The sequence below is a fragment of the Brucella pituitosa genome (assembly GCF_003049685.1).
Lineage (GTDB): Bacteria > Pseudomonadota > Alphaproteobacteria > Rhizobiales > Rhizobiaceae > Brucella > Brucella pituitosa.
This window is the reverse complement of sequence record NZ_PYSY02000003.1, coordinates 230687-461372: the sequence shown is the minus strand read 5'-3', so window position 1 is coordinate 461372 and position 230686 is coordinate 230687. Positions and strand designations below refer to the sequence as shown.

Sequence of the window (230686 nt, the reverse complement as noted above, 5' to 3'; positions counted from 1 at the left end):
TAAGCCAGAATGGCTATCGGCAGAACGAATGTCAGCGCCAGAAAGAAAGCATAGAGAGGATACCAGAGCTGCGAGAACAGAAACTGGATCTTCAGGCGCAGCGGCAACCGACCGATCAGCTTCGGCGTATATTGCAACAGGATCATCACGAGGCTGCGCGACCACTGGAATTCCTGCGTCACAAGATCGGCGAAGGTGCGTGGACCGTCGCCATGGGCGATGGCATCCAGTGCATGAACACCCCGCCAGCCATGCGCATTCATAAACAGGGTCGTGGAATGATCCTCGGCCAGTTCTGGTCCAAGACCGCCGATTTCCTTCAGCGCTGCCGTGCGTACCGCATAATGAGAGCCGATGCAGACCGGAGCAAAGCCTCCGTTGTAACCGGCCTGCAGCGAGCCATGCATACTGGCTTCCACATAGAGACGCCCGCGGGCCGACCAGCTTTCATGCGCATTGCGATCACAAATGCTCGGTGCGGAAACATAACCCACAGCGGGATCAGCGAAGGGCCGCAGCATATTGAAGAGATAACCCGGCTCAGGCACATGGTCGGCATCGAGCTGCGAGACGAAATCATAGCGCTCATAGCCATAGTGATCGTAGAAGAAGGCGAGATTGCCTTCCTTGCACCGGGTACGGCGCGGCCAGGTCTGCCGATGATAGTCGGCACGGCCCTTGCGCGTGGAAACGAACACGCCATGCTCACGGCACCAGGCAAGTGTCGATGGTGAAGGATCCTCATCGGCAAGCCATGTATCGTGCGGCACATCCTGCGCCAGCATAGCGCGCAATGTTTCAGCCACCACCTCGAAAGGCTCCGACGGAGCTTTGGTGACGACCATCGCGACGCGGCTTCCGGCGGGGATGCGAAGCGGGCCGGTCGGGCGCGCTGCGTGGAAGAAAATAGTGATGAAATAAAGCGGCAGGATTGTGATCCAGGCCAGTAGTGCCGTCACCAGAATGGAGCCGAGCAGATGATTGTGCTTCGCGCTGATGAACCACCATTGCCAGAAATAGGTGATGGCGAGCGCCCACAGGATGATGCCCACCACATATTCCACCCGCTTGCGGCCAGTGAAGATGGGCGCCAGCAATGGTTCCCTTCCGCCGTTGTCGCCGTCAATGGCCGGATGAAATTCGCGCCGTGTCATGTCCGCATCTCCAGACCAAAGAAGGGCGCAGCCGTGCGGATGATCGTGTCGAGATCGGAATGGAGCGTGCGGAACCCAAGCTTCGCTGCCGCTTCAGCCGGGTCGGCATAAAGCACCGGCGGATCGCCAGCCCGGCGCGCGCGCATTTCGACAGGCACCTTGCGTCCGGTAAGCCGGTCTATCGCATCCACGATTTCCTTGATGGATGTTCCGCGCCCGGTTCCCAGATTAAGGACCAGATTGCTGCCGCCATTCAGCAGATGCTCGACCGCGAGCACATGCGCCCGCGCCAGATCGACCACGTGAATATAGTCGCGAATGCAGGTGCCATCCGGCGTTTCATAATCGTCGCCGTAAACTTCCAGACAATCCGCCGTGCCCGCCGCAGCCAGCATGGCGCGCGGTATCAAATGAGTTTCGGGATCGTGCTTTTCGCCCAGTTCGCCATCCAGATCAGCACCGCAGGCATTGAAGTAGCGCAGTGCCGCATAGGGCATGCCATAGGCTGCCGAATAATCGGCCAGCATGTGTTCTGCGATCAGCTTTGTGCGTCCGTAAGGGTTGATCGGATTCTGCATTTCGCCTTCGCGGATCGGCAGCTCATCCGGAATGCCGTAAGTGGCGCAGCTCGACGAGAAAATAACCGGGCGCCCACCCGTCAGGCGGCTGGCCTCCAGAACGGACTGGATGCCGCCGACATTGTTGCGATAATATTTTGCAGGGTCCGTGACGGATTCACCCACATAGGCCGAGGCCGCAAAGTGGATGATAGCTGCCGGATCAAAGGTGCTGATAGCAGCGATAAGCTGTTCTTGCGAAAGCGTGTCGCCCTCGACAAACTCGCCCCAGCGCACAGAAGACCGGTGACCCGTCGACAGGTTGTCATAGACGACCGGCGAGAATCCGCTCTTGTGCAGAAGCTTGGCGGTATGGCTGCCAATGAAGCCAGCGCCACCGGTGACGAGTATATTTTGCCGGGTCATCTCGCCACCTCGAAGAGCTCGCCCGATGGCCTGACCAGCTGGCGTTCAAAATAGGCGATCGTCTGCTTCAGTCCTTCGACCAGTGCAATCTGTGGTTCCCAGCCAAGTTCACGCTTGGCGAGCATGATGTCGGGGCGCCGCTGGCGCGGGTCATCAGTGGGCAGCGGGCGATAGACGATGCGCGAGGACGAATTTGTCAGCGCAATAATCTGCTCGGCCAGCTCGCGCACGGTGAACTCGCCCGGATTGCCGAGATTGACGGGCTTCTGAACCTGGCTGCTCATCAACCGGCTGAAGCCTTCGATCAGGTCATCGACATAGCAGAAGGAACGGGTCTGCGAGCCGTCGCCATAGATGGTGATATCTTCACGCTTGAGGGCCTGAACGATGAAGTTCGACACGACACGACCATCGTCGGGCCGCATGCGCGGGCCATAGGTGTTGAAGATGCGCACGATACGGATGTCGACGCCATACTGCTTGTGAAAATCGTAGAACAGTGTTTCGGCCGAGCGTTTGCCTTCATCATAGCAGGACCGGGGTCCGAAAGAGTTCACATTGCCCCAATAGGCTTCCGGCTGCGGATGCGTTTGCGGGTCGCCATACACTTCCGAGGTTGAAGCCTGAAAAATCCGTGCCTGATAATGCGCTGCAAGTTCGAGCAGATTGAGCGAGCCGATGACGCTCGTCTTCATCGTGTGCACCGGATCGGCCTGATAGTGCGGCGGCGAAGCGGGGCATGCGAGATTGTAAATCTCATCCACCGGCAGATCGATCGGGTTGACAATATCGTGGCGCACGAAGCTGAACGTGTCGTAGCGCAGGAGATTGCGCAGGTTCTCAAGCCGCCCTGTCGAAAAATTATCGACGCAGATGACAAAGTTTCCTTCGTTCAGAAGACGCTCGCAAAGATGAGAACCGAGAAATCCTGCACCGCCTGCCACAAGAATGCGTCGTGTTGACATGCGCTCTGCAGATATACCCGATGATCTGAAATTTATATTCACGAGATCCTCCAACACTACTCGTTACGGGCGTCCTTTGTTGAAAAAGAACAGCATTTCCCTCTGCGGATTCGAATTGAACCGCACTAAATTGTGTTTGTTGAATGCTTTACCTGATGATTGAACGTAACTGCGTTGAAGGCCAGAGTCGTTATCTTAGAATCCTAAAACTTATCCGCGCGTCCATTTTTTAGGCTTTGATAACCTCACGCTCGGCATGTTCGGATCAACCGAAACGGCGTGTCCTATTGGCCTAAGTCGGTGGATTCAGGCGCAAGCCGCTTTTGTTGTCCAATCCAGAACACGGCTCCTCCCACTCAACTGTGTTAATCGTCATCACCAGCGCCGGAGCATCTGCCAAAAAAATTTACGAGGGAGGGTTTCCGTAGAATTTGCGCAGCCATTTTCAGTTTCTGTGCGGGTGTATCGAAATACCCCCGATCAGAATGCCAAGAAAATTCTACCTTTAAACCCTAACAATTACAGGGCGGATTACCCACCCGCCAGTGGGCTGGTTCGCCCATCATAGAAATGTGAACAGCTTCACATCTAAAGTCGTCAGCATATGACGCGCCATAAATCTTATGCTTAGTGGCAAGTAGTCTTCAAGAAGGCGGAATCAAACTGTCACACGGCCAGGTATCGCTGCGATCATTATGTTCAGGTTCTAAGGATAAACGTCTCGATACTTGGGTGTGGAGAGGCTTTCCGTAGCAGAGCTTTTATTGCGACACTTTCGGCTTTCCAAACTTTCCAACTGAAAAATCCAGGAAGGTTCTTAACTTCGGTGTCATTCGCCTGTCGGCAGCATAAAGTGCGTGAAGCTGACGCGCAGGCGGTTCATAATCCTGCAGGATGCGACGCAAACGACCCGACACTAACTCGTCAGAAACCAGTTCGATCGGTTGAAGTAACACGCCCATACCAGACACCGCAGCGGCGCGAAGTGCTTCCCCGCTATCGGTAGCAAATCGCCCTTTGATTGGAATCTCCATTGGCCCGTTGGGGCCATTGAAATTCCAGTTTGCGCGAAGCGACGTATGCGAAAATACGAGGCATTCGTGCTCCTTTAAGTCTTCGGGTGTTGATATTGGACTTGCCGATTTGAGATATTCAGGAGCCGCACACAACACGAGACGAAGTGGGGCAAGCCGACGTGCCGCAAGTGAGCTATCGGGTAACTCGCCGGTCCTGAAAACCACATCAAAGCCATCTTCTATAAGGTCCACCGGACGATTGCTAAGGCTAAGATCCACGGACACTTCGGGGTGATCTGCCAGATATTCCGGTAACTCAGGCGCCAGTGCCCGGCTGCCAAATGTAACAGGTGCACTGATGCGAAGCCGCCCGCGAGCTGTTGATCTGGTCTCGGCGATCATCATTTCTGCTGCTTCGAACTCAGCAAGGATCGTCTTCGCGTGTTCATAAAATATGCGGCCGCTATCGCTTAAGCTCTGTTTTCGTGTGGTGCGGTTCAGCAGCTTTATTCCTAAAGTCTGTTCTAAGTGCCTTATGTGCTTTCCAGCCAACTGAGAAGAGATATCGAGTTCGTTGGCGGCTGCAGAAATCGAGCCGAACTCAACGGTTTTCACGAGAATAGCCAACGATTGCAATCGATCCATTAGAAACACCGCATTGTTAGTCTTAAAATAACAAGCCAATTTATATCATATTATTTCAAATGTATATGTGGCGCCATCTCAAATGAATATCACTTTAAAAGTTCAGACGAAGGAACACGAAACATGTCCTCCTTTACAAGGAAAGTAGTAATGGCCGCAGCGCTTAGCAGCAGTGTAGTTTCAGCTAACGCATCCCAGATCAAACAGACAGAAGCTGAGAAGCCGACGATTGTGCTCGTTCATGGAGCGTTTGCAGATGGATCCACATGGCGAAAAATAATTCCCCTGCTGCAACAGGAAGGCTTGAATGTGGTTGCAGTTCAGAACCCATTGACATCGCTTGCCGATGATGTAGCGACCACCCGTCGTGCATTGGATGCACAGACTGGTCCAGTCGTTCTCGTCGGCCATTCCTGGGGCGGAGCTGTTATAACCGAAGCAGGGGAACACGAACGGGTCAAAGCTCTGGTATATGTGGCAGCCTTTGCACCATCACAGGGACAGTCAGTTGTCGACATGTCCAAGAACTATCCGACCCCGTCTGGTTTTGCCCATATCAATGCCGACAAGGAGGGATATTTGACATTGACTGCCGAAGGCGTAGCCAATCATCTGGCGCAAGATCTTCCGGCGGAAGAAACCAAGGTGATGACTGCACTTCAAGGTCCGGTGCGCGGAACAAACTTCGAAGATAAAGTTAAGTTTGCCGCTTGGACAACAAGACCCTCTACATACATCATCAGTAAAGATGACCGGATGTTGCAGCCGGAATTGCAAAAAGAGATGGCGAAGAAAATCTCCGCAAAGGTGGTGAGCTTGAAGGCTGGACATGCCCCTCATTTGTCTCATCCAAATGAAGTTGCGAAAGTCATTCTTGAGGCTGTCAGCAATCTGGAGAATTGATTACACAAAGCAATGCAGGTGCGGAACACGAACAGCCGCGCCTGCAAATTTTGCTACCTCCTGCAGCCCATCGCCAAAATATATGTCACCTATAGTGATACTTTACTCGTTTCACTCTTTGAAACTGATTTCAGAAAATCCCACACTACACGCATTCTGGTTATGCGTCTAAGTTCTAAAGGCATCAGCATCCAGTAAGTTCGCTGGAAGCTAACCGTTTCACTTAGAATGGGTTGAAGGCCATAATCCGCTGCGAGATAGCCAGGTAACAATCCTATTCCTCCCCCGCAACTGACTGCTGCGAGCTGCGAAAAAATGCTGGTGCTGCGCAAACTCACATTCGCTCCAGGAACCAAATCTGTGATCGACGGCAAGTCCTTCGCAGGACCAGTTTCCCCGAGATATCCAATAAACCGGTGTTTCTTTAGGTCCGATAAATTGTATATCGGTTCATTCTGTTGGAGATATTCGGGAGCAGCATAGAGCTTCAAATTATAATCGCATAATTTCGTGATAGTATATGGACCACGTTCGGGACGGTCCAGAGTAATTACGATATCAGCCTCATTTCGCGAAAGGTGAATGGGGCGAGGCTGAACAATCAGATCAATCGATAACCCTGGGTGACCTGACAGGAAATCGGGAATCTGTGACGAGATAGAACCAACCGCATATCCCTCAACGCAGCCGACTCTTACAACGCCGGTTACATTTTCATCAGTTTTCTCAGAGCTGGTGTCGATACACGAAAACTGGTCCTCGATCGATTGAGCAATTGAAAGCAGGGCTTCTCCTTGCAAAGTCAAAGAGTAACCATTTTTGCTACGCGTAAAAAGTGGAGCTCCCGTCGCAATTTCAAGTCTCTGCACACGTCTGGAGACCGTCGTGTGTTTTACTTCCAGCCGCCGTGCAGCCTCAGTAAGCGTCTTTACACGTGCCAATTCAAGAAAATACCGCAGGTCATCCCATTCCACGCGAGAACCTCATCTTAAACGGCCAAGCATATATCATTTTTCTGCCCGGCCGTTAGCTGACTACATTGCGCATTAACAACGCAAAAACTGATCATGAGTTTTCAACGGCCCATTGTCCATTGGTTATTTGGCAACGCTAATGACTACTCTTTGACTGTATTCAGCCAAGCCCAATGCACCATAGTCTGCTCCCAATCCTGATTCTTTCGCACCTCCGAACGGCACGTGTGGCGCGATATGGAGATGCTGATTGATCCAAACTGTTCCAGCTTGAAGCTGTTGCGCAACTTCGCGCGCCTTCACGAGATCGCTGGACCAGACAGACCCACCCAAACCATAGGTCGTCGAGTTCGCACTTTCGATCGCATCAGCCAAATTCTCGTAACGAATTACAGGTAGAATAGGTGCGAATTGTTCTTCATCGACAAGTATACTTCCGTCTTTGATATCGCGAACAATGGTGGGTTCGATGAAATAACCGTCGCCTACCCCACACTTACCGCCCGCAACAATGGTGCCGTCTGTTTCCGCTATCTTCAAGAAATTCTGAGCCTTTTCGAACTGCGCTTTGTTTTGAACAGGTCCAATTTTTATCCCTTGTTCAAAACCGCTGCCTATGGTGGCATCCTTTGCGAGTTTCGCCAGTTCATCACACAATTCATCATAGATTGAAGAATGTGCGTAGACCCTTTTTAAGGCAATGCAAACCTGGCCGGCATTGGTGAATGCAGCGTCAAAAATCTTTGATGCTGTTGGCTGGATGTCTACATCATCCAGTACAATGCCAGCATCGTTGCCACCCAGCTCAAGCGTTAGACGCTTTATTGTCTCCGACACGGTTTTATATACCTTCTTGCCGGTCTCTGTAGAGCCTGTGAAAGAAACCTTCGCGACGTCTGGATGGCTGGTCAGAAGAGAACCAAGGTCATTTTCATCCACAATAACGTTGACAACACCGGCCGGGAACACCTTCTGCGCTAACTCCCCGATGAGCAAAGCGGTGATTGGTGTGGTTGGGGCTGGCTTCAATACAAAAGTGTTTCCCATCAGAGTAGAAAAGGTCAGCTTGTTTAAATTTAGCAGGAAAGGAAAATTCCATGGTGTTATGCCTGCAACGACGCCAAGCGGTTTATGATGCAGCTCAATGTGCATCTGTTCGTCATTCTGGATAACTTCGACGGGTAAGTCGATTGTTGCCAGTTCCCTCATGAACTGAGCAGTGTTACCAACTTCCCATTCGGCTTCCGCTAACGGCTTTCCCTGTTCCTTTGTCAACGTTCGAACGAGCTTTTCCCTCTCGACATCGATCAGGTCAGCGAGCTCAACAATCTTTGCGCGGCGCTTTTCCAGAGGTGTAGTAGACCAGCCGCGAAAAGCGCGCTTTGCTGCGGCTACAGCCGCTTCCAGTTGCTCAACCGATGCGCGCGGCACATGCGCAAAAACTTTCCCGTCTGCCGGATCTATCACTTCAAGGAAGCTATCACCGTCAATCAGTTTGCCATCGATCAATAGTTTGTAGCTCGTGTCCATTATTCGGCTCCTCCCGATTATCAAAACTCTCAGTCCCCTATGGCCTCCGCCATTGGCCCGCGTTCTGAGATGCTATTCACATTCACCGGCAAGCAGGATGCGCAATACTTCAACGCAATTGAATAGACCAAAAAAGCACAATCGCTGAACATGGGAGGGGGTTTCCGTTCATAGGCTGCAATGGTAGCGTCCCGATATGCAGCATCGCTCTGTGCTGCCAGAGGCAATTCTCATTTTCAGATTCATGATGAGAAGAAAGGTTGATGAGAAGGACCTAAACATTACAGGTCAATTTCAGGAAAGAGCGACCGCCAGATCCACAAAACGATGCAAAACCAACGTGTTGTAGCGGATGGTTAAACCCTATGTCGGGTAAAAAAAATGAGCTTAGACGACCCCAACTTGGGAGGAGGAGGATTAATGAAGATTGCATTTCTTGGACTGGGAAATATGGGATGGGCCATGGCGCAAAATCTACTCCGCGCCGACTTTGACGTCATAGGATTTGATGTGAACGATACAACCGCCAACTTGTTTGAACAGCATGGCGGGCGCATTGCCTCTTCCGCATCCGCTGCTGTCACTCAAGCGGATATTGTTTTCACCATGTTACCGAATGATCAGACATTATCGGATCTTTTCTTCAACAATAACTCTGTACTGGAGCGTGTAAAGCCGGGAATGTTGTTTGTCGATTGCTCAACCGTTTCGGTGCAATTGACGAGAGAAATAGCAAAAGCAGTGAGTTCTGCAGGTGGTGATTATTTGGATGCCCCTGTTTCCGGCGGACAATTAGGCGCCAAAGAGGGAACACTGACATTCATGATCGGGGGAGAGAAGCCAGCATTCGATCGGGTTCGGCCCATGTTGGAAGCCATGGGCAAAACTTATGTCCATATGGGAGACCACGGCACCGGTCAGGCAGCAAAGCAATGTAACAACATGCTTGCTGCGATCATTATGGCTGGAACGGCGGAGGCTATCGCGCTTGGCGTCAATAATGGCCTCGACCCACTTGTGTTGAGTCAGGTTATGCAAACAAGCACTGGTGGGAGCAATATCCTGAGTAAATGGAATCCTTGGCCCGGTGTCGACAACAAAGTGCCGTCAAGCAATGTTTATCAGGCCGGCTTTCAGATGAATCTGATGCTGAAAGATTTGGATCTGGCTATGGCGAGCATCCAATCCTTAAAGTTCGGCGCTCCGATGGGTTCACTTGTCCGAAACCTGTTCACCATGTGCATAAAAAGCGACCCAACTGCTGGCATGAAGGACTTTTCCTACATTCAAAGCCTCTATGATCGCAGCGTTTGCGAGCCATTAGAAAACTGAAACTCCTCTAAAGGATACGCGCTATGAATGTCGAAACATTTCTGCAAGCAGATCGCCTCCGCCATGATGCATTCATTGCTGGAGACACGGATGTCCTAAATCGCTTAATGGCCGATGAATGCCTCTATATACATACAACCGGGAACATTGATCGCAAGGATGAATTAATAAACAAGATCGCCAGTCGAGCATTAATCTATCACGCGATCGAAAATTCAGTAGACCACGCCATTCTGTATGAAAACAATACAGCAATTATTGCAGGGCGATTGAGAATGAGCCTGGAAAGAACGGGCATCCCCGCCGCGGTCCATATAAGATATTGCTGTGCCTGGAAACACGACACTACCGGCCCACAAATGATTTCCTGGCAATCTACTCCTCTGGCAGCGTCGTGATTGGTTGCTCTCAGCGCTTTGCGAAAGTGTCTTGCAAAGTTTGTACTAAATAATCACGAACCAGTTTCACGCGCGGCAGCACGTGCGAATGTTCGTGGGTGAGCAGCCAAAGATCCGACGCGAAGCGAGACAACTCAACGGGCGCTGGCAAAAGTCCTGATGGGATTGCGACGAAGTCAGGCAGGATAGCCCACCCTGCCCCACTCCGCGTTGCAGAGAGTTGTGCACTGAAAGACGTGAGCTGAAGTGAGGGCTGGACTCCGGGACATACGCTTTCAAGCCATGTGGCCATGGTTAGATAGCGCAAATCCATCGGCCAGCCGACAATTCTATGTCGATATAGGTCTTCGGGATGGTTGGGAGCACCGTGACGTTCGACATAAGCTGGCGAGGCGTAAAGCCCGAAGCGGATTTCGGCAACTTTCCTTATTCGGTAGCTGCCGTGATCAGGGCGAACCAGCCTGAGAATTATGTCCGCTTCCTCCGAGGTCAGTTGTACGGGCACAACGGAACTACGCAGCTCGACCCGGATTCCCGGATACATTTCCATGAACTGTGTCATCGTCGCCAACAATACGTCTTGTCCGAGTAACTCGGGCGCGTCGATACGCACCGATCCGGCCAGATCATCATCGCTTTCGCTTGCTGTGCGTTCAAAAAAACGCATTTGCGCTGCAGCACGTTCAGCGCTCGGCAGAAGGCTCAGGCCTGCTTCGGTCAGTTCATAACCATCCCGACGAGATTGGAACAGCTTTACCTGCAATGCTCGTTCAAGTGTCTCGATACGCCTGGAGACCGTTGAGGCACTAACCTTCAGATAGCTTGCAGCAGCCGTCAGCGACTTGCCGTGGGCAACTGCCAGGAAAAATTTCAGGTCGTTCCAGTCCATCAGCTTTCCATTTTTGCAAGATCATTGTGCGGAAACAGAAGTCGACAATACCGGCAGAATGGCGAAAACTTCACCAAACAACAAGGATATTTTGTCATGCCTCAATTCGTTGATACCGTCCGATTTTCTGAATATGGAGGGCCAGAGGTGCTATCTTTTCAGAAAATGGAATTGCCATCGCCCGGCTCAGGAGAGCTTCAAATTAAGCATCTCGCTATCGGGGTCAACTACATAGACATCTATCATCGCAAAGGTGTATTTGCGGTAAAACTGCCGCTTCCGAGTGGCCTCGGCGTTGAGGGGGTAGGAGAAATAGTCGGGTGCGGGCCGGACGTAGCCGGTTTTGCGATCGGCGACCGGGTAGCCTATGTCGGCGGTGCGCCGGGCGGATACTCGGCATTCCGCAATGTTGCCGCTGCCAGGTGCTTGCGCGTGCCAGATGGTTTGGACAGTGAAACCGTCGCCGCGACGGTGTTCAAAGGTTTGACTGCCGAATATCTGACCCATCGCTGTGTGCCCCTCAAACAAGGCGATACAGTCCTCTTTCATGCCGCTGCAGGTGGCGTCGGATCGCTGGCAACTCAATGGCTGAAATCCCTTGGTGTCAGCGTGATCGGGACTGTCAGCACCGATGCGAAAGCTGAAATTGCGCGCGCACAGGGTTGCGATGACGTCATCATTTACAGCCGCGTGGACTTCCGGCAGAAGGTGAGCGACATCACAAGTGGTAAGGGCGTCCGCGTAGTATTCGACTCAGTGGGTAGTGATACTTTTGCGAAATCGCTCGATTGCCTTCAGCCGCGTGGCACTCTGGTTAGTTTTGGAGAAAGTTCGGGACCGGTAGACCCTTTACAGGTCGGGACGCTTGGAGCCAAAGGATCACTCTTTGTCACGCGCCCTTCCATAGCCCACTATACGTCAGATCGGGCGGAATACGAACTCGCCGCACAACGACTGTTCTCGGCTCTCGAAACCGGCGTGCTCAAAGTCGCCAAACCGACGAGTTATCCGCTCACGGACGTGCAGCAAGCACACGCTGACATGGAGGCTCGAAAGACAAGCGGGTCAGTCATACTGCAGCCTTGAAAAATATATCCGCAGGCTTCTGCGGATATATTTTATTTCTACCCACGGCTCTCTGATGCGCTAATAATAGTGTCGAGTTAAAATTCAGCCTTTTTTCTCAAAAAGGATACTAAAAAACGTTTACAGAATGATAATCGATCGCATCGGCGCGCGCTGCGCAACAATTTGACGATGCGCAGATACAATTCTGAAGGAATGGTTATTGGGAGGAGTTACACAACTGACCAATGTTACGCTATTGGAAGGCGCACAACCTGAAGCTCCGCTCTCGGTACATTCGATGAGTGATTGCGCTTTATGGTCAAACTGAAAGTTATGCTAAATAGCGATCAAAATCCATATGCGTTATTCGCAACTTTCTCACATTGCAAAGCAGGCAAAAGAATAAACCCTGCCTATTTTGTTTAGGCCTCCGAATCTTCGCGTAGTATCCGTTCTATCTCTGCTATCCGCGCATTGCGACGGATGAGTCTTTTACTTGTACCCCTAAAAAATCTTCTTCTTGAGGTTGCCTGACGGCTGGCTTGAAGCTGTTCAATATAAACTTCGTCAGTGAATTCGTTCTTGAAGCGATCAAAGACCCAGCAAAAGGACACAGGCAGCCGCGATATTGTAAGGGTATCCAGCATCTTTTTTTCCAAGATATTCTGCAACGTCACCTGATCCCAGACATCCGGCTCCTTATCACAGGCTTCTTTCCATTCACGAAGCAAACTCAAAACCTCAGGTGTGTCAGCAAGGTAGATAGTTGCAGATATGAGTTTTCCGTCGCTGGAGTAAAAAACGCCTATGTCCGACTTCATATCGGAGAGTGGTGGCCAGGGATCGCGATGAAAAACTGCATCGACATCCACATACAACAAAGGTCCCCGCAGTCTTTCACGTGCTTCCAGTAAAAAAGTAGGCTTCAAAGCAGCGTTTCTAACCCACGATCCAGCACTTTCAACAGCAGTTGTTTCAACCACGAGGCCCAAACGGCGGGCCGTTTTCTCCATCCTTTTCGCTTCATCTTCATAGAATGAGCCACGCGTGTAAAACCCAACCACGATTCCCGAGGGCCCAGAAGACTTCTGTATCTCTTCAAATTTTGGAAACGGGCGAACAAACCGCTTAAATTCGGGCGTAACCGCGAACAACTTGCGACGAATAAAGCCTATCAACGACATGATGGATCCAAAAATTTAGGCTGCTACCGGAAGACTTTCAGTATCGGCCCGTATTAAAACGGTTTTCAATTTGGGTCTATAGTGTCGGCCGCTTTGTGCAATGCTTAATGCTACCCTTCAGAAGAATCGTTCGTCAGGCAACCTGCTATGTCATCCGAGATTCTTGCTCAGCGCTCTGCAACTTGGTCAACCACGGAATGGACAGTACCTTCCACTATTCTGGCGATCTTTCATTTGAAGGAAATGACGCGTGGAATAGGTCTATATGGTAATGTCTGCTTCCGTCTTCGGCCGTCGCCAATTTCTTTCGCTTGAGATTGACTTCCCTTTCACCAGGCGCGGAAACACCGAACGGCTTCACAGTGAAGCGCCACATTATAAGCAATGCGGCCGCCAGGAACATGCAGAACTTCTTGGGATGACCGCCGGTTAATCCCATCAAACAGAAAATTGCTCAATGCACCCGCACCGAATAGAGAAAAACCAATATTGGGGCCGATTGACAGTGACGTAATAAGGGGCTTTGATACGGGGCAAAAGGTTAACAGGCGCAAACGTGATAGTGCCGCTGACCTTCGGGTTTACTTTGCAGATATCCAGAACAGGACGGTGCGCAGGATGTCTCGAAAACTATTCTCAAACGCTAGCCGTGATTACGGTATATCTTTTCAGATGTGGCTTTCTTATTCCGCGATCAAAAGCGATTGAGAGGGCAAGCCCGGTCAGATGGCCAGATCGGTGAGTGTACATTGCATAACAGGAATGATGCTTGAGGTAAGTAAAGACTTCAGAAAAATCTCGTCTTTTCTGAAGCATGGGCTAAGTCACGGACATCGTTTTACTCTGTGGCAGATCAAAAGGCCCTGGTATCATTGAATTCATCATAGTTCAGACGTTGCGATGTCAGAACCCGATTGAAGTCACACACGAAGAACGGTGTTCAGCACAAGTTCGAGGACTTTCATAATCCCCTAATGAAAAATTGGGAACGACGCGAGAAACAGGTTGTTGAGGTGCGCTAGTCCAAAGTTTTGAAATCAATATGCCTGTTCAAAGTTGTGTTTATTGAGGAGGGAACATGTTTCGACTAGGTGGAAAGTATCAGCATTTCATTCACGGAAACGGCTGTGGTTGTTCCAATCCGATATTGCAGCAGGTTTCCCAGCGTCTGGATCGGTTATCGCGAAGACATTTCCTTGCGGGTGCAGCAGCGACAGCGGCAGCAACGATGTTGGCGGACAAATCTCTTGCACAATCACCATCCACAAAAACTCTTCTGACACGCGTACGGGTTTTTGACGGAAAAACTGACAAGCTAACAAACGGCGCGCAGGTTCTGATCGAAAATAACCTTATTACCGCGATCGACATTACGAACAGTTCACCACCTGATGGTGCGACAGTTATCGACTGTGGCGATCGCGTGCTCATGCCTGGTTTGATAGATGCTCACTGGCATAGCATTTATGCTGCAGTACCGCTACCGGTTCTTCTGGAAGGTGATCTGGGTCTGATTTTCGCAACATCGACAGCAGAGGCGGAACGCACGTTGCTACGCGGTTTTACGACCGTTCGTGATCTCGGTGGACCGACTTTTTCGTTTAAACGAGCAATAGACACGGGAATAATATCCGGCCCACGCATCTATCCGGCAGGTGCAATGATCACGACGACAGGCGGTCACGGCGACCTTCGGCTGCCAACAGAAATTCCGCGCGATGGCGCCAGACTCAGCACCGGCGAATTGATGGGAGCCGCGGCGATCGTCGATGATAAGGGCGACCTGAAGCTGCGAGTACGTGAACAATTATTGCAGGGCGCATCACAAATCAAGATTGTTGGTGGCGGTGGCGTTTCGTCGCCACGCAGTCCGCTTGATATGTCCACATTCAGCGAAGACGAAATCCGTGCGGCTGTCGACGTCGCCAAAGACTGGAACACCTATGTCACGGTTCATGCCTATGCACCGGGTACTGTTCAGCGAGCCATCAGGGCGGGAGCTGCCTGTATCGAGCATGGGCATCTGATGGATGAGGAAACGGCGCGCATGTTTGCGGAAAAGGAAGTCTGGCTGAGTGCCCAACCTTTCTTGACAATGGATGATGCTGCACCTCAATCGGGACCGGCTCTGGAACGCATCCAGCAGCTTTTTTCTGGTACACCGCAGATCTACGCCTTTGCCCGTAAATATGGCATCAAGACGGCCTGGGGATCAGATCTCCTGTTCTCACCCGCATTGACCTCGCGCCAGAATTTCATGCTGACACATCTGAGCCAGTGGTACTCGAATGCGGAAACCTTGCGTGCTGCGACGTCGGTCAACGCCGAACTGTTGGCGCTTTCCAACCTGCGTAATCCTTATCCTGGGAAATTGGGGCTCATTGAGCCTGGTGCCTTTGCCGACCTTCTGGTTCTCAACGAAAATCCGCTCGACGACATTCATGTCCTTGAAAGACCGGAACAGACGCTGGCAATCGTCATGAAAGATGGCAAAATTCACAAGAATAGCCTGGGAACGTGACTTGACTTTTACCCATAGGGGACAGTGGGGGACTTTATGCCAAAAGGTAGTAACGCAGCCCTAATTCTGATAGCTGGCTGCAGCTTGATTGCATTGCTTTCTTATGGTAGCGCCGTGATCGCTCCAGTTATCTTTGCCTTATTCATTATAATTCTCGTTTGGCCGCTTCAACGCATCCTTTCATCAGTATTGCCACGTTATCTGGCATTGGTGATTACATTTCTTTTGGTGGTCCTTCTGCTGCTCGGATTTGGATGGCTGATCGCGTGGACTGTCGGACAGATTGGACGCCGTATATTGATTGATGCAGCACGATACCAGCTCCTTTATGAACAACTTCGGATATGGCTTGATGCACATGGCATCGCAGTCTCAGTTCTATGGTCAGACAATTTTAGTGTGAGCTGGGCCTTGCGTAATCTTCAATCAATAGGTAGCCGCCTGAATAATACGTTTAGCTTTTGGCTTGTGGCACTGGTTTATGTCCTGTTGGGGCTGACCGAAACTGACGAGTTTAACTCTCGGATTAAACGACTGAAAAATCAGACATCCGCAGACACATTCGTTCGGGGCTGTCGTGTGGCCGCAGCAAAAATTCGACACTATATGCTGCTGAGAGCTGCGATGAGCTTGGTCACCGGACTATTCGTTTGGGTGTTCACCCGTTTCATCGGACTACCGTTTTCCACTACGTGGGGATTTGTGGCATTTATTCTGAATTTTATTCCGTTTGTTGGGCCGCTTGCAGCGACGCTTTTTATTACCGCCTTTGCATTCACCCAACTTGCTGTTTGGCAATCGGTACTTGCAATTTTCGTGGGCTTGAACGTTATACAATCTGTCATCGGTAGTATTCTGGAACCACGTCTCGCTGGAAGCACCCTTTCATTATCGCCGGTGGCCGTACTTTTTTCGGTCTTTGCATGGGGCGCTCTTTGGGGGGTATTCGGAGCCTTCATCGGTGTTCCCATAACTATTGTTTTGCTTACTTTCAGTGCACAACATCCAGCGACCAGCTGGTTCGCTGAAATATTTGGCTTCCCCCCAGAACAAGAGCTGGAACGAGAGGAACGCCCTTCCCTGCAATAAGACCAAACAAACTGTAAAGACTACGCCGCATACAATCATTTTCCCGGGAAGTCACAAGAGCCTTGGTATAAGCGCACTGACAAGCCTTATGAGGTTCCAGCGAAAACTAAATCATAGGAACCGCTCCATCTATCGATCTTTACGCGTTTCCCATGCAAAACCGCTTCGTATGCTTGTTGGGAATGCATCAAAACCGGCTAAGGCCATTGCCGTCCAGGTCTTGATAATGCGGATTTTGTCCTAACCGATTTGACACTGCTGGCCGCGGCAAATGCCTCGTCTTGTACACCAACTTGTCCAAGTTGTAAGAGCAAGGATAAAGGCCGCACTATATATTCGCAGTTAACGGCGGTAATTTGATCTGTTCATCACGGTCTGGAGAAAATACTCGAGCTATCCTCTTTGGGCACTGTGCGTATCGTTGAGCGGCTTCCAGATTCTATAACGAATTTCAAAGCCATCTTTCGCGTAAATAACAATCGGAAGCCTACTGTTATAACGAAGCATGAAATTGTTACCTCTGACCGGTACAAAGGCTTTGTGGCTGCTATTCTGCGGACACGCTATACGCGTGCTTATCATGTGATCGCTTGCCGCGAGGGTGTAATAGTCGAAACCCCATCCATCGATGGTGCTTGTGTTTAAATTACCCGTAAACCAGCTAATGTTACAGTCCACCATCGCAATGCGACCGGCGATGATTTCAACTTTGGCATGCTGTTCCTCGTCGAGCGGGGGAAGATGAATAACATACCGTTCAGAACCAGCTGGCGCTGCGGGGAAAGCAGTAAGGTTTTTCTCAGATTCAGTCTTGCTCTGCGCAGACGCATTATAGGCGAGGCTGCAGCAAACAGTGAATATTGAGATCTGTAGAAAATGTCCGATTTTCATGAACACGATCCGCCCTTTGCAGGTTTAACAAGCTTGCTCATAACAGTCTGAATCGTTTGTACGGGCGCATTTCGTCAATACGCATATTACTGATTATTCCCTTCACCTTGTCCAGGAATGCACCTTTCAAAATAGTGACAGGAACCTTCCAATACCGGCTTAACCGCTGGTGACAATAAACACAGGCATGTCATCGTATCAATCGACATTCAGCGATGTCGTTTGGATCGTTACACCCGTTCCTCGAACAAAACTTGATCCGTTGCACATCCTAGTGGTTCTCCTCAACTTTGAGGGGGTTGCAGTTGCTACAGATTGCCTACGTCAATCTTACCCTCCTTCTCTCGCTGCTTCCCCAGACGTTCCGTCATCCGTTGAATTACGAAATAAAGACCAGGCGTTAATAGCAAGCCGATCGTTGTCGCTGCGACCATGCCTCCGAATATTGTCACACCAACTGCCTGACGAGCGCCAGCGCCAGCACCTGAGGACAAAATCAGGGGAAGAATTCCAAGAATGAATGAAACCGCTGTCATCATCACAGCCCGAAAACGCTGTTCTGCACCTGTTCGGGCCGCCTCCATTGCAGTCAGTCCGGATTCACGTTTCTCCTTGGCGAATTCCACAATCAGAATGGCGTTCTTGGCTGCAAGGCCGATCAGCAACACCATGGCAATCTGAACATAAAGACTGTTTTGAAGGCCAAACAATTTCAGAGCTACAACAGCACCCAATAGTGCTGCGCCCAGCGAAAGAATAACCACTGCGGGCAACGCCCAACTCTCGTATTGGGCGACAAGGAAAAGATAGGCAAACAGGAAAGCCAGCGCAAAGACAATTGCTTCCTGACCGCTGCTTCTGCTTTCCTGAAACGATAAGCCCGACCACTCATAGCCATAACCTACAGGAAGGACTTCGGATGCCAGGGTCTCAATTGCTGCCATGGCCTGACCGCTACTTGCACCCGGAGCCGGAACCGCATTGACCTGCGCCGACACCGAGAGATTATAGCGTGTTATAACGAAAGGTGCCAAGACCGTCGTTAGCGACACAACGCTTCGCAGCGGGACCATGGTTCCGTTTCGATTCCTGATGTGAAGTTTAAGGATATCTTCGCTGTGCGCCCGGAAGTCGGAGTCCGCCTGGAGATTGACCTGAAACACCCGTCCGTTCAGGGTAAAGTCATTGACGTATCGGGAGCCGAAATTTGCACCTATCGCGGCATAAATATCCGACACGCTCAAACCGAGCGCTTCAGCCCGCGAGCGATCAACATCGACATAAATTTGCGGCACATTTGCATTAAACGTTGTAGCCGCACCGCCAATCTGTTTGCTCCGGTTAAAGTAACCAAGCAGCGCTCCAGCAACCTGAGCTATTTCCTCTGGCGGCTGCCCCTGCAAGGCTTGCAGTCGAAAATCAAGACCGCCCACTGCGCCAATACCTGCGATTGCAGGTGGAGCGAACACAGATATGTTTGCACCTGGAATCTGCGCAAACTGAGCTCGCAAAGCGTTGATAATATTATTGAGCTGCAACGCTTCAGTTTCTCGGTCTTCCCAGGGCAAAAGGGCAGCTACGGCCATGGCGCCATTCGGTGTACTCGTCGACTGCAGAATACTGAAGCCAGCAACCGTTATAACATCCTGCACACCTTTGGTTTCACTCAAGACTTTGCGAACATTCTCAACAACGAGGTTGGTCCGATCAAGCGAAGCTGCACTTGGCAGCTGGATGTCCACAAATAGCGCACCTTGATCCTCGTCAGGCAAGAAGGTCGCAGGCAGATTGACAAAAACGAGATAGGCTCCGACAAAGCAAGCGATAATACCGGCGAGTGGTACAAACCAGTATTTCACCAGAAAACCGACGATTTTGCCGTAACCGGAGCGGGTTTGTTCCATAAACCGGGTAAACCATGCCAGTGGGCCACGCTTGAAACCGCTATCACCACGCCTGAGCAAGAGCGCGGCCAGAGCCGGGCTAAGGGTCAATCCGACGAAGGACGAAATAACAAGTGCGGATGAAATCGTGACTGCGAATTGTCGATAGAGTTGCCCGCCAATCCCTTCCAGAAATGCCGTCGGTGTTACGACAGCCAGCAGCACAAGCGTCGTCGAAATAATCGGCCCGGTGATTTGGCCCATTGCCTTGCGTGTTGCATCAACAACAGAAATATCCGGCGTATCGTCCAGCACATGCTTGACATTTTCGACAACAAGGATGGCATCATCGACAACAAGACCAATAGCAAGAACAAGTGCCAGCAAGGATATCATGTTGAGCGAATAACCAACGGCCAAAAGCACCGCAACAGCGCCAAGCATTGAGACAGGTATGGCAAGGGCCGAAATAAGTGTTGCTCGCCAATCTTGTAGAAAAATGAATGTGACCGCGAGCACAATTGCAAATGCTTCAAAAAGCGTTCGGGTCGTCAACTGAAGACTAGCTTCCACAAATCGGGTCGCATCGTAAACGACATGATATTGCAATCCAGCGGGAAATCTGGAAGACAGTCGCTCGAGTTCAGCCTGCACTGCTGTTGCTGTTTCGATAGCATTAGCGCCCGGCGATTGGTTTATTTGCAACATCGCGGATTCATGGCCCGCGAAACTTGCTCTGGATGCATAATTGCGCGCGCCCAGTTCAATTCGGGCAATGTCTCGTAGATATACCTTTGCGCCGTCCGCACCGGTGCGAACAATAATGGCTCCGAATTCATCAATGTTCCCAAGACGGCCTTCTGCAATAAGCGTAAACTGAAGTTCGGACCCCACTCGCATCGGAGGTGCTCCGGCCTGTCCAAGAGTTGCCTGAATATTCTGGCGCTGGATCGCGGATGAAACTTCATCAACTGTTATTCCCAGCGCATCCATTCTTTGCGGATTGAGCCAGACACGCATCGAATATTCAGACGCTCCGACAACACTCGCCTCACCAACGCCCCCAACACGGGAGATCGCATCGACAATCGCCGTCGTAGTAAAATTGGTGATTTCAAGTGCGCTAAGGCTGTCGTCCGGTGAATAAAAAGCTATACCCAACACGAAATCAGGTGAGCGTGAGCGGACGGAAACACCTTGCTGAGCAACCGCAGCCGGCAATCGCGAGATTGCCAGTTGTGCGCGGTTCTGCACATTGATTTGAGCAAGCTCGGGATCCGTGCCGACCTCGAATGTTACCGACAATGTATACTGTCCGGCATTGGAACTTGTCGATGACATGTAGATCATGTCATCGACGCCATTGATCGCTGTTTCCAGCGGCCCGCCCACGACATCCGCAATCACTTCTGCGCTGGCTCCGGGATAAAAAGCTGATACTGTGACCGTCGGAGGAGCGATTTGTGGGTATTGCTGGATAGGCAACGAGAATATGGCAATCGCACCGGCGATAGAAATAAAAACCGAGATAACGATGGCTAGTCGTGTCCGTTTTATGAAGACTTCGGATATCATTGTCCGGCCCCCACTTCACCAGCGATGCGATCATGCGGCTCAACGCTCTGGCCGTCCGTAATCCTCTGAAGGCCTTCTACAACAATTGTTTCTCCTGCTTTTAAACCGTCAGCGACTGCCCAGTTATTATCTATCCGGGCACCCGTTACTATTGGGCGCCGGGAAACTGTATTATCCGCATTAAGCACGAAGACATACCTCCCCTGCCGATCCTGCAACACAGCCGACATGGGAATTATCGGCAAATCAATGGCTGAATCATCAAGCAGAGTGACAGCAACTATCTGTCCGGGAACCAGCAAATGATCCCCATTACTAAATATAGCGCGCACAGCGACTGTTCCCGTCTGAGCGTTCACCTCGTTATCGATGAATTGGATGCGCCCTGGTTGTTCATACTGGGTCCCGTTAGAGAGCGTCAGTGTAAGTCTAAAGCTTTCAGGATCAACTGTACCTCCCCCGGCCTCCTTTTGCCGAAGGTCCGTGAGAGCGCGGTCAGTAATAGAAAACACAACTCGGACAGGATCCAGTTGCACGATCCGAGCAAGTGGACCAGCACTTGGACCCACTAAATTACCAACCGTGAACAAGGATCGCCCTATTGTTCCGTTTATGGGCGATCTGACCTGAGTGTAGGAAAGGTTCAGTCTGGCAGTATTGCGCACAGCTTCTGCGTTTTGAACATCGGCAGTGGCTATATCAAAAGTGGCCTGTGCATCATCAAGGGATGCTTGAGACGCCGTGTTGCGATTGGCGAGAGTTCGCGTGCGAGACAAAGACTGGCGAGCAGCATTCTGTGCAGCTTGGGCGCGCGCAACTTGCGCCTCAGCCTGTGCGACGGCGGCTGCCATCTGGTCGGGTTCTATTTCGAAGAGACGGTCGCCAATTTTGACAGCCGCACCCTGTTCAAAGGTTTTTTCCTTAAGAAAGCCCGTGATGCGCGCCTGAATGTCAACGGATTCAATGGCCTCAATCTGCCCATTAAACCGCAATGGTGCAGCCGACGACGCTTTCTCAACTGTCTGGGTGATGACTGGCGGCGCAGGTGACGCAGAGGAACCTTGCTGCGCGATTGCGATCTGGGGGACCAGAAGCAGACATACAGCTAGTATAACGGTTGATATCGAAGGACCAAAAAACCTCATTATCACTTGCGCATCCTTTCGCGAGCCCATCATTGTGGCCGTTAATTCACGCATTCCGGGTACTTAAAGCACTTCCAAGATAAGCAATTCCTGCGATTAAGAGAGCTATTCCCGCAATTGAACCTGATGGCAGATCCCTTGTCAGAGGCCATTTGAGAACGAGAGCCGCACTGGCAGTCAATGCTATCAATCCCGAGAGCGTGAACCACCACCAGCCACCCTCAGGTCTGATTTTCATAGACATCGCAATCTGGAGGAAGCCATGTACAAATACGACAATGGCGATAAGGAGCGTAATAGCGAGAGCACCTTTAAGCGGATTTAGATAAATCATTACTCCACCAACCAGCTCCACCGCGCCCGACAATTCCTGCCAGACAAATCCGGCCCAACTTTTTACCCAAAGCGACTGGATAATCTTGACGACACCTATTGCCATGAGGACGAAGCCGAAAATTGTACTTGCTGCAAACTCGGAAAAGACCGGTAAGAGCAAGCAAAGGAACCCGCCCGCTAAAAGCAATATGCCAAGCCCAAGAAAACCTTTCCATTTCCGCCGTTCAATGAACTTGCGATTGATTTTCAGCAGATGATGAGTGTCCATCCCTCGACCCCTCGCGCCCCAGCGGGGCTATATCACTACTTTAACTTTCAAAATATTGTTTATATAGGCATAAGAACACGGTATCGTTTATTAGTACAGGATTCAATATCAAGAAGTTTAACACGGAACATTCAGCTGGCGTTCTCGAGTTTCACCCAACTTGACGATATAATACTCAAACGCAAACTAAGTTGCGTTACAAGCGCCTCAACAAGTCGGTCATCCTCCTTGCCGGCAAACAACGTCGCGTCAATTTCAATTTCATTGCTACCCTCAATAAGCTGACTTTTAATAGCATGAAATCTCAGTTTCTTCAGATCGAGCGACTGGATCAATAGCGCTCGTACAGCAATTTCACTTTCGGCCGGGCACCGAAACTTCACAAGATAGAACTGCTCAGTTTCGGGCACAATGAAAGAATAGCGATCCACGAGCGTAGCAATTCTAGGTAAAGAAATGTTCAGACATACTATGAAGAAAGCTGTTTCAACAGCCAGAAACCAAAGGCCGTAACCCGTGAGTACCCCCACAGCTCCTGTACTCCATACAGTAGCCGCTGTACTTAAGCCTTTAATGCTGGCCCCGTCTTTGATGATAAGGCCAGCCCCCAGAAATCCGATACCTGTTACAACCTGCGATCCCATTCTAAGATCGGCTTGAAATCCGAAAGCCTCCGGAAGGGAACAATACGCTGCGGCTCCCAATGCAACGAGCCCATGTGTCACAAGCCCAGAATGGCGCTGTTTTAATTGTCTCTCCAGGCCAATGGCAGACCCAAGCAGCAGCGCTACGCCAAGATTGAACATAATGGACTGCATCGCTATCAGCTCTGACATTCGATGGGATCTCCAGAGTTACCTTACTAAAGTCAAATAATCAGAGTTGTTCCGTTTTCTCGCGTGCGCCAAAAACCATAGAATTAAGATAGCGGTCTCGGGAGTCTTTTTGATTTGCGAATTTATGATTCTATATTTGAGAAAATTCCCTATATTTCAAAAGAGAACTTGTTAACTTTAGACACCTCTATACCACCTAAAACGCGATAAAAAAACCTATAAATAAAAAGGAAAACTGCAATTTGATACTTGAATTATCTCAGTGAAAGTTGTTTCATCAAGAAAATTTCGATCGCATACTCTCCTTTATCGACTGAGGGGTCAGATAACATGGGTTTGCTTGGAATATTAATGGGCCTCGCGCTTCTGATGTGGTTTGCGTACCGCGGATGGAGTGTACTTTTGCTCTCTCCAGTCGCTGCGTTACTTGCAGCGCTAATTTCCGGTGAACCACTTTTGGCTAACTGGACCTCGACCTTCATGACAGGCACTGCGAGTTTCGTGGCACGATGGTTTCCGCTCTTCCTGCTTGGTGGAATTTTCGGCAAGCTGATGGATGATAGTGGCTCCATCACCGCGATTGCACAGTATATGACTGAACGGCTCGGTGTGAAACGAACGATGCTATCTGTTGTCCTGGCATCAGCTGTTGTGACCTATGGTGGCGTCAGCGTATTCGTTGCCTTTTTCGTGCTGGTGCCTATGGCTCGCGAAATGTTCAAAGCAGCCAATATACCTGCGCGCCTTATGCCAGCTGCAATCGGACTGGGGGCCTTCACTTTTACCATGTCCGCGATGCCGGGAACACCGTCCACCAACAACGCAATACCGATGCCCTATTTCGGAACGACAACCTTCGCGGCACCCGGACTGGGGATAATCGCCTCTCTCATCACATTAGCTTTTGGCATGTGGTGGTTGCAACGCGCCGAAGCCAAGGCCAGAGCTGCCGGTGAAAATTACGTGGATGATGTCGGCGATATTGAAATTACAGAGAAAGCCAGGGAACAGTCGACCCTTTCAGGTGATTTCGATCCAGCTGAACTTGACAAGGGGGCTCGCACGGACCAACAGCCTCCGTTCTTTTTGGCCCTTCTTCCCTTGCTCGTTGTCATCTTTGTTAATTTTTTGATGGCGCTGATTATTCTTCCACGCATTGATTTTTCGTTTCTGGAGCAGCAACCGTGGGGCATCGATGTCTCATCGTCAATTGGATTATGGGCGGTTCTCATTGCTCTTGCTGCCGCTATAATCACATTGATCGCAGTTAATTTCAGTCGGCTTCGGGCTATCAGGGAGAGCCTCGACGCCGGCGCTAATTCTTCCGTACTACCAATCCTTACGATTGCAAGTCTTGTCGGGTTTGGAGCAGTTGTCGCGGCTATGCCTGCTTTTTCTTTAGTCCGGGATGCGGTTCTCGAAGTGCCCGGCGGGCCACTCGTTTCTCTGGTCGTTGCAATGAATGCACTTGCGGCACTCACTGGAACAGCTTCTGGTGGCATGGCCATCGCCCTCAATGCTCTGGGCGAGCAGTATATGCAACTTGCAGTCGAATACGGCATCAATCCCGAGCTTATGCACCGTCTGACGGTGATCAGTGCCGGGACGCTTGATGCCCTTCCTCATAACGGAACGGTACTTCTACTACTGCAAATTAGCAGACAAACACATTCTTCAAGTTATCTGGATATGGTCATGACTGTAATTGTCGGTGTGATCATATCTCTTGTTGCGGTCTTTGTGCTTGGATCGATGTTTGGTTCCTTCTGAGCATATTCAGATATAAAGGAAGCGAAAATGAAAAGATCTTTGGTTCTCGCTACTCTCGTCCTCGCTGTGACGGTGAGCCCGGCCTTCGCCCATCTCAATCCGGCCGAACACGGCTCTTTTGCTGCGGGCTTCTCACATCCTCTGTTTGGAGTCGATCACATCCTGGCGATGGTGGCAGTGGGTCTGTGGGCATCCATGTTGGGGGGAAGAGCGCTTATTCTTGTTCCCATGAGTTTTGTGGGAGTAATGCTATTGGGTTTCCTGGCAGCACTTGGCGGCATATCGTTGCCATTTGTGGAACCTGTCATTCTTGCATCTGTCATTGTACTGGGTCTTTTTGTAGCTACCGCGTTTCATGCCTCCACACTGACAGCAGCGCTTTTAGTGGGTTTCTTCGCCTTTTTCCACGGCTATGCCCATGGAGGTGAGATTGGTGGAGCAGCGTTCCTATCTTATGGTGCTGGGTTTGGGCTTGCTACAATACTATTGCACGCAGCCGGTATCGGAATCGGTATTGGAGCCGGCAGAGTACTAGCCGGTGGTCCTGGTCAGGTTGTGATGCGGATGGCAGGTGGCATAACTGCCCTTGCTGGACTCTATCTGATGGCAACTTGATGTGAAACCTGCTTGCCGAAACAACACACCCAGATTAAGCATCTGTAGAACATCAGGTTGATATGGATTTGCATAGATACGCCATGGGACATGGCATGATCCACCTCATGCGTCTTGTAAGTCCCAATCAACCGGTAGGAGCGTTCTCCTACTCGCGCGGACTAGAATGGGCTGTTCATGCTGGCATAGTTAAAGATAGAGAGAGCTGCGCGTGTTGGGTCTTTGGCCTGCTTGAACACAGTTTTGCAGCTCTCGATGGCCCCCTTTTCTTACGTATGATGCGCGCGCTGGAACAATACGATGAAACGGAATTCTTTCGATTAAATAATTGGTTGGCAGCAAGTCGAGAGAGCCGGGAAATCGAGCTGGAAGATCGCCGGATGGGCGAGTCTCTGTTAGCTATTCTCATTGAGCTCAATGTAGAGCGGGCTACAAATCTCTCTCCACAATGTCGTTTGACTTATCCCGCGGCTTTCGCGATCGCTGCAAATAACTGGAGTATAGCAACTCTCGATGCTCTGTGCGGCCTGATGTGGAGTGTGGTCGAGGGGCAAGTCACTGCCGCAATACGGTTGGTGCCCCTTGGCCATACAGCAGGTCAGAAAATCCTGATCGAAGCCTCCCTTTCAATCGAGCGCGCTATCGAAACAGCGTGTGGGCTTAGCGAAGAGGAGATTGGCAATACGGCACCATCATTGGCGATGGCCAGTGCATGGCATGAGACGCTCTATAGTCGACTATTCCGCTCCTAAACGGCGTTTCTCACGATATCGCTCGAGATTGTCTTCAGGGGTGGTCGCCTCCGCTGGCGCGACTGGTATCAGTACCTTAAAGGCCTGCTGACCAATCAGCATGATCCATGTTACGATGACAAATGTAGAGGTCAGGACCGGCATTCCAATCGGCTTCAGGAAAATGGCAATGGAAGCCCATAGCCACGTTGCGATGACAGAACCGAAGATCGCATAAAGGAAACTGCTCCAGTTGAAAACAAGGAAAAAGCCACCAAGCGCTATTGCCGTGAGAGCCGCATTATAACCAAAAAGCCCATCCCGTATGGCTCCTTCCGGGCCACCAAAAGCGGCGGCCACCAAGGCTCCAACCACAGCGCCCAGCAGCCCCATAAATGCGCTTATTCGGGAATTAACTGCTATGCCTACGAGAATGACGTAACCAGTAATCCAATTATCCTGGAAGAAAATCTGTCCGATAGAAGTTCCAATACCCATATACCAGGTTGGAAGCATATAAGGGACCGCATAAGAAAACTGCTCTGGCGAAACCGGCTTTGCCATAGGACCAGCCTCTATTGCATCAAATTTAAGAATTGCGAATAAAAATAGCCAGCCAACAAGCACGAAGGGCATTGTCAGAGGCGCGACCTTATGCTGACCGAGCAGCGTGGCCATGCTGGCAAAAGCCATCGTCGAAAAGGCGGCACCAAACACAAGATATACCGTCATAGCGGGTGACGGCAGCGCTCCACTGCGAAAATCCGCACTCGTGAAAGCGATCAGAGCGAGGGCAACTAAAGCGCCGTTAAATCCGAACAATCCATCCCGGATCAAACCTTTATCGGCCTTGAGAATAATTGCGGTCAGCGTACTGGCGACAACACCCAAAACACAGATTACCGCATAGATCCATGAGTTGATCAAAATAGCGAAGAGAATAACAAGGCCCGATAACGGATTGTTTTGAAACACGACCTGTCCGATTCCGCGCAGTACCGTGTCAAAGAAAGCCCAAAAAGGGCGATCCCGGAACGCATTGAGTTGCATAACCTTTTACCCTTCTTATTGTGAACCATCGTATTCGTGTATCAGGAGCCGTGTTGAGTTTAATTTCGCTTGCGACCTGCATCGTTTTTCTCAAAAGGCGAACAGGCTCCAATAAAATTGGACTTTTCCAGGAGTTGTCCGGGAAATTCAAAGCAGAAAATCTGCCATCCCCCATAGGATAAAGTGCGAATAGTTCAACATCGCTCCACTGAAGTAAACTGATGTCCGAACGCCCGTAAGGCCAGCAACATCAGGCACTTAACGTGTCGACTGTACTTACTCCAGATATTATACTCGCCTTATGTCTTGCTTCTGCCCGTAGTTTTTCGAGAGTAATTCGGTGCCATTGTGTATGCGTTTTAGAACAGGAAGTAACGTTGAGCCATCGGTAGAATGTCAGCCGGTTCGCAAGTGATCAACTCGCCATCCACCCGAACTTGATAGTTCTGAGGATCCACTTCCAGCTTGGGCGTAAGACCATTGTGGATCATGTCCTTCTTTCGTATGGTCCGGATACCCTTGACCGCAGCCAGTTGCTTGTTGAGTTTAAGTTTTTCACCAATACCATCGTTCAGCGCAGCCTGTGAAACGAATGTGACGCCTGTTGAACCAATTGCCCGGCCTAACACACCATACATTGGTCGATAGTGAACTGGTTGTGGAGTCGAAATTGATGCATTGGGATCGCCCATGGGCGCCATAGCAATCATGCCGCCTATCATCACGAGACTTGGCTTCACGCCGAAAAAATCCGGTTTCCATAGTACCAGATCGGCACGTTTTCCCTTTTCGATCGAACCGATTTCGTGCGCAAATCCGTGTGTAATAGCTGGATTGATCGTGTACTTGGCGATATAGCGCTTGGCTCGAAAATTATCGTTCCGACTGCTATCCAAGCCCAACGGCCCGCGCTGGACCTTCATTTTATGCGCGGTTTGCCAGCAGCGTAACGTTGTTTCGCCTATACGGCCCATTGCCTGAGAATCTGATGACATCATTGAGAACACCCCGAGATCATGAAGTATGTCCTCGGCCGCAATGGTTTCTCTTCTGATACGGGATTCTGCGAAAGCCACATCTTCCGGAATTTTAGAGCTTAGGTGATGGCAGACCATCAGCATATCCAGATGCTCATCCACGGTGTTGACCGTATAGGGACGGGTAGGGTTTGTGGAAGAGGGAAGTATATTTTCTTCACCCGCTGCTGTGATAATATCAGGTGCGTGCCCTCCACCAGCACCCTCTGTATGGAAGCTGTGAATAGTCCGGCCCTTCATCGCTGCAAAGGTGTCTTTTACAAAACCGCTTTCGTTAAGTGTATCGCTATGGAGAGCAACCTGAATGTCTTCTTCGTCAGCAACATTTAGACAATTATCTATCGCAGCCGGTGTTGTTCCCCAGTCCTCATGTAACTTCAGTCCAATCGCACCCGCACGAATCTGCTCATGAAGTGGCTCGGGCTTACTTGCATTCCCTTTACCCAACAACCCAACATTAATTGGCAAAGCTTCGACCGCTTCAAGCATCCGATGTATAGCCCATGGGCCAGCGGTAACCGTCGTAGCAAGGGTACCAACTGTAGGGCCTATTCCACCCCCGACCAGAGTTGTGGTGCCGCTCGCCAAAGCCTCTTCCGCCTGTTGTGGCGCAATGAAATGAATGTGAGTGTCAATGCCGCCTGCAGTGAGGATTTTCCCTTCTCCCGCGATAACATCGGTGCCCGGGCCTACAACAATATCTACGCCAGGCTGAATATCAGGGTTACCAGCTTTGCCAATACCCGAGATGCGTCCATTCTTAATGCCAACATCCGCTTTGATGATCCCCCAATAGTCAAGTATGATAACATTGGTAATGATCAGATCCGCAGTTTCAGCGGCTGGTCTTTGCCCCTGCCCCATACCGTCACGGATAACCTTACCTCCCCCAAAGGTCACTTCCTCGCCATAGATACAGCGATCCTCTTCAATCTCGATGATAAGTTCTGTATCCGCGAGACGCAGTCGGTCACCTGTTGTGGGGCCATAAAGCTCAGCATAGGCCTGTCTTGAGATCGTCCCCATCCGCTTCTCCTAGAGTTTGCCGTTGATCTTAGCATTAAACCCGTAGACTTCCCGTGCGCCGTCCAGAGCAACCAGTTCGACTTGCCGGTCTTGCCCCGGCTCAAAACGAACTGCCGTTCCCGCAGGTATATTAAGTCGAAACCCTCGGGACTGTTCCCGATCAAATACAAGCGCGTCATTGGTTTCGTAGAAATGGTAATGTGACCCAACCTGAATGGGCCTGTCGCCAGCGTTCTCAACCGTTAGATTTCGTGTTTCGCGACCACTATTGAGTTCAATCGATCCGTTCTCGATAAAATATTCGCCGGGTATCATCTTCACCCCCTAAGGAATTGGATTGTGCACGGTCACGAGCTTGGTGCCGTCTGGAAATGTCGCTTCCACCTGAATATCGTGTATCATCTCCGGCACGCCGTCCATCACATCGTCGCGTGTCAGCAATGTCGCGCCAAAGGACATAAGTTCAGCAACTGTTTTTCCGTCTCTTGCCCCCTCCAGTATCTCAGCAGAGATATAGGCCACAACTTCTGGATAGTTTAGTTTCAGCCCGCGGGCTTTCCGCCTTTCCGCGACAAGCGCTGCCGTAAAAATCAGGAGTTTGTCCTTTTCGCGTGGCAATAGTTCCATTCGCTCACCCTCTCGAAATCATTATGTTGCCCATATGCGCGGAGCAGCGGCCGACTTTCCCAGCCCGGCCTCCCGCAATATTTCCCAAACCCGTCTGAAGAATGCTTTCGCCTCTGACATGCGCCGCCCCAGATATCGACAGACAACAACGCGTTCTAGCTGAGAGATAGAGAATAGCCCTGCCGCCTTTTCACCAAGCGCTTCACGCACCCGATCAACAGCGCTTTCCTCTAACGGACCTGTATAGACCATCGTTCCCAATATTGGTTGCTCAGCAAGTCCGAATGAGGCATTGATAATGGCATCGCCTCCTGACAGACGAAACTGCTCAAACCATATCAGATGTTCATTTTTCAGTATTTTTGTGCATTGGTGAAATTGACCCGCTTTAAAAGTTTCGCCACAAGCCGGCCGACCAAAACTGATAAACTCCCACCCCAGATAAGTCGCATTTTCTGCCAGACTGATCGTGGTATTTATCGAGGCATTTGCACCATCAAAAATTATGGTTTCTTGTGGCAAGTACTCGCATATACCACCGGATTCGACATCAATTTCTGTCTTTAGAATACTACGGCCTTGGTTGCTTTTGTAAAACTTTGTTGCACCGGGTGTAGTAAGAACCGTGCGCGCATCAGGACCGAGAAAACACCGCACATTCAGTTGATCGCCACCCGCCACACCCCCAGGAGGGTGAAGAAGATAAACATGTGCTGCACCGTCTGTTTCGGGATAAAATGGGCGCTGCACAGCCAAAGGACCGACGTGCTGTCGTCGCATCAACCGTGTCGCATTGTGATTTTGCTCAAACCAAAGTTCAAGCTTGGCATGCCAACCTTCGACCATTAACAAATGCCACTTCAACGCTCGAGAAGAACTTCAATGCGCTAACGACGTCGAAAATAAATAGGCAATACAATATTTTTATCAGATTAACTCGACAAGATGATCTCGACAAGGTTAAATCTGTACTTGTGCCAATATATAATCACGAATAAATTCGGCTGTCATTATTTTTTGGAAATGATGGATATGCTGGTGCAAATTGCGACCGCGATCAGACATAATTCAAATGGGGGTCTCGAAAATGAGGTACTTGTGCAGGTCGTGAACACAAAGAGTCTTCAGACCATAGCTACGATTAATTTCGCTTTTACAAACCGGTGAATTGAGTTGTGCACCTGAGCCCCGGCGGACCAAGTTATTGCTTCAAACGCCAAATTCAACAACTTGCACATCATTTACCCGCACGTTACTCAAACGAGCGGCGCCGTTTAAAAGCCCTACATTTCAAGCGTTTTATAATTGGCAGTATATCTCGGGAACAAACCGTTCGTGCGCAGTTAATTGAGGAATCTGAAAATGGCATCACAGAATGGTCCACTACGGGTTGGAATAGGGGGGCCGGTTGGATCGGGTAAAACGACACTAACCGAAAGGCTCTGCAAAGCATTGCGCGATCGTTATTCGATCGCTGTCATAACCAATGACATATACACCAAGGAAGATGCGCTTATTCTTGTTCGCAAACAGGCTTTGTCTGAAGAGAGGATAATGGGCGTCGAGACTGGCGGCTGCCCTCACACAGCTATCAGGGAAGACGCGTCAATTAATCTTCAGGCAATTGCCGAGATGAACCGGAGAATCCCCGATCTCGATATCGTGTTCATTGAATCCGGCGGGGATAACCTCGCAGCAACGTTTTCTCCCGATCTGGCTGACCTGACCCTTTATGTCATTTCAGTCTGTCAGGGTGAAGAAATTCCTCGTAAGGGTGGTCCAGGCATCACCCGGTCAGATTTTCTTGTGATAAACAAAAGCGATCTCGCACCATATGTGAATGTTGATTTAGAGGTGATGCAAAAAGACACCGAGCGGATGCGAACAGGCCGGCCCTTCGCATTTACAGATCTCATTCGGGGCAAGGAACTCGATACAGTGATAGACTTCATTGTAGAGAATGGGGGGATCGCCAACTGAGTATACCTCAAAAGTCTGGTCTGCCATACCTAACGTGAGCTTAAACGATCAACCACCCGAGCCGGCAGGTGAAGAGCCAGAGAGGCCTGCTCAAACACCCCATGTCCGGCGGTTACGAATGTATCATCCAGGCCTGCATACTCGTCTGTAATGAGGCGGTGCAGGAGATGACCGGACCCGAGAATCTTAATCAGCGTACTGGAGCTTGCAAAAATAGTATGGCCGCCTCCGTCGACCTGGGAGGTGTCCAGGACCTGTATATTTTTGTTCTGCAATAATGCAATGTCAGCGCCACTACCGACACGGGCATCCCCCCCGGTCAACCGCCTAGATATATCAAGCGCCCGATCCCTGCGTGATACGATAATAGTGAACGGTTTTGGAAGTTGGGTAATGTCGGACAGCTGACTGCGAAATAAATCCGGATCGAGATCGGGTGCAGCAAGCAGTACCCCTGTGATGCGTTTGAGTACATCATTCCGTTTACTGATGGATAGAGTACGAAGGGCCTCCATGACAACAACTGCTCCCATAGAGTGCCCGACAATAATTATACCGGTGGTTTTTGTCCGCGATGCCAGATCAAGCGTTTCTGCCAATCCATTTCGAGCAATAAATGCACTATCTCTATCGTAAAGATACCGCGTGAAATTGCCTGCAGAAGCCCAGGAAAAGTGAATTGGCAACGATCCTATGTCATAATCGTGCACAATCTGTGCATTGCGGAAAAGCCCCTCGGCAAAGTTATTGTTGTATCCGTGAACAAAGATAAATAGTTCGCGTTGTGAGGGAGGTCGCCGAGATAGTCGGCTATTGATTTCGCTGATCATCGCTTGCCTGTTTGCAAGCTTAGAGTAGTTGGCAGCTGAGAAGTGTCGTCGTGGATCAGGTTTCGATGATGAAATTGCTACCCTTCCAGATTGATGTGTCAGCGGGATCGCAACATCAACGGTAGAAAAATTCACATCGTCCGATCGATCCCGTGAATATACGAGGTTTGAATCGTCAGAGCGGCTCCGTACCGTTGCAACCATAAGCGTAACAACGGGGTTCGATTGGGTATGGATCGTCGGTGTTGCGCCCAATCCCAGCACGGCCCTGGGACCAGCACAACCGATCAGCATCTGTAAAGCAAGAATGATCGCAAGTGTTAGCTTCATTCACTTCCTTGATATACACACCTGACGAGAAAGGACATGAGCTCGTCAAAACGCATTTACACGTTTTCAGAACGGCTCATCAATCGCTCCAATTAAAGGCTTTTCCTTAGGCGACTCAAAAAGCAAGATCATTTCTTTAAGCTTGCTCTGACTGGATTTTTAAAACCGAAGTTTCCACGGTCGCCAATCGTGCGCCGCACTGTATCGTTAGCGACGCCACCTTACCAAGCGCATATTCGTTATTCTTCCATCCCGAGCACGGACAGTGATATCATAAGTGCGCCCGACGCGGTTGCCTCGGTAAAGAAAATGGCTTCCTCTGCAATCTAAAGCTCGAACATTGTGGAAGCCACGCGCTCGCAGCAATCGCGTCCCCTGGTTACAATGAATTCTGTGACCATTGTTTATGCGCGCCCCTACTGCAGCCAACTGATGCTGGCTAAATGCCGGGGCAGGAACAGTCACTATTCCAGAAATAAATAACGCTGCAAACGTAAAAATAGTAGCAACGGAGCGTAGCATCATCAACTCCTATTACAACAGAACCTTTGAACAGCCATTTGGATCAAACAGCGTCTACCCATCGCCGAAGCCAATAGTTTCATGACCAAACCGAAATTACCAACTTATCTGTATTAGCGGCATGCTGCTTCATACACGCGACCGTGCCTATCACGATACCGACAATACTGAACGCCGTTACGTGTTTGCGCCACTCCGATCAATGTACCTGCTGCTGCGCCAATCGCTGCGCCAGTTAAGGCACCACGTGTATTGCCGCCGATAGCAGCACCAGCAAGTCCACCGATTGCTGCTCCGCCCACACCGTAACCGGCGGTCCTTTGTTCAGCTGTTGTGCAACCTGATGAGGCCATAGCAATAACCGAAACTGTCAGGGCACTATAGATAAGCGCTTTCATGGAATGTTCCTTCCCAACTTTTAGAGCGATTCTTGATCTGACTGAGACAGATCGGCGCTCTAATCACTCATTTGCATCCAAACTGTAGAGATCACCACTAGCATCGTGTTCACGATATAGCGTATTTATAACTTATTCTTTTATTTCACGAACATACTACAAGTCAGATTGATTTTGGAAATTCGCACCATAATAATTGCATAATAAAAAAATTAGCAACAACAAATTGTTATTACTCGTGGGAATCGACTTGAAGCATTCGTCTTAGAATGGCTTCCCGAAAGAGGACCAGTTCATTTTTTTGAAATAAAAGCAATTGGTTCACCAAACTGACAGTCGGGAATTTAACGATAAGGCTACACTACAATCGGAATGCGAGCAGGAAGATCATTTCGCCATTCAACAGCCGCCATTGAACCATACACGGGGGAACGTACGAATTTGCTTCGGCTTAATCGAGAGAACAGCGATAAGGGCCTCCGAAATTTCCATCAGCGCGTCAAAACAAACGGTTAGAGCCCAGCCTGATTCAATCTACAATGGGCGCGAGATCACGGTGACGCAGCCCTTCTTCGAGCTTCGATGAACATCCTTCACGGATTACTGCAGAATGCCTCTTCCCCTTTACATAAATTTGGACTTGTCTGCTGGACGTTCGGCATATATCTTAACGTAATGCCTGATCATTCATCCGGACCTTCTTCACTGCCTATACTCCCAATGGATCCGCTAAGCGAAGTCTTGCGCGACTTTCGCTTGAACGGTGTTAATTATGGCCGCTGCGAGCTTCGACATCCATGGAGCATCGCCTTTCCAAAGCAACCATTGCTTCGTTTTCACTTCGTCAGCCGGGGCCCATGCTGGATTCATACCGAAATGCAGGGCTGGCAAGAACTGCATGATGGTGATCTGGTGCTGCTGCCGCAGGGCATTGCCCATAAACTGGCCAGTGCGCCGGACATTTTGGGCGACTCGCTCGTAGACTGCCAAATAACCAAAGCGGAGAGCAAAGTCTGCGAAGTGGTGCGGGAAGGTACGGGCGCGACCAGCACCCTTTTCTGCGGCTCCATGAGCTTAGGCGCCTGCGCACTTAACCCATTGATCAGTTTGATGCCACCCATCATCAGGGGCTGCGACGTAGCAGGCAACGACCCTGTCATTGGCCCCTTGCTGGCAGCTATGACAGCAGAGACCGCACAACCACAGATGGGCAGTGCAACTATACTATCACGCATGGCAGACTTGCTGACAGCCCGGCTTATCCGTTGCTGGGTCAATTGCAACGGAGCTTCAACCACAGGCTGGTTGGCCGCCATCCGCGACCCTCATATCGGGCGTGTACTCGCTGCCATGCACAGAGATCCCGGTCATAACTGGACTTTGGAAAGCCTTGCCAGTCTGGCGGGCCAATCGCGCTCGGTTTTCGCAGAGCGTTTCAGCATGATATTGGGCGAAGGCGCTGCACGCTATCTCGCCCGTCTTCGTATGCAGCTTGCCCGGGAATTGTTAGGGCAAAACGGCATGTCGGTTGCCGAGGTTGCTACCCGTTTGGGCTATGAATCCGAGGCGTCCTTCTCTCGCGCGTTTAAACGCATCACAAATGTCTCTCCGGGCGTTGTACGTCGCACAGTTTCCGGACGAATAGATATGCAATTCGGATTTTAAGATACATATCATCCTGGATTGTTCGTTTATGAAGTTCTCCACACTTTGGAGATATTTCAATGACGGACACCACTCTACAACTTGATGATGCGGTAACAGAGCTTGATGCTGTGGCACCGGCAGCATGGAGCGCTTCAACCTGGTTCGCGGTTCTTTCAATGGCGGCTACCAGTTTTGCATTGGTATCAGCCGAATTCCTGCCTGCAGGCCTGTTGACGCCCATGGCGCGCGATCTGGGTATCAGCGAAGGGACCGCCGGACAGGTCGTAACCGCCACCGCTTCCGTTGGCGCGGTGACGGCGATGTTGAGCAATGTTCTCATAGGACGGTTGAACCGGAAGATCGTGCTGGTTGGTCTCAGCGCGCTTGCCATCGCTTCCAATATTCTTGCAGCGGTTGCAACCGATTTCTGGTTATTGTTGTTGGGCCGGGCCGGGCTGGGCATAGCTCTTAGTGCCTTCTGGGCGCTTTCAGTTGCCGTTGTAGCGAGGCTGGTTGGCACCAACGCGACTGGCCGGGGCATGGCCATTGTCACCCTTGGCGTCTCGCTCGCCACCATCGCCGCACCCTCGATGGGTGCGTTGATCAGCGACTGGCTGGGATGGCGTAGTGCAATGGCCATGACAGCGGGGTTGGCCGCACTTGCGATGTTGCTTCAATGGATTAGCCTGCCGACCCTGCCCGCAAGTACAAGCAACAGTCTCATCGACGTCCTTCGGTTGACACGGCGACGTGGTATTCAACTTGGGATGCTTGCTATTCTTTTGCTAATGACAGGGCATTTTGCCGGCTCCGTCTATGTGCGCCCTTTCCTCGAACAGGTAACGCTTCTTACGACCGGCCCGATCGCTCTGGCTTTGCTTGGCTTTGGTATCGCCGCTGTGATTGGCAATATGGCCGGGGGCCGCATGGCCGATACCAATATCCGTACGGCCCTCGTAACAACAGCTGCGTTGATGGCACTTGCCGCACTCGCTTTGGTACTCTGGGGCGCACATATTGGAGTTGCCTTCGGCTTTGCCACATTATGGGGGTTTGCCTTCGGCATGGCGCCGGTGGTGCTACCGACCAACCTGTCCCGTGCAGCACCTGACGCGCTGGAAGCAGCGGGCAGTCTGATGGTCACCTCTTTCCAGATTGCCATAACTATCGGCGCAGTTGTTGGCGGCTATGTCGTTGATACCTTTGGGGCAACCGCGCCCTTAACTCTTACGGCTGTTCTTGCAGCAGCAGCAGCTTTGCTGGCAATACTACAGCCCCGCAGCTAAATGAAATTCCTGCGGCGGACGCAGCCCCCAAATGGTTGAAGATGCGGTGAAAATCCGCCGCATCTTCAAGACATAACGCCTACCGGATCACTTCAGTATTCAAAGCCCGCATGATGTTTTCGAAATGGCGTTAGCCAACACATACAAAATTCAGGTCATTTTGCGGTGAACTGAGGGGCAGCCCACGATCAATGTTCTGATAAATTCTGATTCCGTTTGACCAGCAAGCCCTCCAAAAAAGTCCGAAATGCTCTAACAGCCCGCTTTGAAGTGGTTTCAGGTTCGCTTGAGTTAGCAATCCATTGCGCAGCACTGCTGCTTGCAGCATTAATAAGCCGTGCGGCTGCCTCCGTATCAATCTCGACAATGATTCCATCTTCACGCAATGCATTAAGGCTTTCGGCCACTGTTCTGATGCAGCCGCTGGCATTTGGCCATCCTGAAGGATCCCCAAATACCGCCGGGCCGTCACGAAACATGATCTGCTGGATCTCAGGTTCAAGTGCCATTTCAATATAAGCTGCATTTTCATCAACGAAACCTTGCCACGGATCGGTAGCGTTTTTAGAAATCGCACACAATCTTGTCGCCATCTCCAAATCAATTTCGTTGATAACGGCCTGCAGAAGGCCTTTCTTGTCGCCGAAGTGATGATAAAGGGCCCCCCGCGTTAGTCCGGCGGATGCTGTAAAATCATCCATCGATGCCTCTGCATATCCCACGGAACCAAAGGCCTTGCGGCCTGCAGCCACCAGTTTCGCCTTTGTTTCGACAACCATTTCGCTCCGCGGCTTACGCATAGTCTCTCCTTTATTCAGATACGCCGCGTATATTAGTTGACATACGCAGCGTATCAACTATGTAATTAACATACGTATCGTATGCAAGTTTCATATATCATCACTCAAAGGCTGCCCTGATGTCCAATCCGTACAGAGAAATTTTCAGCGCTCCGGGCGCTGTACGCTTTTCAACCGCGGCTTTCTTCGCGCGCCTGCCTTTTGCAATGGCCCCGGTGGGTATCGTCGCCATGCTCGCCCAAACCCATGGGGAATATTGGCTTGCAGGAGCAGTATCTGCCACATTTGCACTAACCAATGCATTTGTGGCACCACAGATATCACGGCTTGTCGACCGGTTCGGTCAAAGTCGTATCGTCATGCCCACGACCGTTATGTCGGTAATCGCATTTTCTTTTCTGATTATCGCCACAAATCAGAGTTGGCCGAACTGGACGTTATTTGTCTCGGCGCTCTTTGCCGGCTCCATGCCCAGTATCCCTGCGATGGTTCGGGCAAGATGGACAGAGATTTTCCGCAACCGCCCTGAGTTAAATACCGCATTTGCATTCGAATCTGCCGCGGATGAACTTGTGTATATTTCGGGAGCGTCTCTTTCTGTTGCATTGGCGGTGTCGCTGTTCCCGGAAGCCGGGATGCTTATCAGCACAGCCTTTCTGGCGGTGGGCACAACCGCCTTCCTTCTGCAACGATCAAGTGAACCTCCGGTTCGCGTGATCGATCACACGATCCCGCAACGCTCGGCAATCTGGTCGCGTCCAGTTCAGATTATTACGCTTGCCCTCATATTCGTTGGTTCTACATTTGCAACGGCAGAAGTTAGTGCCGTGGCAATCACCAGAGAACTAGGTCAACCCAAAGCAGCCAGCATCGTTATTGGTGTCTATGCCATCGGATCATTCATCGTCGGTATAACGCTCGGGGCACTCGCGCTTCGCATGCCTCTGCATCGCCAGTTGATGATTGCTGTAGGTGTCCTGGCTCTGACCGCCCTACCGCTGCCCTTTGCCGGAACATCGACCATGGTTCTTGCAACGGCCGTATTCGTCAGCGGCATCGCCATATCTCCGACATTCATAACGGCCTTTGGATTGATCGAACGTCGTGTTCCTGAAACTATGCTAACCGAAGGAATAACCTGGGTTATGACCGGCATTGGCATAGGAATGGCGTTTGGTGCTTTCGTTTCCGGGTTAGTAATCGACCGTTTTGGCGCAGCCAATGGGTTTTGGGTGTCAGTGCTGGCGAGCTTCATGGCAGCTATTATCATCGCGCTTGGCCAGGCCAGCCTCTCGGGCGCGAGCAGGAGCGCGAGCTATAACCCTTCTTGCGTGATTGAGCCCGGCGAATAAGGATCGCGCAGACGCCTTGTTTGGCTACAAGAATGAATAGGCGCTATTATTTATCTAAAGTCAGGCGCAGTGATGCGCTTGGCTCTCCCATCCAAAGCACCAGCGCGCGCCCTAACTTGCTAATCCTGAGCGGTCGTCATATCGCCCCATAACAAGTTGTGGACCAACCAATTACACTTCCTCCCGGACCTCCAGAATACGGTCGATGATACCCCATTCCAGTGCCTCTTCTGCCGTTAAAAACCGGTCACGGTCCATTCCTTGCTCAAATTCTTCATAGGAACGGCCACAATGCTCCGCGTAAAGCCGTGTCATGCGTTGTTTGATCTTCAGGGTTTCCTCGGCGTGGATCAGAATGTCGGAAGCCTGCCCCTGGAAGCCGCCGGAAGGCTGATGAATCAGGATACTGGCATTCGGCAATGCAGCTCTTCCATTTGGTTCACCCGCCATCAGCAAGAACGATCCCATCGAACGGGCGGTCCCCATGCAAAGCGTATGAACTGGCGCACGGATAAAACGCATGGTGTCGTAAACTGCCAAACCGCTTGTGACGACACCGCCCGGCGAATTAATATAGAGATTAATGGGTTTCCTCGGGTTCTCTGCCTCAAGGAAAAGTAGCTGTGCGCAAACCAGCGCAGAAACAGTGTCGTTGATCTCGCCGTTGAGGAAGATGATCCGCTCGCGCAGAAGGCGGGAGTAAATGTCGAATGACCTCTCGCCTCTGCTTGATTGTTCTACGACCATAGGGACGAGCTGCATCGCTTCGCGCATCGGCGAACTCCAATTTTTCTGGAATTAAAGTGAGGGTATGCCGCGTCAGGCGACGAGCATAAGGGACAAACGATTGTTGTTCGCGGCCTGCATCTCCGTCCGATCTAACCATGCGTCAGTCAGCTCATGAACAATCCGCAGACGGGTGCCACCGGTTGTATTCGGGACGATTGTGAACGTTACTGTGCTTTCAAGGAAAGGTGGGGCCTCATCGCGCATTCTATACCGAACCGCTTTACCCGGCGTGACGATCGCCGGTTCGCTATCGGTCAACGAGTCTTTCGGTAACCAGCTTTCCCGAAATTCCGGGATGCTGATCGCGCGCCAGACCTCGTGGGGCAATGCATCTAAATCGAATTCCAAGTCGATACCGGGGTTCTGCTGCTCGGCTTTATCATTTTTCATTGATCCATATCTTTGAGCAACACCTTGAGAGCTTCAATGCGCTGAGGCCAGAAGGCGTGATACTTCATCAACCATCGTGCAATAAGAGCCAACCCCTCAGGATCGACGTCGTAGTTTACATAACGACCCTGCCGTTCTTCCCTTACAAGCTTTGCGCCCCGCAGAACCGCGAGGTGTTGCGACATGGCCGGCTGGCTGATCTCTATACCCTCGCGCAAAGCGCTGGCGTTCAGGCTACCTCCAGCCAGCTTCTCAAAAATTGCGCGTCGGGTAGGATCCGCCAGTGCTCGGAATATATCATTTTCAATCATGTCAATACATAAGCAGATACTTATGCGATTCGCAAGCTGGTTTTGATGATTATTTCCAGCATTCCTGACAAGGCGAACCTTAGAGCCTGAATCATAATGAAAAGAACGATATCAGGTTCTTGCGATATGCCGCGTGAGGAAGCGGATATTTGCGATTTAAATCCACGCTTCGGACGAAGCGATGGTTTTCTCGAAGTCTTTGGCCAGTCTGCGACACCTTCCCAGCCATGCAAATGCGCGCTCGACAACCCACCTGCTTGGGAGCAGTTCAAAACCTTCAGCGTGATCAGACAGCTTGACGATTTCCAGTATAAACTTCCCGACCTTTTCTAACCTGTCTTTGAGCTTTGGTCCTGCGCGCCATTTTCGTATTCAGGCCCGTTTCGTCGATGAAAACGAGCCTTTCAGGATCAAGCTCAAGCTGGCTTTCAAACCACGCCTCACGCCTGCTCATAAGGCTTGGCTATTCCTGCTCCAATGCATGTGCGGTCTTTTTTGTAAGTAAAGCCACGCGCCCGTAGCCAAGTATTCAATATACTCCGCACAATCTGGAGGCCGCGCTCTTTAGCCAGACGGGCAACCATTTCGTTAAGCGTGATGTCTTTGCGCTCTTCAATCATACACAGATGAAATCTTCATGGGCACCAAGTCTTGAACCACGCCGCCTCCACGTCCGCCGTGCTTCCAATTCGCCATCGCATGGTCCTCGTCAAATATGATGACGCCATCAAAAGCATTTCCATTCCTGGTCAGGGCTTCATCGTTTCCCGTCTCTTGACCGAGCCAGTCGACAATCTGCCGAACGCGCGACTGCTTGCCCTCACGCTCATCAGTGCGCAGGGTTGCAAAGGTGCAAAACAGGATTCCCTCGTCGAGCTTAATAGGTTTGCCCTGCCGAAACCGCGACAGTGGCGTAACCAGGAGCTTTTCCTGTCCAAGTGCACTCCAGTCGCGTTGTGCATCCTCCAGCAGGGATTCTGATTTTGAAACCCACACATGTCGGCGACGGCCCTTGAGCCAATTATCGAGAATGATCCCTGCGGCCTGTCTGCCTTTGCCAGCGCCAGTTCCGTCACCCAGAAACCATCCTCGACGATAACGCACAGCGCCTTGCGTATCGGCGGAAACAGCTTTGAGATTGTCTAATGTGCTATCCACAGTCCAATGACCAGAAAGATAACCGGAATGGGCATCGCCAGCATAGATCACGCTTTCAAGCTGGGCATCCGATAAAATCCCCTCTGTCACGACACGTTTTGGCAGATGTGGGCGATAACTAGGCTTTGGTGGTGCAACGGACGCCATCGCGACAGACTCGACCAGCTTGTCCGGGTGAGGTTTCGCATCCGGGATGTGTATTGCCTGTAGCTGATAAGGCTCATAAATGCCGTCGGCGACATCAACATGCGCTACCAGTGCGGTATCGCGCAATTCATAGGACAATTGTACGGTTTCGTCATTCGAGCGGACGATCGGAGCGGACTGTGGCCGGGATATGCGAGCAGATGGCGATGATCGTTGTCCAGAAGTGGTAACCGTAGCAGGTCGGAAAGCCTCTGCCGCCTTGCGCACGGCCCTCTTCGCTGCACAAGCACTCAGGTTTCCATTCGAAAGGGCGCCGATGGAGTTCGGCGCGGTTGAAAGCGAACGGGGCGGAATATCCGATATCCACGAAAACAGGGTTTCCAGATCAAGTGCAGTTCCATGTGTTGCAACAAGTTTTGCCGGATCATCGGCCGCGATCTTGTCAATCACCGTCAACCGCGTCTCCATCGTCGTGCCATGTCGGGCATAGACCGAGCCGTCAATTGCAGCACTGAACAAGACCGTTCCCTGCTGTTGCAAGCGAATGAAAGCATCACGCCATTTTTGATTGTCTGGAGAAAGGCTGGAACCGGTAATTGCGACCAGGCGGCCGCCGGGACCAAGACGTGCAAAAGCCGATGCAAGGTGACGCCAAGCGGCACTGGCCAATCGGCCATCGACATGAATGCCTGCTGAAAACGGCGGGTTCATCAGCACGACCGTCGGGCGGACCGAGCGATCAAGATAATCATCAATATGGGCGGCGTCATGCTGCGTAACCGAAGAACCCGAAAACAACTTTTCCAGCAATGCGTGGCGAACCGGCGCATATTCATTGACGCTGAGATGCGCACTGGCCAGTTCCGCGAAAATCGCCATCAGACCCGTTCCCGCTGATGGCTCCAGAACGGTATCATCTATCATGATGCCCGCCGCCCGTGCGGTCACATAGGCAAGCGGAACAGGTGTCGAAAACTGTTGTAGTTTCTGGCTTTCTTCAGACCGTCGCGTATGGGTCGTGATCAGGCCTGCGATCCTCGTTAGCATAGCCAGCACCGTCTGTGGTGCTTTCTTATCCGAGCAGATCATCCCACCAAACTTGCGTAGAAACAGGACCTGCGCGACTTCCGTGGTTTCATAGGCATCCTTCCAAGTCCAGAAGCCTTCCGCATCCGATCCGCCAAAACTATTTGTCAGGACGTCTCGCAGTTCCGTTGATCCGATTTTCTGACCATGTTCAAGAAAAGGCAAAAGTGCATGGCCAGCATGGAGAATTTTATCAGCCCGGCCGGACTGATCAGTAGTTACAGTCCGGTGCGCCACCGCGTTCACAGCGGATGAAGAGATCGCGTTCATGGGAAATCCTATCGAGAGCCAATAAGGACCGGCCAAGCCGGGTGCTCTCAAGACCCGGCAAGCCACCCCTTCCCGGCCCTTCTCTCCCTCCAAAGCGACCCTACATAGAACATGGTGAACGTTCGGACTTGAGTTTCAGATATCCCTAAACCAGTACGCCTGATAAGTGCCGCATCTGTTAGAAAAATGCGCATGAAGCGATTGATGTTCGACTTCATGACCGCTTTGCGCTTTATTTCTGACGATCCCAAAAGCCGCAGGTGGTCCTAAAAGCCGCAATTTGGTTTATTTGAGCTGATCGTCCTGCCTTGGTTATAAATGGACTTGCATATTTCGGGCTGACCGCGCTTGTAAGCAGTCCTGAATAGCTGCCAATCCCCGTATGAGCCCGTCGAAGGATTTGCTCAGCCCTTTCGACTCACTATCCTGAAACGCGGTGACGAACCGGGCGACGTCGGAGCCTATCGATTAGGCGTCGGAATTACCTGCGAATGACTTGTCGCGAAGGCGCGCATCCTGCACGAATTTGCGTTTTCGACCGGAGTCGAGGCCGATAGTTCTTCGTAACTTCTACGTAATTTTCGGCAGCCATACGTCGCAGTCTCGGTGCTTATCAACGGTCGACGGACGGCCGTGGTGGCAATGGATCGAAAGGACAGGCATGAAAAAGATCATTTCAGGCGTACTCGTTTGCTTGACGCTGACAGCGTGCAGCCAGACGGAAAAGGGCGCCGGCATTGGTGCTGCGGGCGGCGCTATCATTGGTGGGCTGGCAAGCGGCACCTGGGAAGGCGCTGCAGTGGGAGCCGCCGCAGGTGGCGCGGGCGGGGCCGTGGTAGGAAACATCAGAGAACGTAACAACAGAAACAGCCGCGACCGCTGGGAACAACGGGACCGCCGGAACTACGACTGCAGATACAGGGATAATTACGGCCGCTGCCGATAAAGATTGCGGCCTGGGTGGCGCACCTCAAAGGCGGGATGGATACCGGACGGGCTTCAGTTTCTCCAGTCTCCACGTCCACTGCGGTTTCATGATGTCCAGCAACCTGAGGATCAGGACGTCACGACCGTCGAGTTTACCTGAACCAGAGACGTCGTTTTGCTGTAAAGACTATCGGGAATGATAGTTCGAGACTTGACCGATTAGGCGACTATGAAACTTCTACTTATCGAAGACGATCCAGAAATGACGGATGCGTTGAGAACGGCCCTCTCGCAGCATGGCATCGTTCTTGACGCCGTTGGTGATCTGGCGACGGCGCGGGAAGCAATCGCTATGGCGGATTACGATATCGTCCTGATCGATCGGCAACTGCCGGATGGTGATGGCAGTACTTTTCTCGCCGATTTGCGTCGCGCGGGTTCAAATACGCGATCAATCATCATCTCCGCTCTGAGGTCGACCGACGAGCGAATTTCTGGCCTCAATGACGGTGCTGATGACTATTTGCCCAAACCGTTCGAAATTCCAGAGCTGATTGCCAGAATGAGCGCAGTGCTGAGGCGCGCGCCGACAACCAGCCTATCCGTCTTGTCAGCAGGAAATGTTACCTATGATCGCGTTTCATGCGATGTGTATGTCAACGGTTTCCGGGTTTCACTCACTCGCCGGGAGTTGCTCATCATGGAAACGCTTCTAAGAAACCGCGGTCGCACCGTGTTGCGCTCGTCCCTAGAAGGTCAGGTCTATTCCTTTGATGATGAGATTCAGTCGAACTCACTGGAGTCCAATATGTCTCGACTGCGCCGAAAGCTTAGCGAAGCGGAGGCCGACATCGTCATCAAGAACATTCGCGGCATAGGCTACTATCTTCATGAGCAGAAATAAGATGTCCAGCACATCTCTTCGCTGGAGATTCACTCTTGGTTTTATTGTGCTGCAGCTCTGCGCAGTCATCGTCTCACTCGGCTTGGTTTTCTATCTCCTTTCCGGCATCAAACCCGATGTGGCGATTACATCCATCTGGCTGTCCCAAGAAATTGCCGATTCAATCGATCTTGGTCCGGATGGTCGGGCCCGTCTTGAGCCGACAGACAAACTGAAAGAGATGATAAAGGACGCGCCTGACTTGTGGTTTGTGGCAGACTTGGGCGATGGCGGCGTCCTCTCACACGGAGCAACTCCACAGGTCATTACCAGCAATATATCGTTTCTGAAGACATTTAGAAATGTCGAGCTTCATGGCAATCTGGATGATCCACTTAGCGTTGCCCGAATGGAACGTTTCGACACCCAAGCTGGTGAGGCGACGATTTTTGCTGGCGGTGTTTCGATGTCCCAATATGGTGTGACCGTGCTGTTGGGGAACCTTGCCATCGGCGTGCCGGCACTGATCCTCATCGCCATTTCCCTTATTGGCGTTCCGTTTGTGACACGCTGGGCGCTGCGGTCCTTCCGCGATCTGACCGAGCGTCTCGACAGGATTGATCTCGACACACGAGGTGCCCTGGTGCAAGAGCATGGCTTACCCAATGAGGTGCTTCGCCTGGTTCGCGACATTAACAGAGCGTTGCGTCGTCTAGACAGCGGCTTCGAGACGACGGAACGTTTCTTTGTTAACGCCGCGCATGAACTTCGAACGCCGATCGCTATTTTGCAAGTGAGAATTGATACCCTTTCACCAAGTGCGGACAAGACGCACCTGCAGATGGCCAACAAGCGACTTACAGCGATCGCCAACCAGCTTCTCGAGACAGAGAAGTACCGGCAGAAGCCTCAGCAGAATGCACCTGTCAATCTCAACAGCGTTGTGTCTAAGGTGATCGCCGACCTTGCTCCCCTGGCCATCGCCGAAGGCTACGAGATTTCATTCGACAGCAACACGGAAGACCTGTTCGTTCGTGGTGACGCTGAGGCTTTGGAGCGCGCATTCATCAACTTGGTGCGCAATGCGATCCAGTACGGAGGAGGAAAAGGACAGATATCCGTCGGTATCGAGGTTGACGGCAGCGTGACGATAGCCGATCAGGGCTGCGGAATTGCCGTCGATAAGCAATCTCGCATATTCGAACCGTTCTACCGGGTCAGCCCTCATGGCTCCGGAGCAGGCCTGGGGCTCAGCATGGTCGACGAGATATTGACCCGTCACCGCGGCTACATTGAGCTTTCGTCTGCTCCAGGCAAGGGCAGTACATTTGCTGTACGCTGGCGCGAGAGGAGCGTTTTCCGGCAGCCGTAGAGCCGGTCGCTTGCGCTAAACGGATTAGACGCGGCGAGGACCAACGCCACTTTTTCAAACGCCTTTTGGCAGCAACAATCCCGCCCCCGTAATGTTGGTGCAATTTTCGTGACAGAGAAAGCCCGCAATTTTTAATAGCACGGACCAAGGCTTAATGACACGATACATTACCCGCAAGCGTCTGATCCTGGCAGCGGCGACCCTTGTCGGTTTGCTGGTCGTCTGGCACCTATTTCTGCGGCCACCGGCGAAGCCTGAACTGGTGACGGCGCAAGCGAAAAAAGGCGACATTGAAGAGGTCGTGCTGGCGACCGGGGTTCTCGAACCGCTCGAGCTGGTGCGCGTCGGCGCCCAGGCCTCGGGTCGCGTTGAGCGCCTGGCCGTCGAGATCGGTGACGTCGTCGAGGCTGGCCAGTTGGTGGCCGAGATCGATTCACAGACCCGTCGCAACACCTTGCGGGACCGGGAGTCTGCCCTGGCCAACATCCGCGCCCTCCGTACCGCACGTATAGCCGGTCTGGTGAAAGCCGAAAAGGATTTCGAGCGCCAGCGTGAGCTGCTGGCAGGCGGTTCGACGCCACGCGCCCAGCATGACGCGGCTGTCGCCATGCTAGACAGTGAGCGGGCGCAGGTCCAGTCGCTGGACGCACAGATCAGCCAGGCGCAGGTCGCGTTGGAGTCTGCGGGTATAGAACTGGGCTATACCCGCATCACCGCCCCCATCGCCGGCACCGTGGTGGCGATCGTCACCGAAGAAGGTCAGACCGTGAATGCCCTGCAGACCGCGCCGACCATCGTCATGATCGCACGATTGGACACAATGACGGTGCGTGCGGATATTTCCGAGGCTGACGTCGTGCGCGTAAGGCCGGGCCTGCCGGCCTGGTTCAGCATTCTTGGCGACCCGAAGCGGCGTTTCGATGGAGAGTTGCGCCAGGTTGAACCAGCCCCCGCCTCCATCGCCAACGAAGGCAACGCCGGCGCGAGCGGGATTGGCGGAACCAACGGCGCTGTCTATTACACCGGACTGATCGACGTCGCGAACGCGGACGGGGTTCTGCGGCCCTCCATGACAGCGCAGGTATCTATTGTTCTGAGCCGCGTCAGCGACGCCGTACTGGTTCCCCTGAGTGCAGTGGAAGGCGCGCCGCAGGTCGGCGACACGGCGCGCATCCGGGTACTCGACGCGGCGAGCGAGGTGCAGATGCGGGAGGTGCAGGTCGGCATCGACAACGGCGCAAATATCCAGATCCTGAGCGGTCTGCAGGCAGGCGAGATCATCGTCATGGGAGCATCCACAGACGAACGTGCAGATGGCCAGGCTCAGCTGGCCGCGGCGCAGCGGTAAGGCAAGCTATGACAGAGCCACTGATCCGCGTACGTGGGGTATCCCGCGCTTTCCCCGCAGGCGACGAAATGGTGCGGGTATTGAAAGACGTCGATCTCGACATCGAGGCCGGCGAGATGATGGCCATCATTGGCGCCTCGGGCTCCGGCAAGTCGACCCTGATGAACATTCTAGGCTGCCTCGATCGTCCAACGACCGGCAACTACTGGATTGAAGGACGCGAGACGTCAAAGATGACCGTAGACGAACTGGCTTCGCTACGCCGTGAGCGGTTTGGTTTCATCTTCCAACGCTATCATCTGCTTGGAGACCTCAGCGCGGCCAGTAACGTCGAGGTACCAGCCATCTATGCTGGACGCAGCCGGTCCGACCGGCATAAGCGAGCCATTTCATTGTTGACCCGCCTGGGCCTAGCCGAGCGGATGGGCAATATCCCCGGCAAGCTGTCGGGCGGCCAGCAGCAGCGGGTGTCCATCGCCCGTGCGCTGATGAACGGTGGCGAGATAATTCTGGCCGACGAGCCGACCGGAGCACTGGATACGCATAGTGGTGCCGAGGTTATGAAGATTCTGCGTGAGCTTCACGCTGAAGGGCACACCATCATTCTGGTCACTCACGACAAGAAGATCGCCGACCACGCGGATCGGGTTGTCGAGATCAGCGACGGCGTTATCATTTCCGACGAGCGTAATATACCCAAGTCCGCCGCGACTGCTCGTCCCATCCGCGAATACGCTGCGGATGCTGGCTGGCGCGGCGCAATTGATCGGATGACCGAAGCCTTTCGTATGGCGGGCGCGGCAATCTGGGCGCACAAGATGCGCTCGCTTCTGACCATGCTCGGCATAATCATCGGCATCGCCTCGGTGGCGGCTATCTCGGCCCTTGGAACTGGCTCGCAGCAACAAATCCTGAACAGTATCAGTTCGCTCGGCACCAATACGATCGAAGTGCGGGCCGGGAAAGGCTTCGGCGATCTGGAAGCGGGGCGAATACGAACCCTGGTGGCCGCCGACGCAGAAGCCTTGGCGAACCAGCCCTATGTCGACAGCGTGACGCCTAGCGTCGCGACGAGCATAACTGTCAAGCGCGCTGCGGTGGCCGTCAATGCAACAGTTACCGGGGTCGGCGCCGATTTCTTTCGTGTACGGGCCCTTGAGCTGGCGCATGGCCAACTATTCGATGCCCGGGATGTTACCGGTTACAGCCAGAATGTGGTGATCGATGCAAACGCTGCGCGCGAGCTGTTTCCCGACCGGGTGAACCCAGTAGGACAGGTCATCCTTCTGGGCACAATGCCGGCGAGGGTCGTGGGCGTGACAAAACAGGAGAACTCCTTCGGACCGGCGATTGATACATTGACCGTTTATGCGCCTTACACAACCGTCATGGGCCGCATGCTGGGTCGTCCGAATGTCGACGGCATAACGGTCCGCATCAGCGACGATGTCGATCCGGGCAATATCGAGGCAGCAGTTTCGCGCCTTATCGAGCGTCGGCATGGCGCGAAAGACTTCTTCCTTACCAACTCGGCGACCATTCGCGAGACTATCGAGACCACTACCAGAACCCTGACGCTACTGATTTCGTCAGTTGCTGTGATCTCGCTGATTGTCGGCGGCATCGGCGTGATGAATATCATGCTGGTGTCCGTGACCGAGCGCACAAAGGAGATCGGGGTTCGTGTGGCCGTCGGCGCGCGCCGCAGCGACATCCTCTCCCAGTTCCTGATCGAGGCCATTCTGGTCTGCCTTGTCGGCGGCTTCATGGGAGTTATACTCGCCCTCGGGATCAGTGCTCTTTTCAATTTGCTGAGCGCCGACTTCAAAATGATCTTCTCTTCGGGCTCCATCATGGTGGCCTTCGCCTGCTCGACCCTGATCGGAATCGTCTTCGGCTTCCTCCCCGCCCGCAATGCGGCAAAGCTAGACCCGATCGAAGCCTTGGCGCGCGACTGATGACCCGCAAACGTCTGCTCGATAGCGATGCAACGACAGCAAATGTCGAAAGCTGCCTGGCAGGCCTGCCCGCGTTGCGGCTCGTTTGTGATTATTGAAGCTGGCGCGGCGTCACGAGACTGACGCCCGCAAAGCTGCATTGAGCGCCCTGCGCCCATCACCAGCAAGCCAGGACGCAAAAGTCAGCAGGTCGGGGTTGATTTCCTGCATGAGTTTCAGATCGACCTGCTCGGCAAGCGGCCCGTCTTCCAGACTCTTTGCCATATGCGCGAGATCAGCGTTTGCAGCGAGTACGTCGTCGGGAAACCGTTCATAGGTTATCGGGCGATCGGCTGCTTCACTGAGGGCCACCTCTAGTTCGCGCCCCGTCAGGCGGTCGCTTGCGATCTTAAGAATCCTGCCACCAAAGCTGGGTTTGTCGGCAAAAACGGCAGCAACAAACTTGCCGATGTCTTCCACGGCAGTAAGCTGAATAGAATGGTCCAATTGGATCAAGGACACCAACCGGCCCTCATCGAGACCGAAGCCAGGCCGCACAAGCATCTCCATGAAAATCATCGGTCGGATGATAGTGGTAGTCATGTCAAGCTGTCGAATATGGGCTTCGATACGAGGCTTGGCGTCGAAACGCGGAACGCCTGTCAGTTCATTCCCCACGCTGGCACCCGACGAATAAACAAAGTGATTGACGCCGATTTCAGCAGCGATATCCGCAACCGATATACCATAACGAACTTCATCCTCAGCGGCTAAGTTTGCTGGCAGCACGCTAAAGACGCCATAAGCGCCTTTCATCGCTGAGCGTATAGCATCGGTCTCTTCAAATGAACCCTGCACAAGTTCGACCCCCGCATTTCTTAATTGTAAAGATGTCACTTTGCTGGAATCCGGAACGATCGCGCGAACCGGCCATCCCGCCTTCAACAAGGCTTTGGCAACAGATCCTCCCTGTCTTCCGGTAGCGCCGAAAACCAGAATGGGGTGCTTGCTCTTGGTCATTTGAAACCCTCGCGTTAAACAAGGACAGTCTATATATACGAATGTAGTTTTGCCGGAAGACGGCACATTTTTCAGCGTCAGGCACAAGGATGATACCCTTGGATGAACAGATTGATGCCGGCACCGCGCGCGGATCAGAGAACGACAGGCAATTCAGGCCCATCCCGTCAAACGGGGTCTGCAGCTTGCTGAGTGACAAATGGACTGTGCCGGTTCTTTGGCGCCTTTCTCTCGCCGAGGATCATCGGCTCCGCTTTTCAGAATTGAAAAAAGAGGTAGGTAAAATCACCCAGCGCATGCTGACGCTTACGCTGCGCAATCTCGAGCGTGACGGATTCGTCATACGTCACTATTTTCCTGAAGTGCCTCCACGTGTCGAGTATGAGTTGACGGATATCGGCCACGGTGCCTTGCACGCCCTTGAGGGGTTTAACTTCTGGGTGCACGAGAATCTGGACGCCATAAAGGCGCGCCGACGGGCTTACGACCAGACAGAGTTGTAAATCCAGATCCTCGAGCTGAGTTCAGAAACTGAGATGGCGCTTCAGGTTAGCAACGCTTGGCTACGACCGCTTTCTGCATATTCATTGCTGCTTTTGGCGGCCAATTTTAAAGACCGATAGCTGCGAGCCTGTTAAGCGTGCCATTTTAGAAATTAACTTAGCACGCCCACGCCCACGCCCACGCCCTCCAAAGCGGTCGTCCATTTACAATGCTGTCAACGTCCGCGGGTGGCCATCAAGCTGCATTGAACGCAATTCCGATAGTCAAGCTTGCTTTCGAACGTCTCACAAGTGGCTGTTCGCTTTTTTCTGTCAGGATTTCCAAATCGCGTTTTGAGGCGGTCCAGATGGCAGGTCTGTCAAAACGATTAACGGGTTGGTCGTATCTGTGAAAGAGCTTCTGCTTTGACGTAAATTCCACATCGAATCCGGATTTCTTCGATGTGTGAGGTGCTATCGTTTTGACCGCAGGTCCTATTACAAACCTGCCTCATCCATCCAAAGCTCTGCGTCCGCGCCACCAGGGATACGCAGTGGGGCAAACGGGTCGGTGGCAGCCCGCCAAATTGCCTCTGCGACGTCAGGTGCATACGTCACGGGACCTGTGTCTTCCTGCACACTCTTTATGAATTGCTGCAGAAGCGGCGCATAGTCCGGGTCGTCCATGCCGCGCAGATGCGGACGGGCGTTAGCGCCGAAGCTTGTTTCGGGTGAACGGCCCGGCAAAACGATGTGAACGCGCACACCAAATGGCTTCATTTCCACCGCTAGCGACTCGGTGAAGGCGTTTACAGCCGCCTTGCTCGCGCGATAGACCCCGACGACCGGCAATGTCTTGACCGTTACCGTGGATGTGACGTTAATGACGACCCCAGCCCGGCGTTGGCGCATTTGCGGCACGACAGCCTGAACCATCGCCAATGTTCCAATCGTATTCGTCTCAAACAGCGCCTTTACAGTTTCTGGTGCTGTCAGTTCAACTGGAGCTGGCGCGCCGAAGCCAGCATTGTTGACCAGAACGTCTATGCGGCCTGCCGCTTCCACTGCCAGGGCGACACTCGTTGAATCGGTGATGTCGAGCGCAAGTACACGCAGGCGATCGGAGGACGGCAACAGATTTTCGTCTGGTGTTCGCATCGTCGCGATCACGTCCCAACCCCTTTCAAGGAACAGTTTTGCGGTTTGCAAACCAAAGCCCGACGAGCAACCAGTGATCAATATCGTTGGCATAAACATCTCCCTATAAGATCAGATGCTATGGTAGCGAACAGACAAAGGACTTAATATAAGTGATAGTCTGCATTTCTTTAGCATGAGTCCTGATATTGACCGTCGATCCTCTCGCCGAAATCGTCACTTTACTGCAGCCTGCCGCTCGCTTCTCGAAGTTGGTGGAATGCGCGGGCTCGTGGCAAATTCGTCGTGAGGCGACAGGCGAACCTTTCTATTGCGCGATCCTGGAGGGGAGTTGCCGCGTCACGTTCGGCGGCCATCGGTCATTCGTGCTTCAGGCCGGCGACTTCGTCCTTGCGCCGGCGATGCAGGACCTGGTCAACGAGAGTATCGATGCGCCGATTGATCTGTCCGCCACGTTGCCGACACAGGTCAGTGAAGGGAATTTCCGGGTGGGACGCCATAGCGGTCCCGCCGATCTGCGCATGCGGATCGGCCATTGCAGCTTCGGCGCGCCGGATTCAGCCCTGCTTGTCTCACTGTTGCCGGATGTGGTTCTCGTTCGTGATCGGCCCCGGCTTGCCACGCTGATGCAGTTGGTGGATGAGGAAACGCGTGAGTTGCACGCGGCACGTGAGCTCGTACTGGAACGACTTCTCGAAGTGTTGTTGATCGAGGCGCTGCGATGCGGAACAGAAACGACCTCCGCGCCTGGCCTGAGCCGTGGACTAGGTGACGAACGTCTGGCAGCCGCACTTCGTGCGATGCATGCTCGGCCCGAGCATGCATGGACTGTCACCGATCTTGCAAACGAAGCCTCACTATCCCGTTCGGCCTTCTTTGCGCGTTTCAATCGCATCGTCGGTCAATCTCCGATGGGATATCTGCTGGCCTGGCGCATGGCGCTCGCAAAACAGTTGTTGCGGAACCGGAAACTCGGAATCGAACAGGTCGCAGAACGCGTGGGCTACGGATCGGCAAGCACCTTCAGTGTCGCGTTTGCGCGATATGCCGGAATGTCCCCGGCTCGATATGCACGCACGGCAACCTAAGAAGTGATAATAGATGCAATCGCCTATTGGCACCGAGGGTCGTTTTGTTGGGCCAATAGGAAAAGGGGCACGAGTGGATCAATTTCTAGGGATCAGACATCTGCTTAGTGCGCAATTCCGGTCATTGGAATGATTTTAGCCCCAAAAGCGGACGGTCTGCTGACACCTCAGTAAACGTCTGAAGGAGGGAACGGATTGGCAGCTTTCTGACTGGCAACGTGTGCGACAGAAATGTCGCGGATGTTTTAGTGTCTGCAATCTTGGCGATACAGCCAGGAATTGGGCGATAAAGGGAGGTTCGCGCCAAGGGTTATTCAAAGCCGGCTTGCGCATCTGTAACCGTAATCGCGGATGATTAACGGTCCCGGTTCTTGAGATATTTCGCCGGCGATGTGCCAAGCGCTTTCTTGAACATAGTGATGAACGCAGACACCGATTCATATCCAAGGTTGCCAGAAACCTGCTGCACCGTCGCCCCGGCTGCAAGGCTTCGGAGTGCGATGATCAACTGCAACTGCTGTCGCCAACGACCGAAAGTCAGACCGGTCTCCTGTTGAACGAGACGAGCGAGCGAATTCTCGCTCAACGCTACCCGCGTCGCCCATTGCGCTATCGTGCTACGGTCGGAAGGATCGTCAACCAATGCGCGCGCGATCCGTTCAAGTCGAGGTTCATCCGTCAGTGGCAGATGCAGATCCTCTACTGGCATACGCGACAGAGCCGATAGAAGCAGCGTGGTGATGAGTTCAGCATCGGCCATCGCGACTGCGGACTGGTCAGCCATCTCGATGATTAGTTCCCTGACAAGTGGAGACAAGGAAAGTGTGCAGCATCGGTCCGGAAGGTCGGCAGCGCCTGGCTCAATGAACAAGAAGAACAAGCGAGCATTGGCGGTCGCAACATTGCTGTGCAGCATACCCCCTGGAACCCAGACGCCACAATGAGGGGGCACCATCCACATCCCGCTCGGAACGCGGCAGGTCACTCCTCCCCGCAAAGCCAGAACGAGCTGGCCCTTGCGATGGCGATGCTCAGGTGCTTCGCGTTCATTCTGCGACACATCGATCCTCACAGCACTCGCCCGTGCCGTGGACTTGTCGAGATCATGATCGTCCCGAGCCCAGGAAAGGGACATCGGATGTTGGTTGAATTTCGATATCATGTGAGAGAATAACTAAATTCCTCGATCTGATTTGTCGATAGGTTTTCGAATGGATATGACGTTCGGAGAAGACCATGGCATCTCAACAACACCATCATCATTATACCCCGTTCTCGTCAATCGAAGTCTCATTACGGCTGTCGAGGGCCGGGGCAGTTCGAAGGCATCTCCCCACTACTCTGAGGAGAACGAGCTCCTTCCTCTCCTGGTTCCGTGCTTTACTGACTTCTCCGGCGACAAATACGCCGGCCATTTCATGTGTGGACCCTGCAGAAGCTTATCTGCACGTCTGCGTTGCGGCGTCGTTTTTTTGCTATGTCTCGCCTGCGATCTACGGCCTCACCGGCACCATTGATGAGCGCGGAGTCATGCGAAGCAATTCACAGTCAGGAGATGAGGTTTGAGCGCTCGGCCGGTTGTCACCACCGGCACAGTCGTCTTTTCATTGAAGACATTCCTGGCAGCAATGCTTGCCTATTATATCGCCGTCAGTTTCGATCTTCCTCGACCGTTTTGGGCGGTGGCAACCGTCTACATCGTCGCTCATCCGCTTTCGGGCGCGATCTCCTCGAAGTCGGTCTATCGATTGCTCGGAACCCTCATCGGCGGCGGTGCAACGATCATCATGGTTCCGAACCTGGTGAACGAGCCGATACTGCTTTCAGCAGCGATCGTTGCATGGGTATCGGCATGCACTTTCATCAGCCTTCTGGACCGCACGCCTCGAAGCTATGTCCTGTTGCTGGCCGGATATACGGTGCTTCTTGCGGGACTGCCGTTGGTCACGGTTCCGGCGAACACGTTCGACACAGTCGTGTCGCGCATTGAAGAGATCGGTCTTGCAATTTTATGCGCGTCGGTCGTCAGTCATGTCGTCTTTCCAGCTCATGTGGGTACCGTTATCGTCAATCGGATCGACGGATGGATGGCCAGGGCGCAGCCGCTCCTCATTGCAACGGCGGTCGGAGAATGTGACGAAAACCAGAGCAGAATGGAACGACTAGGTCTGGCTGCGGATGCGGCAGACTTGCGGTCATTTACAACCCATCTTCAATATGATGGCTCCAGATATCGACGTGCAATATCGTTGGTGCGATCTTTGCAGCACCGCATGGTATCTCTCCTTCCACTCTTGGCAGAATTAGAGGATTTACGTCGATCACTGGTCAAGCTTAACACGCCCGGCTCGGAAGAGGCTTTGTCGTTGATCGCGGCCGTCGGTTCGGCGATCGGCTCTGCATCAAAGAATCCCACTGGAAGCTTCAAGACAGAAATTTATGCGCTAGACCGTTTTGATGCGCCCCATTCTTGGGAAAAGCACCTTCTTGCAAACGCCGCTCGGAATCTGCGGGATATTCTTCGGATCTCCGATGACTGCGGCACCCTTCGCGAAGCCATAGAAGATGAGAACACGGCGAGAGCGGCTCGCCGCTTCGCTGCTCTCGACCAGACGCCAACCCAGCATCGTGACGTCGGCATGGCTTTGTTATCAGCGCTGGCAGTCGCGATTTGCTTGTCGTCATCGACTTTTTTCTGGATCGCTAGCGGCTGGCCTGACGGAATGACATTCACACAGATATCAGGCGTCCTTTGTTGCCTGCTTGCAACCATGGACGATCCAGCCCCTGCCATGCGTAAGTTTGTCGGCGTGACAATCGGTGCGCTCGTCGCAGCGTTCGTCTACGGCTTCGCGGTCCTTCCAATGATCGACGGATTTATGCCGCTCGCCGCAGCTCTCGGGCTGTTTCTGATCCCGGCTGGGATATGCCTTGCTGTGCCTTCCCTGGCAGTCGTCGGGATGGGACTGTGTATAAACTTTCCTCTTCTTCTCATGCTCCAGTCACACCAGAGCAGCGACTTCCTCACATTCGCGAACACAGGAATCGCGACCATTCTTGCGATGATCTGGACGATTGTGGTCTGCAGGCTCTTCCGATCCGTAAGGGCTGAGACAAACGCCAGAAGGCTTTTTTTCGTTGCACAGAAGCATGTTGCGAAAATCGCAGCCGGCAGACATACCGACACCCACGTCACGCATCATCGCGTCATCGATGTTGCCGGCCTCTTTGCTTCCAGAGCTGCAAAACTTCCACCGACTTCCGATGCCGCAAATGCCGACCTTACACGGGATCTGCGGACGGGACTTCATATGATGGCGATGCAGACGCTTACTTATGAAGCGTCCAGCTCTATCCGCTGTAAAGCGGAAGCGGTCTTCGAGGTGCTGGAAGAAGTGTACGACCTGAAGTCCTGTGGCCGTCGCGGATCTTTGGAAAGTGCCCTTAGGATTTTGGACGATCTTATTCTTTCCGCTCCGGGGAAGATTACATCAACTGCGGAAGCGGAGCTTTTAGTGAGCGCGGCCGGTCTTCGCCTTTGCCTCGCCCCGGATGCTGATCCGCCGGTTTTAACAACACCACCTACAAGGAGGATCGCCGCGTGACCGGACAATTCGATCTCTACGGCGTCTTCCTGCCGTTGTTCGCAGGGGTGGCCCTTTTCGCGTACGGCGTGTTCCGCGTTCTCACATCGGTTCTCGACAATGTCGGATTTTATCGACTGGTATGGCATCGCCCGCTGTTCAATCTAGCAATCTACGTCACCCTCCTTGGTGGGTTTTCTGTCGCTATAAACTGGTTTCAAAGATGAAGAATGTCACTATCATTTCCGGACGAGCTCTTTTGACACTTTCTATGGTGGGCTGCGCCGCGATACTGAGCTGGCACCTATGGTCCTTCTACATGGACGCGCCATGGACGCGCGACGCTCACATCCGTGCTGATATCGTGCGACTTGCGCCGGATGTCTCCGGCCCCGTCACTGAGGTTTTCGTGTCGGACAACGCCCGGGTGGAGAAAGGGACGCCGCTGTTCCGCATAGAAACAGATCGTTTCATGCTTGCACTCCGCGAAGCGGAAGCTCAGACACTGAGCATGAAGGCCGTGGCGGAGCTGGCGCGGACGGATTTCGAACGATATCAACTGCTCGCCTCTAAACAAGCAGTCAGCCTAAAGCAGCGGCAGCAGGCGGAAAGCCAGATGCATCAGGCAAACGCAGCATATCAATCAGCACTTGCAGCGCGGGATCTGGCCAGACTCAACCTTGAGCGGACAACCGTGAAGGCGCCGGTTTCAGGGGCGATTACGAACTTCTCTCTGCGCAAGGGGAACTATGTTACTGCGGGAAGTGCGATCGGTGTGCTGGTTGAAAGAGAATCCATCTATGTCGCAGGATATTTTGAAGAGACAAAGCTTCCCAGAATCCACGTCAACGATCTGGTGAGGATCGATATTATGGGTGAGCCGGAACCGGTGATCGGACATGTCGCGAGCTTCGCCGCCGGTATAGAGGATCGGGAGCGAAGCGACTCTGTCGGCTCCCTCGCAAGCGTGGCTCCGACATTCTCATGGGTCCGTCTGGCTCAGAGGATTCCGGTACGGATCGAGATCGATGACATCCCGGCGGCCGTCCGGCTCATTGCGGGCCGCACTGCAACAGTTTCGATTGAACCGACGCGCGACTAATAATTTGAACTTATCTGACCCCGCCAAAGGCATCCCATGGTTGATATCGCAAGATTTCCAAAAAAGCTGCTACTGTCGATTGCCGTCTGCTTTGCAGCGAGGCAGCCGACTGAAAGAATGTCTCCGATAGGCTCGCAAAACTGCCCGTCAGCAACGCGTTTATTCTGGTCATTGGAATTTTCGCGAGGCACACCCAACGGCGGACATTCTACATGCGCCTCAATAAATGCCTGTGAAAGTGTGATCAATCCGACGGCTCTTGGAATTCGCAATAGATATGCTGCCTTTTGAGAAAACTGTTACTGATGTTTCTCAACCAATTCCGGCGCCTGCACCATGTGTGTAGGCGCCAACGCAGCTTAAGCGGCGAGATGCTGATTGAAGAAACTGGTCAGCTTGTCGAACGGGATCAGGTCGACCTTGTCGTAGAGATCGACATGGCTGGCGCCCGGGATGATCATCAGTTCCTTCGGCTCCGCAGCCGCCGCGAAGGCGGTTTCGCTGAAGTAACGTGAATGGGCCTTTTCACCGTGGATGAACAGGATCGGCCGCGGCGAGATCTCGGCGATGTAGGTCAGGATCGGCAGGTTCATGAAAGGCAGGGGCGTGGTCTGCGTCCAGGCGTTGCCAGAATTGACCGCACGCTTATGGTAGCCGCGCGGCGTGCTGTAGTAGTCGTGATAGTCGATCATAAACTGAGGCGAGTCCGACGCGACAGTGGCATTATACGCTGTCTGATAGGCCGACGTTCCGGCTTCGGCATCCGCCCAACGCTGCCGGCTCAACTGCTCCAGCGTCTGGGCGCGTTGCTTCAAAGTCACGCTGTCGTTGTAGCCCTTCGACATGACGCGGGTCATGTCATACATGGTACTGGCGACCACGGCTTTGACGCGCTTGTCGACCGCGACGGCGCTCAACGCCATGCCGCCCCAGCCGCAGATGCCGATCACGCCGATACGCTCGCGGTCGACAGCATCGTGCAGGCCGAGATAGTCCACGCCGGCCATGAAATCCTCGGTGTTGATGTCGGGGGATGCGACATTGCGCGGCTCACCGCCGCTTTCGCCGGTATAGGATGGATCGAAAGCCAGCGTGGCGAAGCCGCGCTCGGCCATGGTCTGCGCATAGAAACCTGAAGACTGCTCCTTCACCGCGCCGAACGGGCCGCTGACGACGATGGCGGGAAGACGGCTGTTCGCCCGTTCCTTTGGCAGATAGAGATCGCCCGACAAGGTGATGCCGTAGCGGTTCTTGAACGATACCTTCAGGTGGTCGACTTTTTCGCTTTTCGGGAAAACCTTGTCCCAGTCCTGTGACATCGTCTGAGCCTTTGCTTCTGGAGTGCTGAGGAACGACGCTGCGCCGAGGGCCGCGACACCCACGCCAGCAAGTTTGAGGAGATCACGGCGGCCCGTGTCGGGTGCGTCCTGTTCGGTTGCGTTTCGGGGAGTGCTTTGCTGATTCATGTCAGATTCTCCTTGCTGTTTATGGGAAGCCCTCGATCAATGAGGGCAAAATTGGCGGTGGGGTGCGCAACACTGAGGATCAGGACAGTGCCTCAGCGTGCAGCGGGAATTCGCCTCGCACCATGAGGGGCGCGATGCCGCCATCCAGACGACCGAGGCGGATCAGGCCGCGCGACCATCGATAAGGGGCGTAGAACATCACGAGGTTGCCCCAGGGCGCGTAATAGCAAAGGTCGCCGACCGCCTCGTTACTGATGCGGCTGCTGCCGTCGTCGCTCAGCTTGCGCGGCAGATAGGCGATCTTCTCGTTGTCCGCGTAGTCGCTGATCTTCAGGTCGAGCGGCAGCACCGAGAACAGGTCGCGGGCGGGCGCGGTATTCTCCAGCGTTGCCGTGAAGACCTGGTCGGCGAAGGTGAATCTGAGGCGCATGGCGGCTCCTTCCTGCGCCCCGGCCTTGCCCGTCAGCGCGGTAATCAGTGTGGGGATGGCGAGGCTTGCCGCACCGGTGGCCAGCAGCGAACGCCGGGAAATTCGAGAAGCCACCGTCATGTCAGGCCTCCTTCGGCTTCAACAGGCGCTGGCCGTTGCCGATCAGCATGACCGCGAGAACGGCCAGAACCACGCTGCCGATAAAGGTGGCCTGGATGGAGATACCATCCAGCAGGAAGCCGCCCACCACCGCGCCGAGCAGGATCGAGGTCTGGATCGCCGCAACCATCAGGCTGCCGGCAGCCTCAGGCGCGTCGTCCGCGTTCTGCGACATCCAGGTCATCCAGATGACGGAGAACATGGTGTTCATCGCGCCCCAGATCGCCATGAAGAGACCTGCGGCTGCGATCGAGAAGCCGAGCAGCAAAAGCCCGACGGTCGCACCGCCCATGATCAGCGCCGGCAATTTAAGGAGGGAGGCGACATTGCCCTTGATGAACCGGCCCGCGGCCCATGTGCCGATGAAACCCGCACAGCCCAGAAGCAGCAGGAGCACCGAAAGCATGGTCACATCCACGCCCGTCACCTGCTCCAGAAACGGGCGCAGATAGGTGAACATGGTGAAGGCCGAACCCCAGGACAGCATGCAGGCCACGAGGCCGCGCAGGAAATATGGGCGCTTCAGCAGGCCGAACATGGCGCCGAAGTTCTGCTTCCCGCCGGCAGGCAGGGACGGCAGCGCGATTACATGCCAGACGATGTTGACGGCGACGATCGGCGTCAGCGCCCAGAAGACCTCGCGCCAGCCGAACATGCCGCCGAGATAGCTGCCTACGGGGGCCGCGAAGGCTGCTGCAATCGCTTGGCCGCCATACATCAGCGCAAGCGCGCGCGGCACATCCTCAGCCTCAACCAGCCGCATGATGACCGCGGTGGCTAGCGCCCAGAAGCCGCCGATGCAGATGCCGAGCAAAGCACGGCCGATCATCAGGACTGTGAAATTCGGCGCGGTGGCGACCAGAACCAGCGACAGCAGCATGAAACCCGTCAGCGCGATCAGCACCGACTTCCGGTTCAGCTTTCCGGCGGCGGTGGTGACAAGCATGCTGGCTATGACGGCGAACAGCCCGCTGATCGAGATCGCCTGTCCGGTTTGCCCTTCGGTCGCGCGCAGCCCTTCGGCCATCGGCGTCAACAGGCTGACTGGCATAAACTCTGATGCGATCAGCATCGCCACGCAGAGTGCCATCGAAAGAACGGCGCCCCAGGCGGCAACGGGCCTGCTACTTGCATCTGCTGTGAGGGCATCCATACTATCCACTTTCTTCTGAAATTTTGCTCGCATGTAACTTATCGGCTTTGCGATAAAGCGATTACCCGCTAAAATCCGCATGAACCAATCGACGTGGTCGATTAATGTTTTCATGGATGCAGCAGGTGGGACACATGGAGCAAACCGATTTCAACCACCTGACCTGGTTTCGGATCGTGGCCGAGGAGCGGAGCTTCACAAAGGCAGCTGCACGGATCGGCGTAGCGCAATCGACGCTCAGTCATACGATCAAGCAGCTCGAAGCGCGGATGGGCATCCGCCTTCTGACCCGCACGACGCGCAATGTGGCAACTACGGCTGCGGGCGAGCGCCTGCTTCGAACGATCACGCCGCGCATGGCAGAGATTGAGGAGGAGATCGGCGCGCTGATGGAGTTTCGCGACAAGCCGTCGGGCTCGATAAAGCTAACCCTGTCCGACCATGCGCTAGAAAGTGTCGTCTGGCCGAAGCTGAAGTCAGTCCTTAAAGACTATCCCGACATCAGTGTCGAATTGCTGCTGGACAGCACCTTCCGCAATATCGTCGAAGAAGGATTCGATGCTGGCGTGCGCTTAGGCGAAAGCGTCGAGAAGGACATGATTGCGGTCCGCATCGGACCGGACTGGCGGCTGGTTGCGGTGGCATCGCCGGATTATCTCGACGCGCATGGCGTGCCAGCACACCCGAAGGATCTCGTCCGGCACATCTGCATCAACATGCGCCAAGAGACCGCAGGCGGTCTCTATGGTTGGGAGTTTGCAAAAGACGGTGAGGAGTTACGGGTTCGCGTCGACGGCCAGCTCACCTTCAATAACTCTTACGCAATGATCGACGCCGCTTTGAATGGTTATGGCATCGCCTATGTGCCGGAGAACATTGTGGAGCGGCAGATCGCTTCAGGCGAACTGGTCCAGGTTCTCGACGACTGGTCGCCGTTTTTCGATGGCTATTTCCTCTATTATCCCAGCCGCCGCCAGAACCTCCCGGCGTTCAAAGTCATTGTGGATGCGCTGCGGCACCGTGGGTAGAGAAATACAATGTTATACCTTGGTTTATAGAAATCGTTACCGGGTCGCAAAAAATGATCTTGTGGGTGGGGAAGCAGCTTTGTGCAGACCAATTGCTCACAGTACAAGCTGTACCGTCGGTCTTCCTAGACGAACGGCAGGCTTCGGTTGTAACTCGTAGCCTTGGGAACGGCGACCTTCAACGTCTAAAGCTACCGGACTGTTAAGCGCTATTGCGGTCATTGGCGCAGCATTATCACTCGTTCTAAAGCGGTCGTTCCGCTTATCTTGCATTCAACGTCTGAGAAGGGGTGGGGAGCGGACTGACAGGTTTGTGCAGGATCTTCAAGAAAGCTGACACATGGCGATGACCTGCGATGTCGCGAAAGTCATCGCGAAAATCTCATGGTCAGCCGGCTCTTTGCCGGAATTACGCGTCCCTTGTTCCAAAAGACCGTCATGCCAAAGTTGCTAACCCAAGTACCCTTTCTCAGGTCTCAAAGTGGCCGAATATTGATCGGAATGGTGACCGGCTTCAAGTTGGAATACACGGCCGGAAAGCGACGGAATCCGCACCCTGACCGCCAGCGGCACCTTGTATGATGATGCCTGTGTGACGTGGGAAGGGCAGTCGCTCTCTTACATCAGTACCGTACCTGTTGCGGCATCAGCAACGAGAGTGAACCCCCTATCCGTCCGAGACGCTCAACCGCCGGTGCATTTGGACGGCGTGGCTCGGCCAACGCCCCACGACAGGCGTCCCTGTACGACTGTCAGCGTGTGCTGGCCGTTCGAATAGGTCGTTCCGTCTGGCCCCATGGACGGCAGGTCCACTGCACTAGCGCCGTTGATGGATACCGAAGCGCCATCACCGAGCAGACGCACTGCGAGACGCGTGCCGTCCTCGCACGTGTAGTTGCTGACGGGATAGGGATTACCCGCACCAACCGATGCGCCAGAAGCGGAATTCGCAAAGCTTGCAAGTATCAGGGCGCTGATTGCTAAGACAGACAGATTTCCCAACATGATAATCCTCTAAACTTGCACTCTGTGCGCAGAGCATCCTTCATTTTTGTGTCGGCAACAGGCGCTATCGCCAAGAGAGCCGACGGCTCAGTTATGCAAGCTCTTAAAACATCGCTCGCGCAGATAGCCTACTCGGGATAGGTTTCAACGCCGCCTGGCGTCGAATTATTGAAAAGAATGATCAACAGCATGTTCCCGGGTTCCGACATCACATCGCTGCGCTGACTCAATACCTCTCCGGCTACTCCGCTTGTATACTCTGCGACCACTTCGCCGAAGCTGTTGCGTTGAATGGCCACCCTCTGTCCCGCGTCGACTTTGTCGTTGAGCTTCACCAGATGCTCGACGATTCCACCTGCGGTGGCCAGCACCGGGAACCCACTATTACCAACAAAGACGGTCACGTCTTTGCCAGTACGGCCCATCGGTCCGGTAAGAATGCCGTGATGTTTGAGAACGTTCATCGTGCCTTCCACGAATAGCGCGATCATCTCGGGGTCCAGCACACGCGCAGCACCGATCTCCGGACAAAAGGCCGGGATTCCAACGTCCAGAAACGCGTTATGCAGAACAGTAGGATAGGCCTGTTTCGGCATGTCGAGGATCTGACCGACGGGATAAAGGTCCAGCATCTCCTTGACCTCGGGTCTAGCCGTATCACCAATGTTGAATGCGGTGACCTCCAGCCCCGTTGTCCCAGTATGGAAATCGATCGCAACGTCGGCGTTCGGCCGCAACAGCCGGTTGAACAGCATCCCGGCATGGCGGCTCGGTGCTGTCAGACCGTTCTCGTTCCCCGGCCATTCGCGGTTCATATCGATCAGATCAATACCTCTGCCTTGGTTGGGCCACCGACGCTGCATGCCTTCCAAGGCCGGGCGGGATATGTCTGTCACCGCCATTACCGTGCCTGACATCTGCTCGGGATCGAGCTGGTTCATCACGGTTTGGACCGTGTGTATGGAACTCATCTCGTCGCCATGCACACCGCTTGTCAGAACGACGCGCTTGCCGGGCTTCGCCCCCTTGGCGACTATAACCGACACGTACCAGTGCTGCCCGGTAGGTGTCTCCACACCCTGAAAATACAAAAGGTGCTTCTGTCCGGCCTCCAGATCGTTCACATTGAGCGCGCTGACGACTTTCTTTCCCTGGATTTGCTCGTGAGTGTAGACTGTTCCTCCCGGCAGTTGGGCCGTGGCGCCTTGTGCTGCTGCTTGATCGGAAGAGAGAACAACCGACGCTGTAGCGCCGCCGATAGTCGCGAGCGTGGTTGCGATCAGGAACTCGCGACGATCGAGGCTTGGCGTATCTGTCATGATAGGGTTCTCTCCGATGGACATATCCAGCCGCATCAGTGTAGCGCAGTTCTGTGGCAGTCGAAAGGATGCATCCTCCCCAAAACCCCTGTTGGCTCGTTTCCGGTCTACAGTGTCGCAAAAATCCCGAAGCCGCGACACGTTCAGTCGTTCCCAACGTCAGGTTTGTGGTAGAGCGATCCAGTCAATAAAGGCAGACATGGGGTCGGCAACAGTCGGACCATAATGCGCGCCCGTGTCGGACGTTCGGGGTGCCGAAAAGTTTGCTGATAGCGGTCGTTTCGCTTTTCATACTGCTAACAACCGCGAAGGGGTGGTTTCCAGACTGGCAGCTTTCATCTGGCAAGATCAGAAAGTTGACGCTTTTCGGTATCGTCGAACCGGACGCGAACCAGCATATTGCCGCAGAGGTGGCCAAGTATTGGATGCGTGACAAAATTCGCTGACTAGCGCAATTTCTCCCGAACTGATAACGATTTGCTCGAAGCGGGAGGGGACATTGGGTAAGACTATTCAGCTCGGCATGCCGAGGAAAATTGAGCCGCTTTTCACGAGAGTGTCGGCGGTAAAAGATGGGCTTCTGGCGGCTCATAAGGCGGGAAGTGGTTCGCCAAATGAGGTGATTGGGAATGAACGCGAAGTCTTCATTCGGAACTACCTCGAGGCCGCATATCCCAAACCGTTTCGCTTTGCGGGAGGGTTCGTAACTGACTCCGAAGGTCGGAAATCGGGCCAGCTGGACATTGTCGTTGAGAAGCTCCACTCAATCAGCTTCCCTGCGCAAGCGGGGAGCAGCGAGCGGCTGTATCTGGCGGAAATGGTCTCTGCAGTGATCTCGGTGAAATCCAATCTTTTTGCCCAATGGAAGCAGGTCGTTTCAGAGATCGATAAGCTTGACCCTGTGAAATCCGACCCCACTGGCTTTTTCCAAGTGAATGTACACTCCGGAAGTGTGCCGTTTTTTGTTGTATCCTACAGCGGAGCGCAAACTCTGGAATCGCTTGGGGAAAAATTAGATGCGCTACCTAAAAACAACTGCTTGAAAGCTGTGGCCGTCCTCGACTCAAACATCTTCGCGGTTCAGACCTCACCCAACAGGTGGGTTTACAACCAGGATGAATCCAGCTTCTTTTACTTCATTGCCCAACTGCATGATGAAATTACTCGCAATTTCACCGTCGCAGAGAGCATCTGGAAGTACGCCTGCGAGATTACGGACGCTAAATAAGGTCAGAACAGCTTTACGGATTGCAGATACTGCGCCTATGGGATTTTCTCGCCAGCCGCGAGGTTGTAGGGCGCTCATATTTGTCCGCTGTCTCGTGAGAATTGGCCAGCCCGCATGACGCCCGGAACATGCTGATCGACCGCGTTTTTCCGGCCGACATCCCGGATGCGGACGTGCGCATCGCGGCCGGCGACATCGTTGAAGGCGATACCGTTGCTGACGTGCCGTGGCTCGCTGACACGAGAGGAATGCGGCGTTCCACCCAAATTGGTCGCCCAATTGTCTTTTTCGCGACGTCAGCTTTTGGGATTTCAAAGGAGTGTCCTGAACGGCGGGAATTAAGTCGAATGTTGCTGGTCAGTAACGCGCCTTATTCCAGACATTGCCGTACAATTCACATGCACTCCAAAGCGGTCATTCCGTTTTTTTGCTGCTAACGACCATTATGGGTACCCTTTGGCAAGCACGACATGAAAAGGGGCCCTTCCTCGCCGCTTGCTTGGCGTACCCAACCAGACATAAGATTGAGCCATGTTGGAAAAAAAGACTCAGTCGGCACGAATTATCCCGATTGCTGAACTTCCGGTGGGCTTTGATCTGCTCTGCGAGGAAGCCGCAGCGGACGGATTTAGGTTTATGGAGCGGCTTTGCACTGAGTGGGAAAGCGGTGTGAATCGTTTTGACGCAGCAGGCGAAGTCCTTATTGGAGCTTTCAGGGGCGAGGAACTCGCTGCTGTTGGGGGCCTGAGTATTGACCACCATATGAATGATCCAGAAATCGGGCGGTTGCGCCACCTATATGTCCGCAGATCAGATCGTAGAAACGGACTGGCCACAGCGGTTGTACGAGCGCTTGTAAAAAGCGGGAGAGGCCATTTTCACTCGGTCAGACTTTTCACCGATACCGCTGCTGGTAGCGCGTTTTATGATAAAATTGGCTTTGCCCGCAGCGATTCTTCGACAGCGACGCACGAACTCGCACTGGTCAATGATGACGCCGGATCGTCAATGCATACAACCCCATCAATACCACTTTAGTGGCTTTTCTCACGAAGGGCCTTGAGGGGCTTCTATAAAGCAGAGATGTTTTGTAGCTGAGCCGGCACTGTATCAACAGAACTCTCCCCATAGAGGAGATACGGAGGACCCGAACGCGGCTTGCTTGGCTTGGAAGCTGTTATCTGGTGTTACCAGTGACAGATTAGCGCGCGGTATGGACGAAACGAGGGTCGGAAACGGCCGTAGATGCCAATCGTGCACCGTGTCAGCAATCTCTTGGGCGGTAACTGAACCCGGACTGACCACTTGGGAGTGGAAAACGGACAAGCAGGTTTTGGGCGATCTCGCAGAGCGAGCTGACGTTGGCACCTTAGCCGTTTCCGCTCATTGCGATGAAAAGGCTGATCACGGTCTACCCTCAGCCACCGAGCAGCGCACCCTTGGCGTTGTTCAGGAATTGCCGGTAGTCCATGCCGCTTGAGCTGACGACGACCATCTGAGCTACGAGCACGCTGACAAGCATGTATAGCGGCACAAGCAACCAGGAAACGGGGCGCAGCAAGTGCTGGCGCACGGCATAAGTGATCGAATAGACGCCCACGGGCATTAGCAGCAGCGTCGCTGTCACAAGTCCCGGTGTATAGGGCATTGGACGGTCGAACATCCAGATGGCTGCGGTGTGCGTTACGAACTCCAACACCCCAAGCACCATGGGCACCATCGCCAGAAATTTCAGCCGCGGCAGCAGAAGAGGCGGTAGGAACATGATGAGAATCAGGCTCGCCAGTACCACGTCACCGAGCTGATGGCTGGCAAGGGTGAAGTGGAGCTTGTCGCTGACCATCTCCACGAAACCGCCCGGCCAACGCAACTCTTCGATCGTGTGCAGGAGGATGAAGATGAATTGCAGGAACAACATGCGCCTCAGCACGGGTAGGCGCGACCAGTTGTATGCCAAGTAAACCGACGCTGCGGCTCCTGCCAGGTAAAGCACATTCATTAATAGGGATGAGGAACTAAGTTGCATGATTGGAGACTCTTTGTTGATTTTTTTGGGTTTCAGCTCACGCCAAGCGGTTGCGGAATAACCATGCAGCAAGCGGCAGGGTGACGGCTGCGACGGCAAGCAGTGGCACAAAATTGAACGCCACATCCGCGAACGTCGCGCCCTCAAGATAGACCCTGCGCACGAGATCGACGCCGAACCGCAGCGGGTTTACATAGGTGATGATCTGGAGAACTGCTGGCATGTTGCGCACCGGTGTCAGCAGACCGGACAGCAGCATCAGCGGCATGATGAGCATGAACGTATAGAGCATAGCCTGTTGCATGGTCAGCGACACGGCCGAGATCGACAGACCGACGCCGACAGAGGCCAGCGTGAACAAGGCAAGCCCGAGATAGAGCAGCCAGACCGATCCGTTCAACGGTATCTGGAACCAGAACAGGATAATCAGGAAGATAAGGGTCGACTGGAGGATGCCGACGAACATGGCAGGCAGCGCCTTACCGATGAGAATCTGAAGCGGCGTGAGCGGCGTCACCAGCAACTGGTCGAACGTACCTTGCTCGCGTTCGCGCGCAACGGAGAGCGCTGCCAACAAGAGCGTTTGCATCATGCTGAGTGCGGCGATCAGTGCTGGCATCATGTTCCAGCGGGATTCAAGATTCGGATTGAACCACGCGCGGCGCTCGATAGTAACCGGGGCCGAGATGCCCAGCGTTCCGTTATAAGCAGTGACAATCGAGCTGATATAAGCGGATGCGAGACTGGCGGTGGAAGAGTTGCGGCCGTCGAGGATGAGCTGCAATGGAGCCTCCTGCTCAGCAGCAAGGCGTGTCTCGAAATCGGAAGGGATACTGATCATAAGCAACGCATCACCGCTGTCGATCTGTGCCGCGATTTGATCGGATGACGTGAGTGTTGCAGTCCGGACGAACACCCCCGTTCCATCAAGCCGTGCCAGCAACTCCTTTGATGCCGCCCCGCGACTCTGGTCGAGAACAGCATAAGGCGCATAATTGAGATCGTAGGTCGCGCCATAGCCGAACAGAAGTGCCTGCATAATGGCAGGCATGAACAGCAGTGCCCGGGACGCCGGATCCTTGACAAGTGCCAGTATCTCCTTGCGGATCAGCGACAACATCTGGGCGATATAGACGATCAGTCTGGCCATTATGTCAGTCCAGGTTTTTGGCGAGTGACCGGCGCGTCAGCACGATCAGCACAATTGCGTAGAGCGCTAGGATGGCGCAGCTTTTCAGAACATCCGGCCAATAGTCACCGGCCATGAACAGTGTTTTGATCAGTCCCATGAAGTGGGTCGCCGGCAGGAGCTGACTGATGACCTGGATGACCACTGGCATGTTGCGCAGATCGAAGACGAAGCCCGACAGCATCATGGCGGGCATAAAACTTGCGAGCAGCGCCATCTGGCTGGCGGCGAACTGGTTGCGGGTGACCGCCGAGATGTAGAGGCCCAATGCCAGCGACACCAGCAGGTACAGAAGCGACGAGATGACGATGACCCAGAGCGAGCCGCGCATCGGCACCTGGAAGAGGTATTTCGCGGCGAGCAGGCACATGATGAGATCAATGCCGCCAATGACGATATAGGGTGCGAGCTTCGATAATACGAGCTCCAGCGGCCTGACCGGCGTGACGAAGAGCGATTCCAGCGTGCCGCGCTCCCACTCGCGAGCGATGAGCAACGAGGTGAGAAAAGCGCCGATCAGCGTCATGACCAGCACGATCAGCCCGGGCACCAGATACCAGGTGCTCTCTCCGGCCTCGTTGAACCACATGCGCTGCACGATGGTGATGCTGGCAGTGCTGGCAGACTTATTGCCAGCGCGATCGGCCTGCTGCTGTATCGGAACGGCGAGAGCACCGCCGACATAGCCCTCGATGGCTGAAGCCGTGCTGGAATCGACGCCGTTGAGCAGAAGCTGCAACTGTCCGTCGCCAGCGGCGAGATTCCTGGAGAAATCACCCGGCACGCGCAGGATGGCGTCAGTCTCGCCAGCGCGGATCATTTTCTCGGCCTCGGCCATCGAGGTTGTCCAGGTTGGCGCCAGATAAGGAGAACCTCGCAGACCCGCCACAATGTTGCGCGCTGTCGGGGAGCTGTCTTCCAGCACAATTGTGACGCGGGCATTTTTCACGTCGAAGGAAAGGCCGTAGCCAAATAGCAGGACGAGGACCACTGGCAGAAGCAACCCAACGACCAGATTGCTACGATCACGCAGCATCTGCCGGGTTTCCTTGCGCGTCAGCGCGATGAGACGGGGAATGAAGCCGGAAGCGCTCATGCGGCAGCCTGCTTCTGGTCGCGTGCGGCGCGGCCCTGTTCGACGATGGCGATAAAGGCGCTATTCATATCCACCTTTTCATCTCCGGCCTGTTTCCTGACCTCTCTCGGTGTGCCAAGCGCCAGCATCTCGCCCGCGTCCTGGATGGCAATGCGGTCGCAATATTCGGCTTCTTCCATGAAATGGGTTGTGATGATGATCGTTACGCCACCTTTGGCAAGCGAGGTAATTGTGCGCCAGAAAATGCGGCGGGCAAGCGGGTCAATGCCGCTCGTAGGCTCGTCAAGGAAGAGAATATCCGGCTCGTGCAGGAGCCCGGTCGCCATGGCCAGCCGCTGCTTGTAGCCCGCCGGAAGGATGCCGCTCTGCGCGGCGGGGTCGAGATCGAACTGTTCCAGTGAAGCGGCGATGCGATTACGCAGCACTTTGCCCAGCAAACCATAGGCTCCACCGAAAAACTCAAGGTTCTCCCGAACGGAGAGGTTACCGTAGAGTGCAAATTTCTGGGACACATAGCCAATACGGCCACGCGCTTCGGCGCGAGCGGTACGCAGGTTGAGTCCCGCCACCTCCAGATGGCCGCTCGTAGCTGGTAAGAGCCCGCACAGCATGCGGAAGGTCGTCGTCTTGCCTGCCCCATTGGGACCGAGCAGCCCAAAGATTTCGCCCTGGGCAACATCAAAGGAAGTACTGGCCACGGCAGTGAAGTCGCCGAACTTGCATACGAGATCGCGCACGATGATGACAGGCTTGTCCCCGTCGCGCCGCCGATGATTCTCCGCGACGGTTTCGGGCGCTGACTTCGCTGCTGCCTCGCCCTCCTCATGTTCGTGCTGGCGCAGCATCATCATGAACGCGTCTTCCAACTCTTCCTCACGCGGCTCAACAGAAACGTCGTGCAAAAGCGCCTTGAGTTGCACCTCATCGGCCTCCTTCTGGCAGATGAAACTGACATTGCCGCCCTTTGGCACGGCATCGATAATAAGGCCGGGCGCGTCGATCAACCGGGCTTGAAGCTCGCGCGCCGGCATACCGCCAGGTGGAGCAGCAGTGAAGGTCAATCCCCTCGCCCGACTTTGCAGGCTGGCAGGAGGACCTTCTGCCAGCAGTTTGCCCTTGTTCATAACGAAGACCTGCGCGCAGCGCTCGGCCTCGTCCATATAGGCTGTGCTGATGATCACACTGAGCTTCTCGTCGTCGACGAGTTGCTGAACGATTTTCCACAAGTCGCGCCGCGACAAAGGATCAACGCCGACGCTCGGCTCGTCCAGAAGCAACAGATCAGGAGAGCGTACCAGCGTACAGGCAAGCCCCAGCTTCTGCTTCATGCCTCCTGACAGCTTCCCGGCAGGACGTTCAGTGAAACGCGCCATATCGGTCATCTTCAGCATACGGGTAAAGCGCTCCTTGCGTTCCTCCTGCGGAACACCGTGCAGGTCGGCATAGAGGTCAAGATTTTCCTGTACGCTCAGATCATCGTAGAGACCGAAGCGCTGCGGCATGTAGCTGATGCGGTCCTGCACCGATTGCGGATCAGCGGCGACGTCGATGCCGAGCACGGAAAGCGAACCGGCATTCGGCTTCAGCAACCCGGCAATCATGCGCATCAGTGTTGTCTTGCCTGCGCCATCGGGTCCAACGAGCGCGGTCAGTTCGCCAGCGCGCACCGTAATCGAGATGTCGTCGACGGCTAGAAACCTGTTGCCGTCAGGCCCCTCGAAAGACTTGCGCAAATCTTTGGCGACGACTGTCGCTTCGGCAACATTCATTGCGCTATTCCGGCCGACAGACGGGCAGTAACAGGCTGGCCGAGACGAAGCACATCACCAGCATCTTCGACGACAACGCGGACTTCGTAGACGAGGCTGGTCCGCAGCTCTTCCGTCTGCACCGATTTCGGCGTGAACTCAGCCACCGACGAGATGTAGCCCACCCTACCGGCGATGGGCTGGTCAGGATGGCTGTCGGTGAATATCCGCGCCACCATGCCGGGCCTGATCTTGCCGAGGTCCGGTTCGCTTACGTAGACACGAATCCATTTGGGCTCTGTCAATGCCAGCGCAAAGATGGCCGACGATGACGTGACCATGTCACCCGGCTCGCGCAGTCGGGAACGCACGACAGCATCCACAGGAGCCTTAAGCTGACCCTGATTGATTTGGTGACGTAACAGGGCGAGATTGGCTTCCGATGCCGCAAGCTGCGCCTCGGCGCTGGCGATGTCCTCCGCACGCGCTCCCACTTCCGCAAGCTGCAGCGCTGCCCGCAGTTGCTCCACCTGGGCTTGTGCGGCGGCGGCTTCGGATTGCGCCTGATCGACAGCCTGTACGCTGGACGTGCCACTGCTGCGAAGACGGGTAACACGGGAAAGGCTCTGCTCGGCCAGAGCGGCCGATGCTTCCGCTGAAGCAAGCTGGGCTTTCGCTTGTGTGATTTCTTCCGGCCGCGAACCATTGCGAAGCTTCAGTAGCGCCTGCATCTGCACATCAACCTGCGCTTTCGCTTGTCGGGCCTGAAGCTCCAGCGTGCTTGTATCAAGGAGGCCTATAACCTGCCCGGCCTTGACGCTGCCACCCTCTTCGGCGCGCAATTCGACAACCCGGCCACTGCCGTCAAAGGCAAGGGAAACCTGCCGGATGTCGACATTGCCATGCAGCACCAGTTCACCGGCGTCACCGGCAGTGCGATGGCTCCACCAGAACCAGCCAGCGGCAGCAATGGCTACCAACAGAAGGGCAATCAGGATTTTCTTCATTGGGACAGGCTCTCAGGTTGTGTGCACTTAGCGCGCGAACCAAGACAGTTACTAAATTTAAATTGAATTTAACAACACAAAGTTCTATTGTCGAGTCCTCTGTGTAGGGAGTTGGATCGTTGGTATCTGCGTGTCGGCAAATAAAAGAATGTATGTCGTATAATAGAGGCAATTTGCCGTGGCGCGTCTTGGCATCGCGTTCCAGCCGATTCTGTCGCAAACGAACGATCCTGATCCTTATGGCGGCGCTCGTCGGATGCTCTGCTCGACCTGATCCTCAAACGCTCGATCCTGTCGCGAACAATCAACAGGGGGCCAAAAGCATTATAGTCTTTGCTGCGACCGACCGATCTCCGACAGAGGCGAAGCCATCCGTCCTTGGTGACGGGCGCGGAAACATCACCTATGAACAGTTCACGATGCAGCCGGTCGGGACGACGCCTCGCGGCAAGGACGGTGTCGCGGCCCTTTCGCGGAACAGCGATCCGTCAAAAGATTTTATCACGACAGGACGGAGGCAACTCGATAAAGCGACCTTCGAACAGTCTGTCGGCCGCATGCGCAAAGCCGATGAGATGATCGCCGTATTCATCCATGGCTACAACTCCAGCTATCAAGAAGCGGTGTTCAGACTTGCCCAGCTGAGCGCCGACGCGCGGGTTGTGCCCGTCCTCTTCTCCTGGCCTTCAATGGGAGATTTCCGCGGCTATGTCGCTGATCGGGATGCGGCCACCTATGCGCGCGACGATCTCGTTCGCCTGCTGATCATGCTGAGTCGCTCGCACCCGAGCGGTCGGATCGCCGTCGTCGGTCACAGCATGGGCGGATGGCTGGTGATGGAGGCACTTCGGCAGCTTCGTTTGGAAGGTCGCAATGACGTCATCGCACGCCTTCAGGTCGGACTGGCTTCACCTGACATCGACATCGATGTCTTCCGCAAACAGACGGCTGTTGTCGGACGGTTGTCCCCGCCGCTGACCGTGCTGGTTTCGAAGGACGATCGCGCTCTTGCCGTGTCGAGCAGGCTGGCGGGAGGCAAGCCGCGCCTCGGTCTGGCCAGCGCCGATGACCCGCAAATACAGGAGATCGCCCGCCAGAGCGGTGCACAGATCATTGACATCTCGACCTTACCCTCAAGCGACGTCTTCAATCATGATCGTTTCGTCGTGTTCGCATCACGCTATGCCACAGCCGCACGGCGAGATAGATCAATTGGCGGTGTTCGACATGCTGGTGTCTTTTTGCTCGACACCACCGGGCGCATCCTGTCATCGCCGTTTGAAGGAACAGCCAGAATTATTGCCGGATCGCGATGATGGATACCGGCTACAATACAAGAAGAAAACAGAACAACTTTGATGATTGATTTGACGCCGTGAGAAAAAAACAACGCACGCAACGCGCCGATGGTGGCGTAACCTACAACCGCATCCTGGAGGTGGCCGGAGAACTGTTCGCATCGTCCGGCTTCGCCGAAACGACAAACAAGATGATTGCCGCGCGTGCGGAAGTGGATCTGGCTTCTATCAACTATCACTTCAAAAGTCGCGACGGGCTTTATCAGGCCGTGCTGATGGAAGCGCATCACCGGCTTGTGAGCGTCGACAGTCTTGAACAACTCGCTTCAACCAATCTATCGGCCCGCGAGAAGCTGAGAAAACTGATTGAAGGTCTGGTGGCGAGTGCACTCGTCGACCAAGGTTGGCACGCTACCGTTCTCAGTCGTGAGATTCTCTCTCCAACATCCCATTTACAGTCACTCCAGAAAACGGTCATTCCGGAGAAGCTGCCGTTCGTTTTATCAATCCTCAGCGAAATTACCGCAGTCCCTGCGGGAGATCCTGCCCTGCTTCGCTGTCTGGTCAGCGTCATGGCTCCCTGCGCAGTGCTTCTCGTCATCGGACCACGTGTCACCCCCTTTGCGGATGAGATCCATCGTATGCCACGTGAAGATCTTGTCGAACATCTCTACCGTTTCGCTATTGGAGGGCTTGAGGCGATCGCGCACCATTAAGTAGGCCTCTGGATGAGGCATAGAAGATGAGTACCCACGCTGCAACCGATTAGAACGGCAAGAATAGGCAAGGCTGGTATATCGAGCTAGAGGCAGTCTAAGGAACACCGTCGACCGTCTGCTTTCAGGAATACATCAGCGAACCCGAAGCGACCGCAATGGGGTCGGGAACTGCCAACGGCGGCCACACACGTTCCAAAGATGGTTGTGAGGTGGAAAGCTGAAAGGCCGCATTTGGAGAACAACCTTCACAAGCGGACAATCAATTGCACGTTGGCTTGGCAACTCTGACCCAGAACAGCCATCGCGCTTAACTCTGATTTAGCCTTGACACCGCGCCAGACGATCAATTCGCTGACAGAATTCGTTTTTTGCAGTGGCGTACGAAAAGGTGTCCCATACGAAGCGTTCGGCGAGTTCTCGCTTCAGTGTCTCGTATGCTTGCGCTTCTTTTGGATGAGAACTGAGATAATCGCGAAAGCGCAGATGTCTCCCAAATTCGGGGTTACTTTCGACCCACATATGCACATGATGGGTATGCGGATCTCCCTTTCGATAATAATGGCGGCCAGGAATGCCACCGTCTCCGCGATACTCATATCCCAAACCCCGCATCGCTTCCGCGCATACCAGTCCGTCTTCGTCTCGTTTCAAAGCAACTAATATGTCGATGATCGACTTTGCGACAATGCCGGGGATGGAGGTGCTGCCGACGTGGTGGATTGCCCTGAACCATCTTGATCTACGCTTCTCATCGCAAGCCGCTCCGCTTCGAATAAAGCGGCCCAGTTTGGGTCGTGCGACTGAAGGACTATAGGGGGTCTCATAAACGTGGCCTAACTTCAGTATGTAGCATTCGCATGACAATCTTCTCGTTTGCCCGTTTCTAGGCGCGAAGTAACCCTCATCCATGCTCACACGAACGTCTATTTTGGCGAAGCGGCAACGCCGCCGTTTCGACTGTAATGAGGTCGCAAACGGTCTTGGGGGTGGGTCACGCTCTATGGCGGCTATTTTATGCATGGCCGGCAAAATCGGACAGTCTGTTCCCGGCCCCTTGTTGCCAATTGAGAAGAAACACGTTCTGACTATTTTCAACCATTTTTGTCGGCTACCCGCCGGCCAAAGGCAAGGTGTTCAGATGCGCGTGAAGATGCTTAGTTATGCCGTAAATGGCCGATTCATGGCTGTACGCGTTCATCCGGCCTGCATCTGCGAGAGATTATTGATCTTGAAAGTGAAATTGATCTCGCTTGAGAATATAGAAAACCCGACAGAGTGGCCGGGTGATAGGATTGAGGTCAAATTGCGGATGATAGCCAATGCGATCAGCCCGCACTTTCAAGCAGTTTTCGCGCCTTGCCTTCCAGTTCGAGACGCGCGTCCTGATGGGCTTTTCCGCGTGCGAGTGCGGTAATGCCTTGCACAAAATCGAATATTGTCTCTGCAGGGCGGCCTTCTTCCTGGAACACCGTTTCGATGATTTTGCCGGTCTCGGCCTTCGAAAACCCACGCTTGCGCAGAAAATCAATGCGATCCTCGTCATTGCGCGCAACAACGCGTTCACGAGCCGCACGGATTCCCGCGATGAAAGACGTCGGCGAGGAGTTGGCAAAACGGCTCAGTGCGGGAGCCACTTCTTGAGCAAAACGCCTGGCCGCGAATTTTGAATGCCGGATAGTGATTTCTTCAAAATTCTCGCAGCCCCACAAATTTCGATTGCAGCAGACGGCTCGAAGATAAAAGCTCGCAATTCCAAGGGTTTTCGATCCGACCTCGCTGTTCCAGGCATAAAAGCCACGGAAATACAAATCAGGTTCACCGTTTGGCAGACGACCCGCTTCAATCGGATGGGTATCGTCACAGAGAAACACGAAAACATCGCGGTCGCTGGCGTAAAGCGTTGTGGTATCCTTGGTGACATCGACAAAGGGATTCTGGGTCATGGTCGACCAGTCCAGCACGCCGGGGATTTTCCAGCGGGTTTCTCCGGTACCGTTGCCTGCAATATTCATGATCGCCTCGATCAAATCCTTATCCCAGATCCGACCGTATTGCAGTCCAGTTACAGCTCGTAATTGGATGCGGCCATCATCCATCTCAAGCGTTTTGACCATTTCCGCACTATGGTTAAGAAGACCGTGCTGAAGATTGATCGCTGCCAGCGGTGCTGGTAGTTGTCGCATATAGCTTGCGGGCACCCCGACCAAATTGCAAAGTTGACCGTAGCTCCAATGTGTCGGTGCAATCGGATTCCGATTGCCTGGTACAATCAGCGACAAGCGTTCAGCATTGTCGCGAGCCGCATCAACACGGATTTCAGAACTTTCAACAGTTCGCACACGAGCATTCTCAGTGCGTGCACTGATCGCGCGATAAAGATCGGAAAGCGAGAGATAACACTCGTCATCGGGGCGTGAAAACCATTCAGACGAGACACGCCCGATCCGTTCCCCTCTGGAAATGTCGACTTTAAAACCGGGGGGACCGGCGATGGGCTGGGAATCATGCTGTTCATAATCATCTCCTGAAACAGACAAACCCGGTCGTCATGCGCGACAACCGGGCTGATGAGGTGAATGGGCTGGGTGTTACCGACGTCGATAAAACCGACGCAGGCTGAAGTTTCAGTCTATTGCCTGAAAAATCTCTGCGGCTTCCGGATGATAGGCGGCATAGGCATAGAGACGGCTATAGCCATCACAGAGCTGATCGGATTGATAGCGAAACAACAGATGGGAAAAGGCAAACAATGTTGCGATGATACCGGCAGCATCGGCCGATATTTCCCCCTGAAACCCGGTCATATCGCCAGTGATCCGAAAACGGTTCTCGGATTTAGGCGCCATGTAAAGCGGCTGACCCTCGTGCTCGTAGAAATCCCAAAAGCCGCCATTATAATCGAGTGGGCTGAGCCGCTGCATGATATTGTAGACAGTGCTTTCTGCGATAATCAGGAATGAATGTCCAAACAGGCCGGGCAGAAATTGCGCACGACGCGCATCGGAAACGACGGAAGCATCTGGGCGCACAAGCTCATAAACGGTCATTGGTCTTTCTCCAGAGAGGAAATTGGTTCAAGCCGGGCGATATCCTCTCGCAATCGCCCGATCCCCCTTCCCCGGCCCAATTTCTCCTCCACACAGACCTGGAACCTCCAATCCAGGCTGGCTACGTTGGATAAAACAAAGCCCGACTATGCACCGGACCTTGGTTGGGATGCGGATAGTTGATGGGAGATTGCTATTCGGCTGTCTCCAGCGTTCCATCACTGGACTGCGTGTCATCCATCAAAAATGCGGGCAGTTCGAGAGCCGCATCGTCAGACGCGTTATCGTCAACGACAGTGCTTGCTGCTTTGTCGTCACCGGTATCCATTGCCAGTTCATCCAATGGAAACCGCAGCACTTCCGGGAGCCAGCCACTGCCTTCAAGCAATCGGGCAGCTTCACGAGACATATCCGCTTTCTTCAGGTGGTCAATGAGTTGCGCAGACCGTTCACCTTTCGCGTCACGAACTGCCTGAAGGATATGAGCTTTTGTCACTCTGCCAAGGTAGTTGTCGGCCGTCGGAACCCAGCCTGCATCAACCATCCTAAAGCCCAGAGAATTGGCCAGCACAATGGCATGTGCGTTCTCTCGTGCCCGGCGGTTCCATGACTGAATGCTGGCATTCAGCGACAAGGAGACACAATGGGCAAACAGCGCCATGCGGCTCGCATCATCAAGGGCAACCAGATAATCCCAGAGTTCTTCGGCATTCTCAGGCAGGTCCTGCCCCCAGGCCTCCTGCCGCTGTTCGATCTCCTTGACCCAGACTGTCTCACCGATACCGGATGTCTGACCGAACGTCGTGTTTTGCATGGCGACCTCAAGACAGCTATCCGCACTAGAACGGTAAAAAGCCCTGAGAACGAAGGCATGCAAGGCGGCAATAAAGGCCACAAGGGGGTTGTTGGCCAGCGCATTGCGAAGGGCAACCGTGCGTTCTGCGGTCAGGTCTTCGATAAGTCGCTCGGAAAGCGGGCGGATCTGCTCATCTTCTTCATCCAACTCATCACCACCGGCAGGCTGAACGTTGACCGTAATACCACGATGGGTCGATGACATTGCGTTATCGTCATCACCGTCTCCGGCATTATCGGGATCATCAGTTCTGGCACCGTCATTCTCTGCGACAGGTTCATCTTCCGGGCGAACAAATCCACGTTCAATTTTCAGTTCGCCATTCACATCAATGGAGATGAAGGCCCCGCCATATGCGACTTCTGCCGGGTCGAACAGGTAAGGCCGGTCGTTGAGAGCATCAAGTTCAAGGCCAAGCTCTTCCAGGCGGGTTTCGGTTGCTTGAGAATATTCTTCTGCTTGTGCGTATTCCGCATCAAGCCGATCATATTCGGCTTTTAACTGATCAAAACGGGTAAGCTCGTCTTCCGTCATTTCGGGCTGGCGCCCATAAAACCGCCGCAGGCCGGACGTGTGGCCATATGGAAAGTCGATACCGGCATCCACCCATTTCCAGCCTTCCGCCGTCTTTAACGCTTCAGCGTCAATTTTCAGCTTTTCGAATACGAGCTGTTCCAATAATGCCGGATCCTGAAGCCAGCCACCTTCATCCTGCTGAAAGAGATCACGCATCGTGACACCGCCAGCAACCTCATAGGCGTCAACCCCGACATAAAGCGTTCTGCGGTCCGTTGCTCGAACCGCAGTTTCCGTTAGCAATCGCCGAATATAATACGGCTCCTGATTATGAGATCGCGAGACCGTGTCCCAGACCTGCTCCTGACGCGCATGATCATTGGTGATCAAAAACGCCATGATCTGGCCAAGCTTCATTTCGTCATTGGCATAAAGTTCCAGAAGCCGGGACGAAACTGACGCCAGCCGCAGTCGCTGCTTCACCGTTGCAACAGACATATGAAAACGGGCGGCGATTTCTTCTTCATCCAGTCCCTGTTCGCGTAAATCCAGAATTGCCCGAAACTCATCGAGCGGGTGAAGCTCAACGCGGTTGAAGTTTTCGGCAAGAGAGTCTTCTACCTCAAGAGTTTCACCACTGCTGACAATGCAGGGAATGCCTACCGTCTTCGAGAGCTTCTTCTGACTGACCAGTAATTCCAGAGCGCGGTAACGGCGTCCGCCTGCTGGAATGCGATAGATGCCGGTCTCCTTGCCATCAGCGTCAAGTTCCGCACGCACGTTAAGGCTAGTCAAAAGCCCGCGGTTGGCAATGTCGTCCGCCAGTTCTTCAATCGAGACGCCCGCCTCGGTCTTGCGGACGTTTTGCAGGCTGAGAACCAGTTTATTAAAGGGGATTTCCCGTCCCGTGTTGAGCGATATTTTCTGATTGGCCTGTGCCATGTCATTTCTCCGTGGCGGCCTGGCCGGAGCCTCTCTCCGACCATCACAAACCGCCACGAAATTTGTCTCCCCCCCTCTCCCTCCATACCTGTCCGCCTCACCATTTTCGGCCAGCTTAAAGGTCTTCCCTGGTCAGGTTTCGAGCTACATAGCGGTCGTTCATCGTTATGAATGACTTTCTTTGAAGCGGGCGCTAAGATGACTGGAGTTGTCGCAGATTTTGGGGATTGATGCGCCAAGAAAGACAGGAAATTGATAGCAAAACCAAAAAGTTTATACGGCCCTCAAGCACAGACGGAACGCGAAATGATGCGGAAGTTGGCGGTTATCCTCAGCACCATTGTCTTGGCGTATTCTGTCCCCGCGAAGGCTGATCGACTAGTTTGTTCTCAATCAGAACATCTGCGCTACATGAAAATGGTCGGCGAGGTTGGCGAGATGGGGATCGACCGTGACCCTGTGGGGGAAGATGTTGCGGCTTTCGAGAGGTTAACAGCCGCATATGAAACCCTCAACCCGAAGGGACCGAAGACCTCGCTTTTCGTCGCGTATGTTCCCACCGGTCAGATTTATAGTAAGGTATGTGCGCAAGAGCGTTGCACGATGGAAGAAATGGCAGCACCAGAGCAATCCTGTCTGATCGATCATATGAACCAATGTAGCTATATTGCACTTCGCTTCCGGGGCGAAGAGTTCTGCCTACTCCGTTCGCCGCAAAATTAGGTGTGTGGTCCCGGCATTTGATGGAATTTTTGTCGCCCGTTCGATCACCGGACTCCGTTCGGTATGCGGCTAATTTGTCTTTAAAATCCTCCGTTTTGCATCAGGGCGCGCTGACTTTGATTTCTCGCGGGAATTTCTGTCGCAATAACCGGGTGTAAAAGTCCGACTTACTTGATGAACTTTTGCGACACTGGCCGCCGCTTCTAACCTCTCTCTGACCGCAAGCAGACTGACGGGTTTCGGGAATTTGCGAAACGTATTCCAGTGACCGAAATTTACCGAAAGGCTGGCCAATGAAAAAGCGTAGTTTGGCAGAGGCTGCGCGCACTGAGGCCCAGGAAGAAGCCGGAATTGAAGGAAAGTTCGCCCGCTGCACGATAGGCCACTATCTTTATTGGAAGCGTCTGAAGAGAGTGTTCATTCCGATCAAGGTGAGCGTCTATCCCTCGCATGTTCAACATGAAAAGGCGCAATGGCGGGAATACAAGCAGCGTCAGCGCAAGTGGCTTTCACCTGAAGAAGCAGGTCTGTTGGTGGAAGAGCCGCAATTGATAAGTCTGATTGCATCGCTTTGCACTGATGAGAACAAATAATCTCCTTTGTCGGGAACAGCGGACTGCCATGTCGGTTAGGAGCAAATGAGAAAAGGAGAACGACATGGCTGACCAAATCGCGACCCAAGTGTCGAAACACCTTAAAAATTCATCGAAACCGTCCGAAAGAGCGTTCGAAAAGGTGAAGGCGAAAAAGGAAATAAACCACTTGAAAAACGACGATAATGAGGAGGACCGGCATTACATACAGCGGGTACCAGACAAATGAAAACGTTTCTTCCATTGATCATCGGCGTGATTTTGTTTCTGGTAGTTGGCTCTCTTCTCTATCAAGCCACCGACGACCACGCAGGCACGCAACCACCGCCACATTCTTTGCAGACCAATCCTTCCAACTAAACGCTCGCTCAGTGCGGGCGCTTTCCTCAAAGAATTGGCCTGCCGCCGGTAACAGCGATGGTCGCACCCGAAGTGTAACTTGATAGCGGGTCGGCCAGCATGACATACGCGGAAGCAAGCTCTGCTGGTTGGGCCGGTCTTTTCATTGGCGTCTGTTTGCCAAAATTCCGTACCGCGTCCTCAGGAAGGGTCGACGGTATGAGTGGGGTCCAAACCGGGCCGGGCGCGACCGCATTGGCGCGGATTCCCTTTTCCGCAAGAAGCTGGGCCAGGCCAGCGGTGAAATTTTGGATCGCTCCCTTTGTCGTCGCATAGGCCAAAAGGGTTGGATTCGGCATATCCGAATTGATGGAAGCCGTATTGATGATGGTTGCGCCGGGGTTCATATGAGGAAGCGCTGCTTTTGTCAGAAAAAACATCGCATGAATATTGACGCGAAATGTCAGCTCCCATTCTTCGTCGCTAATATCATCGAGTTCGGAGAAACTTGCCTGATGAGCCGCGTTGTTCACCAGAATATCAATGCCGCCCAGTTCGCTTACTGCACGATCAATCAGGTCTCGACAAGTTTGGGCTTGCTGGATATCGCATTTCACCAAAACGGCTTTTCGACCGTCTTTCTCGATAAGCGCTTTAGTTTCCAGTGCGTCGTCATCCTCTTCCAGATAAGCAATCAGGATATCCGCGCCTTCCCGTGCAAATGCAATCGCAACCGCACGACCAATACCGCTGTCTCCTCCGGTGATGACTGCCTTCATCCCTATCAGTTTTCTCGAGCCTTTATAGGAGGTTTCCCCGTGATCCGGTTTTGGATTCATCTTTGCCGTTATGCCAGGCATTAATTGGTGTTGTGTTTCGAACGGTGGCTTGGGATATTGGCTTTCCATTTTGGCTTATCCTTGTTTTTCGCCCGTTGCCTAACGGCGAAATGCCCGGCATGTTCCCAGCGTTCCAAAGCTTCACAATAAAAAACAACAAATTCTCGATATCGGCCTGCTATTGTTCCGTGTTACGGGGCAGGAACAGTGCTTCCGCTATCGTGAAAAGGTCCTTATGACGAGCGCTGAGCACAAATCCGGCATAACGCTGGCTGTCCAGTCTTGGATTATCCGAAAGTGCGAATATGAACGGTATGGCGCTCTGTTCCAGTTCCGCGATGAGCGGAAGCACCGCTTCCGGCTCCAGAGCGACATCCATAATAACGGCATCGACTGCTTTATTTTTCACATAATCCAGCGCCTGATTGGCAGTGCTTACGGGACCGAGCACGATAGTGCCAGCCTTCGCCAGACGGGCTCTTGCTTCCTCTGAAAGCAGAAAACCATCCTCAAAAACCAAAATACGTTTTCCTGAGAATAAACGCATAGTATCATCGTTTGATCTAATCATTACAAGCAGTTGGCCATGTCTGAAATCAAATGGCAAGATGTCTCGTGCTGATTTCATATCATGAACCACAACACGATTTCGCGGGAGCCGATGCCTGGATAACGCCATCTAGACTCCGTCCACGATGTCGTGAAGTTTATGGCGGGCGCGGTGCAGGCGGCTTTTCACCGTTCCGATCGAGCAATCGCAAAGCTTAGCTGTGCGTTCATAACTTTTACCTTCCAGCACCACTAGAGCCAGAACGCGGCGATATGTGTGAGGCAAAGTTTCAATTGCTGTTTGCACGTCGTGTGCCTCGAGCGTCAGCTCTTGTGAAGCTTTGACCGAAACTATGGCTGAAACGCACTCGCTTGCGCCCGGTGCCTCACGTTTTTGAATACGAATACGCGTGCAGAACGTGTTGCGCATAATTGTAAGAAGCCACGATTTCAGCGGGGAATAGGGAATGTATTTTTCCCGATTGGCCAGCGCTTTCATCAATGTTTCCTGAACAAGATCCTCAGCATCTTCTTTCTGACGGTAAAATGTACGGGAAAACGCGCGCAAAGCCGGTATCATCTCAACGAGATGCTCCGGCTCCAGCATGTAGTCTGGATTTGGCTTGAAAGACATCGTCTTAGCCTTTCCGAACAAAAGTCCGGTTTGAGGGTGGGGCGGCACAAGGCCGCCCCTTTGAATTACGAATTCTTATGGCTCTGTTGGCCTGCCTTTACATGCTGTTCATGGGTTCCCCCACGCGAAGAGGTCTGCTGTTGCTTGTCGCCGCCTCCGCTGCTTGCATGCTTGCCATCTTTCTTGTGGCTCTGCTGGCCGGCTTTCACGTGTTGTTCGTGTGTGCCACCTTGCGTGTGGTTCTGTGCCATTCTCTTTCCTTTCAGTGGTTTCAGACCATTGATTGTTGGGAGTGGAATTTGTCGCGCGTGACATCAACCTAACCAGAGAGAATGAATGATGTTCCGGTAAAAGGACTGTAATAAACTTCACGTTTCGGCGGCGCGTTCGAACTCCGCGACTTTGGTCAACTCCTTGAGAAACATCGAGCACTCGCGTTGAAACTCAGTTTACGGCTGAAGCCACCGGCGACAAGCTTAGATATTGCGGGTTGAAGAACGTTGGTGAAGGCGTCTTTTGCCGTGGTGGGTGTGCCGAAAATGTTTTACCGCATCGGTGATGTAGCATCGCTCGCGTTTAATACCGATTTCGTTGAGGCAGGCCCTTCGCTGAAACAGTCTCTGTTGTATTTCGATAGTGTTAGCAACGTCGACAAGTCCGCGCTTCCACGCAGACTTGTTCAAGGCTATGTTGGGGACGCGTGATTGCCGGGCTGTTATTGCTGACCTGAGGCCGAAGGCGGCGTCTGGGATTCCGTGGATACGGGCGGCTTGCTATTGTCATCCATGAAACCGCGACCGGGACGCATTTTTCCATAAAATTCAACTGCGCCCCAGACAATCATCGCCAGTATGAGGCTGCAAATGAGTATTGTGAGAATACGCCGTCCATTCAAACCCTGTCGGGCATTGCGTGGATCTACCTCTTTCATCTATCAATCCACCTAGCCCCAGCGCTGGCGTTCACGTTCAATTTCGTCTGCAGTGTAGGGATCGTCCGACGCATTGAAATGCTCCCATCCTTCTTCGATATAAGCATCGCGTCTTTGACCGATATTGACCCGTGCCCAGTCATCGAGAATAGCTTCGACCTTCTCTCGCTCTGTCTCATCGCAACGAACGGCAACCAGAGTGCTGCCCCGACGAATGGCTTCGCTATAGGCCTGCGCCTCTTCTTCCGGTACGCCGGTTTCAACAAGTGCACCCACAATACCACCGGCGACACCGCCAGCCGTAGCGCCACCGATGAGCCCGACAAGCGTGGCGGTCAGCCAACCACCGGCCACGACCGGGCCGACGCCTGGGATGGAAAGCAGGCCCAGCCCGGTCAACAATCCTGCGCCCCCACCAGCAACTGCACCGAGACCGGCACCAGTTTCTGCGCCTGTGACGGTACTCTGTTGGTCCTTTAGAGCTTCGCCTGCATATCGGCCCTCTGTGTTATTCGAGATCAAACTGATATTCTCGGCGGGGATCCTTGCTTCTTCAAGCGCGCGAACAGCGTCGACCGCTTCGTCGTGGTTGTCGAATAGAGCTGTGATGTAAGCCATTTTCATCTCCTGTTTCGGTTTCCGATCTCAGCCGGTCACTGCGTGGTGATGTTTCCTTGAAAATCGAGAAGAACCTTGACGGGCTGACCGTCGCGCGCAGCATCGGCGCGCCAAACGCCATCTTCACCGAGCTGTAGATTCATGATGTTGGTGAAACCCTCTTCGGTCAGGCGTTCCTTTGCCTGATCCTCGGTAAAACTGTTTTGCCCCGGTACCGGCGCCTTCGGATTTTTCTCTCCGGGCGTGGTGACTGCGGGAGTTTGAGGCTCTTCAGTAGGGGTGGTTTGGGCGAACGCCGCTGGTATGAGCAGCAGAAACGCTGCCCCTGCGAGATATTGAGTAGACCGTTTCATCGTTGGCTCCCTTGTTTCTGGGGGACTGTCCAAACCAACGAACCGGTACAATGTTCCGTTAGCGTGCACCGAGAACCATCTCTTTGATCCAGCGGGCCAAAAGCTGATTGTAGGCCTTTCGATGAAGGCCTTCGGTAAGTGCGTGATCCGCACCACCTAACATCTGAACGTCAACGATTGAGAATTGATGAAGGCAGTTTGATAACTCGCGACCGTCGGGTGGGGGACGATGATATCGTGCTCGCACTCGACCAGCAGTACATCGCCATGAAATTCTCGGGCCTGTCGAAGTGCGCGGTTGACATCAAAATTTACGAGTGTCGAACGATATGATTGCAGGTCACTGTGGTCGAGCCTTGCTTTAGGGACTTGCCAAAGCTGGTCACGATAAAGTGCCGGGGCTCTAAATACCAGCCAGCGGACGGGCCGAAACTCGGTCAGTGGCCAGCCGGTCATATGCAGCGATGGCATCGTCAAGATTTTCACCGCACGTTACGGTTTTGTTGCTGGACAGCAATTCCCCGTGACCGCGCAGGTCGAAGGTAAGACAAACACAACCGAGCGAGGATATCGTATTTGCTCATTCGATATCGCGTCCCTGGCTACCGGCCCAACCGTGCAAAAACAGAACGTCCGGGGATGGTGGTATCTGGAGAGATGACAGTCGCGGCCAGTTCGTACTGGTCGACGCTGACAGCGGTGAGGTTACGGATCATGATAGATTTTCTCAATTCGCGCATATTTATGCAGGGGCTGTCCGAAATCGTCCTCACCGGAATAGACGATGAAATCGTCGTCCCGGAACGTTGGCGCTTGTTCGCGGCTCTCGCGCAGGAAGGCCTGCACGGCGGTAATGCTCTCGTCCTGCATCAGTTTTTCCATCGCAAGGATTTCGGCGGGTGAAGCGCCTCCCACACGCCATGACTGTTCCAACACGCCGCAGCGGACGCCATTTTCCGTGATCGGCCCGACAAGAACATCGTAGTTTCTGCGCGACGCAACCAGTCCAAGATGTTGCCGGGCAGCTTCATCGTAGCGTCTGGCATTCTCAACGATCCTGTGCGCAACGGGCGAGTGGAGTTGACGAAGCAGTGCGTCCCAGCCGCCGCGCACCATACGCAAACGGCTACCCGCATAAACCGCACTCCCGTCATTGTCCTGAGAAGTATATTGACGGCCAAGATAGCTTCCAATGTGGTTTTCAATCTGGACCAGTCCGACGGAATATGTGGTGGAGTTTTCAACATGCTCTTCGATGACGAGCCCGTTTGCAATTTCGCGATCAGACACAGTTTCCAGAAATCCGTCGAGGGCGCGAACGGTTTCTATGACGATCTGGTCTTTGCCGCCGGACGCATAGGGATTTTTGAACCGGACCTTGTGCTTTTTCAGCAGGGTACCAGCGGCATCCAGTGCATGGCCATGTGAAAAGACCGAAAAGCCGGGCAGGACACAACCCTGCAACCAAGCTGCAAAGTTTCCTGCCCAACCTTCCGGCAAATTGTCATCGTCGTGCCAGTGTGGATGGGTAACCAGTTTCGTTGCCATAAAACCGTGATGAACGATGCCGCCGTAGAGGTTCTCAATGCTCATTTGGGGGTGCCCATCCTGGCGGACCAGAGCAAAAGTCGGCACGAAAAACGTTCCATTGTTCTCGTCAAAGCTTTGCAGGGTGGGCAGTAAGTGCCTGCCGGTCAACGAACATAGGCGTGCAGCCAACGCTTCCACGCTGGCTACTTTGTGAGGACTGTCGGAAGACTGGCAAACGACACGAATTTTTCGCGTAGGATCACCCCGGAATAGGGCACTTTCCATGTCATCACCTCGCTACCGGTCTTGAAAAGCACGAGATCAGGCGGCTTGCGCACGGAGATTGACAGAGGACTCGGCGAGTTTCGTCAGGTCCTTATCGGTCTGACCTTCTTCCTGTAGGGTCTGGTCGAGGAGTTTCGCCACATCATTGTGGCCGAGGGTTTCCGCCCAGCGTTTCAATGTGCCATAGCGCGTGATTTCGTAATGTTCGACCGCCTGTGCAGAGGATATCAAACCGGCGTCGAGGGCGGGACTATTCGCAAACTCTTCGATGATTTCCTCACCTTCAGCAATAATGCCTTCAATGGCATCACAGGTCTTGCCTTGTGCTCGCTTACCGAGAATCTCGAAGCATTGCTGCAGACGTTCCACGTGTCCTTCGGTCTGTTCCCGGTGTTTTTCGAACGCGTTCTTGAGCTTTTCATCGATGGCTGCACGGGACATTTTGGGAAGCGTTTTAAGAATCTTTCGCTCCGCATAATAAATGTCCTTGAGCGTATCGTAGAATAGATCGTCAAGATTACGTTGCTTGGTGCTGGCCATTTCCGGCTCCTCCTTATGGTTCGAACTGTTCTTGTCGTGCCACTGAAAATTGTGACAACGGTGCACCCAACCCGCCAGCAATAATTTTGTTTCGCACTGGCGCAAAAAAATCGCGACGGTCAGCTTAGTCCGGTCAGGGCTGCGACGTGGAGCGGGACGGCTGGTTGGGACTATCCGGAGAGACGCCGCCCTTGCACAATGTGATGAACAGGGTTCCCAGCCCGGGCAATGCGACGGCAAACATGACGACGGCAAGCCACTTCAGGATAATCATCGTTATTTCCTTTTCGTTCAGTCAGGACTACGATTTGTGCTCCGGCTTTCCCTTCTGTTTGGTAGAGGACATTTTTTCGAGCTCTTTCTCGCTCATGGACTTGGCCATTTCCCTGGATGCTCCACGGAGCTCGCTTTTTGATTTATCGCCGCGCTTCGCAGCCAAAGCCGCGCCAGCAGCCTGTTGCTGTGCTTTGGATTTTGCAGGCATCTTCATCTCCTGTGAGGGTTTGATCAGTCTCGACCGTTGTTTTCGCGTCTCTTTTCACGCGGACCGGGATGCTCAAGATCATTCGGGCGCGCGCCATTGGGGCTCGTCAAAATGCGTTGGACTGCTCATGCATCGGGCGTGCCTGAGGTTCCGTGTTTCACACCTTGACGGTTCGCCAGAGCCGACTCGATCTTTGTTGAGAAAGAGCAACCCGCAGTTTGAAGGGTCAGTATTGAACATTGTACTTTCTCCATTGCGAAGACCCGGTGATTAACAATGGCCCCGAACAAGCTGGCAGACACTTTGTTCCACAAGAGCAGGAAGCTTTGCGAAGCTGCGCGTAATCCTGGGTCACGGCTGCAGAGCAGTGAAAGGGGAACATGAACTGCCCTCGGCGGTTATCGAAACTTGCAACAGAGGAGTTTTGATATGGTCCAGGCAGAGAAATGGTCAGCCGACGTGACCGAACACAGCGACGCGTTAGATATCGAACCGCATGTGTTCGAGCAGGATGATCCGAAGGAAATCGCAGCTTCCCTGAACCGCTCGGCTGGTATGAGCCACAAACGCAAGGCGGAACCGTTTCGCTCGGCCATGTCCATGCTGACCTTCTACATCAACCGCGCTGGCAAAAACTTGCCGGAACCGCGCAAACAAGTGCTGGAAGCCGCCAAAGAAGAATTGCGCAAGGCTTACGGCAAACCATATCAGGCTTAACCTGCTTTGGACAAGGGAGAGACCAATGAAAATCTATATCGCTGAATGGTGGATGATCACTCTATATGCGAGTTTCGCGACACCTTCCGACCCGCCAGAAATACCCGAAAATGAACCTGAAGGCATTCCGGTTGAGCCGCCGGAGACCATTCCGCAACCAGATAAGGTGCCGTTCAGCCCCGACGAACCCGAACAGATACCGCCCCTTCCTATACCAGAACATCCATCACCCGGGCCGGTCAATCCGGGTCAGCCGACAATGCTTTGCGCGCCACCCTCCTGTTATTCTGAACCGGGATAAGGAGCGACCTTCAACAATCGTGCCAGATGTACGCAATTGGCAGCCAGTATTTTGGTAGCGGAAACGACTGTTTCGGGTACTTCTTCCAGATCGACGAAATTGGTTGATTGCATCGCCTCGCCCACCCAATAGATTACGCCGTTGGCAGGCAGGGTGAAGCCCACATCGTTCAACGCCTGATAGAGCTGGGATGACACGAAATGCGCGCCGTCCTCGTTGCCGACCACGGCCGCGACGGCCACACGCCCGTAAGACGGCATTCGGTTGGCATCATCGGTCTCTGAAAGAAATGCATCCATACGTTCCAGCACGCGCTTGCAGATGCTTGATGGTTGTCCGAGCCAGATCGGCGTGCCGAAAATAAGAATATCCGCATCGAGGATTTTGGTTCTGAGTGCCGGCCATTCGTCGTCTTCGCTTTCGCGCGATGTGACACCGGGTTCGATGTTGAATTCACTCAGCCGCACATGCTCCGTTTGCACGCCATAAGGAACAAGATGCGTATCGAGATAATGTAGCATCCTGTCGGTCGAGGATAAATTCTGGTCGGCACTTCGCTTCAAGGTGGCATTGAGCGCGATAGCTTTGAGCTGAGGAAGGGAAGACACAGTCATTGTCCACCTCCCTTTCTCCTCGTGTGCTTGGGTTCACTCAGCGCATCAGCAACGTTCTTGCGATCCGGGTCGGCAAGATTGTGCCCAGCGGCATCGCGTTTCTTTGCCGGATCGTCGTCGGGAGGCTCGTAACCACGGGGCCTGTTTTCCGGCGGACCTTCCCATTTCAGCTTCTGATCTGTAGTGCCGGCTTTCGGATCGTGTTTCATGGAAACCTCTGTTTATTGAGATGGCGGTCCAACCTTTCAAACCTCGGTTTGTTTCATTAAATGAAAAAGAACGCTGAGTGCCGGAGTGGGAAAGGGCAAGGTTGAAGCAATGAAATTCCGCGGAACAAATGGACCGTCTGATGGTTGGAACTCAGAGGCCCTAAATGATAAAAACAGTTTCACCAGATAAAAGCTCTGGCCCTCGCTCAAGAGGCGCGATCCAGCGAGGCGAGACCGGCGACAAAGTTCTCGGCTTTCATCCTGCGGCGGCTGATGCCAGTTCTCAATCTACCGGTGAACAGGAACTACGACGGGAAATAGCCCCGGTAAGAACAAATGACAGCAACGCGTCCAGCCGTGCATCTGGCCTGCGTGTGTGGGCCTCTGGAGAGAAAGCACATCCTGCAAACGGGACCGCGCAGATGCGTGAAGGTCCAGCCTACATGATCTGGTGGTTCATCATTGCCTTGGTTGTCATCGGATATTTTGCGATCTCATGGGTATGGCAATGAACAAGCGATCAGAAAGAGAACAGGAGGAGCGCCGCAAGGTTTCGCCGCGAGCGCTCAGATATCTTCCGCGCTTCGCTTTAGTCATAGTGGCAGTTCTGCTCCTTCTCTTCCTTGGGTGGAGCCTGACCGGTGGTGTATCGTTAACGCAAAAGCCAGGTATCCAGGCACCTCCTGCCAGAGGTTCTGCCGATCATCTAAAGACCAAGCCGCCGGCAGAAAATGACCGGCCACAGACCGGCATGGGCGGCGACCATCCAGCGAACCCGCCAGCAGACCAGAAATGAGGATCAATCATGAACGAGAAATCAACCACCCCATTGACGGACGATGAAGACATCAAGTTCCTGGCCGAGAACTCGGACATTTCTCCGCTGCAGGCTCGCCAGTTGATCGAACATTTTGGAAGGGATCGGCAAAAACTGCTCAAAGAAGCCAAGAAATTTAAAGCGGAAGGTTAGAACCATGGCTCAGATCACACGCGACCACGACCAAATCCGCCAGTAGACGGAAGACCGCAACAGACGGCCTGCGATGGCGGAAACTGGCAGCGGCGGCGGCATACTGCGCATCGAATTCGCTGAATAAGACCATAATCTGGAGGAGGTCAATTGGGATGATTTCTTCGCCATCGTTGATGATCGCAACCCGCCTTCCTCTGCGAAGACACGGGCGACAGCCGCTTTAACAAGTTTGTAGATGCCGAGCAGAATGCGTGACAGAAACTAGGTCATATCAATAAGCGACGTTGGACTACATCGATTGGGAGGTCAGGAGGGGGCCTTTGAGCTGGGCAGGACATTCAGGTTCGCGGCAACGGGCGCACCGAGGTGACGCTCCATATATCTCTTGTGTGCAAGTCGCGATGCCAGTTCCGAAATGTAGTTCATATCCCTCAGGCCGTTCCGGTAAAGCATAATGATTGCGGACGAGAGGTCAGTCGCAGCATATTCTCTGTCGCTTTCTTCAAGAATGATAGCGGCGTTAGAAAAGCAGCTGCGCATGAAGTTCACTTCTTCCGGCTTGTAAATGCGGCTCGCTTCGTTGAAGAGCGGCATCTCATCCTCCTTTGAGAAACATCAACGATACGCTTTCTGATTATTTAAGATAGTCCGGTTTGATCACTTCATGTTTCAGATGCGATCAGGGGTTACGGTAAACGTCCACTCCCGTCTTCCGGGTGACGTTCGAGATTCTGGCGGTTGAGGCAATCGAGAACCCGTTTTGCCTCGCCTTCGCTCAATGCGATCTGGATCCTGCCTTCGAAGGTGATCGGATTGTCCTTGAAGGCATCAATCACCGACCAGGTGCCATCGCCAGCTTTCCGAAGTTTGTATCCATTTTCTATCATGGTCTTTTCCTGTTCTTCGCAGCCACTCCGAGGCTTATTCACGTCCTGTTATGGCTCGCCTAACTCAGCAAAATATAAATAGTTTCGAGACGTTGAGGACTTGTTTCACCCAATATGGGGGCGATGCAAAATCGTTGGCAATACGAGATTGATAACCCACTTAATGCATTGACGTTACTCGAGAAGTGAGATCGAGCATTTGCTTCTTAAAGCTGGAGGAGTTTCGCTAACATATTCTGTTCAGGATTTGCTTTTTTATGCGAAACATATTGAAAGGGTTTCTCTGGATCAGAAGCGGCTGGATATGGCTCGAAACGATGGCGACTTTGATATCGTTGATAGACCGCCCGCCGACAGTTCGCTGAGGCGGGAAAGGTCTCTTAACCGCGCTCGTGGTGCACGATAATACATGATGCTAATTCGGACCCAGAATAACTGCAGTCAGTTCCTTCAAGCATGACAGCAACTTCGCATGGAGTAGATTTCCATGGTATCATAGACGCGGCACGCTTCGTTAATAAACGGCATATCGACCTCCCTAGGGTAAATTGCCAGAAATGAAGCCACACGATGTTGGTGGAAACAACAATGCGAGAAGTATTTGGGTTGCGCATACACGAAACGCCCGACACGAACCTGGATGACCTACGACAACGAGAATCTCGTTGAATTGTGCCGTTTTTTTAAATGCGGATATCAATAGCAGGGGCGCAAAATCGTATCGTTGTCGATTTACTCGGCCTGATAATTAGTCTCGTAATCCATTCTGCGGGCATTTAGTACGGAGATTGCAGCCAGACGTCTCGAGGATCATCCTCAAGCCTTGGCCGCGGTTACGGCATATCTTACTGACCGCGGATACATTGGACCGAGCCGCAGGGCGATGTCGCAGTGCCGGCAGCTGAGATCAGCCAGGCGATTTATTTTGAAGCCAATTCACGTGGGCAAGTGCGGCCTAAGTCCGCGTGGAGGGAACTCGATAATTGAGAAGAAAAATCAAACAGCCAGCTACGACCTTAATAAATTTAGCCTGTGAGATTCAAGCGATCTCTGATCTCGGGTTTGTCGCAAATCCGTACCAGATCCAGTCAAGATCGACGTCGAGTGCTTTATTCTTCATTGATTGTCAACTGTCTCCACTTCATCAGATTTCTCCAGTTACTTATAGCCTACAGGAGCAACTCCTCACGGCTCCAATTTTCGAGGAACTTTTGCCCGAAATGTTTGTTTGGAGCCAGTTCAGGCAGATAAGCAGGTGATACGATGGCGAACGAAGAAAACCATGATGGCAATCAGACAAGTAAAAGTAATCTTCTTATAGCGCTCGTCAACGATGAAGAAATAGCGGCGTGACCGGGCACCGGACGCGCAATCGTGTCCGCCACGCCTTTTAAGAGCGGATGGTATATTGCTCGCAAAAGTTCTCCTCGTTCTGCTTTAAGCTTAGAATAGCATTTTTGGAAGCGAGGCTAATATCGATGGTGGAGATCAGGGAATTTGGCCTGATACTCCGGAAGAAGAAACGACGCGAGCTCGGTTACGGACGCATTTTGAGAGTTTGAGTTTCCGAGCGTAGAGATTGCACCCGGTCAATTTGAAAGGGTTCGGATGAACTGATTGTTTTTTCCTGAAACGGGAAAGAAATACAACAGAATAACTGTCGACATTGAGACCCTATGAGAAAGTGCTTTTAGTTGCGCTAGCCCAACCAACAGGCTCTTCGGCAAGAGGGGCTAGTCGGACAATCGAAGGAAGCGAAAAATGAAACCTATAGTCTTGTCACTCATGTTGTTTTTCATGGTAACAGCCGCGCAGGCACAAGAATCTGGCGCTCCGCCGCAATCGGGCGGTCAAGAACCGGAGATGCCGGGTAATGAGACAACGATTACGCCCTCAAAGCGGGTGCTACCTGAGGCTGCCCCTGAACAAAAACAATTGCGCCAACAAAAACACGAGCGCGAAAAAAGGATAGAAAAGAATAGAAAATGTTCTCCAGGTAAGGATGCCAAGGCCTGTCGGGAGCAGGGCGTTAAGAACAAATAGCAGAGAAATTATTGGCTTACAATAATTTGTTAAAGCGAGTAGCGAGTGCGACTTGATAGTAAATACAAAGCAACATGTGGCAAGACCAGCCACAACAGGATCACTGATGCGTTCGTTCTTTAGAGACAACAGCCTAACGATCGCACTTATGGGGATGTTCTCGCTCACACTCATCGGTATGACTATTTTGGGCCATGTGAATTACAATCAGGATTTGCTTCGCCACCATCAAACACCAATAGGACTGGCGGCATACCTGATTAGTGGTGAATTTCTGTCTGCTCTATTTGAAAATTGGGAAAGTGAATTCCTCCAGATGGGGGTCTATGTTGTTTTGACCGCGCTTCTTGTCCAAAGGGGATCTGCTGAATCTCGAGACCCTAAAGAAGTCGACAAAGAACCATCGAATAAACCGCGGACCTCTTTTTTTCAGCCCATTCGCTCGGCATTGTACTATTTTCGATGTTCACCGCAAGCTTCCTCCTTCACGTGTCAGCAAGCTTCCGTGCGGCGTCTGATGAAGCGAGACGGCATGGAGATACTGCTGAAAATTTCCTGTCCTATCTTACGAATGCCGGTTTCTGGTTTGAATCCTTTCAGAACTGGCAGTCTGAGTTTCTCTCGACGGCAGTTCTGGTCGTTCTTTCGATTTATCTTCGGGAGAAAGGCTCGCCTGAATCAAAAACCCTCGATGCCTCCAATGATGAGACAGGTAGTTGAACCCCATCTTGTTGTCTTACAAATTACGTTGATCGCGACCGGGTATGAGAAAACGGTCATCAGGGATTTATCCGTGATGTGGAAATTCTGAGATCATGGGCGGCAATGAGTGTCATGTTGCGGGAACTAGTAACCAAATAGAATGTACCCTTTACATATTTCGAGGCGCTCGGCCGTTATCTCAACCGACACGGTGCACCAGTCGCCTTTTATTCCGATAAGCATTCGGTGTTTCGGGTAGCGAAGAAAGATGCCAGAGGCGGACAGGGCATGACGCAATTCGGGCGGGCGTTGTGTGAGTTAAATATCGAGATTCTATGTGCAAATTCGAGCCAGGCCAAGGGTCGTGTTGAGCGGATGAACCGAAGGTTACAGGATCGCCTGGTCAGGGAATTAAGGCTTGCTGGGAGCAGCGACATGGAGACGACAATGCCTTTTTACCACGCTTCATAGCGGATTATAACAGGCGCTTTGCGATCATCCCTGCCCGGCCTGAAAACCTGCTACGGTCGCTCAATTTTGCGCCTAGACGCTTGCAGGACATTCTATGCAAGCGTGAGCAGCACTATGTGGGTTCACAGCTGACATTTTCGTTTGAGCGCCAGTGGATCATGCTGGAAGAGACCGAGGTGAGGCGTGGCCGCATTGGACGTTATGTTGAGACCTTCGCCTATGCGGATGGCCGGTTGGATGTAAGCTGGAAGGGGCATTCCCTACCCTACCGCGTGTTCAACAAAGATCAGCGTGTGACCCATGCAGCAATCAAAAAGAACAAGCGGCTAAGTGATGTTTCGGCCTATATCAAAGTGCAGCAGGACCAACCGGTGGAAGCGAACGTGAAGACCAACAGTGACAAAAACAGTTACAAGCCAGGCGGCGGTAAACCCGGGCGCCGCACGGATTTTATAAACGATCCTGCGGTTATTGCGCGGCGACAAAAGGCGCTATCGCGGCAGGGTTCCAATGAACCGGCCGCAATACAATAGTCTCAAGCGAAAGCCAAGAAAGCGAAACCATTCGCCCCGATCTGCCCTTGCAACCCGGAACAGCCGGACAGATCGGGGCTAATCGTCGTGATCGGAAATTACGCTTTATAACCGCAAAAATGATTATAATATTTTTATTGCCTTACCCAAGTGTTCCACTGTTGTAGCAAAGATGCCGAATTGTTATTTATCCAATCCGCATCGGGTATTACTATGTTTTCCTCAAGATCATTGGCGCTGGGCATCGTTTGCCGAACTTCATCAGACATTAGCGCAATTGCATCAGTACTTGGCGGTGTGCAGGATAGCTTTTCACAAGCCTGTGCTCGCGCTTGTGCCGAATTCAGCCAGAATTCGATCAGCTTTTCCGCGTTTTTACGATTGGGAGCTCCTTTCACAAGGGCAATGCGATCACCGACTAAAAAGGAGGCTTTGTAAGACCAGCTGATCGGCAATCCTTCGTTTTTCATAGCTTTTGCCCGAGTAAGCCAAATCTGGCCCAGTGCATAATCTTCATTTCTAAAACCTTGCACACTTTGATCCCCCGTCTTCCACCAGAGCGTTACATCAGATCGTATTTCGTCGAGTTTACGAAAGGCACGATCAACGTCCAGAGGGAAAAGCTCATCTTTTTTGACACCATCTGCAAGCAAAGCTGCTGCTAACACGCGCCAGGGATCGTCGAAGTTCGGAAAAGAACGCCCACCCGGAAATTTTTCAACATCCCACATATCTGCCCAAGTTTGTGGTTGCGGCCCCTCAGTTAATCGATATGCCAGAAGCGTTGCAGTTGACTGAAGTAAAGCGCCTCCTCTTCCACAAGCGTTCTCAACGAGACCAGCTTTGCCCTTGAATTGCTCGCAAAAGCCGGACAAGTCTTCAGTGGATTCTTGATGGGCTTCAGAAGCTGCTTGTATTTCGCCGTCAAGGTAAAGATCCCAAGATACATTACCCGTTTTTACCATAGCGGAAGCTTTGGCCCGCATTTCAGCATTAGTAGCAACCACTGTCACGACTTCAATCCCAGTTTCTTTCGTGAATGGATCGAACCAAGCCTCTTTTAATGCCTTATCATAAGCCCCACCTGTGGAAGCGATTACCACACGCTCGGTGGCGGCGCATTGTCAGTTGCTATTCCAACCGCCAAGCCAATGATTACACCTCCGCACGCTGCGGACAAATATCTATCAATCATCATTGTAAGTATTCCCCTATGACAGAAAGTCTATTTTGAACGAATGCTGCGCGTCATAAAATGAGCAATGCTCATAAGAACCAGTGCGATCACAATCATGAACGTAGAGGCTGCAGCAATCACGGGCGTCAGGTTAAAATCAATGTCTTCAAACATCTTTCGTCCGATAGATTTGCCACCGGTCTCTGAAATGAAGAAAGCAACTGTCGCTTCATCAAAAGAAGCGAGAAAGGCGAATACCCCGCCAGATGCGATACCAGGCATAATATTTGGCAGAACAATTTTGAAAAATGTTTGAAAGCGATTGGCACCACAATTAAGCGCCGCAAGTTCAAGCTCTGGATCAAAGCGCTGCAACGAGGCCATAACTGTAATTAACACATAGGGAACAGCGAGGACCGTGTGAGCAATGAGAAACCCCGTGAAACTGCCAGTCAGTTGCAAAGGCGCAAACACCAGAAACAAAGCAACTCCCAACACAACATGAGGTACAATCAACGGACCTATCGAAAGCGCTTGGATGCCATTTTTCCACGGCAAATTACCTCTCACAATAGCAAGCGCTGCCATTGTCCCGATGATTGTCGCAGTGATCGTTGTCATAAGGGCAATGCGAAAGCTAAACCAGGTGGCAGACATCCAATCTGGGTCAGTAAAATAGGCGTAGTACCATCGTAACGTGAATCCGTCAGGAGGAAATTTAATGTAATCCGTCTGACTAAGAGACATTGGGACAACCAATATTGTCGGAAGGATCAGAAAAAATAGGATGGCCGCAATTAGACATCCTCCTACAACTTTCGCGAATAACACCAAAGCCCGGCTATATGCGGTCCTTATCGAGCTTTTACTGATGACATGAAGAGAGCGATTGAAGGGTTGATCAATGGACATTGCTAAACCCCTTTTGAAAGGACAATGCTTTTCGGAGTAGGGCTATGAAGACCAATGTCATGACCAGAAGGACGGTTGAGAGTGCGGCTGCAAAAGGCAAGTCGACAACCACGGTCGTTTGCTGTCCGATTAACGTTGGCATCAACATCGAGCCCGGGCCACCGACAAGAGCAGGCGTGATATAGAACCCCAAAGCCAACACGAAACAGATCGTTGCTCCGGCGAACACGCCCGGAAGGCTGAGCGGAAAAGTAATTCTCAGAAATGTTACCACCGCACCTGCCCCAAGGTTCCTTGCTGCTCGGACATAGTCTGTAGGCAAGGTCCGAAGGACCGAGAAAATCGGCAGGATGACGAAGGGAAGCAAGACATGCGTCATAGCAAGGATTACTGCGCCTTGCGTATAGAGCATCTTAACCGGCTGCTCAGTCACTCCCGTTGTTTCAAGTAAAGAGTTGACCAAACCATTACGTTGTAAAAGAACAATCCAGGCATACGAACGGATTAATATCGACGTCCACAAAGGTATAAAAACGCAAGCTGCTACCACAAATGCCCATCGTTTGTTCAGACGCGCCATGGCAAATGCAATAGGATATCCGAGCAGAACCCCTGCAACAGTTACAATCAACGCAACTGTAACCGTTGAGAATAAAACACTTGATACAATGGCTCCGCAAAGATGCGCCCGTAGGTGGCAAGGAAACCTTCCGAAAAGCTCAATCCTATCAAACTGACTATTGGATATATGAATCCTACAGCTAGACAAACGATCAACGGCAGTGTTAGGAGCCAGGAAGAGGCACCTGAATAAGTCCGCGCTGAGGGCGATGTCAGCCAAGAGCCTTCGTTAAACAACGCTTCTTCTTGCAAATTAGATTGTACACCCGTCATGCTGCGTCCCTTTCGCGAGATGCGAACGCATGGACAGACTGGTTATTGAGTCGCAGTGAAACGCGGTCGCCGCGCTTGAACGCTGTAGCCGTATTGGCAGCACTTTGAACGCGTATTTGCGCGTCAGGACAATCATTAAGCTTCACGACGTATGTGTTCGTCGATCCCATGAAAATATCAGCTTCAATCTCTCCCTGGATCGCTGACGATGCCGCATTACCGCCTTGTTCCAACGAAACATGCTCGGGCCGAAATGCCAGAGTAAGCTTCCTATCGATGTCTTGATTTGAAAGAGAAGTATTGAGGCTGGTGATGGGGAGGTCGATCACCGTATGCTCTCCGATGCGCAGGACAGCCGCGCCCAATTTTTTTCCGATCTTAACCGCAGGCAAGAAATTCATTGTACCAATGAAATCTGCGACAAAGCTGCTGACAGGATTTCGATAAAGTGCCTCTGGGGTATCTATTTGCTCCAGCTGACCATTTTGCATAACCGCTACACGATCAGACATTGTAAGTGCCTCTTCCTGATCATGCGTCACATAAATGACCGTTGCTCCCAGCCGCTCCTGAATACGTTTGATTTCAAGCTGCATGTTTTCCCGCAACTTCTTATCAAGCGCTCCCAGTGGCTCGTCCATCAAAATGACAGGCGGATTGAAAACAAGGGCGCGCGCCACCGCAACACGCTGTTGTTGACCACCAGTCAGAATCTTCCGGGACACTGATGACGTCAGATTCTACAATAGAATTCGTCAACAATAACACTCGTCAGGGACACTGGCGGGTGTTTTCAATGCAAGGTACTCAACCGGATTAGTGCAGAATCTGGCTCAGGAACAGCTTGGTGCGCTCATGTTGTGGATTGTCGAAGAACTCGGCAGGCGAATTCTGTTCGACGATCTGGCCCTGATCCATGAAGATCACACGATTGGCAACCTGACGCGCAAAGCCCATTTCGTGCGTCACACAGATCATGGTCATGCCTTCATCGGCAAGACTCACCATCGTATCCAGCACTTCCTTGACCATTTCCGGATCGAGCGCCGAGGTCGGCTCGTCGAACAGCATGACCTTCGGGTTCATGCAAAGCGCACGGGCAATCGCCACACGCTGCTGCTGGCCGCCTGAAAGCTGGCCCGGATATTTGTTGGCCTGTTCCGGAATTTTCACGCGCGCCAGATAATGCATGGCGATTTCTTCCGCCTTCTTCTTTGGCATCTTGCGTACCCAAATCGGTGCCAGGGTGCAGTTTTCCAAAATGGTCAGATGCGGGAAGAGATTGAAATGCTGGAACACCATGCCGACTTCGCGGCGTACTTCATCGATCTTCTTCAAATCGTTGGTGAGTTCAATGCCATCAACAATGATCTGGCCCTTCTGGTGTTCTTCCAGACGGTTGATGCAACGGATCATTGTCGACTTGCCCGAGCCCGATGGGCCAGCAACAACGATACGTTCGCCCGGCGTCACTTGAAGGTCAATGTCCTTGAGGACATGGAATTGTCCATACCATTTGTTCATTCTCTGCAGCTGTATAACTGGAACGAATTCAACAGCAGGCTTCGCGGCGGTCAACATGATGAAAATCCCCTACTAGATAGTCAGTTATTTCGAAAACGAATTGGAATCATCGTCCCGGGATTGCAACCCGAAGTTCAACAGAACGTACAATGGAGCCGAAAACCGCGCCTATGATCAGATAGATGGCCCCCGCGACCAGGAACGTTTCAAAGGGTGCGTAAGTTTTTGCAACAAACACTCGAGCAGCCCCTGTCATCTCCATAACCGTGACAGCACTGGCCAAAGTCGATCCCTTCATAACCAGAACGAGCTCATTGCCTAGTGCAGGTAAAATCGACCTATAAACTTGCGGAAAGATCACTTTACGAAGGGCTGTAAATTTCCTCAGACCCAAAGCGCTTGCTGCTTCCGTTTGACCGTTCGGTAGCTGGCGTATGGCTCCGGCAATCACTTCCGCGGTGTACGCCGCCGAGTTCAAACCGATAGTGATGATAGCACAGTAAAGAGCACTTCTCAGTAAGGGCCAAAGAAAGCTTTCCCGAATAAACTCAACCTGACCAAGACCATAGTAAACGATAAAGAGCTGGACGAGCAGCGGGCTTCCTCGCACCATGAATGTATATGTAGTCGCCGGGTAGCGCAGCCATTTCTTTGTTGATGTCAGCGCGAGCGCGATTGGCAAAGCAAAAATCTGACCCAACACAAAAGCGGAAACCGTAATTAACAGGGATAACCAAATGCCATGCTGAATGGCCCTAAATGCTGGAAGAAAGAGATCGAATGACATGATACTACCGTGTCTGTGGCGCAAGTCGGGAGGCATAAGCCTTGAGTAACAGCGTTGAAACCCCGGTCACGGCAATATAAAGAGCCGCTGCACTGAGATAAAACGCTAACGGTTCACGCGTAGCACCGGCGGCGACTACTGATTTGCGCATGAGTTCTTCAAGCCCGATGATGGATACCAATGCACTTTCCTTCAAAATGACAAGCCATTGGTTGCCAAGTCCAGGAAGCGCCCGCGCCATCATCTGCGGCAGGGCAACCAAGCGAAAAGCTCGCGCTCGCCTTAACCCAAGCGCTAACGCAGCCTCCCACTGCCCACTCGATACGCTGAGAAGGGCGCCGCGGAGAATTTCAGTTAGGTAGGCAGCACAAACGACCGATAGAGCCGCGATGCCTGCAGTAATGGCGTTTACCTCGATGTAACGTCCCGCGATTTTCGTCAGAAGCACTGTTCCTCCGTAAAATATAAGGAAGATAACGAGGAGTTCGGGCAGGCCTCGGATTAATCCGACGTAAAGACTGATAATTTTCCGAACAGGTGCGGGCGCGTATATCGCAAGAGGGGCGAGAATGAGGGCAACAACTAACCCGCAAATGAAACTCCCGAGTGCGACGATCAATGTTACCGCGAGTCCCTGCAAAAGCTGAGGCAGGTATGCGAAGACAACTGACATCCTATTGCACCTCTTCGAGGCTGTGGTGTGCTCCAGTGCAATGACTGGCAAGCTTTTGGAAAAAATCGCTAGAGAAATGAATCATTTTCTCCAGCTGCGCGATGATGATGTTCTCGTCTGGTGAATGAAGCATGGCTGCATGATGGGTAAGTCCGGCGCCAAATAGCGTAGCCCCCATGTTTCTGATGAAAGGATGAGCGAGCCCCGAAGCAGGAGAACTGGGCTGAACTATCGGTGCCTTGCCGAAATGCAATTCAAGCAGACGGATCCCCTCCTGAACCGCCCAATGTTTGTGATCGCACCGCACAGCCTGAACTTCAGCATCCAGTACCTTGACTTCAACATCCTCAAAGCCGTGTTTATCTAAGTGCCGTCTCACCAGTTCCACGACATGTAACGGATGCTGGTTAGGTACAAGCCTGAAATCGAGTTTTGCAACGGCTCTGGCGGGCAATACGGTTTTAGCGCCCTCCCCGGCGTAGCCTCCAGAAATGCCATTGATATTCAAACATGGCTCAAGATTGAGATTACGATAGAAATTCGATGCATTTGTACCGGCAAGAAGCCGCTTGCCGCCTGTGGCTTCTTGCAAGCTGTCGAGCGTATATGGCGGCGTTTCGACCAACTGCTCAACATCTTGCGGAACTACAGGGATTGTGTCGTAAAAGCCGTCAATTAAAACGCGTCCGTTCGCGTCACGCATTGAAGACAGAGCAGCTGAAATTCGCCAGAGAGGATTATCGAAAATTGCACCAAAGCTCGAGTGAAGATCAGCGCGTGCAGTCCGGCATTCGAGTTCAATAGCAGCAACGCCTTTGAAGCCCATCAGAACAATGGGATGACCGCTGCTGTCGACCTCTCCAAACTCCCACCAGCAAAGGTCTGCTTTCAAGTCAGGAAAACGGCGCTGAAGAAAGCTATCGAGGGAAGGGCTGCCAATCTCCTCTTCGCCGTCAACAATCCAGATGAGACGGTAAGGCAGGGATCCCGGATTATGGCGACGATATTCGCGCCAACCGGCCAACCGACTTATGAATTCGCCTTTATCATCTGCCACGCCTCTTCCGTATAGTCGCCCGTTTCGCTCTGTGAGACTATAGGGCGAACTTGTCCAGAGCTCGACAGGATCCTCCGGTTGAACGTCATAATGATTATATATTACCAGCGTGAACGGACCATCACCGGTTTCAGCAACGACGAAGGGGCCGACATCGCCTGCGCAGATTTCCGTTCTAAAGCCGGCAGCGTTTAGAAGATCTTCGACTTTGCGCGCACAGGATTGCAGTTCCTGACCCCGCGCGCTGACGGAAGGGATTTTTACAAGTTCCGCGAGATCGGTGATCGCAGACCGAAGCAACTCAGATTGTTTGCGCATAATTTATCCGTAAAATGAGGGGCAGAGCGTTGCGCCACCCCTGCCCATCTCACTTCTTCGACAGATCGTAAGTGAACCATTTTTGCGAGATCGATGCGATCGTCCCATCTTTCAGCATTGCCTGAATGGCAGCATCGACTTTTGTCTGCAGTTCGCTATTGCCTTTCTTTAGGGCTATGCCTTGACCTCTTCCAAATTCCGGGAAGTCAGCGCCAGTAAGCAACGGACCTGCATAAACCAGTTTGCCGTCACCACGCTCCTTCACGAGAGGATCCCAGGCAGAGCGCTCCATAAGACCCGCATCGATACGTCCGGCCAGCAGATCGTCTGCAATCTGATCAGGACGGTCATAAACCCTGACGTCAGCATCTGGAAAATGAGCGCGAACTACCTGTTCATGGGTCGTGCCTGTTTGGACGCCAATCGCCGATTTTTCCAACTTTCCAACCAGATCTTGCGCAGTTTTGGCCTGTTCTGCTTCACTCCCGCTTGCAACGACAATCGCATTTGGGGCATCTGCGTAAGCTGCCGAAAAATCAACGCGTTGGGCGCGCTCCTCATTGATAGATACACCGGATATAACGAGATCAAATTTGCCTACCTGCAGACCCGGGAGCAACCCGTCATATGCCTGGTTTTGCCATTCACATGTGGCGCTGATGCGTTTGCAGATTTCGTCTCCAACATCCTTATCGAAGCCGACAATCTGGCCGCTTGCATCAACGGATTCCCATGGCGGGTAGTCGGCACTCGTTCCGATGTGTAATTGTTGTGCTCCAGCACTCGTCAGTGAAGCTCCCAGAAGTAAGGTACTGATCAGTATTTTCATAGTTTCCCCTTTATTTTTCTCGACAGCAGTCAGCCGGGGACTGTATGCCCGCCTGACTGCATGATTGGAGTTGATTAGGCTGCGATTGCCTGCTGTTCCCTCAGGAAGCCTGAAATCAGCTTTAGGCCTGAACGGAGGATTTCTGAGCCATTGGTGTAACCGATGCGCAGATAGCCTTCCATGTCCATGGCGCTTCCCGGCGTCAGCATCACGCCGGTGCTTTGAAGAAGCTTTATGCAAAACTCTTCGGACGTCAGAGGCAGATCATACCTGAGTAGAGCGGTAGTGCCGGATTGCGGCTTCACCCATGTGATCAGTGGCTCACTCTCGACCCACTCCGCCACAATTGCCAGATTCGTACGAGTGATCTCATGTGAGCGGGCCAGGATCTTATCGCGGTTTTCCAGTGCTATCGACGCGAAGTGGTCATCCAACATACCCACGCTGATCGTATTATAGTCACGATGGATGGAAACAGCGTGGATCAGTTCCTTCGGAGCAACAATCCAGCCCAGACGAAGGCCTGCCAAAGAGTATGTTTTCGACATACTGCCCGTGCTGATACCTTTTTCATACAGATCAGCGATAGAAGCAGTCATCCCATCGCCCGTCTGATCGGTACCACGGTAAACTTCGTCACAAAGTATCCATGCGCCGCAATCGCGAGCAATCTCAACGATCTCCTTAAGGAAAGCTTCATCCATCAAAGATCCCGTTGGGTTGTTTGGATTGTTGATGGCTATGAGCTTGGTGCCCGGGGTGGCGAGCTTTTTCAGTTCCGTCAGCTCCGGAAGGAATCCGTTTTCCTCGCGAAGTTTCAAAATCTGAATATCCGCACCGTAGCTTTCTGGGATCGAATAATGCTGCTGATAAGTCGGCAGCACCGAAATTACCCTGTCGCCACGTTCGACCAGGGTCTCATGTACAAGTGCATTTGCACCGATGGCACCATGGGTAATGCTAACATTCTCCCGGTTTTGTTTTCCGTAAAGGCCGGCAACCAGGTCCCGAAGTCTGTCGCTTCCTTCAATCGCTCCATAGGTGAGTTTCAGCGGAAGCAATTCCGAAAGGATGGTATCTGTTTTGCTGGCCATCTCTAGCAGCTCAGCAACAGTGAGACTTTCGACGCAAGTTTCGGCAAGATTCCACTCGCACTTGTTTTCCCACGCGTTCATCCAGATTTCGACGCCAAAGTCACGGATTTTCATGTGTATGCCTTTCTAAATTCGGGAGATGTCTATTGTTCGCGTACAACAGCCAAAACAGCTACCGCGGCTGCAATGTCTTCAAGACCCAGTCCGATTGACCTGAAGAATGCGGGCCGTTCATACGACGGCTTTTGCGCCCTGCCAGTCAGGAGCTCCGGGAGGTCTCCGAGAATACGGTCCACTCCCCATTCTCCAGTGGACGTTGCGATCTTCATCTCGCCGGCGGAATGAGGCGTGGTCGCACGATAGTCGCAGTAAACATCAAATCCCGACAATGCATTCGGGTCAATTTCATGGGCGTTTGCCACATTTGTGCTGATCGAAGTCACAAGTGCGTCCCTGCGAAGATGCGCAACATCAATCACGGGCGTTCCCGATGATGTGCAAAGAAGCACAACGTCTGCGTCCTTGATCGCGTCTTCAGCACTTGCCGCAATACGGACACTGGTGCCGGAATTCAGATTTCTGGGAAGGTCTGCTTGTTGTGCGGCATGATGCGAGTAAAGGCGCACATCTTTCCAGTCGCGGATGGCCTCGACATAACGCAGATGGGCTTGTCCAACTGCGCCAGTCCCGATTATGGCCAAAGTCGCGGCGTCCTCACGGGCAAGCTTATTTACAGCGATCGCAGTAGCTGCAGCAGTGCGCTCCGTCGTCAACCTTTTCGAGTCGCAAAGAAGAAGTGGCGTTCCGGTTTCTGCCGACATGAGAACGGTCCAGGCAGTAACCAGCGAGTTACCGCCATTTACGATATAGGGCGAGAGCTTGGCTCCGAAGACTTTTTCATTAGCCAATACACCCAGATAGGTGATGAAATCACCGGCATCCGCAGGAAACAGGCTTAATGTCTGAGGTGGCTGGGTCGCAGTGCCTTCGCCCAGAGACTTGAACATGCGCTCCAGTAACGCACCGATGTCGAGCTTTCCAATGAGTTTCTGAATTGCCTGGTCGTCCAGGACAATGGGGTATTGCTGCATAACTGTGTACGCCCTATCAATTGTGTAGACGGTAGCGATTTTGCAGACCCGCTTTACGAGTTTGCAAATTGACGGTTGAACAGCATGGCCAATGCGTATAGAGACAAGTTATGAGCAATATATTGCGCAGTCAAGAGCGAAGCGACGTTTTAATGCACGTTTCAGGAAATCTGAAGAAACTACGCACTGATGCAGGTCTTAGCCAGACGGCGCTTGCCAATGCGTCCGGCATTAGTCGACGAATGATCGTTGGCGTCGAGAGCGGTGACGCAAATATCAGCCTGTCCAGTCTGGATAAGCTGGCTGCGGCCCTAGGTGTAGACTTTGTCGAGTTGGTCAGAGATCCAAACCGCACGACCCGGGAAAGTATCAATGCCGTTACGTGGCGTGGCGAAAAAAGTGAGAGCAAGGCCACCCTGCTGGGTTCCGCGCCAGCTTCTACCGAAGCACAAATGTGGTACTGGACCCTGGGTGCCGGAGACCGTTACGATGCCGAGCCTGACCCAACTGGATGGCATGAAATGCTATTCGTCATCGAAGGCACCTTGACGCTCGAGCTTTCCGGGTCGGCAAGAGAATATCCCGCTGGCACATTTGCGATCTATAGTTCAGCTCAAGATTATTCGTATATCAATAATCAGGAAAACAGGCTCAGTTTCATCCGGAACGTCCTATCGTAGACATTGCTCGTTTGACGTCACTTAAATTCATTAAGTAAGGACTTTCAGCGGAAATGCTGCATCCACAAAGTTTCCAACAGATCCTGTCACACTCTCCTGGCGCTCGCCGTGTGATCAATCGCGCAGTGACCAGAGGGCCACGCGCAAACGCGGCGCGTTTTATCGCTGAGTTAGGAAACGTCATCAAAACGCGCAGCAGAAGCGCGCTAGACGATCCAATCCTCTTATAGTCACGTCGTCTGCACCAGAAAACGAAATCCTTACAAAGTTTGACATATTGGGGCCAAACGCCACGCCAGGAACCAGCGCAAGGCGCTGAGATTCGAAAAGCCTCTCTGCAAATTCTGTCCCTGTCAGTCCTGTCGATCCGACGTCGACGAAGCAGAACATTCCGCCCGCAGGGCGGACAAACCGCAAACATGAAATCTCAGAAACCTATTCACCCCGCCCTCCGCCATAGACACCTCAGGACAGCCGTTCGTCCTTGTCAGGCTCTACGCGGGACACGGTGAAGCCTGTCGCCCGTGCTTGATCGTCCTGGCTACCGAGGCCTATGGTCGCAACTGAGGCCGACGTGCCTTGTACACCGAAGGACTGTGCAACGTTGCCGAGCGTGATGCCCATGACGCCGAGACCGATAATGGGAAGAACCGCTGTTGCAGGAACCCGCAGTTCGCGCCGAGCCAGGAACATCATGAGCGGCACAGCCACCATGAAGCGAAGCGCCGTCAAGGTTATAGGCGGGACACTGTCAAGCCCAAGCTTGGTGATCGGGATCGAAAGTCCCCACATCAGCGCCAACAGGAGCATGGCTGTAAGGTTCTTCATCGACAGGGAGCCAATCGAGGTAGCGGTTGCGGCGTGACGGTGAGGTCAAATGAGTTCTGAGACACGTCCTGGAGCCTCGCGGATTGGCATTGGCTTGCGACTGTGTCATACGTAAGAGAAGATTTAACACAGAAACAAACCATTTGTTCTCACAGAATGTGTGAGAAATGTTCACGCATATGTCTACCGACCAGCTTCCTCCGCTTCAAACACTCCGGGCCTTCGAGGCAACCGGTCGACGCCTGAGCATGACGCTGGCAGCGCAGGAGCTCCACCTGACCCACGGCGCGGTGAGCCGTCAGATCAAAGCATTGGAGGATCATCTGGGCGTGCCACTCTTTCGTCGCCTGACCCGCAGGATCGAATTGACTGATGCGGGTCAAGCCTTCTTCAGCACCGTGACGCGGCTCTTGTCGGAACTAGCGCGTGAGGCGGAGGAGTTACGGCGACGAAGCGACACATCGCGACTTATCGTGAATTGTAGCGTTTCCTTTGCCAGCAAGTGGTTGACGCAGCGCCTTCACCGCCTGATCGCATCCTCTCCGGACCTTGATATCCATCTGGAAGTGACCGATGCACCCGTCGATTTCGCGACAAGCCACGTCGATGTGGCGTTACGCTATGGGGACGAGGATTATACTTTCGCCGCATCTGAGCGGTATCATGAACGAAACGGTCTCGCCGGTGTGTTCCCCCGATTATCGCGACAAGATGGGCGGGCTTGCTCTCATGGAAGAACTGACCAGATGTCAGCTCATCCACGAAATCGGCATGAACACGACATCGGAGAGCTGGTTTGCAATGATGGGACTGCCGTACCCTGGCGGGCGCGGCCCCGGATATAGCCACGGCAGCATGTCCATCGATGCAGCCGTCCGGGGAATGGGTGTTGCGCTCGGTCGTAGTGTACTTGTCGCGGAGGACCTTGCTGCCGGTCGCTTGATATCACTTTTCCCGGAAGCAAAGCTTGAAGTCGCATGGGGCTACGACCTGATTTACAGGATCGGCAATCAGGACCATCCCAAGGTGCGTGCGTTCCGACACTGGATTTTACGGGAAGTACGTGAGTTCACGCGGGGCATGGAACGGTAAAGCATCCGCTTTTTTCCGCGTGACGCAGCATGACCGTTTTCAACTCAGCAGCCACTGATCGAATTTATGCTGACGGATAATTCGGTGACGGCGGCGTCGCGAGGGTGATCAGATTACCGTCGGGGTCACGCACCTGTGCCAGCGTTGAGTAATCACCCGGGATGTCCTCACTCAGGACGATACCTACGCCCCGCAACCTTTCCCTTTCGGCAGCAACATCGTCGACAATCAGAAAGATTGCTCCTCGCTTGGCGATTTCATCATCCGTCGAAATTCCCACTCCGGCCTGACTGAACAACTCCCACTGTACCAGTGTGCCCATTGGTCTGTTATCCGGTCCGCGCCCGAACAGTTTCGTATACCAGGTTTCGGCAGCTGCAAGGTCCGCGGTCAGCAAAAACGTGTAAATCTTGTGCTGTGACATGCGCCTTCTCCGCAAATGGAAATGTCATTTCAGCCAGCCAGCCTAACATAAAGCGCTGCCGTGACCGAACGTCCCACTTGATCGGTTCCGGTTCAGCAGCGTGCAATGCGGCCAGGCAGCTGAGGAATGGACGCAGTAAATCACGTCACAAAGGGCATGATATCGATGCCATCGCCTGGAAACACCGTGATATGCGGATGGTCTTGGAACAGCTGTGCCGCAGCCTCGGCGGTTTCAGCTTCCACCACCAGATAGCCGCAAAACGGATTTTTGGCTTCCGCTATGCCCTGCTTCGTTACACGCGTTGTTTTCCCCACCATGCCGCCGCGATCAAGAATGATCCCAGCATTGCGTTCTTCCCATGCCATCCATTGGGCTATTCCCTTGGCATCGACCGCGTCCTGTTCTGCTTTTGACAGGCGTCGAAAGGCTGCGAGGTCTTCCGGATTGATCGTATAAACAGCCAGAAATCGGGGCATTGGCGTTCCTCCCTTGGCAATGCACGTTGTCACATTAGCTTTGCTGCGCGGAAATTGACACCGCGTCGATCCTGGCCAGGCGATGGCGTACCGCGTGGCATTGCGTGGGGCTGTCTCCCGATCGAGCGACAAGCAACGATACGGCAGTCGTTCCCTGATCCGGCAAAGATCGTTCAGGCGCCAATGTAACTGACTGCCAATCGCCGCCGGTCAATTCCCCTCCCCTCGCCGGTCTTGCCGTGACGGTGCGATTATCTGTTCATAAACTGACGCCGTCAATTCGCGCACCGCGCGGCGTGGTAATCTTTTCGGAGATCATTCCACGCGCCAACATGAGAATTCAAACCGACGGGCACACGCCACCACATTCCCGGTTCAACAGGGCGTTTATGTCTGGTCTGACCGAAATTTCAAGCAGCATAGGTAACCGGGGCAAATCTGGTGGCACTGCCTGATCAGCTTTAGGCTTCTGGTGCTATTATTCAGATTAGGAGTCAGGAACGACGATCACAATTTCAGTGCTCAGATAAGGCTTCCTGCCAATTTTGGCCGCCATAAAATAAGCCAAGCACAATAACTTCTTGCGCAGTGACATTGAACGCGATCGTTACTCTGCGTTCAAACCCAACGGTTCGCAGCCCTTCGCGTATATCGTTTCGCGAAGTGCCACGTTCAGAGGCGTAGTCGAAGCCGCGTATATAGTGCTCGAGCCTATCAATATATCCAAGCGCGGTATCAGGTGATGCTCTTTCGGCTATCCAATCATAAAGAGCCACAAGATCTGTTTCCGCTTCTGGAGATAAGACGACGGATCTGCAGATCACTTGCGAACTTTCACGCGTTCAGCATGTCGATTACGAACTGAGGCAAAGGCAGAATCAACGGTTACCGCACGGGATGGATCTGATTTCATCGCATCGTAAGATGCAGAAACCGCATTATTTAACCACCGTTCAATCACTTCATCCCGCTCTCTTAATGCTCGAATACCAGCACGAACAACCTCACTGACTGAAGCGTAATCACCGTTCCTGACTTTGGATTCGATGAAGGCTGCCTGCTCACTAGGCAGGCTAATCGTGCGTTTTTCGATGTTGGCCATTCTTCTTCTCCTCAGCAATGCATCAGGTCAGGTGTGAACAATTCATACCAGAACTTGAACTCAATGCAAAGGGCTCTTAAATTGATGCTGACATCGAACTACGCATTCCCTCCTGAGACAAAACCAAAAAGCCATTCTCTTTGCCAAAAGCATCTGCCCTGCATGCATTTCCAGAGTGCCAGTCAAGAATCTGGGGCGCTCCACTTGAAGGGACATAAACCTCCAGCATCCTTGCATATTTCGGTGATTCAGGGACACTCTCTTCAGTAATGTGCGGACACTGAATTCGGGTTCTTCCACACTTTTGGTGCAGCAGTGGGATTCAAAGATGAATCGAACAGATGCATAAGGTTAGAATTACAATCAGCCTTGTGATCGATCGAAAGAGACAACGAATTCTCGCAGACGCCCCAAAATTCAATAGCGCCGCCGTCCCGCACGGCGACGCCAGTTATAGTGAGTTCTTACTTCAGTTGATCCTGAACCTTATTGATGGCGGTAATTGCGCAGGCTTCATCAAACTGGCCACCGGGAGCACCACCGACACCGATTGCGCCAATCGTTACATCTCCAACCTTGACTGGAACGCCGCCAGCCAGAACTAAGAAGCCGTCGATAGATGCCAATTCAGCAGCGGCAGGATTTTTGGTAATGTTTTCTGCCATGGCACTCGTCGGCATGCGAGAGGACGAGGAAGTGTAAGCCTTCTGGCGGGCGGCTTCAGGTGTGTGAGCTCCTGCATTGTCGGCACGCAATAAGGCACGAAGCACACCGGCGCGATCGACCACGGCTGCGGCCACATTGTAGCCATCAGCTGCGCAAGCTGCGACAGCCTCGCGGGCGATGGTGCTGGCCAATTCCATTGGCATGTTCTTTTCGTCAAGGATCTGTGCGGATGCAGCCGTAGTCATGATGGCCGCAGCAGTAGCGGCTAGAAAAATGCGTTTCATAGTCGTATCTCCTTTTGAACTATTCCTTGAAAGTCTTCACTTTCTGATCACAGTTCTAAAGGTTGACTATCCCGCACGGAATCCGCGAATGCACGAAGCTGCGTAGGTAATTCTACTGAGACGCTGCCATGGTAAGGCGAACGAACTCTGCCACAGAACTGGTTTTTAGCTTCTCGGCAATATTAGCACGATGCGCGTCGATGGTGCGCGCTGAGATATCAAGCGCTCCAGCAATGTCCTTGCTGGCAAAGCCTTCGCACACAAGGTCAAACACTTCCCGTTCCCGAATTGTCAGGCTGGCGAGAAGATTATTGGCCTCCTGAGTTTCCAGGCGTGTCTGCAGTAGTGTCTGTGCCGAATGAATCGCGTCGAGTAGCACTTCCTCGTCAATCGGTTTGCTCAGAAAGTCGCTAATGCCTGCTTTAAACGCTCGGCGGCATGCGTTTACATCGCCATGACCGGTTATCATTACGGTTGGCCAGTCGATTCCGCGTTCGGTTAATTTCTGCTGAAGCTGTAGTCCGCTTATCAGTGGCATGCGCAAATCGAGCAACAATATTCCGGGACGTCGCTCGTCAATATGTGCTAGAAAAATTGTAGGGTCGGCAAATGTTTCAACCGACATTCCATAGGTCGCAAGCAGCAAAGAAAGCGCATCACGCACGGCTTCATCATCGTCAACCAGGTAGATAGTTGTCCCGTTCAAGTGCTAAGTTCCTTATTTTGAATGGGAAGCTTGACTATGAAACAGGCTCCTCCGTCTTTATTGTTATGCGCATCAATATGACCGCCGATACGTTCAACCAATGTCGAACATAAAGCCAGACCCAACCCCATCCCAGTTTCCTTTGTGGTGAAAAATGGCTCAAACAAACGTGGACGCAAATCTTCGGCAATGCCCGCCCCATTGTCCAGAATCCCGATCACGATATGATTTCCTTCCCGCGTCGTTGTGACTGTGATCCGCCCTTCTGCAACGCTCGCTTCTTGCAGACTATCGGCAGCATTTCGGACCAGATTGTAGAGAATCTGTTCCAGTTCAACCGGATCAGCCATTACAACCGGGAGATCCGGATTGAGTGCCAAATGCATGGTGATACCGCGCTGTTCCAGATCAGTTATCAGAAGTTCCACGGTGTCATGGATGATGCTGTTAACAACGACACCGATCGGCTCGGGTGGGCGATTGCTGATATAGTCACGCATACGTTTGAGCATGTCACCGGCGCGCCTTGCCTCACGCACATTTGCAGCCATGGCCTTCTTTAAAAGGACGTTGTCGATGCCTGACTGTTCGATAAGGCGTTCGGCTGCACGGCTTTGGCTCATCAGCGCGGTCAGGGGTTGTGCCAGTTCATGCGCAATTCCGGACGCCAGTTCACCCATTGAATTGACTCTTGCAGCATGTGCAAGACGGGTTTCGCGCGCAAGGGCTATGCTGCGTTGTTCGGCCATATCCGCAGAGTTTTTCAAACGACGAACTTCACGCCTGTGTTGCAAACTATACCCCAAAAGCAAAAGAACAACGAGGCTGATGATTGATACCATAGCGAGCGAGATCACATCGACAAGGTCCGCAGGAGAGACGGGCCGCTCCATTGTGAGTTGAAGCGGTTGCGACTGGCTGTCGATCATTCGACTGAACCGTGGCGACGTTATCCAGTCCGACGGTTGCTGCACTGCTTCTTGTTCCATTATAACCGCGTCATCGAGTGATAGTCTGACGTTTGCCCAGGCAGGCAGCTCGTCCAAATCAATAAGCTGTTTGGGATTGACACGCATGATGAGCGCCAAAGCCGGGTTTGTATCCTTCAGCTTTTTGGCTAACAGGTATTCCAGTGTAGAAAATGGGCTTAGATAGCTTTTGACTTCGCCCGCCCTCTGCACAAAAATTTCCCTGCTAAGTGAGTTGTAATTTGGTGGGGCTGCATCGCCAGGAGTTGACAAAACCTGCCGCACCTCTGCCGTGGCTGAGGCGTCGCGCCACATTATCTCGATTTCCTGAATAGTTTTGATGCGGGGATAGAAGCGGATGATACTATCGCTGACTTGCGAAAACAGCTGTGCGGACATGCTTTTATTCGCGAGAGCAAGCGAGGCCAAAGTTGTCATATGAGCATCGTGCTGTGCGACTTGTTGCGAAATTGTGCGATGTAGAAGAAAGCCTGCTTCATTAAGTTCGCTGGTCGCGCGTTTCAAAGATACATTGATAGACAGTGTCAGATAAATCGCAATGCATGTAAACCAGATAGCAAGAACGCCAGCTATCCATTCTAGCCGAGGGTGATTATATCTTGTCACTAATGCACCTCTCACAAGCCTCTATGTGTCAGTATTGGACATACAGAAAACCGCCCTTCCAGGTTCGCCTGTATGCAAATATTCATAGCACCATTGTTCACGGACACATAAGCAAACCTGACCGCGCCGCAAGTGTGGGTCTTCATTGGAAAATAACGGCGGAAGCGCAAACGAAATCACATAAACCGAACGCATGTTCTGTAGAATAATGATTTGAAGAAGAAAATGATGGAGAAGGTGTGCTCGAATCCACGAATGGTTTGCCCTGGTTAACGTCTCAAATTTAATGGTAATCGCTTTATATTTTTCAACTTTATACAGAAAGCCATCGTAGATGGGATGACGTCAAACAAAGTGAACTACGATCTACTCTCACCCAACAGTCAGCATACAACGCGACAGAATTAACTGTCGCGCTATTTCTGCCCAAGGAAAGCATCCCACGAGAGATTCTATATTAGAATATGATCACTGAACAATGCGATCGGTCAGTAAATAATTCTTGTATCAGTAAAACGCAGGAATGTTCACACTATTAGCGTCAATTGTCGCATAAAGCGCATGCGCGGCAATTTAAATATTGATTACTTTACTCATGTTTACTTTTACTTGGAATTGTGACTGAATGCTAATGCAGGCTGATTTTTGAGGGAGAAGATCGTGCCAGTTACTGCTTCACAGCAAGTGAACGAAAGAGATAAACGCTTCCGTCGGGAACTTCTTATGTTCCTTGTACTTGCATTTGGCATATGGCCAATTGTGGCCGTCGGGGTGGTCGGCGGCTATGGCTTCATCGTCTGGATGTTTCAACTCATCTACGGGCCTCCCGGTCCGCCAGCGCATTGAAGGTGGGAGACAGGCATGGCTCAGGTGTTGTCCAGGCGTAGTTTAATCTTCGGGCGAAGGAAAGCCGATCTTATCTTCCCGCCTGGCGTCAAACGTTCGGACCTCGGAGCCTGCACCGGTTGCAACGCCTGTGTGGAACATTGCCCAACCGGGATCATTCAACTCATTGATGACAAACCTTCGCTGAACTTTGGTCACGGCGAATGTACTTTTTGCGGTGTTTGCGCCGAAAACTGTCCCGAACCGGTCTTCACCAACGGCGTCGCCACAGGCTTTGATCACGTCGTTTCCATTGCACCCTCGTGTCTACCGTTTCAACGTGTCGATTGTCAGGCCTGTCGTGACAGTTGCCCTGCTGCCGCGATCAGCTTTCGCCCCGTGCGGGGCGGACCGTTCATACCCGAGCTTGCATCAGAAATCTGCACAGGGTGCGGTGCTTGTATTGCCGCCTGTCCCGTCGGTGCTGTCACGGCGACACCCAGAAATAGGGAGGCAACTTATGCCTGATGCAAAACGCCACCACATTTCCAGCGCTGTCATTGTTGGTAAACCCAATCATCTCGACGTCATACTCGCTGCTCTTGTCAGTTTCGATAACGTTGAGGTTCATGGTGTCGACATGGGCAAGATTGTCATTGTCATTGAGGGGGCGTCGACTGGTGTATTGGGGGATACCTTAATGCGCATCTCACTTCTTGAGGGTGTGATTGCGGCAAACATGGTTTTCGAACATGTCGAAATGGAAAAGGAAGAGTTGTATGGGCAGCGAACTGACGCGACGTGACCTTCTGAAGGCCCAGGCTGCCAGCGTTGCTGCAATGGCGGCAGGCATTGCGCTACCCGCCGTTGCCCAACCAGTGCCCGGAGGAGTGAGCGCGCTGGAAATCAAATGGGACAAGGCCCCCTGCCGCTTTTGTGGCACCGGCTGCGGTGTCATGGTAGGCGTTAAGGAGGGCAAGGTCGTTGCAACCCATGGTGATATGCAAGCGGAGGTCAATCGCGGTCTCAATTGTATTAAGGGCTATTTTCTGTCGAAGATCATGTACGGTGCCGACCGCCTGACCTCCCCGCTCCTGCGGAAGCGAAACGGCATCTATGCAAAAGACGGAGACTTTGAACCCATTACCTGGGAGGAGGCCTTCGATGTTATGGCTGAACAATGCAAGAAAGTGCTGAAGGAGAAGGGGCCTACTGCGGTCGGCATGTTTGGTTCGGGCCAGTGGACCATCTTCGAGGGCTATGCTGCGACCAAGCTTATGCGCGCCGGCTTCCGTTCAAATAATCTCGATCCGAATGCCCGTCACTGCATGGCGTCTGCAGCTTACGCGTTTATGCGCACTTTCGGTATGGACGAGCCGATGGGCTGTTACGATGATTTCGAGCATGCCGACGCTTTCGTGCTTTGGGGTTCCAACATGGCCGAGATGCATCCAATTCTATGGACGCGCATTGCTGATCGGCGGCTCGGCAATGAGCACGTGCGGGTTGCGGTGCTCTCGACCTTTACACACCGCAGTATGGACCTTGCCGATATTCCTATGGTCTTCAAGCCAGGCACAGATCTGTATATTCTCAATTATATAGCGAACCATATTATTCAATCGGGGCGAGTGAATGAGGATTTCGTGCGCAATCACACGAAATTTGTGCGCGGGGTAACCGATATCGGGTACGGCTTGCGACCGGACAATCCGATTGAAGTTAATGCAGCCAATTCGTCCGATCCAGGTCAGACGGAGGCGATTGATTTTGAGACCTTCAAGGCGTTCGTCTCCGAATACACGCTGGAAAAGACCGCCAGCATGACCGGCGTCGATAAGGGGTTTCTCGAACAACTTGCTGAACTTTACGCCGATCCGAAAATAAAGGTCATGTCGCTCTGGACGATGGGATTCAACCAGCATGTTCGTGGCGTCTGGGCCAATCAAATGGTCTATAACATCCATCTGTTGACCGGAAAAATCTCGGAGCCCGGCAATAGTCCTTTCTCATTGACCGGTCAGCCATCCGCCTGCGGCACAGCGCGCGAGGTTGGTACGTTTGCTCACAGGCTACCGGCTGATATGACGGTAACCAATCCTGAACACCGCAAACACGCAGAAGAGATTTGGCGCGTACCTCGCGGAGTCATCCCTGAGAAGCCGGGTTACCACGCAGTCGAACAAGATCGAATGCTCAAGGACGGTAAGCTCAATTTTTATTGGGTCCAAGTTAACAATAACGTTCAGGCTGGCCCGAACACCAGCAACGAGACGTGGCAAGGATATCGGAACCCTGAAAACTTCATTGTTGTGTCCGATGCTTATCCAACGATCACAGCAATGAGTGCCGATCTCATCCTTCCCGCCGCCATGTGGGTAGAGAAGGAAGGTGCTTACGGCAACGCTGAGCGCCGCACACATGTCTGGCATCAACTGGTTCAAGCGCCAGGCGAAGCACGCTCTGACCTCTGGCAGATGGTCGAATTTTCGAAGCGCTTTACGACCGACGAAGTTTGGCCAGCAGAGATGCTTGCAGCCAATCCTGACTACAAAGGCAAAACCCTTTATCAGGTGTTGTTCGCGGAGAGCGATGTCGCAAAATTCCCTATCAGTGAAGTGAAGCCAGACCACGCCAACAATGAAGCTCAACAATTTGGTTTCTACATTCAGAAGGGCCTCTTTGAGGAATATGCGTCCTTCGGACGGGGACACGGCCATGACCTCGCACCATACGATACCTATCACGACGTACGGGGACTGCGTTGGCCGGTTGTGGATGGTAAGGAAACGTTGTGGCGTTATCGGGAGGGCTATGATCCCTACGTCAAACCTGGGGAAGGCGTGAAATTCTACGGCAACAACGACGGCAGAGCGACAATCATTGCAGTGCCCTACGAACCTCCGGCCGAATCTCCAGATGACGAATTCAACCTTTGGCTTGTCACCGGTCGAGTACTCGAACACTGGCACTCCGGTTCCATGACCATGCGGGTTCCAGAACTTTATCGTGCGTTTCCCGGAGCACGATGTTTTATGAATGCCGACGACGCACGCAAGCGTGGCATCAACCAGGGTGCGGAAGTGCGCATTGTTTCCCGTCGCGGAGAAATCCGTTCCCGCGTTGACACGCGCGGCCGAAACCGTATGCCGCCAGGGGTGATTTTCGTGCCCTGGTTCGATGCCAGCCAGCTTATTAACAAGGTGACCCTCGACGCGACGGACCCCATCTCCAAACAGACGGATTTCAAAAAATGCGCAGTCAAAATCCTGCCCGTCGCTTGACGAAACGGCCAAAATTTCTCGCATTTACTGTCGGCTTCGCTGTGTTCATTGCAACTGTGGCAATCGCTCAGGTGATGCAGCAGACGGTTCCCCAGCTCGAGGGGCCAATTCCGTCGATGACAACTGGTGCTGCGGCCCCGATTCCAAAGTGGATTGTCGATGACCTGCGCAAGATGCGCAACTATCCTGATCAGCCCCCAATCATTCCGCATTCGATTGATGGATATCAGCTTTCCGTAAACGCAAACCGCTGTCTATCGTGCCATAAGCGTGAGTTCACACAGGATTCAGGCGCACCGATGATCAGTGTCACGCATTATATGACCCGGGACGGTCAGATGATTGCTGATGTGTCACCGCGGCGTTATTTCTGTACCGCATGTCATGTGCCCCAGGCGGATGTCCGTCCACTGGTCAACAATATTTTCAAAGACATGAGTGAACTAGGCTTCAAACCAGCGGGGAGCGAATGACGTGGTGACATGGATCCGTAAGCTGCTTCTAACGGTGTGGCGATTGTTGAGTACGCCTGCGGCGACATTGAGCCTGGGTTTTCTCACACTGGGAGGATTCATTGGGGGCGTTATGTTCTGGGGTGCCTTCAACACTGCGCTTGAGGTAACCAATACAGAGGCGTTCTGCACCTCCTGTCACGAGATGCGTGACAACGTTTACCAGGAGCTTACCACCACGGTCCATTTTTCTAACCGCTCCGGTGTTCGCGCGAGCTGTCCGGATTGCCATGTTCCACATCAATGGACCGACAAAATCGCACGTAAAATGCAGGCCTCGAAGGAGGTCTGGGCGAAACTGTTCGGAAAGATCGATACGCGCCCCAAGTTCCTCGAGCACAGGCTGGAGCTTGCCAAGCACGAATGGGCACGACTAAAAGCGAACGACAGTTTGGAATGCCGTAACTGTCACTCGTCGGTAGCGATGGACCTGCAGAAACAGACCCCGCGCGCTGCCGAAATCCATACACGTTATCTGCTGTCAGGCAAGGCAACCTGCATCGACTGTCACAAAGGCATTGCACACGAACTGCCAAATATGCAGGGCATCGATCCGGGCTGGAGAATGCCCCGGGAGCTAGAGGACCAAAACACGTCGCAAATAACTACGCCTATCGATGACCTCCAGCGAGCGATGCTCGATTTTCACGCGGTTGGTGGGATGGATGATCCTCTGCCTCAATAGACATGGTGAGGGTTCTGATCAGGACAGAATATTATGTGGGGATCTCCTCTATCCACGCGATAGCTTTCATATATATGGGGTTCGGTTGCAAAGATTTGTTTGATACGGCGCACGCCCAGCGTTAGGGCGTGCTCTGCGTGGAACCCGTTTTTGCAACACGATCCCCGCCTAGCTCAGTGACAATCAAATTTTTGCAACCTAACCTTACCACTTCACCTTGAAGCCAACACTCCCCTTGAGGGCATAACTGCTGGCGAAGTGATTGAGGGAGGTGTTGATGGAGCCATCGCTGAAAACGCATATTTGTTGTTTGCCCAGGCATATGTACCACCAGCGCCAATCCCCGCCCAGACTCGGTTATTGTCGGCGTCGAAATCAATACCGGACACATTGACCGTCGTACCGCCAAGAAATGCCTGATAGACATTGGCAAGATTTTGTCGCAAGTTTTTCGGCAGGTCGGAAGCGTGCGTATATCCGAGCGCAGTTATGCTGCGAGCTCGGCAAATATCTGGAATGGCGAGCGGTTGTCATTGGCGAACTGGTTCTTACGGATCATATGGACCACTTCGATCCCCGCAAGGCTGGCCGATGCGGAATGGAGGACTTTGAAGCCCATCATCGGTTTTGTAATCCGTTTGATAAAGCGATGATCCTGCTCCAGGATATTATTGAGGTATTTGATCTGATGGACTTCCATGATGTCGCCCGTTCCGGTGAATTTCAGGATTGTGTTCATTGCCTGTAAACCAGCCAGATTGGCTCCGCTCTTGTCGATGACCACCTTCCGCGGAACGCCGTTGCTTGCGATGGCCTTTTTAAAGAACCGCCGCGCTGCAGCCAGATCCTGGCGTTCAGACAGCATGAAATCAAGCGTTTGGCCGTCGCGATCAACCGCGCGATACAAATAAGTCCATTTGCCCTTCACCTTGATATAGGTCTCGTCAACACGCCAGGAGCGGGCCGTGCGGCACTTGCGCAGCTGAGCCTGAGCGGCGATCTGAGGAGAGTAACGAATGAGCCATCGGTTCAAAGTTGCGTGGTCGACGCAGACGCCGCGTTCAGCCAGTATTTCTTGAAGGTCACGATAAGAGACGGGGTAGCGCACGTAAAAGAAGATGGCGTGCAGGATGACGCTTTTAGGAAAATGCGCCCCTTTGAAATCAACCGTCATCCGCTTCCGCCTCACTCAATTACAAACACTGACTGGGGCATAGCTTGGCAGGAGTAAAAAGTTTGCGACAGAACCATTCACGTGATGAGGCATGTGCTCCGGCAGGTAAGGCCGACCTGATACCTGCAGCTGTATGTAGGCTTGGTATCCGGCTAAATACTGTGGAGCGTGCTAAATTATCGCTCAGCCAAACGGAGCGATATTTTTGCTGGAGGTGAATGAGGCGATCGGATCCATCGACGCCTTTTTCTATCTAACAAGTTCGCGTGTAGCGCACAGGTTTGTTTGCGTAGCCGCATTTTTGCAGACAGCAACGTAATCAGATAATCTCGCCAATGGCGGGACGATTACGGCGTGGCTTCTCCAAGCGCGACAAATGGCTATTCTTAACATTTTGGCGGTTTCGAAACATCTATTAGCAGACTTGCAAACACTTAAGCAGACTATATTAATATATTAAATTGATTCTCGAGTTACCTGGTATCAATGGTTTTCGTGTTTGGGGGAGCATCGATTGCGTGATGACCACATGGGGATGTCTGTCGCCATTCCAAGGCTTGGCGCGTGCAAGAAAGCACTATTGAGTTCCATTTTCTTTAATCCTGCGACCTTGGCCGTAGCGATGACGACGTTGTCGCCCTCCTCGCAGGCGCTGGCGCAATGCGCTCCATCGGCACCGGCATCCGTTAGTATTTCTTCCGGCAGTTGCTCGGATCCAGCTCTCACCACGCGAGAAAGCGCTAATGTTGCGCCGGTGATCGACGTCTCAGGCACCGGCAGCTATAGTGGCACCTCTGTTTTACTAACAGCTACTGGCAGCGGTCACGGTGTGCGTGCGAGTGGTAAAGGTACTGCTAACTTGATCGGCACCTCCTCAGATGCTGTTTCTGAGATAACCACCAACGGCACGGGCGGTCACGGCCTCCACGCCGAGGCAGGCGGGGTGATTACAGGAAACTATACTACGGTCACCATCTATGGCACCAACGCTTATGGCATCAGCGCAGTTGGAGCCAATAGCAGCGTCACGCTGACCGATAGTTCCGTGTCCACCGTCCTGGACAACGCGCACGGAGCCTACGCAGTAGGTGGCGGAATAATCACGCTCACCCGCACCGATCTCACAATCTACGGCACGGCCGCCTCTGCCGCATTTGCAGATGTCGGGGGGGCGATCACTCTCAATTATCTAAATACGTTCAGCTTTGGCGACAATGCACCGGGCGCGGCAGCTTCCGGCGTCGGCAGTAATCTCATCCTCAATAATGGCTATATAAACGGCTACGGAAGTGGTGGCGCTGTTCTATTCGCTACTGGTGGGGGAACAGTCACCATGGGTGGCGGCGCTATCGCCTCCGGCGATTATTATGGCGGCACAATCAATAGCGACGCTCCTGGCATGCTTGCTCGCGGCGTTGACAGCAGCATTGTTGTTCGTGATGGTGCCAGTACCGCCACTTATGGCGCAAACAGCCAAGGTGTATGGGCTGATGCCGGAGGCAGCATCGATTTCGCCGGTTATGGCATTTTCACCTACCAACCCAATTCGACCGGCTCAGAGGCAAGCGGTGCATACAGTACGGTCATATTAACCAACACCATAGTCCGGACGTCCGGTCCGTCCAGCGCAGGTCTGCTCGTCACCGATGCTGGCACGATCACCGTAACTGGAACAGAAATCACAACAGGTTTCACCCTGACTGGCAGCAATCCCCCTGTCCTTCAATTCCCGGCGGCAGAGGTGGGGCTGGAGAGCCACGGCGCGGATGTAATCGGGACAGGCAGCGAACTGCATGCCCAGAACGCGACTATCACTACTATTGGCGATGGGAGCATCGGCGTTCGTGTCAGTCAGGGTGCGACGGCCGTGATCACGGGTGGCACAATAACAACAAAGGGTGGTGATAGCGCCACATTCGGTGGTGCCGATGGTGTCCGTTCGACCGACGCTGGCAGCACGATCACCTTGACCGGCACCAAAGTCACCACGCAAAAAACTAACGCCATCGGCCTGCACTCAATGGCAGGCGGCAGCATCACCGCTTCTAATGCAACCGTTGCCACAATGGGCAGTGCAGCGCACGGTCTCGCATCAGCCAATGGCGGTACGCTCACCGCATCCGGCTCCACAATCGCAGTAAATGGCTCGGGATCATCTGCTGTTTACCTTGCCGGAAGTGCGCCGAGCACCGTGTCGTTCTCGGGCGGCAGTCTCAGCGCCGCAAATGGTCCAATCATCCTTGCCGAGGGAGGCGTCGGCACTATCTCGATCAATGGCAACACAACTATTAAGCCAGCTGTGGTCAACGGACAGCTCTTGCTGGCAAAAGTGACCGAGGATGCAGCAGGTGCGTCAAGCAACCTGATACTCAATATCAACGGCATTTCGTCGCTTACGGGTGACATCGTCGTGGACCCTTCGACGCTCACATATAATCTCAGCAACAGCCGGTGGACCGGCAATCTTATGCTCGTCGGTGCTGGCAATACTGTCAGCGCCAGCCTGACTACCTCTCAATGGACGGGTGACCTGCTGGCCGACACTGGCAACACTGCAGATCTGTCATTGGCGCAGGACAGCCTGTGGACCGGATTGGCCAGAAACGCGACGGATATCACGATTGATGCTAACAGTATCTGGAACGTCACCGGCCATTCCAACGCAACCGATGCGGTTGCCAATAGCGGTCTGATCCAGTTCCTGCCACGATCAAATACCTACACCACCCTGACAGTCGGCAGCTACAGCGGTAGCGCAGGTAGCCGGATTGGCTTCAACACCTATCTTGGCGCTGACAATTCGCCGAGCAATCTGTTGGTGATCAATGGCGGCCAAGCCGGCGGCACGACATCGGTACTTGTCAACAATACCGGCGGTCCGGGAGAGCAGACTACAGCCGACGGCATCAGGCTGGTGCAGGTGACAAATGGCGGCACCACCACGAACGACGCTTTCACGCTCGGCCAGCGGGTGACTGCGGGCGCTTACGAGTACCAGCTTTTCCGCGGTGGTCGCACAGATTCGAACGACTGGTTCCTCCGGTCCCACATCATCGACACACCGACAGCCCCCGCGACGGAAGGACCGGAAATTCCGCTCTATCGCCCGGAAGTCGCGCTTTATGCGCCAATCCCTGCTATAGCGCGGCAAATGGGTCTTGCCACCCTGGGCACACTACATGAGCGTGTCGGCGAGGAGGAAAACCTGCGAGGAGTGCCGCAATCGCGGACTTACGTGAACGGCGCCTGGGGACGGATGTTCGGAGAGCACTTCAGCAACCGATGGGGCGGTTCGGTCGATGCTAGCGCGAAAGGTGATCTGACCGGCTTCCAGACGGGCCTCGACATTCTGCGGCGGACAACGGACAGTGGCCACCGTGACCATGCTGGTCTGTACTTCGCCTATTCGAACTATGATTCGAGCTCGGTGCGCGGCTTTGCACAAGGAACGCAAGACCTGGGCGTGGGCGAACTGACGCTGAAAGGCCCATCGCTCGGAGCCTATTGGACGCATTTTGCACCGAGCGGCTGGTATGTCGATGCGGTCGTACAGGGAAGCTGGTACGACGCGGATGCGGTATCGGCTTACAACGCTAGCCTCACCACAAATACAACCGGATATACGGCATCGCTCGAAGCAGGCTATCCGATCCGCTTTGGTGAGGATGATCGTTGGCTGATCGAACCGCAAGCACAGATCGTCTATCAGTACATGTCGGTGGACGGGTCACACGATCAATATTCGAGAGTGGATTGGGATGCAGGGAGAGCCTGGACCGGTCGGCTTGGCGCAAGATTGCAATATTTAACCCGAGATGAGCGCGGAACATTGTGGCAGCCCTATGCGCGGTTCAATCTCTGGCATTCCTTCTCAGGCAATGACACCGTGTTCTTTGGACCATCCTCACCCGCGATTGAGAACAGCTTCGGCGACACAGCGCTTGAGATCGGCGGCGGCCTCACGGTGCGTCTAAAGGAGAATGTGAGCCTGTACGGTCAGGCCAGCTACCGCTGGTCTCCCGATAGTGGGCGCAGTAACCAAACAGCAACGGCAGGCACCTTCGGCATCCGTTTCGATTGGTGATTGTAACTAGGATTCCAGATGCCGGTTGCAAACAGCCACTGATTTCCAGTCCCAATCGTCGCCGCTCAATTCCAATTCCCCCTCCCCCCCCGCCTGTCCCACGGTGGCGTTGTGATAATCTGTTCCCAAGCTGACGTCGGCATTTCGCGCGATGCGCACCGTGTTATTCTTTTGGCGAGCATTCAGACACAGCATCGCCGCCCGTGTGCTCTCGAATTGTACTCGGGGCAAATTGGTTGGCGTATTTCTGATTTAGAGTTCAAGTCTAGAACAAAGACCATCAAACTCAATTCCAAATCGACCAAAATGGTGCGCTTCGGGTAGCCTCTACAAAAGTGGCGAACTGGTCTCGGAGATTTCAGTCAAAGCCTTTGAGACCAAGCGTTCCTAAGCACTTGGTCATCAACAAATAGCGGCCTTCCATACCCGAGGGTTGATAGCCGCATTTTTCATATAAATATCTTGCAGGATTATGGGTGACGAAGCCCAGCTCCGCCACGGAACACCCAGCGAGCCGAGCTTCACTCTCGAAACTTTCTACTAAAGCCAAACCGACTCCCTTGCGTCTGCATTCAGTAGCGACATTCACCGACGCAATTAGCGCTTTCTCGCCTTCGCGCTCCCAAAACAGATAGCCTGCCCGTGTGCCCTGTAACTGTGCAATTGTTGTCTGGGGAAGGCTGCTAATCCATTGTTCGAGATGGCGCTCTATATTGCCCTGCCATTTTGTTAGCTGATCATTTTCAAGCTCTTCAATGTACTGTTTTTCCAAGCGATAAATAAAAGGAATGTCACTTGGCAAACCGCGACGAAGCTTCATATGAGATTCCGTTTCTGTTTTGTGCAACAAATATTCGAAGTTACGCGACATCTGGTTGATAAGAAGATGTTGAACGGGTTTCCGCTGAACAAACTCGGCCTCTACGTGCGCCACCCAGGCCGCAATCTTTATCGGCAGCGGCCGTAATTATCCCTGTATCTGCAGTCGTAGTTCCGGCGGTCCCGTTGTTCCCAGCGGTCGCGGCTGTTTCTGTTGTTACGTTCTCTGATGTTTCCTACCACGGCCCCGCCCGCGCCACCTGCGGCGGCTCCCACTGCAGCGCCTTCCCAGGTGCCGCTTGCCAGCCCACCAATGATAGCGCCGCCCGCAGCACCAATGCCGGCGCCCTTTTCCGTCTGGCTGCACGCTGTCAGCGTCAAGCAAACGAGTACGCCTGAAATGATCTTTTTCATGCCTGTCCTTTCGATCCATTGCCACTACGGCCGTCCGTCGACCGTTGATAAGCACCGAGACTGAGACGTATGGCTGTCGAAAATTACGTAGAAGTTACGAAGAACTATCGGCCTCGACTCCGGTCGAAAACGCAAATTCGTGCAGGATGCGCGCCTTCGCGACAAGTCATTCGCAGGTAATTCCGACGCCTAATCGATAGGCTCCGACGTCGCCCGGTTCGTCACCGCGTTTCAGGATACTGAGTCCACATGACTATGATCGGACTCTCGTCAAAGTTTTCATACTGGCATTGATAGCGATCAGGACTGCTTACAAGCGCGGCCAGCGTTCCGCCTCTAGATCGTCGAATAATAAATGAGGTTGAGACCGTTGTAGACTACGTGGAGGACTACTGCCGGCCAGATGGAGCCTGACAGCCGGAACGCCGCACCGAAGAAAAGACCCATCACAAAAGCATCGAAAAAGATGACGCTTGGACCATGAACCGCCGCAAACATGAGCGAACTGCCAACTAACGCGACCCCTGATCCGAATTTTTCGAGGCCACTTTGAACCACTCCGCGAAAAACGAGTTCCTCGCCAATCGGTCCCAAGACTGCGCTAGTGAACAATAGAAGCAGTATCCCTGTGAGCCCACCGTTTGCCGCAGCTTGAAAATCCGCTTGCGTATTCGCTTCGGTGATGAAATGGAAATAGACTGCTTCGACAATGAAGATCAGGCCAAAGCCGATCACGCCGAGCGCTATGCTGATCGCTATCCATTTGAGCGTCGTCGGACGAAAACCGAATGCCTTCCAGTTGCGAACACGATAGAGGTAAGCGCCGAGAAACCCAGCAAAGCCAAGCGCAAAGTTCATTGCGCCAGCAATGTTGATGCGAAAAACGGCTTTGTCGTCGGGTTGGAGTAGCAGCCAGTATCCAAGAAAGCTAATGCCGAGGACATAAACACCGACTGCGATTGCGATCTCCGGCCACCCAGGTTGCCGGTTCACTTGTGTCTGGATTGGTCGGATATCAGTCATTAGCAAGCCTCAAATCCACCAATTGCCTGACTGTTACATTGGTTGTTTCCTTGAGTTATCACTCAAAGTGGGTAGTGTCGATAATTGCGTATAGCAGGCGAACCCAGTGTCGCCTTGCGCTAAATCGGTGATGGACGGCGATATCGTCCGTGGACGGAAGTCGACGGCCAGGGGACAACTTGCAAATCGATCATGCAGGACCCGGGTGTCTAGTCAACTCGCGGGGAGGCAGCAGTTCAACTCATACTGACGACAACTTTCTCCCCGGACACGCCGGCTTTTTGCATTTCTATTGCCGTTTGAAGACTTTCAAGCCCATTTCCTGCGATGCGTGGTGGCGGCGCGGCGCGATAACGCCCAACGGCCAGCGCCGCAGGCAGAAAATCGCGGTAGATCATCGCGCCCACCGCGTCGTCTTTAAGGCTGGTGCCGAAGATATGCCGTGCCTCGACCTGCGGAGGCACGCCGTCCGACGGAGGCAACGTTGTCGCGACAACACGGCGCCCCTCGGAGCGAGCCACGACGGCAAAGGAGTCCGCCATATTGCCGGTGGTATGCAATGCTCCCGCTAGCGTCTTGCCGCGCAGCGCGTGCACGACGTCTTCAATGATGCTGGGCCGTCGATGATCGAGGACCAAGGACGCTCCGAGCCGCTTCAACAACTCGGCATGATGGGTCGAGGCGACCGCGATGCATTGGTAACCAGACGCAACCGCAAGCTGAACAGCATTGCAGCCGACACTTGAGGATGCGCCCCAGATCAGGACCACTTGATCGGTGGGTGTGGGCGCCAGCGACGGGGGTGTCAATCCGAGATGAACTTCTTGGTAAAGGCCACAAGCAGCCGTGCCCAGACCAAGCGGCAGGACCGCCGCCGCCGTGAATGCCATCGTGTCCGGTATCGGCGAAGCCATGTTTTCCGGCACCACCGTGTGCGTCTGGAACGCGCCCTGTGCCGGATCATTGACCGTCGTTCCGACCGCCTGACCGAGCACTCGGTCACCGATCTTAAACCGCGTTACGCCCGGTCCAACCACAACAACCTCACCGGCGACATCACTGCCAAGGATCGCGGGATAATCGAGCCAAGGCAGCAAGGCATTCTCCTGTAACAGCCAGTCGAGCGGATTGATGGCGACGGCGGCATTGCGGATGAGAATTTCGCCAGAACCCAAGACGGTCGGAGAGACCGGCCTGATCACGAGCGATTGTCCCGGTGCATTCTGCCAGGCGGCCATGTTCACAATTTCAGTCATGTACTGATTCCTCAAGAATATGTCTCGAAGATCGTCGCTCAGACTGTAAACTACAATCGTCTATATGTGGCACTGGCTGTTGACTCAGGAGCAACAATGAATCGTGGCGACTTTGGCGAACTGACCGCTTTCATGGCGGTTTTCGAGGCTAGCAGTTTCCGTGGCGCGGCGCGGCGATTGAACGTAACGCCATCCGCTCTCAGCCGAACACTGAACCGGCTGGAGCGACGTATCGGTGTACGCCTTTTGAACCGAACAACACGAAGCGTAAGCCCGACCGAGGCTGGCGAACTGCTTTATGCCCGTCTTGGACCGGCGTTGAGTGGCCTGGAGGAGGCTGTCGGCGACGTCGCTGCGCTTCGCGAAAGCCCCGTCGGAATGGTGCGGCTCAATCTTCCGCGCCTGGCGGCGGAATTGATCCTACTGCCCCGCATGGCGCAATTCCACGAACTCTATCCCGGCATCCGCCTCAACCTAATGATTGATGACGACCTAAGCGACGTGGTCGCCGCCGGATGCGATGCTGGTATTCGGATGGGCGGACTGTTGGCTCAAGATATGATTGCGACCCGTCTGACCGACTCGTTCCGTGTCGCTGTCGTCGGTGCTCCCAGCTATTTCGCAAGGCATCCACGGCCCGAGACCCCACGGGATCTCCGCAATCATGAATGCATTGTCTATCGATGGGCCTCTTCCGGGCGCCTGCATAGATGGCAATTCGATGACGCGAGCGGGTCCGTGGACGTCGCGGTCGAAGGGCCGCTGTTGGTGAACGATACGAGCATCATCCGCGACGCGGCAATCGCTGGAATGGGATTGGCGTATCTCCCCGAAACTAGTGTGGCAACACAGATCGCCTCAGGCACGTTGGTCAGGGTGCTGGAAGCGTGGTGCAAGCCGTTATCTGGCTTCTACCTTTATCATCCCAGCCGTCGCCAGACGCCGCCGCCGTTGCGTGCACTCATATCGTTCTTGAAGGGCGATATCGTCGGACATCCTCCAGCAGGATCATCCTAAGCGCCTATTCGAGAATGGATCAAGCGAACTCGCTGCTCTTACCCGCCCAATCGGGAAGCTGCCAGCTAATAAAAGGGCATTTGCCAACAGCATCAGCATCGTTTGCGGGAGGGGGGCGGACGAAAACTTGGACTATCAGAGAGAGGTAGTTCATGTATTCCTACAAAGACCGGATGCGAGCAGTTGCGCTCTACATCAAGCTTAAGTGCGACTTCGATCAATCCTTCGACGATTGCCAGGCTCCGACGGTCTTCTATCATACGACCGACGAATGTTTTGTCGATCTTGATGATATCAACGGGGAAATCTATGAGATGGGTGAGCGAGGCGTGACCGGTGCCGAAGTCATCGAGCGCAACATGCATTCCCTTAGCCCGAAGATTTTCGGCTGCTCGCGCGACGTGATTGTCGTATCCACCCATAAAAACCGTTTCATTAATTTCGAGAATGACATGTTCTATAGGGATATTGGCGGCTGCAAACTTTTCTACGATCCGTTCTTCGAGACCGCTTTTCTGGAAATCGGTGCCAGCAACATTAATACAGACGTGCTGGAGCGAAATACCGTTATCAAGCCATGCTCTCACATCAGTGGTCACTTGCGACAGCATCTGCACCGTCAGATTGTTGCCAATGCGTGGGTCCGAAATGGCTTCATGAAACTGGTCGGCTGATACAATTCTCCCTTCCGGGGTGCGCATGCGCACCAACGCTTCCACGCCAACGATCTGGGCAGTATCGATCCGCACGATCGGCTGATAAGCAGCGAGGAGGCGACCTTCGGATAGTGCGTCTCTAACCTCACGTATAGTTTGAATCCTATAGGTGATGACTGTGCGCATCCCTGGCACGAAGGAAATGAACCCGCCTCTGGATTCTGTCTTTGAGTTATAGGGTGATCTAGGTCGATTAACAGCAGGGCAAAAGGTTTCGGGTTCTCGCCCGTCAATTGACTGATGCGTAGATTGAAGCGGGCGCGGTTAGGCGCTCCCCGACAGAGGGTCGACGAATGCCAATTCGTGCATGCACCGTTGGATTTCATCGTGCTCTATGGCGAGGCTGCAAAGATGAGTACAGCGCTCAACCACTTCTCTTTCGACGTCTGTCGGTCCTCGTTGGGAAGAAAAATAAAAGGCGAAAGTGCCAACAACGCGACCATCCCGCGCCTTAATGGGACTGGACCAGCAGGCTTTTAAACCAAGCGGAAGTAAATACGACCTGTAATTGTCGAAATGTGGGTTACATTCAATATCTGTGATTTCAACTGCAATGCCACGATATGCCGCTGAGCCACAACAACCAACATCAGGCCCAATCAGCGTTCCGTCGATCGCCCGCGAATACTGCTCTGGAAGGCTCGGACCTGCAAGCGTCCGTAGCCTGGCATTTCGATCAGCGGCCAGAACGGAACAGATAACACCCGGGGCTATCGTTTCCACTCGCCTGCAAAGATGATCGGCTATCGACGCCAGTAGCTCTCCGTAAGCCACTTTCTCGAGGGTGTCGGTTTGTCGGGCGACCAGAGACTTTTCATGCTCGGCACTTAACATTTTAGCCTCTCCCGAACGTATTGTTGCTACTTAACCGACACCGTGTACGCATTTTTCTTAAAAAGCATTCAATGCAGTCAGGATAATTGCTTCAATTTTTCTGCAAACAAGCGAAATTCAATATTTAGGCGACGCTGAGTAGTTCCGTGCAGACCTTGTTACGGCCCATATGCTTGGCGCGATAAAGAGCGGCATCGGCTCTGCGGAAGACCACCTGGAAATCATCGTCTCCGGGCGTGCAAAAAGCGATCCCCGCGCTGGTCGTCGTTGAGAATTCCCCAGCTAAGCCCTCGAACGCAACCGCCGCAAAGGCTTTGCGGATCGCGTCGGCCAGAGCAAGAACATCGCTATTGTGTATCTGCCTCAGGATCAGAACGAACTCCTCGCCACCGATACGGGAGATGAGAGCTGCGCCTTTGATATGGCTGCGCAGAACGTCAGAGAAGGTGCCCAGTACCTGATCACCGATAATGTGACCGTGCGTATCATTGATGGATTTGAACGCATCAAGGTCGAAGATCACGACTGAATCTCCCAGCTGCAGTTCATTGTCGCCCAGCACATCGTAAAGCGCGCGCCGGTTCAGCAATCCGGTCAGACTGTCGGTGCGGGCCTCGTTGGCATGACGGCGCGCAATGCGCGACTGGGTGAAATTCAACGACAGCGCGCCAATGCCCGTAATGCCTATAATGGCAGTGATGGCATTGATATCTTCGGCCCAATTGCTTGGGATCACAGTCATGACCCATTGCTGTTCATGCAAGATAACAGCGCCGCACAGAAAGAACGAAATCGCTGTCAGGGTATAAAGAACGACCATGGCCGTGACCGGTACCGGTGCCTCCCGATAAACATGCAAATATTCTTTCACCGTCAGCAGAATCAACAGAGCCGACGTCAGGTTGAAGATTGCCGTGCCGGTGCCCGTCTGCCCGGCCAGAATGGGAAGCGTCGTTGCGCATATGACCGCAATCCCCAGAACGACCAGAAAGCTTCGGTGCATCGGACGTCCGGAAATCTGCCGTGACCCGACAATCAGGAAGATGAAACCGACACTCTCCAGACCAAAGGCTGCAATGGAGGCCGTCGCCAACGGCAGAGGTCCTGCATAATAAAGCACCACCCCCGTGCCGAGCAAAATCATGCCAAGGCAGCCCCAGAGCAGAAATTTGTCACGCGCGTTCTGATACCAGACGCTCAGAATCGTAAGGCCGACCGCCAGAGAACAGATACCAGTCGCAAAAAACAAAGTGTTCTGGTCGAGTCCCAAATCTGCCTTCCCCCCAACCGCATACCCCGCTATGAAGCCAAGCGTAATTCAGCTCTTGAAAATAAGCGATAAGCAATATGCTCGCATCATATCTCAGAACGTAAGAAATTAATCGGTCCAGTCTTCTACTCGTAAGCCACCTCTGCACCCATGCCGCAATTGCCTATTTTGCTATTTCGATGGCGGCGCTAAGCTCTTCCACTGCTTGTTCCACTGTCAGCTGACCGTTGAACTGGCGGGTGATGACATCGAACATTGCATTTTTGATCGCGGTGGGCTGTGCGTGCGACTGCGAGAAGGAACCGAGCAGTGATCCGCTCTTGTCAGCGGCCGCCAGATCCTTGATTGCCTTCTGCCCGCATTCGTCGAATGCCGTGGTCGGCACATCAGTGCGAGCAGGCGCCGATCCCTTCACTACATTAAAGGCTGACTGGAAATTGACGTCTTCCACAGCGGTCGCGAGTGCAAGCTGCGCCTTACGCTTGTCTTGACCAACTTCAAAGACAGCGAACTGATCAGCGTTGAACGCCACGGAGCCTTCCGTTCCCGGGAACCGCCCGCAAACGAAATCAGCCCCTGGCTTTTTCCCAGCTTTGGTGAATTCGCCCTTGGCCCAGTCGCCCATGAACTGCACGCCCGCCTTGTCGTCAATGACCATGGCGGAGGCGAGATTCCAGTCGCGTCCAGAGAAATTGTCGTCGACATAGGTGTGCAGCTTCGCCATCCGCTCGAATACCTGTTTCATGGTATCGCTCTTCAGGGCTTCCGGATCGAGATCGATCAGCGCCTTTTTGTAGAAATCCGGCCCGAACGACATCACGACACTGGTAAAGATAAGCGCTTCCTGCCAGGGCTGGCCGCCATGCGCAATCGGCGTAATCCCCTGCTCCTTGAACTTGTCGAGCAGCGCAATAAGTTCATCCCAGTTCTGCGGCACTTTTTCGCCAGCTTTGTCGAGCGCGGCCTTGTTGTACCAGGCCCAATTGGTGGAATGCACATTGACGGGCGCGGCGATCCAGTGACCGTCATACTTCGAGAAGTGCTGGATAGCAGGCGGGATGACCTTGTCCCAGCCTTCCTTGTCGGCGACTTCATCCAGATTGCCGAGCACGCCCTGTTGTGCCCAGTCCAAAATATCGAAGCCCTGCATCTGCACGGCGGCTGGCGGATTGCCCGCCGTCACGCGGGCGCGCAAGGTCGTCATCGCGGCTTCGCCCGCACCACCGGCAACCGGCATATCGACCCAGCCAATACCCTGGCTCTGAAGATTTTCCTTCAGGAGATTGAGCGCTGCTGCCTCGCCGCCCGAAGTCCAGTAATGCAGGACTTCAACGCTTTCCTCAGCCTGTGCCAAACTTACTCCGCTCAAAATGCTGACACCCGCCAGCAGCATTCCCATCTTCAAGCGCATCCCCGTGCCTCCTCGTTAAGAATAGTGCACCTTATCATGTAATTGGACGAACGGCGGCTGTCATGTTGATTATTCGTCAGTGTGATTGCGGTATTTGACGTCATGAACAAGCAGGTTCGACCTACAAGAAACATCACTTTCCTATCTCAATCGTAGCTCGTGTGAAGTTGAAGAAATGATGTTTGAGCGTGGCGTGGTGATTTCTTACGGCAACGCGTGCGTTTCTATATCGCAAAAGCGCATTTTTAGATCGGTTCCGCGGCAATTCAATCCGCGCAAGGAAAAATTGAATGCACGTTATTCGAGACTGGTCCCGATGACTTTGTCTGGAGTTGAGCGCTGACAATTATCTTACCACCACGAAGACCTCACGCGCATCGCTACCACATAATTAGTGCGGTTGTCGTCTGCACATGATCATCGTTTTCCGTTCGTCTCGCGCCAACCTGTTTTGCGAGCAATCAACGATTTGTTGGTTCGTCTTTTACGGCGTCTGCAAATTTCCGCATCAGGCGCACCAGCTCATTGACGTCGTGCTTGTCCCAGGATTTGAAGACTGAGCGAGCAAGCTTTTCGCGCGCGGCGTCTATCTTGGCGGTCATTGCTTTGCCTTTCGACGTGACGACGACTTCATTGACACGCTTGTCGGCAGCACTTTGCCTGCGTTCGACCAAATCGAGACTTTCCAGTTTGGTCACCTGACGGCTGACCGTGCTGTAGTCCCGACCGGTTCCGTCAGCGAGTTCCACGATACCAATAGGCCCTCGTCGTTCGACACCTACCAACAGCGGAAACAGAGCCCGGTCGAGTGCAATACCAGCTTCCCTGACCATTTGCTCATCGCGCTGAGGACGGTTCATGAGAGTAACGATGTCGATTAGCGATTCATGGAGTTCGCGAATAAGTTGGCTTTCATTATGTGTATTATGCACATTTATCATTGACGTTATTCCGATTTGATTTTATGTGCATAATACACACAAGGAGATCGAGATGACAAATGATTTTCCGGCAGATGTACTCATCTGCGGTGCGGGAGCGGCTGGCTTGACGCTAGCGATTGAACTTGCACGTCGAGGCGTTTCTTTTCGACTAATCGAAAAAATGGCGGTGCCGTTTCCGGGTTCGCGCGGGAAGGGAATCCAACCAAGAACGCAAGAAATTTTCGAAGATTTCGGGATTCTCGACAGGATCGTTGCTGCCGGCGGCATCTACCCCCCGTTGCGAGTGTATCACGATGACGGGTCTTATTCCGAAACGAACCCGATTGAATATATTAATCCGACGCCTGCGGAGCCGTACCATATTCCGCTGATGATTCCGCAGTTTCTTACCGAAACCATCTTGCGTGAACGGCTGGCTGATATGGGGCATAAAGTCGAATTTGGACTCGAACTGAGCCGATTTGAACAAAGTACAGATGGGGTCGTTGCTCGAGTTGGAGGGGCTAATGGAGAGGAAAGCCTTCAGGCGCGCTTTCTTGTTGGTGCGGATGGAGGCCGAAGTTTCGTGCGTGGCGCCTTGGGCATCAATTTTCCCGGCAAAACGTTGGGCGCGCGCGCGGTTGTGGCAGATGTGATGCTGACAGGATTAAGCCGAGATGCCTGGCATCAGTTCAATCACGGCGACATCGAGAAAATGGTACATGTTTGCCCGCTAGCCGGAACCGATCTTTTCCAAATCCAGGCACCTATTTCGTCGGAGGGAGACTTTGATCTCTCGGCTGGCAGTCTTCAGCGCTTGTTGAATGAGCGAACATGCCAACAAAATATACAGGTGCGTTCGGTCAAGTGGGCATCAGCTTATACGATGAACGCCCGACTTGCTGACCGGTATCGGATCGGTCGCGTGTTTCTTGTCGGGGATGCTGCTCACATCCATCCTCCGACAGGTGGTCAAGGACTGAACACCAGTGTCCAGGATGCCTATAACCTCGGTTGGAAACTGGCAGCGGTGCTCGACGGCGCTTCGGATCATCTGCTCGACAGTTACGAGGAGGAGCGGCGACCAGTAGCCGAAGCAGTGCTCGGCCTGTCCGGCCGATTGCTCAATGATCAGAAGCAAGGTGAGATGCGGCGCGGCCGCGAGGTCCACCAGCTTGATATCGATTATTCAGGATCTTCTCTTTCCAGTGAGAACCGCAGCCAAGGCGAAGCGCTTTGCGCGGGAGATCGCGCTCCGGATGCGCCTTGCAAAGGTGCGGCGGGTCAGCCAACACGGCTATTCCAACTCATGCAGGGTCCCCATTGGACATTGCTTATCCATGGGACAGGACCCGAAGATCTCACACCACGCGCAGGTCTCCGCATTCACCACGTCGGTACTGATGGCGATGTCATTGACCAGTGGGGGTACATAAGGGAAGCCTATGCATTGCAAGCAGGGGAATGCGTGCTGATCCGTCCAGACGGGTATGTGGGTGCAGCCTTTGAAGTCGGCCAACTCGCAAAATTGGAGGATTATCTGGAAAGAGTGGGCCTTGTTTGCTGCGAGGAAACCCCAAGATGAGTGCCGAAAAAGGGTTGGAAGGAGACCTTATCCCAAGAGATAAGCTCGAATGGCGATTAATGTTGCCACTGGCCTGTATCGTAACCCTGTATGCTGCTGGTGTAGGGGCGGTTCTACCTGTGTTGCCGTTTTATCTGCGTGAGATGGGAGCGAGCCCCCTGATCTTCGGCCTTGTTCTTTCAACCGAAGCACTAAGCCAATCTGCGGCATCTCCCATGTTGGGCCAGCTTTCCGACCGCTTCGGACGCAAACAGGTTCTCATGGCCAGTCAGGCAGTGGCGATCCTAAGCCTGTTGGTGCTTGCACTGGCGCAAAATATCTTCACTGTCCTTTTGGCTCGTTTCCTGTTCGGTTTTACCTCTGGTAATTTCTCTGCAGCAGCAGCATACGCAGCAGACAATAGTTCGGTGGCGACGCGACGACAAGCGATCGGCATCGTGAGTGCCAGCCTCGGTCTGGGAGCAATCCTCGGTGCAGGTCTTTCGAGCATGCTGGTGGAAATCTCATTACTTGTCCCGATCTATATGGCACTGGGTCTGGCACTTTCCGGGCTCGTCGTGACCTCCGTCTTTATCAAAAAGGGCAAGGTGGCGAAACAAAACGTGGCATTACGGAATCGGCAGCAAATCTCATTGCGCGCAATAACCGACTCTCCTGTCATGCGTGTGCTGCTTATTGTCATGTTGTGCCATTTCTTTGCTTACGGAATGTATGTTTCGCAACTCCCGAATTTCCTGGCAGAAAAGTTTGTCTGGAATGGTCATGCGCTTGGGCCGCGCGAGTTCAGTTACCTCATAGCCGCTGACGGGATGATCAACATCCTTGTCCAGCTTTTCCTCCTTGGATGGCTCGGTCGGTCTTTAAATGAGCGTCAGTTGATTGTTCTGATCTTCGGCCTCATCGGTACGGGCGTTATTGCAGCCGGTTTGGCAAGCACAATTGCTGTTTTGGCCGTTGCAGTCCTGTTCGTCAGCGTCAGTGATGCTCTTGCGAAGCCTACCTACCTTGCTGCATTATCTGTACAAGTCCCTCCAGAACGGCACGGGATAGTCATGGGGACGGGGCAAGCACTTGTCGCGGTGACAGATGTTATTTCGCCTGCTTTGGCGGGGTTGATTTTGGGCTGGGGCTTCTATGGCGCATGGATAGGAACCATAGTAGCTGTCGCTCTGTTCGGTGCTATGGTCGCCGCTGCCCGACTTCCTCGCCGAATGGCCGAGAGGGTCGAATCGCTCCCATGATCCACCGGCGAAGTGGGCACTCCTGAAGCATTCTTTTCGAATGCTGATCCTTCGACCAGTCACGCAGAGTGTTGTCTGGTTGCAGAACCTAGTGCACGGCGATGCGATGACCATGGAAGCTTCGGTAGCTTGCAGTCCTAACGGCATTTATTAACCCAATTTAATGGGCTGAACAAATTAATAGAATGCATTATTTGAACCATTAAAAGGGTCACTTAATGCGCCTAACGCTTCAAACCCATTTTGATGGTGAGTGGCATCACGCCGCGACACTGGAACTTAACGACGACCCGGTCGGTTTCCAGGGCGCGTCGATCGTCGATTACGATCTCGACTATTTCGTCACTGTGGCATCGGCGGAGTTCGCAGCTGGAAAGACCGTCCGCGACCATCGCGCGTTGTCCGTCCGCTATCCCGTTGATCTTGAGAATCGATACAGCCGCAGCTGGCCGCCCTTTGTCCTGGACCTTATGCCTCAAGGACATGCAAGGCGTAAGCTTGCCGAACATCTCGGTATTATTGAAGGTTCGCGTGCTTCGGATCTCCCGCTACTTCTGCGATCGGCAACAGGCGGCATAGGCAATATCCGGATCAAAGAAGCGGTCGAGGCCGAAACGAGGCCGCTGCGTGGTGTTGAGCGCCAAGGAGTTACAGAAGCGGAAATGCTTGCGCGGTCGGATCGCTTTATGGAAGTTGCCGATCGCTTTGGAATGCTCGGCTCCAGCGGCCTGCAAGGCGAATGGCCGAAAGTGTCGATGACACAGGCGACTGATGGGCTTTACTATCCTGACAGCTTCGTGACCGATGCTGAAGCCGTGCGCCACGTCATCGTCAAGCTTGTCCGGAGCAGCGAGCCTGTAGACCACCTTATTCTCGAAGGCGAAGCCCTCTATTCGAGGATCGCTCAAGAGATCGGCCTGAATGTCAGCGAATCTTTGACCTACGCCGAAGGCGTCCTGATCATTCCCCGTTTCGACAGGAAGAAGGAAGGCGGTGGAACCGTCCGGCTGGGCCAGGAAAGTCTGGTGTCAGCGATCGGCGTTGCCGATTTCGGCCACGTCGGCACGCATGAGGCCTATATCGATGTTCTACGTCAATATTCGGCCAATCCTTTCGCAGACATTGTCGAATACCTTAAGCGCGACATCGCCAACCTCGCGCTTGGCAATCTCGACAATCACGGCCGGAACTCGGCTCTCAGCAAGCACCAGGACGGCACGATCCGCCTGTCTCCACTGTTTGATTTCGCGCCAATGCGGCTCGCCAAAGAGGCGATCGTTCGCTCCACGCGATGGGCGATCATGCGTGATGGTGGTCGCGACCATCTTCCCGATTGGAAGCGGATTTGCACTGAACTGGTGCCTAAACCCGATGAGCAGAAAGCTCTCGCCGCTGCGCTTTCCACATTCGCCGAGCACCTGCGACACGCACCGGATCTGGCGAAAGATATGGGTGCGGCCCCAGCGATTCTGGAACGTGCAATGGGCCGCTGCTTGGAAATCGCGGATAGCGTTCTGGAGAGCTGCCATTAATGTCGAAGGATAGCTAAATGGCTCGATGGAAGAAACCGACGAAAGAAGAGATTCTGGAAAACCGGCGAATACTGGCGGAGCTGCTCGAACCGGGGACCTGAGACTGCCCGGTGCGGTAGCGGAAATTCGTAAGGGGATTGGCATGACGCAAGAGGAGTTTGCCAAGACGCTGTCGCTTACTCGGCGACAAGTTGCGGAGATCGAAGCCGGTACCGCGAACCCAACGCTTGATACTTTAGTTAAAATTGGCCGATTGTTCGGATTTTCTGTGGGGTTTGTTCCTAAGGCGCAATGATGGTTGAATTTTCCCGGGGATACCGTTGGCGTCCTGAACCACGCAGAAGCTTTGCCTTTCGGGGCACCACAGTTGGCGGAGTGACGATGGTATGATGTGACAGTAAGGCGGAATGGACCGCACGAGCCGAAGAACCCGTGGTGTTGTCTTGCATGTGATTAAGCGCGGAAACGTGACTCACCAAAAATGGCATCTAAACCATTCAATTTAAAAAGGTTATCTGCCTTCTAAGAAGGGCATGATAAGCGCCGACTATGACCCCTCTTCGAACGGCAATATGGGCATTTAAGTCAGTAGGTTAATGGCAAAATTCGCGGGGTCGGTCTTTGGCGCCTAATCACACCGATTGCTAAGCAAGAATTCGCGTACGTCCAATTCCGATGACCGGAATCCCAAAAGAAGACATTTATCCTTGGATTGCAAAAGCCCAATTCAGTTTGAGAGCATACCACTCAAACTGGACGCATGAAAAAGCCTTCGCTCTCCACTTTATCAGGCAAGTCCAACCACTTTCCCGCAACCGCGTCACCTCATCCGATTACCGCCAATTGCGCCAGAATCGCGTATAAAAACCTCTATGATCCGGCTCGTTCTAGGGAAGTAGCCTGAAATGGCAATTTGAAGGAATATCGCTTGCCCAGCAGTTGCAACAGAAAGCATGGGATGGAAATACGATCACATCATGCGTAATCGTAATGACGTGCCATTTGTAGATTTATAGCCACCGATGGCATTTTCTGCTCTGGCGCGTTTCCCACGCTCGATAAGATTCTGCCATTCCATCCGACCCAATTCAGTAATTGTGCGGCTATCCGGCGGGTCAAAGTTGCGCTCCTCTGTTTGCAATCTTGAATCAGCAATCAACTGTGTTAGGAACCCTGAACGCCAATAGACCCTATTTCGGCGCGCGGACAGCTGTTTCTCTCAAGATGAGTTCAACCGGCCAGAGTTCGTGAACATCAGACGCCACGCGACCATCGAGCATATCCATCAATAAGTCAGCAGAGCGTTTACCAGCGGCACGCATAGAAGAACGCGTAGCGGTGAGTGACGGCACCATATTATCGGCGCTCAAAAATGAAATAACGTCATCATGCGCAATGACTGAAATGTCTTTGCCAATGGTCAAACCAAGCGATCGTGCTGCACGATAAATACCAAGTGCCGTCATCATGGAGCCAGCAACAAACGCTGTTGGTCGGGGAGTCTGCTCAAGCAATTTTTTTGCAAGACGATAGCCTACTTCATCGGTGAAGTCGCCATGTTCAACGAGGTCAGGATCGAAAACGACACCCTTTTCCTCAAGTGCCTTGCGATAACCTGCATCGCGATGGAGCGAAAAAGTAAACCCATAACGCCCATTAATCATGGCGATATGCGTGTGACCGAGATCGAGCAAATGTGCTGTCGAACGATAAACAGCACCTTCATTATCGATATCAAGCCATGCATGCGGTATGTCCGTGTCTGACCGCCCGTGGACAAGAAACGGCATGCCAAGTTCGTGCAGCAGCTTTATGCGTTCATCATTTGGCTTCGGTGACGTGATAATAATCGCATCAACTCGCCTGCTTATCGCAAGCCTGTGGCAAAGCTGAACCTCGTCGTCCGTGCCAGTGCTTGCAGTCGGACTGACGAGAATATCCACTTCGTCAACGCTCAGGCGTTCGGCCATGCCGCGCATAAATTCCGCGAAGTGAAACTCGCTGTTGCGTCCCATCACAACACCAATCGCACCGGCACGGCCCGTTACCAGCCGCACCGCATTCACGTTCGGCCTGTAGCCAAGGCGGATAGCTTCGTCCATCACGCGCTTGCGCGTGCTTTCGGCAACCTCAGGATAACCGCTCAGCGCACGGCTGACAGTGGTAGCAGAGAGACCGACTTGTTTAGCGAATTCGCGAAGTTTCATTTGGGTTATCGATTTAGACACATATGAGGCAAGCGATTATTGCGGGGTTGCAGCTGTTAACATCTGGCATATCCAGAGTTGATCGTAACGACAATGACGAATTTTGAAAGCGTTTTCAATATTTTTCAAAAACTTATAGTGAATTATCGCAAGATCGCAGCGTTGAAAGCAACGCCTCGCGTTTCATCTTCCACATTAGTTCTTTGAATATAAATAATAAAATTATAAAAATTTAAATGTCATTCAACTGCAATAATGAGTGGGTTGACAGAAAAGCCACCGTCTGCAACCTTTTGACCATCCAAACCGTTTTCGATTTTATCAAACCGCTTGCTGAATGGATGGGAGGAGGAACCAATGAAAAAGATAACGAGCGCTCTGGCAGCTTGTGCAGTTTTTGGTCTGACAACGACGTTTGCTGAGGCCGACGAGATTTCAATTGCCGCAAATTCGACCGGCAATAACATCAAGTTTCTACAAGAACAGATTTCCAAATTTGAAAAAGACACTGGCCACAAGGTCAACATCGTTGCGATGCCGTCATCCAGTAGCGAGCAATTCAGCCAGTATCGGTTGTGGCTTGCGGCAGGCAATGCCGATATTGACGTTTATCAAACCGATATCGTGTGGGCACCACAGCTTTCGGACCAGTTTGTCGATCTGAAAGAAGCAACAAAAGACGTCACCGGCACGCATTTCCCATCGATCATCGCGTCTCAAACCGTGAACGGGAAACTGGTTGCATTACCATTTTATACAGATGCTCCAGCACTGTTTTATCGCAAAGACTTGCTGGAGAAATATGGCAAGGCCGTCCCGAAAACATGGGATGAAATGACGACGACTGCCAAAGAAATTATGGATAAAGAGCGTGCGGATGGTAAGGCCGATCTTTGGGGCTTTGTGTTCCAAGGTAATGCTTATGAAGGCCTGACATGCAACGCACTTGAATGGGTTAAATCGTCAGGCGGCGGCCAGATCGTTGAGGCCGACGGAACGATTTCAGTCAATAATGAACAGGCCGTGGCGGCTCTTGATCGCGCAAAAGGCTGGATCAATTCAATATCACCGCAGGGTGTATTGGCCTATCAGGAAGAAGAGTCGCGTGGTGTCTGGCAAACGGGCAATGCCGTATTCATGCGCAATTGGCCTTACGCTTATGCACTCGGCAACAATGACGACAGCGCGGTAAAAGGCAGATTTGACGTTGCACCCTTGCCCGCCGGTGCGGATGGTGAAGCACCCTCCTCGGCACTTGGCGGCTGGAACCTTGCTGTATCCAAATACTCAACCAAGCAAGGTGCAGCGGTTGCTCTGGTGAAATATCTCGCATCGCCCGAAGTGCAAAAGGTACAGGCCATCGAAATCTCGCGTCTTCCGACCATTGAAGCGCTTTATGATGACCAGGAGATCATCGCGGCTCAGCCATTTATGGCAAACTGGAAGCCGATATTCCAAAACGCGGTACCGCGCCCGTCGGCAGCCACCAAGGTGAAATATAACGAGGTTTCTGCCAAGTTCTGGAATGCCGTCCACAAGACTCTTTCTGGCAACGGTACTGCGGCTGAAAATCTTGAATTGCTTGAAGTCGAACTGACCGAACTTGAAGGTTCTGGCTGGTAAGGACTGTTCAAGCGGCGTTCGGATTATCGTCCCAAGCAATCCGAACGCATGTTTCCCAAGCGCGAAAGTCCTAGAGGAAAATTATGACGGAGACCTCTCTTGATGGTTCAAGAGCGGCATCGGGGAACCGACGCCACTCGGACCTCCACAAGCAGCGAATTCGCTCGGCTTGGTTGTTTCTTGCACCAACGCTTCTTGTTTTGGCGCTTGTTGCAGGATGGCCGCTGCTCCGCACCATCTATTTCAGTTTCACCAATGCATCGCTAACAAGCTTGGCAACGGCTGAATTTGTAGGCTTCAAGAACTACCTGACATGGATCACACTCAAGAGCGGTAAAACCGTTTATCGCGGGCTTCTGGTCGATCCGGCATGGTGGGGTGCAGTTTGGAACACCATCCGCTTCACCGTTTTTTCCGTCAGTCTCGAGACCTTATTCGGCCTCATCGTGGCATTGGTGTTGAACGCGCAGTTTCGCGGTCGCGGGTTGGTACGCGCAGCCATTCTCATCCCATGGGCAATACCGACTATTGTCTCGGCCAAGATGTGGGGCTGGATGCTCAATGACCAGTTCGGCATTCTCAATCACATTCTGCTTAATCTCGGCGTCATCAGCCAGAAGATCGCATGGACAGCCAATCCTGACACGGCAATGATTGCAGTTCTGATCGTTGACGTTTGGAAAACAACGCCCTTCATGGCGCTATTGATCCTTGCAGGGTTGCAAATGGTGCCATCAGACATTTACGAAGCTGCAAAAATCGATGGCATCCACCCGATCAAGGTTTTCTGGCGCGTTACACTACCGCTTATCCGTCCTGCACTCATGGTGGCTGTGATCTTCCGCATGCTCGATGCATTGCGCATATTTGACCTGATTTACGTACTGACACCCAACAATGCCCAGACGAAAACCATGTCAGTCTTCGCGCGTGAAAATCTCTTCGACTTCGACAAGTTCGCTTATGGGGCGACTGCCTCCACGATGCTTTTTCTCATCATCGCAGCGATCACTGTCCTCTACATGTTTTTTGGACGCGTAAACCTCAACGGCAAGGGAGAGTAGCATCATGCACTATGTGAAAACCCTTAGCTTTTATCTGCTGGTTGCGTTCATCATCCTAATTGCGGTGTTTCCGTTTTACTATGCAATCATCACGAGCTTCAAATCGGGAACGGCGCTGTTCCAGGTTGATTTCTGGCCAGAAAATTTCTCGGTCGCAAATTATACCGGCGTGCTGACCCATGGCAGCTTCGTTCAAAGCCTCGGAAACTCACTTCTTATAGCAACGGTTGTGGTCGCAATCTCGTTGCTGCTTGCCGTGACCGCGGCCTATGCGCTGGCGCGTGTTAACTTCCGTGGTCGCGGACTGTTGCTGCTGACCATCCTGTCGGTTTCAATGTTCCCGCAAATTGCGGTGCTCGCTGGCCTGTTCGAACTGATCCGCTTTCTCGGCATCTTCAATACCCCCCTTGCGCTGATTTTCTCCTACATGATCTTCACGCTGCCATTCACCGTCTGGGTGCTAACCACCTTCATGCGTGATCTTCCTGTCGAGATCGAAGAAGCGGCAATTGTTGACGGTGCCTCGCCATGGGTCATTATCACGCGCGTTTTCATGCCGCTGATGTGGCCCGCTCTTGTCACAACCGGGCTGCTCGCCTTCATTTCCGCATGGAACGAATTCCTTTTCGCCCTCACCTTCACCTCATCAGCAGGGCAACGCACGGTTCCGGTCGCCATCGCACTTCTGTCTGGCAGCAGCCAGTTTGAAATTCCATGGGGCAACATCATGGCCGCTTCGGTCATCGTCACCGTTCCTCTTGTCGTCCTCGTTCTCATCTTCCAGCGTCGGATCGTTTCTGGTCTCACGGCTGGCGGTGTCAAAGGCTAGGAGTTTAACCAATGGCCGAACTTCAACTGCGCAATGTGCGCAAATCTTTTGGCAATTTTGAAGTCATCAAGGGCGTGGATATGGATATCCGCCCGGGCGAATTCATGGTTTTTGTCGGGCCGTCCGGCTGTGGCAAGTCTACACTTCTTCGCCTGATCGCGGGACTTGAGGAAATTACTGACGGCGAATTGTCCATCGACGGAACGGTGGTCAACAGCCTCAGCCCATTCAAGCGCGGCATTGCGATGGTGTTTCAATCCTATGCGCTTTATCCGCATATGACTGTATATCAAAACATGGCCTTTGGTATGCAGCTTGCCGGAAAAACCAAGCAGGAATGCAAAGACCGCATTCAAAGTGCTGCCAAGATGCTCCAACTCACACCTTACCTGGAGCGCCTCCCCCGCCAGCTTTCTGGTGGCCAGCGTCAGCGCGTTGCCATCGGCCGCGCCATCGTGCGTGATCCCAAAGTCTTCCTGTTTGATGAGCCTCTATCCAATCTCGACGCGGCTCTTCGCGTAGCAACGCGACTTGAAATCGCGAAGCTCCATCAGAGCATGGAAAACACCACCATGATCTATGTGACACATGATCAGGTGGAGGCCATGACACTGGCTGATCGCATCTGTGTGTTGCGTGACGGTCGCGTGGAGCAGATCGGCACGCCGCTCGAGCTTTATGAAAAGCCGAATTCATTGTTCGTTGCCGGATTTATCGGATCACCCAAAATGAACTTCCTGACCGGCGACCATGCTGAAGGGTTCAAGGCACACACCATAGGCCTACGCCCTGAACACCTTAAAATTGTGCCAAACGATGGACACTGGACCGGGCGCGTAATTCATACAGAAATTCTGGGTTCAGACACCTATGTCTATATCGATCTCGGACTTGAGGAGCCGCTTGTGGTTCGTGAAAACGGCGTGGCAACGCGCAAGTCTGGCGAGACACTTTCCATCTCCCCCGCAGAAGAAACCATTCATCGCTTCGATGAAGCAGGCCGCGCATTTGACGCAGACCTCCCAAGTTCAATGACCAAGGCGACAACGCCAAAACAAGGAGAATAATCGTGCCTATTCGCACTATCGTCTGGGGTGAAAATGTTCACGAGAAGATCAATGAAACCGTCCGCGCAATTTATCCGGATGGTATGCACAACACGATTGCTGCAAGCCTGAATGGGGATACAGATATTGAAGCAACAACCGCAACCTTGCAGGAACCGGACCACGGCCTGAGCGAGGAACGGCTTGCGCAAACCGATGTGCTCGTCTGGTGGGGCCATAAGGATCACGGCGGCGTCCATGACGAGATCGTTGAGCGTGTTGCGAAGCGTGTGTTTGAAGGCATGGGCCTCATCGTTCTGCACTCCGGCCATTTCTCGAAAATCTTCAAACGCCTGATGGGCACCCCATGCGCATTGAAATGGCGTGAGGCTGGCGAGCGCGAGCGCGTGTGGGTCGTCAATCGTGGTCATCCGATTGCACAGGGCTTGGAAGAAAACTTCGTGCTTGAAAATGAGGAAATGTATGGCGAGCAGTTCTCGGTGCCTGAACCACTCGAAACTGTCTTCATTTCATGGTTTGCAGGTGGCGAAGTGTTTCGCTCCGGCATGACCTGGCGTCGTGGCGCTGGCAATATTTTCTATTTCCGCCCCGGCCATGAAACCTACCCAACCTATCACGACGCCAATGTGCAGACTGTTCTGCGCAACTCAGTCAAATGGGCATACAATCCGCAGCCTGCTTGGACAGGTATTCATACAGCACCGAACGTACCCGTCGATAAGGCGCCAGAATCCATCGAGGAGCGTGGCCCGAAACTGCACAAAGCCGGCGAAGCCGGTTATCGCTGAGGTGCATGATGAGGCTTCTTATTCTTGGAACTGGCGGCATGGCGAAAAGCCATGCCGAAGCCTTCAAAGTTATTGAAGGTGTAGAACTCGTTGCAGCCTGCGATGTCTCAGCGGAACGTGTCGATGCGTTCTCTGAAAATCACGGCATCCAAAACCGCTTCACCCGACTTGAGGATGCAATTGCATGGGGCCAGTTTGATGCTGTGGCAAATGTCACGCCCGATGCAATCCACCATCCAACCACCTTGGCGTTAATCGGCGCTGGCAAGCATGTTTTCTGCGAAAAGCCCCTGGCGGAAAACTATGCACTGGCAGCGGAAATGGCGGATGCCGCCGAACAGGCTGGTATCATCAATATGGTCAACCTGACCTATCGTAATGTCGCTCCACTACAAAAAGCACGAGAGATGGTTCTCGCAGGAGAAATCGGCCAGATACGCCATTTTGAAGCGTCATATCTGCAAAGCTGGCTTGTATCTAAAGCTTGGGGGGACTGGAAAACCGAAAGCAAATGGCTCTGGCGGCTTTCCACAAAACATGGCTCAAACGGCGTTCTGGGCGATGTCGGCATCCATATTCTCGACTTCGCATCTTACGCCATTGGCAGCGATGTGGAGCGCGCTTCCGCACATCTAAAAACGTTTGAGAAAGCTGATAATAACCAAATCGGCGAATATGTAATGGACGCGAATGACAGCTTCGTCATGAGTGCCGAATATGCAAACGGTGCACTGGGCGTTATCCATGCAAGCCGCTGGGCAACGGGCCATCTCAACGAGTTACGCCTGCGTATTCACGGTGACAAAGGTGCGCTTGAGGTGCTTCACACACCAACCGGCTCGAGCCTCCGCGGCTCATTTGGCGAAGATATCGAAACGGCCACATGGCGCGATATTGATGCGGGGACGGTAAAAACGAACTATCAACGCTTTGCCAAAGCTGTCGCCAATGGCGTTAGCCTTCAGCCAGATTTCCGCCACGCAGCTAATCTGCAACGCGTGCTGGATCACGCCATGAATGTGGATGGGCCTCTGCCCAAAATTATGTGAGCTTGATACTCAATAAGATGCGTGCCGGTTTTCTTAATCGGCATGCTCAATTGATGCGGCCAATGTCGCTATTCTGATCTGGCGATTGAGACGACGCTGATATGTAGCAAAGGGTGCTGATGAGTACGAGGCAGCTCCCGAGGACTTGCAGACATTGCCGGGAATAATGTCGGACACCATAAATCACCACTTCATTCCGCAAAATTGGCACATGAGTATCGCTCCACGTGCTATTCGCAACATCAATTAGTTAAATTTTCTCGTGCTTGCTTTTGCCTGTGATATTGCGCACGTTGTTGTCCAATCCACCTGGCAGATTACATAGGAGGAAAAGACATGCAGCATTACGGACTGAAATCGTTTTCCCTTGCCGCTGTTATCGCCATTGCGGGTCATCTGCCTTCGGCTCACGCGGCATCACCCGCTCCGGCGGAAGGGCAAAACGGCATGGTGGTTACAGCTCAGCATCTTGCCTCGCAGGTCGGTGTTAGCGTGCTGAAGAACGGCGGCAATGCCGTCGACGCTGCTGTTGCTGTCGGCTATGCACTGGCGGTTGTCTATCCGACAGCCGGTAATCTCGGCGGCGGTGGCTTCATGACGATCCGCTTCAAGGACGGCAAGAGCACCTTTCTTGATTTTCGCGAGCGTGCGCCGCTCGCCGCCACCAAGACCATGTATCTGGACAAGGATGGCAAGCCGGTCGAAGGCGCCAGCACTGAAACCTATCTCGCCATCGGCGTGCCGGGCACGGTGGCTGGCCTTGAGGAAGCACGCGAAAAATATGGCACCCGCAAGCGCGAGGAGCTGATCGACCCGGCACTGAAACTTGCCAAGGATGGCTTTACGCTCGAGCTGGGCGATATTCTCTCCTTTGCTGACGGCAATGAAAGACTTGCGAAAGACCCGGCGGCGGCGAAAATCTTTCTGAAAGATGGAAAACCGATTCCGTTGGGTGAAAAGCTTGTCCAGCCGGATCTGGCAAAGTCGCTTTCGGCCATTTCGGAAAACGGGCCATCGGCCTTCTATCAGGGCGATATCGCCGATCTGATTGTCAAATCGAGCAAGGAGAATGGGGGCATACTCGCCAAGGCCGATTTCGAAGAATACAAGGTCCGTGAGCTGGAACCGGTCAAGTGCAGCTATCGCGGCTATGACATCGTCTCATCGCCGCCGCCTTCTTCCGGTGGACTTATCATCTGTGAAATCCTGAACGTGCTTGAAGGTTACCCGATTTCCTATCTGGGCTATGGTTCGGCAGAAACCACGCGTTTGATGGTGGAAGCGATGCGCCATGCCTATGTGGACCGCAACACGGCATTGGGCGACCCTGATTTCGTTGACAATCCAATCGAGAAGCTCACCAGCAAGGCCTATGCTGCAGAAATTCGCAGTCGTATCGACCCTTATCGCGCTGGTGTCAGCGAAGCGCTGAAGCCCGCTGAATTCAAGGAGTCCAACGAAACCACGCATTATTCCATCGTGGATAATGACGGCAATGCTGTCGCTGTGACCTATACGCTGAACGGATCGTTCGGCACGGCCAAGGTGGCTGAGGGCACCGGAATTCTCCTCAACAACGAGATGGACGACTTCACCATCAAGCCGGGCGTGGCCAATCTCTATGGTCTCATACAAGGTGAAGCCAATGCCATCGAACCGCGCAAGTCACCGTTGTCCTCAATGAGTCCGACTATCGTATCGAAGGATGGCAAGCCGTTCATGGTGATCGGCAGCCCCGGCGGTTCGCGCATCATCACGATCACGCTTGAGGCGATCATGAATGTCATCGATCACGGCATGGACATTCAGGAGGCTATCGATGCCCCGCGCATCCATCACCAGTGGCTACCGGATCGGGTCTATATGGAAGCGAACGCGCTTTCGCCGGATACGATCCGGTTGCTGACCGGCATGGGCTATACGGTCGGAGAAGACGCTGACTGGCCGGTCTGGGGCGAGGCAGCTGGCATTCTTGTCGGCGGCAAGGATATGGCAACGATCGAAAAGGGCGGCGACAACCGATATTATGGCGCTATCGACAGCCGTGCCGTCGCTGGTGCTGCCGTAGGTTATTAGAGCACAGCAGTCATCGACCGCCTTGATTTCCAGTCAAGAATCCATGCTCTTTCAATTCTGACGTCTGGAATAACGTCCGAGGCGGCCATTCGGCTTTTTTGCTCTGAATTGAACCAGCTGCCGTCAGGATGTAACGCCGCCAGCCCCAAATGCATAAAATCTCGCCTGGGTTTTCAGGCGGGCTTGTGATTTGCGACTGGAGGGGTAATGGTCGGCTCCCGCCCTCTAGCCTGTTTTGCCTGTGACGGCCCTGGTACAGGCAAGCTCCATATCTTGCGCCCGTTCCTAGGCTTTTATTCGCGGTCAACTTGTTATAAGGTTTTGGCAGAAACTTATAACGCTGCTAACGGTAAGATTGGCTATAAGGTTTTTGGCAAGAACTTATAACGACATAGTTCAACTCGCCGCCGGTGCGACCAACTCATTCGAAAAGGCCAAGGATGAAAGAGATCGACATCAGCTATAGAACGATGTTCGCGGAGTTGGCGCAGCGGACCATGGATGCACAATTCGTAGCAGACTTCCCTTTAGAAGGATGGTTTGTGACCGTAACCGTCAAAGATCGCGATTATTGGTATTTCGATCTCCCCACCCCCGAGGGCAAAGACAAACGAAGCTACGTCGGCCCCGCGAGTGACGAAGCCATCACTAAGCGGGTAAGAGCCCACAAAGAGATCAAGGACAACATCCGAGAGCGTAGACGCATGGTTAGCACGCTGAGACGCGCCGGCCTTCCCGGTCCTGATCCCTTCGCTGGGGACGTCACGAAAGCCTTAGCCGATGCTGGGTTGTTCCGGCTGCGCGCCATCTTGATTGGGTCGGTGGCATTCAGCACCTATGCTGGAATGCTCGGTGTCCGGCTGCCCTCTGTCGCGCTGCAGACAGGCGACGCAGACTTCGCTCAGGACTTCGCAATATCGGCTAGTGTCCAAGATAGTCTCCCGCCAATCCTCGAAATCCTCCAGTCAGTCGACCCTGAATTCCGAGAGATTCCGCACCAGGCCGATAAGGCTAAGGTGGTCGCCTTCGTGAACGCCAAAGGCTATCGGGTGGAGTTCTTGACCGGAAATCGGGGATCAGAAGAATACACTGGCAAGCCGTCGCCCATGCCCGCCCTCGGCGGCGCGTCGGCGGAGAATCTGCGGTTCCTTGATTACCTGATCTACGAGCCTATCCGCACAGTGCTTCTTTTCCGCGAAGGCATAAACGTTCTCGTTCCTGCTCCCGAGAGGTATGCCGTACACAAGCTGATTGTGTCGTCGCGAAGACTCACTGACACGTTGGGGCGTTTGAAGGCTGACAAAGATCTAACGCAAGCCGCTTTGCTCTTCGAAGCTCTCGTGGAAACGCGCCACGGCAATGAGTTAGGCGATGCTTGGGAGGAAGCATGGGAGCGCGGTGATGCGTGGAAAGAGAGCATCGTCAGTGGCTTATCCAGACTACCCAAAAACGGAGTGGAAGCGTTAAGAGAGGCACTCGGTTCCGATGTTGTGGAAGGCTTACTGAAAAGGTGATTGACAGATTTCGCGAGAAACGAAAGACGACGACAGGCCAATCTATGATTGCCAGTCAGAATCCGCCTTCGTTCAGTTGTGTCGACCGGAATGAAGCCCAGGTGAGCGTGATGTTTGTAAGTCAGGATCTGGTTCGCTGCCTCTCCAACCACTGTCGATTTTCATTTCACGATGAACCGGTGTTTCGTTTCGCTCCAATCCGAATGAGAAGAAAAAATGAAAGTGATATCCAAATCTTGAGTAGTGCCACACGGATCACGATGAAATGAAAAAGTGGGTCATTCCGTGCTGCAAATTAACACCCGTCCATCGGGAAGATCGGCAGGAACATCATTTAACTCCGAGCGCCGACGATCCATACCCGCAATATCCGGGATCAGGACTTCCGCATCTTCCAATGAAGAAATCGGAAACACCGCATCTGCCTGCAACGCGACGGCTGTCCTATACCCGAAATAAGCTGCGACAAGTTCATGGGCGTGACCAGAGCGGAGTTTGCTGCCAGTCAGACTAAGGTAGTATTCGCGCAAAAGATCTGCGCATTCCTTTTGGATAGACATGACAAATCCATTTCACACCGGCGTCGTGAAGGGGTGGTCGCAAGCGCTTCATGAACACCCTGCGCCGGCTGAATGGTTGCCGTTCAGGATTTTGTCTAAGATGTGCCGCCTTTTGGGTCGCTTGCAGCCCTGGCGTTCGGCTCCATCCTCAGAAAGATAACGCAACTTTTCTGGATTGCAAGTCAATCAGAAGCTCCTGATGCTTCGGCGTACCAATGGGGTTGTAATTTCTGAAGATTAAGCTATGTTCTTTTTATGTTCCGTAATTCGATCGTAGATGCTGGAAACCGATATGGAAATTGCCGCATCGACTAGAAAAATCATCCACATCGACATGGATGCCTTCTATGCCTCGGTCGAGCAGCGCGACAATCCGGATCTCCGTGGAAAGCCGATAGCGGTGGGCGGCTCTGGCGTTCGAGGCGTGTTGACGACGGCAAGCTACGAGGCGCGCGCGTTCGGCGTACACTCAGCAATGCCATCGGTGACGGCCGCACGCAAATGTCCTGAGCTGATTTTCGTGAAGCCTCGTTTTGAAGCCTACCAAGAGGTCTCGGCTCAAATCCGCCAGATTTTTGCCGAGTACACGCCCTTGGTCGAGCCCTTGTCACTAGATGAGGCCTACCTTGACGTGACGGACAATCTGAAGGAAATGCCCATAGCGACGGAAATCGCGTTGGAGATCCGCGCAAAGATCAAAGCCGTCACCGGCTTGAACGCGTCGGCTGGAATCTCTTACAACAAATTTCTCGCAAAAATGGCGTCCGACCTGAACAAGCCGAACGGTCAGGCCGTCATCACCCCCAAAAACGGACCTATCTTTATCGAAGGCCTTGCGGTCAAGAAGTTTCATGGCGTTGGCCCGGCCACCGCCGAGAAGATGCATCGACTTGGGATCGAGACCGGGGCGGATTTGAAGACGAAGTCGTTGCAGTTTTTGACGCAGCATTTTGGCAAATCGGGTGGCTATTTCTATGGAATCGCACGCGGGATCGATGAGCGCCAGGTTCGACCAGATCGGGTGCGAAAATCCGTCGGCGCTGAAGACACATTTGTTGAGGATATAGAAGATTTGGATGCCGCCAAAATCGAGCTAAGGCCGCTTGCGGACAAGGTCTGGCGCTATTGCGAAGCGAAAGGTATCTCAGGAAAGACCGTCACGGTGAAGATCAAGTTTTCAGACTTCTCCCAGTCAACGCGCAGCAAGACGAGCATCGTTCCTATTCGGAGCAGCCTCGATGTCCTTCGTGTCGCGGCAGACTTGCTGTCAGCTGTGTATCCATTCAAAAGATCTGTGCGCTTGCTGGGTGTCACACTCTCATCATTGACAGACGAAGGGCCTGCTGCTTCTGGCGGCGAGCAGCCGCAACTGAACCTCAACTTCTAATGCCTTCTGCATCGGGTTTAACGTCCGATCAGTCTATTTCGGCTCTCGAAATGCCTCTGCCATCATCCGATCGCGGTTGCTCATCACCGCATGAGCGAAGACCAGATTCTCGTCATTGGAACGTTCAAGTAGCTCATAAAGGAGAGAGAGGTTTGTTTCCTGCTGCGCTCCCAGCGAGTGACGGATTTCACCAAGTGCGTCGTCGTCAGTTGCGCAGATGAACGAGAAATATTTCCCGAGGAAACCAGCCAAAACATCTGAAATTTGAATGCCGGGTTCACTCTTCGAGTCCGCAAACCTGAAGTGATTCAGATCCTTGTTTCCGTCAACGAAGCGCACGTCTTTGAGATAGTCGATGATGAGTTCTTCGACATCGAGAATGTGGGAAGCATTCTTGAGGATGTAGAGGCGCTCAATAAAAAAGGCGCCGAAGCTGTCGATCAGCACATTCGGCGTCTCGTCTTCGACAAAGGGGAGAGAGTCGACTTTTCGAGCCAATTGCAACACACCCTTCAACATCATGTAGTTGAAATGATCGAGCAAATCAGAGTGAGCTTCAGTCAGGTCTAATAGCTCGTCAATGAATTCCCGGCGCCGCCTCTGCCCCACGTTTGGGTATTCATAGCGCCGAAATAGATCGATCAACCCATTGATGTCGTGCCGGAGGATAGTGAATAGATCGTTCTTCAGATGCCGCTCGTAAGGGATAAGATGACCGGCCTCATCATTTGACAAAATCGAGTCGACAATATCGACGACGCTCCAATAAAGCGGATCGACGACCGAGAAATGCACGCAGAGGTCTTGTTCAAGAAGCCAACGCAGGAAGGTTTCCAGCTTCCGGCTCGTGAGCATTTTGAGAAAGTCGCCAGTCGCGACGTTCTTGAGCTTGATCTCCGGCGAGGTGTCCTGGACCTGCAGAATATCCCGTAGGTGTTTCAGATCAAAGATCCGCTGTGGCCCAGCATAGGCTATACCTCCGATAACGAAGCATGTTGGTTCGCGAATATTGAGCCCGTCTTCGCGAACATGCACCCTCCGATGGTTGTTTGTCTCGTCGTAATAAATCGTATAGTCCCGATCGACGTTATGGAGCCCATGAAGAGCGATTGGCGCTTTTCGCCGTTCATTCACATCGACAATCATTCTCGCCCTATCCCTGCCGCAACGACAATATGTGGTTCACTTCGTTATTCCGCCGCCGCTTGTGGGCTTCTCATCCTTGAGCGACTGTTTCGGATGGGCCTCGTCGGCGATCGCCATAAGCTGATCAAGGGTCAACGCATCTTCGGTATCTTCCTTGAGGGCGATCGCTGCTGCGATCGCTCGTAATTCCCTAGTTCCGGACTGGTCGTCCAATTCGCCGGGCAGCTGAACAAATGCCGCTTCTTTTCCCGTCATCTGAATGCAATTCTTTCCCGCCGCGCAGGATTGGCCAGGAACAAGACAGCCCCAGCGCGGTCGAACGCGTAGACTGCGTAAAACAGCAGCTTTGCTTTCGGTTTTTGCAATCCGCTGGCGAGCATCGCGTCATAGAAAACGCGATGCGTTTCTTTCCAGGTTCGCACATGTCGATCAAAATACCAGTCGTGGATAACGGCCGCGCGGATGTAGCCATCTTCCCATGGTGAACCCACAAAAGGTTGCAACAGCGGGGGGATCGATGCCCCCTCGGTCTTGGTTGCCTTGTTGGTCTGCCAACCCACGCCCTTGGCATCGATATAGCCGAAATCGGCCTCAAGCAGCTTGTGGTCAGGATCGCCCGGAATATCGACCAACCCGAACTTGCCGGTGAAGCAGTTTCGATCGCCGGCCGCCTGGCAAAACGACGCCGCGGAAGCGCTAGTGCTGCATAGCCATAGACCCAATGCGGCGATGGATGACGCGAGTAAAATTTTCATGGAAAGCCCCCTCTCCCTCTAATCGCTAGACTAGCAATTCCAGCGCAACGATCAACGGGGAATGGTACCAAGATAGCCAAAAATACGGTAGAGGAGCTGGCGATCAGTTCCGGCTAGAGGCGATACCAGAGTTCACGCCTGAGCAGCTCCATCTGTGTCATCGCCATCAACAAGTCGCGTGAGCATCGATGTCACTTTAAAGACACCAAAAAATCGGTGCACGATCGTGAGACTCCCTGCAAACCTAGGGATACCGTGAATCTCAACGGTGTAGATCCGCTCGTTTAGAGCGTTCGGGCTGCCGAAATTCAACACCTTAAGAGGCTTGGCGTCATAGAATTTATCAACTCCCGCGACAAACTGCTTCCATTCAGCGCTGCCGTTGTCGAGAAGCTGATGATAAATGTGGTTGATGCGGTAGTTCCGCGGCAATTGCGCTTTCTGCGACTTGTAAACGAGACCACAGGACAGGGCGGTGAAAAACTCATCGAAGCGAGTCTGGTCAACAGTGTAGGCAACCCCACCGGGGACCTGAACAGCGCCTTTTGATAAAAGGCGCATCAAGGCATGGTTATTGCGCGAAAGCTGTGGCGCCACGCGGTCTTGAAATACCTCGCGCGCTCGATTGCGCGGCGAGGAATGCATACAGATCTGGGCGAGAACATAGAGGTCATTCATCGACTTGTCGTTGTTATGGGTTTTACAAGCCTTCACCGTCAGGAGCTGATGCCTCTCGCCTTCGGGAAAGAATGAACGCGGGGGAATATGTTCCTTAGTTACTCCCTTTTCGTTACACCCCTGAAAATAGCAGGTCATGCTCGAAGGCTCCGTGATGATAGCAGGCGCCCATGCCAGAAAGATTGCGCCTGCAGGATGTCAGCATTTTCAGCCCGCTTGTTTCACTATCTGACGCAAAGCGGCAGGCAAGCTATGGCATTTGGTAATGCGTTCGCCGAGAACATTAGCGACCCAACCATGATGCCGTTCAGGAACGAACATTCGGGCGCCAACCAAACCATTGAAAATCAGATTTCCGACGGCTGCTGTCCCCAGGCCAGAGACAACACGCTCGGAGCAAAGAATGTCAGCCGTCGTGATGATCTGCATGGACGTGAACCGCTCGCCGGCGATCCGCTGCGCTTTGCGCTCGTCGATGACGACGGTATAGCCTAAGACGGCCCCGGCCGCGAGCGTAGCAGCTTCACCGTCATCCAAGGTCTCTGCTGTACTTCCGCTAACAAGGCCCGCGAAAAGACGCTCTCCCTCGTCATCAAGCTCAACGAATTCGAGCAGTCCGTCATCGGCGAGTTTCGTTGCCATATCAGCATCGTTTCTAGCACTGAAGCGATCGGCGATGAGCTCGTCCCGGACAATGGTACTCGCTCGAAGCGTCACTCCAAACGCGCGAACAACATCAGCTCCTTGCCCTGTCGCATTCAGGTTTATGATCACGCTGGTATCGACGACGAGGTTGGGCGAAACGCTACCGGAGAATAGAGGTTGCCGCATTGGCTCCACTTTCTTCGGCGTCGATATCAGTCAGGAGGTCGCGGACCAGCACGCGATCCAGATGAAGCATTCTCGCGATCTGGCCCTCGCTCAAAAGACCGCGTTTTGCCGCTTGATAGGCCATCAGCCCAGTTTTGAGGGGCACCGGCAGCGCGGCTTCGTCTTTCATTCGATCGCTCTGAACAGCGTCGCCGAAAACCTGCCTGACATGCTCCTCAGTGATATCGCCGTTCGCCTGGAACCAGTCCCAAGTACCACGCTTGGTAAGCTGCAGCTCCTCCAACCGCCGCACCATTGCCTCGCGCGAAACGTGGAAAAAATGGGCAAGGACTATGACGTGACGGCGGGTGAGGCTCGTAGCCCCTGCAGTCACTTCCTCGAACTTCTGCCGGACCGCCTGCGCTGGCGTCAGAAAACCTCGAGCGAAAGCGTTCGCGTACTTCTCCTCCCGAGAGCTTTCAAGCTCGTCGATTTCGCTTACCTCCGGCTGGCTGCGCGTTGCGACCAAGTGACCCAACTCGTGCGCCGCCGTTTGCGTGCGCCGGTCGATCGGGTGACCGGAGTTCAACAGAATGCAGGCTCCGACCGAATCGTCAAAGGCAAAGAGACCGGAAATCTTGGCCGGCAGACGACGAACATAAAGCCGTACGCCCATCTGCATTTCCAGCAACGCGCTGATGTCCGAAACCGGCGCTAAACCGAGACCGAGCCAATGGCGAAGTTCCAAGGCATGCTGCTCTGCCTGTTGGCGAACCTCGCCGGCGAGAATGGCACGCTCGGGCGGCAGATTGCGAACGTGCGGAACCCCCAGTAGCGCCTCGAGCTCCACGTCAGCGCGGACAAGCGCGGACATAAGCTCTGCCGCCGCCGATACGGACGCTTCTTCGTGATCCGCAAGTCTTCGAAATTTTGGCGTCAGCTCGACATGAACAGCTTCTTTACGAAGCAGCGCGTTGGCGCTGGTTTTATAGAATTGCGCGAGCTGCTGAAGCTCACTGATCTTTACACGACGGCCACCCTTCTCAATCGCGACCAGAGTCGTGCGGCCGACGCCGATCAGGGACGCTGCGTCGGCTTGGGTTTTCCCGGCGGTCTCTCGGGCAATGCGCAGCCGTTCGCCGAGCTGTTCCGCATCGAACTGATCGTTTCCTTCGTTCATCGCGTTCACGCCAACCATTGGGCGACGAATGATTTTGGCCCAAGATCTTTCATGAATGCCTTCCATTCTCTGTCATGCTGTTCCAGCAAGCCGAAAAGCTGCTCTTCGGCCTGCGTCGTCGTTATCTGCATTTGCTCAGCCAATTGCCAAGCGCTCCGCTTTACCCGGATCCTGTGCAATGGTGAAGCGCTCATTTCGGCGAGATGATCAAGATGCAGCGCTCCGGCGATACCGTATCGCCGCATTGCACGCGTTACCTTATCGAAGCCATGAACGGCACCCTTCGCAAAATCTTCGGCGCGCAAATCCTCCCAAATGTAATTCTCTTTCGGCTCATCAATGCCGGCGGCATGGAAGCTCAACCTGCGCAACATGCAAGCCGCGCATACGCCACAATGACGACGCTTGCTGGCGAATGATGAATTACGACTCTGCTGCCAGCAAGACCGGGTCTTATTCCACTCATCGGGATTGCTTTCAATCGAGACGAATTCCGCAAGAGTTTGTCCCTTCGTCCTCCAAAGCTGCGGCAACTGGAAACGGATGGCGTAGTTAAAAATCGCCTCCACCACCTTCTCCATCTTTCGAAGGAAGCGTGGGTGGTTGCGGTAATCTTCATAGCCATGGCTGGTGGGAACAAGAGTGGGACCAAGTGCCCCCTGCCCGCTTTCCGGCATGGCCACATCGTGGGTGCCGACGAGATAGGCAGCCAGAGAACTCAGGAGCGTGAACTTGAACCCTCGGCTGCGCACTGAGGATTCTTTTATCCCGCGCCCTTTCATGTTCACCGTGAACGGTATGTTCAAAAAGGGGACTTTCTTGCGGTCGCGGATTGGCCGATCATCGGATTTCGATCCGACACGCACTCTTATGATCCGATCACCACGACCGTTTGCGCTGAGGATCGCTGATACCGCGCGGGAATCTAGACCGTCGCTGAAAGGCGTCACGGTTCGCCCGGCATCTCCCCATTCCAAAAGGCTCTGCCGCCCAATGTCGGCATCCAGATCAGTCGTAGTAGCGGTGAAGGTGATATTCCATTCATCACCGGTCAGAAACTTCAACGCACCTGCGATCGCATCTACCACCATCGGGCTCTGCCAATGCCTGACGTCGTGAACCGGAAGTTTGAGCTCGAACCGTCTTGCCCAGAGAAGCCCTGATCGCTTCAACGCTTTGTCACAATATTCTACCGCAGCGATGAGGACCATCGCATCGTAGACACGGCTGTCCCAATTTTTCGTTCGATAGTCGTCCAGATCTTCCGTTTTAAAGGCGATCTCTTTTCCAATCTCAGCCACGTGCCAGCCACTCACGGACTTCGCACCCCGCTCGATAACGGCGACCCGGATAGACTGAATCTCGTTTGGCTGCGCGCTCAAAATGCGACCCCCTGATCAAGACCATCGTGAACGGTGGGCGTCCTCGACACGCTGATGGAGCGATCACCGAGGATGGACTTTGCCAGACGGCCGAAGGCACCATTACTGTTCATGTGACCAATGGTGTCGTTGACCCGGCGCCTCATCTGCTGACAGGCACCGGGACCAAGCTTGACCAGGTAATGTTCCTCCATTGCTCGCCCGTTCGCTGCGAGCCGCTCGGACATGGCAGCGGCCAGACCCTTCTCAAGTGCGACAATTCCGCGATACCCTTCTTTGAGGGCCATCTGAGCACATTCGACCGCAGATGCGGCCAGCGTATCGACAGCCGGGTCCACCCGCACGCGATCAAGCTCATCGTTCATCGACGAAGCCAAACTGAGAAGATCCTGCCCGTCAGCAATCGCCACGATTTGCTTCAGTGTTGGCGCCACCTCGATTGCCACGTCGCGTAAAAGCGCCACTTCCGCGGCTTCTCCGATCTGGTTGACACTGAATGCTGGCTTGAACGCCCACGCGGCGACACGCTGGTAGCCGTGACGGAGAGGCAAGCTTTTATGGGGACCATCGCTCATTGAAATCTCCTAATGTCAGCTATGTTGATATTTTTTACCTGACATGTCAACATACTACCATAAGGCGATTTTCTAAACGTCGGAGTCAGTGAGAAATGGTTGAAGAGCACGCCCAGCGAGAAATCCTATTGGCGCCTAACCGAAGTGCCACCGACTGGCGGCTGCTTTCAAAAACGATAGTTATCGGCGATGCCACGAGCCGTTGGGACAAGGCGTTTGACGAATTCTTCTTCCGGCGGCTGGAGAGCCGATATCTGAAGCCAATCCGTGTCCTTCAGGACAAAGGAAGCTGGGAGGGAGAAGGGTTCAGCATTGTATCCATTCAGTGCGCCTTGCTGGAATTTCTTGCTGCTTGTCGAGGCGGCCTAATCTACCGTCACAAGAACCCTATTCCTCCTTATGAGTACAACTTAAGCGGTGACCTCTTCGCGACCTTCCTGTCGACAACAGCGCCCTTTAACGCGTTGTTTAAGCTTGAGGATGCTGTCGAGTTTTATCGGCAGGTCCGTTGTGCACTGTTGCATGAAGCAAGGACGAAGGGTGGCTGGATCATTCACTCATCAGGACGGATGGGCGTCGATTGTACTCGGAAGATAGTTTTTCGAAACACGTTCCAGACGCAGATCATAGACTACATCAATGACTACGGCCGTGATCTGCTCAACGACACTGATCTTCAAGCCGCGTTTATCCGCAAGTTCGATGATCTTGCTTCATAATTTTGACTGGGGAGAAAAGGCCAATGGGCGAATTCAATAGGATGACAGTGGTTGCCGCTGCGGAGGTCATTTCCGATAGTTATTCCCATAGCGACATCGACGTTATCGAAAAGCAGTGAGGAATCGAGGACAGGGGTGGAGGAGCCAGCAAGCCGGCAAGGGTCGTCAGCCTTTTCAAGGCCGCAATAGAAGGTGGACCGCCGGTCTATACAGAATCCGGCCAAGTCAGCCTAGAGCGAGCAATCATCGAAAAGGCCCTTACGAACTGGTCGACCAAGAAAGACACGCCTTCTTGGCAAAAGCTGAAGGCAGGTCTCAGGTTCGACGGTTTTGAGATCGTTGAGCCTCTTGAGGACGACGACGTGTGGGGTAGACGCGCCTCAAGGGCGCCAGCAATCCTTGTAAGGATGTTGCCACCCGATGCCCCCGAGCTGAATATGCGAGAGGCAGAAAACGAAGTCGTTCAACTCCGAAAAAAGCACAAACTAAGCACTGCTGAGGGTCATTTGGCTCGGGCAATGTCTGCCTTCCAGAGAGGCGAGTGGTCAGGCGCAAACGGCGAGCTTCGCAACTTTCTTGAAAGCTATTTCAATGAGATCGCCGTCTTGGCGGGTTGCGATCTAACGTTTGACAGTCGACAGATGCGCGATTTTCTGGGCGGAAGCGTTACGCCGCCGTTTCTCTTGGCAGACTACAACGAGTGGACCCCAGATGGCAAAAAGTCTCCATTCGTCCAGGCACTCCTAAGCCGAATGCATCCGCACGGCGGGCATCCTGGACTGTCTGAAGAAGAGGACGCGACGTTCAGACTCCAGATAAATTTGGTCACCGCAAGGCTGTTTCTTCGTCGGCTGGACCGCGGAGCATATTAAACAGCTTCATTTAGGCGCGGCCCGCGAGAAACGCGACTCATAGACACGAATGGTATTTGAATAATGGATTTGTTTGATCCGCGTTTCCAAAGTGAAAGGCTCCACAAGCACTTTCGTGCAATCTCCGCCGATGCTGGCTACAAGAAAGTCCGGCCTGTTATTCAGGCTTGGGCAACCGGCTTGCTCAATCGGAAGGGCGAAAGTGAAAAATTCATCAATGAGTTCCAAACGACTTTTAACTCGTCAATGTGGGAACTCTATCTCAACAGGGCGCTGATCGATTTAGGATGCAGCGTCGATTTTTCGAAATCTGCGCCGGATTTCTTCGTCAGCGGGCCAGGTAATTACGAGTTCAATATCGAAGCCGTCATTTCCGATATGCCGGCGACAGCCCCCTCAGTGAAGCCGTTCGACGAGCAAGACTTCAAAACCCGAGGTGCGTTGAAGCTTGCTGGGAAAATCAGGGACAAGTTGAACCTCTACCGCGGAAGCGAAGAAAAGAAGCACCCGTATGCCTCGATGAGCCACGTGCGAGGGCGGCCTTTTGTGATCGCTATTGCCCCATTCGATAGCGAACTCTCGCTCTTTCAAAACAACGAGCTCATCAACATGGTCCTTTTTGGTTTGGCGTCACCGGCGCTGGAAGGGCCAGACCTTGGAAAGCAGGGCAAGATCAGCTCGCTCCTGAAGCCTTCAGGAGCGCCTGTCGAAATGGGAATTTTCACGAACGATTCGTTCAAGGAGATCAGCGCCGTCTTTTTCTCAACTGTCGGCGCCTTTGGAAAAGCCGTCATTGAGAGCAAGATCGATAAGCTCGTTCGTTCGACGCGGTACAGGCTGATCGACAAGAACAAGGCGGAGCCAAATTCGCACCGCTTTCAACTCGGCCCGTTGAACTACCTGGTCGTAGACCGTCGAGAAAGCGAAGATCAGATCGGCGGCGCGGATGTGCTCATTCAGCATTCATCATATCATCGCGAAACCCATCTCGACGGGCTTCAGGTCTATTTTAACCCATATGCAGAGGTGCCATTTGATCCAAATTTTTCATGGCCAGCAGAGGTCGCTCTCAATTACTACGACGTTGAAACCCATGAACATCTCCAAGCGCATCCTGACGGTGCGCTCGTCTCAAGGCAGGTTTTTGAGGTAACGCCCCAATCCATTCGGCTTCTGCTATATAGATATGGCTTCCTGCGATGAAGAGGCCCGGCACGAGAGATGTCTAGATGCCTCTTGCTGTGATCAAGGATCTGCGTGAGGCGAACCGATTCTTCGGGTGCAGGGGGTTCTACTAAAGCAACCAGTTCACCGCCTTGAGCGAATCGCCAATCTTTGCTGCAAAATGTGGTTCGATACGCTTTGCGTGCTCGAGCTTTCCGAAAATGTGGCGTCGCATACTCAGCACTGACCGAAACCCCAAGGCTTCCGCATGTTCCGATGGATCAATGCCCTTAGTCCCAAGGATGTGGGCATGCAGGCGAAGCTTGTTTTTATATTCCCTGGTTAGGCGTGGCTGCGTGCCGTTGACGACCAAACCCAACACAATCTTGAGCGCACCCGGTGTTCGCACGCAGGCCTTTCCGGGATGTGGGACAAGCCGCGCTTTCGCGAAGCAAGCGTAGACCTTGCCGATGATTTTGCTCGCCTCATCTCGTGTGAAGTCGTCTCGCTTGGTCGATAGTGCAATGTCATCGGCATAGCGCGTATAGACGAGGTCATGCTCAGTAGCGATTTCCATGATCTCACGATCCATCTCGAAGACAGCGAGATTTGCCAGAAGTGGGCTAGTTGGAGCGCCTTGCGGAAGGACTCGCCTCTGAGCCAAGATGGGTGAGCCCAAACGCTCCCGCCTTTTTAAGGACTGATCGAGAAACGCGTCATCCTCATACGGACCTCGGCCATAATTCGCTACACGTGTGAAACGTGTTCGCACGCGTTTTTCCGGATCGATAACCTTTGTGCAAAGCCGTGTCAGCTCAAGCGAAAGCAAACGCGGATAGCCGAGTCGAACGAAAACCTTGAACACCTGCTCTTCGCTGATCGACTCGAAGAAATTCTGCACATCGAGCTTGATCAGCCACTTGCAGCCGCAATGCAGTTTTGCGGCCTGTTTGATATCGGCGTCTTTATGAAAGGCAACACTGGCTTCGTGCCCGTCCGCTGTATGCAAGATACGGTGAAGTATCCATCGCTGAACGAGCATCAACAATGGTGCCGGGACAGAGATACGGCGCATTGGTCGACTTGCAGGCCGCTTGTTCTTCTTCTGCCCGGAGGTTGATTTCTTGATAAAGAACTCTCGATAGGAACGAGTGCCGGGATCCTGTATGCACATTCTCAGGAAATTGTAATGTACACCCGTCAGATGCGCGAGATGAGCAAGCGTGAACACGACAGCACGATCAGCGTGTTGTCCAGAAATGCGCCGGTGAACCAGGACAGCACGATCCAGAACACCGGGTTGGATTTTTAGCGATTTGCCGATTGAGCGAAGGTGTTGCGAGGTTATGTAGTTCAACGACTTTAGCCTATCAGTGCGTTTGCGTGGGCGTTTCTCCGTAAGGCATTCGCCGCGGGAAAGAAACGTCCACGTAGCCGCTAGGCTTTGCAGTGGCTCGTCCGGCGGGCTTCGGCAATCCTAACCCAACAGGCTTGTGGCCTGTCGATCTCGTGAGCACGAGCGTCTCGTTCAAACTATCATCCTCGCAACGACGTTGGGAAATACACGGAAATCCTGTCCTCCGGAAGAGGAATGCGTGATTTTAAAGACTGACGAGCGGACCTTAACTCGGAAAGCCCCGCTTCCGAAATCGCGCCATGGACGTCACACCAACCGACGCGAAGAAATAGCTTGATGAGGCTCTCCGCAACGAGAACACCAAGCCCAGTTCGCACAGATATTTTAGAGATTCCCCGAAGACCCCTTGCCATGGCTGCCAGCACCAGGAGAGCGTGTGATGATTCCTCTCCAAAATGGGCGAGCAATTCAGGGTCGGAAAGAGTTGGCTGTCCTAGTGACATCAGTTTATCCGAAAACGGGATCCCCTCATGAACATGGAAAATTGCGTCGAAGCTGACCGCTGACCGGTTTGGAAACAACGTCGGGCGGGTCCTGCTTTCAGCCCAGAACATCGGGGGGGTAGTGTTGGGACAACCGTGACCGAAAGCGATCAACGTTCCGACTTCCTCAAAACCGAGCGCGCCGTATTTGCTATGGCCCGGTATAGGATTGTAAAATTTACATAAGTTTTCCACCTGGCCCAAACCATGGCTTCGATAGATGTCGAAGATCGTCGGAGCGACCACTGCGAAATGTAACTTAGGTTTCAGGCGATGCGATTTGACCGCTTTTTCACCGACAATGGTGGAGGCATAGGCGACGACGTGTATTTCGATCCTGCTTTTTAAATGCGATTGCCAGCTTCGGAAAGTTTCTGTCCTCCACAGCGCGTCGAGCATCTTACATATTCTCGCGCCCGACCCAAGCAAATCGGTCACGATCGCAATTTTGTGGACTGCAGACCTTGTTTTCATTGGCCGCAGGCGATCAGGCCCCGGTGACAGAAGGTATGCCTTGGGATCGCGGCGCGCGATTTCGGTCAATAATTGCGCAACAATTCCCTCGCTACCGACATGCATCGAGCCACGGGTTGGCTCAATCAACTTCGGCCCGTTACGGCCGACTGACCGGAGAACCACGCCCGTATCCATCTTTGAAAAGAAGCGCTGACCAAGCGGAAACTCTCTCTCCGCGTAAAGCGCCAAAGGCGTTGCCTTCGAACCGATTTTGCCCAGTGCCATAGAGACCCAGCTACGGAAAGTGCTCGTCGATACGACCGTGAAATGATCCAACAAATCACGCACGATTAGGTCGTCGCCGATTGTGAAATAAGACAGCCAGTTCGCCGCTTGTTCGCTTTCAGAAAGTTTCATCGATAGAGTCCATGTCACCAGCCCTCAAATGATCGCAAGCCCCGCCCATTACCCCTCATCTCGGGCAAAACGCTGGCGCTTTATCGGATCATGGAAATGCTTATCCCTAAAATAACCCGCATGAATTCAGCTAGGTCTGCTTTGAAGTCCGACTTGTGATCAGTCTGCACAGTGGCGCCGGAACTCGGGTTAGCGACGGTCTTGATGACCTCCCGCACCAGCCTCATACCCTCATCAGGATTCGCGATCACACCTTCCCGGCGAACAATCTTCCCCTCCAGATCAAGCACCACCCACAGGCAATTTTCCAGCGGATTGTCCTCCGGCACCAAAGCCGCGAGGAGCGGGTTACTGCTGGGGCCGATCAGCGGAACGAAGTGCTCATCTACGAGCCGCTTCGTCGTCTGGTATTCCATGAAGTATCCTAGCGAGAACGCCAACTTGCTCAACGACGGGTGGGCCTCATCATAGATTACGGCGAACAGTGGCACCTCGCGGGCGCGTGCTTCAGCGAATGCCGTCTCCACCTCACTGTGCGGATCACGGGTGAAAAAAGAGTTCCTTATCAGCTGCGGATCGGGTGCCGGCGGCAAGACGGCATATTGCGAACTATGTACCCATTTGTTGAACGATATCGGCATGTAGCGCGCGGCAAGCGCATGTGCGTCCGGTCCCGTAAGAAGAGCCGTTTCAATCTTAGCGGAATCAAACGTTAGCAGCTCGAACTTCGGCCTCAGTGCAATTAAGATTTGGGAAAGGCCGCTGCTTGCCACCGACGAGTAAAACGCGATGAAGCCTGTGCAATTATGCGTCTCGATCCTGTCTCGAACATTTGCCTCGTCGGTGGGCGTAACCGAGTTGCCGCTATGGGCCTTATGCTTGCAGCTCACCAGCCACCGGACTTTTGTTTCACCACCTGGCCCAGAGCGCGTCTCTTCAACGATCATATCACGGCCACCGTCGGCGCCACGGTCAGGACCGTCCAAGACGCGGAACTTGCTCAGCAGTAGAAATTCGCGCGCGAATAATTCGAAATCGTCCCGTGCCGGGCCAGTGTGGGCCTGCGGAATTTCCTTGAAATCGAGCACCCCCACAAATCACCTCCAGTGGCATATTCCGTGTTATAGCAAGCTCCTCGTGTCCCCGCAAACGCTGGTTTATGCATAGCGAGCTGGAGGAACAATGATCCCACGACTCCAAATGGGATCCACTGTTCCCGCCTATCGTTCTACCAATGAAACTCCAGAGCGGAGCGCGAAAAGACCATTCGAACCCAGCTGATCGGATAGGTTATGATTGGCGATTGTTAGGACGCGCATGTGGCTTAACCCAAGGTGCCACCAAGCCCTGACATACACTTTGGAAGTTGAGGTAAGGCATATTGCGTCTCCAGCCCGACTACCAGGCTGCAAGAATGCTAGATAATCCCCCACGCCCGAAACCGCCCCCTCCCCGTCATTTCGCGCAAGCTGAGCTCTTCAACGAGGCGGAGCGCCGCACGGGATGTGATGTCGAGTTCTTTGGCGATGAGACCTGTCGACACAAGGGGTCTGGCCAGCACTAGATCAATCAGCCCCGGCAGATTGGAAGACGCGCGGCGGCCCGTCAGCCGCCGTTCCAGCATTTGCCGCGCCAGCATCAGCCGGTCATGTTCCCTGAACCCGAGTTCGATCCCGGCCATCAGCCCCTCAAGAGAGGCCATAAGCCGGGTTTCAAAATTGCGATGCCGCCGCCGTTCGACGCGGATGGTTTTGAGGCCGGCATTGAAGGCCAGCAGATGCGCCTTCGTGGTCAGCCCTTCGCGCCGCAGCAGTGAGGCGGCCAGCAAACGACCTAACCACGGCGCCCGTTGCAACACCGCGAGCTCGTTCCAGGCATCGAGCGCCAGGATGGCCTGCAGCACCGGCGGCAGCTCGCTGATCGAACGCAACATGGTTCTCCATTCGCCGAGCCGTTCGTCCTCATCCCAGTCGGGATCGCGGATCAGCGGGTCAGTCTCCGGCTTAGCCATCCTCTGCGGCTGTTTTACTTTCGCCAAAACGTCGTCGGAGCGTGCCAGCACCGCGTCAATGGCGTCGAGATCTATGCCGGGCAAATCGAACCCGTCATCCAAACGATTTTTACTCCCTTCCCCGTCCCGATTCTGCCGATCGATCGCCGGGTCGTGCACCGCAGAGCTTTCCTTGTCTGCAGTGATGCCACCATCAGGAGACAGTGCAGACCATACCTGCTCCGCCTGTCGCAGAGTGCGCAAACCGTTTGGGCTCAGCGCCCAGTCCGGTGCTTGCGCGGCAATGCGTCGGCGCGTCTGCAACACGTCGCGGGCAATGGTCAGTGCATGACTGGGGGAGCGAATATCGCGCGCCGCCTCATGCAGCACCAGATCCTCCATCTCGACCAGTTCGCCGTCGAGCCACAGCGAGGCGCAGGCATCGGCAAAATGGAACCGTTCGATCAGTCCCTTGCCGACCGGGGAGTGGGCAAGACGCTCGTCGAGCCGCGCCAGGGCCGCACTGGCGCGGGTCAAAGGCGATAGCAGGGTCTGGAGAGGTAAAATGTCGAGTTCATAACGCATTGAATTTATGGTAAACAAAGTCTCAAACGGAATCCAGTGTGGATTTAATGTCCGGCACTGGTGATGGCGGTGGGTTGATGGTCTAACCTCCGATAAGTACAGGTTATCGAAGCTTATTGATTTGAAGCCGCGAATCGGTGATCTCGGCCGTCCTCACGCGGCGGGTTTCCCCACTCATCCGCGATTTCAGGTCGCCACGTGCCGTTTTGAGTCTAATTTGATTAAGACGAGCGTCATCGCGAATATCATCATGGTCAGTGCAAACTTTCACAAATGGCGCATCAACTCCATACGTCCATGCAAAATACGGACAACAAGCAGCGTATTCTCGCGTTCCCGAAAATAGATCACATGCGATCCCACAGCATATTTAAAATAACCGGAGCGAATGTCTGTCAGGCGTCCACGCTTGCTACCGTTTTTTAACCCTTCAAACGCATCCATTACGTCATCGACGCAGCTGTTAGCCTGCTCCAGCGACCATTTTCGTAAGGTGTAAACCCATATTTCTTCCAGATCAGCCTCAGCCATCGGAGTAAGCTGATAGCTTCATAGCGCATGCTTTGTCTTCATTCTTCTCAGGAAGCTTTCCCTATCCAACAGCTTAGGCTGACCCGACTCTTCGCCTGCGATCAACGCATCTTGTAATGACTTAACCCGCGTCTCATGCTCTTCTAAAAGCCCCAACCCCGCTCGCACTACGTCGCTGGCAGATCCGTAACGCCCTCCCCTCACCTGCGTGTCGATGAAGTTGGCAAAATGATCACCAAGCGTAACTGACGTACTTCGCGACATTGACGAACTCCTTCTCCATCGCATGTAAGTTTCTACTTCGGATTTTGCCCAGGAGAGAAGTCCAGATCAAATCCCTGTTGGAACGGGGGCTGATCTTTCCTGTTGGGAGGCTAAAAATCAGCTCAATTCGCACCGAAAATCTACACTACGTCCTGGGACACGATCAAAAATCCGAACTGTAGCACTTTATCACCTTCACGTATTGACATATGACATATGATAAATTTAGATGCTTGAGTAAGGCACAAGTCATCTCCAGGAGGCCTGTTAATCAGGTGAGGTGAATTGTGCTTGGGAGGAATAACCATGAACGCATATCAAATGATGCGAACGCGTCTCGCGTGCGCTTGTTTTCTGACGGCTATGAAAAAGTCAGCGCATGTGCGCGAGAGTGGATCGGCTGTTATTATTGCTGAAGATCATAGCTTCTTTACGCACAAGGTTATTTGCGTATGAAGTATGAGTTCAGTTTCGCTTTTCTGGAAAAATATTGGCCTTTGCTGCTGCAAGGCACAATCGAAACGATAAAAATGTCGCTGATCGTGACATTTTTAGGGTTTCTGTTGGGTACGATTTGCGCCGTGGCAAGCATCAGCAAATATCGTTCTTTGCGTATTGTCGTGGCGATATATGTAGAGGCTATCCGAAACACTCCGCTGCTTATCCAGCTGTTTTTGGTGTATTTCGGCCTGTCTTCTTTGGGCCTGAAGTTCTCTGCGCAGGCTTCCGCATTGATCGGGCTGACCATCAATGTCGGCGCTTATTCCAGCGAGATCATCCGTGCGGGCTTGCAGTCAATCAATAAAGGTCAGTTGGAAGCCGCTGACACTCTTGGTTTGAGCCGCTTGCAAATGCTGGCCGCTGTGATGCTTCCGCCAGCACTGGAGCGCGTCTATCCATCGCTCGTTAGCCAATATGTTTTGTTGATGCTCGCGACAAGCGTCGCGTCCCAGATTTCTGCGGAAGAACTCACGGGCGCTGCAGCGCGAATACAATCGATAACCTTCCGATCCTTTGAAGTCTATCTGGTTATTCTCGTGATTTATCTGCTGCTTTCATTCCTTATGCGCGGCCTGTTCAAGCTTCTTGCGTTCGGCTTTTTTCCCCGCAAACGCCGTCTTGGCACAAATCTCTAGGAGGACGAAATGTTTACATCTTTCTCCTGGCTGCATGTTGAAGTTCTGCTGCAAGGGCTTGTTTGGACTGTTGTTTTATCGATCATCAGTTTTGTTTTTGGCGGTATTTTTGGGTTTGCAGTTTCTCTTGCAGGCATTTCCAAAAACAAGGCGTTGGTTCGATTGGCGGATGCTTACATTGTGCTCGTGCAGGGCACGCCAGTCCTGATCCTGATGTTTCTGGTCTATTTTGGACTGCCAATCCTTAACATTGAAGTGTCGTCACTTTTCGCGGCCAGCATTGCCATGACGATCTTCGCAAGTGCCTTTCTTGGCGCAATCTGGCGCGGCAGTTTGCAATCGGTTTCGCGCACGCAATGGGAAGCTTCCGACTGCCTTGCGCTGACAGGCTTGCAAGGGTTGTGGTTGGTGATTGTACCTCAAGCAGTTCGTATTGCGACACCACCGACGGTCGGTTTTATGGTGCAAATTGTGAAGAACACATCGCTGGCATCGATCATCGGCATGGCGGAAATGACCTATATCGGCAAAGAAATTAACGCCTCAACTTTCCAGCCCTTCACCACCTATCTCGTGATTGCTTTGTTCTATTTTTGCATCTGCTTCCCACTCTCGGCGGCAAGTCGCAAATTTGAGAGGATGTATAATGTCGGCCATCGTTAAGTTTGTTGATGTCCATAAAAGCTATGGCTCGCTATCCGTCCTCAAAGGGATCAATCTAGAAATTGAAAAGGGCCAGGTCGTTGCGCTGATCGGTCGGAGTGGATCGGGCAAAAGTACTGCTTTGCGCTGCGTCGACCGGCTCGAGACAATCAATAGCGGTGATATTTGGGTTTGCGATCATCATGTCAACGATCCTGAACTCAATGTGCGCTCGTTGCGTCAGGATGTCGGAATTGTCTTCCAGGGCTATAATCTGTTTCCGCATTTAACGGTTGAACAGAACATCACGCTCGCGCTCCGCTGGGTCAAAAAGCTCAACCGCATTGAGGCCAGAGAACTGGCTGAGCTTGTGTTGCGTCAAGTCGGTCTAGCCGAGAAAATCGACAATTATCCTGAGCAGCTTTCGGGTGGCCAACAGCAACGCGTCGCGATTGCGCGCTCGTTAGCGATGAAACCGAAAGTCATGCTGTTTGATGAGGTGACATCCGCACTCGATCCAGAACTGACAGGCGAAGTTCTCAAAGTCATCGAAGACTTGGCGCGCAACGGAATGACGATGCTGTTGGTGACGCACGAGATGGATTTTGCAAAACGGGTAGCAGACACGGTTGTGTTCATGCATCAAGGCAAGATTTGCGAACAGGGCAGTCCCGACATCCTAAGCAATCCAGCGACACAGGAACTGAAGAATTTCGTTGGGGCACACCACTGATGTTTGCATTGGCGTAGAGGAGCGTCAAAGCAATTTTCAACATTTCCAGGAGGAGGAAACATGACTGTATTTAATAGAAGAAGTATGCTCACAGCATTGGGGCTTGGATTAAGCTTTGTTGCGCTTTCCCTGCAACCATCTTTCGCCAATCAGCTCGAAAGCATTCGCGAAAAGGGCAAGCTGCAAGTCGCAATTGATCTCGGTAATCCGCCTTATGCGATGCGCGATGCAAAGTTTGAACCGACAGGCTCTGAGGTTGAGACTGCCAAATTGCTTGCGACGGATTTGGGCGTTGAAATTGAGTTTCTGACAGTGCCAACGTCAGGGCGCATTCCGTTCCTGGTCTCGGGTAAGGCGGATTTGGCTGTGTCGACGCTGTCGATTACCAAAGAGCGGCTGGATGTAGTCGACTTCAGTGTTCCTTATGCTGAAACAGCTATCGTGGTGGCTGCACCCAAGGAATCCAATGTGAAGACCTATGCTGATTTGGCAGGGTCGTCCGTTGCGGTCACTCGCGGCACGGTCAACGACACCAATCTCACGGAAAAGACGGCTGATGTTTCTGGCGTTCAAATCGTGCGCTTTGAAGATGACCCGACATCAAGTGCTGCTGTTACAAGTGGCCAAATGGCCATTTATGCAACCTCGCGTCCGCTTTTGACGGAGCTGATCAAAGCCAATCCAAAGCTCGATCTGGAAGAAAAGTTTGTGGCGCAAGCTTATCCGCTTGGAATTGCGATGCGTCGCAATGAGCCACAGCTGAAGGAATGGATCGACACTTGGGTGAAAACCAATCTCGATAACGGGAAGCTGGTCGAGATTTACGAAAAATATCACGGTGCCAAGCTTGATCCTAAAAAACTGGCATCAATGGATCTGCCCCGATAGTCCGCCTGCGCCGGAGATGGGCGTGAGGTCAACGCCCTCTCTGGCCCATGACGCCGGTCAAAATGGCATTTCCAAACTAAAATACTCGGTCGTGCAAACAGTTACTCGACCGAGACTCGTTCAATATCAATGATTGAATTATCAGGATTTAAAATGGTCGATAAGTTCAGTGTGAAAGACAAGGTCGCAATTGTGACAGGCGGTCTGGGCCAGCTGGGAACACAGTTCAGCAAGTCACTGGCGGAAGCCGGTGCAAAGGTTGCGATCTTTAGCCGTCGCCCAATCAGCGCCGATGATCTCAGTGCCAAGTTTCCCGGTCTGACGGATAACATCCGCGTTTATGTTGCAAGCGTCACCGATAAGAGCGCTTTGGAACAGGCAACCAACCAACTGATTGAAGATTGGGGCGTGCCGCATATTCTCGTGAACAATGCGGGCATCGATTCCAAGCCATCCGGCTCTGCTGATCAGAATAGTCCCTTTGAAATTTACCCGCAGGAATATTGGAACGAAATCATCGAAACCAATCTGACGGGTGTTATGCTTTGCTGTCAGGTGATCGGTTCCAAGATGGCTGATGCGCAGCGCGGCAGCATCATCAATGTCGGCTCGATCTACGGAATTGTCTCTCCCAATCAGGCGCTTTATGCGTATCGCGAAGCACGCGATGGTGAGCCGTTCATCAAGGCAATTTCCTATGCAGCCTCCAAGTCTGGGCTGGTCAATCTGACCCGTTATCTGGGCACCTATTGGGGCACTAAAAATGTCCGCGTTAATCTGATTTCATTTGGTGGCGTGAAAACTGCAAACTTCGACAAAGAATTTATCGATGCGTTTCTTGAACGTGTTCCGATGCACCGGCAGGCAGAACTCGATGAATATAATGGTGTTATTCAGTTTCTTGCCTCTGATGCATCATCCTATATGACTGGTTCAAACGTCGTCGTTGATGGAGGATTTACAGCGTGGTAGCAGAGCAGGCAGACAGCCGACAGTCCTTGAAACGAGCTATTCCAGATCGGGATAAGCTGCATGTTTCTGTCGTGGAAGACTTCGAAGCGCAGATACTTTCTGGGCAATTGAAGGTCGGTGATCGTTTGCCTGCAGAAGCGGCCATTGCACGAGACTTTAATGTGAGCACACGTTCAGTACGTGAAGCTCTCCAAATCCTCGAAACGAAAGGTCTTGTTCGCCGAAAGCATGGCGAACGTGCACTGGTGGTTCGTGACGATGTCGGAGAGTTCCTCGGATCTTTGGCCATAACCGTGAAACAGCTTTTTGCTAACAACTCCGATTATCTTGTGCAGCTGATGGACGTGCGCCGGATCATAGAGATGGAAGTTGTTACGCGTTTGAGCTCAGAAGAGTTGACGATCACCCAAGAGGTTGAAGACTCGCTCGCCGAAATGCGAGCAGCGGCAAAAGCCAACGATATGTCGCGATTTACGGACAGTGATGCTGCGTTTCACCTTGGCCTTGTACACTCGGTCGGCAATGAAATCCTCAATGTAGTCTACGACAATCTATTTTCGATCATCATTGACGTCATTCGTGTCACGAGCCGTGTTCCAGACAAATCGCTTCAAGAAGGACTCGCAGAGCATGAGGAAATCTACAGCCTCATTAAAGCAAAGAAGCCTGACGAAGCACGCAATTCAATACGCAGACAAATTGAAGAGAGTTCCCGCTACCTCAAGGTAGCAATGGACAAAGCAGCTATACATTCAAAAGCGAGAAGCAAATGAACAAGTTCGACTATGCAGATACCGATTGGGAATCTATCAAGCGTTTATCAAAGTGGTATTCCGGCGACGTCCATGACAGCCTAGAGCAACTCGGTGGTTGGGGCTATCTTGATGGTATTTCTTTGCAAGGCGTCTTGCAGCCAGGCCAGGTTGTATGCGGCCCGGCAGTAACGGTACAGTTTGAGCCAAGCGAACGCCGTAATCAGCCGCAGGACGCCTATCATCACGCTATCGATTGCACACCGGAAGGTGGAATTATTGTGGTTGATTCATCCTGTGCACAGGGCTCCTGTTCTGGTGAGCTGATGAGTTCCGGAGCTAAAACACGTGGAGCGGCCGCCACGATTGTGAACGGTACTGTGAGAGATATTGCGCAGGTTCGCGGCCTGGGGTATCCGTTGTTTGGTCGTGCACGATCGCCAGTTTCTGTTTCAGGCAAAATGGAGCCGAAGCGCTCGCAAGTGGAAATTGAAATTGCTGGTGTTAAGATCAATCCCGGCGACGTGATTTTTGCTGATATTGATGGTGTCGTGGTCATTCCGAAAGATATTTTGTCAAAGGTTGCAGATCAGGCAGATCAGCTTGGCGCTAACGAAGCAGCGGCGCGAGATCGCATTCTTGGTGGAGAAAAACTGCAGTCGGTCTGGCCCGTTGAATCAAAATACGGTCTGTGAACAGGCTACCGAGCAAAATTAGCTACAAAAGCAACTGAACCGCACCGGGTTTTCTGGAGGCTCCAACTTCTGAGAAAGTTGGAGCCGTTATGAGCAAGACAACGACAAGTTTTACCTGAAGTCCGCGCAAGTGCCATCCGTATGGTGCTGGCGTATGGTGCTGGCTCACGAGGCAGAACAGCCGTCGCGTTGGGCGACCGTTTCATCTATCGCGGCGGAGCTCTACCGGCCATTGAACCGATGATTTCATTCATAGATGAACATCGCCAAGCGCAAGAACGTGGGCCACCTTTCGGCCCCGCCCTCCAGTATGGCCGATATGGCTACTGCCGCATCACCGCGATGCTGCATCAAGCTGGTCGAGCGGATATGGCGGCGGGAGAGGCTGAAGGTTCCGCAAAAGCAACCCAAGCTCGGTCGACTCTGGTTGAACGACAGTTCTTGTATCCGGCTTCGACCGGAATTCCCTCACTGAAAGGCGAGCAAGTGACTAGCATGAGGGAAGTCACCTGTTTTTATGACGCTTTCGCAGATACTACGATTGCAGTTAGTCTCAAGCCTGTCCGAGGCGTTTGCGCAATTCTTCATTTTCTGCGCGCAATTTTGCAGCCAGTTCCTGACGCAGCTTCAGATTTTCGGCTTCAAGGGCGACAAGTGATTTCAGGTCGTCGTTTGCCGTTGTCTTTGCTGCTGCCGGTGCTGCTTTTCCGGCGGCGTTCTTCCAGTTGTAATAGGTTTGTTCACTTACTTCCAACTGTTGCAACGTAGCTTTCAAAGTGGTTTTGCCGTTCTTGGTGGCCTTTTCAACTGACGCAAGAATGGAAGCGCGTTGTGCGGGCGTATATTTCTTGATCGTCCGCGCTACAGGCTCTGCTATAACGGATGCTGCCTTGGATGCTTTAGAAGCAGGTGTTGCAGCTGGCTTTGCAGGTTTAGGCTCACCTTTTTTGCGTGGTGCGCGAGTTTTCTTTGTGTCACCCACAGGCTCGGCGGCTTTCACGTCAACTGGTGTTTCGTTTACTGTCGCAATGGTCTCGTCTGCCATAGTAGATTGCTCCGGATTGTTGTTTGGAAATTCATTTAGGCGTCAAACATATAGGTCAATAGCTCATGTAACAATACGGCGGTGTACTTCATGTGTTCAGGAGGAGACAGGCTTGTATTCAGAGCATACTGATTGGGTCCAACGCTCTATCGAATGTTGAAAGCCTGACGTATAATATGTAGCTACTGATAAAAGCTCTTTAGCGCTCACAGAGCGTCTTCACATTTTGCCGAGAAAGCTATTCACGGATGAAAAATCCAAACCGTAATGTTGTCGTTGAATATAAAAACAGGCGTGCCCGCAAGGGTCCAGCATCTTTGTGGGGAAATCTGGATTTGAAGTCGATTGCCCGGCAAGTGAAAGCGGATGCGCCGCAATCTCCGTTGGATGTCCAGCTTCAATCTGATCTAACCAGGCCGGTTGAGCGCAGCACTGATATCAAATCCACAAAAGCTGTATCGTTGACGGAACCGGTTGTTGAGAAAGTTGATGACGCTCCAGCCGGGCCAGCACTTTCCGACATTGATACGCCAGAACCTGAAGAAGCGTCTACCACAAGGGAAGAACCGCAAACAGCTGGCATAACAGAAGCGACCGTTGTCGGGGAGAAAAAGCCATTTGTTCGACGTCGTTTGAAAAAATTGGTTTTGCAGAAACAAGAAGCGACAAATTGGATCGTTGCCGCGTCCGATATTCAGGCTGAATTGTTAGCTCTGGAAATTGAGAATGCCGATCTGAAACGCGAACTGGCCGCCAGGTTACGGGCGGAGAATGGGCAGTTGGTCAAAATGCTCCGACAATTGGAGCATCGGGTGATCAATGGTCGCTAAGAATACCCTGCCAACCTCGATGACCGATCATATTCATGCGTTCTGGTGACATGCGCAAGGGTAGATCATTGCCAAAACTATTGTGTTGTGTGGATTAAGCTGACAGCATCTCGTCACACCGTTGCGGTGCTGACAACAGGAGGCCGATCACGATGAAGTCACTGGGGGAGCGTCTCGTTGCCGGGTTGAAGAACTGGCGGTCGCGGAAAAAATCGGCCCTACCGGATGAAGTGGTCGATGCTGATCCTGCGACCAGCCAAAGCCCCGAGCAGCTTGATCATATATTGCCGACGAGACTGTCGATCAAAGTTACGACAAAAGATCCCGATCAAGGGAATGATAAGACAACGGGGCGGGTTGAGCCGACAGATTTCCCCGAGATGTTATCGCCCGTTGAAGAACCGCAGGCCCCTCAAGAAGCGCCAGTTGTTGTGGAGTCCGAGAGGAAGGAGGGAACAGATGAAATCCTCGCCCCGCCTCCGGTTCTCAAATCACCGCAAAAACAACCCCGCGCGAGAAAGCCGGGCCCAAAGACTGAAGATGGGCCGGTGACAGACGAAGTACTGGAAGAGCTTGAGGCGGAGAATGCCCGGCTCAGGCTTCTGCTAAATGAGCGTCTGAAAGCGAAGCAGGAGGGTTCTTAGACTGACCTGCCGGTAAAGATAAAATGGTGTGTCGCAAAGATTTTACTGTTTCTACGTTATTTGTCGGTCATTACAGATAATGGCGTGAGGTGCAGAGGAATGGCAATAGATTCCAAAGGAATGCATTTTCCCAAAGTGCCATCCTTTATGCTGTTGCTGTAGTTGTTGATTGCCGCTGAGAACTGACCCAAGCGGCATAGCTCCGGTACTGGAACACCATCTTCTTCCTGATGCAGGATCCCAAGAATTTGCGGTTCGCTAAATCTGCTTATCTTCATCTACAATCTCCTCGATCATAATGCCGAGAAAATTCTACTTTTAAACCCGATTAATTTCTGCGCGGGCTACCGCATGATCGGCGTTATTCGGGTAAGACCTGTTGGGGAGCTATGCATTGGCGCTGCCTGTCGGATCAGACATTTCCGGTTCCGTATCAGCAATTTGTCTATGAGGAATACAAACGTCGGATCCGTGAATTGGAAGAACTCTGCAAACGTTTAGAGGCTGTGCTTATCGAAGCGATGCAAGAGTGGCAGATGGTACCGATCGTTGAGGCTTTACAAGCTTTGCATGGTATTCGGCTTATCGCCGCTGCTACCCTTGTTTGCGAAATTGGCGATATGCATCGTTTCGATAATCCTAAAGCGTATACTTATAATCTGAGACACCAGATGCGGACAGAGATGAGTTTGATTGCAGCGAGACAATTGACAGGGTACTTGTCATAGCGCATTGCGATACCACGATAGTGCTTGATGCGTTTAAAGAAACGCTTCACTAAATTTCTCTGACGATAAACCCAACGCGGGAACGAAAGGACACCCTTGCGGTTGGATTTGGGTGGAATATTGGCCCCTATTTTGCGGTCTGCTGCCTTCTTCCGGATAGCATCGGTATCGTAAGTTTGGTCCGCAAGCAGCGTGCCTCCTTCTTTGAGAATATTGATAAAAGCTTCTGTCTGCGAACAGGCCGCAATCTGATCCCCGGTCAGGCAACCATCGTCAACATCCCCTTTTTTCCTGCGGCTCCGTGCTGGTGAATGCGAATACAGGTGCTGTCGATCATTACAATATCTCCGTCATAGGCCTCAGAGACAACCTCCAGCAGTCCGGTCCCCGACACCAGTACGACGCAAGCGCACAAACCGGTTGTAACAGGCTGTTGCAATACCATAGCGTTCAGAGATTTCTGACCATGATGACCCGGTGCGGAAGCGCCACAGAATACCATTGAGAACCATGCGATCATCAATCCGGTGGATGCTGCGCAGTTTGCACAGCAACAGGGGGGGCAATAATCGACAATTCACGTTCTGTGTGTTCATAGCGGCGTCGGGACATCAAAGAACTCTTATTCCGAGGCTTTTGAATCATTAATCCGTTCAAATAACTAGCCAGTTTATGAATGTACGGCCTCGTTCCGGGGCTCAATCACAGCACTACTGCTACATAAAAACTGCCTATTTTCGTTTTCCAGATTACCGAAAAGGAGTTTGGCAACATCCGTTTCCCCAGTGCGTATCTTCGCCGTAAGGGAGCGCATATACCCGCCAGGTGATTTAATTTCACCACCTCGTTGTAATATCCAGGCTATGAGAGCTGAAATGCGTTCCCGACCCATAATCGAAGTGGCGTCTTGGTATGCGCTATCGGAAATGCCAAGAAATGACGCAACGCCTCTTGTTGTATCAACGAGATCTCTCCAGCAAGCAATACCTTGTGCAGCATATTCGCGGATATCTGGGCAGGCTCTTAGAACCATATCGAGCGAGAATGCTCTGGGTGTTTGGCTTTGTATTGGTTCCAACACAGGAGAAAGCTTTAGAACGAAAGTCGATTTCAAATCAACAAAATTACATAAAGAAGATTCAAAAGAGGATTCAGTTAGGGATTCCTTATAGTGCCGCTCATTTTGGGCATCACTGGCGCTCATTTCATTCTTATTATCCTGAAAATTCAAGGATATAGACAACTGGGCATGCAATACAGACAGATCCTCCAAGTTCTGAGTCAATTCAAGGCTCGTTGCACGGCGAGGAAGCCCTTCGTTGAGTGCCCGGAAATGATCGTTTTCTGGTTGAATGGATGAAGCATTGCCCTCCAGTTCTGCTGCCAGGAATAACTGGGTGATCTCACGACGTAAGAGAGTGATCTTCTCACGTGTACGTTTCAAGGCCAATGCTTCAGCCTGAATTGATTGGGCAGCTTGCGCAATTTCATCTGCGCGCTCTAGGAGCGGCTGGAAAGAAAAGCCAAACGCCTCTTCAACTTCCCCTGCCCTATCCTTATAAGCGTATCGTTTGCCATTGGGGCTGTCACGACGCAGGATCAGCCCGGCCTTAACGAGCGCTGCGATATGACGCCTTAAAGTCGATTCCGGCATACCGTGGGCACGCAGAGCCAACTGGCGATTGGAGGGAAATACCACCAGACCTGTTTTATGGCTTATTTCGTTGTTGGGATAAAATGACAGCAGAGAACTCAGGACTGCCAGACAACGATCATTTACGCCAAACTGTGTCTTGGCTATGCAAAGCTGTTTGTAGATGGCCCATCTATTAACGGATTTATTAACAGATGTGTTAGATGTCTTTGCCTGCATTTGCGCAAGGGTCATCGTTCGCCCGCGAAACGCGGACGTTATCCTTTCCAGTACCTGCATTTCCCTTCACCTTTCAAAAGGCAAAAGAAACTCGCCCGTCAAAATGACGTTCAACACTCTTGACAGTGATTCATGGAAATGCGATTCTCGAAGCGACCAAACTTGAGGAAGGCTTCCATGACGGAAACGTTATCGGGGGCCTTTTTCTTTTGCGGTTAATCTCCACTCGATTGCGGTTTTGATTGTTTATATTCGGTATAGAAACGATCCATATTGTTTGAAAGCCAGTCACTGAATGGACGCGCTTCCACGCTGGAAAGTTCTATGGCGACGTTTTTCGGCTTTTGCTTCATCAAAAAGCGAACGGCTTTATCCTCTGAAGCCCATGACTTTTCTGTTGTGACCTTTGCCGGCGCTTTAGCGGCAGAACGGACACTGTATTTCTTCAGATACTCGTGGAGGGCATCAAACCTCTCCTCTTCAGGCAAAGCCATAAACCCAACTGATGCAATACGCGAAAGCGCCACATCAAGATGAGCTGGATTTAGGATTATCTGGCGAAGCGAAAGCCATTTGTCTCGGCCGATCTTTTTGGATGCCCCCATTGCCATGATCATGGTCGAGGGTACAGTCTCCACCACACTTAACATTTTGGACAACAGCGCGTCATCGATGCCAATGGCTGACTTAACGATATCCTTGCCCATCCCGCTTGAAAGGAGGTTCTGTGCAAAATAAGCCCGTTCAATGAAGGACAGGTTGGATCGCGCTGAGTTTTCCTGCCCCTGAGCGATCGCGGAAGAAATATCGTCGAGCTTTTTGACAACGGCTTTAACGCGAATACCGAGGTCCATTGCGACACGCGCACGGCGATGACCGAACACCACCATATAACGTTCACTGTTGTTTGGATTCGGCCGCACGAGAATCGGCGTCGCCTGCCCCTGTTCCTTAATCGCTTCTCTGAGCGCTTCAAACTCATCATCGTCTTCCGATAGCCGATCAGCAGCGAATGAGACATCGAGAAGCTGTGGTTCTATTTCGATGATGGTTTCGCCGTCCATCAATCGCTTTGTATTCTCGGCCATTTCTTCAATGGAACGGACAACAGTTTTGGCAGCACCCGTCATACCATAGCCAGCTTTTGCGGCCGGTTTATCGCTGCTGATTGAAGCCAGATCGAGATTGGCAAATGGATTCTTACGTGACATTGGCTGCTACCTCCACGGTCATTTCGGATAACCAGCTGAATAATAATGGGAAAATTGGAAAAAAAACGGCTGACAAAAGCTTCATTTGCGCCCCCATGTCTGATGGATAAGTTCGGCGACCTCTCCATTCGTGGCGTTCAGGCTTTCCATGGCTCGCTCATATGTTGAACGGACAAAGTCACCCTTCTCAACTTCGTAAAGGGTCTGTTTCTTGATCGACGCATCAGAAATAGCTGTCGATTTCAGAACATGGTTTTTAAGCATGTTCTGCGCAAACATGGATTGCATGAAACCGACCATCTGAGCCTGCGGAATGTCCGTAGGTTCAAAACGGGTTATAAGATAGCGGAACCATTTGACTTTGATTTGTGCTCCTGCATCTGCCACTGACGTCATGATACCGCCGAGCATCTGAAGAAACTGAGACATCGACATAATATCGAGCATCTGGGGGTGGATGGTAATTAAAATACCCGTGGACGCCATAAGAGCTGTGATTGTCAGATAACCGAGCTGCGGCGGACAATCGATTACCACCACGTCGTAATTGTCTTCAATTTCTTTCAAAGCCTTGACAATACGCAAATGGAACAGTCGCCCCTCCTCACCCTTGCGACCCGAAATGGCGAGCGGCACATCATATTCATATTCCTGCAAAAGCAGATTTGCAGGAACGATGTCGAGGTTTGGAATATTGGTGGACTGGATGATTTCGGCAATCGGCTTCTTTTCATCGTCAAACCGCAATGCTTCGTAAAGCGAAGCAATGTCATCAAGTTCGGGCTGAATCCCGAACAGCGACGTTAGAGATGCCTGTGGATCAAGGTCAATGGCCAGCACACGATGGCCGGTCAATGCGAGGTATTGTGCCAGATGAGCGGATGTCGTGGTCTTGCCGGACCCACCTTTGAAATTGACGACCGAAAGAACCTGAAGCGGTTCGCCGTCCTTGCGGCGAGGAAGATAAATGCGCTTATCGGACTTTTTATTCTCTTCCAGATGAGCGCGAAGCTCGAGCATCTGTTCGGCAGTGTAATAGCGGCGCCCTGAAACCACCTCGATCTCAGGGCCTTTGCCTTCGCTGTGTAGCTGTCTCAAATGCGATTGAGTAACGCCAATAAGATCCGCAACTTCAGGGAGCTGAAACCGCCGCAGGCTTTTACGTGCATCCGGCGGATACTGCTGAGTCCGTAGCATATTCAGCGCGCTGGAAATCTTTGAGCCCTGGCTTGCAATTTCGTGGTCAAACCGGCTTGTATTGTGATCGTTCATTTTGTGAACTAAAGTCCTTGTTTGGGTCACTTTCGCAAAAAAGCGCGCGGCATTGATATTTTCGCAACTATAAATCCGATTCTGGCCTTACGGCAAGGAATTTAAGGTTAACGAAAGATTAATTGTCGGAGTCGAAAATAAAGGCCTCAATCAAGTCCAATTATTTTGTTTTTGCTGCTTCAAAGAAATGCCAACATAGCAGCAAAAACAATTAATCGGCATTGAGAAGAATAGCTGTAGCCGCTCCGGCCCCAGCATATTTGGCCGATAACCTCCCTCATCTGGTGATCAAAAGTGCGCCCCGGGGGCTAAAATCAAGCAGCTGGAGATTGTGAGCATGTCAGGCGGCCCACATTGGTCCATCGTCGCCTTCGCAAACGAGGGTAGCGTGGGGATGTGCAGTCTCGACAGTATATTATCCAAACCCATTGAAGGTAGGACGAGGGGGCATGTTGAGGGTGAGATATCGGCAATGCTCCGCTGAACCCGTACAATGCCGGAACTTTGCCTATCTCCTTCGATTGAACGAGGGTTGGCAAAGGGATCAAAAAATCTGCGTTAATCCCGTAAGCCGGACGAGATTGATAATAAAGCTAGTAGCAGCAAGTTGTCACAGATCAATACAATTTCTTCGCGTTGCGAAGATGGGATTTCATGTTCATTCTCTTTACGCGGCCGGTTCTTCTTCAAATCGTTGTTGAGGCAGGGGAATGATGGGCTCTCAGGTCGACGATTACCGGCGCAGCACAATCTGTCAGGATCAGGCATTGTCCGTCTGGTCAACATCTCGCGCGGCGTCTGTTGTTGGCTTGATGGAAGCGACATGGCGGCTGGCCTGTCGCGGAGTCTTGGTGCCGCTTGAGACTTTCATCCATCACAGGCGGGGAAATGAGGGCTCAAATCCAGCAAGCCATTGAAAAACCGCGGCTTTTCCTCCAAATATACGGCTGACAAAAACCGAAGAGCTTCGATGAAACCAAGATGCTATTTTGCGGCATAAAATTCAATTGGTTTGCTGCTTTGCCAGAAAGTTGGCAATAGGCCACAGCCGTTTAGCCGGGGGGGCTCCTCTGCAACTGCAGTACTGGGGAGGGGGGTGAGCTGAACATGTTGTTATAGACATAGTGTGGGGCGACAGGATAGCTAAATACAAATAAGAGATTCTGCTGAAAGGTCGAGCGACAAGCTATGCAATCTGCATGTTTGAAGTGCCCTTATTCGGGTCCAACGGTAGGGCGAATATTCAGAGTTGATGTGCCATTCACAGGGGATGTTATCGGTCGCCGCGTTGCAGCTTGCATCTCAAATTCGCCACGGGCCGTATCAGCAGGCTTTGGCAACAGATATAGGCAGGACGGTTCACCAGTCCAAGAAACCCGGGGTATATAGATTAAAGCATATAGTCATGCGCGTTTGCGATTAAAGCCATTAATAACTGAATACGGGAGCACCGATCTGATTGATAGAATCTGATGGGCGCTCTAATCATTTGTTTCACGAACATCTTTTCCGAAAACTGTTCCACCCTCTTCGGGATGTGCTCTAACCGACAAGCTGATTTAATCAATGCCCAACGCGCTACTTGTTCTTCGCGTTGCAGCTTTATCCTGACTGACAACGCCAGCCAGGTCGGTTGAAAGGATTATGAAACGAGTTCTTATCCAAATTGGGGGACGCCAACGTATAACTAACGGCCCAATATGCGAGATGGCTAAAGACAAGGCTAAATATCGTGGTTTTTATTGCTATCCGAGTAATGCTTACCTACCCATTCATGGCACACCATATTTTCGACTCCTCCCGCAAGCGAGAGGGAGGGGTAAAAAGTCAGCTATTTTCAAGGCAATTGTGAGTATCTGAAGCTTCAACGTTCATGTTTATGTTTCATCCTTGAAGGGAGGCAGATTAATTTTAACAGACAGGCTCGCCGGCCAAAATCGGTGAAGTTTCGCATTCACGGCGGGTAAGTTCGGCGAGCTGCTTGGTCTTCAGCGACTTTAAAATGATCAAGGACTGCGGATTGCCCGATGACGTTGCACACGCGATGGCGGGACTGTGCTTCGAGGCGCACATCTAAGTTCGGGAATTAATTTTGAATATGCTCTTACTTGTGAGTTGTACAATTCTGCTGATTGTTGTCGACGAGCATCGTGCATGAAAAAAACCTCATTGAATGCGAATGTCTGTTAGTCGCTGATTAACTCAGAGCGCATTTTATCGGCGAATGCTGGGAAGGAACCTCGGCTCCATAGTTGCTCTCATCGCCGCGTAATCTGTGTATGGTCCCATATTGCGTTTTCGTGCGAACTGGATCATAGATAAACAACTTCATTCTGCTCCCGACAGCCGTTCAGGCTTGGTCAAAGATTCCTATATTTACTTGTATTCCTGTTCCTTTCTGGGGAGTCACAGTAGAGAAACTTAATGGCACCTTAAGTTTCGTAATGGTGAAGATGTCGTTGAAGATCAATGAAATTAACAGAACGATTTAGACAGCATAAAGGGCAACTGGTGGGTGTCGGGGCGAATTTGTAATCGGCTCGTCCACCTGGATCTCCCGAGGCCGATTAGGCCACGGCGAACGTAAAAGGAATTGTAGCCAGAAAGGCTACGCTTTGGTTGCAGTTGCTCCGATTATCGCTCCGCTGGTTACGTATTTCCAACATGTAACCAAAAGCTTGCAGTGAGTGCGATGATTGCTGTCTGGCGCAGACGCCCACCGTTTTTCCCGACTCACGTATCAAACCGATGGGTAAGCTCGGACCTGGGCTGGTGCCGTAACCATAATCAGGCCGGAGATGGGTCATAGTTGTTCGAAGCCTTGGGTTGCCGACTTTGCAGATATCATATTCGCGGATCAATTGATCCCCATCCACAAGGGGTGGGCGTAAACCGGCATACCCCGGGATCTTTTCATCAATGATAGCGATGAGAGCCTTCGGATCTCTCGGCTGTAAAGTATTTTCGATGTTTAAAGGTCGCCACTTCGACAAATCTGTTATCCTTCTGTGTTCAATGGTATCTGATTTACAATCTGAGCCTGCGGAATCTGAAGGAAGTGAAGGCCAAGCGCGCTATTGATCTGGACCACTCGACCGTGCATCGCTGGTTTTGCCTGCAGCCCGAAACTTCTTGTGCGCTTCGATCGAACGAAGCGTCAGATCACACGGAAGCGGACCCTGGATGAAGCCCATGTGAAGGTTGAAGGCGAGTGCCTTTATCTCTACCGTGCGGTTGGCGGCAACGGTGATACACTCGAATTGCTATTTAGCAGAAAACGTTAATTGACTGCTGCCAAGGGCGTCTTGCGAAAGGCTCTAACTTGGGCACAGTCAGGCCGGTCATCCCATTGCCATTCGCTCGAGCAAATACATAGACAACACCATTGAGCAGGACATCGCCGCGTCAAACGCCGGATATGATCCATGCTCGGCTTCAAGTCCGAAACGACAGCCAACATTACCGTGGCTGGTATCGAACTTGTTCACATAATGCGCAAATAGCAGGGCGTTTTCACATCAGTGAAATCGCTTTCGCTCAAGCAGCAATTCAAAGCACTCGCAGATAATTGTGTCCAGACTTTAGTATCGCTACGTATGGAACGAATGCTTGCAAGGAGACCGTATCCAAGCCGGCCTCTTCGGAGGCGAACGACGAGCACCGGATCAGTCTTGCGTTCTGGCAGATAGTTGAATGTGGTCATCGTTGTGAACTTAGTCCTTGTAAGTTGAATTTCACCGCGATCTGAACCGCTTTTCTATTTCTTTTTGGTCCTATGATAAGACAGAGACAGGCACTTAAGCTTGACTGATGGGATCAATTGCAAATGGAAAAAAGTCAACTTTTGCCGCAACTCAATGCGGAACTGCTACCACGCCTTAAAGCCTGTCACCAGTTCTTCCTTGACGCGAGAGGACTTGCTGTGAGTAAGCAGAAATAATTCTGAGACTACACGCCTGCACGGCAACATTATCTCCGGCGTCGGAATTCTTGAGTAATAGATATCTATAAAAACTATAAAATTTATGGATTAATGAATTCGTTGGCTCTCCAGAGAGGATACCATGCCCAAAACAAAATCCAATCCCATCACGTTCGGAACCTGCTTAGCGGAATTCAAGAATAGCCGGTTTCCGCGCGACTTTGCCGGAAGGGGGCTTGTTGTCGTTGAAGACAATAGCAATGACGCTGAAGGACATGTGGCGAAGATGCTGGAGCGCGTGGGCGATGAGGCGAAGACCTACGGATATGATTTTTCCAATCTGAAGAATCCATCGCAGTGGGTTGCCAAGTCTTATGAAGCCACCAACAGGCCGGCCCTCTTCCTTCATGACCGTGATTGCAAGCTTGTGTATCACGGCCAATTCGATGATGCCCGGCTTGGCAGTAAACCGTCCTGCTTCTTGACCGCCGGCTGATACGCAACACAAACAGCCGCACTGCCGGCCGGCTCCTCCTTTTCTGTATCGGAACATCATGGCATCGCGTCGCAAGGAACAGCCCACCAAAGAAGGGCGGCACATCGAAACTGACGTGTTGGTCGTTGGTGGCGGTCCCGCCGCCGCTTGGGCAGCGCTCGCTGCCGCGGAGACCGGCATGCGTGTTGTGCTGGCGGACAAGGGCTATCACGGTACGAGCGGTGCAACAGCTCCGTCCAACACGGGAACGTGGTGCGTGCCGCCAGGGGAGGGGCGGATAGCTTCGGTCGAGCAGCGTTTCAAGCGGACGGCTGGCCTTGCCAGTCGCCGCTGGATGTTGCGAGCAGCGGACAGAGCGTACGAAAATCTCCTGAAGCTCGCAGAGTGGGGCTATCCCTTTCCCAGCGACGAGACTGGCGACCTCTACATCGCCAACCTGCGCGGTCCGGATTATATGCGCTTCATGCGCCAGCGCGTACAAAAGGCCGGCGTCACCGTCCTCGACCACCATCCCATCTTGGAATTGCTTGGCGACGATCATCTTGTCGGCGGGGCTGCAGGACTCGCGCGCCGCAATGGTGCAAGCTTCTTTGTTTCAGCTGGCGCCGTTGTGCTTGCCACGGGTGGCTGCGCCTTCTTCGAACGCATTCTCGGAGGCACGGGGCTTACAGGCGATGGCTATCTCCTCGCTGCGGAGGCTGGCGCGTCCCTTTCCGGTATGGAGTTCACCGGCAAATACACACTTGCCCCTTATGGTTCCTCGCTGAACAAAGGGTTACCTTTCCGTTGGGCGACCTTTTACCGAGAGAACGGCGAGGTGCTGCGGGATGCTTGCGGCGAGCCGGTGACGAACGGTATCGGAGGCGGCGAGAAGCAAGTGGCTAAGGCGCTTCTGTCCGGTCCCATCTATGCTCGGATCGATCTTGCCGAACCCGCAATGCAAGATTGGCTGCGTCGCGGCCAGCCGAATTGTTTTCAGCCCTACGACCGCATGGGGATTAACCCGTTCGAGGAGTTGTTCCGGGTCGATCTCAAATACGAAGGCACAGTGCGTGGTACTGGCGGTATCCGCATCGTCTCTTCCGAATGTGCAACAGGAATTGCCGGGCTTTATGCAGCCGGTGATGCTGCGAGCCGTGAAAACGTAACTGGCGGTATTTCCGGAGGTGGTGCGATTAACGCTTCCTGGGCGATAGCCAGTGGCTGGTGGGCCGGTCATGGAGCAGCCCAACATGCCCGCAGCAGAAGATCCCGGGATGCCACGCGCTTGCGACCACTCGGTACGACAGGTTTGCGCGGTACGGGCGATAGCAAGGCTGTCAATCTCGCCACGGTCGCCCGGATAGTGCACGACGAAATCGCGCCACTCGAAAGAAGCTATTGGCGCAACGCCGATACGCTGGAAGCGAGCCGCCGCATTTTGGAAGATGTCTGGGCCGATCTCAACCAGACGGCGCCGGTGGTCGGCACAGACCGTCTTCGCGCACGAGAGGTAGCGTCGGTTACGGCAAGCGCCCGTTGGACCGTAGCTGCTGCGCTCTTGCGCACGGAAAGTCGGGGCATGCATCGCCGCAGTGATTTTCCCATAGAAGACCCGGCACAGGCCAGTCGTATCGTCGTCTCTGGCCTCGATCATGTAAGCGCCATGCGTGAAGACCTCGTGTTTGAAACCGCTCGGGAGGGCTGAACGATGATCGAAGTGATTTCTGTCGACCGCTGCATTCGCTGCGATATCTGTGAACGGATTTGCCCGGCATTTGTCTTTGATCGCGACGAGACAGGTCTACCGGTTATCACGAGGCAAGATGACTGCCAAACCTGCTTCCTCTGCGAGATCTACTGTCCGACGGATGCGCTCTATGTCTCCGAGAAGGCGGACGGACCGATAGGCATTTCTGAGATTGAGGTGCTGCAGCGAGATCTTTTTGGCGCTTACGCCCGGTCGCTCGGTTGGAACCGCGGCCGTGCCGGTGGCACACAAGATGATCCGACCCGCCACATCCGCGTGGCGCAGGTCTGAAGGGAGTTCGATCATGGAACGCATTACAGTGAGCGCGTTGTGCAAAACTTTTACCCTCAAGCAGGGACAAACCGTGACCGTCGACGGTGTCGCCTCCAACCGTGTTCCAGTGCTGGATGGTGTCGAGCTGAGCATCAAACGTGGTGAATTCATCACGCTGGTCGGGCCTTCTGGTAGCGGTAAATCAGTGCTGCTGGATGTTATTGCTGGCCTGACCGAGGCTACTTCCGGGGGCGCCCTCATCGACGGCATTGAGGTCTCGAAGCCGAATGCCCGTACTGCATACGTCTTTCAGCAATATGCGCTCTTTCCATGGCGGACGGCTTTGCAGAACGTCGAATATGCACTGGAGGTTCGCGGCGTAACCGCCGTACAACGCCGCGAGAAAGCGCGTCATTTCCTGCATCTCTTCGGCCTCAAGGGGTTTGAAGACCGCTATCCCTCACAGCTTTCTGGCGGTATGCAGCAGCGCGTGGCAATCGCCCGAGCGTTGTCCACCGATCCGCAGGTGCTCCTCATGGACGAGCCGTTTGCCGCGCTCGACGCCCAGACGCGCGATATCCTGCAAAGCGAGCTTCTGCGCATATGGGAACAGATCAAAACGACTGTTGTCTTTGTCACCCATTCGATTGACGAAGCCATTTATCTCGCTGACCGTGTTGTCGTAATGACTGCGCGTCCGGCGAGCGTCAAGGAAATCGTCGAGATTGATCTGCCGCGCCCACGCGACCTCAATATCCGCAACAGCGCGGCCTTCAATGCCTATCGCGGTCGCGTCTGGGAAAGCCTGCGTGACGAGGTCGTCAAAGCCCAGCGCGACTGGGTGCTCGCATCAAACTATGCCAATTAAGGGAGGATCGGATGAGTCTGATCACCGACCGCAACCTACAGCTCCGCAAAACATTTCCATCGCCCCTAAAGCGTGCAACAAAGTCGCCAATCGTTTTTGGCGAAACCTTCTCAACGATAACACTGGGCTTACCAGCGCTCATCGCTTTTGCCCTTCTTTGGGAGATTGCACCGCGCGCCGGCTGGATCAATTCGCTCTTTTTCCCTCCGCTCAGTCAAGTGCTTTCAGTGCTATGGGAAATGATTGTATCCGGTCAACTCGCGGGCCATATCGGCATCAGTCTGCAGCGCGCGGCGATCGGCTTTTCGCTTGCGGTTGTCGTCGCGGTTCCGCTTGGCTGCTTGATGGGGCGATATCCGCTCTTTGAAAAATCTTCTGACTTTCTCGTACAGACCCTGCGCAACACATCGCAATTTGCCTTGCTCCCGGTCTTCATCCTGCTGTTGGGTATCGGTGAGGCGTCGAAGATCGCCATCACCTTTTACGCCGCTGTCTTCTTTTTGCTGATCAACACCATCGTCGGTGTGAAGTCCGTAGACCCTCTGCTCGTAAAGGCAGCCAGATCCATGGGGACATCGGATTGGGATCTCTTCAAGAAGGTCATTCTTCCCTCGGCTGTACCCTCTATTGTCGCAGGAGCAAGGCTGGGTGTGAAAACCTCGCTCTTCTCGGTCATTGCCGCAGAGATGCTCGCAGCCCAGTCCGGCATTGGCTACCTAATCCAGAATTCCTCGCTGATGTTGGAAACCGATAGAATGTATGCCGGCATCCTCACGCTGACGATCATCGGCCTCATCCTGAATTACCTGCTTGTGGCCGGGGAACGGCGCGCAACACATTGGCGTAGTAACGCGGAAAGCGGACCGAACTGAGCCTTTTCTTCCAACGAACACGCGACTTCAAAGGATCCATCCATGACATCCAAGTCACTCCGCCGGACACTATTGAAACTAGTGATCACACTCTCGCTTTTTCCGGCCGCCAGCGTAGCGTCGGCTTTCGCCGATGAGGCGAAGCCAGAGGTCATTCGCATCGGTTCAACTGCTCCGGGTCACCTGAAATTCATCCTCTATCGCAACAAGAAGTTGCTGGAGGACGAATTCGCGAAGGATGGCATCAAGATCGAGCTCACGACATTCGATGGCGGTTCCGCCGCCACCGTTGCGCTCGGTTCGGGAGGGATCGACTTCACTTATATTGGCAACAATCCGTCGCTTCGCCTTGCGGCGACCGGGGCCGATGTGAAGCTCATCGGCCTTTCGAGCTGGAACCGTTCGAACGAGACACAGATCGTCGTCAAACCGGAATCTTCGATCCAGACGATCGAGGACCTGAAAGGCAAGAAGGTTGCCTATCTCTCTGGCACCGTGCGTCATTCGACCTTCGCTAAGGCCCTCAAGGCCGCAGGTCTTTCCCTTAAGGATGTGGAGAGCCTGAACCTCGGCATCGAAAGTTCCGGCCCGGCGCTGGCTCGCGGTGACGTCGACGCCATCGTTGAGAGCACCGGTACGGTCCAGACACTCGTCGAAAAGGGGGCGGCGCGGTTGATATTCGATGCTGGCACGTCGGGACGTCCTGACTGGGCGGTTCCACATCTCCTCAGCGTCAACGGAGGGTTCGCGCGCAAATATCCTGAAATCGTGACGCGTCTTCTAGCTGTCGATATTGCGACTGCCCGCTGGGCCGATGCAAACCCGGAAGAGACAACCGCTATCTTCATTAAAGAGACTGGCAGTAGCGCAAAGGCAGTTCGCGCCACTTATCCGGAGGGCAAGTTCTTCCAGGACCCGGAAATCACGCAGGAGGCCGTGACGGCACTTCAGGGGGAGGAAGCCTTCATGGCAGATGCTGATCTGTTGAAGGGCAAAGTCAACTACGATACCTGGGTTGACCGGTCCTTCTACGAAGCGGCTTTAAAAAGGCTTGCTGCGAGCAACTGATCCGTTAGCTTCAGACAGCGCACATGTGTCGCTGCTCATTCTTTGCACCCGTATTGTCCCGGTTGTTGTAACCGGGCCTTGCTCTGGATCATTCAACCGTGAATTGGTGGGATAGATAGCCCCTTCGACTGGCGCCAATTTATGATAATTGCCTGGGGCGATGGTGGCGCTGACCAATAAAAGTAAATTCCGGTACAAAGCAAAAGCGACTGGAGAACGGGAGCAAGTCACCCAAACTCGCCATCAAAATCGGAGAGCGAGGTTTGCTTTGAAGCCGTGTTGCTTTGCGCTACTGGCTAGTTGCCCCTGATAGGACAAACCAAGGGTCGCCGATGGCGTCAGAACCATATCGAAACCAGTTTCTATCAATGCTGCATCCTCTGCGATCGAAGCGCCGGCAATGGTGAAGTTCTCTCCAGCTGAAAATGCCAGTGAAGAGATAGGTGTTGCGTCGCCAAAAGCGTGGCGCCATCCGAGCACAGCACGTGCTGTAGCGTTCATGCTTCCGATGGCAAATTCTGTTGAGGCTCTGATCCCTAATGTGGTGAAGGTTGTATCCGTTATCTGGCTGCTGGCATGAAGCGCCGCTGTCGCGCCATTTTCCGCAAAATCGTCAGTGCGCAGCGTCACATAAGCCAGTGCGGCAAATGGCTCGAAGTCGGCAATATCTGTATCTAGTCGGTAACCAAGATCGCCAAAAGCCTGAAACGTTTCGGCACTATAACTGCTCTCTAAATTATCTGAAAAACCAGGGAAGGAAACGGAGCGGCTGAAATCCATTTCATGCCAACTGTAGGAAAGACCGGTTCGCAGACCCAGTGTCCCGCCACCCATGTTCAGGCTGGTGCCGCCATACACGCCCAGATGATAATTATCACTATCACCCTGAGAAAAGCGTTCGTCCACATGGATGTTGGTATGGCTATATCCTGCAACCACACCCAAACGCCAGGTATCGAACACCGGCGCGTCTGCACCAAACAGGAAACCGCCCGTGGAGTATTTCAGTGTGGCGGCATTGGAATTACTGTCATAGTCACTCCAGGCACCCAAGCCTTGCCCCCAGACGGTCAGCCCGCCTGCATTAGATTGAACAGAATTTGTTACAGTTCGGCTATCAAACGGCACAGCCTTCATCGAGGGCGTGTCGCCATCAAAGGCCGACCGAATACGATTGATTGCCGCATCGCGTACAAAATGGCTGTCTTCAATTAAAGCGGTTTTGACAGATGCATGGATCTCACCGGATAGTTGATCTAAAGCGTTTCTCGCACCGGTCTCATCAGGAAGTGCCGCAACAGCATTATAAGCAGAATTGCTGCCACCTGTGCTTTCAAGGCCATTTCCGGTAGCGCACTGGTTGCGGGTCTCTGCAATCTCACAAAACGCAACCGTGTTGCGAACGACGTCGATATAAACGTGGTTGGCATTATAGGCGAGTGCCAGATCAACAAAAGGCATGTTCTGGTCAAGGTTGTCGAAAGCACCGGAAACCCCGCCATCAGCACCAATAATCGCCCAGCGACTGCCCGGTGAATAGAGGCCAGCGGTCTTCACAGCGTAAACCGTACCACCGTGGATTGTGACCGTACCGCTCGCATTGATCAAATCGCTTTCAAGTGCGGGGGTGATTTCCGCCTGATAAATGGAACCTGAATCGAAGGTCAGGCTGCCGTTGACTTTAAACGTGCCAATAGAGTTGCCCGGTGCAATCGTACCGCCAGAAGTAATCGTCACGAGAGATCCGGCCCCCGAACCAACGGTGCCATGGCCACCGAGAACGCCATCGGTTTCTACATTGAAGGATCCTCCGAGCACAGCGTTGGCATGCGTTGCATCTGAGCCAACGATAATTGCTCCATTGGTAATTTCGGTGCTACCCTCGAAGAACGAGCTGTCACCATTGTAAAAGACGGTCGCGGAACCAGTCTTGATCACACGTCCGGCTCCCGTCAGTACACCCTCATAAGCAGTCCCATCCGTTTGATCGAAAGTGAGAGATGCGCCGGAGGCAATATCGGCATTGCGGTTAAATCGCCCGGCCGCAGTGGTGACGTTACCGGAATCGATTATCCAATCGAGTTTTGACGCTCCAGTAAGCGTCAAACTACCTGCTCCTTGTTTGATCATGGATCCAGAGACACCATCTAAGCCAGCGATGTCGCCAGCAAAAGATCCGTCCGTCAGTTGGTTGAACACCACAGTTCCTGCGTTGCCAATATTACCTGAGATGGAGCCAGCATCACCGATCAACGTTCCAGACTGAACGAAAGCATTGCCATAACTATTGGTGGCATTAGAGAGCCGCAACGTGCCTCCACCACTTTTTATCAAATCGCCTGCGCCCGTTACAGCGCCATTGAGGCCAAGTTCGGTGCTCGCGGCCACATCGAACGTACCTGCACCGGATAAGATTACATCACGGTCCGTAACAAAGCCCGCAGTTGTGGCCAGCGTACCACCACTAAACATGAGATTGGTCGAGGCAGCGCCAAGGTTGGTATCAGAACCAATAGAAACAGTTCCCGCGCGGAGCTTAGTGCCACCGGTGTAACTATTATTGCCTGACAGAACCAATGTGCCGTAATCAGATTTAACGAGTGAACTGGCCCCGGTAATGTCGGATGCGATCGTAGCCGTCATTCCAGTGCCTGCGACCGTACCGTCGCCGACCCGAAAGATACTTTCACCGCCGGTGCCCTGCAGGGCAATTGGATCTCCTTCAATCCGATAGCCATTCACAGCAAACTGCATGCCGGTAACGTTTATCGCGCCGGCAGTATTATCCACGTCTACGGTACCGGCTGTGCCCTGGAACACGGCATAGGTCGGATTGGGCTGGAAAGGACCATTGACTGCGCCATTCTCCGTTGTCCAGTTGCGACCATCCGCCCTCCAGATTCCCGATCCGCCGTTTACTTTATTATTGTCAAAAACAGCCGCGTTGCTGCCATCCCAGAAGCCCAATATCTGACCGCTGGCGTTGATCAGATTGATTTGTCCGGAGATAGCAGTCTGTATCAGAAGATCGCCAGCAACAACGCTGGAAGGAATACTGCCAATTTCCAGCCCATTGTTCACAAACGATACATAATCGAACAGCCGATAAACTCCGGCTCCGAAGCCACCCTGATCGGTAATGTTGAGCGTGCCATCAAGTGTCAGATTACCAGCGACATGAAAAAGTGACGTAGTGGAAGGGTTGCCGAGTGCAACATTGATGGTTGAGTCGCTGTTCAGCGTTAGTCCGTCTCTAAAGGTCAACCTTTGTCCCTGCTGACCCAATAACGCTCCACCTGCTTCGACATCAGTCCGACCGACCGAACCAGCGCCACCGAGTGTTCCACCGGACAGAACATTGACGGTACCACCGAGCGAGCCATCTCCGGCTTGTTTCCCCACCAACAATGTGCCGCCAGAAACATTTGTTGTTCCTCTAAAGTCATCGCTATCGGCTGCGAACGTTGTAACGCCAGCCTTATGGCTGATTGCGCCTTTGCCGGCGATTACCGATGTAAAACTATAGTTGGTGCTGTTGTGATTAAAGACCAAAGAACCCGAAGTGTTCAGGTCTATGAAGGGGGTATCAAGAATTCCGGCTCCCGTCGCCGCATCGCCAGCCGCAGCTCCGATGTTGATGGTGGCTGAACCTGTTTCATTTCTCGCCAGCATTCGTACGACAGCGGCACTTAACAAACCGCCATTCGACAGAGTGACGCTGCCATTGGCACCATCTCCGAGTGCAGCGATCTGCAGACTTGTACCAATAGCTACCGTTGATCCAGCACCGTCGATCAAAAGAGAGCCGGTCCCAAGCTGGCCATAATTACCGCCTCCGACATTCATGAACGCGGTAGTCGAAACATGTCCGCTGTCTGTAACTGATAGAGTTCCGTCACCTGCAAATCCGATTGTGAGATCGTTGACTGACAGGCTCGACCCGTCGCCCTGAACGCCGACAAAACCTCGCGAACCGGTCATATCGGCGATGTGGAGCTTGTCTACCGTTGTAAGCTGTCCGCCATTGGCTATTAATAGTTCAGCATCGTCACCAGCGTTCTGTCCGACAAAACTCTGTCCCGGCGCGCCCGCCCAGCCAAAGTTTCCGCCATCGATGCTCAACGCACCATTTTGGACAATAAACGTTCCACCGAGCGTTCCTTCCAAAGAAAGCGCTCCGCTTCGGACGATGGTTGTGCCCGTAAAGCCAGAAGCATCGCCTGTTATGGTCCAGCTGCTGCTACCGGATTTTTCCAGCTTGTCAAAACCCTGATACTGCCCCCCCAGGGCTGAAGCATTGAAACTGCCATTGGTGCTTCCGCCAAGCGTCAGCACGTTGCCACTTCCTGTTGCCACGACATCGCCATTGATAATGCTGGTGGACCAGAGCTCGAGCTGATTGTTATCACCAGTCAGAGAAACGGCGTGACCTGCAGAGATGGATTGAAAAGCACCGCCGCCACCGGAGATCGTACCAGCATTGATTATCGTACTGTTATCACCTTCGAGCGAAATCCCGTCCCCGCCGCTGCCGCCGCTACCATAAATGCTGCTGCCAGCACCACCCCCGCCGCCAGAAATGCTTGCTCCGGCGTTGTTGACGAGTAGCGTGCCAGTAGCGGACTTGAGAGTAATGCCATCGCCGCCGCCGCCGCCATTGGCATAATTGTCACTGCTGAACTCTCCATTGCCGCCGTTACCGCCGGCAATATTGCTATTATTGGTGATCGTATTTGCACCGCTGAGCACTATCCCACTACCCCCGCCCCCGCCTCCGCCTCTTCCGGAAAGGGCAGCACCACCACCGCCATCGATAGCGCCAGCGATAACACCGATAGTTCCTCCAAGGCCACCGCCTGTTCCAGCTTGGCCCTCTGAGTTTCCGCTGCCGCCATCACCGCCGCTGCCTGTACCGTGGCCGACAGAGCCTCCAACACCGCCAATTCCGCCATTTCCATCTCCACCGTCGCCTCCGGCGATTGACACATCGACTGTGAGATTTTCGGCTGCAAGTGGTGAGCTGGCAATACAAAGGGCAAACAAGGTCGCATAAAGCGCAGTCGATCGCGTCAATGCTGACGACGAACAGGAAGGTGGTGTGTAAAAGAACTTGATGTTTGTATTCAACGTTGCATTCGTGTCTTGCGATTCACCGTGCGGCATATCCCTGTGTCCCCTCTTACGGCTGTCGCTTGCGACTAATTCCGTTTTTTATCTCCGAAGTCACTGACAAGCGGCTTCAATTCCGTCACCATCGCATAGGCGACAAGAATACAGCTGGTAGCGCAAACATCATTTCTGTTGCCGATAACGGGTACACAGCAGCGCGCATATGCATGCGGTCATGTGAGTGATTGTGAACTGAAAAGTTGGCATGGCCTCCCACACGATCAGGCTGTCCGTCGATAGTCGAACAAACCGGTGATGTGATCGAAAAGTCGCCTCGCGAAATCGTCAGTGTTAATCCTCGCGCTTTTGTAACTGTCAGTTAAGGCAACCAAAGAGCCATCGCATCAAATTTGCAACAGCATAGAGAGATGTAATATGCAATTCTACTAATCAATTCTGATCAATTCTTACCAATTCTTGCATAGGTAAGCATATGCTTGCGTACTCGCTCAACTCCTGCAAAACTTTCGATACAAAATTCAGCGCCATGGAGGGGATAGCTTGATGTCGACAGGTTTGAATGCTTGATCTCAAAACGATCATGGTCGTCACGATGGCGGTTGCCAGTCTGCAGGCTGTCGCCTGGATATTTGTCTGGAGAGTATGGCGACACCTTTACGAACTGAAATTTTTGGCCGCTGGTTTCATCGCTATCGCTGTTGGCGTATTGATGATGCTTTTGCGCGGGCAGAATCCGACCGGGTGGGAGATTGTTCTACATAATACAATCATCAAGCTGGGCCTGGTTTTGCTCGCCGAGGGGCTGGCTCGATTCCTGGGCCAGCCACGCTACACCTGGATATATATCGTACTGCTGCTTCTCCATACTTTCGTCTGGAGTGCCGTTGTGATCACTGACCCTGAAAACATCGCGATCCGCATCCATAGTTCAACGATCTTCACCGTCATTGTGATGACGATAATGTGCCGCGCCCTCACACGTGATCGGACTCAGCCCCAACTGCTCCGCTGGATCACGATCGCTATCCTCATTGAGTATATGATGGCCAGCATAGTTCAAAGTGCGATCGAACTACGCTTACCTGCCGGTTTCGAAAGTTCGCCGGTGCTCGCCGACCGTAACGCGTGGTATTTGCTACAGGGCACGCTGTTTCTGATCGCGCTTTTTGCTTGCCTGCTCTTCATGGTGAATTCACGCTTGTCGGCCGACCTGCGTGAAAAGAATGTGTCCTTGCAGCTTGAGGTCGAGGAACGGCGAAGGTTGGAAGTTCGATTGAACGCAAGCCTTGAAGCCGAACGGTCGTTGCGTGACGAACAAACGGATTTCATGCGCGTCGTTAGCCATGAATTCCGAACGCCGCTCGCTGTGATCCGCAATGCCGCTGAGATGATCGGGCTAGTGGGCAACAAGTCACCAGACGCAACACGGGAGCGGCTTATTGGTATCAACGAAGCCCTCAATCGCCTATTTTCTCTCATTAACCGCTTCATGACAGAAGACCGTGAAAGCGGATTTCAACCGGAATTGATACAAATCGGTTCGCTTATAGGGGACGTGCAACTGCATTTCGAAATGACCGGGCGTGGAAAACGTCTGCACTTCACGATGGAAGACGAAACCTTTGCCTTTCGTGCAGATCCGGACATGCTCGCCACGATTATTATCAATCTGATTGATAACGCTCTCAAATACTCACCCAGCAGCCAATCGGTCGACATTCATGCCAGGGTGGACCGCCGATCGATCACAATTGAGATACGTGACCGCGGCATGGGTATCCCTGCAGCGGAACTTGGCGCAATTGGACGTCGCTTTTTTCGTGCTTCCAATGCCAAGACAGTCGTTGGCACTGGGCTGGGATTATATACGGCTCAACGATTGCTGGCTTACCATGACGGTAAGCTGCAGATCGGCCCTAACGGTCAGCAAGGAACAATCGCGATCATGCAATTACCTTTGCCGGAAAACTCGGCAACCCAAATCCGGTCCATAAAGGAGTTAGCAGATTGACGCACATCCTGATTGTCGAGGACGAGCCCAGATTGCGCAAAGATTTGGTCGATTTCCTTGCGTTAGCTGGCTTCACCGCGAGGGGTGTCGCGACGGCTGCCGAAATGAGAGATGCTCTCGCGAATGACCAGTTCCCCTCTGTCATCGTGCTTGATATTGGTCTGCCAGACGGCAACGGGTTCGATCTTGCAGCCGAGGTTCGCAAGTCGCATGACTGTGGCATCGTTATGCTGACCGCTTTTGGCGACAGTCATGACCGCATACGAGGCTTTGACAGCGGTGCAGACATCTACCTGGTCAAAGACAGTACGTTGCGTGAAGTCGAGGCCGCAATTCGTAGTCTGTTAAGACGTGCCGGCAATCTTACCGAAAGCGCGAAAGAAACTGCTGAACTGTGGATACTGAACAGTGCGAACTGGACGCTGATTGCACCCAATCAGCAAATACTCAAATTGACCGCTACGGAGTTTGCTTTCATGAAAGCATTGTGCAGTCGTTGCGGAGACATTGTTCAGCGTGAGGGGCTGGCAGAGATTTTGGCCTGTCAGAGGTCCAGTTTTGACAAGCGGCATCTTGATACTGTCGTCAGTCGCCTGCGCCGAAAGATAGAAGATCGATCCAGGCTGCCTGCACCCATCATGGTCGTTTATGGCGTCGGTTATACATTCACAGCGACTGCCGCCGTCGCTTGAGGGTAATTGGGCGCACGTTATTGAATACGGATACGCATGTCGTTTGATATAATTGCGCACCTGTCTTAGCCATGGTTGTGATGAGAGAAGCGGGCTTTCTGGATGGACAGAAATGATCAGGTACGAGCATAAACTGTCATTCGCACGACAGGCCATACCGCATAAGGTCTATTTAAAAGCGGTGACACCAATGATGGTGCAGCATAGTCGAGGCGGAAATCTGCTTAACAAATTACACGAGACTGTTCAGACCAGCGGAACCCCCTTTTTCTATCGATCTCTGACTTATCCAAGTTTTCTAATAATACCAAATTTCAGTGATGGCTTTTAGAGCAGATTGCCTTCTTATGTAAGGCGAGGCTTGGCGATTTCATGGGGGCATCTAAGGTCGTGACTGGCAATAGCGTTAACTATCCAACCGTCAGAGTACTTATTGTTGTACCGTTATACGGTTCAAGCCAATACCTTCACATTCTTCGAAATCAGCCGTGTCGCATCTGGCGTGCTTCTGAGCTTGGCAATATGCTTTCAACGAGGCAATAAAATCATGAAGTCTACCATTGTGACGGCTTTTGCTCTTGTGTCGGGAACGTGCTTATCGACAGCCGTTTGGGCACAAGAAACATACGATTTTCTTGACTCAAAAGGGCAGCCATTCATAACCGCAAAATATTACGGCGTTAACGATGGGGCGTTTGGTGCCGATGGTAATTCATCAACCTGGAACCTTTCATCGTTTGACGTTGGTCAACTTAATCTCGCCATCAGACATTGGGCTGAAATCATTCAAGTCATTCCCGGTTCATCGCCCGCGATCTTCAATATAGGTACGATGGATGACTATAATGCGTATGCTAGCAGCCCTATAGCCTTTGAGCGAGAGGGCGCACCTACAAAAGTCCAGGCAGCTCTGATAGGCCAGAGGCCCGGCGACCTGCTCAATGGAGCTCAAGGGTTTATCCAGATCGGCACTCTTCCCTGGGCAAAAGTGGATTACATCCCCTCTCAGCTTCCCATGACGTCCGAAATTTCGCTCACGGGAACAATGATCCATGAAATCGGACATGCTCTGGGGATTTCGAGTAATTTTCAGGGTGACGAACAGGACGATGGCTCGGCTCTCATTTACATAAATGAAACCCCAAACTCCTGGATAAGCCACCTTTATGACGACAATGGACAACAAAGCAGGCCGGATCAAATTGTCTGGTGCTCATTCTGCGACAACATTGCGCTTAATGATGATGACGAGCCTTTGGGGCCTGAAGACATATTTGATGTTCGCAATAACAGCGCATATTTCGGTGGTGAGCATGTCAATGACGTGCTCGCGGGGGCAATGGCGGGTGTGCCGCTAAGCATGGTATCTTCTCGAGATCCAAATGTGCCAGACATACCTTTTTTGGCTCATATCGAACTTAAAAACAGTTTGATGAGCCATCAGCCTTACCGCAATTATACGAATTTTATGGAAGCGGAATTGGCTATATTGCAGGATCTCGGCTACAAGATAGATCGCCGGAATTTCTTTGGCTACTCCGTTTACGGAGACAATCAGATCCTCATAAATGATAACCCGTTTTTTGGACGAAATGCTGCAGGGACAGCTTATCTTCAAGAAACATATAATACGGCGACGCTTGGTCTTGGATTGCATGTCTATGGTCGCAATAACACAATAATCCAGCGTGCTGATATACTGACGGCAGGAGCAGGTGGCGCTGGAATTCGTGTTGACGGTGGCAGTAACGATCTGACCATTCTGCCTGGCACCCATGTTTATGCTGATGGTGTAAATGGGCGCGGCGTCATGTTTTCATACGGTAAAGACCATACACTTACACATCGCGGCGATATACAGGCACTTGGTAAAGACGGTGTCGCTGTGAGCTTTGATTTTGGCCATAATGCAATGGGGGATAATGGTCCGATTGGCGAATATAGAGGTTCTTACATCCTTCGCGGTGATCAATCTCTTAGTCGATACACCCCGGAAGCTTTGCAGGCGACATGGAACGAAATCAACGGATCTTTAATCTCAACTTTTGATCTGACTGGGCGAGTAGCCGGCACGAAAGCTGCGATTTATATGTCGGATAATGCCTATGTAGGTGAGATCAATGTCATGCAGGGAGCGACCATCGCTGGTGACATTATTTCCAACTATGCAGAGGTTGATGAGGATGATGATCTTCGTTTGACCAATCTTACCTTTGGTCTGGAAGCCGATAGCGGTGGCCATTCGACTGATCGTATCGATTCCGATTTTGCACTCACTTATCATGGCAATATCACCGGTAAAAATCTGTCGTTACAGATTGACGGTGGGACCACGACCCTGACCGGTGATCATCTGCTCTATGATGCGAGGGTGGCCGAAACAGCCATCCTGGCCGGAACTGGCTCCTATCAGATCGACGCAACGCAGCAGTTTAGCAATGCTGGCGTGCTCAATCCTTCAGTCTCAGGGCAAGCCATTACAATTACTGGGACTTATGGTCAGTCAACAAATGGAACACTACAGCTTGCTTTCAACGACCAAAAGACAATCAGCAACCTGATTGTTGACGGCAATGCCGAACTTGGCGGCGCAATCGCCTTTGCACCGGAGCGCGGCTACTACGCTAACGGTTTTAGTGTCACGTCGGATCAGTGGCTGCAAGCCAATACGATCAACGGCGCTTTTAATGAAGTCAAAACAAGCCTCACGTCACCGACGCTGAGTGCAACCGCGACCAACGATGGTGGTAACAGCTATACAGTTTCACTTACCCGTATTGCTAATGCCTATTCGCAATATGGTGACACCGTCAACAGCCGCGACGTGGGCTATGCACTCGATGCGATGAGCAACAATGTTGTGCCTGTGATGCAGCCATTGCTGGCAGCCCTTGATTTTTCTGCAGCCGATGGTTCGATTATAAGATCGGTTCTGCCGCAGCTTTCAGGAGAGGCCTATGCTTCAGCTACGAGTGTCATTGCTAATACAAGTGTTGTCACCCGGCTGTCGGTCAATAGCCGTTTGTCGCAAGCTTTTGGCGGTATGCCTGCAACACCGGTTTCAGTGCTGGCCTTTGCTCCGAAACAGAAAACAACTCAAGCCGAAGCGGTGATGGAAAACGTCATGCCCGCTCAAACCAATCCAGAGGATCTGAACCAATATGTAGCTTGGGGGGCTGTGTCTGGCAGCTGGTCAAGCCAGTCGGGAGATGCAAATGCTGCGCGTACAAAATCCACATTCGGTGGTTTTATCACAGGTATCGATGCAAGTGTCTATGATAATTGGCGGCTCGGTGTTATGGCGGGTTACAGCCGTTCCACCTTTAACACTGCTCGCTTAAGCTCTTCCGGATCCAGCGATAACTATACGATTGGTGCCTATACGGGAACCGAATGGACGACAGTACAAGGTGCTGTGGGCTTGCGTGCTGGTTTAAGCTATTCTTGGCATGAGATTGAGATGAGCCGTTCCGTCACCTTCAATGGTTTTTCCGATAATCTATCGGCGGATTATAACGCTGGCACGTTTCAGGTTTTTGGTGAACTGGGCTATAAACACAGTCTCAATCAGCGCTCAACTATAGAACCTTACGCCAATCTTGCTTATGTGCATCTGGAGACTGATGGCTTTAGAGAAGTAGGCCATAATGGTGCAGCGCTGGTCGTTCAGTCCAGCACGATGGAAACCACATTGTCGACCCTTGGCATGCGCACTTCGACCATCATTGATCTCGGTAATATCTTAACAACCGCACGCGCTGACCTTGGCTGGCGGCATGGTTTCGGCGACGTAGTTCCAGCTTCAACAGCGAGTTTCGCAGCAGGCTCCAACGGCTTCACTGCTACCGGAAACTCGATGGGCAAAGATACTGCACTCATTGAGGTTGGACTTGATTTCGCGGTTGCAGAAAATGCTGAACTTGGACTGGCTTATCAGGGACAGTTTGGTTCGGGCCTCACTCAAAATGGCGCTAATGCCAGTTTAAGTATGAAATTTTGATCTGTGTTAGCGAATTTGTAAACGCAGATTTGTTGGTCAAGAAATTCATTTATGGATTGGTGTGTTATGAGTCCTCAATGGCACGAGTCTGGAAGGTTGTGTTGCAAAAAATTTGATTTGAATGCAGCATGGCTTAACTCTGGAGGCAATTATGCCGCGAGTGCTTTGAACTGTTGTTTGATTGAGAGCGCCGCCGCAGCTGGAAAGATGCCTTGTTGTTTGCGCATCATGTGAATGAGTTCAATGCCAGAGAGCGTGATGCTGGCTGCGGTTTGGGATTTGAAACCTAGAGCATTTCCAGCAAAAGTGCGAAGCGGTTTTGCGTCGGATAATGCGAAAAAACAAAGAGATAGAGCATTTCCAATGGTTCAAGAAAAACAGGAAATGCTCTAGCATGGAGCGAGTGCGTCGTTTGATGCGGCGATGATCCTACTCAATCGTGTTGTTCATATATTTGCTGGAGCGAACGGCAATAGGCTTGCCAGCCTGACTGAGCTGGTTCTCTGCATCACATTGTAGAATAGCTGTTCTGTTGGTTTGGCTACCATCAATGGTAATGCGCACTGGCCTGCCGTAGCGGGCCAGCGCCTTGCGTATAAAGCATTTGGCGATTAAATCACGTTCCTTGCTGAAGTAGAACTCAACCGTATCCCCGTTGCTGTCGATCGCACGATATGAGTACAGCCACTCGCCTCTGACCTGACGCTTCTTCTGATAGAAACGCTCAAGCAGTTTGGGGCTGAAGCAGATGACCCAACGATGGACGGTTGAATAATCCAAATAGAGGCCACGTTCCGCCATCATTTCTTTCAGATTGCGAAGGCTCAGATTGTAAGCCAGGTACCACCGCGCACATAGAAGAATGACAGACTTATCAAAATGACGACCTTTAAACATCCAAAATACTCAGCTAACTAAAAGCCAAGATACCATCAGTTCATCCATTGATGAAAAGTTTGCAACACAACCGTTCACACGCGCATATCAGATAAAGGTTGCGTTATTATCCTAACCAAACAAATGTTTCTGCTTCAGTATTTGAAACCAGACATCGATGATGTGAATGGCCCGGATATCCGGGCCATTCTATCTATTCAGGCTTCTGCGAGCCTTTCTTCTTGTTACGCCAGGGTGCGTTCTTCTGCCAGTCACCGGCCATGATCGAGCCATAGGGGATGACCTCGTCGACGATCTCGGCCAGTCCGTATTCACTGATCTGCGCCTTGACCTGTGCAGCGTTCTTATAAGCGCCGGGGAGTTCCGAAACATCTGCGTTCCCACTAAAGAAGCGAACATCAAGCCCCCTCGTTTCCTTTGCCAGAATATCGGCAATGTTGTTGGGGCTTAGTCCGCGGGAATCTGCTCCATATTCCGCAGCGAGCTGACGCAGATGCGCAGTTCTGGAGAAGTTGCGGCCAGCACCGTGCGGCGAAAAGCCGAGACCATGGGCCGCGTTTGAACCCCTGACGATGAGGATCGGTTCCGCCATGTTGAGCGGAATGATCGTGAGGTCGGTTGCATCGTGAGCCCATCCGTCGAAGGCCGGTGTTGCTCCCTTGCCGTGGTAAAAGAAACCGTCAGATTTCCGGAAAACAAAATTATGCTCGTTCCAGAAACGGTCAGCAATTTTCGCGCCAAGTTTGGACACAGCCATATCGTGAATGGCGAAATGGTTCTCCTTTGTCCACTGACGGACAATCTGCAGTGCTTCCCAGTAATGTTCTCCTTCTTCGCTTTCAGCTGGAATCCAGGCATTTTGCTTAAGCGTTTCAGGCGAAAGCAGTTCGCGGAAACGATTGGCGATCTTCATACCGCGATCGTAAAGCCGGGCACCGGGCGCCCGCGAACCGTGATGGGTCACGAGAGCGGTCTCGCCGGTTGACTTCATCTGTCCGACATAAGCGAAATGATTGCCGTCACCTTGCGTTGCAAAATGTTCGATTGCCACACATGCGATCTGGTTCAGATACGGGTTCGCTTCAAAAGCTGTAAGCGTTGCATCGGATGGCTTGAGCTGAGCGCCGCGAGCCCGCCCGCCCGGCCCGAAATGCGTCACAGCATGAACGGCGTCGAGCAGTTCGTGCGGCGCCACCCCTGGCAGAATGGAGATCGCCATGGAACAGCAAATATCAGCCGAGTGCATTCCAGGATGGATCGCTTCGGAGGCCACGACACCCCCAACCGGGATCGTACCGATCGCCCCGGATGGGCAAGCGTCGGGCATGATCGCGGCCGCGCGAATACCGGGCGTGCGCGAGAGTTCACGCATGGTTGCGCTGACATTTTCGACATTCGTCTGTTCAGCGGCATTTTCCGCCCGGATATTCATGTGAATGTCTATATCGCCGACTCCCTTCAGCGGTAGTTTCGGAGCAGGCTGATAGGCCATCGCGGCCGCAAGTGCTGCCTCACGCGATCCGCCGTCACGCAGAACGTCATTTCCGGCATCGAGTGCGTCACGAAACCATTTGCCCTGCAGTAAACCTGCATCGATCAGATCCTGACCGCTGAGTGTCTTAATCATTGTCTTTCCTGCTTTTGCAGTCCTTCTTAATTGTCATTGTTTCAAAGATTAACCCTTCACCGAGGCGAGGGGGACAGTCTTGCATTTCGCGAAAATGCATTTGTGAAGACGGACAGCGGCGACAAGGATGGGCAAAACCCGGATGGCCCCGCTCGTGCCAGAGAGCGTGTTGCAAAGGAGGAGTCGAACCTGCCAGACCACCCAAAGGTGCGCTGTAGTTCTACCCGGCATTCGCAACTGCCCGTCTTCGACCTGGCGACCAATTTTTGAGAAACCTCCTCTCTTGCGAGAGTGCAGAATTTGAATCTGCTCGCCTTGCGGCTTTCCCGATGTAGTTCCTCAGGCATTCGCCAGATATTTGAATTGCCTGCAACGACAAGAATTGGTGAAACGCCTGCTCTACCGCTGAGCTACGGGTCCATAAGGAAGGAGAACCCGGCAGGATTCGAACCTGCGACCTGGAGAGTAACAATCTGTAGTTTCGACCGGCATTCGTTGCAGTACTCGCGCCGCTTTCCCGGCGCGAGTATTCTCTTTATTGAAGCTCGATAGCTTCGATCTCTTGCAGCCAGGCCTCAGGACCACTTTCGCCATTGGCAAAAGCTGCAATCACGTCGAAGACCGCATCTGAGAAACCGCCTATATTGAGCACGTCGTTTCGGCTGTGCGCCTGCGTCGTCTGGTATGGCTGGATATCGAGACACACCAGCCTTGCAGCCGAATTGAGCCTCTTTATCCGCGCCCATTCCTGCATCTTCGCCGACGGGCTGCCATAATACGACTGCTCTACCCAGGACTGGTTATCCGAGATGAACACCACCAGGTCGACCTTTGCCCGCTCATTGGCAAGTTTTGCCAGAGGTGCAGCGCAGTTGGTGCCGCCACCGCCGATGTTTGCCAGCTTCTCAGCATTGGTCATGACCGAGTCACGTCGGTTCAGACGAACGTCGACGACGTGATATTCGAACGGCATAACCCGGGCATTCGGGTTTCGCTGCAGGAACGCAGCCGTCATCATGCCGGCCACGTCGACGCAACGAACGACCGAGGTTGCACCATTGCGATAACCGGTGACGCTTGAGCCCATCGAACCGGAAACGTCCGGGCAAAGAACCACCCGGCCGTCAAGCACCGGTACATTGGCCAGAGCCGCGTCCATTGCCTGTTGAAGCGCATCGTGAACCTCTTCCGGTACTGCTGCCGATGCCGCTTTCCATGTCGTCATCAACTGGTATGGAAAAACTCTGGCTTTGCGTACGGCTTCCGGATTCGAAAGACGACTGGCAACTTCCTTTGTCATCCCCTCAACTTCAAACACACCCTTGCGTGCAAAAGTGTTCAGGTTCTGACGAACCATTTGCCAGCTTCCATTGCATGCGATCTCGACCCAATGCTCACGTGTCAGCGGAAGCGAGGTCAGGAGCTGAAACGGAACGTTCGGCACCGGTTTCGACAAATTGCGCCGAAACTCTTCCAGAGCTTTCACTTCGACGGGCAGCGCTGCGTAGTCGTATGGTTTGCCGATTATCCACGCGTATAATGCTTTGCGTTCTTCGTTTGCCGGTTTCGGATGGACCATTTTGACGACGTCTGCCAGAGACGGGTTGCTACCGACCATGGCGTTGAGAAGCTGGCGCGTGCTGGCTGCTTCGAGCCATGCCTGCACCATTTTCTTTGGCCTTGTTCCAAGCGACTTGCGTCCTATTGCGCCTGAGCGCATGACCTGCACGAAGCCGCGCAGCATCTTGCCACTCTTCACTGCCTGCGGGAATGCAGCAGCAAATGCGTTGCTTTGGAGGGTCGAAAGGAGTGCCAGCAGCGTGACCGGCATGTCTTTCATGAGGCCTTTTTGCGCAGCATAAACGGCGAGCTTGGCCAGAAATTCTGGCTCGACCTGGGAACTGAGTTCATGCAGGGCATTCACTTGCGTTTCGCCATCAGCATAAAACGTTCCGTTGAAAGTTCCGGTAACTGCGAGCTGAGCCAGAGCTTCCTTCGGTGTCAGCTTATATGCAGGGGCGCCAGCTTCGTTCACGATGTTTGTCGATGGAAGCAGCTTGCCTAGATAAGTTCTGAAGATCGCCTTGTTCACCATGGCATCACCTTTTCGAATGTTCGTTGCCCTTTACAATCCAAGAAGCGTGCCAGTTTGCGAAGCTGCAGTAAAAAATAGCTAATAAAATTCATAAGGCATTGAAAAAGATAGCAAATAAAATTCCGAAAAATTCAGCAGTCGTTTGTTGAGTAAAGAACGGGATTGGCATATTCTATCTATCTGTAGAAGATTTTATATAAAAAGATAAAATGAAAAAACGCGTCGCCTTCAGCATTCTCGGCACAACCCTCGATGTGGGCAAGTGGGACAAACGATGGTCGCGCTGGAGGCCGAATGTTGCGCTTTGCCAGCAGCAAGGCCTGTTCATCGATCGTGTCGAACTGTTGCACGACAATCATTCCGAAACGCTCGCAAAGCGCATTATCGGCGATATCGGCACGGTATCACCGGCAACAGAGGTCAACTGCAACATCGTCAATTATACCAACGCCTGGGATTTCTCGGAGGTCTATACCAAGCTTCGCGATTTTGCCCGCGATTATCCTTTCGATCCGGATGCTGAAGATTACCTGGTGAACATCACCACTGGCACACACGTCGCGCAAATATGCTGGTTCCTGCTGACCGAAGCGCGCATCATCCCGGCACGCCTTTTGCAGCTTTCCCCACCGCGCTATAAAGACTCCGATCCAGATGCTGAAACTGATGTTGCTGGCACGCATAGCATCATCGATCTCGATCTCTCTCGCTACGATGAGATTGCAAAACGCTTCGCATCCGAGCGCGAGGATGCTGCAACTTTCCTGAAATCGGGAATTGTCACACGCAACGCGGCCTTCAACCGGATGATCGATCAGATCGAGCGTGTGGTTATCCGCTCCACCGCGCCTGTATTGCTGACGGGGGCAACGGGTGCGGGTAAATCGCAACTGGCGCGTCGCATCTACGATCTGAAAAGGGCACAACACAAGGTTAGTGGACCTTTTGTGGAGGTGAATTGTGCAACCTTACGTGGGGATCAGGCGATGTCCACATTATTTGGCCATGCAAAAGGTGCGTTCACCGGAGCCATAGGAGAGCGTGCCGGCCTTCTCAAATCGGCAGACAAGGGCGTGTTGTTTCTCGATGAGATTGGCGATCTTGGTCTTGATGAACAGGCGATGTGTTTGAGAGCCATTGAGGACAAGCGCTTTCTGCCCGTCGGCTCGGACAAGGAAGCCTCGGCAGAGTTTCAGCTGATCGCCGGTACCAATCGCGATCTGGGCGACGATGTTCAGGCCGGGCGTTTCCGCGAGGATCTCTATGCCCGTCTCAATCTCTGGACGTTTCAATTGCCAGCCTTGCGCGAACGCCCCGAGGACATCGAACCGAATGTCGACTTTGAGCTAAAACGCTATCTGGAAAGAGAAGGGCAGAACGTAACCTTCAATAAGGAAGCCCGCCAATATTATCTTGACTTCGCAACCGGTTCCCAGGGCCAGTGGCATGCCAACTTTCGGGATCTGTCCGCTTCGATTACCCGCATGGCTACTCTCGCGCCACAGGGACGCATTACGGCTGATGAGGTCAAAGACGAAATTACCAGACTCTCGCGGCTGTGGCGGCCAAAAGCAGGCGAGGAGCTCGATCACGGGATTATCCAAACTGTAATGGGCATAGAGGCTGCCGGTAAGCTTGACCTTTTCGATAAGGCGCAACTCTCCGCAGTCTTGAAAACCTGCGGAGAGAGCCAATCGGCTAGTGCGGCCGGACGCGTTCTCTTTACCCAATCGCGGCAGGAAAAGAAAAGCGCCAACGACGCAGATCGCCTGATCAAGTATCTGGCGAGGTTCGGCTTGGGCTTTGAAGAAGTGAGAGCGCGGCTGCGCGGCGCGAGCGCGCCTTAATGGCGGATATATATTTGTTGAAGTCGGAAAAATCCGTTGCGTTAGCAATGCCAAAAATACGCGATGCTAACGAGAATGATAAGTCAATAATGTATTTTCGGTTGGAGATGCGCTCGAATGGCAGATACCCCTCTACTAAACCTTTTTTCTGGAGTCTTCAGAGGAAGCGGCTGGAGTAATCTTACAAAACCCGTCGTGGTGCTGGATGGCCAGGCCGAGGAATGGCGGAAAGATAGATTTTTTTCTGGCAGCTTTGCGTATATCGTTGGAGCTAACGAAAATAATTTTGAAGAATTGTGCGGAGCCTTGTCTGCTAGGGTCGTCGTTTTTTATGAAATGCGGGTTTCTGCTCTGTCTAGCCTTCAAGAAATCTCTGGGCTGGAGCACCTTGCAATCAATTGGAACAACAAAGTGACCGACTTGTCTCCGTTGTCATACCTCAGTTGCCTCAAGACATTGTCACTGATCGATACACCAAAGGCGACTGACATTTCCCCCCTTTCTACTCTTCAAGAACTTTGTGCTTTCGAATTCTCAGGCGCGCCAACCCTTTCAAATAAAAATACGGCTAAATCACTTGAGCCTTTAGTCGCACTGACCCGACTCGAAGAGCTGCGGTTGACGAATCTCAAAGTCGAAGAAGATGGCCTACGTCCCATTGCCAAATGCCGTGGTTTGAAAAGGCTATCTGTAGCCAACACTTTTGACACAGAAGACTATGCGTTTCTCGCGGCCAAAATGCCAAACACAGTATGCCGTCATTTCAACGCTACTGTTCAAGTCCAAGGTGACGCTATCAAACGAGGCATTGACACTATGGTCGTAGGTCGCAGAAAGCCCTTCTTGAGCTCGCGAGAAGATGCTGGCCGCATTGCGGTGTACGAAGCGGCGTTTGCTAAGCTAAAGGCAAAGCATTCTGTGTGAAAGGATCAGATCGTCTTCCTGTGTCGGCTACGTCAATTCAGCCATCGTTCGAATGGAAGGCATGTTCTGATCCTGATCTCCGCGGCCGGTATTGCGATCTACTATATCTGGAGCGCTGAACTGACACAGAAGTATGGTCTGATGCCTGTCGCGGCCTGGAACATGCTGGTCGGGCTTATGACTGTATTGCCGCTTGCTGGCTGGGAAATGTCCGGGCAACCGTTCAATATCACAAATGAACTCCTGGCAGTTATCATCTACCTCGGCGTCGTGGTCACCGTGATTGGCCTGATCCTGTGGCTCTATTTGCTGAAGACGATCCCCGCGCGTATCGCGGCAAGTGTGCAATATCTACAACCAGTATTCGGCATCAGTGCCAGCGCCTTTCTGTTTGGTGACAAACTCGGGCTATTGTTCGCGGTGGGCGCCGCCCTCGTTCTTGCCGGGCTTGGCGTCAATGGCAGAACGCAACAGGCTGGTTTGCTGAAGTCGGCATTGTCGAACTCCGACTCCAATTCACGCATAAGCCGAACCTCCGCAGCGCGGCCTTCCTCTTCACCGCGCGACGATCAGTCCGTACACGGGCTTTCATTTTGCAACTGGCATCGCGCATCATGCTGACATCCTGCCAATATCTGTCCATTATCAATTGGTTCGAACGGTTTTCGGATCCCGCGCGGGCGCGCATGTCAAGAATCGGAACCGTGTGGTTTTGTTGATGACGTTTGCGTATGTCACGATCTGGGACGGCCTTGGAGAAGCGTGATCGTTGAATCAGGCTGCTGCCTTTCTTACGCGACGCAGAGCCGAGACCTGGAGCAGCGCGAACAGTGCTACAGCCAGCGCCTGTGCGACGACAAAGGTGACGCCGAACATGTTCGGCTCAATCACGCCGGCGACAAGGATGACGAAACTGGCAAGCACCCACGCCGCATTCAACAGCACGATATCGAAAAGCAGGATGCGCGAAGCGCTCTCGCGCCGCGCCACCACAATAAGCAACGCCACGAAGGGAAACAGCATCACGCCCGCCCAGAACAGCAGCGGAACTGGCATGTTGAGGAATGGTCCAAGCAGCGCTGCCCCCGCCGCCATCAGCAGGGCGGCTGCGCCGGAAACCGCGGCATCGAACCGAAGGGTAGTTTTTAGGAAGGGATTCATTGAAATGGTCATGATCTTTCTCCGTTGGCTGGAACCTGAGCCGGCCGCTCCAAGGCCGCGCCGACCAGATGGAAGGAAAGATGACCGCGAACGCAGCCGTTGGCGATTGCGTGCCGGGTAATAGGAAATCGGTGTTTCGGCGTATAGATTTCGATGATCGAAACCACCAGCCGGAGAAATGACGATGAACATCATGCAGACGGGCGTGGGGGCGCTGATAAGGGAATGGCGGCAGCGCCGCCGCATGAGCCAGCTCGGGCTCGCGCTGGAGGCCGAGATTTCACAGCGCCACCTGAGTTTCGTGGAAAGCGGGCGCTCCGCACCCTCGCGCGAGATGGTGCTGCGACTGGCCAACCAGCTCTCGGTGCCGTTGCGCCAGCGCAACCGCATGCTGGTGGCAGCTGGATTCGCGCCGATCTATGGCGAAAGGGCACTGGACGACCCCGCGCTCAAGCCCGCGCTGACGGCGGTTGAGATGGTGCTGAAGGGGCATGAGCCCTACCCGGCCATCGCCATTGACAAGGGCTGGAACATGGTGCTGGCGAACGCAGCGATCGCGCTGCTTCTCGATGGCGTGGAGGAGCCCGCGCTGCTCAGCCATCCGGTTAACGTGCTCCGGCTCAGCCTGCATCCGAAAGGGCTGGCACCACGCATCGCTAACCTCGACGAATGGAGTGCACATTTGATCGAGCGCCTGAGAATGCAGATCGATGCAACGGCTGATCCTGCACTGGAAGCACTTGAGAAGGAGCTTTCCGTTTATCCCGGCCTACCGCGCGGCAACGGCCGACCTTATGCTGCGGCCGCTAACATTGCCGTACCTCTGCGGCTCAGGATCGACGGCGAGTTGCTATCCTTCATCAGCACCATCACTGTGTTCGGCACGCCGCTCGACGCCACGCTTTCCGAACTGGCGGTTGAATCCTTCTTTCCGGCGGACGCTGAGACTGGTGAGGTCTTGCGCCGGTTGGCCGCAAGGTCGTAGTAACCTCGGATCCATGTGTCTGTAGAGACGATGTACGTCGATCATAGAGTGCATGCTTCGGCGATCGACAGGCTGTTTTCGTAGAGGCGGTGTCGGGTGATCCGGCCCTGCACGACAGTGAGATGGAGCGCGAAAGGCCCGTCGAAGGATTTTTCTGTCATGCGTACGGTTCCTGAGATATGCCCCATCAGAACAGCGTCACTGCCATCGACCAGAAACGTGTCGATAGAGGCACGCGCATGCTCGGCTACGGTATATTCCATCAATTCTGTGAATTGAGCTGCACATTCGGCAGCGGTTGACCGCTTCCGAATCCATGGAACGACGGGATTTTGCGCGAGCTGCCAGTCAACCTCATCGGCGAAGAGCGCGACCAGCCGTTCCGTATCCCCGGCCAGCCTGGCGGCAAGGAATTCCTGCACCACGGCGCGTGTAGCGTCAGCAACCGAATTCACTTCGGCGGGTGCATGATCAATAGGCATCGATGTGACTGTCATCATAGTCTCCTTTGCTTCAACGCTATCCAGGCGAGAGCACCTCGTGGAGACGATACTGCCATAGCAAGGGAAGGCGGACGATTACCCCGGAGATAATGACGCGCAGAAATGAACCAAACGACAGGTTAGTTACAAGGTAGGCTTTCATCCGCGACCACGGAAACTGGACCGAAGGCTTGGGGCCTTGAGGCTGCAGGAATTGAACTATGCTTGGGTGGTCAAGCCGGAGGTCATCGCTTCTCTCTTGGGAACGAAAATAAATCCATGAGCCATCCTTTTGTAGGAATGTGGGTGACCGCAGACGGGTACATCCGTCACGAACTATTGCCAAACGGTCGCTATGTCGAGGACTGCAGCAGCCGTGAGAGAGCGTACTCAGGTCGTTACGAATTGACAGAAAAGCATATCGAGTATTGGGATGACAACTGGGTTCATGGCTGACGGCAATTTCGTCGACGGCGTACTCTACCATGCTGGAATGATTTTGAAACGACAGTAACGGTGGTGGCGGGGGCTTTTCCGCAGTCCCGAAATCCTCGTACCACCTCTCTCGAAACACGAAGTTTTGGAAAAGTTACCTCAAGTGCATCATGCCGTTCGTGAGGCTACCTGATTACGCTGGTTCCTGCAAAAGAGAGGCGAAGACCTCTGCAGGGGTATTAAATCCAAGGCACCTGCGTGGGGTTGCGTTGAAATTATGGGCGAGGGCGGTCAACTGCGCCTGGTTGACCTGTGTCAGATCAGTATCGCCGGGCAAATACCGCCGAATGCGCTTAGTGATTTTCTCAGTCGCCCCTATTTGCCATGGAGAGTTGGGATCGCAATACCAGCTTCTTGCTCCAATTCCATTCTCCAGAGCCCGGTAACCCAAAAAACTTGGAACCGCGATCAAAGGGGGCCTTCGCCACCCCTTTGGAAACCAGCGTCTCACCTTTCCCTCGCTCCTTTCCAGGCCATTCTATCGACCTCAGCGCAACGTCACGTCCGAAGGCTTCGGGCGTGACGTGTACGCTTAAGAGTCGATCAGACAATGGCTGTTCGGGACGAAGGAATGCTCTCTCGCCTCCGTCGGAGATCGAACAAGGGAATGCCTGTCGTCTATGCTAAACTTTGGCTGATTTCTGCGGCGGATCCGAACGAAATGCTTCGTGCATTATCGGGTATGGAATCGGATATATGGGCGACCCACTTATGAGTGACGTTATCGACCTTTTCCATGACGCGATCCTGTTTTGTGGGCTTATAGCGCGGATTGGACAACTGCGGTTCACAGCTTTGACAAATGTTTGACGTCGATATGGATGTAGCCAAGATCGTATTCGCGAAAGCGGCCTTGTCCTTTGACCGGGCGGGTCGATGGTTTTGCAGGGCGCCGGTTCAAACCTTCAGCTTTCAGCACACGATAGATGTTGTCGCGGTTGAGATGCGGCAGAAAGTGGCGAAGAACGAAGGTCAGGTCATCCAGTGGAAAGCCGGTCGCGCGTCGCACTGCGCAGATGATGACCCGTTCCTCCTCCGTTACGCGCCATGGCAAACGTTTTGACCGGCTCGAACGGTCCTGGACAGCATGCTCTCCCCGTTTGCGCCATTTGCGCACTGTTTCATCGCTGATGCCATAACGTCTGGCGACGACACTTGTCGGCTCCGTTGATCGAGCAATCTCTGTTCGTACTGCTGGGGTTGTTCGTGCTTGAGGATGGATTGCATCATCTCAAAGGCTCTCGCTCATCATGGGTTCTAAACGCCAAGCATTCTCCGCGATAGCCCAACCTACAACATCCCAATGATTTTCTGCAACCAGACAGCTAGCTCTCTTCCACAAACACCTCGTCGCGCTTCTTGCGTATCGATGGAAGTAGAACGACCACCAGAACCGCTGCGGCTATTGTCAGCAGAATTGCGCTGATTGGCCGGGTGATGAAGGTTGCCGGGTCGCCCCGTGACAGGATCATGGCGCGACGTAAATGCTCCTCCAATAACGGGCCAAGAACGAAGCCGAGCAGCAGCGGAGCGGGTTCGCAACGCAGTTTGGCCAGCAGGTAGCCGATCAAGCCGAAGAAGGCGACCGCGTAGAGATCGTAGACATTGGAATTAACGCTATAAACTCCGATGGAACAAAACGTCATGATGATTGGGAACAGCACATAATAAGGTACCGTTAGAAGCTTCACCCAAAGACCGATCAGCGGCAGGTTCAGGACTATAAGCATGAGATTGCCGATCCACATCGATGCGATCACACCCCAGAATAAGGCGGGCTGTTCGGCTGCCACATTTGGGCCGGGTACAATACCTTGAATAATCATAGCGCCGATCATCAATGCCATGACCGGATTGGCTGGAATGCCGAGCGTCAGCATGGGGATGAAAGATGTCTGTGCACCCGCATTGTTGGCGGATTCGGGTCCTGCAACGCCCGCGATCGCGCCTTTGCCGAATTCCTCCGGCGTTTTAGAAATGCGTTTTTCAACCGTGTAGGAAGCGAACGAGGCGAGAATGGCACCGCCGCCAGGCAAGATGCCAAGCGCCGAGCCGATGACGGTTCCGCGCAAGATTGGAGCTGCCATACGCTTGAAATCGTCTTGTGTCGGCATCAGCCCTGTGACCTTCGCCATCAGCACTTCGCGCGAATGTTCGCTTTCAAGATTGCGAAGGATTTCGGCAATGCCGAACACGCCGACCGCAACGGCCACGAAATTGAGGCCGTCGGCATATTCCGTGATGCCAAGGGTGAAACGCGGCGCGCCGGTGTAGATATCCGTACCGACAAGACCAAGCAGAAGTCCCAGAACGACCATCGCCAAAGCTTTGATGATTGAACCGTGCGCCAACGCTACGGACGAAACCAAACCCACGACCATCAGCGAGAAATATTCGGCCGAGCCGAATTTCAGGGCGATTTCAGTCAGCGGCGGAGCAAAGACCGCGACCAGAAAGGTGGAGACAGTCCCGGCGAAGAATGATCCGATTGCCGCAATCGCCAGTGCCGCACCCGCACGCCCACGGCGGGCCATTTGGTAACCGTCGATGGCGGTCACGGCGGATGAGGATTCGCCGGGCATGTTGATGAGAATAGCGGTTGTCGAACCGCCATACTGGGCGCCGTAATAGATGCCAGCAAGCATGATCAGTGCGGAAACCGGATCACCGATCTGAAACGTGACCGGAAGAAGCATGGCGATAGTGGCCGTGGCGCCGATGCCAGGCAGGACGCCGATCAATGTGCCGAGCAGCACCCCGATCAGGCAAAAGCCGAGATTGGCAAGCGTTGATGCGGTCGAAAAGCCAAGCGCGAGATTGCTGAAAAGTTCCATGCTCGTGCCCCTTAGAATGGCCACCACGGCCCGAAACGCTGATAGGGCAGCGCGAGCGCGTAGCTGAACACAATGACGGAGAAAATCGTGACCGCAGCAGCAAGAATGATGGCTGCGAGAGGTTTCATGCGCATTGAGGCGAAAGAGGCGATGAGGCACGTCAGGAACAGCGATGGTACGAAACCGAGGCCGCGCACGGTTAGGCCGAAGAATATCGGGGCAGGCAGAATGAAGAAAAGGCCGCGCCATGCAATTGGGCCCATGGGCTCGCCGGAGACCCGTGTGGCTTGTATAAGGATAACCAGTCCAAGCAGGATCAGGACACCGGACAGGACAAGCGGGAAATATCCCGGTCCCATTCGAAGCGATGTACCTAAGTCCAGACCCAGCGACTGATAGGCAAAAAAGGCGCCGGTCAGTGCGAGAAGGGCGCCGCACAATCCATTGGGCGGATCGATTGAGAGTTTCCGCGAAGGCTCGTTCATGGGCCCATCATCTTTCGGATTTGCCGTTGAAAGGGCTATGCCGGTGGTTCGGCATATGAAATCGGTCGTGTATCCGGCGGCTGTGACTTCGACGCGCAGACGCGAATATCGACAATCGAAGCGCGTTAGAAAACACGCCGCGATTGCTTGCAATATCATTAGTCAGCGTATTGTCCGGCAGCCTCGATAATCGGTTTCCAGCGGGTGACTTCGGCTTCGAGCTTGGCCTTCAATGCGGCTGGCGTTGCATCGGATTCCGACGACGGCTTCGTGCCGAGTTCAGCGAAACGGGCAACCACGTTTTGATCTTGCAGGGCCAGCTGAAGCGATTTCGACAGTCGCTCGGTAATGTCCGCCGGTGTTCCCTTTGGTGCATAAATGCCGTGCCAGATACCCACTTCCATGCCGTCCAGACCCGCTTCCTTGGTTGTTGGAAGGTCTTTCAACACGCCCAGACGTTCGGAGGATGTCACAGCATAGGCCTTGATCGTGCCTGCCTGAATCTGCTTGGTTGTGTTGGTCGTCTGATCGCACATGATATCGACCTGTCCGCCGAGCAGATCAGTCATAGCCGGGCCTGTTCCTTTGTAAGGAACTGTGACGAGCGGCGTTTCAATAGCGCTCATGAAAAGCATGCCACAAAGATGCGATGCTGCACCGATACCTGCATTGGCGACTGTCACGGTGTCCTTGTTGGCCTTGGCGTAATCGGTCAGTCCCTTCAGATCGGTCGGTTCGAGATCCTTGCGCGCAACAATGGTCATCGGAACTTCCGTGACGAGGCCGACATATTCGAAGGCATTCAGCGTGTCATAGGCGAGCTTGCGGTAGAGCGTAGCGCTTGTGGCCATGCCGATATGATGCAGCAGAAGCGTATAACCATCCGGATCGGCGGTTGCGACACGCCCTGCACCAAGTGTTCCACCCGCGCCGCCGACATTTTCGACAATGACCTGTTGTCCAAGATCCTTGGACATGGATTCCGCGACGAGTCGCGTTACAGTGTCTGTAGGTCCACCAGCAGCGAATGGCACGACCATGGTTATCGTTCGTTCCGGATAATTTTGTGCTTGTGCGGTGAAAGCCGCAGTGGAAATAGCAAGTGTTGTCGCCAGAGTGGCGATGAGTTTCATCATAGTGTCCTCCCAGACTATGTTGCGACGGGCGAGCCCGCATTATGAATTTAGTTCCCTACGCCTCTGCGAGCGCTTCGGGCAATCAGATACGATATTATTCAGTCACTGCAATGAAATGCTTATGCACTGAGCTTTCTTGTGAATTGGCACAACTGTCATTTCTTTTTAGAGAGAATGTAGATGCATCCGGCCGAATTGCCAATGCCTGAGCTTCGTTGAAAAACAAATACTACCAACGTCTGTAGTTGAGCGTCTGATTATGTTGAGGCTTACCCAAAAGCCTTGATTGGCAATCTGACGACCTGCCTCGCCGGTCGCTTTTCTGACATGATCGGAGCCGTTTCGCGTGCCGATGTGGTGGATGTCTCAGGAGACCGTTACCCAACACTAACGAAAAGCTTGACAGAATGTGTAAAAGCCTGTTGGATGTTCGAAACGCGGGGGCAACGTTGCTCGTATACGCGTAGAAAAATAATCTAAGGGAACTTGGTGGCAATGAAGCCCGCAACACATCGTGTTGGCGGGGTTTTTGTCGTTTGTGAGGTGGAATGGGTGAGTTGACCTGCAAGATCGGCATATTGATTTCAACAACTGGCGCTTATGCAGCAGTTGGACGTGCGATCTTGAACGGAACCTTGCTGGCATGCGCGCAGATAAATGCCGACAATGATCTGGGGGTCACTCTGGAGCCGGTGCATTACAACCCCGGTGGTGATCTGGAAGAATACTCGGTCGCGACCAAAAAGATGATCGACGCCGGCTATCGTCATGTCGTGGGGTGCTATACGTCATCCAGCCGCAAGGAAGTTATTCCACTTTTTGAAAAGTATGATGCGCAGCTATGGCATCCATCCCACTATGAAGGCTTTGAAAGCTCTCCAAACGTAATCTATACGGGGGCCTCGCCGAACCATCATATGTCACCATTGATGGACTACCTCCTAACCCGATATGGTCGCAAAGCCTTTTGTGTTGGCTCCAACTATATTTGGGGTTGGGAAAGCATCCGTGTCCTGCGTGAATATATCCATGTGCGCAAGGGGCGTGTTCTGGCTGAGCGTTATCTCGGTGTTGGCGAGACGGACTTTCAGAAGATTATCGAAACCATCTTTGAAGAGCAGCCGGATTTCATATTCAATGCTTTGATCGGCGACTCTTCATACGCCTTTTTCGAGCAGTTTCGACAGGCATGTGAGGCACGCGGTATCAATCAGACTGAACGCTTCCCAATAGCGAGTTGCAATCTTTCTGAACCCGATCTTACCGAAATAATGCCCGAGTGCAGAAATGGGCATATCAGCTCGTCCGTCTATTTCTCGACCCTTACCAATCCTGAAAACTGTTGTTTTGTGGCTGAATATAATCAGGCTTTTCCCGACGGGCCGCCTCCTGCCGCAGAAGGTGAAGCCGCCTATATCGCCACCATCATGCTCGGAAAGGCTATTGCTGCGGCTAATTCCATCGATCCCATACTGGTTAGAAACGCTGTCGCCGGAATGCAGTTCCAGGCACCGCAGGGACTGGTCACAATAGACCCCGAAACATATCATGCCTATCTGACGCCGCGGATTGGACTATCGACCCGGGATGCGGAATTTGAAGTGCTGATCGAGGCACCAGGGCCTGTGCGACCCGACCCCTATCTCGTATCCGCAGATAGCCTTGCTATAACCTCAATTGGTCAGGCTAATTTGAGGGTTGTACAATGAGCAGCCGCTTCATACAGAACTTCAAAAACCGCCGTGGGATCATTGTTTCGCGTGATTTCAGAGCAATTGGCGCTTTAGATTCGACCCTCCCAAAACTGGGCCTGAGTGCGTCCTATGTACCGCTTAAAGCGGACAGTGCAGAACTGTTGGAATCTGATCTCAATGCCGATCGTGATGTGTTGTTTGTGGATGGCGATCTCGATAACCCACTTTCGCTTCCTGTCAGTCCGGTCAGCGGGTTGGCATGTGTTCCGATTATTGGTCTGGTTGGTGTCGAAGCTCCAAGTCGTTTGAAAGGGCTTGTGCAGTCAGGTGCGACGGCCTTTCTGCGCAAACCCGTTTATGGATCAATCGTCTATTCCGCAATTGTTCTTGGCATCAACTCTTACCAGCAGCGACAGCAGATGGAGACCACAATTGCTCTCCATGAAATGCGCCGCCAGCAGCGCCGTAGTCTGATCAAGGCAATTGTCGAGATTATGCGTCGTCACAATGTCTGTGATGACGAGGCCTACAACCTTCTTCGCAAGGAAAGCATGAAATCGCGAATGAATGTTGAAACATACGCAGAATACTTCATCAGCGAACTGATGAAGGTGGACGACCGCGAAACAGAAACCATTCAAAGGTCAACGATCGCGAAATAACCTCCGAGGAGAATAAAAAATGTCTATTGTCAAGAAAACCGCAGCTTTTGCGGTAACGGGAACACTTGCGCTTTTTTCTGGTGCAGTACTTGCTCAGGAGCCGATTAAGATTGGTGTTCTGGAAGATCAATCTGGCGAATTTGTCGTGCCTGTTATCGGCAAGGTCCATGCAATTCAGCTCGCGACCGAAGAAATCAATGCCAAAGGTGGTATTGCAGGACGCCCGATTGAGCTGGTCATTTATGACACCCAGTCGGACAATACACGCTTTCAGGAATTTTCACGACGCGCGCTGCAACGCGATAAAGTTGATGTGATTTTCGCAGGCTTTTCATCGGCTTCCCGCGAGGCCTACCGGCCGATCGTGCGCCAGTTTGACGGCTTCGCCTTTTATAACAATCAGTATGAAGGCGGTGTCTGTGATGCCAATATGGTGATTACGGGTGCTGTGCCGGAACAGCAGTTCTCGACCCTCATTCCATGGATGATGGAAACCTATGGGAAGAAGGTTTACACCATCGCCGCAGATTACAATTTCGGCCAGATTTCCGCTGAATGGGTCCGCAATATCGTCAAGGAGAATGGTGGCGAGATGGTGGGTGAGGAATTCATCCCGCTCGGTGTGTCGCAATTCTCGCAGACCATTCAGAATATCCAGACGGCTAAGCCCGATGTGGTTGTGACTTTGCTGGTTGGAACAGCGCAGGCCTCCTATTATGAACAGGCTGCATCTGCCAATCTGAAATTGCCTATGGCTTCATCGGTTAATGTCGGACAGGGTTATGAGCACAAGCGTTTTACGCCACCTAGCCTTGCCAATATGCATGTGACGACAAACTATATCGAGGAAGTTGATACGCCTGCGAGCAAGGACTTCATCGAACGCTTTCACGCCAAGTTTCCGAATGAACCTTATATCAATCAGGAAGCTGCCAACTCCTATATTGCAGTCAACCTCTATAAGCAGATGGTTGAGCGTGCCGGTGGTTCAACCAAGCGGGATGACTTGCGCAAGATAATCGCCGAAGGTGATGTTTGCTTTGACGGTCCGTCAGGAAACACCTGCCTTGATCCCAAGAGCCAGCATATGTCGCACACCATCTATCTGGCCAAAGTGGGCGATGACCACAGCGTTTCTTTCCCAAAAGTCTGGAACGATGTGAAGCCTTACTGGCTGGGTGATGCAGGTTGCGACCTGACGAAAGGCAATCCGGGCGAACAGTACACACCATCTAATCCACCTTCGAAGCAGTAAGGGTCTGATCCGGCACGCACTTGGTGCGTGCCGGTAGACCAGATGTCTCCCGATTAAGGATTATTATGATGGAGCTATTGGGTTCTCTTTTCGCTGCCTTTTATCAGTTTGGCGATGCTTTTGCGTTTCTCGTTCTCTCGGCGTGCGGACTGGCAATTATTTTCGGCATGATGGGGGTCATCAATCTCGCGCATGGAGAGTTCATCATGTGCGGTGCCTATGTGACCGTAATGACCACAAAGGCCGGTTTGCCATTACCATTGGCGATAATCACGGGTGCTTTAGTGGCCGGTCTCATCGGTATGCTGCTTGAGCGGCTTGTAATTCGCCATCTCTACGGACGCCCGCTTGATACGATCGTGGCGACATGGGGCATCAGTCTGATTGCGACACAGGGAACGCTCATTCTTCTGGGTTCAACGATGCAGGGTATTGGTACGCCATTGGGATCATTCACTCTGGGTGCTCTGTCCTTCTCAATTTACCGCATGGTCCTGATGCTGGCTGCGCTGGCGATCCTTGCAGGTCTCTACCTTATCTTTAACAAGACCCGCTTCGGCATCCTTGCCCGCGCGACCATTCAGGTCCCTGACATGGCCAAAACGCTTGGTGTGAACACGGACTATATTTATGCGCTGACGTTTGGTCTGGGCGCTGGTCTGGCAGGGCTCGCTGGCGGGCTTTATGCCCCAACTATGACCCTGGTGCCGACAATGGGCTCAAGCTTCATCGTGGAGTCATTCGTAACCGTTGTCGTCGGTGGCGCTGATGTCTTTCTGGGTACTGCACCGGCTGCGGCCATTCTCGCGGTCGTCAAGGCAAGTCTTACGTCCATGTATGGCCAGCTGTTCGGACAGATTGGGTTGCTCGTGGCTGTAATCATCGTCATTCGTGTGCTGCCAAATGGCCTTTCAGGGCTTTTCATCAAAGGAAAAGGTTAATGGCACTCAAGCTATTCGGGCATCTTGAAGGCCCGCAAACCAAGGGGAAAGGCCCTGTTTTCTGGAGTGGCTTCTTAGCCGTTGTCCTACTCGCGATCATTTATCCAATGTTTGCTGACGGATACACTATTGGAAATAACGTTTACTTCCTGATCTGGACATTCATGGCTATGGGGCTCAGTCTCATCTGGGGCTATGGTGGTGCCTTGTCGTTTGGCCAAACAGCATTCTTCGGCGTTGCGGGTTACGCTTATGGCGTTCTGACGATCAATATCGGTGATGCTTTCGGATTTACCCTCGTGGCGCTGGTGCTGGCAATTCTCCTTGCTGGTCTGTTTGCTGCAGTCATTGGCTATTTTCTGTTCTATGGGCGGATAACGGGTGTGTTTCTGGGCATCGTCACCCTTTCGGTTACGCTGGTTCTGGAACGCTTCATGGCGCAGACCGCAGGCCCGGAATGGGCGATCGGAAAAGCCCGCCTTAACGGTTTCAACGGCATGAGCGGTATGCCGCCAATTACTATTCCGTGGTTTGGTGGCGATATTGCTCTATATCCCGATATTGGGCTCTATTATGTCGTTCTTGGCCTCGTCCTGATCGTCTATCTGGGGTTGCGGATTCTGTTGAACTCGCCATTTGGCAATGTTCTCGTTGCCATTCGCGAAAACCCACAAAGAGCTGAAATGCTGGGCTATGATGTTCGTCTCTATCAGTGGGGGGGCTTTATCATAGGTTCAATGCTGGCTGGTCTTTCGGGCGTTCTTTATACGGCTTGGGGTCAATATATTACGCCATCAAGCATGAGCATTACGGCCGCCGCACTTCCGATTGTCTGGGTTGCAGTTGGTGGGCGCAGCGACATCACAGCGACGCTGATTGGAACAATTCTGGTGCTCGCAGGATTTCAGGCACTTACAATTTATGGCGCTCAATACGCACTGATTGTCATGGGTGCTCTGCTTGTGTTCACAGTGCTCCTTGCGCCGCAAGGTATTGTGCTGGGGCTGGCTAATCTGGTCGGGCGTGTTCTGTTCTTCAAACAGAAGAGGTCAGCGTCATGAATATTCTTGAAACACGCAACCTGCATAAGCGCTTTGGTGGTCTGCATGTAACCAATGATGTCAACTTTCAACTCAGGAAGGGGGAGATCCATTGTTTGATTGGACCCAATGGGGCGGGGAAAAGCACCCTTTTCCGGCTCATTCTCGGCGAGTATCTGCCGAGCGAAGGAGATGTTCTTTATAAAGGCGAGACAATTACGCGACTGAAATCGTTTGATCGGATCGACCGCGGTATCAGTGTGAAGTTCCAGGTGCCGGGGATATTCAAGGAGCTGAGTGTTTACCAGAACCTCGAAATAGCCGTTCAACGAAAGCATCGCGGTTCAGAACTCAAACGCGAAATCGAACGTCTTTTAAGTTTCCTGAAGCTTGAGGATTCCACCACAAAACTTGCCGGCAATCTCAGCCATGGCCAGAAGCAGTGGTTGGAGATCGGTATGGCGATCAGTCTTGAACCGGAACTGCTGCTGCTCGATGAGCCCACGGCAGGCATGACCCCGGACGAAACATTTGCCACCGGCGAAATGGTTCAACAATTGAATGCGCAGGGAGTGACCGTGCTGGCCGTTGAGCATGACATGGCATTCGTTCGGCAGATTGCACAACAGGTTACAGTTCTGCATTTTGGTAAAATCTTTGCGCAAGGCTCGATCGAGGACATCGTCAGGGATGACCGGGTCGCCGCAATCTATCTGGGGCAGGCCGATGCATAAGGAAATTCTACTTCAAACACGCGGTTTGTGGGCTGGATATGGTGGCAAGCCCGTGCTGCAGGGTGTCGATATCGATGTGCACAAGGGCGAAATCGTAGCCGTCATCGGTCGGAACGGCGTTGGTAAGTCGACACTTATGAAATCGCTTATCGGGCTTTTGCCAGCTGACCGAGGATCCATAAGTTTCAATGAACAGGAGCTTACGCATTTGCCTCCGCACAAGCGGGCACGCCATGGTATCGGCTATGTTCCGCAGGGTCGGGATGTATTCCCCCGGATGACGGTTGAAGAAAATCTGGCTGTTGGCGAATCCATTACACCGGGTGCCAGTAAAGAGCTTTACGACGATATCTATGTCCGGTTTCCAATTCTCGCAGAAAGACGGCATCAACGCGCCGGCACAATGTCGGGCGGACAGCAGCAACAATTGGCAATTGGTCGTGTCTTGATAGGACGCCCCTCTCTTATTCTTCTCGACGAGCCGTCGGAAGGGATTCAGCCAAACATCGTGATGGATATCGCGAAACTATCAGTCGAACTCAACCAGAAAACTGGAGTGTCTATCATTCTCGTTGAGCAGAATATCGATATGATCCGCGCCATGGCCCAGCGCTGCTATGTCATGGACAAGGGACGTATCGTTGCAACTCTCACAGCCGAGATGTTGGAAGATCGCGACACGGTGCGCAGATATCTGGCCGTGTGACGATGCCAGTCTCGCATTTCTCAGTTTGGCTAACCCAATATTCGTTTGTTCTGGGCCGGGAGCTGCTCGGAAACTTGAGCCATTCCAAAATTATTAAAGGAGACTTCTATGTCCTGGTTTGATGAATCGATCATGGTCCGCAAAGGCGTTGCAAAAGGTATCGCTGGAAAAAGCCATCACATCAGTGAGGAAGTGCAGGGCAATTATCAATATGTTTATGGTTCCTATGTTGAGCCTGTTCTGCATGTAGAGCCGGGCGCGGTCATTTCTGCTGAGACGCACGACGCTTTTGAAGGAAAAATCCGGAAAGAAACCGACAAGCCTTCAGAGATTTTGAATTTTCCATTTCTGAACCCCCAGAATGGACCAATCTATGTCGAGGGTGCCGAGAAAGGCGACACTCTGGCGGTATATATCAAAGAAATCCGTCCGCGCGGTGAGCAACCGTCGGGCACCACTGTCATCATGCCCGAATTTGGCGGTCTCGTGCCGACAGCAGATACTGCAATGCTGAATCCAACATTGCCGGAAGTGGTCAAGAAGTTGCACATCGATGCTGAAAAAGGCGTCAAGTGGAATGATCGTATCACACTGCCATATGAACCTTTCATCGGTACAATTGGCACCGCACCGGAAATCGAAGCTATCAGTGCTCTCGTCCCGGATTATTATGGTGGCAATATGGATTTGCCTGATGTTGCACCGGGCGCAGTCATTTACCTCCCCGTGCAAACCAAGGGTGCCTATCTGTTTCTTGGCGATTGCCATGCCGCACAAGGTGATGGCGAACTTTGCGGTGTGGCCGTTGAACATCCAACAGTGACGACCATTCAGGTCGATTTGATCAAGAATTGGACTATCCGTATGCCGCGCCTGGAGAATGAAAAATTCTATATGACGGTTGGTTCTTCCCGCCCGATGGAAGACGCGGCTCGACAGGCCTACAGGGAGTTGATCCGCTGGATGGCGGCTGATTTCGGTTTCGATGAAATAGATGCCTATATGCTTTTAACACAGGCAGGACGTGTCCGTCTTGGTAATATGGTAGATCCAAAATACACACTTGGAGCTTCCATTTTGAAGTCGATATCCGGCATTGCAAAATAGCATCACGCTACGGTGTGGCGCACAGTATGAGGCGCCACCACAACTCTCCGAGTACAAGCAATGTTTTGGTGGTCTCATCGGGAGTCTTCTAAACAGTATGACGTCAAAATTAGAGCCGCGTGTCTTTCTGGAGTCCTTGTTCGATGCAGCGGTTGCTGCTGCTGATCCTGAACTGGTGATCCGCGCCAATCTGCCTGCCAAGCCGAAGGGCCGGACGATTGTGATCGGTGCGGGTAAGGGCTCGGCGCAGATGGCGGCTGCATTCGAGCGGGCATGGGCCGAGCGGCATGAGGGTGAGGACGCGCCACTCGAAGGTATTGTCGTCACGCGCTATGGCTATGGTGCGCCTTGCAAAACCATCGAGATCATCGAAGCATCGCACCCGGTGCCTGATGATGCCGGGCTTGCGGCCTCAAAGCGACTGTTCGATGCAGTGTCGAACCTGACGCAAGATGACCTTGTGGTGGCGCTTGTCTCTGGTGGAGGGTCTGCCTTGTTGCCATCGCCGCCCGAAGGTCTGACACTGGACGACGAGATTGCGGTCAACAAAGCGCTGCTGGCATCTGGTGCGCCGATTTCGGCCATGAATGCCGTGCGAAAACATCTCTCAACCATCAAGGGCGGGAGGCTGGCAGCGCACGCACATCCGGCAAAGGTTTTCTCGCTGGTGGTTTCGGATATTCCCGGTGATAACCCTGCCTTTGTCGCATCCGGGCCCACTGTGCCCGATAAAACCAGCCGTGACGAAGCCCTCAAAATCATCGACCGCTACAAGCTTGAACTGCCGGAGGCGGTGCTTGCGCATATCAAAAGCGAGAAGGCTCATGCGCCGAAGCCTGACGACACGATCTTTGCCGACAATGAAGTGCGGGTAATTGCGTCAGCAGCCGTCTCACTGGAGGCCGCAGTCAAGGAAGCCGAGCGCCATGGCGTCGAGGCGGTGATCTTGTCTGATTCAATGGAAGGCGAGGCGCGCGAAGTAGCGCATGTTCATGCAGCAATCGCGCGTGAAGTGGCGGATCGTGATCGCCCGTTCAAAAAACCGGTTGTTCTGCTTTCTGGTGGTGAGACCACCGTGACCATCCGTGCCAAAGGCGGCAAGGGTGGCCGCAACAGCGAGTTTCTGCTGGCTTTTGCGCTCGATATTGATGGCTATGCGAATATTCATGCGCTGGCAGCAGATACCGATGGCATTGACGGTTCGGAAGATAATGCCGGAGCTTTTGCCGACGGTACAACGGTTTCGCGGCTGCAAAAGGCTGGCGAAGATGGTGCGACCCGGCTTAATGCCAATGATGCATGGACGGCATTTGACGCAATCGATGATCTGTTCATGCCCGGTCCTACCGGAACAAACGTCAATGATTTCAGGGCGGTTCTGATTATGAGATAACACGCCTGATCGCTGAGAAAGCCAAATCTGCCCGGCAAACTTTCCAATCCCAGCATCACGATTCCTGACTCCTAATCGAAGCTTCAGTCCAACCAGTGCGATGCTGGCCCAGCCAGCCTTTAGCGTCAAGACAATCAGGCTTCAGCTCACACCAATATTTTCTACATCGGCCTTAGCTGTTTGTGAAATTTTTAGCGGAAATTTCAGCCTCAAATCGAAGCTACCATATGGCCAGCAGGGCAAATTTGGTTGTGCAATCTTAAACGGAAGACGATAGAGTTGCTGCCAAATAGCGATTTTTTCTTGCGCTAACCATCAGGGTCCATCCGCAGTCATTCTTCTCGAGATAATTTCGCAGTGAATGTCCCACTAAAGGTCGAATTGCTGCGTTCAGTTTTTTGGACGTTAGTACACGGCGGAAACCTTTATGAGCAATCGGCGTAACGGATCGGAGCTCGCAAATTGAAAACTTTTCTTCAACTAGTTTCGTGAGCTCATGACGGTCAACCCACCGTCTGACCTGTCCTTCTCCTGGTGGGGGGAGGTTGCAATAGTTTTCCAGTACGTGGCGGTTCTGGGTCGCGAGAAATAGCAAACCGTCTTCTTTCAGAAGCTCGGATATTCTGCATAAGAATAGTTGCTGGTTTTCTACATGGGCGAGGACTTCCAAGGTTACGACGAGGTCGAAAGAGTTTTTTTCAAATGGGAGATTGAAAAAGTCGCCTGCTGTAAACTGTACATGGGGCCATTTCTTTTGGGATCTTTGAAGAACGTTGACCGAAAGGTCTGTGCCGTGAACTTTACCAAAAGGCGATAGTTCGTTGCAGAACCAACCCGAACCGCAGCCCACTTCCAATATATTGAGATCTTTTCGTTTGAGTTCACGAAGCCAACCCAACACGACTTCTGCTTGGCGGTTCGATATTTCCGGACGCTCACGCTCGCGCGTGCGCGCGTTCCAATCGTCCCAAAATTGTTGTTGCTGTTCTATATTTGCCATTCCGCAATTTTGCTGGATGCATGAAAAAACGCCAATCTAGCAAAAGGATTAGTTACCTACTGCTTTTGTTGCCTCAAGGAGATACCAGCACATACCGACTGATGAACTAAGCAAGAGCAGCGGGATCATTTTCGTTCTAAGTACGAATACCGCAATGAGGCTCGCAATAGTCAATGCAAGCGCTGGCATATTCAGCCTCTGCCAAACTGGTATCCAGATATTGATCAAACCCAACTGATGTCTGCCGACTTCCTGAAACAGGACATGCATAGCGAACTAGATAGCAAGGTTCATTATCAGACCGACGACGGATGCCGTTATGACTGTGAGCGCGGCCGAAATAGCCTTGTTACCGCGTAAAGTCTCAACGAACGGTGCTCCCAGAAATATCCAGAGAAAGCCGGGCAGAAACGTAACCCAAGTGGTCAGAACTCCTGCGAATGTAGCTGTGACGTGAGGATTCAGATCGCAGGGAGATCGATAAGCTGCGAGAAATCCGACGAACTGAACGACCTGGATCAACGGGCCATGAGTCGTTTCCGCCATGCCGAGACCATCCAGCATTTCGCCTGCAGTGATCCAGCCAAACCTTTAGACTGCTCCCTGAGCGACGTAAGATAGAACGGCATAGGCTCCACCGAACGTAACCATCGTCATTTTGCAGAAAAAGATGGCGAGCTGGAAGAAGATGTTCTGCGGGCCAAGACCGACGTATAGGCCGAGCACCGGGCCGAGCCATAAGAACAAAAGCACTAGAGAAATGGCGACTGACCATCGCAAGTTAGGTATCGCATGGGTAGGGGTGCTTTCGCCGATTAATGAATCCTTGTCTGCAAGAGCATTAGGCGCGCGTTTATGCCACCTCCTGTTTGAAAGCTCGTTGACCCAAAATGTGCTGCGATCAAACCGGTAGCCCCGGCCAAAGCTACGATCAACGGGAAAGGGAGACAGAAATATTGCGAGAAACGCTGAGGCTACGAGCTCCGCAAACACTTTGAATGGCGAACGAATGTCATTTGTAAATTGGTTTTTACGGATCATGTGTGCCACTTCAATGCCTGCGATTATTGCTGAGGCTGAATGAAAAGCCTTGAAGCCCAGCATCTGCCTGGCGATCCTCTTGATGAAACGATGGTCCTGTTCAAGGATGTTGCTGAGGTATTTGACCTGCAGGATTTCAATCGCTTTGCTTGTGCCGGTAATTTCAGGATTGCATTTATCGCCTGCGCTCCACCCAAATTCGCTCCGCTTTTATCAACGACAATCTTGTGCAGAACGCCATTGCTTGTGATAGCTTTCTTAAAGAAACGGCGTGCAGCGCCTATCGTGCCAGCCGACAATCTTCCTAGGATAGGGAACACACATCAGATCCATTCGTCATGGTGTGCTATGATCTAGGCACACGCACGATCTATGCATCCGGTGCTTTCAATTCATTAGAGTTACTTGATGCAGTTCTGGATATGGAGCGCATTGGAAAGAGGTAATCCCGATTGGCAATGCGGCCGCCGCCTGATATTCAGTGCAGCCTCCTTCTGAAAATGACCCTCGACGTGGAATTT

Annotated in this window: 209 protein-coding genes and 21 pseudogenes (1 of these 230 only partly in view); 102 read left to right on the top strand and 128 right to left on the bottom strand. The window is 52.9% G+C overall.

Annotated features, from left to right (window positions below; translation table 11 throughout):
- From C9380_RS22490 to C9380_RS22475, 4 genes are all read right to left on the bottom strand, one after another.
- Positions 1–1154, bottom strand: the 5' portion of a protein-coding gene (locus C9380_RS22490; protein ID WP_128094743.1) for a glycosyltransferase family 2 protein. Its footprint begins 697 nt before the window's first position; the window shows 1154 of its 1851 coding nt (coding positions 1–1154); it begins with the start codon at positions 1152–1154; its stop codon lies beyond the left edge, outside the window.
- A complete protein-coding gene (galE, locus tag C9380_RS22485; RefSeq protein ID WP_128094742.1) occupies positions 1151–2137 on the bottom strand; it encodes a UDP-glucose 4-epimerase GalE in 987 nt (328 codons plus the stop codon). The genes C9380_RS22490 and galE overlap by 4 nt, the downstream gene beginning before the upstream one ends.
- Positions 2134–3102, bottom strand: a complete 969-nt coding sequence (locus C9380_RS22480) for a UDP-glucuronic acid decarboxylase family protein (RefSeq protein WP_010660575.1) — start codon at positions 3100–3102, stop codon at positions 2134–2136. The genes galE and C9380_RS22480 overlap by 4 nt, the downstream gene beginning before the upstream one ends.
- A gap of 761 nt (positions 3103–3863) precedes the next feature.
- Entirely contained in the window at positions 3864–4763 is a 900-nt protein-coding gene (locus tag C9380_RS22475; RefSeq protein WP_128094741.1) for a LysR substrate-binding domain-containing protein, read from the bottom strand.
- Between the two features lie 150 nt (positions 4764–4913).
- Here C9380_RS22475 and C9380_RS22470 point away from each other — a divergent pair, with 150 nt between their 5' ends.
- Positions 4914–5666, top strand: coding sequence for an alpha/beta fold hydrolase (locus tag C9380_RS22470; protein ID WP_210249798.1), 753 nt, complete (start codon positions 4914–4916; stop codon positions 5664–5666).
- Between the two features lie 89 nt (positions 5667–5755).
- Here the strand turns inward: C9380_RS22470 and C9380_RS22465 are convergent, their stop codons facing one another.
- Both C9380_RS22465 and C9380_RS22460 read right to left on the bottom strand, forming a co-directional pair.
- The gene (locus C9380_RS22465) at positions 5756–6640 is read right to left on the bottom strand and encodes a LysR family transcriptional regulator (protein ID WP_128094739.1); all 885 of its coding nucleotides are present in this window, start codon (positions 6638–6640) and stop codon (positions 5756–5758) included.
- Between the two features lie 123 nt (positions 6641–6763).
- Positions 6764–8170, bottom strand: a complete 1407-nt coding sequence (locus tag C9380_RS22460) for an aldehyde dehydrogenase family protein (protein WP_128094738.1) — start codon at positions 8168–8170, stop codon at positions 6764–6766.
- A 420-nt stretch (positions 8171–8590) separates the two neighbouring features.
- Between C9380_RS22460 and mmsB the strand changes: the two genes are divergently transcribed.
- A complete protein-coding gene (gene mmsB, locus C9380_RS22455) occupies positions 8591–9502 on the top strand; it encodes a 3-hydroxyisobutyrate dehydrogenase (RefSeq protein WP_162693553.1) in 912 nt (303 codons plus the stop codon).
- 23 nt (positions 9503–9525) lie between these two features.
- Positions 9526–9900 carry a nuclear transport factor 2 family protein gene (locus tag C9380_RS22450; RefSeq protein ID WP_105706985.1) on the top strand — a complete coding sequence of 125 codons (375 nt, stop codon included), beginning with the start codon at positions 9526–9528 and terminating at the stop codon, positions 9898–9900.
- Positions 9901–9910: 10 nt separating this feature from the next.
- On the opposite strand, the gene C9380_RS22445 is transcribed toward C9380_RS22450, so the two are convergent.
- On the bottom strand, positions 9911–10789 hold the full coding sequence (locus C9380_RS22445; RefSeq protein ID WP_105706983.1) for a LysR family transcriptional regulator: 879 nt from the start codon (positions 10787–10789) through the stop codon (positions 9911–9913).
- Between the two features lie 96 nt (positions 10790–10885).
- Between C9380_RS22445 and C9380_RS22440 the strand changes: the two genes are divergently transcribed.
- The gene (locus C9380_RS22440; RefSeq protein ID WP_128094736.1) at positions 10886–11875 is read left to right on the top strand and encodes a quinone oxidoreductase family protein; all 990 of its coding nucleotides are present in this window, start codon (positions 10886–10888) and stop codon (positions 11873–11875) included.
- A gap of 404 nt (positions 11876–12279) precedes the next feature.
- Here the strand turns inward: C9380_RS22440 and C9380_RS22435 are convergent, their stop codons facing one another.
- Positions 12280–13041, bottom strand: a complete 762-nt coding sequence (locus tag C9380_RS22435) for a putative nucleotide-diphospho-sugar transferase (protein WP_247877692.1) — start codon at positions 13039–13041, stop codon at positions 12280–12282.
- 1078 nt (positions 13042–14119) lie between these two features.
- On the opposite strand from C9380_RS22435, the gene C9380_RS22430 reads away from it, so the two are divergent.
- A complete protein-coding gene (locus tag C9380_RS22430) occupies positions 14120–15562 on the top strand; it encodes a metal-dependent hydrolase family protein (RefSeq protein WP_105535022.1) in 1443 nt (480 codons plus the stop codon).
- A gap of 36 nt (positions 15563–15598) precedes the next feature.
- Positions 15599–16651, top strand: a complete 1053-nt coding sequence (locus tag C9380_RS22425) for an AI-2E family transporter (protein WP_128094735.1) — start codon at positions 15599–15601, stop codon at positions 16649–16651.
- Positions 16652–17044: 393 nt separating this feature from the next.
- Here C9380_RS22425 and eco read toward each other — a convergent pair whose 3' ends face one another.
- From eco to C9380_RS22400, 5 genes are all read right to left on the bottom strand, one after another.
- Positions 17045–17542 carry a serine protease inhibitor ecotin gene (gene eco, locus C9380_RS22420; protein WP_128094734.1) on the bottom strand — a complete coding sequence of 166 codons (498 nt, stop codon included), beginning with the start codon at positions 17540–17542 and terminating at the stop codon, positions 17045–17047.
- A gap of 308 nt (positions 17543–17850) precedes the next feature.
- Entirely contained in the window at positions 17851–21000 is a 3150-nt protein-coding gene (locus C9380_RS22415; RefSeq protein ID WP_128094733.1) for an efflux RND transporter permease subunit, read from the bottom strand.
- Entirely contained in the window at positions 20997–22199 is a 1203-nt protein-coding gene (locus C9380_RS22410) for an efflux RND transporter periplasmic adaptor subunit (RefSeq protein WP_247877691.1), read from the bottom strand. The genes C9380_RS22415 and C9380_RS22410 overlap by 4 nt, the downstream gene beginning before the upstream one ends.
- The gene (locus C9380_RS22405; RefSeq protein ID WP_105535018.1) at positions 22192–22749 is read right to left on the bottom strand and encodes an HdeD family acid-resistance protein; all 558 of its coding nucleotides are present in this window, start codon (positions 22747–22749) and stop codon (positions 22192–22194) included. The genes C9380_RS22410 and C9380_RS22405 overlap by 8 nt, the downstream gene beginning before the upstream one ends.
- A gap of 131 nt (positions 22750–22880) precedes the next feature.
- Complete coding sequence (locus C9380_RS22400) at positions 22881–23585, bottom strand: MgtC/SapB family protein (protein WP_105706974.1); 705 nt, start codon at positions 23583–23585, stop codon at positions 22881–22883.
- Positions 23586–23915: 330 nt separating this feature from the next.
- Between C9380_RS22400 and C9380_RS22395 the strand changes: the two genes are divergently transcribed.
- The 3 genes from C9380_RS22395 (at position 23916) to C9380_RS22385 (ending at position 26722) form a co-directional block, all read left to right on the top strand.
- Positions 23916–25355, top strand: coding sequence for a GntP family permease (locus C9380_RS22395; RefSeq protein ID WP_105706972.1), 1440 nt, complete (start codon positions 23916–23918; stop codon positions 25353–25355).
- Between the two features lie 27 nt (positions 25356–25382).
- On the top strand, positions 25383–25970 hold the full coding sequence (locus tag C9380_RS22390) for a HupE/UreJ family protein (RefSeq protein ID WP_105706970.1): 588 nt from the start codon (positions 25383–25385) through the stop codon (positions 25968–25970).
- Between the two features lie 95 nt (positions 25971–26065).
- The gene (locus tag C9380_RS22385) at positions 26066–26722 is read left to right on the top strand and encodes an urease accessory protein UreF (RefSeq protein WP_345772266.1); all 657 of its coding nucleotides are present in this window, start codon (positions 26066–26068) and stop codon (positions 26720–26722) included.
- On the opposite strand, the gene C9380_RS22380 is transcribed toward C9380_RS22385, so the two are convergent.
- From C9380_RS22380 to C9380_RS22360, 5 genes are all read right to left on the bottom strand, one after another.
- Complete coding sequence (locus C9380_RS22380) at positions 26708–27751, bottom strand: urea transporter (RefSeq protein ID WP_128094731.1); 1044 nt, start codon at positions 27749–27751, stop codon at positions 26708–26710. The genes C9380_RS22385 and C9380_RS22380 overlap by 15 nt on opposite strands.
- A 359-nt stretch (positions 27752–28110) precedes the next feature.
- A complete protein-coding gene (ureC, locus tag C9380_RS22375; RefSeq protein ID WP_105535012.1) occupies positions 28111–29814 on the bottom strand; it encodes an urease subunit alpha in 1704 nt (567 codons plus the stop codon).
- A gap of 9 nt (positions 29815–29823) precedes the next feature.
- Positions 29824–30129 carry an urease subunit beta gene (locus C9380_RS22370; RefSeq protein ID WP_105535011.1) on the bottom strand — a complete coding sequence of 102 codons (306 nt, stop codon included), beginning with the start codon at positions 30127–30129 and terminating at the stop codon, positions 29824–29826.
- Positions 30130–30138: 9 nt separating this feature from the next.
- Positions 30139–30441, bottom strand: coding sequence for an urease subunit gamma (gene ureA / locus C9380_RS22365; protein WP_100557943.1), 303 nt, complete (start codon positions 30439–30441; stop codon positions 30139–30141).
- 21 nt (positions 30442–30462) lie between these two features.
- Positions 30463–31287, bottom strand: a complete 825-nt coding sequence (locus C9380_RS22360) for an urease accessory protein UreD (protein ID WP_128094730.1) — start codon at positions 31285–31287, stop codon at positions 30463–30465.
- Between the two features lie 516 nt (positions 31288–31803).
- On the opposite strand from C9380_RS22360, the gene ureG reads away from it, so the two are divergent.
- Positions 31804–32421 carry an urease accessory protein UreG gene (ureG, locus tag C9380_RS22355; RefSeq protein WP_128094729.1) on the top strand — a complete coding sequence of 206 codons (618 nt, stop codon included), beginning with the start codon at positions 31804–31806 and terminating at the stop codon, positions 32419–32421.
- A 29-nt stretch (positions 32422–32450) separates the two neighbouring features.
- Here ureG and C9380_RS22350 read toward each other — a convergent pair whose 3' ends face one another.
- Entirely contained in the window at positions 32451–33581 is a 1131-nt protein-coding gene (locus tag C9380_RS22350) for an alpha/beta hydrolase (protein WP_105535007.1), read from the bottom strand.
- Positions 33582–34216: 635 nt separating this feature from the next.
- On the bottom strand, positions 34217–34501 hold the full coding sequence (locus tag C9380_RS22340; protein ID WP_105535006.1) for a YMGG-like glycine zipper-containing protein: 285 nt from the start codon (positions 34499–34501) through the stop codon (positions 34217–34219).
- 675 nt (positions 34502–35176) lie between these two features.
- On the opposite strand from C9380_RS22340, the gene C9380_RS22335 reads away from it, so the two are divergent.
- Both C9380_RS22335 and C9380_RS22330 read left to right on the top strand, forming a co-directional pair.
- On the top strand, positions 35177–36166 hold the full coding sequence (locus C9380_RS22335; RefSeq protein WP_128094728.1) for an AraC family transcriptional regulator: 990 nt from the start codon (positions 35177–35179) through the stop codon (positions 36164–36166).
- Positions 36167–36225: 59 nt separating this feature from the next.
- Positions 36226–37434, top strand: coding sequence for an MFS transporter (locus C9380_RS22330; protein ID WP_128094727.1), 1209 nt, complete (start codon positions 36226–36228; stop codon positions 37432–37434).
- A 188-nt stretch (positions 37435–37622) separates the two neighbouring features.
- Here C9380_RS22330 and C9380_RS22325 read toward each other — a convergent pair whose 3' ends face one another.
- Positions 37623–38234 (bottom strand): TetR/AcrR family transcriptional regulator, encoded by a 612-nt coding sequence (locus C9380_RS22325; RefSeq protein ID WP_128094726.1) that lies wholly within the window; start codon positions 38232–38234, stop codon positions 37623–37625.
- A 119-nt stretch (positions 38235–38353) separates the two neighbouring features.
- On the opposite strand from C9380_RS22325, the gene C9380_RS22320 reads away from it, so the two are divergent.
- Positions 38354–39586 carry an MFS transporter gene (locus C9380_RS22320; protein ID WP_128094725.1) on the top strand — a complete coding sequence of 411 codons (1233 nt, stop codon included), beginning with the start codon at positions 38354–38356 and terminating at the stop codon, positions 39584–39586.
- Positions 39587–39757: 171 nt separating this feature from the next.
- Here the strand turns inward: C9380_RS22320 and C9380_RS22315 are convergent, their stop codons facing one another.
- The 6 genes and pseudogenes from C9380_RS22315 to C9380_RS22290 form a co-directional block, all read right to left on the bottom strand.
- Positions 39758–40360 carry an ATP-dependent Clp protease proteolytic subunit gene (locus C9380_RS22315; RefSeq protein WP_128094724.1) on the bottom strand — a complete coding sequence of 201 codons (603 nt, stop codon included), beginning with the start codon at positions 40358–40360 and terminating at the stop codon, positions 39758–39760.
- 45 nt (positions 40361–40405) lie between these two features.
- Positions 40406–40765, bottom strand: a complete 360-nt coding sequence (locus C9380_RS22310) for an SRPBCC family protein (protein ID WP_128094723.1) — start codon at positions 40763–40765, stop codon at positions 40406–40408.
- Positions 40762–41094, bottom strand: a complete 333-nt coding sequence (locus C9380_RS22305) for an ArsR/SmtB family transcription factor (protein WP_128094722.1) — start codon at positions 41092–41094, stop codon at positions 40762–40764. The genes C9380_RS22310 and C9380_RS22305 overlap by 4 nt, the downstream gene beginning before the upstream one ends.
- Before the next feature lie 138 nt (positions 41095–41232).
- Positions 41233–41433, bottom strand: a pseudogene (locus tag C9380_RS22300) (transposase); the annotation flags it as partial.
- Positions 41432–41743: pseudogene (locus C9380_RS27750) on the bottom strand (IS630 family transposase); the annotation flags it as partial. The pseudogenes C9380_RS22300 and C9380_RS27750, both read right to left, overlap by 2 nt.
- Positions 41716–43737 (bottom strand): annotated as a pseudogene (locus C9380_RS22290) (strawberry notch-like NTP hydrolase domain-containing protein); the annotation flags it as partial. The pseudogenes C9380_RS22290 and C9380_RS27750, both read right to left, overlap by 28 nt.
- Before the next feature lie 661 nt (positions 43738–44398).
- Here C9380_RS22290 and C9380_RS22285 point away from each other — a divergent pair.
- The 5 genes from C9380_RS22285 (at position 44399) to C9380_RS22265 (ending at position 50225) form a co-directional block, all read left to right on the top strand.
- Positions 44399–44683, top strand: coding sequence for a YMGG-like glycine zipper-containing protein (locus tag C9380_RS22285; protein ID WP_128094653.1), 285 nt, complete (start codon positions 44399–44401; stop codon positions 44681–44683).
- Between the two features lie 210 nt (positions 44684–44893).
- The gene (locus C9380_RS22280) at positions 44894–45568 is read left to right on the top strand and encodes a response regulator transcription factor (protein WP_111786027.1); all 675 of its coding nucleotides are present in this window, start codon (positions 44894–44896) and stop codon (positions 45566–45568) included.
- Position 45569: 1 nt separating this feature from the next.
- The gene (locus C9380_RS22275) at positions 45570–46919 is read left to right on the top strand and encodes a sensor histidine kinase (RefSeq protein WP_128094719.1); all 1350 of its coding nucleotides are present in this window, start codon (positions 45570–45572) and stop codon (positions 46917–46919) included.
- Positions 46920–47073: 154 nt separating this feature from the next.
- On the top strand, positions 47074–48267 hold the full coding sequence (locus tag C9380_RS22270) for an efflux RND transporter periplasmic adaptor subunit (RefSeq protein ID WP_128094718.1): 1194 nt from the start codon (positions 47074–47076) through the stop codon (positions 48265–48267).
- Between the two features lie 8 nt (positions 48268–48275).
- Complete coding sequence (locus tag C9380_RS22265; protein ID WP_128094717.1) at positions 48276–50225, top strand: MacB family efflux pump subunit; 1950 nt, start codon at positions 48276–48278, stop codon at positions 50223–50225.
- A 111-nt stretch (positions 50226–50336) separates the two neighbouring features.
- Here the strand turns inward: C9380_RS22265 and C9380_RS22260 are convergent, their stop codons facing one another.
- A complete protein-coding gene (locus C9380_RS22260) occupies positions 50337–51224 on the bottom strand; it encodes an NmrA/HSCARG family protein (protein WP_128094716.1) in 888 nt (295 codons plus the stop codon).
- Positions 51225–51313: 89 nt separating this feature from the next.
- On the opposite strand from C9380_RS22260, the gene C9380_RS22255 reads away from it, so the two are divergent.
- Positions 51314–51727, top strand: coding sequence for a winged helix-turn-helix transcriptional regulator (locus tag C9380_RS22255; protein ID WP_128094715.1), 414 nt, complete (start codon positions 51314–51316; stop codon positions 51725–51727).
- A 477-nt stretch (positions 51728–52204) separates the two neighbouring features.
- Here C9380_RS22255 and C9380_RS22250 read toward each other — a convergent pair whose 3' ends face one another.
- Positions 52205–52957 (bottom strand): SDR family oxidoreductase, encoded by a 753-nt coding sequence (locus C9380_RS22250; protein WP_105708098.1) that lies wholly within the window; start codon positions 52955–52957, stop codon positions 52205–52207.
- A 95-nt stretch (positions 52958–53052) separates the two neighbouring features.
- Between C9380_RS22250 and C9380_RS22245 the strand changes: the two genes are divergently transcribed.
- Positions 53053–53952: an AraC family transcriptional regulator gene (locus C9380_RS22245; RefSeq protein ID WP_128094714.1), complete on the top strand. Its 900-nt coding sequence runs from the start codon at positions 53053–53055 to the stop codon at positions 53950–53952.
- 355 nt (positions 53953–54307) lie between these two features.
- Here C9380_RS22245 and C9380_RS22240 read toward each other — a convergent pair whose 3' ends face one another.
- The gene (locus C9380_RS22240; RefSeq protein ID WP_128094713.1) at positions 54308–55114 is read right to left on the bottom strand and encodes an AraC family transcriptional regulator; all 807 of its coding nucleotides are present in this window, start codon (positions 55112–55114) and stop codon (positions 54308–54310) included.
- A 400-nt stretch (positions 55115–55514) separates the two neighbouring features.
- Between C9380_RS22240 and C9380_RS22235 the strand changes: the two genes are divergently transcribed.
- From C9380_RS22235 to C9380_RS22225, 3 genes are read left to right on the top strand one after another with little or no spacing between them, the layout of a single operon-like run.
- Entirely contained in the window at positions 55515–57557 is a 2043-nt protein-coding gene (locus tag C9380_RS22235) for an FUSC family protein (RefSeq protein WP_128094712.1), read from the top strand.
- Complete coding sequence (locus C9380_RS22230; protein ID WP_105708102.1) at positions 57554–57763, top strand: DUF1656 domain-containing protein; 210 nt, start codon at positions 57554–57556, stop codon at positions 57761–57763. Before C9380_RS22235 ends, C9380_RS22230 begins: the two co-directional genes overlap by 4 nt.
- Positions 57760–58638 (top strand): efflux RND transporter periplasmic adaptor subunit, encoded by an 879-nt coding sequence (locus C9380_RS22225; RefSeq protein ID WP_128094711.1) that lies wholly within the window; start codon positions 57760–57762, stop codon positions 58636–58638. The genes C9380_RS22230 and C9380_RS22225 overlap by 4 nt, the downstream gene beginning before the upstream one ends.
- Before the next feature lie 359 nt (positions 58639–58997).
- Here the strand turns inward: C9380_RS22225 and C9380_RS22220 are convergent, their stop codons facing one another.
- The 3 genes from C9380_RS22220 to C9380_RS22210 form a co-directional block, all read right to left on the bottom strand.
- Complete coding sequence (locus tag C9380_RS22220) at positions 58998–60104, bottom strand: alpha/beta hydrolase (RefSeq protein ID WP_128094710.1); 1107 nt, start codon at positions 60102–60104, stop codon at positions 58998–59000.
- Between the two features lie 79 nt (positions 60105–60183).
- Positions 60184–60654, bottom strand: coding sequence for a cyclophilin-like fold protein (locus C9380_RS22215; protein WP_247877658.1), 471 nt, complete (start codon positions 60652–60654; stop codon positions 60184–60186).
- A 1-nt stretch (position 60655) separates the two neighbouring features.
- On the bottom strand, positions 60656–61960 hold the full coding sequence (locus C9380_RS22210; protein WP_210249791.1) for an MFS transporter: 1305 nt from the start codon (positions 61958–61960) through the stop codon (positions 60656–60658).
- Positions 61961–61980: 20 nt separating this feature from the next.
- On the opposite strand from C9380_RS22210, the gene C9380_RS22205 reads away from it, so the two are divergent.
- Positions 61981–62874, top strand: a complete 894-nt coding sequence (locus C9380_RS22205; RefSeq protein ID WP_128094709.1) for a LysR family transcriptional regulator — start codon at positions 61981–61983, stop codon at positions 62872–62874.
- 684 nt (positions 62875–63558) lie between these two features.
- Here C9380_RS22205 and C9380_RS22195 read toward each other — a convergent pair.
- Both C9380_RS22195 and C9380_RS22190 read right to left on the bottom strand, forming a co-directional pair.
- Positions 63559–63879: a hypothetical protein gene (locus tag C9380_RS22195; RefSeq protein WP_128094707.1), complete on the bottom strand. Its 321-nt coding sequence runs from the start codon at positions 63877–63879 to the stop codon at positions 63559–63561.
- A 128-nt stretch (positions 63880–64007) separates the two neighbouring features.
- The gene (locus C9380_RS22190) at positions 64008–65198 is read right to left on the bottom strand and encodes a M14 family metallopeptidase (protein ID WP_128094706.1); all 1191 of its coding nucleotides are present in this window, start codon (positions 65196–65198) and stop codon (positions 64008–64010) included.
- A gap of 499 nt (positions 65199–65697) precedes the next feature.
- Here C9380_RS22190 and C9380_RS22185 point away from each other — a divergent pair, with 499 nt between their 5' ends.
- The 3 genes from C9380_RS22185 to C9380_RS22175 all read left to right on the top strand — a co-directional run bounded on the left by C9380_RS22185 (position 65698) and on the right by C9380_RS22175 (position 67464).
- Complete coding sequence (locus C9380_RS22185) at positions 65698–66426, top strand: DUF6602 domain-containing protein (RefSeq protein WP_128094705.1); 729 nt, start codon at positions 65698–65700, stop codon at positions 66424–66426.
- A 128-nt stretch (positions 66427–66554) separates the two neighbouring features.
- On the top strand, positions 66555–66863 hold the full coding sequence (locus C9380_RS22180; protein WP_128094704.1) for a hypothetical protein: 309 nt from the start codon (positions 66555–66557) through the stop codon (positions 66861–66863).
- Between the two features lie 94 nt (positions 66864–66957).
- Positions 66958–67464: a GNAT family N-acetyltransferase gene (locus C9380_RS22175; RefSeq protein WP_128094703.1), complete on the top strand. Its 507-nt coding sequence runs from the start codon at positions 66958–66960 to the stop codon at positions 67462–67464.
- A gap of 379 nt (positions 67465–67843) precedes the next feature.
- On the opposite strand, the gene C9380_RS22170 is transcribed toward C9380_RS22175, so the two are convergent.
- Genes C9380_RS22170 through C9380_RS22150 form a run of 5 tightly spaced genes read right to left on the bottom strand, consistent with a single transcriptional unit; the run spans position 67844 to position 73492 of the window.
- Complete coding sequence (locus C9380_RS22170; RefSeq protein WP_164844718.1) at positions 67844–68452, bottom strand: HXXEE domain-containing protein; 609 nt, start codon at positions 68450–68452, stop codon at positions 67844–67846.
- Between the two features lie 37 nt (positions 68453–68489).
- Positions 68490–69602 (bottom strand): ABC transporter permease, encoded by a 1113-nt coding sequence (locus C9380_RS22165; protein ID WP_128094701.1) that lies wholly within the window; start codon positions 69600–69602, stop codon positions 68490–68492.
- A gap of 4 nt (positions 69603–69606) precedes the next feature.
- Positions 69607–70737, bottom strand: coding sequence for an ABC transporter permease (locus tag C9380_RS22160; protein WP_128094700.1), 1131 nt, complete (start codon positions 70735–70737; stop codon positions 69607–69609).
- Positions 70734–72506, bottom strand: coding sequence for an ATP-binding cassette domain-containing protein (locus C9380_RS22155; RefSeq protein WP_128094699.1), 1773 nt, complete (start codon positions 72504–72506; stop codon positions 70734–70736). The genes C9380_RS22160 and C9380_RS22155 overlap by 4 nt, the downstream gene beginning before the upstream one ends.
- Positions 72503–73492, bottom strand: coding sequence for an HlyD family secretion protein (locus C9380_RS22150; RefSeq protein WP_128094698.1), 990 nt, complete (start codon positions 73490–73492; stop codon positions 72503–72505). Before C9380_RS22150 ends, C9380_RS22155 begins: the two co-directional genes overlap by 4 nt.
- A 239-nt stretch (positions 73493–73731) precedes the next feature.
- Between C9380_RS22150 and C9380_RS22145 the strand changes: the two genes are divergently transcribed.
- Both C9380_RS22145 and C9380_RS22140 read left to right on the top strand, forming a co-directional pair.
- Positions 73732–74808: an alpha/beta hydrolase gene (locus tag C9380_RS22145; protein WP_164844717.1), complete on the top strand. Its 1077-nt coding sequence runs from the start codon at positions 73732–73734 to the stop codon at positions 74806–74808.
- Between the two features lie 59 nt (positions 74809–74867).
- Positions 74868–75506 (top strand): TetR/AcrR family transcriptional regulator, encoded by a 639-nt coding sequence (locus C9380_RS22140; RefSeq protein ID WP_128094696.1) that lies wholly within the window; start codon positions 74868–74870, stop codon positions 75504–75506.
- A 321-nt stretch (positions 75507–75827) separates the two neighbouring features.
- Here the strand turns inward: C9380_RS22140 and C9380_RS28585 are convergent, their stop codons facing one another.
- From C9380_RS28585 to C9380_RS22120, 4 genes are all read right to left on the bottom strand, one after another.
- Entirely contained in the window at positions 75828–76418 is a 591-nt protein-coding gene (locus tag C9380_RS28585; protein WP_164844716.1) for a GrpB family protein, read from the bottom strand.
- Positions 76419–76834: 416 nt separating this feature from the next.
- Positions 76835–78001: a DUF932 domain-containing protein gene (locus C9380_RS22130; RefSeq protein WP_128094841.1), complete on the bottom strand. Its 1167-nt coding sequence runs from the start codon at positions 77999–78001 to the stop codon at positions 76835–76837.
- Between the two features lie 132 nt (positions 78002–78133).
- Positions 78134–78556, bottom strand: coding sequence for an antirestriction protein (locus C9380_RS22125; protein ID WP_128094694.1), 423 nt, complete (start codon positions 78554–78556; stop codon positions 78134–78136).
- Between the two features lie 193 nt (positions 78557–78749).
- A complete protein-coding gene (locus tag C9380_RS22120) occupies positions 78750–80870 on the bottom strand; it encodes a ParB/RepB/Spo0J family partition protein (RefSeq protein WP_128094693.1) in 2121 nt (706 codons plus the stop codon).
- A 306-nt stretch (positions 80871–81176) separates the two neighbouring features.
- Here C9380_RS22120 and C9380_RS22115 point away from each other — a divergent pair, with 306 nt between their 5' ends.
- From C9380_RS22115 to C9380_RS28365, 3 genes are all read left to right on the top strand, one after another.
- A complete protein-coding gene (locus C9380_RS22115; RefSeq protein ID WP_128094692.1) occupies positions 81177–81593 on the top strand; it encodes a hypothetical protein in 417 nt (138 codons plus the stop codon).
- A 293-nt stretch (positions 81594–81886) separates the two neighbouring features.
- Positions 81887–82186, top strand: coding sequence for an NUDIX hydrolase (locus C9380_RS22110; protein ID WP_128094691.1), 300 nt, complete (start codon positions 81887–81889; stop codon positions 82184–82186).
- A gap of 225 nt (positions 82187–82411) precedes the next feature.
- Entirely contained in the window at positions 82412–82546 is a 135-nt protein-coding gene (locus C9380_RS28365) for a hypothetical protein (protein WP_282183935.1), read from the top strand.
- Between the two features lie 26 nt (positions 82547–82572).
- Here C9380_RS28365 and C9380_RS22105 read toward each other — a convergent pair whose 3' ends face one another.
- From C9380_RS22105 to C9380_RS22090, 4 genes are all read right to left on the bottom strand, one after another.
- Complete coding sequence (locus tag C9380_RS22105; protein WP_128094690.1) at positions 82573–83433, bottom strand: SDR family oxidoreductase; 861 nt, start codon at positions 83431–83433, stop codon at positions 82573–82575.
- A 109-nt stretch (positions 83434–83542) separates the two neighbouring features.
- Positions 83543–83884 (bottom strand): response regulator, encoded by a 342-nt coding sequence (locus C9380_RS22100; protein WP_252869828.1) that lies wholly within the window; start codon positions 83882–83884, stop codon positions 83543–83545.
- Between the two features lie 159 nt (positions 83885–84043).
- Entirely contained in the window at positions 84044–84547 is a 504-nt protein-coding gene (locus C9380_RS22095; protein ID WP_128094688.1) for a sigma-70 family RNA polymerase sigma factor, read from the bottom strand.
- A 65-nt stretch (positions 84548–84612) separates the two neighbouring features.
- The gene (locus tag C9380_RS22090; protein ID WP_128094687.1) at positions 84613–84798 is read right to left on the bottom strand and encodes a hypothetical protein; all 186 of its coding nucleotides are present in this window, start codon (positions 84796–84798) and stop codon (positions 84613–84615) included.
- A gap of 252 nt (positions 84799–85050) precedes the next feature.
- Here C9380_RS22090 and C9380_RS26965 point away from each other — a divergent pair, with 252 nt between their 5' ends.
- The gene (locus tag C9380_RS26965; protein WP_164844715.1) at positions 85051–85251 is read left to right on the top strand and encodes a hypothetical protein; all 201 of its coding nucleotides are present in this window, start codon (positions 85051–85053) and stop codon (positions 85249–85251) included.
- 11 nt (positions 85252–85262) lie between these two features.
- Here C9380_RS26965 and C9380_RS22080 read toward each other — a convergent pair whose 3' ends face one another.
- From C9380_RS22080 to C9380_RS22050, 7 genes are all read right to left on the bottom strand, one after another.
- The gene (locus tag C9380_RS22080; RefSeq protein ID WP_128094686.1) at positions 85263–85478 is read right to left on the bottom strand and encodes a hypothetical protein; all 216 of its coding nucleotides are present in this window, start codon (positions 85476–85478) and stop codon (positions 85263–85265) included.
- 12 nt (positions 85479–85490) lie between these two features.
- A complete protein-coding gene (locus tag C9380_RS22075) occupies positions 85491–86096 on the bottom strand; it encodes a hypothetical protein (protein WP_128094685.1) in 606 nt (201 codons plus the stop codon).
- Between the two features lie 35 nt (positions 86097–86131).
- Positions 86132–86449: a PepSY domain-containing protein gene (locus C9380_RS22070; protein ID WP_128094684.1), complete on the bottom strand. Its 318-nt coding sequence runs from the start codon at positions 86447–86449 to the stop codon at positions 86132–86134.
- A gap of 705 nt (positions 86450–87154) precedes the next feature.
- Positions 87155–88264: a DUF3182 family protein gene (locus C9380_RS22060; protein ID WP_128094683.1), complete on the bottom strand. Its 1110-nt coding sequence runs from the start codon at positions 88262–88264 to the stop codon at positions 87155–87157.
- Between the two features lie 36 nt (positions 88265–88300).
- Positions 88301–88804 carry a YciE/YciF ferroxidase family protein gene (locus tag C9380_RS22055; RefSeq protein ID WP_128094682.1) on the bottom strand — a complete coding sequence of 168 codons (504 nt, stop codon included), beginning with the start codon at positions 88802–88804 and terminating at the stop codon, positions 88301–88303.
- 133 nt (positions 88805–88937) lie between these two features.
- Complete coding sequence (locus C9380_RS26960; RefSeq protein WP_164844714.1) at positions 88938–89078, bottom strand: hypothetical protein; 141 nt, start codon at positions 89076–89078, stop codon at positions 88938–88940.
- Positions 89079–89105: 27 nt separating this feature from the next.
- Positions 89106–89288: a DUF3008 family protein gene (locus C9380_RS22050; protein WP_128094681.1), complete on the bottom strand. Its 183-nt coding sequence runs from the start codon at positions 89286–89288 to the stop codon at positions 89106–89108.
- Positions 89289–89717: 429 nt separating this feature from the next.
- Here C9380_RS22050 and C9380_RS22045 point away from each other — a divergent pair, with 429 nt between their 5' ends.
- Complete coding sequence (locus C9380_RS22045; protein ID WP_128094680.1) at positions 89718–90005, top strand: DUF3175 domain-containing protein; 288 nt, start codon at positions 89718–89720, stop codon at positions 90003–90005.
- Positions 90006–90030: 25 nt separating this feature from the next.
- Positions 90031–90306 (top strand): chitin-binding protein, encoded by a 276-nt coding sequence (locus tag C9380_RS22040; RefSeq protein ID WP_128094679.1) that lies wholly within the window; start codon positions 90031–90033, stop codon positions 90304–90306.
- Here the strand turns inward: C9380_RS22040 and C9380_RS22035 are convergent.
- Both C9380_RS22035 and C9380_RS22030 read right to left on the bottom strand, forming a co-directional pair.
- Positions 90288–90920 carry a flavodoxin family protein gene (locus C9380_RS22035; RefSeq protein ID WP_128094678.1) on the bottom strand — a complete coding sequence of 211 codons (633 nt, stop codon included), beginning with the start codon at positions 90918–90920 and terminating at the stop codon, positions 90288–90290. The two genes, C9380_RS22040 and C9380_RS22035, sit on opposite strands and share 19 nt — an antisense overlap.
- Complete coding sequence (locus C9380_RS22030) at positions 90917–91129, bottom strand: hypothetical protein (RefSeq protein WP_128094677.1); 213 nt, start codon at positions 91127–91129, stop codon at positions 90917–90919. Before C9380_RS22030 ends, C9380_RS22035 begins: the two co-directional genes overlap by 4 nt.
- Positions 91130–91293: 164 nt before the next feature.
- Here C9380_RS22030 and C9380_RS22025 point away from each other — a divergent pair, with 164 nt between their 5' ends.
- The 3 genes from C9380_RS22025 to C9380_RS26955 are packed head-to-tail and all read left to right on the top strand — an operon-like array spanning position 91294 to position 92099.
- On the top strand, positions 91294–91641 hold the full coding sequence (locus tag C9380_RS22025) for a hypothetical protein (protein WP_128094676.1): 348 nt from the start codon (positions 91294–91296) through the stop codon (positions 91639–91641).
- The gene (locus C9380_RS22020) at positions 91638–91925 is read left to right on the top strand and encodes a hypothetical protein (RefSeq protein ID WP_128094675.1); all 288 of its coding nucleotides are present in this window, start codon (positions 91638–91640) and stop codon (positions 91923–91925) included. Before C9380_RS22025 ends, C9380_RS22020 begins: the two co-directional genes overlap by 4 nt.
- A 9-nt stretch (positions 91926–91934) precedes the next feature.
- Positions 91935–92099 (top strand): hypothetical protein, encoded by a 165-nt coding sequence (locus tag C9380_RS26955; RefSeq protein WP_164844713.1) that lies wholly within the window; start codon positions 91935–91937, stop codon positions 92097–92099.
- Positions 92100–92408: 309 nt separating this feature from the next.
- Here the strand turns inward: C9380_RS26955 and C9380_RS22015 are convergent, their stop codons facing one another.
- Positions 92409–92696 (bottom strand): hypothetical protein, encoded by a 288-nt coding sequence (locus C9380_RS22015; RefSeq protein ID WP_128094674.1) that lies wholly within the window; start codon positions 92694–92696, stop codon positions 92409–92411.
- A gap of 92 nt (positions 92697–92788) precedes the next feature.
- Positions 92789–92989 carry a hypothetical protein gene (locus tag C9380_RS22010; protein ID WP_128094673.1) on the bottom strand — a complete coding sequence of 67 codons (201 nt, stop codon included), beginning with the start codon at positions 92987–92989 and terminating at the stop codon, positions 92789–92791.
- Positions 92990–94750: 1761 nt separating this feature from the next.
- Between C9380_RS22010 and C9380_RS22005 the strand changes: the two genes are divergently transcribed.
- From C9380_RS22005 to C9380_RS21995, 3 genes and pseudogenes are all read left to right on the top strand, one after another.
- Positions 94751–95032 carry an ExbD/TolR family protein gene (locus C9380_RS22005; RefSeq protein WP_128094672.1) on the top strand — a complete coding sequence of 94 codons (282 nt, stop codon included), beginning with the start codon at positions 94751–94753 and terminating at the stop codon, positions 95030–95032.
- A gap of 106 nt (positions 95033–95138) precedes the next feature.
- Positions 95139–95843, top strand: coding sequence for a DUF6766 family protein (locus tag C9380_RS22000; RefSeq protein ID WP_425598728.1), 705 nt, complete (start codon positions 95139–95141; stop codon positions 95841–95843).
- Between the two features lie 59 nt (positions 95844–95902).
- A pseudogene (locus C9380_RS21995) lies at positions 95903–96738 on the top strand (transposase family protein); the annotation flags it as partial.
- A gap of 134 nt (positions 96739–96872) precedes the next feature.
- Here the strand turns inward: C9380_RS21995 and C9380_RS21990 are convergent.
- The 11 genes and pseudogenes from C9380_RS21990 to C9380_RS21940 all read right to left on the bottom strand — a co-directional run.
- Positions 96873–97853, bottom strand: a pseudogene (locus C9380_RS21990) (ABC transporter substrate-binding protein); the annotation flags it as partial.
- A gap of 110 nt (positions 97854–97963) precedes the next feature.
- Positions 97964–98827: an ABC transporter permease gene (locus C9380_RS21985; protein WP_128094670.1), complete on the bottom strand. Its 864-nt coding sequence runs from the start codon at positions 98825–98827 to the stop codon at positions 97964–97966.
- Positions 98817–99721: pseudogene (locus C9380_RS21980) on the bottom strand (ABC transporter permease). The gene C9380_RS21985 and the pseudogene C9380_RS21980 overlap by 11 nt, the downstream one beginning before the upstream one ends.
- Positions 99718–100431, bottom strand: a pseudogene (locus tag C9380_RS27745) (ABC transporter ATP-binding protein); the annotation flags it as partial. The pseudogenes C9380_RS27745 and C9380_RS21980, both read right to left, overlap by 4 nt.
- A 106-nt stretch (positions 100432–100537) precedes the next feature.
- Positions 100538–101302 (bottom strand): amino acid ABC transporter ATP-binding protein, encoded by a 765-nt coding sequence (locus C9380_RS21970; RefSeq protein ID WP_105642864.1) that lies wholly within the window; start codon positions 101300–101302, stop codon positions 100538–100540.
- 49 nt (positions 101303–101351) lie between these two features.
- Entirely contained in the window at positions 101352–102032 is a 681-nt protein-coding gene (locus tag C9380_RS21965) for an ABC transporter permease (RefSeq protein ID WP_247877659.1), read from the bottom strand.
- A gap of 4 nt (positions 102033–102036) precedes the next feature.
- Positions 102037–102705: an ABC transporter permease gene (locus C9380_RS21960; RefSeq protein WP_128094669.1), complete on the bottom strand. Its 669-nt coding sequence runs from the start codon at positions 102703–102705 to the stop codon at positions 102037–102039.
- Position 102706: 1 nt separating this feature from the next.
- On the bottom strand, positions 102707–104080 hold the full coding sequence (locus tag C9380_RS21955) for a M20/M25/M40 family metallo-hydrolase (RefSeq protein WP_128094668.1): 1374 nt from the start codon (positions 104078–104080) through the stop codon (positions 102707–102709).
- Positions 104081–104129: 49 nt separating this feature from the next.
- Entirely contained in the window at positions 104130–104909 is a 780-nt protein-coding gene (locus tag C9380_RS21950; RefSeq protein WP_128094667.1) for a transporter substrate-binding domain-containing protein, read from the bottom strand.
- A gap of 74 nt (positions 104910–104983) precedes the next feature.
- Entirely contained in the window at positions 104984–106117 is a 1134-nt protein-coding gene (locus tag C9380_RS21945) for an aminotransferase (RefSeq protein ID WP_128094666.1), read from the bottom strand.
- 29 nt (positions 106118–106146) lie between these two features.
- A complete protein-coding gene (locus C9380_RS21940; RefSeq protein ID WP_105535422.1) occupies positions 106147–107094 on the bottom strand; it encodes an ornithine cyclodeaminase family protein in 948 nt (315 codons plus the stop codon).
- 110 nt (positions 107095–107204) lie between these two features.
- Between C9380_RS21940 and C9380_RS21935 the strand changes: the two genes are divergently transcribed.
- Positions 107205–107774 (top strand): XRE family transcriptional regulator, encoded by a 570-nt coding sequence (locus C9380_RS21935; RefSeq protein ID WP_128094665.1) that lies wholly within the window; start codon positions 107205–107207, stop codon positions 107772–107774.
- A 465-nt stretch (positions 107775–108239) separates the two neighbouring features.
- Here the strand turns inward: C9380_RS21935 and C9380_RS21930 are convergent, their stop codons facing one another.
- Positions 108240–108602 carry an EamA family transporter gene (locus C9380_RS21930; RefSeq protein WP_247877660.1) on the bottom strand — a complete coding sequence of 121 codons (363 nt, stop codon included), beginning with the start codon at positions 108600–108602 and terminating at the stop codon, positions 108240–108242.
- A gap of 167 nt (positions 108603–108769) precedes the next feature.
- Here C9380_RS21930 and C9380_RS28895 point away from each other — a divergent pair.
- Both C9380_RS28895 and C9380_RS28570 read left to right on the top strand, forming a co-directional pair.
- Positions 108770–108925, top strand: a pseudogene (locus C9380_RS28895) (LysR family transcriptional regulator); the annotation flags it as partial.
- A gap of 340 nt (positions 108926–109265) precedes the next feature.
- Positions 109266–109694, top strand: coding sequence for a LysR substrate-binding domain-containing protein (locus tag C9380_RS28570; protein ID WP_345772264.1), 429 nt, complete (start codon positions 109266–109268; stop codon positions 109692–109694).
- A gap of 64 nt (positions 109695–109758) precedes the next feature.
- On the opposite strand, the gene C9380_RS21920 is transcribed toward C9380_RS28570, so the two are convergent.
- The 7 genes from C9380_RS21920 to C9380_RS21890 all read right to left on the bottom strand — a co-directional run bounded on the left by C9380_RS21920 (position 109759) and on the right by C9380_RS21890 (position 114722).
- On the bottom strand, positions 109759–110118 hold the full coding sequence (locus C9380_RS21920) for a VOC family protein (protein WP_128094664.1): 360 nt from the start codon (positions 110116–110118) through the stop codon (positions 109759–109761).
- A 140-nt stretch (positions 110119–110258) separates the two neighbouring features.
- Complete coding sequence (locus C9380_RS21915; protein WP_128094663.1) at positions 110259–110597, bottom strand: hypothetical protein; 339 nt, start codon at positions 110595–110597, stop codon at positions 110259–110261.
- A gap of 515 nt (positions 110598–111112) precedes the next feature.
- Positions 111113–111421 (bottom strand): type II toxin-antitoxin system RelE/ParE family toxin, encoded by a 309-nt coding sequence (locus tag C9380_RS21910; protein ID WP_128094662.1) that lies wholly within the window; start codon positions 111419–111421, stop codon positions 111113–111115.
- Positions 111418–111699 (bottom strand): type II toxin-antitoxin system ParD family antitoxin, encoded by a 282-nt coding sequence (locus tag C9380_RS21905; RefSeq protein ID WP_128094661.1) that lies wholly within the window; start codon positions 111697–111699, stop codon positions 111418–111420. Before C9380_RS21905 ends, C9380_RS21910 begins: the two co-directional genes overlap by 4 nt.
- Before the next feature lie 464 nt (positions 111700–112163).
- On the bottom strand, positions 112164–112649 hold the full coding sequence (locus C9380_RS21900) for a GlcG/HbpS family heme-binding protein (protein ID WP_105534998.1): 486 nt from the start codon (positions 112647–112649) through the stop codon (positions 112164–112166).
- Between the two features lie 112 nt (positions 112650–112761).
- A complete protein-coding gene (locus C9380_RS21895; RefSeq protein WP_128094660.1) occupies positions 112762–113355 on the bottom strand; it encodes a response regulator transcription factor in 594 nt (197 codons plus the stop codon).
- A complete protein-coding gene (locus tag C9380_RS21890) occupies positions 113352–114722 on the bottom strand; it encodes a sensor histidine kinase (RefSeq protein ID WP_164844712.1) in 1371 nt (456 codons plus the stop codon). Before C9380_RS21890 ends, C9380_RS21895 begins: the two co-directional genes overlap by 4 nt.
- Before the next feature lie 912 nt (positions 114723–115634).
- Here C9380_RS21890 and napE point away from each other — a divergent pair.
- The 6 genes from napE to C9380_RS21860 are packed head-to-tail and all read left to right on the top strand — an operon-like array spanning position 115635 to position 120256.
- Positions 115635–115796, top strand: coding sequence for a periplasmic nitrate reductase, NapE protein (gene napE / locus C9380_RS21885; RefSeq protein WP_374844475.1), 162 nt, complete (start codon positions 115635–115637; stop codon positions 115794–115796).
- Positions 115797–115811: 15 nt separating this feature from the next.
- The gene (gene napF, locus C9380_RS21880; protein ID WP_128094658.1) at positions 115812–116303 is read left to right on the top strand and encodes a ferredoxin-type protein NapF; all 492 of its coding nucleotides are present in this window, start codon (positions 115812–115814) and stop codon (positions 116301–116303) included.
- The gene (locus C9380_RS21875; protein ID WP_105534994.1) at positions 116296–116580 is read left to right on the top strand and encodes a chaperone NapD; all 285 of its coding nucleotides are present in this window, start codon (positions 116296–116298) and stop codon (positions 116578–116580) included. The genes napF and C9380_RS21875 overlap by 8 nt, the downstream gene beginning before the upstream one ends.
- Positions 116555–119059 (top strand): periplasmic nitrate reductase subunit alpha, encoded by a 2505-nt coding sequence (gene napA, locus C9380_RS21870; RefSeq protein WP_105534993.1) that lies wholly within the window; start codon positions 116555–116557, stop codon positions 119057–119059. Before C9380_RS21875 ends, napA begins: the two co-directional genes overlap by 26 nt.
- A complete protein-coding gene (locus C9380_RS21865) occupies positions 119029–119532 on the top strand; it encodes a nitrate reductase cytochrome c-type subunit (protein WP_128094657.1) in 504 nt (167 codons plus the stop codon). The genes napA and C9380_RS21865 overlap by 31 nt, the downstream gene beginning before the upstream one ends.
- Before the next feature lie 4 nt (positions 119533–119536).
- A complete protein-coding gene (locus tag C9380_RS21860; RefSeq protein WP_105535256.1) occupies positions 119537–120256 on the top strand; it encodes a cytochrome c3 family protein in 720 nt (239 codons plus the stop codon).
- A gap of 204 nt (positions 120257–120460) precedes the next feature.
- On the opposite strand, the pseudogene C9380_RS27740 reads toward C9380_RS21860, so the two are convergent.
- A pseudogene (locus C9380_RS27740) lies at positions 120461–120690 on the bottom strand (hypothetical protein); the annotation flags it as partial.
- Between the two features lie 53 nt (positions 120691–120743).
- A complete protein-coding gene (locus C9380_RS21850) occupies positions 120744–121430 on the bottom strand; it encodes an IS6 family transposase (protein WP_128094656.1) in 687 nt (228 codons plus the stop codon).
- A gap of 514 nt (positions 121431–121944) precedes the next feature.
- On the opposite strand from C9380_RS21850, the gene C9380_RS21845 reads away from it, so the two are divergent.
- Entirely contained in the window at positions 121945–125514 is a 3570-nt protein-coding gene (locus tag C9380_RS21845; protein WP_128094655.1) for an autotransporter outer membrane beta-barrel domain-containing protein, read from the top strand.
- 358 nt (positions 125515–125872) lie between these two features.
- Here C9380_RS21845 and C9380_RS21840 read toward each other — a convergent pair whose 3' ends face one another.
- From C9380_RS21840 to C9380_RS21825, 4 genes are all read right to left on the bottom strand, one after another.
- Positions 125873–126334 carry a GNAT family N-acetyltransferase gene (locus C9380_RS21840; protein ID WP_164844711.1) on the bottom strand — a complete coding sequence of 154 codons (462 nt, stop codon included), beginning with the start codon at positions 126332–126334 and terminating at the stop codon, positions 125873–125875.
- Positions 126335–126462: 128 nt separating this feature from the next.
- Complete coding sequence (locus tag C9380_RS21835) at positions 126463–126747, bottom strand: YMGG-like glycine zipper-containing protein (protein WP_128094653.1); 285 nt, start codon at positions 126745–126747, stop codon at positions 126463–126465.
- A gap of 336 nt (positions 126748–127083) precedes the next feature.
- A complete protein-coding gene (locus C9380_RS21830; RefSeq protein ID WP_128094652.1) occupies positions 127084–127770 on the bottom strand; it encodes a CPBP family intramembrane glutamic endopeptidase in 687 nt (228 codons plus the stop codon).
- A gap of 236 nt (positions 127771–128006) precedes the next feature.
- Complete coding sequence (locus C9380_RS21825) at positions 128007–129026, bottom strand: zinc-binding alcohol dehydrogenase family protein (RefSeq protein WP_128094651.1); 1020 nt, start codon at positions 129024–129026, stop codon at positions 128007–128009.
- A 96-nt stretch (positions 129027–129122) separates the two neighbouring features.
- On the opposite strand from C9380_RS21825, the gene C9380_RS21820 reads away from it, so the two are divergent.
- On the top strand, positions 129123–130043 hold the full coding sequence (locus C9380_RS21820) for a LysR family transcriptional regulator (protein WP_128094650.1): 921 nt from the start codon (positions 129123–129125) through the stop codon (positions 130041–130043).
- A gap of 92 nt (positions 130044–130135) precedes the next feature.
- On the opposite strand, the gene C9380_RS21815 is transcribed toward C9380_RS21820, so the two are convergent.
- The 5 genes from C9380_RS21815 to C9380_RS21795 all read right to left on the bottom strand — a co-directional run bounded on the left by C9380_RS21815 (position 130136) and on the right by C9380_RS21795 (position 135224).
- Positions 130136–130885 (bottom strand): EAL domain-containing protein, encoded by a 750-nt coding sequence (locus tag C9380_RS21815; RefSeq protein ID WP_105534984.1) that lies wholly within the window; start codon positions 130883–130885, stop codon positions 130136–130138.
- 138 nt (positions 130886–131023) lie between these two features.
- Positions 131024–131593 carry a GAF domain-containing protein gene (locus C9380_RS21810; RefSeq protein ID WP_128094649.1) on the bottom strand — a complete coding sequence of 190 codons (570 nt, stop codon included), beginning with the start codon at positions 131591–131593 and terminating at the stop codon, positions 131024–131026.
- Between the two features lie 124 nt (positions 131594–131717).
- On the bottom strand, positions 131718–132863 hold the full coding sequence (locus C9380_RS21805; RefSeq protein WP_128094648.1) for a GGDEF domain-containing protein: 1146 nt from the start codon (positions 132861–132863) through the stop codon (positions 131718–131720).
- A 163-nt stretch (positions 132864–133026) separates the two neighbouring features.
- Complete coding sequence (locus C9380_RS21800; RefSeq protein ID WP_128094647.1) at positions 133027–134274, bottom strand: ABC transporter substrate-binding protein; 1248 nt, start codon at positions 134272–134274, stop codon at positions 133027–133029.
- A 461-nt stretch (positions 134275–134735) separates the two neighbouring features.
- Positions 134736–135224, bottom strand: a complete 489-nt coding sequence (locus C9380_RS21795; protein WP_105534980.1) for a MarR family winged helix-turn-helix transcriptional regulator — start codon at positions 135222–135224, stop codon at positions 134736–134738.
- Between the two features lie 43 nt (positions 135225–135267).
- On the opposite strand from C9380_RS21795, the gene C9380_RS21790 reads away from it, so the two are divergent.
- From C9380_RS21790 to C9380_RS21775, 4 genes and pseudogenes are all read left to right on the top strand, one after another.
- Positions 135268–136782, top strand: a complete 1515-nt coding sequence (locus C9380_RS21790; RefSeq protein ID WP_128094646.1) for an FAD-dependent oxidoreductase — start codon at positions 135268–135270, stop codon at positions 136780–136782.
- Positions 136779–138023: an MFS transporter gene (locus tag C9380_RS21785; RefSeq protein WP_128094645.1), complete on the top strand. Its 1245-nt coding sequence runs from the start codon at positions 136779–136781 to the stop codon at positions 138021–138023. The genes C9380_RS21790 and C9380_RS21785 overlap by 4 nt, the downstream gene beginning before the upstream one ends.
- 218 nt (positions 138024–138241) lie before the next feature.
- Positions 138242–139555, top strand: coding sequence for a type II toxin-antitoxin system HipA family toxin (locus C9380_RS21780; RefSeq protein ID WP_128094644.1), 1314 nt, complete (start codon positions 138242–138244; stop codon positions 139553–139555).
- A gap of 17 nt (positions 139556–139572) precedes the next feature.
- Positions 139573–139850 (top strand): annotated as a pseudogene (locus C9380_RS21775) (helix-turn-helix transcriptional regulator).
- Positions 139851–140534: 684 nt separating this feature from the next.
- On the opposite strand, the pseudogene C9380_RS27735 reads toward C9380_RS21775, so the two are convergent.
- Together C9380_RS27735 and C9380_RS21770 are read right to left on the bottom strand one after the other, a co-directional pair.
- Positions 140535–140663: pseudogene (locus C9380_RS27735) on the bottom strand (IS5/IS1182 family transposase); the annotation flags it as partial.
- An 82-nt stretch (positions 140664–140745) separates the two neighbouring features.
- Positions 140746–141762, bottom strand: coding sequence for a substrate-binding domain-containing protein (locus C9380_RS21770; protein ID WP_105534976.1), 1017 nt, complete (start codon positions 141760–141762; stop codon positions 140746–140748).
- 357 nt (positions 141763–142119) lie between these two features.
- Here C9380_RS21770 and C9380_RS21765 point away from each other — a divergent pair, with 357 nt between their 5' ends.
- The 8 genes from C9380_RS21765 (at position 142120) to C9380_RS21730 (ending at position 151772) form a co-directional block, all read left to right on the top strand.
- On the top strand, positions 142120–143385 hold the full coding sequence (locus tag C9380_RS21765) for an ABC transporter substrate-binding protein (RefSeq protein WP_128094643.1): 1266 nt from the start codon (positions 142120–142122) through the stop codon (positions 143383–143385).
- 83 nt (positions 143386–143468) lie between these two features.
- Positions 143469–144449 carry a carbohydrate ABC transporter permease gene (locus C9380_RS21760; RefSeq protein ID WP_100556692.1) on the top strand — a complete coding sequence of 327 codons (981 nt, stop codon included), beginning with the start codon at positions 143469–143471 and terminating at the stop codon, positions 144447–144449.
- A 4-nt stretch (positions 144450–144453) separates the two neighbouring features.
- A complete protein-coding gene (locus C9380_RS21755; RefSeq protein ID WP_128094642.1) occupies positions 144454–145278 on the top strand; it encodes a carbohydrate ABC transporter permease in 825 nt (274 codons plus the stop codon).
- A gap of 11 nt (positions 145279–145289) precedes the next feature.
- The gene (locus C9380_RS21750) at positions 145290–146345 is read left to right on the top strand and encodes an ABC transporter ATP-binding protein (protein WP_128094641.1); all 1056 of its coding nucleotides are present in this window, start codon (positions 145290–145292) and stop codon (positions 146343–146345) included.
- 2 nt (positions 146346–146347) lie between these two features.
- Entirely contained in the window at positions 146348–147133 is a 786-nt protein-coding gene (locus C9380_RS21745) for a ThuA domain-containing protein (protein ID WP_128094640.1), read from the top strand.
- Between the two features lie 8 nt (positions 147134–147141).
- Positions 147142–148182: a Gfo/Idh/MocA family protein gene (locus tag C9380_RS21740; RefSeq protein ID WP_128094839.1), complete on the top strand. Its 1041-nt coding sequence runs from the start codon at positions 147142–147144 to the stop codon at positions 148180–148182.
- Between the two features lie 336 nt (positions 148183–148518).
- Complete coding sequence (gene ggt / locus C9380_RS21735; RefSeq protein ID WP_128094639.1) at positions 148519–150258, top strand: gamma-glutamyltransferase; 1740 nt, start codon at positions 148519–148521, stop codon at positions 150256–150258.
- 440 nt (positions 150259–150698) lie between these two features.
- Positions 150699–151772 (top strand): nucleotidyltransferase family protein, encoded by a 1074-nt coding sequence (locus tag C9380_RS21730; protein WP_128094638.1) that lies wholly within the window; start codon positions 150699–150701, stop codon positions 151770–151772.
- A gap of 278 nt (positions 151773–152050) precedes the next feature.
- Here C9380_RS21730 and C9380_RS21725 read toward each other — a convergent pair whose 3' ends face one another.
- Positions 152051–152332, bottom strand: a complete 282-nt coding sequence (locus C9380_RS21725) for a hypothetical protein (protein ID WP_210249792.1) — start codon at positions 152330–152332, stop codon at positions 152051–152053.
- 292 nt (positions 152333–152624) lie between these two features.
- On the opposite strand from C9380_RS21725, the gene dinB reads away from it, so the two are divergent.
- Entirely contained in the window at positions 152625–153719 is a 1095-nt protein-coding gene (gene dinB / locus C9380_RS21720; RefSeq protein ID WP_128094637.1) for a DNA polymerase IV, read from the top strand.
- A 33-nt stretch (positions 153720–153752) separates the two neighbouring features.
- Here dinB and C9380_RS21715 read toward each other — a convergent pair whose 3' ends face one another.
- From C9380_RS21715 to C9380_RS21685, 8 genes are all read right to left on the bottom strand, one after another.
- The gene (locus C9380_RS21715) at positions 153753–154865 is read right to left on the bottom strand and encodes a DUF3800 domain-containing protein (RefSeq protein WP_128094636.1); all 1113 of its coding nucleotides are present in this window, start codon (positions 154863–154865) and stop codon (positions 153753–153755) included.
- 36 nt (positions 154866–154901) lie between these two features.
- Positions 154902–155120, bottom strand: a complete 219-nt coding sequence (locus tag C9380_RS27730) for a hypothetical protein (protein ID WP_247877661.1) — start codon at positions 155118–155120, stop codon at positions 154902–154904.
- On the bottom strand, positions 155117–155620 hold the full coding sequence (locus C9380_RS21710) for a DUF1353 domain-containing protein (protein WP_247877662.1): 504 nt from the start codon (positions 155618–155620) through the stop codon (positions 155117–155119). The genes C9380_RS27730 and C9380_RS21710 overlap by 4 nt, the downstream gene beginning before the upstream one ends.
- Positions 155621–155752: 132 nt before the next feature.
- A complete protein-coding gene (locus C9380_RS21705; protein ID WP_128094635.1) occupies positions 155753–156436 on the bottom strand; it encodes a hypothetical protein in 684 nt (227 codons plus the stop codon).
- 69 nt (positions 156437–156505) lie between these two features.
- Positions 156506–157129, bottom strand: coding sequence for a PIN domain-containing protein (locus tag C9380_RS21700; protein ID WP_128094634.1), 624 nt, complete (start codon positions 157127–157129; stop codon positions 156506–156508).
- On the bottom strand, positions 157104–158306 hold the full coding sequence (locus C9380_RS21695) for an ImmA/IrrE family metallo-endopeptidase (protein ID WP_374844474.1): 1203 nt from the start codon (positions 158304–158306) through the stop codon (positions 157104–157106). Before C9380_RS21695 ends, C9380_RS21700 begins: the two co-directional genes overlap by 26 nt.
- Positions 158294–159670 carry a 7-cyano-7-deazaguanine synthase gene (locus C9380_RS21690; protein ID WP_128094633.1) on the bottom strand — a complete coding sequence of 459 codons (1377 nt, stop codon included), beginning with the start codon at positions 159668–159670 and terminating at the stop codon, positions 158294–158296. The genes C9380_RS21695 and C9380_RS21690 overlap by 13 nt, the downstream gene beginning before the upstream one ends.
- Positions 159667–160245: a hypothetical protein gene (locus C9380_RS21685; RefSeq protein ID WP_128094632.1), complete on the bottom strand. Its 579-nt coding sequence runs from the start codon at positions 160243–160245 to the stop codon at positions 159667–159669. The genes C9380_RS21690 and C9380_RS21685 overlap by 4 nt, the downstream gene beginning before the upstream one ends.
- Before the next feature lie 95 nt (positions 160246–160340).
- Between C9380_RS21685 and C9380_RS21680 the strand changes: the two genes are divergently transcribed.
- Positions 160341–160964 carry a hypothetical protein gene (locus tag C9380_RS21680; protein WP_128094631.1) on the top strand — a complete coding sequence of 208 codons (624 nt, stop codon included), beginning with the start codon at positions 160341–160343 and terminating at the stop codon, positions 160962–160964.
- A 935-nt stretch (positions 160965–161899) separates the two neighbouring features.
- Complete coding sequence (locus C9380_RS27725) at positions 161900–163039, top strand: hypothetical protein (protein WP_247877663.1); 1140 nt, start codon at positions 161900–161902, stop codon at positions 163037–163039.
- Positions 163040–163130: 91 nt separating this feature from the next.
- Here the strand turns inward: C9380_RS27725 and C9380_RS21665 are convergent, their stop codons facing one another.
- The 6 genes and pseudogenes from C9380_RS21665 to C9380_RS21640 form a co-directional block, all read right to left on the bottom strand.
- Complete coding sequence (locus C9380_RS21665; protein ID WP_128094629.1) at positions 163131–164357, bottom strand: reverse transcriptase family protein; 1227 nt, start codon at positions 164355–164357, stop codon at positions 163131–163133.
- Positions 164358–164536: 179 nt separating this feature from the next.
- Positions 164537–165772: a phosphoribosyltransferase-like protein gene (locus tag C9380_RS21660; RefSeq protein WP_128094628.1), complete on the bottom strand. Its 1236-nt coding sequence runs from the start codon at positions 165770–165772 to the stop codon at positions 164537–164539.
- Positions 165773–165852: 80 nt separating this feature from the next.
- Positions 165853–166866 carry a hypothetical protein gene (locus C9380_RS21655; RefSeq protein WP_128094627.1) on the bottom strand — a complete coding sequence of 338 codons (1014 nt, stop codon included), beginning with the start codon at positions 166864–166866 and terminating at the stop codon, positions 165853–165855.
- A 323-nt stretch (positions 166867–167189) separates the two neighbouring features.
- Entirely contained in the window at positions 167190–168356 is a 1167-nt protein-coding gene (locus C9380_RS21650; RefSeq protein ID WP_128094837.1) for an RHE_PE00001 family protein, read from the bottom strand.
- A gap of 258 nt (positions 168357–168614) precedes the next feature.
- Positions 168615–168881 (bottom strand): annotated as a pseudogene (locus C9380_RS21645) (type II toxin-antitoxin system RelE/ParE family toxin); the annotation flags it as partial.
- Positions 168882–168896: 15 nt separating this feature from the next.
- Complete coding sequence (locus tag C9380_RS21640; RefSeq protein WP_128094625.1) at positions 168897–169142, bottom strand: type II toxin-antitoxin system ParD family antitoxin; 246 nt, start codon at positions 169140–169142, stop codon at positions 168897–168899.
- A 452-nt stretch (positions 169143–169594) separates the two neighbouring features.
- Here C9380_RS21640 and C9380_RS21635 point away from each other — a divergent pair, with 452 nt between their 5' ends.
- From C9380_RS21635 to C9380_RS21595, 8 genes and pseudogenes are all read left to right on the top strand, one after another.
- On the top strand, positions 169595–170278 hold the full coding sequence (locus C9380_RS21635) for an amino acid ABC transporter permease (RefSeq protein WP_100558181.1): 684 nt from the start codon (positions 169595–169597) through the stop codon (positions 170276–170278).
- Positions 170279–170287: 9 nt separating this feature from the next.
- A complete protein-coding gene (locus C9380_RS21630; protein ID WP_100558180.1) occupies positions 170288–170941 on the top strand; it encodes an amino acid ABC transporter permease in 654 nt (217 codons plus the stop codon).
- Positions 170925–171653, top strand: coding sequence for an amino acid ABC transporter ATP-binding protein (locus C9380_RS21625; RefSeq protein ID WP_128094624.1), 729 nt, complete (start codon positions 170925–170927; stop codon positions 171651–171653). Before C9380_RS21630 ends, C9380_RS21625 begins: the two co-directional genes overlap by 17 nt.
- Before the next feature lie 60 nt (positions 171654–171713).
- Positions 171714–172541, top strand: a complete 828-nt coding sequence (locus C9380_RS21620) for a transporter substrate-binding domain-containing protein (RefSeq protein ID WP_128094623.1) — start codon at positions 171714–171716, stop codon at positions 172539–172541.
- Between the two features lie 153 nt (positions 172542–172694).
- Positions 172695–173513: an SDR family oxidoreductase gene (locus C9380_RS21615; protein ID WP_128094622.1), complete on the top strand. Its 819-nt coding sequence runs from the start codon at positions 172695–172697 to the stop codon at positions 173511–173513.
- Entirely contained in the window at positions 173507–174286 is a 780-nt protein-coding gene (locus tag C9380_RS21610; RefSeq protein WP_100558176.1) for a FadR/GntR family transcriptional regulator, read from the top strand. The genes C9380_RS21615 and C9380_RS21610 overlap by 7 nt, the downstream gene beginning before the upstream one ends.
- Positions 174283–174960, top strand: coding sequence for an RraA family protein (locus C9380_RS21605; RefSeq protein WP_100558175.1), 678 nt, complete (start codon positions 174283–174285; stop codon positions 174958–174960). The genes C9380_RS21610 and C9380_RS21605 overlap by 4 nt, the downstream gene beginning before the upstream one ends.
- Positions 174961–175260: 300 nt before the next feature.
- Positions 175261–175429: pseudogene (locus C9380_RS21595) on the top strand (IS3 family transposase); the annotation flags it as partial.
- 84 nt (positions 175430–175513) lie between these two features.
- Here C9380_RS21595 and C9380_RS21590 read toward each other — a convergent pair.
- Positions 175514–176005 (bottom strand): transposase, encoded by a 492-nt coding sequence (locus C9380_RS21590; RefSeq protein ID WP_128094621.1) that lies wholly within the window; start codon positions 176003–176005, stop codon positions 175514–175516.
- A gap of 248 nt (positions 176006–176253) precedes the next feature.
- Here C9380_RS21590 and C9380_RS21585 point away from each other — a divergent pair, with 248 nt between their 5' ends.
- Both C9380_RS21585 and C9380_RS21580 read left to right on the top strand, forming a co-directional pair.
- Positions 176254–176835, top strand: a complete 582-nt coding sequence (locus C9380_RS21585) for a hypothetical protein (RefSeq protein WP_128094620.1) — start codon at positions 176254–176256, stop codon at positions 176833–176835.
- Positions 176836–176987: 152 nt separating this feature from the next.
- The gene (locus C9380_RS21580) at positions 176988–177479 is read left to right on the top strand and encodes a hypothetical protein (protein WP_128094619.1); all 492 of its coding nucleotides are present in this window, start codon (positions 176988–176990) and stop codon (positions 177477–177479) included.
- Positions 177480–177535: 56 nt separating this feature from the next.
- Here C9380_RS21580 and C9380_RS21575 read toward each other — a convergent pair whose 3' ends face one another.
- Positions 177536–177757: a hypothetical protein gene (locus C9380_RS21575; protein ID WP_128094618.1), complete on the bottom strand. Its 222-nt coding sequence runs from the start codon at positions 177755–177757 to the stop codon at positions 177536–177538.
- A 111-nt stretch (positions 177758–177868) separates the two neighbouring features.
- Here C9380_RS21575 and C9380_RS21570 point away from each other — a divergent pair, with 111 nt between their 5' ends.
- Positions 177869–178207, top strand: coding sequence for a transposase (locus C9380_RS21570; RefSeq protein WP_128094617.1), 339 nt, complete (start codon positions 177869–177871; stop codon positions 178205–178207).
- On the opposite strand, the pseudogene C9380_RS21565 reads toward C9380_RS21570, so the two are convergent.
- From C9380_RS21565 to C9380_RS26950, 5 genes and pseudogenes are all read right to left on the bottom strand, one after another.
- Positions 178132–178819: pseudogene (locus C9380_RS21565) on the bottom strand (transposase). The gene C9380_RS21570 and the pseudogene C9380_RS21565 overlap by 76 nt on opposite strands.
- A 58-nt stretch (positions 178820–178877) precedes the next feature.
- Complete coding sequence (gene repC, locus C9380_RS21560) at positions 178878–180140, bottom strand: plasmid replication protein RepC (protein WP_128094616.1); 1263 nt, start codon at positions 180138–180140, stop codon at positions 178878–178880.
- A 155-nt stretch (positions 180141–180295) separates the two neighbouring features.
- On the bottom strand, positions 180296–181291 hold the full coding sequence (gene repB, locus C9380_RS21555; protein ID WP_105535441.1) for a plasmid partitioning protein RepB: 996 nt from the start codon (positions 181289–181291) through the stop codon (positions 180296–180298).
- Positions 181292–181372: 81 nt separating this feature from the next.
- Complete coding sequence (gene repA / locus C9380_RS21550) at positions 181373–182563, bottom strand: plasmid partitioning protein RepA (protein ID WP_128094615.1); 1191 nt, start codon at positions 182561–182563, stop codon at positions 181373–181375.
- Positions 182564–185130: 2567 nt separating this feature from the next.
- A complete protein-coding gene (locus C9380_RS26950) occupies positions 185131–185556 on the bottom strand; it encodes a hypothetical protein (RefSeq protein WP_164844696.1) in 426 nt (141 codons plus the stop codon).
- Between C9380_RS26950 and C9380_RS21545 the strand changes: the two are divergent.
- The 7 genes and pseudogenes from C9380_RS21545 to C9380_RS21515 form a co-directional block, all read left to right on the top strand.
- A pseudogene (locus C9380_RS21545) lies at positions 185531–186126 on the top strand (IS6 family transposase); the annotation flags it as partial. The gene C9380_RS26950 and the pseudogene C9380_RS21545 overlap by 26 nt on opposite strands.
- A gap of 501 nt (positions 186127–186627) precedes the next feature.
- The gene (locus C9380_RS21540; RefSeq protein WP_128094614.1) at positions 186628–186981 is read left to right on the top strand and encodes a thioredoxin domain-containing protein; all 354 of its coding nucleotides are present in this window, start codon (positions 186628–186630) and stop codon (positions 186979–186981) included.
- A gap of 58 nt (positions 186982–187039) precedes the next feature.
- Entirely contained in the window at positions 187040–188668 is a 1629-nt protein-coding gene (locus C9380_RS21535) for an FAD-dependent oxidoreductase (RefSeq protein WP_128094613.1), read from the top strand.
- A 3-nt stretch (positions 188669–188671) separates the two neighbouring features.
- Entirely contained in the window at positions 188672–189001 is a 330-nt protein-coding gene (locus tag C9380_RS21530) for a 4Fe-4S dicluster domain-containing protein (protein ID WP_105535436.1), read from the top strand.
- A 13-nt stretch (positions 189002–189014) separates the two neighbouring features.
- On the top strand, positions 189015–189851 hold the full coding sequence (locus C9380_RS21525; protein WP_105535435.1) for an ABC transporter ATP-binding protein: 837 nt from the start codon (positions 189015–189017) through the stop codon (positions 189849–189851).
- Between the two features lie 11 nt (positions 189852–189862).
- Complete coding sequence (locus C9380_RS21520) at positions 189863–190723, top strand: ABC transporter permease (protein WP_128094612.1); 861 nt, start codon at positions 189863–189865, stop codon at positions 190721–190723.
- 42 nt (positions 190724–190765) lie between these two features.
- Positions 190766–191791, top strand: a complete 1026-nt coding sequence (locus C9380_RS21515) for an aliphatic sulfonate ABC transporter substrate-binding protein (RefSeq protein ID WP_128094611.1) — start codon at positions 190766–190768, stop codon at positions 191789–191791.
- Between the two features lie 243 nt (positions 191792–192034).
- Here C9380_RS21515 and C9380_RS21510 read toward each other — a convergent pair whose 3' ends face one another.
- Complete coding sequence (locus tag C9380_RS21510; protein ID WP_128094610.1) at positions 192035–196954, bottom strand: autotransporter domain-containing protein; 4920 nt, start codon at positions 196952–196954, stop codon at positions 192035–192037.
- Between the two features lie 547 nt (positions 196955–197501).
- On the opposite strand from C9380_RS21510, the gene C9380_RS21505 reads away from it, so the two are divergent.
- From C9380_RS21505 to C9380_RS21495, 3 genes are all read left to right on the top strand, one after another.
- Complete coding sequence (locus C9380_RS21505; protein ID WP_247877665.1) at positions 197502–198932, top strand: sensor histidine kinase; 1431 nt, start codon at positions 197502–197504, stop codon at positions 198930–198932.
- The gene (locus C9380_RS21500; RefSeq protein ID WP_128094608.1) at positions 198929–199624 is read left to right on the top strand and encodes a response regulator transcription factor; all 696 of its coding nucleotides are present in this window, start codon (positions 198929–198931) and stop codon (positions 199622–199624) included. Before C9380_RS21505 ends, C9380_RS21500 begins: the two co-directional genes overlap by 4 nt.
- A 436-nt stretch (positions 199625–200060) precedes the next feature.
- The gene (locus tag C9380_RS21495) at positions 200061–203624 is read left to right on the top strand and encodes an autotransporter family protein (RefSeq protein WP_247877666.1); all 3564 of its coding nucleotides are present in this window, start codon (positions 200061–200063) and stop codon (positions 203622–203624) included.
- A 149-nt stretch (positions 203625–203773) separates the two neighbouring features.
- On the opposite strand, the pseudogene C9380_RS27720 reads toward C9380_RS21495, so the two are convergent.
- The 4 genes and pseudogenes from C9380_RS27720 to C9380_RS21480 form a co-directional block, all read right to left on the bottom strand.
- Positions 203774–203914: pseudogene (locus C9380_RS27720) on the bottom strand (IS6 family transposase); the annotation flags it as partial.
- A gap of 142 nt (positions 203915–204056) precedes the next feature.
- A pseudogene (locus C9380_RS21490) lies at positions 204057–204521 on the bottom strand (IS6 family transposase); the annotation flags it as partial.
- 193 nt (positions 204522–204714) lie between these two features.
- Positions 204715–206148: an RtcB family protein gene (locus tag C9380_RS21485; RefSeq protein ID WP_128094607.1), complete on the bottom strand. Its 1434-nt coding sequence runs from the start codon at positions 206146–206148 to the stop codon at positions 204715–204717.
- A gap of 535 nt (positions 206149–206683) precedes the next feature.
- Positions 206684–208243 (bottom strand): TROVE domain-containing protein, encoded by a 1560-nt coding sequence (locus tag C9380_RS21480; protein WP_128094606.1) that lies wholly within the window; start codon positions 208241–208243, stop codon positions 206684–206686.
- A gap of 209 nt (positions 208244–208452) precedes the next feature.
- Here C9380_RS21480 and rtcR point away from each other — a divergent pair, with 209 nt between their 5' ends.
- From rtcR to C9380_RS21465, 3 genes are all read left to right on the top strand, one after another.
- Complete coding sequence (gene rtcR, locus C9380_RS21475; RefSeq protein WP_128094605.1) at positions 208453–210090, top strand: RNA repair transcriptional activator RtcR; 1638 nt, start codon at positions 208453–208455, stop codon at positions 210088–210090.
- Positions 210091–210207: 117 nt separating this feature from the next.
- The gene (locus C9380_RS21470; RefSeq protein ID WP_128094604.1) at positions 210208–211014 is read left to right on the top strand and encodes a leucine-rich repeat domain-containing protein; all 807 of its coding nucleotides are present in this window, start codon (positions 210208–210210) and stop codon (positions 211012–211014) included.
- 9 nt (positions 211015–211023) lie between these two features.
- On the top strand, positions 211024–211635 hold the full coding sequence (locus C9380_RS21465) for a DMT family transporter (protein WP_353954655.1): 612 nt from the start codon (positions 211024–211026) through the stop codon (positions 211633–211635).
- Positions 211636–211788: 153 nt separating this feature from the next.
- On the opposite strand, the gene C9380_RS21460 is transcribed toward C9380_RS21465, so the two are convergent.
- Positions 211789–212187: a hypothetical protein gene (locus C9380_RS21460; RefSeq protein WP_128094603.1), complete on the bottom strand. Its 399-nt coding sequence runs from the start codon at positions 212185–212187 to the stop codon at positions 211789–211791.
- A gap of 172 nt (positions 212188–212359) precedes the next feature.
- Between C9380_RS21460 and C9380_RS21455 the strand changes: the two genes are divergently transcribed.
- Positions 212360–213160 (top strand): helix-turn-helix domain-containing protein, encoded by an 801-nt coding sequence (locus tag C9380_RS21455; protein WP_128094602.1) that lies wholly within the window; start codon positions 212360–212362, stop codon positions 213158–213160.
- 41 nt (positions 213161–213201) lie between these two features.
- Here the strand turns inward: C9380_RS21455 and C9380_RS21450 are convergent, their stop codons facing one another.
- A complete protein-coding gene (locus C9380_RS21450) occupies positions 213202–213657 on the bottom strand; it encodes a nuclear transport factor 2 family protein (RefSeq protein WP_207490352.1) in 456 nt (151 codons plus the stop codon).
- A gap of 264 nt (positions 213658–213921) precedes the next feature.
- Here C9380_RS21450 and C9380_RS21445 point away from each other — a divergent pair.
- A pseudogene (locus C9380_RS21445) lies at positions 213922–214156 on the top strand (Atu4866 domain-containing protein).
- Positions 214157–214270: 114 nt separating this feature from the next.
- On the opposite strand, the pseudogene C9380_RS27715 reads toward C9380_RS21445, so the two are convergent.
- From C9380_RS27715 to C9380_RS21425, 5 genes and pseudogenes are all read right to left on the bottom strand, one after another.
- A pseudogene (locus C9380_RS27715) lies at positions 214271–214550 on the bottom strand (transposase); the annotation flags it as partial.
- A gap of 377 nt (positions 214551–214927) precedes the next feature.
- Positions 214928–215359: pseudogene (locus tag C9380_RS21440) on the bottom strand (transposase family protein); the annotation flags it as partial.
- Between the two features lie 103 nt (positions 215360–215462).
- The gene (locus tag C9380_RS21435) at positions 215463–216971 is read right to left on the bottom strand and encodes a tripartite tricarboxylate transporter permease (RefSeq protein WP_128094601.1); all 1509 of its coding nucleotides are present in this window, start codon (positions 216969–216971) and stop codon (positions 215463–215465) included.
- Between the two features lie 11 nt (positions 216972–216982).
- Positions 216983–217456: a tripartite tricarboxylate transporter TctB family protein gene (locus C9380_RS21430; protein ID WP_100557969.1), complete on the bottom strand. Its 474-nt coding sequence runs from the start codon at positions 217454–217456 to the stop codon at positions 216983–216985.
- Positions 217457–217614: 158 nt separating this feature from the next.
- The gene (locus tag C9380_RS21425) at positions 217615–218592 is read right to left on the bottom strand and encodes a tripartite tricarboxylate transporter substrate-binding protein (RefSeq protein ID WP_374844497.1); all 978 of its coding nucleotides are present in this window, start codon (positions 218590–218592) and stop codon (positions 217615–217617) included.
- Between the two features lie 548 nt (positions 218593–219140).
- Between C9380_RS21425 and C9380_RS21420 the strand changes: the two genes are divergently transcribed.
- The 9 genes from C9380_RS21420 to C9380_RS21380 all read left to right on the top strand — a co-directional run bounded on the left by C9380_RS21420 (position 219141) and on the right by C9380_RS21380 (position 228124).
- Positions 219141–220301 carry a transporter substrate-binding domain-containing protein gene (locus C9380_RS21420; RefSeq protein ID WP_105535470.1) on the top strand — a complete coding sequence of 387 codons (1161 nt, stop codon included), beginning with the start codon at positions 219141–219143 and terminating at the stop codon, positions 220299–220301.
- Complete coding sequence (locus C9380_RS21415) at positions 220298–220948, top strand: ANTAR domain-containing response regulator (RefSeq protein WP_105535471.1); 651 nt, start codon at positions 220298–220300, stop codon at positions 220946–220948. Before C9380_RS21420 ends, C9380_RS21415 begins: the two co-directional genes overlap by 4 nt.
- Before the next feature lie 19 nt (positions 220949–220967).
- Positions 220968–222203, top strand: a complete 1236-nt coding sequence (locus tag C9380_RS21410; RefSeq protein ID WP_128094600.1) for an urea ABC transporter substrate-binding protein — start codon at positions 220968–220970, stop codon at positions 222201–222203.
- A gap of 68 nt (positions 222204–222271) precedes the next feature.
- Positions 222272–223144, top strand: a complete 873-nt coding sequence (locus C9380_RS21405) for an ABC transporter permease subunit (RefSeq protein WP_128094834.1) — start codon at positions 222272–222274, stop codon at positions 223142–223144.
- Positions 223144–224205, top strand: a complete 1062-nt coding sequence (locus tag C9380_RS21400) for an ABC transporter permease subunit (protein ID WP_128094599.1) — start codon at positions 223144–223146, stop codon at positions 224203–224205. The genes C9380_RS21405 and C9380_RS21400 overlap by 1 nt, the downstream gene beginning before the upstream one ends.
- Entirely contained in the window at positions 224202–224918 is a 717-nt protein-coding gene (locus tag C9380_RS21395) for an ABC transporter ATP-binding protein (protein ID WP_100558247.1), read from the top strand. Before C9380_RS21400 ends, C9380_RS21395 begins: the two co-directional genes overlap by 4 nt.
- Complete coding sequence (gene urtE, locus C9380_RS21390; RefSeq protein ID WP_128094598.1) at positions 224911–225624, top strand: urea ABC transporter ATP-binding subunit UrtE; 714 nt, start codon at positions 224911–224913, stop codon at positions 225622–225624. Before C9380_RS21395 ends, urtE begins: the two co-directional genes overlap by 8 nt.
- Positions 225625–225732: 108 nt before the next feature.
- Positions 225733–226731, top strand: a complete 999-nt coding sequence (locus tag C9380_RS21385) for an acetamidase/formamidase family protein (RefSeq protein WP_105535477.1) — start codon at positions 225733–225735, stop codon at positions 226729–226731.
- A gap of 97 nt (positions 226732–226828) precedes the next feature.
- Positions 226829–228124, top strand: coding sequence for a glycerate kinase type-2 family protein (locus C9380_RS21380; protein WP_128094597.1), 1296 nt, complete (start codon positions 226829–226831; stop codon positions 228122–228124).
- A 259-nt stretch (positions 228125–228383) separates the two neighbouring features.
- Here the strand turns inward: C9380_RS21380 and C9380_RS21375 are convergent, their stop codons facing one another.
- The 3 genes and pseudogenes from C9380_RS21375 to C9380_RS21365 form a co-directional block, all read right to left on the bottom strand.
- Complete coding sequence (locus C9380_RS21375; protein WP_128094596.1) at positions 228384–229124, bottom strand: class I SAM-dependent methyltransferase; 741 nt, start codon at positions 229122–229124, stop codon at positions 228384–228386.
- A 276-nt stretch (positions 229125–229400) separates the two neighbouring features.
- On the bottom strand, positions 229401–229703 hold the full coding sequence (locus tag C9380_RS21370; RefSeq protein WP_282183942.1) for a chromate transporter: 303 nt from the start codon (positions 229701–229703) through the stop codon (positions 229401–229403).
- Between the two features lie 393 nt (positions 229704–230096).
- Positions 230097–230443, bottom strand: a pseudogene (locus C9380_RS21365) (DDE-type integrase/transposase/recombinase); the annotation flags it as partial.
- Between the last annotated feature and the right edge of the window lie 243 nt (positions 230444–230686).

Coding starts and splice junctions, on each gene's coding strand:
- galE (WP_128094742.1), bottom strand. CDS start 2,137: ATGACCCGGCAAAATATACTCGTCACCGGTGGCGCTGGCTTCATTGGC.
- C9380_RS22480 (WP_010660575.1), bottom strand. CDS start 3,102: ATGTCAACACGACGCATTCTTGTGGCAGGCGGTGCAGGATTTCTCGGT.
- C9380_RS22475 (WP_128094741.1), bottom strand. CDS start 4,763: ATGGATCGATTGCAATCGTTGGCTATTCTCGTGAAAACCGTTGAGTTC.
- C9380_RS22470 (WP_210249798.1), top strand. CDS start 4,914: ATGGCCGCAGCGCTTAGCAGCAGTGTAGTTTCAGCTAACGCATCCCAG.
- C9380_RS22460 (WP_128094738.1), bottom strand. CDS start 8,170: ATGGACACGAGCTACAAACTATTGATCGATGGCAAACTGATTGACGGT.
- mmsB (WP_162693553.1), top strand. CDS start 8,591: ATGAAGATTGCATTTCTTGGACTGGGAAATATGGGATGGGCCATGGCG.
- C9380_RS22450 (WP_105706985.1), top strand. CDS start 9,526: ATGAATGTCGAAACATTTCTGCAAGCAGATCGCCTCCGCCATGATGCA.
- C9380_RS22445 (WP_105706983.1), bottom strand. CDS start 10,789: ATGGACTGGAACGACCTGAAATTTTTCCTGGCAGTTGCCCACGGCAAG.
- C9380_RS22440 (WP_128094736.1), top strand. CDS start 10,886: ATGCCTCAATTCGTTGATACCGTCCGATTTTCTGAATATGGAGGGCCA.
- C9380_RS22435 (WP_247877692.1), bottom strand. CDS start 13,041: ATGTCGTTGATAGGCTTTATTCGTCGCAAGTTGTTCGCGGTTACGCCC.
- C9380_RS22430 (WP_105535022.1), top strand. CDS start 14,120: ATGTTTCGACTAGGTGGAAAGTATCAGCATTTCATTCACGGAAACGGC.
- C9380_RS22425 (WP_128094735.1), top strand. CDS start 15,599: ATGCCAAAAGGTAGTAACGCAGCCCTAATTCTGATAGCTGGCTGCAGC.
- eco (WP_128094734.1), bottom strand. CDS start 17,542: ATGAAAATCGGACATTTTCTACAGATCTCAATATTCACTGTTTGCTGC.
- C9380_RS22415 (WP_128094733.1), bottom strand. CDS start 21,000: ATGATATCCGAAGTCTTCATAAAACGGACACGACTAGCCATCGTTATC.
- C9380_RS22410 (WP_247877691.1), bottom strand. CDS start 22,199: ATGCGTGAATTAACGGCCACAATGATGGGCTCGCGAAAGGATGCGCAA.
- C9380_RS22405 (WP_105535018.1), bottom strand. CDS start 22,749: ATGGACACTCATCATCTGCTGAAAATCAATCGCAAGTTCATTGAACGG.
- C9380_RS22400 (WP_105706974.1), bottom strand. CDS start 23,585: ATGTCAGAGCTGATAGCGATGCAGTCCATTATGTTCAATCTTGGCGTA.
- C9380_RS22395 (WP_105706972.1), top strand. CDS start 23,916: ATGGGTTTGCTTGGAATATTAATGGGCCTCGCGCTTCTGATGTGGTTT.
- C9380_RS22390 (WP_105706970.1), top strand. CDS start 25,383: ATGAAAAGATCTTTGGTTCTCGCTACTCTCGTCCTCGCTGTGACGGTG.
- C9380_RS22385 (WP_345772266.1), top strand. CDS start 26,066: ATGATCCACCTCATGCGTCTTGTAAGTCCCAATCAACCGGTAGGAGCG.
- C9380_RS22380 (WP_128094731.1), bottom strand. CDS start 27,751: ATGCAACTCAATGCGTTCCGGGATCGCCCTTTTTGGGCTTTCTTTGAC.
- ureC (WP_105535012.1), bottom strand. CDS start 29,814: ATGGGGACGATCTCAAGACAGGCCTATGCTGAGCTTTATGGCCCCACA.
- C9380_RS22370 (WP_105535011.1), bottom strand. CDS start 30,129: ATGATACCCGGCGAATATTTTATCGAGAACGGATCGATTGAACTCAAT.
- ureA (WP_100557943.1), bottom strand. CDS start 30,441: ATGGAACTATTGCCACGCGAAAAGGACAAACTCCTGATTTTTACGGCA.
- C9380_RS22360 (WP_128094730.1), bottom strand. CDS start 31,287: ATGGTCGAAGGTTGGCATGCCAAGCTTGAACTTTGGTTTGAGCAAAAT.
- ureG (WP_128094729.1), top strand. CDS start 31,804: ATGGCATCACAGAATGGTCCACTACGGGTTGGAATAGGGGGGCCGGTT.
- C9380_RS22350 (WP_105535007.1), bottom strand. CDS start 33,581: ATGAAGCTAACACTTGCGATCATTCTTGCTTTACAGATGCTGATCGGT.
- C9380_RS22340 (WP_105535006.1), bottom strand. CDS start 34,501: ATGAAAGCGCTTATCTATAGTGCCCTGACAGTTTCGGTTATTGCTATG.
- C9380_RS22335 (WP_128094728.1), top strand. CDS start 35,177: ATGCCTGATCATTCATCCGGACCTTCTTCACTGCCTATACTCCCAATG.
- C9380_RS22330 (WP_128094727.1), top strand. CDS start 36,226: ATGACGGACACCACTCTACAACTTGATGATGCGGTAACAGAGCTTGAT.
- C9380_RS22325 (WP_128094726.1), bottom strand. CDS start 38,234: ATGCGTAAGCCGCGGAGCGAAATGGTTGTCGAAACAAAGGCGAAACTG.
- C9380_RS22320 (WP_128094725.1), top strand. CDS start 38,354: ATGTCCAATCCGTACAGAGAAATTTTCAGCGCTCCGGGCGCTGTACGC.
- C9380_RS22315 (WP_128094724.1), bottom strand. CDS start 40,360: ATGCGCGAAGCGATGCAGCTCGTCCCTATGGTCGTAGAACAATCAAGC.
- C9380_RS22310 (WP_128094723.1), bottom strand. CDS start 40,765: ATGAAAAATGATAAAGCCGAGCAGCAGAACCCCGGTATCGACTTGGAA.
- C9380_RS22285 (WP_128094653.1), top strand. CDS start 44,399: ATGAAAAAGATCATTTCAGGCGTACTCGTTTGCTTGACGCTGACAGCG.
- C9380_RS22280 (WP_111786027.1), top strand. CDS start 44,894: ATGAAACTTCTACTTATCGAAGACGATCCAGAAATGACGGATGCGTTG.
- C9380_RS22275 (WP_128094719.1), top strand. CDS start 45,570: ATGTCCAGCACATCTCTTCGCTGGAGATTCACTCTTGGTTTTATTGTG.
- C9380_RS22270 (WP_128094718.1), top strand. CDS start 47,074: ATGACACGATACATTACCCGCAAGCGTCTGATCCTGGCAGCGGCGACC.
- C9380_RS22265 (WP_128094717.1), top strand. CDS start 48,276: ATGACAGAGCCACTGATCCGCGTACGTGGGGTATCCCGCGCTTTCCCC.
- C9380_RS22260 (WP_128094716.1), bottom strand. CDS start 51,224: ATGACCAAGAGCAAGCACCCCATTCTGGTTTTCGGCGCTACCGGAAGA.
- C9380_RS22255 (WP_128094715.1), top strand. CDS start 51,314: ATGATACCCTTGGATGAACAGATTGATGCCGGCACCGCGCGCGGATCA.
- C9380_RS22250 (WP_105708098.1), bottom strand. CDS start 52,957: ATGCCAACGATATTGATCACTGGTTGCTCGTCGGGCTTTGGTTTGCAA.
- C9380_RS22240 (WP_128094713.1), bottom strand. CDS start 55,114: ATGATATCGAAATTCAACCAACATCCGATGTCCCTTTCCTGGGCTCGG.
- C9380_RS22225 (WP_128094711.1), top strand. CDS start 57,760: ATGAAGAATGTCACTATCATTTCCGGACGAGCTCTTTTGACACTTTCT.
- C9380_RS22220 (WP_128094710.1), bottom strand. CDS start 60,104: ATGAATCAGCAAAGCACTCCCCGAAACGCAACCGAACAGGACGCACCC.
- C9380_RS22215 (WP_247877658.1), bottom strand. CDS start 60,654: ATGACGGTGGCTTCTCGAATTTCCCGGCGTTCGCTGCTGGCCACCGGT.
- C9380_RS22210 (WP_210249791.1), bottom strand. CDS start 61,960: ATGAAAACATTAATCGACCACGTCGATTGGTTCATGCGGATTTTAGCG.
- C9380_RS22205 (WP_128094709.1), top strand. CDS start 61,981: ATGGAGCAAACCGATTTCAACCACCTGACCTGGTTTCGGATCGTGGCC.
- C9380_RS22195 (WP_128094707.1), bottom strand. CDS start 63,879: ATGTTGGGAAATCTGTCTGTCTTAGCAATCAGCGCCCTGATACTTGCA.
- C9380_RS22190 (WP_128094706.1), bottom strand. CDS start 65,198: ATGACAGATACGCCAAGCCTCGATCGTCGCGAGTTCCTGATCGCAACC.
- C9380_RS22180 (WP_128094704.1), top strand. CDS start 66,555: ATGCTGATCGACCGCGTTTTTCCGGCCGACATCCCGGATGCGGACGTG.
- C9380_RS22175 (WP_128094703.1), top strand. CDS start 66,958: ATGTTGGAAAAAAAGACTCAGTCGGCACGAATTATCCCGATTGCTGAA.
- C9380_RS22170 (WP_164844718.1), bottom strand. CDS start 68,452: ATGCAACTTAGTTCCTCATCCCTATTAATGAATGTGCTTTACCTGGCA.
- C9380_RS22165 (WP_128094701.1), bottom strand. CDS start 69,602: ATGGCCAGACTGATCGTCTATATCGCCCAGATGTTGTCGCTGATCCGC.
- C9380_RS22160 (WP_128094700.1), bottom strand. CDS start 70,737: ATGAGCGCTTCCGGCTTCATTCCCCGTCTCATCGCGCTGACGCGCAAG.
- C9380_RS22155 (WP_128094699.1), bottom strand. CDS start 72,506: ATGAATGTTGCCGAAGCGACAGTCGTCGCCAAAGATTTGCGCAAGTCT.
- C9380_RS22150 (WP_128094698.1), bottom strand. CDS start 73,492: ATGAAGAAAATCCTGATTGCCCTTCTGTTGGTAGCCATTGCTGCCGCT.
- C9380_RS22145 (WP_164844717.1), top strand. CDS start 73,732: ATGGCGGCGCTCGTCGGATGCTCTGCTCGACCTGATCCTCAAACGCTC.
- C9380_RS28585 (WP_164844716.1), bottom strand. CDS start 76,418: ATGGATGAGGGTTACTTCGCGCCTAGAAACGGGCAAACGAGAAGATTG.
- C9380_RS22125 (WP_128094694.1), bottom strand. CDS start 78,556: ATGACCGTTTATGAGCTTGTGCGCCCAGATGCTTCCGTCGTTTCCGAT.
- C9380_RS22120 (WP_128094693.1), bottom strand. CDS start 80,870: ATGGCACAGGCCAATCAGAAAATATCGCTCAACACGGGACGGGAAATC.
- C9380_RS22115 (WP_128094692.1), top strand. CDS start 81,177: ATGATGCGGAAGTTGGCGGTTATCCTCAGCACCATTGTCTTGGCGTAT.
- C9380_RS22110 (WP_128094691.1), top strand. CDS start 81,887: ATGAAAAAGCGTAGTTTGGCAGAGGCTGCGCGCACTGAGGCCCAGGAA.
- C9380_RS28365 (WP_282183935.1), top strand. CDS start 82,412: ATGAAAACGTTTCTTCCATTGATCATCGGCGTGATTTTGTTTCTGGTA.
- C9380_RS22105 (WP_128094690.1), bottom strand. CDS start 83,433: ATGGAAAGCCAATATCCCAAGCCACCGTTCGAAACACAACACCAATTA.
- C9380_RS22095 (WP_128094688.1), bottom strand. CDS start 84,547: ATGTCTTTCAAGCCAAATCCAGACTACATGCTGGAGCCGGAGCATCTC.
- C9380_RS22090 (WP_128094687.1), bottom strand. CDS start 84,798: ATGGCACAGAACCACACGCAAGGTGGCACACACGAACAACACGTGAAA.
- C9380_RS22080 (WP_128094686.1), bottom strand. CDS start 85,478: ATGAAAGAGGTAGATCCACGCAATGCCCGACAGGGTTTGAATGGACGG.
- C9380_RS22075 (WP_128094685.1), bottom strand. CDS start 86,096: ATGGCTTACATCACAGCTCTATTCGACAACCACGACGAAGCGGTCGAC.
- C9380_RS22070 (WP_128094684.1), bottom strand. CDS start 86,449: ATGAAACGGTCTACTCAATATCTCGCAGGGGCAGCGTTTCTGCTGCTC.
- C9380_RS22060 (WP_128094683.1), bottom strand. CDS start 88,264: ATGGAAAGTGCCCTATTCCGGGGTGATCCTACGCGAAAAATTCGTGTC.
- C9380_RS22055 (WP_128094682.1), bottom strand. CDS start 88,804: ATGGCCAGCACCAAGCAACGTAATCTTGACGATCTATTCTACGATACG.
- C9380_RS26960 (WP_164844714.1), bottom strand. CDS start 89,078: ATGATTATCCTGAAGTGGCTTGCCGTCGTCATGTTTGCCGTCGCATTG.
- C9380_RS22050 (WP_128094681.1), bottom strand. CDS start 89,288: ATGCCTGCAAAATCCAAAGCACAGCAACAGGCTGCTGGCGCGGCTTTG.
- C9380_RS22045 (WP_128094680.1), top strand. CDS start 89,718: ATGGTCCAGGCAGAGAAATGGTCAGCCGACGTGACCGAACACAGCGAC.
- C9380_RS22040 (WP_128094679.1), top strand. CDS start 90,031: ATGAAAATCTATATCGCTGAATGGTGGATGATCACTCTATATGCGAGT.
- C9380_RS22035 (WP_128094678.1), bottom strand. CDS start 90,920: ATGACTGTGTCTTCCCTTCCTCAGCTCAAAGCTATCGCGCTCAATGCC.
- C9380_RS22030 (WP_128094677.1), bottom strand. CDS start 91,129: ATGAAACACGATCCGAAAGCCGGCACTACAGATCAGAAGCTGAAATGG.
- C9380_RS22025 (WP_128094676.1), top strand. CDS start 91,294: ATGATAAAAACAGTTTCACCAGATAAAAGCTCTGGCCCTCGCTCAAGA.
- C9380_RS22020 (WP_128094675.1), top strand. CDS start 91,638: ATGAACAAGCGATCAGAAAGAGAACAGGAGGAGCGCCGCAAGGTTTCG.
- C9380_RS26955 (WP_164844713.1), top strand. CDS start 91,935: ATGAACGAGAAATCAACCACCCCATTGACGGACGATGAAGACATCAAG.
- C9380_RS22015 (WP_128094674.1), bottom strand. CDS start 92,696: ATGCCGCTCTTCAACGAAGCGAGCCGCATTTACAAGCCGGAAGAAGTG.
- C9380_RS22010 (WP_128094673.1), bottom strand. CDS start 92,989: ATGATAGAAAATGGATACAAACTTCGGAAAGCTGGCGATGGCACCTGG.
- C9380_RS22005 (WP_128094672.1), top strand. CDS start 94,751: ATGAAACCTATAGTCTTGTCACTCATGTTGTTTTTCATGGTAACAGCC.
- C9380_RS22000 (WP_425598728.1), top strand. CDS start 95,139: ATGCGTTCGTTCTTTAGAGACAACAGCCTAACGATCGCACTTATGGGG.
- C9380_RS21985 (WP_128094670.1), bottom strand. CDS start 98,827: ATGTCCATTGATCAACCCTTCAATCGCTCTCTTCATGTCATCAGTAAA.
- C9380_RS21970 (WP_105642864.1), bottom strand. CDS start 101,302: ATGTTGACCGCCGCGAAGCCTGCTGTTGAATTCGTTCCAGTTATACAG.
- C9380_RS21965 (WP_247877659.1), bottom strand. CDS start 102,032: ATGTCATTCGATCTCTTTCTTCCAGCATTTAGGGCCATTCAGCATGGC.
- C9380_RS21960 (WP_128094669.1), bottom strand. CDS start 102,705: ATGTCAGTTGTCTTCGCATACCTGCCTCAGCTTTTGCAGGGACTCGCG.
- C9380_RS21955 (WP_128094668.1), bottom strand. CDS start 104,080: ATGCGCAAACAATCTGAGTTGCTTCGGTCTGCGATCACCGATCTCGCG.
- C9380_RS21950 (WP_128094667.1), bottom strand. CDS start 104,909: ATGAAAATACTGATCAGTACCTTACTTCTGGGAGCTTCACTGACGAGT.
- C9380_RS21945 (WP_128094666.1), bottom strand. CDS start 106,117: ATGAAAATCCGTGACTTTGGCGTCGAAATCTGGATGAACGCGTGGGAA.
- C9380_RS21940 (WP_105535422.1), bottom strand. CDS start 107,094: ATGCAGCAATACCCCATTGTCCTGGACGACCAGGCAATTCAGAAACTC.
- C9380_RS21935 (WP_128094665.1), top strand. CDS start 107,205: ATGAGCAATATATTGCGCAGTCAAGAGCGAAGCGACGTTTTAATGCAC.
- C9380_RS21930 (WP_247877660.1), bottom strand. CDS start 108,602: ATGAAGAACCTTACAGCCATGCTCCTGTTGGCGCTGATGTGGGGACTT.
- C9380_RS28570 (WP_345772264.1), top strand. CDS start 109,266: ATGAACGAAACGGTCTCGCCGGTGTGTTCCCCCGATTATCGCGACAAG.
- C9380_RS21920 (WP_128094664.1), bottom strand. CDS start 110,118: ATGTCACAGCACAAGATTTACACGTTTTTGCTGACCGCGGACCTTGCA.
- C9380_RS21915 (WP_128094663.1), bottom strand. CDS start 110,597: ATGCCCCGATTTCTGGCTGTTTATACGATCAATCCGGAAGACCTCGCA.
- C9380_RS21905 (WP_128094661.1), bottom strand. CDS start 111,699: ATGGCCAACATCGAAAAACGCACGATTAGCCTGCCTAGTGAGCAGGCA.
- C9380_RS21900 (WP_105534998.1), bottom strand. CDS start 112,649: ATGAAACGCATTTTTCTAGCCGCTACTGCTGCGGCCATCATGACTACG.
- C9380_RS21890 (WP_164844712.1), bottom strand. CDS start 114,722: ATGTCCGCACAGCTGTTTTCGCAAGTCAGCGATAGTATCATCCGCTTC.
- napF (WP_128094658.1), top strand. CDS start 115,812: ATGGCTCAGGTGTTGTCCAGGCGTAGTTTAATCTTCGGGCGAAGGAAA.
- C9380_RS21875 (WP_105534994.1), top strand. CDS start 116,296: ATGCCTGATGCAAAACGCCACCACATTTCCAGCGCTGTCATTGTTGGT.
- napA (WP_105534993.1), top strand. CDS start 116,555: ATGGGCAGCGAACTGACGCGACGTGACCTTCTGAAGGCCCAGGCTGCC.
- C9380_RS21865 (WP_128094657.1), top strand. CDS start 119,029: ATGCGCAGTCAAAATCCTGCCCGTCGCTTGACGAAACGGCCAAAATTT.
- C9380_RS21850 (WP_128094656.1), bottom strand. CDS start 121,430: ATGACGGTTGATTTCAAAGGGGCGCATTTTCCTAAAAGCGTCATCCTG.
- C9380_RS21840 (WP_164844711.1), bottom strand. CDS start 126,334: ATGAAGCTTCGTCGCGGTTTGCCAAGTGACATTCCTTTTATTTATCGC.
- C9380_RS21835 (WP_128094653.1), bottom strand. CDS start 126,747: ATGAAAAAGATCATTTCAGGCGTACTCGTTTGCTTGACGCTGACAGCG.
- C9380_RS21830 (WP_128094652.1), bottom strand. CDS start 127,770: ATGACTGATATCCGACCAATCCAGACACAAGTGAACCGGCAACCTGGG.
- C9380_RS21825 (WP_128094651.1), bottom strand. CDS start 129,026: ATGACTGAAATTGTGAACATGGCCGCCTGGCAGAATGCACCGGGACAA.
- C9380_RS21820 (WP_128094650.1), top strand. CDS start 129,123: ATGAATCGTGGCGACTTTGGCGAACTGACCGCTTTCATGGCGGTTTTC.
- C9380_RS21815 (WP_105534984.1), bottom strand. CDS start 130,885: ATGCGCACAGTCATCACCTATAGGATTCAAACTATACGTGAGGTTAGA.
- C9380_RS21810 (WP_128094649.1), bottom strand. CDS start 131,593: ATGTTAAGTGCCGAGCATGAAAAGTCTCTGGTCGCCCGACAAACCGAC.
- C9380_RS21800 (WP_128094647.1), bottom strand. CDS start 134,274: ATGCGCTTGAAGATGGGAATGCTGCTGGCGGGTGTCAGCATTTTGAGC.
- C9380_RS21790 (WP_128094646.1), top strand. CDS start 135,268: ATGACAAATGATTTTCCGGCAGATGTACTCATCTGCGGTGCGGGAGCG.
- C9380_RS21785 (WP_128094645.1), top strand. CDS start 136,779: ATGAGTGCCGAAAAAGGGTTGGAAGGAGACCTTATCCCAAGAGATAAG.
- C9380_RS21780 (WP_128094644.1), top strand. CDS start 138,242: ATGCGCCTAACGCTTCAAACCCATTTTGATGGTGAGTGGCATCACGCC.
- C9380_RS21770 (WP_105534976.1), bottom strand. CDS start 141,762: ATGAAACTTCGCGAATTCGCTAAACAAGTCGGTCTCTCTGCTACCACT.
- C9380_RS21765 (WP_128094643.1), top strand. CDS start 142,120: ATGAAAAAGATAACGAGCGCTCTGGCAGCTTGTGCAGTTTTTGGTCTG.
- C9380_RS21760 (WP_100556692.1), top strand. CDS start 143,469: ATGACGGAGACCTCTCTTGATGGTTCAAGAGCGGCATCGGGGAACCGA.
- C9380_RS21755 (WP_128094642.1), top strand. CDS start 144,454: ATGCACTATGTGAAAACCCTTAGCTTTTATCTGCTGGTTGCGTTCATC.
- C9380_RS21750 (WP_128094641.1), top strand. CDS start 145,290: ATGGCCGAACTTCAACTGCGCAATGTGCGCAAATCTTTTGGCAATTTT.
- C9380_RS21740 (WP_128094839.1), top strand. CDS start 147,142: ATGAGGCTTCTTATTCTTGGAACTGGCGGCATGGCGAAAAGCCATGCC.
- ggt (WP_128094639.1), top strand. CDS start 148,519: ATGCAGCATTACGGACTGAAATCGTTTTCCCTTGCCGCTGTTATCGCC.
- C9380_RS21730 (WP_128094638.1), top strand. CDS start 150,699: ATGAAAGAGATCGACATCAGCTATAGAACGATGTTCGCGGAGTTGGCG.
- C9380_RS21725 (WP_210249792.1), bottom strand. CDS start 152,332: ATGTCTATCCAAAAGGAATGCGCAGATCTTTTGCGCGAATACTACCTT.
- dinB (WP_128094637.1), top strand. CDS start 152,625: ATGGAAATTGCCGCATCGACTAGAAAAATCATCCACATCGACATGGAT.
- C9380_RS21715 (WP_128094636.1), bottom strand. CDS start 154,865: ATGATTGTCGATGTGAATGAACGGCGAAAAGCGCCAATCGCTCTTCAT.
- C9380_RS27730 (WP_247877661.1), bottom strand. CDS start 155,120: ATGACGGGAAAAGAAGCGGCATTTGTTCAGCTGCCCGGCGAATTGGAC.
- C9380_RS21710 (WP_247877662.1), bottom strand. CDS start 155,620: ATGAAAATTTTACTCGCGTCATCCATCGCCGCATTGGGTCTATGGCTA.
- C9380_RS21705 (WP_128094635.1), bottom strand. CDS start 156,436: ATGACCTGCTATTTTCAGGGGTGTAACGAAAAGGGAGTAACTAAGGAA.
- C9380_RS21700 (WP_128094634.1), bottom strand. CDS start 157,129: ATGCGGCAACCTCTATTCTCCGGTAGCGTTTCGCCCAACCTCGTCGTC.
- C9380_RS21695 (WP_374844474.1), bottom strand. CDS start 158,306: ATGGTTGGCGTGAACGCGATGAACGAAGGAAACGATCAGTTCGATGCG.
- C9380_RS21685 (WP_128094632.1), bottom strand. CDS start 160,245: ATGAGCGATGGTCCCCATAAAAGCTTGCCTCTCCGTCACGGCTACCAG.
- C9380_RS21680 (WP_128094631.1), top strand. CDS start 160,341: ATGGTTGAAGAGCACGCCCAGCGAGAAATCCTATTGGCGCCTAACCGA.
- C9380_RS27725 (WP_247877663.1), top strand. CDS start 161,900: ATGGATTTGTTTGATCCGCGTTTCCAAAGTGAAAGGCTCCACAAGCAC.
- C9380_RS21660 (WP_128094628.1), bottom strand. CDS start 165,772: ATGAAACTTTCTGAAAGCGAACAAGCGGCGAACTGGCTGTCTTATTTC.
- C9380_RS21640 (WP_128094625.1), bottom strand. CDS start 169,142: ATGTCGCGAAGTACGTCAGTTACGCTTGGTGATCATTTTGCCAACTTC.
- C9380_RS21635 (WP_100558181.1), top strand. CDS start 169,595: ATGAAGTATGAGTTCAGTTTCGCTTTTCTGGAAAAATATTGGCCTTTG.
- C9380_RS21630 (WP_100558180.1), top strand. CDS start 170,288: ATGTTTACATCTTTCTCCTGGCTGCATGTTGAAGTTCTGCTGCAAGGG.
- C9380_RS21625 (WP_128094624.1), top strand. CDS start 170,925: ATGTCGGCCATCGTTAAGTTTGTTGATGTCCATAAAAGCTATGGCTCG.
- C9380_RS21620 (WP_128094623.1), top strand. CDS start 171,714: ATGACTGTATTTAATAGAAGAAGTATGCTCACAGCATTGGGGCTTGGA.
- C9380_RS21615 (WP_128094622.1), top strand. CDS start 172,695: ATGGTCGATAAGTTCAGTGTGAAAGACAAGGTCGCAATTGTGACAGGC.
- C9380_RS21605 (WP_100558175.1), top strand. CDS start 174,283: ATGAACAAGTTCGACTATGCAGATACCGATTGGGAATCTATCAAGCGT.
- C9380_RS21590 (WP_128094621.1), bottom strand. CDS start 176,005: ATGGCAGACGAGACCATTGCGACAGTAAACGAAACACCAGTTGACGTG.
- C9380_RS21585 (WP_128094620.1), top strand. CDS start 176,254: ATGAAAAATCCAAACCGTAATGTTGTCGTTGAATATAAAAACAGGCGT.
- C9380_RS21580 (WP_128094619.1), top strand. CDS start 176,988: ATGAAGTCACTGGGGGAGCGTCTCGTTGCCGGGTTGAAGAACTGGCGG.
- C9380_RS21575 (WP_128094618.1), bottom strand. CDS start 177,757: ATGAAGATAAGCAGATTTAGCGAACCGCAAATTCTTGGGATCCTGCAT.
- C9380_RS21570 (WP_128094617.1), top strand. CDS start 177,869: ATGCATTGGCGCTGCCTGTCGGATCAGACATTTCCGGTTCCGTATCAG.
- repC (WP_128094616.1), bottom strand. CDS start 180,140: ATGCAGGTACTGGAAAGGATAACGTCCGCGTTTCGCGGGCGAACGATG.
- repB (WP_105535441.1), bottom strand. CDS start 181,291: ATGTCACGTAAGAATCCATTTGCCAATCTCGATCTGGCTTCAATCAGC.
- repA (WP_128094615.1), bottom strand. CDS start 182,563: ATGAACGATCACAATACAAGCCGGTTTGACCACGAAATTGCAAGCCAG.
- C9380_RS21540 (WP_128094614.1), top strand. CDS start 186,628: ATGCCCAAAACAAAATCCAATCCCATCACGTTCGGAACCTGCTTAGCG.
- C9380_RS21535 (WP_128094613.1), top strand. CDS start 187,040: ATGGCATCGCGTCGCAAGGAACAGCCCACCAAAGAAGGGCGGCACATC.
- C9380_RS21530 (WP_105535436.1), top strand. CDS start 188,672: ATGATCGAAGTGATTTCTGTCGACCGCTGCATTCGCTGCGATATCTGT.
- C9380_RS21525 (WP_105535435.1), top strand. CDS start 189,015: ATGGAACGCATTACAGTGAGCGCGTTGTGCAAAACTTTTACCCTCAAG.
- C9380_RS21520 (WP_128094612.1), top strand. CDS start 189,863: ATGAGTCTGATCACCGACCGCAACCTACAGCTCCGCAAAACATTTCCA.
- C9380_RS21515 (WP_128094611.1), top strand. CDS start 190,766: ATGACATCCAAGTCACTCCGCCGGACACTATTGAAACTAGTGATCACA.
- C9380_RS21510 (WP_128094610.1), bottom strand. CDS start 196,954: ATGCCGCACGGTGAATCGCAAGACACGAATGCAACGTTGAATACAAAC.
- C9380_RS21505 (WP_247877665.1), top strand. CDS start 197,502: ATGGTCGTCACGATGGCGGTTGCCAGTCTGCAGGCTGTCGCCTGGATA.
- C9380_RS21485 (WP_128094607.1), bottom strand. CDS start 206,148: ATGATTAAGACACTCAGCGGTCAGGATCTGATCGATGCAGGTTTACTG.
- C9380_RS21480 (WP_128094606.1), bottom strand. CDS start 208,243: ATGGTGAACAAGGCGATCTTCAGAACTTATCTAGGCAAGCTGCTTCCA.
- rtcR (WP_128094605.1), top strand. CDS start 208,453: ATGAAAAAACGCGTCGCCTTCAGCATTCTCGGCACAACCCTCGATGTG.
- C9380_RS21470 (WP_128094604.1), top strand. CDS start 210,208: ATGGCAGATACCCCTCTACTAAACCTTTTTTCTGGAGTCTTCAGAGGA.
- C9380_RS21460 (WP_128094603.1), bottom strand. CDS start 212,187: ATGACCATTTCAATGAATCCCTTCCTAAAAACTACCCTTCGGTTCGAT.
- C9380_RS21455 (WP_128094602.1), top strand. CDS start 212,360: ATGAACATCATGCAGACGGGCGTGGGGGCGCTGATAAGGGAATGGCGG.
- C9380_RS21450 (WP_207490352.1), bottom strand. CDS start 213,657: ATGACAGTCACATCGATGCCTATTGATCATGCACCCGCCGAAGTGAAT.
- C9380_RS21435 (WP_128094601.1), bottom strand. CDS start 216,971: ATGGAACTTTTCAGCAATCTCGCGCTTGGCTTTTCGACCGCATCAACG.
- C9380_RS21430 (WP_100557969.1), bottom strand. CDS start 217,456: ATGAACGAGCCTTCGCGGAAACTCTCAATCGATCCGCCCAATGGATTG.
- C9380_RS21425 (WP_374844497.1), bottom strand. CDS start 218,592: ATGATGAAACTCATCGCCACTCTGGCGACAACACTTGCTATTTCCACT.
- C9380_RS21420 (WP_105535470.1), top strand. CDS start 219,141: ATGGGTGAGTTGACCTGCAAGATCGGCATATTGATTTCAACAACTGGC.
- C9380_RS21415 (WP_105535471.1), top strand. CDS start 220,298: ATGAGCAGCCGCTTCATACAGAACTTCAAAAACCGCCGTGGGATCATT.
- C9380_RS21410 (WP_128094600.1), top strand. CDS start 220,968: ATGTCTATTGTCAAGAAAACCGCAGCTTTTGCGGTAACGGGAACACTT.
- C9380_RS21405 (WP_128094834.1), top strand. CDS start 222,272: ATGGAGCTATTGGGTTCTCTTTTCGCTGCCTTTTATCAGTTTGGCGAT.
- C9380_RS21400 (WP_128094599.1), top strand. CDS start 223,144: ATGGCACTCAAGCTATTCGGGCATCTTGAAGGCCCGCAAACCAAGGGG.
- C9380_RS21395 (WP_100558247.1), top strand. CDS start 224,202: ATGAATATTCTTGAAACACGCAACCTGCATAAGCGCTTTGGTGGTCTG.
- urtE (WP_128094598.1), top strand. CDS start 224,911: ATGCATAAGGAAATTCTACTTCAAACACGCGGTTTGTGGGCTGGATAT.
- C9380_RS21385 (WP_105535477.1), top strand. CDS start 225,733: ATGTCCTGGTTTGATGAATCGATCATGGTCCGCAAAGGCGTTGCAAAA.
- C9380_RS21380 (WP_128094597.1), top strand. CDS start 226,829: ATGACGTCAAAATTAGAGCCGCGTGTCTTTCTGGAGTCCTTGTTCGAT.
- C9380_RS21375 (WP_128094596.1), bottom strand. CDS start 229,124: ATGGCAAATATAGAACAGCAACAACAATTTTGGGACGATTGGAACGCG.